Origin of the sequence: Bradyrhizobium sp. USDA 4538 (assembly GCF_024171045.1) — a bacterium.
In the GTDB taxonomy this organism is placed as follows: Bacteria; Pseudomonadota; Alphaproteobacteria; order Rhizobiales; family Xanthobacteraceae; genus Bradyrhizobium; species Bradyrhizobium australafricanum.
In genome coordinates this window covers 3,887,953-4,118,638 of sequence record NZ_JALJZE010000001.1, presented here as the reverse complement: position 1 = coordinate 4,118,638, position 230,686 = coordinate 3,887,953, and the positions used below count along the sequence as shown (strand labels likewise).

The 230,686-nt window shown below is 65.0% G+C and carries 202 protein-coding genes, 1 tRNA gene and 2 pseudogenes (2 of these 205 running past the window's edge); 99 read left to right on the top strand and 106 right to left on the bottom strand.

Going from position 1 to position 230,686, the window contains the following annotated elements; genetic code table 11:
- Positions 1-155, top strand: partial view of a peptide chain release factor 1 gene (prfA, locus tag J2R78_RS18535; RefSeq protein ID WP_018269196.1) — the 3' portion only. Its footprint begins 925 nt before the window's first position; only the last 155 of its 1,080 coding nucleotides appear in the window; the start codon falls outside the window, past its left edge; the stop codon is at positions 153-155.
- Between the two features lie 34 nt (positions 156-189).
- Here prfA and J2R78_RS18530 read toward each other — a convergent pair whose 3' ends face one another.
- Positions 190-657 (bottom strand): MarR family winged helix-turn-helix transcriptional regulator, encoded by a 468-nt coding sequence (locus J2R78_RS18530; RefSeq protein WP_253606046.1) that lies wholly within the window; start codon positions 655-657, stop codon positions 190-192.
- A gap of 143 nt (positions 658-800) precedes the next feature.
- Positions 801-1,241, bottom strand: coding sequence for a hypothetical protein (locus tag J2R78_RS18525; protein ID WP_253606037.1), 441 nt, complete (start codon positions 1,239-1,241; stop codon positions 801-803).
- 292 nt (positions 1,242-1,533) lie between these two features.
- Here J2R78_RS18525 and J2R78_RS18520 point away from each other — a divergent pair, with 292 nt between their 5' ends.
- The 4 genes from J2R78_RS18520 to J2R78_RS18505 all read left to right on the top strand — a co-directional run bounded on the left by J2R78_RS18520 (position 1,534) and on the right by J2R78_RS18505 (position 6,445).
- Entirely contained in the window at positions 1,534-2,889 is a 1,356-nt protein-coding gene (locus J2R78_RS18520; RefSeq protein ID WP_253606035.1) for a substrate-binding protein, read from the top strand.
- Between the two features lie 114 nt (positions 2,890-3,003).
- The gene (locus tag J2R78_RS18515) at positions 3,004-3,879 is read left to right on the top strand and encodes a branched-chain amino acid ABC transporter permease (RefSeq protein WP_092083102.1); all 876 of its coding nucleotides are present in this window, start codon (positions 3,004-3,006) and stop codon (positions 3,877-3,879) included.
- Positions 3,880-3,893: 14 nt separating this feature from the next.
- A complete protein-coding gene (locus tag J2R78_RS18510; protein WP_253606033.1) occupies positions 3,894-5,750 on the top strand; it encodes an ATP-binding cassette domain-containing protein in 1,857 nt (618 codons plus the stop codon).
- On the top strand, positions 5,747-6,445 hold the full coding sequence (locus J2R78_RS18505) for an ABC transporter ATP-binding protein (protein WP_253606032.1): 699 nt from the start codon (positions 5,747-5,749) through the stop codon (positions 6,443-6,445). Before J2R78_RS18510 ends, J2R78_RS18505 begins: the two co-directional genes overlap by 4 nt.
- Before the next feature lie 241 nt (positions 6,446-6,686).
- Here the strand turns inward: J2R78_RS18505 and J2R78_RS18500 are convergent, their stop codons facing one another.
- A complete protein-coding gene (locus tag J2R78_RS18500) occupies positions 6,687-7,112 on the bottom strand; it encodes an HIT family protein (protein ID WP_253606030.1) in 426 nt (141 codons plus the stop codon).
- 105 nt (positions 7,113-7,217) lie between these two features.
- On the opposite strand from J2R78_RS18500, the gene prmC reads away from it, so the two are divergent.
- Both prmC and J2R78_RS18490 read left to right on the top strand, forming a co-directional pair.
- The gene (gene prmC, locus J2R78_RS18495) at positions 7,218-8,105 is read left to right on the top strand and encodes a peptide chain release factor N(5)-glutamine methyltransferase (RefSeq protein ID WP_253606029.1); all 888 of its coding nucleotides are present in this window, start codon (positions 7,218-7,220) and stop codon (positions 8,103-8,105) included.
- 497 nt (positions 8,106-8,602) lie between these two features.
- The gene (locus J2R78_RS18490) at positions 8,603-9,373 is read left to right on the top strand and encodes a DUF4167 domain-containing protein (RefSeq protein ID WP_253606028.1); all 771 of its coding nucleotides are present in this window, start codon (positions 8,603-8,605) and stop codon (positions 9,371-9,373) included.
- A 66-nt stretch (positions 9,374-9,439) separates the two neighbouring features.
- Here the strand turns inward: J2R78_RS18490 and J2R78_RS18485 are convergent, their stop codons facing one another.
- Positions 9,440-10,192 (bottom strand): class I SAM-dependent methyltransferase, encoded by a 753-nt coding sequence (locus J2R78_RS18485; RefSeq protein ID WP_028343579.1) that lies wholly within the window; start codon positions 10,190-10,192, stop codon positions 9,440-9,442.
- A 185-nt stretch (positions 10,193-10,377) separates the two neighbouring features.
- Here J2R78_RS18485 and gloB point away from each other — a divergent pair, with 185 nt between their 5' ends.
- Entirely contained in the window at positions 10,378-11,145 is a 768-nt protein-coding gene (gloB, locus tag J2R78_RS18480; RefSeq protein WP_253606027.1) for a hydroxyacylglutathione hydrolase, read from the top strand.
- Complete coding sequence (locus J2R78_RS18475; RefSeq protein ID WP_253606026.1) at positions 11,145-11,597, top strand: cupin domain-containing protein; 453 nt, start codon at positions 11,145-11,147, stop codon at positions 11,595-11,597. Before gloB ends, J2R78_RS18475 begins: the two co-directional genes overlap by 1 nt.
- Positions 11,598-11,798: 201 nt before the next feature.
- Here J2R78_RS18475 and J2R78_RS18470 read toward each other — a convergent pair whose 3' ends face one another.
- The 3 genes from J2R78_RS18470 to J2R78_RS18460 all read right to left on the bottom strand — a co-directional run bounded on the left by J2R78_RS18470 (position 11,799) and on the right by J2R78_RS18460 (position 15,031).
- Entirely contained in the window at positions 11,799-12,671 is an 873-nt protein-coding gene (locus J2R78_RS18470; RefSeq protein WP_253606025.1) for a DMT family transporter, read from the bottom strand.
- A gap of 187 nt (positions 12,672-12,858) precedes the next feature.
- Positions 12,859-13,584 carry an acetoacetyl-CoA reductase gene (gene phbB / locus J2R78_RS18465; RefSeq protein WP_016841131.1) on the bottom strand — a complete coding sequence of 242 codons (726 nt, stop codon included), beginning with the start codon at positions 13,582-13,584 and terminating at the stop codon, positions 12,859-12,861.
- A 268-nt stretch (positions 13,585-13,852) separates the two neighbouring features.
- Positions 13,853-15,031, bottom strand: coding sequence for an acetyl-CoA C-acetyltransferase (locus J2R78_RS18460; protein WP_016841132.1), 1,179 nt, complete (start codon positions 15,029-15,031; stop codon positions 13,853-13,855).
- 313 nt (positions 15,032-15,344) lie between these two features.
- On the opposite strand from J2R78_RS18460, the gene phaR reads away from it, so the two are divergent.
- Positions 15,345-15,935, top strand: a complete 591-nt coding sequence (phaR, locus tag J2R78_RS18455; protein ID WP_057015574.1) for a polyhydroxyalkanoate synthesis repressor PhaR — start codon at positions 15,345-15,347, stop codon at positions 15,933-15,935.
- Between the two features lie 76 nt (positions 15,936-16,011).
- Here the strand turns inward: phaR and J2R78_RS18450 are convergent, their stop codons facing one another.
- Positions 16,012-18,390 carry an acetamidase/formamidase family protein gene (locus J2R78_RS18450; RefSeq protein ID WP_253606020.1) on the bottom strand — a complete coding sequence of 793 codons (2,379 nt, stop codon included), beginning with the start codon at positions 18,388-18,390 and terminating at the stop codon, positions 16,012-16,014.
- A gap of 385 nt (positions 18,391-18,775) precedes the next feature.
- Between J2R78_RS18450 and J2R78_RS18445 the strand changes: the two genes are divergently transcribed.
- Positions 18,776-20,230, top strand: coding sequence for an acetamidase/formamidase family protein (locus J2R78_RS18445; RefSeq protein ID WP_253606019.1), 1,455 nt, complete (start codon positions 18,776-18,778; stop codon positions 20,228-20,230).
- A gap of 212 nt (positions 20,231-20,442) precedes the next feature.
- Here the strand turns inward: J2R78_RS18445 and J2R78_RS18440 are convergent, their stop codons facing one another.
- Positions 20,443-22,134, bottom strand: a complete 1,692-nt coding sequence (locus J2R78_RS18440) for a bifunctional diguanylate cyclase/phosphodiesterase (protein WP_253606018.1) — start codon at positions 22,132-22,134, stop codon at positions 20,443-20,445.
- A gap of 219 nt (positions 22,135-22,353) precedes the next feature.
- Between J2R78_RS18440 and J2R78_RS18435 the strand changes: the two genes are divergently transcribed.
- Positions 22,354-22,638 (top strand): hypothetical protein, encoded by a 285-nt coding sequence (locus J2R78_RS18435; protein ID WP_069279792.1) that lies wholly within the window; start codon positions 22,354-22,356, stop codon positions 22,636-22,638.
- Between the two features lie 7 nt (positions 22,639-22,645).
- Here the strand turns inward: J2R78_RS18435 and J2R78_RS18430 are convergent, their stop codons facing one another.
- The 3 genes from J2R78_RS18430 to mtgA form a co-directional block, all read right to left on the bottom strand.
- Positions 22,646-23,284 (bottom strand): hypothetical protein, encoded by a 639-nt coding sequence (locus J2R78_RS18430; protein ID WP_057015581.1) that lies wholly within the window; start codon positions 23,282-23,284, stop codon positions 22,646-22,648.
- Positions 23,285-23,427: 143 nt separating this feature from the next.
- Complete coding sequence (gene rpmF / locus J2R78_RS18425; protein ID WP_021077536.1) at positions 23,428-23,613, bottom strand: 50S ribosomal protein L32; 186 nt, start codon at positions 23,611-23,613, stop codon at positions 23,428-23,430.
- A 157-nt stretch (positions 23,614-23,770) separates the two neighbouring features.
- Complete coding sequence (gene mtgA, locus J2R78_RS18420) at positions 23,771-24,442, bottom strand: monofunctional biosynthetic peptidoglycan transglycosylase (RefSeq protein ID WP_253609851.1); 672 nt, start codon at positions 24,440-24,442, stop codon at positions 23,771-23,773.
- Between the two features lie 198 nt (positions 24,443-24,640).
- Here mtgA and J2R78_RS18415 point away from each other — a divergent pair, with 198 nt between their 5' ends.
- Together J2R78_RS18415 and J2R78_RS18410 are read left to right on the top strand one after the other, a co-directional pair.
- Complete coding sequence (locus J2R78_RS18415) at positions 24,641-25,561, top strand: polyprenyl synthetase family protein (protein ID WP_092090496.1); 921 nt, start codon at positions 24,641-24,643, stop codon at positions 25,559-25,561.
- An 18-nt stretch (positions 25,562-25,579) separates the two neighbouring features.
- Entirely contained in the window at positions 25,580-26,260 is a 681-nt protein-coding gene (locus J2R78_RS18410; protein ID WP_253606017.1) for a DUF1345 domain-containing protein, read from the top strand.
- Positions 26,261-26,338: 78 nt separating this feature from the next.
- On the opposite strand, the gene J2R78_RS18405 is transcribed toward J2R78_RS18410, so the two are convergent.
- Complete coding sequence (locus J2R78_RS18405) at positions 26,339-26,773, bottom strand: GFA family protein (RefSeq protein WP_253606016.1); 435 nt, start codon at positions 26,771-26,773, stop codon at positions 26,339-26,341.
- A 201-nt stretch (positions 26,774-26,974) separates the two neighbouring features.
- On the opposite strand from J2R78_RS18405, the gene J2R78_RS18400 reads away from it, so the two are divergent.
- The gene (locus J2R78_RS18400) at positions 26,975-27,349 is read left to right on the top strand and encodes a nuclear transport factor 2 family protein (protein ID WP_016847513.1); all 375 of its coding nucleotides are present in this window, start codon (positions 26,975-26,977) and stop codon (positions 27,347-27,349) included.
- A 108-nt stretch (positions 27,350-27,457) separates the two neighbouring features.
- Positions 27,458-29,065: a Na+/H+ antiporter gene (locus J2R78_RS18395; RefSeq protein WP_253606015.1), complete on the top strand. Its 1,608-nt coding sequence runs from the start codon at positions 27,458-27,460 to the stop codon at positions 29,063-29,065.
- Between the two features lie 147 nt (positions 29,066-29,212).
- Here J2R78_RS18395 and J2R78_RS18390 read toward each other — a convergent pair whose 3' ends face one another.
- From J2R78_RS18390 to ispG, 3 genes are all read right to left on the bottom strand, one after another.
- Complete coding sequence (locus J2R78_RS18390) at positions 29,213-30,553, bottom strand: Rieske 2Fe-2S domain-containing protein (RefSeq protein WP_253606014.1); 1,341 nt, start codon at positions 30,551-30,553, stop codon at positions 29,213-29,215.
- Positions 30,554-30,656: 103 nt separating this feature from the next.
- Positions 30,657-31,550, bottom strand: a complete 894-nt coding sequence (locus tag J2R78_RS18385; protein ID WP_229192010.1) for a TauD/TfdA family dioxygenase — start codon at positions 31,548-31,550, stop codon at positions 30,657-30,659.
- A 271-nt stretch (positions 31,551-31,821) separates the two neighbouring features.
- Positions 31,822-33,111 carry a flavodoxin-dependent (E)-4-hydroxy-3-methylbut-2-enyl-diphosphate synthase gene (gene ispG, locus J2R78_RS18380; protein WP_028338143.1) on the bottom strand — a complete coding sequence of 430 codons (1,290 nt, stop codon included), beginning with the start codon at positions 33,109-33,111 and terminating at the stop codon, positions 31,822-31,824.
- 259 nt (positions 33,112-33,370) lie between these two features.
- Here ispG and J2R78_RS18375 point away from each other — a divergent pair, with 259 nt between their 5' ends.
- Positions 33,371-34,246: a sulfurtransferase gene (locus J2R78_RS18375; RefSeq protein ID WP_253606013.1), complete on the top strand. Its 876-nt coding sequence runs from the start codon at positions 33,371-33,373 to the stop codon at positions 34,244-34,246.
- Between the two features lie 201 nt (positions 34,247-34,447).
- Here J2R78_RS18375 and J2R78_RS18370 read toward each other — a convergent pair whose 3' ends face one another.
- Positions 34,448-34,636: a hypothetical protein gene (locus J2R78_RS18370; protein ID WP_253606011.1), complete on the bottom strand. Its 189-nt coding sequence runs from the start codon at positions 34,634-34,636 to the stop codon at positions 34,448-34,450.
- A gap of 164 nt (positions 34,637-34,800) precedes the next feature.
- Here J2R78_RS18370 and J2R78_RS18365 point away from each other — a divergent pair, with 164 nt between their 5' ends.
- Complete coding sequence (locus J2R78_RS18365) at positions 34,801-36,069, top strand: DUF805 domain-containing protein (RefSeq protein ID WP_253606010.1); 1,269 nt, start codon at positions 34,801-34,803, stop codon at positions 36,067-36,069.
- 187 nt (positions 36,070-36,256) lie between these two features.
- Here J2R78_RS18365 and J2R78_RS18360 read toward each other — a convergent pair whose 3' ends face one another.
- Positions 36,257-37,213, bottom strand: a complete 957-nt coding sequence (locus J2R78_RS18360; protein WP_028343556.1) for a DMT family transporter — start codon at positions 37,211-37,213, stop codon at positions 36,257-36,259.
- 231 nt (positions 37,214-37,444) lie between these two features.
- Positions 37,445-37,933 carry a Fur family transcriptional regulator gene (locus J2R78_RS18355; RefSeq protein WP_026191999.1) on the bottom strand — a complete coding sequence of 163 codons (489 nt, stop codon included), beginning with the start codon at positions 37,931-37,933 and terminating at the stop codon, positions 37,445-37,447.
- 167 nt (positions 37,934-38,100) lie between these two features.
- On the opposite strand from J2R78_RS18355, the gene J2R78_RS18350 reads away from it, so the two are divergent.
- From J2R78_RS18350 to J2R78_RS18335, 4 genes are all read left to right on the top strand, one after another.
- Positions 38,101-38,580 carry a MarR family winged helix-turn-helix transcriptional regulator gene (locus tag J2R78_RS18350; protein ID WP_085970781.1) on the top strand — a complete coding sequence of 160 codons (480 nt, stop codon included), beginning with the start codon at positions 38,101-38,103 and terminating at the stop codon, positions 38,578-38,580.
- Positions 38,573-39,745: an HlyD family secretion protein gene (locus J2R78_RS18345; protein ID WP_253606008.1), complete on the top strand. Its 1,173-nt coding sequence runs from the start codon at positions 38,573-38,575 to the stop codon at positions 39,743-39,745. The genes J2R78_RS18350 and J2R78_RS18345 overlap by 8 nt, the downstream gene beginning before the upstream one ends.
- A gap of 97 nt (positions 39,746-39,842) precedes the next feature.
- Positions 39,843-41,399, top strand: a complete 1,557-nt coding sequence (locus J2R78_RS18340) for an MDR family MFS transporter (protein ID WP_253606006.1) — start codon at positions 39,843-39,845, stop codon at positions 41,397-41,399.
- Positions 41,400-41,683: 284 nt separating this feature from the next.
- Positions 41,684-42,994 carry an ABC transporter substrate-binding protein gene (locus tag J2R78_RS18335; RefSeq protein WP_057016785.1) on the top strand — a complete coding sequence of 437 codons (1,311 nt, stop codon included), beginning with the start codon at positions 41,684-41,686 and terminating at the stop codon, positions 42,992-42,994.
- A gap of 215 nt (positions 42,995-43,209) precedes the next feature.
- On the opposite strand, the gene J2R78_RS18330 is transcribed toward J2R78_RS18335, so the two are convergent.
- From J2R78_RS18330 to J2R78_RS18290, 9 genes are all read right to left on the bottom strand, one after another.
- The gene (locus J2R78_RS18330; protein ID WP_253606004.1) at positions 43,210-44,379 is read right to left on the bottom strand and encodes a Gfo/Idh/MocA family protein; all 1,170 of its coding nucleotides are present in this window, start codon (positions 44,377-44,379) and stop codon (positions 43,210-43,212) included.
- A gap of 16 nt (positions 44,380-44,395) precedes the next feature.
- Entirely contained in the window at positions 44,396-45,250 is an 855-nt protein-coding gene (locus J2R78_RS18325; protein ID WP_253606002.1) for a shikimate dehydrogenase, read from the bottom strand.
- A 21-nt stretch (positions 45,251-45,271) separates the two neighbouring features.
- Entirely contained in the window at positions 45,272-45,736 is a 465-nt protein-coding gene (locus J2R78_RS18320; protein WP_253606000.1) for an SRPBCC domain-containing protein, read from the bottom strand.
- Positions 45,737-45,747: 11 nt separating this feature from the next.
- Positions 45,748-46,071: a helix-turn-helix transcriptional regulator gene (locus tag J2R78_RS18315; RefSeq protein ID WP_092090579.1), complete on the bottom strand. Its 324-nt coding sequence runs from the start codon at positions 46,069-46,071 to the stop codon at positions 45,748-45,750.
- Positions 46,072-46,214: 143 nt separating this feature from the next.
- A complete protein-coding gene (pcaG, locus tag J2R78_RS18310) occupies positions 46,215-46,817 on the bottom strand; it encodes a protocatechuate 3,4-dioxygenase subunit alpha (protein ID WP_253605998.1) in 603 nt (200 codons plus the stop codon).
- Positions 46,818-47,519, bottom strand: coding sequence for a protocatechuate 3,4-dioxygenase subunit beta (gene pcaH / locus J2R78_RS18305; protein WP_253605996.1), 702 nt, complete (start codon positions 47,517-47,519; stop codon positions 46,818-46,820).
- Positions 47,520-47,557: 38 nt separating this feature from the next.
- Complete coding sequence (locus J2R78_RS18300) at positions 47,558-48,097, bottom strand: DUF4863 family protein (RefSeq protein ID WP_028344386.1); 540 nt, start codon at positions 48,095-48,097, stop codon at positions 47,558-47,560.
- A 13-nt stretch (positions 48,098-48,110) separates the two neighbouring features.
- Entirely contained in the window at positions 48,111-48,839 is a 729-nt protein-coding gene (locus tag J2R78_RS18295) for a nitroreductase (RefSeq protein WP_253605995.1), read from the bottom strand.
- Positions 48,815-50,044 (bottom strand): ABC transporter substrate-binding protein, encoded by a 1,230-nt coding sequence (locus J2R78_RS18290; protein ID WP_375167044.1) that lies wholly within the window; start codon positions 50,042-50,044, stop codon positions 48,815-48,817. Before J2R78_RS18290 ends, J2R78_RS18295 begins: the two co-directional genes overlap by 25 nt.
- Positions 50,045-50,276: 232 nt before the next feature.
- Here J2R78_RS18290 and J2R78_RS18285 point away from each other — a divergent pair, with 232 nt between their 5' ends.
- Positions 50,277-51,254, top strand: coding sequence for a LysR family transcriptional regulator (locus tag J2R78_RS18285; protein ID WP_076824662.1), 978 nt, complete (start codon positions 50,277-50,279; stop codon positions 51,252-51,254).
- Positions 51,255-51,262: 8 nt separating this feature from the next.
- Here J2R78_RS18285 and pcaG (J2R78_RS18280) read toward each other — a convergent pair whose 3' ends face one another.
- The 3 genes from pcaG (J2R78_RS18280) to pcaF form a co-directional block, all read right to left on the bottom strand.
- Entirely contained in the window at positions 51,263-51,865 is a 603-nt protein-coding gene (gene pcaG / locus J2R78_RS18280) for a protocatechuate 3,4-dioxygenase subunit alpha (RefSeq protein ID WP_253605993.1), read from the bottom strand.
- The gene (gene pcaH, locus J2R78_RS18275) at positions 51,866-52,567 is read right to left on the bottom strand and encodes a protocatechuate 3,4-dioxygenase subunit beta (protein WP_253605988.1); all 702 of its coding nucleotides are present in this window, start codon (positions 52,565-52,567) and stop codon (positions 51,866-51,868) included.
- 105 nt (positions 52,568-52,672) lie between these two features.
- Positions 52,673-53,881 (bottom strand): 3-oxoadipyl-CoA thiolase, encoded by a 1,209-nt coding sequence (gene pcaF / locus J2R78_RS18270; RefSeq protein ID WP_028337987.1) that lies wholly within the window; start codon positions 53,879-53,881, stop codon positions 52,673-52,675.
- A 213-nt stretch (positions 53,882-54,094) separates the two neighbouring features.
- On the opposite strand from pcaF, the gene mutS reads away from it, so the two are divergent.
- Positions 54,095-56,824 carry a DNA mismatch repair protein MutS gene (mutS, locus tag J2R78_RS18265; RefSeq protein WP_253605987.1) on the top strand — a complete coding sequence of 910 codons (2,730 nt, stop codon included), beginning with the start codon at positions 54,095-54,097 and terminating at the stop codon, positions 56,822-56,824.
- 92 nt (positions 56,825-56,916) lie between these two features.
- On the opposite strand, the gene J2R78_RS18260 is transcribed toward mutS, so the two are convergent.
- From J2R78_RS18260 to J2R78_RS18240, 5 genes are all read right to left on the bottom strand, one after another.
- Complete coding sequence (locus J2R78_RS18260; RefSeq protein WP_253605986.1) at positions 56,917-57,714, bottom strand: hypothetical protein; 798 nt, start codon at positions 57,712-57,714, stop codon at positions 56,917-56,919.
- Positions 57,715-57,872: 158 nt separating this feature from the next.
- A complete protein-coding gene (locus tag J2R78_RS18255; RefSeq protein ID WP_076824652.1) occupies positions 57,873-58,382 on the bottom strand; it encodes an OsmC family protein in 510 nt (169 codons plus the stop codon).
- A 157-nt stretch (positions 58,383-58,539) separates the two neighbouring features.
- A complete protein-coding gene (locus J2R78_RS18250) occupies positions 58,540-59,325 on the bottom strand; it encodes an ABC transporter ATP-binding protein (protein ID WP_253605985.1) in 786 nt (261 codons plus the stop codon).
- Complete coding sequence (locus J2R78_RS18245; protein WP_253609849.1) at positions 59,325-60,158, bottom strand: ABC transporter permease; 834 nt, start codon at positions 60,156-60,158, stop codon at positions 59,325-59,327. The genes J2R78_RS18250 and J2R78_RS18245 overlap by 1 nt, the downstream gene beginning before the upstream one ends.
- Positions 60,159-60,388: 230 nt before the next feature.
- Entirely contained in the window at positions 60,389-61,363 is a 975-nt protein-coding gene (locus tag J2R78_RS18240; RefSeq protein WP_253605984.1) for an aliphatic sulfonate ABC transporter substrate-binding protein, read from the bottom strand.
- Positions 61,364-61,562: 199 nt separating this feature from the next.
- On the opposite strand from J2R78_RS18240, the gene J2R78_RS18235 reads away from it, so the two are divergent.
- The gene (locus J2R78_RS18235) at positions 61,563-64,355 is read left to right on the top strand and encodes a [protein-PII] uridylyltransferase (protein WP_253605983.1); all 2,793 of its coding nucleotides are present in this window, start codon (positions 61,563-61,565) and stop codon (positions 64,353-64,355) included.
- Between the two features lie 247 nt (positions 64,356-64,602).
- Here J2R78_RS18235 and J2R78_RS18230 read toward each other — a convergent pair whose 3' ends face one another.
- From J2R78_RS18230 to J2R78_RS18220, 3 genes are all read right to left on the bottom strand, one after another.
- Entirely contained in the window at positions 64,603-66,549 is a 1,947-nt protein-coding gene (locus J2R78_RS18230) for a glycosyltransferase (RefSeq protein ID WP_253588291.1), read from the bottom strand.
- Complete coding sequence (locus J2R78_RS18225; protein WP_253605982.1) at positions 66,546-67,901, bottom strand: HlyD family efflux transporter periplasmic adaptor subunit; 1,356 nt, start codon at positions 67,899-67,901, stop codon at positions 66,546-66,548. The genes J2R78_RS18230 and J2R78_RS18225 overlap by 4 nt, the downstream gene beginning before the upstream one ends.
- A gap of 387 nt (positions 67,902-68,288) precedes the next feature.
- The gene (locus J2R78_RS18220; RefSeq protein WP_225649284.1) at positions 68,289-68,555 is read right to left on the bottom strand and encodes a hypothetical protein; all 267 of its coding nucleotides are present in this window, start codon (positions 68,553-68,555) and stop codon (positions 68,289-68,291) included.
- A gap of 368 nt (positions 68,556-68,923) precedes the next feature.
- Here J2R78_RS18220 and J2R78_RS18215 point away from each other — a divergent pair, with 368 nt between their 5' ends.
- The 4 genes from J2R78_RS18215 (at position 68,924) to J2R78_RS18200 (ending at position 72,167) form a co-directional block, all read left to right on the top strand.
- Positions 68,924-70,675, top strand: a complete 1,752-nt coding sequence (locus J2R78_RS18215; protein WP_233443071.1) for a PAS domain S-box protein — start codon at positions 68,924-68,926, stop codon at positions 70,673-70,675.
- Positions 70,669-71,343 carry a response regulator transcription factor gene (locus tag J2R78_RS18210; RefSeq protein WP_168858259.1) on the top strand — a complete coding sequence of 225 codons (675 nt, stop codon included), beginning with the start codon at positions 70,669-70,671 and terminating at the stop codon, positions 71,341-71,343. Before J2R78_RS18215 ends, J2R78_RS18210 begins: the two co-directional genes overlap by 7 nt.
- Before the next feature lie 103 nt (positions 71,344-71,446).
- The gene (locus tag J2R78_RS18205) at positions 71,447-71,821 is read left to right on the top strand and encodes a response regulator transcription factor (protein ID WP_225164070.1); all 375 of its coding nucleotides are present in this window, start codon (positions 71,447-71,449) and stop codon (positions 71,819-71,821) included.
- Positions 71,822-71,861: 40 nt separating this feature from the next.
- Positions 71,862-72,167 carry a hypothetical protein gene (locus J2R78_RS18200; RefSeq protein WP_253636014.1) on the top strand — a complete coding sequence of 102 codons (306 nt, stop codon included), beginning with the start codon at positions 71,862-71,864 and terminating at the stop codon, positions 72,165-72,167.
- Positions 72,168-72,590: 423 nt separating this feature from the next.
- Here J2R78_RS18200 and J2R78_RS18195 read toward each other — a convergent pair whose 3' ends face one another.
- A complete protein-coding gene (locus tag J2R78_RS18195; protein ID WP_253605979.1) occupies positions 72,591-73,115 on the bottom strand; it encodes a methylated-DNA--[protein]-cysteine S-methyltransferase in 525 nt (174 codons plus the stop codon).
- Positions 73,116-73,304: 189 nt separating this feature from the next.
- Here J2R78_RS18195 and J2R78_RS18190 point away from each other — a divergent pair, with 189 nt between their 5' ends.
- The 3 genes from J2R78_RS18190 to J2R78_RS18180 all read left to right on the top strand — a co-directional run bounded on the left by J2R78_RS18190 (position 73,305) and on the right by J2R78_RS18180 (position 76,698).
- Positions 73,305-73,667, top strand: coding sequence for a DUF1304 domain-containing protein (locus J2R78_RS18190; RefSeq protein WP_028335620.1), 363 nt, complete (start codon positions 73,305-73,307; stop codon positions 73,665-73,667).
- A gap of 203 nt (positions 73,668-73,870) precedes the next feature.
- On the top strand, positions 73,871-75,091 hold the full coding sequence (locus J2R78_RS18185) for an ABC transporter substrate-binding protein (protein ID WP_076824752.1): 1,221 nt from the start codon (positions 73,871-73,873) through the stop codon (positions 75,089-75,091).
- Positions 75,092-75,471: 380 nt separating this feature from the next.
- Positions 75,472-76,698: an ABC transporter substrate-binding protein gene (locus tag J2R78_RS18180; RefSeq protein WP_018269220.1), complete on the top strand. Its 1,227-nt coding sequence runs from the start codon at positions 75,472-75,474 to the stop codon at positions 76,696-76,698.
- A 211-nt stretch (positions 76,699-76,909) separates the two neighbouring features.
- Here J2R78_RS18180 and J2R78_RS18175 read toward each other — a convergent pair whose 3' ends face one another.
- Entirely contained in the window at positions 76,910-77,335 is a 426-nt protein-coding gene (locus J2R78_RS18175) for a DUF1330 domain-containing protein (protein ID WP_253605977.1), read from the bottom strand.
- Between the two features lie 247 nt (positions 77,336-77,582).
- Between J2R78_RS18175 and J2R78_RS18170 the strand changes: the two genes are divergently transcribed.
- Both J2R78_RS18170 and J2R78_RS18165 read left to right on the top strand, forming a co-directional pair.
- The gene (locus tag J2R78_RS18170) at positions 77,583-79,838 is read left to right on the top strand and encodes a transglycosylase domain-containing protein (protein ID WP_253605976.1); all 2,256 of its coding nucleotides are present in this window, start codon (positions 77,583-77,585) and stop codon (positions 79,836-79,838) included.
- Positions 79,839-80,027: 189 nt separating this feature from the next.
- Positions 80,028-81,131: an IS5 family transposase gene (locus J2R78_RS18165; RefSeq protein ID WP_253605975.1), complete on the top strand. Its 1,104-nt coding sequence runs from the start codon at positions 80,028-80,030 to the stop codon at positions 81,129-81,131.
- Positions 81,132-81,280: 149 nt separating this feature from the next.
- Here J2R78_RS18165 and J2R78_RS18160 read toward each other — a convergent pair whose 3' ends face one another.
- From J2R78_RS18160 to J2R78_RS18145, 4 genes are all read right to left on the bottom strand, one after another.
- Entirely contained in the window at positions 81,281-82,120 is an 840-nt protein-coding gene (locus J2R78_RS18160; protein ID WP_253605974.1) for a M48 family metallopeptidase, read from the bottom strand.
- Between the two features lie 198 nt (positions 82,121-82,318).
- Positions 82,319-83,647, bottom strand: a complete 1,329-nt coding sequence (locus J2R78_RS18155; protein WP_028341465.1) for a polyhydroxyalkanoate depolymerase — start codon at positions 83,645-83,647, stop codon at positions 82,319-82,321.
- Positions 83,648-83,775: 128 nt separating this feature from the next.
- Positions 83,776-84,600, bottom strand: coding sequence for an ABC transporter permease (locus J2R78_RS18150; protein ID WP_253605973.1), 825 nt, complete (start codon positions 84,598-84,600; stop codon positions 83,776-83,778).
- Positions 84,597-85,403 carry an ABC transporter ATP-binding protein gene (locus tag J2R78_RS18145; RefSeq protein WP_253605972.1) on the bottom strand — a complete coding sequence of 269 codons (807 nt, stop codon included), beginning with the start codon at positions 85,401-85,403 and terminating at the stop codon, positions 84,597-84,599. Before J2R78_RS18145 ends, J2R78_RS18150 begins: the two co-directional genes overlap by 4 nt.
- A 141-nt stretch (positions 85,404-85,544) precedes the next feature.
- On the opposite strand from J2R78_RS18145, the gene J2R78_RS18140 reads away from it, so the two are divergent.
- Positions 85,545-86,864 carry an ActS/PrrB/RegB family redox-sensitive histidine kinase gene (locus J2R78_RS18140; RefSeq protein ID WP_253605971.1) on the top strand — a complete coding sequence of 440 codons (1,320 nt, stop codon included), beginning with the start codon at positions 85,545-85,547 and terminating at the stop codon, positions 86,862-86,864.
- A gap of 134 nt (positions 86,865-86,998) precedes the next feature.
- On the top strand, positions 86,999-87,553 hold the full coding sequence (locus J2R78_RS18135) for an ActR/PrrA/RegA family redox response regulator transcription factor (protein WP_016845514.1): 555 nt from the start codon (positions 86,999-87,001) through the stop codon (positions 87,551-87,553).
- A 329-nt stretch (positions 87,554-87,882) separates the two neighbouring features.
- Here J2R78_RS18135 and J2R78_RS18130 read toward each other — a convergent pair whose 3' ends face one another.
- Entirely contained in the window at positions 87,883-88,368 is a 486-nt protein-coding gene (locus J2R78_RS18130) for an MmcB family DNA repair protein (protein WP_253605965.1), read from the bottom strand.
- Positions 88,369-88,585: 217 nt separating this feature from the next.
- Here J2R78_RS18130 and J2R78_RS18125 point away from each other — a divergent pair.
- A pseudogene (locus J2R78_RS18125) lies at positions 88,586-90,286 on the top strand (alpha-amylase family protein).
- On the opposite strand, the gene J2R78_RS18120 reads toward J2R78_RS18125, so the two are convergent.
- Both J2R78_RS18120 and J2R78_RS18115 read right to left on the bottom strand, forming a co-directional pair.
- Positions 90,274-91,881, bottom strand: a complete 1,608-nt coding sequence (locus tag J2R78_RS18120; RefSeq protein ID WP_253605963.1) for an alpha-amylase family glycosyl hydrolase — start codon at positions 91,879-91,881, stop codon at positions 90,274-90,276. The pseudogene J2R78_RS18125 and the gene J2R78_RS18120 overlap by 13 nt on opposite strands.
- A gap of 120 nt (positions 91,882-92,001) precedes the next feature.
- Positions 92,002-92,814 carry an RMD1 family protein gene (locus J2R78_RS18115; RefSeq protein WP_057015413.1) on the bottom strand — a complete coding sequence of 271 codons (813 nt, stop codon included), beginning with the start codon at positions 92,812-92,814 and terminating at the stop codon, positions 92,002-92,004.
- A 175-nt stretch (positions 92,815-92,989) separates the two neighbouring features.
- On the opposite strand from J2R78_RS18115, the gene J2R78_RS18110 reads away from it, so the two are divergent.
- Entirely contained in the window at positions 92,990-93,658 is a 669-nt protein-coding gene (locus J2R78_RS18110; protein WP_057015387.1) for an MBL fold metallo-hydrolase, read from the top strand.
- On the opposite strand, the gene J2R78_RS18105 is transcribed toward J2R78_RS18110, so the two are convergent.
- Positions 93,659-94,834, bottom strand: a complete 1,176-nt coding sequence (locus J2R78_RS18105; RefSeq protein WP_253605962.1) for a PHB depolymerase family esterase — start codon at positions 94,832-94,834, stop codon at positions 93,659-93,661.
- A 209-nt stretch (positions 94,835-95,043) separates the two neighbouring features.
- A complete protein-coding gene (locus J2R78_RS18100) occupies positions 95,044-96,450 on the bottom strand; it encodes an MFS transporter (protein WP_253605960.1) in 1,407 nt (468 codons plus the stop codon).
- A gap of 271 nt (positions 96,451-96,721) precedes the next feature.
- On the opposite strand from J2R78_RS18100, the gene J2R78_RS18095 reads away from it, so the two are divergent.
- The gene (locus tag J2R78_RS18095) at positions 96,722-97,963 is read left to right on the top strand and encodes an LLM class flavin-dependent oxidoreductase (RefSeq protein WP_253605958.1); all 1,242 of its coding nucleotides are present in this window, start codon (positions 96,722-96,724) and stop codon (positions 97,961-97,963) included.
- Between the two features lie 464 nt (positions 97,964-98,427).
- On the opposite strand, the gene J2R78_RS18090 is transcribed toward J2R78_RS18095, so the two are convergent.
- The gene (locus J2R78_RS18090; RefSeq protein WP_225648490.1) at positions 98,428-99,270 is read right to left on the bottom strand and encodes an SDR family NAD(P)-dependent oxidoreductase; all 843 of its coding nucleotides are present in this window, start codon (positions 99,268-99,270) and stop codon (positions 98,428-98,430) included.
- Positions 99,271-99,449: 179 nt separating this feature from the next.
- Here J2R78_RS18090 and J2R78_RS18085 point away from each other — a divergent pair, with 179 nt between their 5' ends.
- Together J2R78_RS18085 and J2R78_RS18080 are read left to right on the top strand one after the other, a co-directional pair.
- Positions 99,450-100,412 (top strand): sensor histidine kinase, encoded by a 963-nt coding sequence (locus J2R78_RS18085; protein WP_253605956.1) that lies wholly within the window; start codon positions 99,450-99,452, stop codon positions 100,410-100,412.
- Between the two features lie 204 nt (positions 100,413-100,616).
- Positions 100,617-102,389, top strand: coding sequence for a bifunctional diguanylate cyclase/phosphodiesterase (locus J2R78_RS18080; protein ID WP_253605954.1), 1,773 nt, complete (start codon positions 100,617-100,619; stop codon positions 102,387-102,389).
- A 168-nt stretch (positions 102,390-102,557) separates the two neighbouring features.
- Here J2R78_RS18080 and J2R78_RS18075 read toward each other — a convergent pair whose 3' ends face one another.
- On the bottom strand, positions 102,558-103,196 hold the full coding sequence (locus tag J2R78_RS18075; RefSeq protein WP_253605953.1) for a carboxymuconolactone decarboxylase family protein: 639 nt from the start codon (positions 103,194-103,196) through the stop codon (positions 102,558-102,560).
- Between the two features lie 219 nt (positions 103,197-103,415).
- Between J2R78_RS18075 and J2R78_RS18070 the strand changes: the two genes are divergently transcribed.
- Positions 103,416-103,820, top strand: coding sequence for a YccF domain-containing protein (locus J2R78_RS18070; protein ID WP_016843571.1), 405 nt, complete (start codon positions 103,416-103,418; stop codon positions 103,818-103,820).
- 182 nt (positions 103,821-104,002) lie between these two features.
- On the opposite strand, the gene J2R78_RS18065 is transcribed toward J2R78_RS18070, so the two are convergent.
- From J2R78_RS18065 to J2R78_RS18055, 3 genes are all read right to left on the bottom strand, one after another.
- The gene (locus tag J2R78_RS18065) at positions 104,003-104,260 is read right to left on the bottom strand and encodes a GCG_CRPN prefix-to-repeats domain-containing protein (RefSeq protein WP_156436045.1); all 258 of its coding nucleotides are present in this window, start codon (positions 104,258-104,260) and stop codon (positions 104,003-104,005) included.
- 109 nt (positions 104,261-104,369) lie between these two features.
- Positions 104,370-105,410, bottom strand: a complete 1,041-nt coding sequence (locus J2R78_RS18060; RefSeq protein ID WP_253605951.1) for an alpha/beta hydrolase — start codon at positions 105,408-105,410, stop codon at positions 104,370-104,372.
- A gap of 95 nt (positions 105,411-105,505) precedes the next feature.
- A complete protein-coding gene (locus J2R78_RS18055; RefSeq protein ID WP_253605950.1) occupies positions 105,506-106,585 on the bottom strand; it encodes an LLM class flavin-dependent oxidoreductase in 1,080 nt (359 codons plus the stop codon).
- Positions 106,586-106,715: 130 nt separating this feature from the next.
- On the opposite strand from J2R78_RS18055, the gene J2R78_RS18050 reads away from it, so the two are divergent.
- Positions 106,716-106,792, top strand: a tRNA-Arg gene (locus J2R78_RS18050).
- 54 nt (positions 106,793-106,846) lie between these two features.
- On the opposite strand, the gene J2R78_RS18045 is transcribed toward J2R78_RS18050, so the two are convergent.
- The 3 genes from J2R78_RS18045 to J2R78_RS18035 all read right to left on the bottom strand — a co-directional run bounded on the left by J2R78_RS18045 (position 106,847) and on the right by J2R78_RS18035 (position 114,314).
- Positions 106,847-107,167 carry a hypothetical protein gene (locus J2R78_RS18045; protein ID WP_253605948.1) on the bottom strand — a complete coding sequence of 107 codons (321 nt, stop codon included), beginning with the start codon at positions 107,165-107,167 and terminating at the stop codon, positions 106,847-106,849.
- Between the two features lie 71 nt (positions 107,168-107,238).
- Positions 107,239-112,062 carry an NAD-glutamate dehydrogenase gene (locus J2R78_RS18040; RefSeq protein ID WP_253605945.1) on the bottom strand — a complete coding sequence of 1,608 codons (4,824 nt, stop codon included), beginning with the start codon at positions 112,060-112,062 and terminating at the stop codon, positions 107,239-107,241.
- Positions 112,063-112,382: 320 nt separating this feature from the next.
- The gene (locus tag J2R78_RS18035) at positions 112,383-114,314 is read right to left on the bottom strand and encodes a sigma-54-dependent Fis family transcriptional regulator (RefSeq protein WP_253605944.1); all 1,932 of its coding nucleotides are present in this window, start codon (positions 114,312-114,314) and stop codon (positions 112,383-112,385) included.
- 283 nt (positions 114,315-114,597) lie between these two features.
- Here J2R78_RS18035 and J2R78_RS18030 point away from each other — a divergent pair, with 283 nt between their 5' ends.
- Positions 114,598-116,406, top strand: a complete 1,809-nt coding sequence (locus tag J2R78_RS18030; protein WP_253605942.1) for an NAD(P)/FAD-dependent oxidoreductase — start codon at positions 114,598-114,600, stop codon at positions 116,404-116,406.
- A gap of 191 nt (positions 116,407-116,597) precedes the next feature.
- On the opposite strand, the gene J2R78_RS18025 is transcribed toward J2R78_RS18030, so the two are convergent.
- From J2R78_RS18025 to J2R78_RS18005, 5 genes are all read right to left on the bottom strand, one after another.
- Positions 116,598-117,017 (bottom strand): CBS domain-containing protein, encoded by a 420-nt coding sequence (locus tag J2R78_RS18025; RefSeq protein WP_057015376.1) that lies wholly within the window; start codon positions 117,015-117,017, stop codon positions 116,598-116,600.
- A gap of 251 nt (positions 117,018-117,268) precedes the next feature.
- Entirely contained in the window at positions 117,269-117,739 is a 471-nt protein-coding gene (locus tag J2R78_RS18020; RefSeq protein WP_176937234.1) for an aminoacyl-tRNA deacylase, read from the bottom strand.
- A gap of 120 nt (positions 117,740-117,859) precedes the next feature.
- Positions 117,860-118,672 (bottom strand): pentapeptide repeat-containing protein, encoded by an 813-nt coding sequence (locus J2R78_RS18015; RefSeq protein WP_168856595.1) that lies wholly within the window; start codon positions 118,670-118,672, stop codon positions 117,860-117,862.
- A 137-nt stretch (positions 118,673-118,809) separates the two neighbouring features.
- The gene (locus J2R78_RS18010) at positions 118,810-120,048 is read right to left on the bottom strand and encodes a CaiB/BaiF CoA-transferase family protein (protein WP_253605940.1); all 1,239 of its coding nucleotides are present in this window, start codon (positions 120,046-120,048) and stop codon (positions 118,810-118,812) included.
- The gene (locus J2R78_RS18005; protein WP_253605938.1) at positions 120,035-120,736 is read right to left on the bottom strand and encodes a haloacid dehalogenase type II; all 702 of its coding nucleotides are present in this window, start codon (positions 120,734-120,736) and stop codon (positions 120,035-120,037) included. The genes J2R78_RS18010 and J2R78_RS18005 overlap by 14 nt, the downstream gene beginning before the upstream one ends.
- Positions 120,737-120,830: 94 nt before the next feature.
- On the opposite strand from J2R78_RS18005, the gene J2R78_RS18000 reads away from it, so the two are divergent.
- A complete protein-coding gene (locus tag J2R78_RS18000; protein WP_253605936.1) occupies positions 120,831-121,733 on the top strand; it encodes a LysR family transcriptional regulator in 903 nt (300 codons plus the stop codon).
- On the opposite strand, the gene J2R78_RS17995 is transcribed toward J2R78_RS18000, so the two are convergent.
- On the bottom strand, positions 121,730-123,139 hold the full coding sequence (locus J2R78_RS17995) for an MFS transporter (RefSeq protein WP_253605934.1): 1,410 nt from the start codon (positions 123,137-123,139) through the stop codon (positions 121,730-121,732). The two genes, J2R78_RS18000 and J2R78_RS17995, sit on opposite strands and share 4 nt — an antisense overlap.
- Positions 123,140-123,437: 298 nt before the next feature.
- Here J2R78_RS17995 and J2R78_RS17990 point away from each other — a divergent pair, with 298 nt between their 5' ends.
- On the top strand, positions 123,438-124,589 hold the full coding sequence (locus tag J2R78_RS17990) for a hypothetical protein (protein WP_253605927.1): 1,152 nt from the start codon (positions 123,438-123,440) through the stop codon (positions 124,587-124,589).
- Between the two features lie 115 nt (positions 124,590-124,704).
- Here the strand turns inward: J2R78_RS17990 and J2R78_RS17985 are convergent, their stop codons facing one another.
- The 4 genes from J2R78_RS17985 to bioB form a co-directional block, all read right to left on the bottom strand.
- The gene (locus tag J2R78_RS17985) at positions 124,705-125,967 is read right to left on the bottom strand and encodes an adenosylmethionine--8-amino-7-oxononanoate transaminase (RefSeq protein WP_253605925.1); all 1,263 of its coding nucleotides are present in this window, start codon (positions 125,965-125,967) and stop codon (positions 124,705-124,707) included.
- Positions 125,964-126,596: a dethiobiotin synthase gene (bioD, locus tag J2R78_RS17980; protein WP_253605924.1), complete on the bottom strand. Its 633-nt coding sequence runs from the start codon at positions 126,594-126,596 to the stop codon at positions 125,964-125,966. Before bioD ends, J2R78_RS17985 begins: the two co-directional genes overlap by 4 nt.
- Positions 126,593-127,747: an 8-amino-7-oxononanoate synthase gene (locus J2R78_RS17975; protein WP_253605923.1), complete on the bottom strand. Its 1,155-nt coding sequence runs from the start codon at positions 127,745-127,747 to the stop codon at positions 126,593-126,595. The genes bioD and J2R78_RS17975 overlap by 4 nt, the downstream gene beginning before the upstream one ends.
- Before the next feature lie 65 nt (positions 127,748-127,812).
- On the bottom strand, positions 127,813-128,808 hold the full coding sequence (gene bioB, locus J2R78_RS17970) for a biotin synthase BioB (protein WP_253605921.1): 996 nt from the start codon (positions 128,806-128,808) through the stop codon (positions 127,813-127,815).
- A 124-nt stretch (positions 128,809-128,932) separates the two neighbouring features.
- Between bioB and J2R78_RS17965 the strand changes: the two genes are divergently transcribed.
- Positions 128,933-129,571 carry a GntR family transcriptional regulator gene (locus J2R78_RS17965; RefSeq protein WP_168856607.1) on the top strand — a complete coding sequence of 213 codons (639 nt, stop codon included), beginning with the start codon at positions 128,933-128,935 and terminating at the stop codon, positions 129,569-129,571.
- 228 nt (positions 129,572-129,799) lie between these two features.
- Here the strand turns inward: J2R78_RS17965 and greA are convergent, their stop codons facing one another.
- The 4 genes from greA to J2R78_RS17945 all read right to left on the bottom strand — a co-directional run bounded on the left by greA (position 129,800) and on the right by J2R78_RS17945 (position 136,190).
- Positions 129,800-130,282 (bottom strand): transcription elongation factor GreA, encoded by a 483-nt coding sequence (gene greA, locus J2R78_RS17960; RefSeq protein ID WP_057015361.1) that lies wholly within the window; start codon positions 130,280-130,282, stop codon positions 129,800-129,802.
- Positions 130,283-130,362: 80 nt separating this feature from the next.
- Positions 130,363-133,509, bottom strand: coding sequence for an efflux RND transporter permease subunit (locus tag J2R78_RS17955; RefSeq protein WP_225646657.1), 3,147 nt, complete (start codon positions 133,507-133,509; stop codon positions 130,363-130,365).
- On the bottom strand, positions 133,506-134,681 hold the full coding sequence (locus J2R78_RS17950) for an efflux RND transporter periplasmic adaptor subunit (RefSeq protein ID WP_253609848.1): 1,176 nt from the start codon (positions 134,679-134,681) through the stop codon (positions 133,506-133,508). The genes J2R78_RS17955 and J2R78_RS17950 overlap by 4 nt, the downstream gene beginning before the upstream one ends.
- Before the next feature lie 372 nt (positions 134,682-135,053).
- Positions 135,054-136,190, bottom strand: a complete 1,137-nt coding sequence (locus tag J2R78_RS17945; protein ID WP_253605920.1) for a hypothetical protein — start codon at positions 136,188-136,190, stop codon at positions 135,054-135,056.
- 669 nt (positions 136,191-136,859) lie between these two features.
- On the opposite strand from J2R78_RS17945, the gene J2R78_RS17940 reads away from it, so the two are divergent.
- The 3 genes from J2R78_RS17940 (at position 136,860) to J2R78_RS17930 (ending at position 138,956) form a co-directional block, all read left to right on the top strand.
- Positions 136,860-137,972, top strand: coding sequence for a helix-turn-helix transcriptional regulator (locus tag J2R78_RS17940; RefSeq protein WP_253605918.1), 1,113 nt, complete (start codon positions 136,860-136,862; stop codon positions 137,970-137,972).
- Positions 137,973-138,125: 153 nt separating this feature from the next.
- Positions 138,126-138,431: a hypothetical protein gene (locus J2R78_RS17935; RefSeq protein WP_092080911.1), complete on the top strand. Its 306-nt coding sequence runs from the start codon at positions 138,126-138,128 to the stop codon at positions 138,429-138,431.
- A gap of 3 nt (positions 138,432-138,434) precedes the next feature.
- Positions 138,435-138,956, top strand: coding sequence for a DUF1697 domain-containing protein (locus tag J2R78_RS17930; protein WP_253605916.1), 522 nt, complete (start codon positions 138,435-138,437; stop codon positions 138,954-138,956).
- 139 nt (positions 138,957-139,095) lie between these two features.
- Here J2R78_RS17930 and J2R78_RS17925 read toward each other — a convergent pair whose 3' ends face one another.
- The 13 genes and pseudogenes from J2R78_RS17925 to J2R78_RS17865 form a co-directional block, all read right to left on the bottom strand.
- On the bottom strand, positions 139,096-140,319 hold the full coding sequence (locus tag J2R78_RS17925) for a threonine ammonia-lyase (RefSeq protein ID WP_253605914.1): 1,224 nt from the start codon (positions 140,317-140,319) through the stop codon (positions 139,096-139,098).
- Between the two features lie 318 nt (positions 140,320-140,637).
- On the bottom strand, positions 140,638-140,793 hold the full coding sequence (locus J2R78_RS17920; protein ID WP_225162097.1) for a response regulator: 156 nt from the start codon (positions 140,791-140,793) through the stop codon (positions 140,638-140,640).
- Between the two features lie 54 nt (positions 140,794-140,847).
- Complete coding sequence (locus tag J2R78_RS17915) at positions 140,848-141,171, bottom strand: aminoacyl-tRNA deacylase (RefSeq protein WP_253605912.1); 324 nt, start codon at positions 141,169-141,171, stop codon at positions 140,848-140,850.
- Between the two features lie 211 nt (positions 141,172-141,382).
- Complete coding sequence (bchE, locus tag J2R78_RS17910) at positions 141,383-142,909, bottom strand: magnesium-protoporphyrin IX monomethyl ester anaerobic oxidative cyclase (RefSeq protein WP_253605911.1); 1,527 nt, start codon at positions 142,907-142,909, stop codon at positions 141,383-141,385.
- 113 nt (positions 142,910-143,022) lie between these two features.
- Positions 143,023-143,763 carry a di-trans,poly-cis-decaprenylcistransferase gene (locus J2R78_RS17905; protein ID WP_057015350.1) on the bottom strand — a complete coding sequence of 247 codons (741 nt, stop codon included), beginning with the start codon at positions 143,761-143,763 and terminating at the stop codon, positions 143,023-143,025.
- 30 nt (positions 143,764-143,793) lie between these two features.
- On the bottom strand, positions 143,794-144,216 hold the full coding sequence (locus tag J2R78_RS17900) for a transcriptional regulator (RefSeq protein ID WP_253609847.1): 423 nt from the start codon (positions 144,214-144,216) through the stop codon (positions 143,794-143,796).
- Positions 144,203-144,820 (bottom strand): hypothetical protein, encoded by a 618-nt coding sequence (locus tag J2R78_RS17895; RefSeq protein WP_057015349.1) that lies wholly within the window; start codon positions 144,818-144,820, stop codon positions 144,203-144,205. Before J2R78_RS17895 ends, J2R78_RS17900 begins: the two co-directional genes overlap by 14 nt.
- Positions 144,821-144,948: 128 nt before the next feature.
- Positions 144,949-145,305: a DUF1428 domain-containing protein gene (locus tag J2R78_RS17890; RefSeq protein WP_028335567.1), complete on the bottom strand. Its 357-nt coding sequence runs from the start codon at positions 145,303-145,305 to the stop codon at positions 144,949-144,951.
- A gap of 144 nt (positions 145,306-145,449) precedes the next feature.
- Positions 145,450-146,187, bottom strand: coding sequence for a thioredoxin family protein (locus J2R78_RS17885; RefSeq protein WP_253605909.1), 738 nt, complete (start codon positions 146,185-146,187; stop codon positions 145,450-145,452).
- Positions 146,188-146,205: 18 nt separating this feature from the next.
- Positions 146,206-146,568 (bottom strand): annotated as a pseudogene (locus tag J2R78_RS17880) (SRPBCC domain-containing protein); the annotation flags it as partial.
- The gene (locus tag J2R78_RS17875; protein WP_253605907.1) at positions 146,553-147,008 is read right to left on the bottom strand and encodes a helix-turn-helix transcriptional regulator; all 456 of its coding nucleotides are present in this window, start codon (positions 147,006-147,008) and stop codon (positions 146,553-146,555) included. The gene J2R78_RS17875 and the pseudogene J2R78_RS17880, both read right to left, overlap by 16 nt.
- Positions 147,009-147,138: 130 nt before the next feature.
- Entirely contained in the window at positions 147,139-147,426 is a 288-nt protein-coding gene (locus J2R78_RS17870; protein ID WP_375166783.1) for a DUF3551 domain-containing protein, read from the bottom strand.
- A 171-nt stretch (positions 147,427-147,597) separates the two neighbouring features.
- On the bottom strand, positions 147,598-148,569 hold the full coding sequence (locus tag J2R78_RS17865; protein ID WP_016843619.1) for a tripartite tricarboxylate transporter substrate binding protein: 972 nt from the start codon (positions 148,567-148,569) through the stop codon (positions 147,598-147,600).
- Between the two features lie 204 nt (positions 148,570-148,773).
- On the opposite strand from J2R78_RS17865, the gene J2R78_RS17860 reads away from it, so the two are divergent.
- Positions 148,774-149,193 (top strand): VOC family protein, encoded by a 420-nt coding sequence (locus J2R78_RS17860; RefSeq protein ID WP_057015344.1) that lies wholly within the window; start codon positions 148,774-148,776, stop codon positions 149,191-149,193.
- Positions 149,194-149,402: 209 nt separating this feature from the next.
- Positions 149,403-150,983 carry an AMP-binding protein gene (locus tag J2R78_RS17855; protein ID WP_253605905.1) on the top strand — a complete coding sequence of 527 codons (1,581 nt, stop codon included), beginning with the start codon at positions 149,403-149,405 and terminating at the stop codon, positions 150,981-150,983.
- A gap of 102 nt (positions 150,984-151,085) precedes the next feature.
- Here the strand turns inward: J2R78_RS17855 and J2R78_RS17850 are convergent, their stop codons facing one another.
- The 4 genes from J2R78_RS17850 to J2R78_RS17835 form a co-directional block, all read right to left on the bottom strand.
- Complete coding sequence (locus J2R78_RS17850) at positions 151,086-152,375, bottom strand: cytochrome P450 (RefSeq protein WP_253605903.1); 1,290 nt, start codon at positions 152,373-152,375, stop codon at positions 151,086-151,088.
- Between the two features lie 243 nt (positions 152,376-152,618).
- Complete coding sequence (locus tag J2R78_RS17845; protein ID WP_092080939.1) at positions 152,619-153,716, bottom strand: HD-GYP domain-containing protein; 1,098 nt, start codon at positions 153,714-153,716, stop codon at positions 152,619-152,621.
- 291 nt (positions 153,717-154,007) lie between these two features.
- A complete protein-coding gene (locus J2R78_RS17840) occupies positions 154,008-156,293 on the bottom strand; it encodes a molybdopterin cofactor-binding domain-containing protein (RefSeq protein ID WP_253605901.1) in 2,286 nt (761 codons plus the stop codon).
- A complete protein-coding gene (locus tag J2R78_RS17835) occupies positions 156,290-156,781 on the bottom strand; it encodes a (2Fe-2S)-binding protein (RefSeq protein WP_026192016.1) in 492 nt (163 codons plus the stop codon). The genes J2R78_RS17840 and J2R78_RS17835 overlap by 4 nt, the downstream gene beginning before the upstream one ends.
- A 309-nt stretch (positions 156,782-157,090) precedes the next feature.
- Here J2R78_RS17835 and J2R78_RS17830 point away from each other — a divergent pair, with 309 nt between their 5' ends.
- From J2R78_RS17830 to J2R78_RS17820, 3 genes are all read left to right on the top strand, one after another.
- Complete coding sequence (locus J2R78_RS17830) at positions 157,091-157,879, top strand: alpha/beta fold hydrolase (protein ID WP_253605899.1); 789 nt, start codon at positions 157,091-157,093, stop codon at positions 157,877-157,879.
- Positions 157,876-158,211, top strand: coding sequence for a hypothetical protein (locus tag J2R78_RS17825; protein WP_253605897.1), 336 nt, complete (start codon positions 157,876-157,878; stop codon positions 158,209-158,211). Before J2R78_RS17830 ends, J2R78_RS17825 begins: the two co-directional genes overlap by 4 nt.
- Positions 158,212-158,350: 139 nt before the next feature.
- On the top strand, positions 158,351-159,025 hold the full coding sequence (locus J2R78_RS17820) for a dienelactone hydrolase family protein (RefSeq protein WP_253605896.1): 675 nt from the start codon (positions 158,351-158,353) through the stop codon (positions 159,023-159,025).
- 131 nt (positions 159,026-159,156) lie between these two features.
- On the opposite strand, the gene J2R78_RS17815 is transcribed toward J2R78_RS17820, so the two are convergent.
- The 3 genes from J2R78_RS17815 to J2R78_RS17805 all read right to left on the bottom strand — a co-directional run bounded on the left by J2R78_RS17815 (position 159,157) and on the right by J2R78_RS17805 (position 161,201).
- Positions 159,157-159,912: a polysaccharide biosynthesis/export family protein gene (locus J2R78_RS17815; RefSeq protein ID WP_253605894.1), complete on the bottom strand. Its 756-nt coding sequence runs from the start codon at positions 159,910-159,912 to the stop codon at positions 159,157-159,159.
- A gap of 184 nt (positions 159,913-160,096) precedes the next feature.
- Positions 160,097-160,753 (bottom strand): peptide-methionine (S)-S-oxide reductase MsrA, encoded by a 657-nt coding sequence (gene msrA / locus J2R78_RS17810; protein ID WP_069278970.1) that lies wholly within the window; start codon positions 160,751-160,753, stop codon positions 160,097-160,099.
- A 130-nt stretch (positions 160,754-160,883) separates the two neighbouring features.
- Positions 160,884-161,201, bottom strand: a complete 318-nt coding sequence (locus J2R78_RS17805; RefSeq protein WP_016842666.1) for a hypothetical protein — start codon at positions 161,199-161,201, stop codon at positions 160,884-160,886.
- 373 nt (positions 161,202-161,574) lie between these two features.
- Between J2R78_RS17805 and rpsT the strand changes: the two genes are divergently transcribed.
- From rpsT to J2R78_RS17760, 9 genes are all read left to right on the top strand, one after another.
- Positions 161,575-161,841 (top strand): 30S ribosomal protein S20, encoded by a 267-nt coding sequence (gene rpsT / locus J2R78_RS17800; RefSeq protein WP_057015335.1) that lies wholly within the window; start codon positions 161,575-161,577, stop codon positions 161,839-161,841.
- A gap of 1,227 nt (positions 161,842-163,068) precedes the next feature.
- Positions 163,069-164,499, top strand: coding sequence for a chromosomal replication initiator protein DnaA (gene dnaA, locus J2R78_RS17795; RefSeq protein ID WP_057015334.1), 1,431 nt, complete (start codon positions 163,069-163,071; stop codon positions 164,497-164,499).
- A 264-nt stretch (positions 164,500-164,763) separates the two neighbouring features.
- Positions 164,764-165,882, top strand: coding sequence for a DNA polymerase III subunit beta (gene dnaN / locus J2R78_RS17790; RefSeq protein WP_074126563.1), 1,119 nt, complete (start codon positions 164,764-164,766; stop codon positions 165,880-165,882).
- Between the two features lie 78 nt (positions 165,883-165,960).
- Entirely contained in the window at positions 165,961-166,326 is a 366-nt protein-coding gene (locus tag J2R78_RS17785; RefSeq protein WP_076824746.1) for an endonuclease domain-containing protein, read from the top strand.
- 73 nt (positions 166,327-166,399) lie between these two features.
- Positions 166,400-167,536, top strand: coding sequence for a DNA replication/repair protein RecF (gene recF / locus J2R78_RS17780; protein ID WP_253605892.1), 1,137 nt, complete (start codon positions 166,400-166,402; stop codon positions 167,534-167,536).
- Positions 167,537-167,764: 228 nt separating this feature from the next.
- Positions 167,765-170,200 carry a DNA topoisomerase (ATP-hydrolyzing) subunit B gene (gyrB, locus tag J2R78_RS17775; protein ID WP_018269243.1) on the top strand — a complete coding sequence of 812 codons (2,436 nt, stop codon included), beginning with the start codon at positions 167,765-167,767 and terminating at the stop codon, positions 170,198-170,200.
- 322 nt (positions 170,201-170,522) lie between these two features.
- The gene (murA, locus tag J2R78_RS17770) at positions 170,523-171,815 is read left to right on the top strand and encodes a UDP-N-acetylglucosamine 1-carboxyvinyltransferase (protein ID WP_016842674.1); all 1,293 of its coding nucleotides are present in this window, start codon (positions 170,523-170,525) and stop codon (positions 171,813-171,815) included.
- A gap of 57 nt (positions 171,816-171,872) precedes the next feature.
- On the top strand, positions 171,873-173,270 hold the full coding sequence (locus J2R78_RS17765) for an MATE family efflux transporter (RefSeq protein ID WP_092080955.1): 1,398 nt from the start codon (positions 171,873-171,875) through the stop codon (positions 173,268-173,270).
- Positions 173,267-173,740 carry a DUF2867 domain-containing protein gene (locus J2R78_RS17760; RefSeq protein ID WP_253605890.1) on the top strand — a complete coding sequence of 158 codons (474 nt, stop codon included), beginning with the start codon at positions 173,267-173,269 and terminating at the stop codon, positions 173,738-173,740. Before J2R78_RS17765 ends, J2R78_RS17760 begins: the two co-directional genes overlap by 4 nt.
- 14 nt (positions 173,741-173,754) lie before the next feature.
- Here J2R78_RS17760 and J2R78_RS17755 read toward each other — a convergent pair whose 3' ends face one another.
- Complete coding sequence (locus tag J2R78_RS17755) at positions 173,755-174,894, bottom strand: aromatic acid exporter family protein (RefSeq protein WP_253605888.1); 1,140 nt, start codon at positions 174,892-174,894, stop codon at positions 173,755-173,757.
- Positions 174,895-175,056: 162 nt separating this feature from the next.
- Between J2R78_RS17755 and J2R78_RS17750 the strand changes: the two genes are divergently transcribed.
- Positions 175,057-176,427 (top strand): MmgE/PrpD family protein, encoded by a 1,371-nt coding sequence (locus J2R78_RS17750; protein ID WP_253588327.1) that lies wholly within the window; start codon positions 175,057-175,059, stop codon positions 176,425-176,427.
- Between the two features lie 319 nt (positions 176,428-176,746).
- Here the strand turns inward: J2R78_RS17750 and J2R78_RS17745 are convergent, their stop codons facing one another.
- From J2R78_RS17745 to J2R78_RS17725, 5 genes are all read right to left on the bottom strand, one after another.
- Entirely contained in the window at positions 176,747-177,784 is a 1,038-nt protein-coding gene (locus J2R78_RS17745) for an IS110 family transposase (protein ID WP_253605065.1), read from the bottom strand.
- A gap of 280 nt (positions 177,785-178,064) precedes the next feature.
- On the bottom strand, positions 178,065-178,355 hold the full coding sequence (locus J2R78_RS17740) for a DUF1330 domain-containing protein (protein ID WP_253605886.1): 291 nt from the start codon (positions 178,353-178,355) through the stop codon (positions 178,065-178,067).
- 129 nt (positions 178,356-178,484) lie between these two features.
- Positions 178,485-179,912: a serine hydrolase gene (locus J2R78_RS17735; protein ID WP_253605883.1), complete on the bottom strand. Its 1,428-nt coding sequence runs from the start codon at positions 179,910-179,912 to the stop codon at positions 178,485-178,487.
- Positions 179,913-180,240: 328 nt separating this feature from the next.
- Entirely contained in the window at positions 180,241-181,314 is a 1,074-nt protein-coding gene (locus J2R78_RS17730; RefSeq protein WP_253605881.1) for a helix-turn-helix domain-containing protein, read from the bottom strand.
- A 31-nt stretch (positions 181,315-181,345) separates the two neighbouring features.
- A complete protein-coding gene (locus J2R78_RS17725) occupies positions 181,346-181,921 on the bottom strand; it encodes a GNAT family N-acetyltransferase (RefSeq protein WP_253605880.1) in 576 nt (191 codons plus the stop codon).
- 293 nt (positions 181,922-182,214) lie between these two features.
- On the opposite strand from J2R78_RS17725, the gene J2R78_RS17720 reads away from it, so the two are divergent.
- From J2R78_RS17720 to J2R78_RS17705, 4 genes are all read left to right on the top strand, one after another.
- Complete coding sequence (locus J2R78_RS17720) at positions 182,215-183,132, top strand: pirin family protein (protein WP_028335539.1); 918 nt, start codon at positions 182,215-182,217, stop codon at positions 183,130-183,132.
- An 84-nt stretch (positions 183,133-183,216) separates the two neighbouring features.
- The gene (locus J2R78_RS17715; protein WP_253605878.1) at positions 183,217-184,131 is read left to right on the top strand and encodes a phosphoribosylaminoimidazolesuccinocarboxamide synthase; all 915 of its coding nucleotides are present in this window, start codon (positions 183,217-183,219) and stop codon (positions 184,129-184,131) included.
- 198 nt (positions 184,132-184,329) lie between these two features.
- Positions 184,330-185,136 (top strand): crotonase/enoyl-CoA hydratase family protein, encoded by an 807-nt coding sequence (locus J2R78_RS17710; protein WP_253605876.1) that lies wholly within the window; start codon positions 184,330-184,332, stop codon positions 185,134-185,136.
- 342 nt (positions 185,137-185,478) lie between these two features.
- Positions 185,479-187,632 carry a SulP family inorganic anion transporter gene (locus tag J2R78_RS17705; protein ID WP_253609845.1) on the top strand — a complete coding sequence of 718 codons (2,154 nt, stop codon included), beginning with the start codon at positions 185,479-185,481 and terminating at the stop codon, positions 187,630-187,632.
- 120 nt (positions 187,633-187,752) lie between these two features.
- Here the strand turns inward: J2R78_RS17705 and J2R78_RS17700 are convergent, their stop codons facing one another.
- Together J2R78_RS17700 and J2R78_RS17695 are read right to left on the bottom strand one after the other, a co-directional pair.
- Positions 187,753-189,129, bottom strand: a complete 1,377-nt coding sequence (locus J2R78_RS17700) for an FAD-binding oxidoreductase (protein ID WP_253605875.1) — start codon at positions 189,127-189,129, stop codon at positions 187,753-187,755.
- Between the two features lie 54 nt (positions 189,130-189,183).
- Positions 189,184-189,885 carry a GntR family transcriptional regulator gene (locus J2R78_RS17695; RefSeq protein ID WP_253605874.1) on the bottom strand — a complete coding sequence of 234 codons (702 nt, stop codon included), beginning with the start codon at positions 189,883-189,885 and terminating at the stop codon, positions 189,184-189,186.
- 143 nt (positions 189,886-190,028) lie between these two features.
- Here J2R78_RS17695 and J2R78_RS17690 point away from each other — a divergent pair, with 143 nt between their 5' ends.
- Positions 190,029-190,925, top strand: a complete 897-nt coding sequence (locus J2R78_RS17690; RefSeq protein WP_253605873.1) for an amino acid ABC transporter substrate-binding protein — start codon at positions 190,029-190,031, stop codon at positions 190,923-190,925.
- A gap of 102 nt (positions 190,926-191,027) precedes the next feature.
- Here the strand turns inward: J2R78_RS17690 and J2R78_RS17685 are convergent, their stop codons facing one another.
- The 3 genes from J2R78_RS17685 to J2R78_RS17675 all read right to left on the bottom strand — a co-directional run bounded on the left by J2R78_RS17685 (position 191,028) and on the right by J2R78_RS17675 (position 195,778).
- Positions 191,028-193,094 (bottom strand): TonB-dependent siderophore receptor, encoded by a 2,067-nt coding sequence (locus tag J2R78_RS17685; protein ID WP_253605872.1) that lies wholly within the window; start codon positions 193,092-193,094, stop codon positions 191,028-191,030.
- A gap of 622 nt (positions 193,095-193,716) precedes the next feature.
- Entirely contained in the window at positions 193,717-195,213 is a 1,497-nt protein-coding gene (locus tag J2R78_RS17680; protein WP_253605871.1) for an NAD-dependent succinate-semialdehyde dehydrogenase, read from the bottom strand.
- A gap of 241 nt (positions 195,214-195,454) precedes the next feature.
- A complete protein-coding gene (locus tag J2R78_RS17675) occupies positions 195,455-195,778 on the bottom strand; it encodes a hypothetical protein (protein ID WP_092080983.1) in 324 nt (107 codons plus the stop codon).
- Positions 195,779-196,123: 345 nt separating this feature from the next.
- Between J2R78_RS17675 and J2R78_RS17670 the strand changes: the two genes are divergently transcribed.
- Together J2R78_RS17670 and J2R78_RS17665 are read left to right on the top strand one after the other, a co-directional pair.
- Positions 196,124-197,317 carry a serine hydrolase gene (locus J2R78_RS17670; RefSeq protein WP_092080985.1) on the top strand — a complete coding sequence of 398 codons (1,194 nt, stop codon included), beginning with the start codon at positions 196,124-196,126 and terminating at the stop codon, positions 197,315-197,317.
- Between the two features lie 316 nt (positions 197,318-197,633).
- Positions 197,634-199,346, top strand: coding sequence for an AMP-binding protein (locus J2R78_RS17665; protein ID WP_253605870.1), 1,713 nt, complete (start codon positions 197,634-197,636; stop codon positions 199,344-199,346).
- Between the two features lie 170 nt (positions 199,347-199,516).
- Here the strand turns inward: J2R78_RS17665 and J2R78_RS17660 are convergent, their stop codons facing one another.
- A complete protein-coding gene (locus J2R78_RS17660; protein ID WP_253605868.1) occupies positions 199,517-200,518 on the bottom strand; it encodes an adenosine kinase in 1,002 nt (333 codons plus the stop codon).
- Positions 200,519-200,784: 266 nt separating this feature from the next.
- Between J2R78_RS17660 and murJ the strand changes: the two genes are divergently transcribed.
- The 16 genes from murJ to trmB all read left to right on the top strand — a co-directional run bounded on the left by murJ (position 200,785) and on the right by trmB (position 215,930).
- The gene (murJ, locus tag J2R78_RS17655) at positions 200,785-202,323 is read left to right on the top strand and encodes a murein biosynthesis integral membrane protein MurJ (RefSeq protein WP_253605866.1); all 1,539 of its coding nucleotides are present in this window, start codon (positions 200,785-200,787) and stop codon (positions 202,321-202,323) included.
- A 66-nt stretch (positions 202,324-202,389) separates the two neighbouring features.
- Positions 202,390-203,442: a tryptophan--tRNA ligase gene (gene trpS, locus J2R78_RS17650; RefSeq protein ID WP_076824511.1), complete on the top strand. Its 1,053-nt coding sequence runs from the start codon at positions 202,390-202,392 to the stop codon at positions 203,440-203,442.
- A gap of 88 nt (positions 203,443-203,530) precedes the next feature.
- On the top strand, positions 203,531-204,025 hold the full coding sequence (locus J2R78_RS17645; protein ID WP_028335525.1) for a universal stress protein: 495 nt from the start codon (positions 203,531-203,533) through the stop codon (positions 204,023-204,025).
- 201 nt (positions 204,026-204,226) lie between these two features.
- Positions 204,227-204,796, top strand: coding sequence for a NifU family protein (locus tag J2R78_RS17640; RefSeq protein WP_253605865.1), 570 nt, complete (start codon positions 204,227-204,229; stop codon positions 204,794-204,796).
- 88 nt (positions 204,797-204,884) lie between these two features.
- Positions 204,885-205,580, top strand: coding sequence for a tRNA (adenosine(37)-N6)-threonylcarbamoyltransferase complex dimerization subunit type 1 TsaB (gene tsaB / locus J2R78_RS17635; protein ID WP_253605863.1), 696 nt, complete (start codon positions 204,885-204,887; stop codon positions 205,578-205,580).
- Complete coding sequence (gene rimI, locus J2R78_RS17630) at positions 205,577-206,062, top strand: ribosomal protein S18-alanine N-acetyltransferase (RefSeq protein ID WP_057015309.1); 486 nt, start codon at positions 205,577-205,579, stop codon at positions 206,060-206,062. The genes tsaB and rimI overlap by 4 nt, the downstream gene beginning before the upstream one ends.
- 77 nt (positions 206,063-206,139) lie before the next feature.
- Positions 206,140-206,592, top strand: coding sequence for a Fur family transcriptional regulator (locus J2R78_RS17625; RefSeq protein WP_016840396.1), 453 nt, complete (start codon positions 206,140-206,142; stop codon positions 206,590-206,592).
- A 5-nt stretch (positions 206,593-206,597) separates the two neighbouring features.
- Positions 206,598-207,278: an HAD family hydrolase gene (locus J2R78_RS17620; protein ID WP_253605861.1), complete on the top strand. Its 681-nt coding sequence runs from the start codon at positions 206,598-206,600 to the stop codon at positions 207,276-207,278.
- 178 nt (positions 207,279-207,456) lie between these two features.
- Entirely contained in the window at positions 207,457-208,845 is a 1,389-nt protein-coding gene (gene miaB / locus J2R78_RS17615; protein ID WP_253605860.1) for a tRNA (N6-isopentenyl adenosine(37)-C2)-methylthiotransferase MiaB, read from the top strand.
- 5 nt (positions 208,846-208,850) lie between these two features.
- Positions 208,851-209,921 carry a PhoH family protein gene (locus J2R78_RS17610; RefSeq protein ID WP_375166712.1) on the top strand — a complete coding sequence of 357 codons (1,071 nt, stop codon included), beginning with the start codon at positions 208,851-208,853 and terminating at the stop codon, positions 209,919-209,921.
- A 68-nt stretch (positions 209,922-209,989) separates the two neighbouring features.
- A complete protein-coding gene (gene ybeY / locus J2R78_RS17605; protein WP_212057937.1) occupies positions 209,990-210,487 on the top strand; it encodes an rRNA maturation RNase YbeY in 498 nt (165 codons plus the stop codon).
- 1 nt (position 210,488) lies between these two features.
- Positions 210,489-211,601, top strand: coding sequence for a hemolysin family protein (locus J2R78_RS17600; protein WP_253605854.1), 1,113 nt, complete (start codon positions 210,489-210,491; stop codon positions 211,599-211,601).
- On the top strand, positions 211,598-213,211 hold the full coding sequence (lnt, locus tag J2R78_RS17595) for an apolipoprotein N-acyltransferase (protein WP_253605852.1): 1,614 nt from the start codon (positions 211,598-211,600) through the stop codon (positions 213,209-213,211). The genes J2R78_RS17600 and lnt overlap by 4 nt, the downstream gene beginning before the upstream one ends.
- 261 nt (positions 213,212-213,472) lie before the next feature.
- Positions 213,473-213,889, top strand: a complete 417-nt coding sequence (locus tag J2R78_RS17590; protein ID WP_028335515.1) for a helix-turn-helix domain-containing protein — start codon at positions 213,473-213,475, stop codon at positions 213,887-213,889.
- A gap of 179 nt (positions 213,890-214,068) precedes the next feature.
- Complete coding sequence (locus tag J2R78_RS17585; RefSeq protein WP_253605850.1) at positions 214,069-215,193, top strand: M20 family metallopeptidase; 1,125 nt, start codon at positions 214,069-214,071, stop codon at positions 215,191-215,193.
- Positions 215,190-215,930, top strand: a complete 741-nt coding sequence (gene trmB, locus J2R78_RS17580) for a tRNA (guanosine(46)-N7)-methyltransferase TrmB (protein WP_253605848.1) — start codon at positions 215,190-215,192, stop codon at positions 215,928-215,930. Before J2R78_RS17585 ends, trmB begins: the two co-directional genes overlap by 4 nt.
- 92 nt (positions 215,931-216,022) lie before the next feature.
- Here trmB and J2R78_RS17575 read toward each other — a convergent pair whose 3' ends face one another.
- Together J2R78_RS17575 and J2R78_RS17570 are read right to left on the bottom strand one after the other, a co-directional pair.
- The gene (locus tag J2R78_RS17575) at positions 216,023-216,865 is read right to left on the bottom strand and encodes a phytanoyl-CoA dioxygenase family protein (protein ID WP_253605846.1); all 843 of its coding nucleotides are present in this window, start codon (positions 216,863-216,865) and stop codon (positions 216,023-216,025) included.
- A gap of 217 nt (positions 216,866-217,082) precedes the next feature.
- On the bottom strand, positions 217,083-218,153 hold the full coding sequence (locus J2R78_RS17570) for a DUF2336 domain-containing protein (RefSeq protein WP_253605844.1): 1,071 nt from the start codon (positions 218,151-218,153) through the stop codon (positions 217,083-217,085).
- Positions 218,154-218,500: 347 nt separating this feature from the next.
- Here J2R78_RS17570 and rimP point away from each other — a divergent pair, with 347 nt between their 5' ends.
- The 11 genes from rimP to J2R78_RS17515 form a co-directional block, all read left to right on the top strand.
- Positions 218,501-219,289, top strand: coding sequence for a ribosome maturation factor RimP (gene rimP, locus J2R78_RS17565; RefSeq protein ID WP_253605842.1), 789 nt, complete (start codon positions 218,501-218,503; stop codon positions 219,287-219,289).
- A gap of 3 nt (positions 219,290-219,292) precedes the next feature.
- On the top strand, positions 219,293-220,909 hold the full coding sequence (gene nusA, locus J2R78_RS17560) for a transcription termination factor NusA (protein WP_057015297.1): 1,617 nt from the start codon (positions 219,293-219,295) through the stop codon (positions 220,907-220,909).
- Between the two features lie 15 nt (positions 220,910-220,924).
- A complete protein-coding gene (locus tag J2R78_RS17555) occupies positions 220,925-221,611 on the top strand; it encodes an RNA-binding protein (RefSeq protein ID WP_069278999.1) in 687 nt (228 codons plus the stop codon).
- Between the two features lie 107 nt (positions 221,612-221,718).
- Entirely contained in the window at positions 221,719-224,415 is a 2,697-nt protein-coding gene (gene infB / locus J2R78_RS17550; RefSeq protein ID WP_225164079.1) for a translation initiation factor IF-2, read from the top strand.
- 174 nt (positions 224,416-224,589) lie between these two features.
- Positions 224,590-225,000 (top strand): 30S ribosome-binding factor RbfA, encoded by a 411-nt coding sequence (rbfA, locus tag J2R78_RS17545; protein ID WP_253605841.1) that lies wholly within the window; start codon positions 224,590-224,592, stop codon positions 224,998-225,000.
- Positions 225,000-226,109 carry a tRNA pseudouridine(55) synthase TruB gene (truB, locus tag J2R78_RS17540; RefSeq protein ID WP_253609844.1) on the top strand — a complete coding sequence of 370 codons (1,110 nt, stop codon included), beginning with the start codon at positions 225,000-225,002 and terminating at the stop codon, positions 226,107-226,109. The genes rbfA and truB overlap by 1 nt, the downstream gene beginning before the upstream one ends.
- A gap of 2 nt (positions 226,110-226,111) precedes the next feature.
- Complete coding sequence (rpsO, locus tag J2R78_RS17535; protein ID WP_016844725.1) at positions 226,112-226,381, top strand: 30S ribosomal protein S15; 270 nt, start codon at positions 226,112-226,114, stop codon at positions 226,379-226,381.
- A gap of 314 nt (positions 226,382-226,695) precedes the next feature.
- The gene (gene pnp / locus J2R78_RS17530) at positions 226,696-228,858 is read left to right on the top strand and encodes a polyribonucleotide nucleotidyltransferase (RefSeq protein ID WP_050383431.1); all 2,163 of its coding nucleotides are present in this window, start codon (positions 226,696-226,698) and stop codon (positions 228,856-228,858) included.
- A gap of 203 nt (positions 228,859-229,061) precedes the next feature.
- Positions 229,062-229,796 (top strand): superoxide dismutase, encoded by a 735-nt coding sequence (locus J2R78_RS17525; RefSeq protein ID WP_092081026.1) that lies wholly within the window; start codon positions 229,062-229,064, stop codon positions 229,794-229,796.
- 123 nt (positions 229,797-229,919) lie between these two features.
- Positions 229,920-230,396 (top strand): GNAT family N-acetyltransferase, encoded by a 477-nt coding sequence (locus J2R78_RS17520; RefSeq protein WP_253605839.1) that lies wholly within the window; start codon positions 229,920-229,922, stop codon positions 230,394-230,396.
- Positions 230,393-230,686, top strand: the beginning of a protein-coding gene (locus J2R78_RS17515) for a glutathione S-transferase family protein (RefSeq protein ID WP_253605837.1). 303 nt of this gene lie beyond the right edge of the window; the window shows 294 of its 597 coding nt (coding positions 1-294); it begins with the start codon at positions 230,393-230,395; the stop codon falls past the right edge of the window. Before J2R78_RS17520 ends, J2R78_RS17515 begins: the two co-directional genes overlap by 4 nt.

The window sequence follows — 230,686 nt, the reverse complement described above, 5'->3', positions numbered from 1 at the left end:
ATTTTCCGCAGGGACGCGTCACCGACCACCGCATCAATCTGACGCTCTACAAGCTGCCGCAGGTGATCGCGGGCGAAGCGCTCGGCGAATTGATCGATGCGCTGACCACCGAGCACCAGGCGGCACAGCTCGCCGCGCAGGGCGCAGCCGCCTGACGCGCGCCGCCGCTTGCGCCGGCGGATGCATCACTCATTCGCCGGAAGACGGCGAGGACTTCAGCAAGCGGCGCAACGCCGGGCTCGCGACGCGGCGCAGCTCCTCGATGTTCTTCTTCGAGACCGCCTGGAGCTTCTGCTCTCCCTTTGCCGTTAGCTTGAGCTGAACCCGCCTCGCGTCGTCCGGATCGGCAAGCCGGCTGACCAGTCCGAGCTTTGCCATGCGGTTCATCAGTTCGACGGCGGAGTGATGCCGTATCAGCAGGAACCGGGCGATGTCGCCGACGGTCGGCGGACCGGGATCGACGAAACCCTTGATGCCGAGCAGCGCCTGATGCTGCCGCGGCGTCATTCCGGCCTTCCGGGCGCCCTCCTCGCTGAATGCAAGAAACCTGCGCAACTCGTAGCGAAACTGCGCCAGCGCCCGGTAGTCCACCGTCGCGGCCAGCGCCTTGCGTTTCGTTGCGCCGGCTGGCGCTCGTCGTTGCTTTGGTTGCGGCATTCGATCGTCCTGCTGCTGGCTCGCTCCGCCGGACGGCAGACGCCGTGCAACGCTATCAAGCCCGCGCCGAACGCACCATACTACCGGTCGCCCTTCCACTCATGTTTCAACGGTTTGACGATCGAGCGGCAGGGCCGGCAAGCTCAGGGCTGCGGCCAGTGATCGTAGGTCGAGCTCAATATTTTCAGCAGCACGATCTGGAAGGCGACCGGAATCCGCGGGCTCCTGCGGCGAATGGATTTCTCCAGCGCCTCGGTGATCTCGCTCTTGGTGAGATGCCCGGCCGAGGCACGCGCGACCAGATCGCCCCAGACCTCCGACAACGACTTGCCGGTGTGATGCGGAGACGGGATCGTTATTCCGCGCGTCTCGGCCCAAGCGATGATCTCGCGCATGGTTTGCCGTCCGCAATTCCGCGCCGTCGCGAGATGGCGCGCGGTGAGCAGCCGCAGCAGATCGTCCGGCGGCGTCCAGCCCACCTTCGGCGGCACTTCGTCGAGCAGCTCGACCGCCAGTTCCTTCAGGACGTTGATCGCGCGAATGCTCAGGCTGCCCGATTGCCCGGCGGCACCGTGCTCGGACACGGCGTGCTCTCCGGCATTTCCGGTGCGACTTGAAGGCTCCTGGATCATCGCCCCCTCACTTACAGGACCCGCACCCGGTCGGTAAACCCTCGATACATCGTAGAACGATATTATTTCTATCGTAGGCCGATATGATTCGACGAAAGGTGACATTGACTAAATATGCCGGTGGGGAATTGTAGCCGTGACAGGCTGCTCCATCGCAGCCGGCGCATCGTGCCGCCGATCGATCCGATCCGGCGACGAGTGAGCATGCGCGCCAACAATCAATATAATTGGAGGATACTGAGCGATGAGCACCAAGGATTTTCGGCCGGGCAGAACCCCGAACGTTTCGCGCCGCACTTTGCTGCAAGCCGGCGCGGGCCTGATCGGCGGCAGCGTGCTGCCGGCCTCGATCGCATCGCGGGCCTTCGCCGAGGACCACCCGGCGATCGGAACCTATCCCGCGGGCACGTCGGGCTCTTCGGCGTTCATCGGCATCTCGGTCCCGCGCACCGGCACCTATGCGGTGCAGGGCGAGGATGAGCTCAAGGGCTATCAGCTCGCGATCGAGCACATCAACAGCGGCCACGAGCTGATCAAGAAGATCTCGCCGAAGACCAGCAAGGGCGTGCTCGGCAAGAAGCTGAAGTTCGGCGTCGCGGATTCCGCGGCGAAGCCGAACGAGGCCGTGCAGGCGCAGCAGCGCTTCATCTCCGAGAACAAGGCGGTGATGATCACCGGCGGCACGTCGAGCGCGGTCGCGGTGGCGCTGAACAAGCTGGCGCAGCGCGAGAAGGTGATCTTCGTCTGCGGCATTTCCGGCTCGAACGACACCACTGGCAAGGATTGCGTGCGCTACGGCTTCCGCCAGAACTTCTTCGGCCAGACCGCCGCGGCGGCGATCGCGCCGGTGCTGATCAAGCAGTTCGGCAAGAACAAGAAGGCCGCCTACCTGACGCCTGACTACACCTACGGCCACACCGTCACCAAGTCGATGCAGGACTACCTCGCCCAGGCGGGCTGGACCACCGTCACCAACCAGATCTCGCCGCTCGGCGCGCCGGACTATTCGTCCTATCTGCTCAACGTCGCGAACTCCGGCGCCGACGTGCTGATCAACGTCAACTGGGGTCACGATGCCGTGCTGTCGACGCAGCAGGCCAAGCAGTTCGGCGTGCTCGACAAGATGAAGCTCGTGGTGCCCTACCAGGTGCCGTTCATCGCCCGCGAGACCGGCGGCCTGATGCAGGGCGTCTACGCCGCGACCGACTATTGGTGGACCATCGAGGACAAATATCCGCTGGCCAAGATGTTCAACGAGGCCTTCGAGAAGAAGTACGGATACAAGCCGGAATGGGGCGCAGAGAACGCCTATGTCAGTTTCGCGCACTGGGCCCGCATGGTCGAGGAAGCCGGCAGCTTCTACCCGCCCGACGTCATCAAGGCCTATGAGAAGGGCGAGACGCTGCCCTCGCTGGTCGGCGACGTCCACTATCGCCCCGAGGATCACCAGTGCGTCCGCCCCGTCGTCATCGTCCGCGGCAAGATGGAAAAGGAGATGAAGAACAAGGAGGACTATTACGAGGTGGTCGAGATCGTCCCCGGCGACGGTCTGATGCAGAAGCCGGATGCGTTCGGCTGCCATCTCGGCGACTACACCTGATTAACGTGGGAAGACTCGGCGCCGTGGGCGGGGCGACCCGGCCCGCGGCGCCGCTTTTCTCGGAACGCATCCTCCATCGACCGGGCCAGGTATACGGCTGAGTGAACGCGCGCCATGATCAACTGGCCAAATTTCGTCTCGCAACTTTTCAACGGGCTGGCGCTCGGCGCGCTGCTGGCGCTGATCAGCTCCGGACTGACGATCATCTACGGCACGCTCGGGGTGCTCAACCTCGCCCACGGCGCCATGTTCATGATCGGCGGCTACGCCGGATATGTGGCCTATTCCTACACCGGCTCGTTCATTCTCGCCGTGATCGCGGGCTCGCTGTTCGTGATGGTGCTCGGGATTGCGATGGAGCGGATCATTATCCGCCACTTCTACCACCGCCCGCATGAGGACCAGCTGCTGGTCACGTTCGGCCTCGGCATCTGCTTCGTCGAGATCGTGCGGCTGATCTTCACCAGCCAGTCGCAGGTGGTGCCGCCGCCGGCGCTGCTGCAGGGCATCACCTCGCTCGGCTTCCTGTTCTACCCGACCTACCGGCTTGCGGTGGTCGGCATCGTCGCGGTCGCGCTCGGCGCGCTGTTCCTGATCCTGTACCGCACCCGGCTCGGCATGATCGTGCGCGCCGGCATCGAGGATTCGGTGATGGTCGATTCGCTCGGCATCAACGTCTACCGCGTCTTCATGATCGTGTTCGGCATCGGCGCAATGGCCGCAGGCTTCGCCGGCATCATCAATGCGCCGGTGGTGTCGCTGACGCCGGGTGTCGGCGACGATATCCTGGTCGAGACTTTCGTGGTGGTGGTGATCGGCGGCGTCGGCTCGTTTCCCGGCGCCATCCTCGGCGGGCTGATCGCCGGCGAGATCATCAGCATCACCTCGATGTTCAACCCCGGTTACGCCTACGTCATGCTGTTCGCGGCGATGACGCTCGTGCTGGTGCTCAGACCGCATGGCCTGCTCGGCACGCAGGGCCGCGAATGACGACGGATATTTAGATGCTTAAACAGCGCCCATACCTGATCGAATTCCTGACCGCCGCCGGACTGATCGTCGCGCCCTTCGTGCTGCCGTGGCTCGGCTTCGCGCCCAACACGGTGAACCGGATCCTGGTCTGGGGCCTGTTCGGCCTCGGCTTCGACATCCTGTTCGGCTTCACCGGCCTGCTGTCGTTCGGCCAGTCGGCCTTTTACGGAACCGGCGGCTTCGTCGCGGCCTATCTGCTGACGCGCGCCGGCTTTCCGTACGTCGTGCTCGCGCTCGTCATCGGGATGATCGCGGCCGCCGCCACCGGCTATCTGATCGGCCTGATCGCGCTGCGCCGCACCGGCATCTATTTTGCGATGATCACGGTGGCGATCGCCGAGGTGTTCTTCTTCGTCGAGTTCAATCCGCTGTCGGACTTCACCGGCGGCGAGAACGGGCTGCCGGGCGTGCCGACCCCGAGCTTCAATCTCGGCTTCACCACGCTGCACTTCACCACCGGCTGGTCGCTCTATCAGTTCCTGGCGCTGTGCTACTTCATCGGCATCGTGATCGCGCTGCGCATCGTGCGCTCGCCGGTCGGTGCCGTGTTCAGCGCGATCCGCGACAACCCGCTGCGGGCGACCGCGGTCGGCCACAACATCCACGGCTACAAGCTGACCGCCTTCGTGATCGCCGCCGCCTATGCCGGCTTTGCCGGCGGGCTGCTCGGCGTGCTGCAGGCCTTCATGCCGCCCGACGCGTTCACCTTCGACACCTCGGGGCAGCTCGTGATGCAGACCGCGATCGGCGGCCGCGGCACGCTGTTCGGGCCGCTGGTCGGCGCCGCGGTGTGGCTGTCGCTGCAGGACTTCCTGCAGGCGGCGCTCGGGCTCGGCGCGGCCTGGAAGCTCGTGCTCGGCATCGTGTTCGTGCTGCTGGTGTGCTTCCTGCGCCGCGGCATCATCGGCGGCCTCGCCGATCTCTACCGCCTCCTGACCGGACAGCGCGGCGCCAAGGAGCCGGAGGAGAGCGCACCCGAGGTCGTCGCCGTGGCAAGCGAGCGGCACGCCACGGCGCCCGCCGCGCCGAAGCCGGTGGCGGCTCGTGCCGGCGGCAGTCCGTCCGGACCGATCCTCCAGGCCAGGGGCCTGACCAAGCGCTATGGCGGCCTGCTCGCCAACAGCGACATCGACTTCACGGTCAATCACGGTGAGCTGCGCGGCATCATCGGCCCGAACGGCGCCGGCAAGTCGACCTTCTTCAAGATGCTGACCTGCGAGGTGCATCCGACGTCGGGCACCATCCTGTTCGAGGGCCGCGACATCACCGGCATGAACGTCACCGACGTCTGTCAGCTCGGCCTGACCAAGAGCTACCAGGTCAACCAGCTGTTCGCCGGGTTGACAGTGCGCGAGAATCTGGTGATCGCGGCGCTGTCGGCGCTGCGCGGCAAGTTCAAGCTCGACCTGTTCCGCAGCATCGACAGCATCCCCGGCCTGACCGAGCGCGTGCAGCAGACGCTCGAGCTGGTCAATCTGACCTCGAGGCCCGATACGCCGGTGTCCGAGCTCGCCTATGGTGAGAAGCGGCGGCTGGAGATCGGGCTGGCGCTGGCGACGTCGCCGAGCCTGTTGCTGCTGGACGAGCCGCTCGCCGGCATGAGCCCGCGCGAACGCGTCGAGACCGTCAAGCTGCTGAAGTCGATCAGCCAGGGCCGCACCATGATCATCATCGATCACGACATGGATGCGCTGTTCGAGCTCGCCGAGCGCGTCACCGTGCTGCAGGAGGGCCGCGTGCTGGTCGAGGGAACGCCGGAAGAGATCAAGACCAACTCGACCGTCCAGGAAGCCTATCTTGGCGGCGTGCATGGAGTGCTCGCCGCATGAGCCTGCTCGAGGTCAACGGACTGAACAGCTATTACGGGGATTCCCACATCCTGTTCAACGTCTCGATGCGCGTCGAGCGCAACGAGGTGGTGGCGCTGCTCGGGCGTAACGGCGCCGGCAAGAGCACGACGCTGAAGAGCCTGATGGGCGTCGTGACCCCGCGCCGCGGCTCGGTGATGTTCGACGGCGTCGAGATTTCCGGCCGGAAGAGTCACAAGATCGCGCAGGCCGGCATGCAGCTGGTCCATGAGGAGCGCCGTATCTTCGGCAGCCTGAGCGTCGAGGAGAACCTTGTGATCGCCGGCCTGACCGCCTCGCAGCGCTGGCCGCTCGACCGCATCTACGAGATGTTCCCGCGGCTCCGCGAGCGGCGGAGCAATCGCGGCACCGACCTGTCCGGCGGCGAGCAGCAGATGCTGGCGATCGCGCGCGCCCTTGTGCGCGATCCCAAGATCATCCTGCTCGACGAGCCGTTCGAGGGCCTGGCGCCGGTGATCGTGCGCGACCTGATGAAGGCGTGCCGCGACCTCGCCGAGGCCGGACAGACCATCGTGCTGGTGGAGCAGAACCTCGCCGCGACGCTCGCGCTGGCGCAGCGCATCTACATCATCAACAACGGACACATCGTCCATGAAGGGCCGGCGCAGGAGATCAAGGCGCAGCCCGATGTCCTGCAGCGCTATCTCGGGGTTTAGGGCGCGTCACTTTCTCCGCCGTCATTGCGAGCCAACGGGTCGCGCGAACGCGCGCCCGATGACAGGCTCCGCGAAGCAATCCATCGGTCCGCATGCGCGGATGGATGGATTGCTTCGTCGCTACAGCGCAAAATTGCTTTGCAAATTTTGTCGCGAGCTCCTCGCAATGACGAACTCGATATTGCGCATGGCCTCTCGGGATAGGGATTACGGCATTCCCGCGTCGGACCGGGCCACCCGCTCACCCACGCAGCGCCGCGATCATCCGCCTGGCGTGATCGGCGAGCACATCCATCTCCGCCTTGACGGTCTGCGCCGGCAGCAGCGCGACGCCGGCCTTCACCGGCATCACATGCATGTGCAGGTGAAACACCACCTGGCCGCTGGCGGGCTCGCTGAACTGCTGGATGATGATGCCGTCGGCCGCAAACGCCTTCATCGCGGCGACGGCGATGCGCTTGGCCGACCGCGCCACCTCGGCGAGGTCGTCTTCGGCGATGTCGAGGATGCCGCGCGCGGGTGCCTTCGGAATCACCAGGGTATGTCCCGGCGATCGCGGCATGATGTCGAGAAAGGCAAAGGTCCGGTCGGTCTCGTAGACCTTGAAGCTCGGGATCTCGCCGCGCAGGATCCTGGCGAAGATGTTCTGGTCGTCATAGCCCGCCATGGTCGCGCGTTCCGGATCGCTAGGTTCAGATTCTGACCGTGCGCGCCGGCCGCACGGGGCGCAAGTGATATCGACGCCGCATCGACCATCGGCTAACAACGCGCCATGAGCGAACCCGCAGGACATGGCCAGACTGTCGAGAGCATCAGGCGCAGCCTCGCCGCCCGCCTCAAGGCGGCCGGCCACGACGCCGCCGAGCTCGATGCGCGACTGCTGGTCGGCGCCGTGCTGGGGCTCGATCTGACCGGCATGATCACGGGCGCGAAGCGCGCGCTGACGAGGGACGAAGCCGATCGCCTCGAGCACCTCGCGCAGCGCCGCCTCGCCGGCGAACCGATCGCGCGCATCCTCGGCGTCAAGGAGTTCTGGGGACTGCCGCTGTACCTGTCCGCCGCGACGCTGGTGCCGCGCCCGGACACCGAGACGGTGGTCGAGCGCGCACTCGAACTGCTGCGCGCCGACGGCATGGCCGAGCGCGCGTTGCGGATCGCCGATCTCGGCACCGGTTCTGGCGCGATCCTGCTGGCGCTGCTCTCGGAACTGCCGAACGCGCATGGCTTCGCCACCGACATCTCGGCGGAGGCGCTGCAGACCGCGAGGCGCAACGCCGCCGCGCTCGGATTCGCCGATCGCACGACATGGATCGAGTGCGACTACGGCAGCGGGCTGGCCGGCGCGTTCGAGCTGATCGTGTCCAACCCGCCCTACATCCCCTCGGCCGACATCGCCGGGCTCGACATCGAGGTGCGCGCGCATGATCCGCGCGCGGCGCTCGACGGCGGTGCCGACGGGCTCGACGCCTACCGCGCGCTGATTTCGCAATCTGCGGGTCTTTTGACCTCAGGAGGATTTCTGATTGTGGAAGTCGGACAGGGTCAGAGCGGCGACGTTGAAGCGCTGATGACGGCATCCGGGTTATCCCCAACGGGGCCGCCAAAAGTCGATCTGGGGGGCGTCCCGAGGGCCGTTTCCGCCCGCCGGCTGCCCCGATAAAGTCCTATTGGAACGAAAAAAAACCTCTTGGATTATCCCCCGGGAACGACTACGTTCCGGGCACAACATCGGTGCTGGCCCCGTAATCCGTTACGGGTGATGACCAGGGTTCAGCAGAGCCCGCCGATCGAAAGGTTCCAGGAACGCAGGTCACATAGAGCGCAATAGCCGAAGCTGTGCTGCTCTCGACCGCCAAGCGAACGAAAGCCTGTTATTACGCTTGAAGACTTACGCACGAGAACTGAGCCTGTCTCAACGGGCGGAATGATTTGGTCGCTGGCGCGATTGCCGGCGGTTGGGGAACGCGTCTTTGCTGCACGCGACTTTGCTGAACGAGATGGTCGGCGACATCGAAACCACTTCGAACGGTATTGCGATTCCGTGTGCCTAGGCGCGCGCCGAATCGGACTCTGGGAATCGGACTTCTGAGAAATCGGACTGCTGAGAAATCGGACTGTGGACTGCAATAACTTCAGGGCTGGAATAAAAGGCGACAGATGAGAAACGGTCAGAACAACAAGCGGATGCGCAACCGGAATAACAACAACAATAACAACAACAATAACCGGCGCGGCCAGAATCCCCTGACACGGGTGTACGAATCGAACGGACCCGACATCAAGATCCGCGGCACGGCCTCCCACGTGGCCGAGAAATACGTTCAGCTTGCGCGCGATGCGCGCTCCTCCGGCGATCCGGTGGCCGCTGAAAACTACTACCAGCACGCCGAGCACTACTACCGGATCATCGCGGCCGCGCAGGAGCAGTTCCGGCAGAATCAGCAGCCGCCGCGCCCCGACGCCGAGGTCACCCCGACCGAAGACGGCGACGACGACAGCGACGGCTATTCGAGCTTCGGCCAGGAGCCGGGCTTCGTGCCGCAGCAGCAGCAACCTTTCATGCGCGACAACGGCCAGCAGCCGTACCAGCGCGAGCAGCAGCAGCCGCGCGAGCATCGCGAGCGTGACCAGCAGCCGCGTGAGCACCGCGAGCGCGAACATCGTCCGCAGCCGCAATATCAGCCGCAACCGCAGAACCAGCCGCAGCCCGCGATGGCCGATGCCGGCGGCGTCGATCGCCTGCCCTCGTTCATCACCGGCGGCGCGCAGCCACAGGTCAACGGCGCCTATGAAGGCAATAATGGCGGCGCAGAACGCGGCGAACGGAGCGAGCGCTTTCCGCGCCGCCGCCGCCGTCCGCACGGCCCGCGCCCCGACATGGCGGCGCAGCCCGCGCCGAGCGACGACTTCAATCCGGGCAACGAGTAATCCTGAAAATCTGTCACCCTCCCTTCACGGGGAGGGTGAATTGTCCGCGTCACGCCTCGGGTCGTGTTACGACTCTGCGTGAGTCGATTTGCGCGTCGCCGTCGAGGACGGCACCAGCACCGGACGCAATGACGGGATCAGCTGCGTGCGCTCGCGGCGCGCGGGAATCGCGCGATAGACCTGCTTGGTCGCCTCCACGATGTGCACGCCGGCGAACGGCATCGACAGCGCCGCGCCGACCCGCTCCCACGCCATCGCCGAGCGCAGGAACCAGCTGCCCTGCACCGGCGGCATGAACAACGCCTCGCCCCACGACGACGGCGTGAACCAGGTCTGCCGCAACAGCTGCGTGATCTGCGCCCGCGAATAGGGCCGGCCATGGCCGAACGGCGTGGCGTCGGTGCGCGTCCAGACGCCGCGGCGGTTCGGGATGATCGCGATCAGCCGCCCCGACGGCGAGAGCACCCGCCACACCTCGCGCAGCAACCGCTCCGGGTCATCGGACATCTCCAGCGCGTGCACCAGCAGCACGCGGTCGACCGCGGCATCCGGCAGCGGCATCGAGAATTCGTCAATCAGGGTGGCCAGCGCCGGCCGGCCGGTCGGCCATTTCAGCACGCCCTGGGCCGCCGGCATGAAGGCAATGCAGCGCTCGCAGGACTCACGGAACAGGCCGAGATAGGGGGTCGGATAGCCGAGGCCGAGCACGCGCTGGCCTTCCGCGTTCGGCCACCGCGCGCGGATGCCCCGGTTGATCAGTTGCCGCGCCACGATGCCGAGGCGCTGCGAATAGAAGTCGCGCAGGTCGATGACGTCCATGGTGTTTAGCCTAACACGCCCCCTGCGGCCCGGGTGCGCCGAAAATTGCATTGCCGCCGGAGCGTTAACGCCATATTTCACCCCTATATTGGGCGCGTTAAAAGCATGACCCGGGAAAGTCGATACCGGTCTTTCGAATACATCATGCTTTGAAAATGTCCGTCCCGTTTGTTCGTGGAGATATCATGACCGCCGAAATTCGCACCTTCAGCTGCCTCACCGACAATTTCGGGTATTTGATCCACGATCCCGCGACTAAGGCGACCGCGTCGATCGACGCGCCGGAAGCCGGCCCGATCATCAAGGCGCTGGAGCGCGAAGGCTGGACGCTGACGGATATCCTGATCACCCATCACCACGGCGACCATGTCGGCGGCGTCGCCGAGCTGAAGCAGAAATACGGCTGCCGCGTCGTCGCCCCGCACGACCAGTCGGCCAAGATCGCCAATGTCGATCTGCGCGCCGCCAATGCCGATGTCATCAAGGTCGGCAGCCTGCTCGCACGCGTGGTCGAGACGCCCGGCCATACGCTCGATCACATCTCCTATGTGTTCGACGGCGAGAAGGCGGTGTTTGCCGCCGATACGCTGTTCTCGATCGGCTGCGGCCGGGTGTTCGAGGGCACCTACCCCATGATGTGGGATTCGCTGCTGAAGCTGCGCTCGCTGCCGGACGATTTCCGTCTCTATTGCGGCCATGAATATACCGCTGCGAATGTGAAATTCGCGCTCACCATCGAGCCCGACAATCCGGCCCTGCAGGCGCGCGCAGCAGAGGTCACAAAACTGCGCGCCGAGAACAAGCCGACGATTCCGGTGCTGCTCGGCGACGAGAAGAAGGCCAACGTGTTCCTGCGCGCCGACGAGTCCGCGGTGGCGGCGAAGCTGCACATGAAGGGCGCCGACCCGGCGCTGGTGTTCGGCGAGCTCCGCGAGCGCAAGAACAAGTCGTGATGGCCGACCTCTCGGCTGCCGACATCATCGCGCAGCTCGCGCTGCAGCCGCATCCCGAAGGCGGACATTATCGCGAGACGTTTCGCGACGCGCGCTGCGACGCCAATGGCCGCGCGCACTCGACCGCGATCTATTTCCTGCTGGCGCGCGGCGAGCGCTCGCATTGGCATCGCATCGATGCGGTCGAGATGTGGCACTATTACGCCGGCGCGCCGCTGACGCTGCGGATTGCGGAGGACGGCGGCCCACATTCGATCACGCTCGGGCCGGATGTGGCGCGCGGCGAGCAGCCGCAGGCGATCGTGCCGGCGCACGCATGGCAGGCCGCCGAAAGCTGTGGCGACTGGACGCTGGTCGGCTGCACCGTCGCGCCGGGATTCGAGTTCGCGAAATTCGAGCTAGCGCCAAAGGGCTGGGAGCCGGCGTCGCAGGGTCTTTCCCCGTCATCCTGAGGTGCGAGCGGAGCGAGCCTCGAAGGATGAATCGGCCACAGACGGGGCCGTCGACCCTTCGAGACGGCCGCGTTGCGGCCTCCTCAGGGTGACGGTGAAACAGTAGCAACAACCTTCTTCGTAGGATGGGTAGAGCCCAGCGAAACCCATCATCTCGCCGCGTGGACCAAAGGCGATGGGTTTCGCTTCGCTCTCCCCATCCTACGTTCTTTTTCTCAGCACCATGTCCTTTGCCGCGATCAGCCCGCCGCCGGCGATCAGGATCGCGGCGATCGCGATATTGGCGCTGGGCTTGGCGAAGCCCGCTGCGATCAGGAACGCGGTCGAGAGCAGCGGCGTGGCGTAGGATGCGGCACCGAGCACGCGGATGTCGCCGCGCTTCATGCCGATATCCCAGGCGAAGAACGCGGCCCCCACCGGACCGATGCCGAGCGCGACGACGGCAAGCCACTGCAGCGGCGTCGCGGGCCACACCGTCGTCTCCACCATCATGTGCACGAGCGCCGCAAGCACGGCGGTCGCGAGGCAGAAGCCTGCCACCGCATCGGTCGGCACCGCCTTGAGCCGGCGCGACATCACCGAATAGGACGCCCAGACGAAAGCCGCGACGAAGGCGGCCGCGAAGCCTGGAATCTGCTCTTTTGTGAAGGCGCCGGTGTTGCCGGCGAACAGCAGCACGGTGCCGGCGAGCCCGAGCAGCGCGCCGACGATGTGATGCACCGCAAGCCGCTCGCCCGGCAGCAGTGACGAGAACAGCACGATCAACAGCGGCCAGAGATAATTGAGCAGGCCGGCCTCGGCCGGCGGGGCGAAGCGCAGCGCCAGGAAATACAGCGCGTGATAGCCGAACAGCCCGCCGACGCCGACGACCCAGGCGACCAGCGGCTGCTTCAACGCGCCGAAGGCTGACGGACGCAACAGGAAGCTCGCGAACGCGAACGCGGCGCCGATCGCAAACGTCATGGCCGCGAGTTGGAACGCCGGGATAGTCCCGGTCGCGACCGTCATGACCGACAGCAGCGACCACATCAGGATGGCGGTCAGTCCGACAAGGGTGGCAGTTCGGGTCGTCATCTCAATTCAATCCGTCGTGGCCGGGCATGACTGTCCAAAGGATGGCCGTCTGCAACCGCTCGCCGATGTCCCGGCCGGCCACGTCTTCCTTCGCGTGTGGCGCGTTGTAAAGACGAAAATGCCCGGCACAAGGCCGGGCATTCGCTACTTGATTGTGCGCGCCTGCGACGCGACGACGCTGCTCGCGTCAGGCGTGATACTGGCCGCCGTTCACGGTCAGCGTCGAGCCGGTGATGAAACCGGCATCGTCTGCGGCGAGGAAGACCACGGCCCGCGCGATCTCTTCGGGTTCGCCGAGCCGGGCGACCGGAATCTGCGGGATCACGTTCTTCTCGAGCACGTCCTTCGGCACCGCCTGCACCATCTCGGTGTTGATATAGCCGGGGCAGATCACGTTCACGGTGATGCCGCCCTTGGCGTTCTCCAGCGCCAAGGCCTTGGTGAAGCCGATGTCGCCGGCCTTGGCCGCGGAGTAGTTGACCTGGCCGAACTGGCCTTTCTGGCCGTTGATGGAAGAGATCGAGATGACACGGCCGAACTTGCGGGCGCGCATGCCCTCGATCACCTGGCGCGTCATGTTGAACAGCGAGCCGAGGTTGGTGTTGATCACGGCATTCCACTGCTCGACCGTCATCTTGTGGAACGCGGTATCCTTGGTGATGCCGGCATTGTTGACGAGCACGTCGACCGGGCCGAGATCGGCCTCGACCTGCTTGACGCCGGCCGCGCAGGCGTCGAACGAGGCGACGTCCCACTTGTAGACCGGAATCCCGCTCTCCGCCTTGAACTTCTCCGCCGCGGCGTCATTGCCGGCGTAGCTCGCCGCCACCTTGTAGCCCGCCGCTTTCAGCGCCTTGCTGATCGCAGCTCCAATACCGCGCGTTCCGCCCGTCACCAATGCAACACGTGCCATGTCCGTTTCCTCCTTGGCCGTCTTTTATAACCGGATAACTCCGGCCTACGCACTCACTCAACAAAGCGCGATGAGATCAGGTTGAATTGTCATCGCGCTTTGGCTCCCTTTTTTGAGCATGGTCTTCTCGGAAAACCGCTTCACACTTTTCCGGATCATGCTGTCGAAACAAAAATGCCCGGCGCAAAGCCGGGCATCTTATTTATCAGCTCGCTTCGCGGTTGACAGATGATCTTTTCATCACCTAACCGGCCTCGCTGCCTTTTGTTCAGTCGCGTGCAACGCACATAGCGATGCCCATGCCGCCGCCGATGCACAGCGTCGCGAGGCCCTTCTTGGCATCGCGCTTCTGCATCTCGTGCAGCAGCGTCACCAGCACGCGCGCACCCGACGCGCCGACCGGATGGCCGATCGCGATCGCGCCGCCATTGACGTTGACCTTGGCCGGATCCCAGCCGAGGTCCTTGTTCACCGCACAAGCCTGCGCCGCGAACGCCTCGTTGGCCTCGATCAGATCGAGGTCGGCGATGTTCCAGCCGGCCTTCTTCAGCGCGGCGCGCGAGGCGGGGATCGGGCCGGTGCCCATGATCTTGGGGTCGACGCCGGCCTGGCCCCACGACACGATGCGGGCCAGCACCTTCTTGCCCTGCTTGGCGGCTTCCTTGGCGGTCATCAGCACGACGGCAGCGGCGCCGTCATTGATGCCCGAGGCGTTGCCGGCGGTCACGGTGCCGTCCTTCTCGAAAGCCGCGCGGAGCTTGGCCATCGCGTCGAGCGTGGCGCCATGGCGCGGATACTCGTCGGCGTCGACCACGATATCGCCCTTGCGGGACTTGATGGTGACCGGGACGATCTCGTCCTTGAACTTGCCGGCCTTCTGCGCCGCCTCGGCCTTGTTCTGCGAACCGACCGCGAACTCGTCCTGCTGCGACCGGGTGATCTGGTACTGCTTGGCGACGTTCTCGGCGGTGTTGCCCATGTGGTAGCCGTTGAAGGCATCCCACAGCCCGTCCTTGATCATGGTGTCGATCAGCTCGAGCCCGCCCATCTTGACGCCGCCACGCAGATATTGCGCGTGCGGGGCCATGCTCATGGATTCCTGGCCACCCGCGACGACGATCGAGGAATCACCGTTGAGCAGCGCCTGGTAGCCGAGCGCCACGGTGCGCAGGCCCGAGCCGCAGAGCTGGTTGACGCCCCAGGCCGGGCTTTCCACCGGGATGCCGGCCGCGATCGAGGCCTGGCGGGCCGGGTTCTGGCCCTGCGCGGCGGTGAGGATCTGGCCCATGATGACTTCGGAGACCTGACCGCCCTCGACGCCGGCACGCTCCAGCGCCGCCTTGATGGCGATGGCCCCGAGGTCATGGGCCGGCGTGGTGGCGAAAGCGCCGTTGAAGCTACCGACGGGGGTGCGGGCGGCGCTGACGATGACGACATCGTCTGACATGGACATCTCCTATGGGTTGTAGCTGGGTTTCTCGACGGCGGGCGGCCGATTTGGCGGGCCTGTCTCTTGACGGCTATCCTGTAAACCTCGTTGAGACATGTCAATCGCACTGTCGGGCAAATCGCGCCGCGACGCACTCAAAATGACGCCCTTGGCACTTTCCTGAGCAAATCCTATGCTTTGGAATTAACCGCACAGCACAAAACTGTAGCCGAACCGCTTTGAAAATGCTTACCTTTGCTGCGATGCGTTGCATTTTGCCCTGCGGCGATGCCGTGGGGTTCCAGGTTCTTCGGTGTTGAAGTGAGAGCCCATGGCAAAATCTGAACAACCGACCACGATCAAGAAATACGCGAACCGGCGGCTCTATAATACCGGGACGAGCACCTATGTCACGCTCGAGGATCTCGCGGCGATGGTGAAGGAAGGCGAGGATTTCCTCGTCTATGACGCCAAGACCGGCGACGACATTACCCGCTCCGTGCTCGCGCAAATCATCTTCGAACAGGAAAACAAGGCCGGGCAGAACCTGCTGCCGACCACTTTCCTGCGCCAGCTGATCCGCTTCTACGGCGACAGCATGCAGATGGTGGTGCCGAAGTATCTCGAACAGTCGATCGAGACGCTGACCAAGGAACAGGAAAAATTCCGCAAGCAGATCGCGGGCGCGCTGAGCGGCACACCGTTTGCGCCGCTGGAAGAACAGGTCCGCCGCAACATGGAGCTGTTCCAGCAGACCTTCTCGATGTTCAAGCCGTTCGTGCCGCAACGCGGTGGCGGCGAGGCCGACAAGGCGCCGGAGCCCACGCCCGATGACGGCAACATCGACGATCTTCGCCGCCAGATGAAGGACATGCAGGAACGCCTCGAGCGCATGTCGCAGCCGACGAAGAAGGACGAGTAGGTCCTTATCGCCGATCGGCCGGACGCACCGGCCGCTATCGTTTCGCGCAATCCTGACGGCGGCAACTCTGCCGGCGTCAGGCGCCGCTTGCCCCGGGAAGCATGCTCTTGCGGACGATCGCGTGCACGCCCCAATTGCCGTCGGCAACCTGCGTGACGCCGAAATCGACGCCGAGCGAGATCAGCGCCAGCGCCTCGTCCTCGCTGAGACAGTAGCACTCCATCAGGAATTTGCGCGTCGCCCGGAACGCATTGCGCAGCGCCAGATCGACCGACGAGCGCTGGTAGATCTCCGACTGCGCGTTGCGCCCGAGCTCGCGCAGATAATTGCCGTAGCTGAAGCCATGCAGGATCCACTCCTCCGGCGTTTCCAAAAGCGGATGCGCCAGCCCTTCGACATGCGGCTTGGTCGCCCTGCCGCTCTTGTGCAGGATGAAGCGAAACTGGCCGGTGAGCGAAAGCTCGAGCGCGGTGCCGTTGACCTCGCCATCGCCTTGCGCGAAATGCGGATCGCCGATCGAGAACAGCGCGCCTGATACTGCGACCGGCAGATAGAGCGTGGTGCCCTTAGTAGCGCGCCAATTGTCGACATTGCCGCCGAAATAGCCGGGCGGAATCGAATCGATGATGTCGGATTCGCGCGGCGCCACCGCCATAAAGCCGAAATGCAGCCGCGCCGGAATCCGTACGCCGGCGAGCACGCCGGGCTGTTTCTCGACGGTGGCGTGATCGACCGGCACACCGGGATAATCCATCGTCTCGTGGCGCACGCCGAACGGATCGGTCTGCGGCGTCCAGCGGTAGGAATAGACGGCGTGGGCCCACTCGGCCTGCGCATCGGTCTCGAAGATCGTGATGGTCTCGCGCTTGGCCGGCGGATCGATCAGATCGTTGTACTGAAAGCCCCACCAGGCCGCGGCATTGCTGCCGAACGACTTGCCGGCGTAGGCCGGATTGGCTGATGGCCGCGGCCAGATGTCGAGGATCTGCACCTCGAGTACATCGCCCGGCTCCGCACCGCAGACATAGATCGGCCCGGTGCAGATGTGCACGCCGAACCCTTCGCCGGCGCCGCGGCCGAAGATCGAACCGTCCATCGGACCGGCGCCGCGCCGTTCGACCGACTTGCCCTCGGCGGTCCAGCGAAACACGCTCTCCGCGCCGGGATCACCCTTGATCATGCGCTCGTAATCATCGAAGGCATGCTGGGTCAGCGTCTCGATCGTCACCACCGCGCCCGACTGCACGCTCATGACGGGCGGGATGGCGCGGCTGAGATAGCCCCAATGCGCGGTCTCCCTGGACACCTTGAGATGGTGATGCGAGGCGCCCCGCCCTTCCGGCACAGCCCCCGCCGGTTCAACCGGTACGATCGGCTCCAGCGGCGCAACCGTCTCGCGCGCAACCGGGCTTGACGCGAGATTTGGCGCGAGCCGCAGCACCGTTGCGGTGCCACGCGCCAGCCGCGGCCGGCCGCGCGTGCGCTCGCCCTCCACATCACGAGGCACCGCCTTGCGGAAGTCGCGCGGCGAGGTGCCGTAGGTCGCGCTGAACATCCGGCTGAAATGCGCCTGATCGGTGAAGCCCCAGCGGTAGCTGATTTCGGCGATGCGCTGGTCAGCATAGTTCGGATCGATCAGATCATTGCAGCAGCGTTCCAGCCGCCGCTCACGCACATAGGCCGAGAACGTCGTGTTCTGCCGTTCGAACAGCCGTTGCAGATAGCGTTGCGACAGCCCTTCCTGCCGCGCGATGTCGGCGATGGTCAGGCCGGCATTGCCGAGCTGGGCCTCGATCGCGGCATCGACCCGGCGCAGATGGCCGGCCTGGACCTGCGTCATCGCTTCTGCATCGAGCCGCGTCTCGCCGAGCAGCGCGCCGGCGACGAGTTCGGTGACCGCGACCTCGGCGGTGACGAGATCGGCCTTGTCCAGGATCGCGAAATTGCCGCCCAGGGTCCGCATCACCGGACGCACGGACGCAGCGGCGATCGTCGCGCCGAGCACGGCCGGCAAACGCAAGCGATTATGCCCGAGCCGGCCGAGCAGCCGCTCACGTGGCAGTTCGAGCAACAGGATCTCGAAATCCTCGCGCAAGGTCATCCGCCACGGCGATTGCAGGTCACACACCGAGACGTCGTTGTCGGCAAACTCGCAGCTGCGTTGGCCGGACGTGATGCTGCCGCGGCCGTATCCGTGGAAGATGATGGCGACCCGCGCCGGCATTCCCGGCGAGGCCGCATGACCGCTGCAGACGATCTGCTGCTCGGTGGAACGCAGCAGCGCGAGCTGGCCGCCGCTGGTCGAGCGCTTCGCGGTCAATTCGCCGAACTGGAATTGGCCGGCCTCCGGCAATTCGCAATCGAGCTGCAAACCGGCCAGCGCCTCGCGCCAGACCTCCCGCCGGTTTTGCCGCGGGATCGCATCGACCGAAACCCGATAGGTCGTCGCGACCATCACCCCTCCAGGCCGCAGCACCGCAGCGTTCCACTCACAGAGCCGTGAACGCAGCCTGCACCGATTGCAGGCAGGCGGCAAGCGTGTTGCGACGGCACATGTTGCCCAGCCTGCGTGCAACGCGCGGAAGCGGCCGCTTTCGCGTGGCAGCGCTATCAGCGGCGAACGCAGTGCAACTTGATCGAATGCGCCCAAATTCTTGACCGCTCCGGCCATGCCGCGATGCGAAGACGGCCGCCGCAGATGCCTTGCACGCTGTTGCACAGGCCTTTGCGCCGCGACGACAGCAAGCGCGCCGACAAATTATTGGGCGCGCCCGGTCATGTCGGAGCGGCGCGGCACCATGCACTCTCATGCGCACTTTCGATCCAAGGAGGAGCTCAAGATGTGCGCAGGTGACGACAAGAACTGCCCGGACTTCGAATTGCATCATCGCCAGTTCAAGGAGACGCTCGACCGCGAACGCCGTTCGTTCCTGCGCTCAAGCTTCGCGGCGGCGGGCGGCGCCGCGGCAATGACCGCCGGCGGCATCTCGCTGGTGACGCCGAAAATGGCGGCCGCCGCCGAGAAGCATCAGCCGGCGCAGCGCGCCTATCACCATTTGCCAGCGAATGCCGACACCGTGCATTGGGGCTATTTCAGCAAATCGCTGAAGCCGCGCGTCGAGATCAATTCCGGCGACTTCATCACCATCGAGGCGCTGACGCATCACGCCAATGACGATGCCGAGCGCATGGTCAAGGGCGATCCCGGCGTCGAGAGCGTCTATCTCTGGACCAAGGAGAAGAAGGGCGTGAACCGGCGCGGCGCCGGCCCGATGGATGCCTCGCTGTTCGGACGCGGCGCCGGCGAAGGCCTCGGGGTGCATATCTGCACCGGGCCGGTGTTCGTGCGCGGCGCCGAGGAAGGCGACGTGCTCGAGCTGCGCATCATCGACGTCGCGCCGCGGCCCTGCGCCAACCCGAAATTTTCCGGCAAGGCGTTCGGCAGCAACGCCGCGGCATCGTGGGGCTTCCACTACAAGGATCTGCTCACCGAGCCGAAGCCGCGCGAGGTGGTCACCATCTACGAGGTCGACGCGACCGGCGAGCGCAACTGGGCGCGCGCCGTCTACAATTTCACCTGGACGCCGCAGACCGATCCGTCCGGCGTGGTGCACAAGACGATCGATTATCCCGGCGTCCCGGTCGATCATTCGACCGTCAAGGAGAACCACGGCATCCTGAAGAACGTGCGCATCCCGGTGCGTCCGCATTTCGGCGTGATCGGGCTCGCGCCGAAGGAGGCCGAGTTCGTCGATTCGATCCCGCCGAGCTACACCGGCGGCAACATCGACAATTGGCGTATCGGCAAGGGCGCCACGATGTATTACCCGGTGGCGGTCGAGGGCGGGCTGCTCTCTGTCGGCGACTCCCATGCTTCGCAGGGCGATTCCGAACTGTGCGGCACCGCGATCGAATGCTCGCTCAACGGCACCTTCCAGATCATCCTGCACAAGAAGGCCGACCTCGCCGGCACCGCGCTGGAAGCGCTCGACTACCCGATGCTGGAGACCCAGGACGAATGGCTGGTGCACGGCTTCAGCTATGCCAACTATCTCAGCGAGCTCGGCTCCAGCGCGCAGACCGAGATCTACAAGAAGTCGTCGGTCGACCTCGCTCTGCGCGACGCCTTCCGCAAGATGCGCAAATTCCTGATGACGACGAAGAAGCTGACCGAGGACGAGGCCATCTCGCTGATCTCGCTCGGCGTCGACTTCGGCGTCACCCAGGTGGTCGACGGCAATTGGGGCGTCCATGCAGTGATCCGCAAGGACATCTTCGCCGGCGGCGAGAGCTGAAGAAAAGGCCTGAAGCGTGGCGGTCAGCCGAAGAAGGACGAGCATGGCTTTGCGCCGCGCACCTCACCCAACGTCGCCCCGGCGAAAGCCGGGGCCCATAACCACAAATGTCGGTTGTTTGAAGCAAACGTCTGCCAGATCGCTTCATCGAGAGGCTGCGGCGTATGGGTCCCGGCTTTCGCCGGGACGACACCGTTGATTTGACGAACAGATCAGCCCGTGGCGGGCACGGGCTTCTCCGCCGGCGCGTTCCACGGGCGGTCCGGCGAGGCGAGGCCGATCAGGCGGCCCTGGATGAAGTCGCAGCCCCATTCGCGCAGCATCACGGCGGCTTCCTCGTCCTGCACCCATTCGGCGACCGTCCTGATCTCGAGGCGGCGGGCGAGATCGATCAGCGTTTGCACGAAAGCGCGGTCGTCGGCCGAACGCACGATGTTCTGCACGAAGGCGCCGTCGATCTTCACGATGTCGACGCCGAGCTTGCGCAAGTTGCGGAACGAGGTGTAGCCGGCGCCGAAATCGTCGATCGCGATCCGGCTGCCGAAGTTCTTCAGGCGCGTGACAAAGCCGCGCACGTCGTCGATATCCTGGATTGCCACTGTCTCGGTGATCTCGACGATCAGCCGCTCGCCGACGCCGGGATGCGCGCGCATCAAAGATTCGATGGTGGCCCACCAGTCCGGATCCATCGTGGTGTCGGGCGAGATGTTGAGGCTGAGCTGTACGCCGGGAGCGGCAGCGAGCTCGGCGATGGCGAGCTCCAGCACACGGTGATCGACCAGCCGGATCAGGCCGAGCCGCTCGGCGACCGGCACGATATCGGGCGCGAGCAGCGCGCGGCCGTCGTCCTGCTCCATCCGGACCAGGCACTCGTAGAACGCGGGCTGCCGCAGGCACGCATCGACCACGGGCTCGAAGCCGATCACGATGCGGCGCTCGTTCAGCGCGGTGACGATCTCGTCGGTGACGCGGATGTTGACGCGGCGCTGGGCGTCGCGCTCGACATTCGGCTTCCACAGCGCGAACGATCCGGCGCGGCGGCTCTTGGCCGCGTCCAGCGTCTCCTGGGCGCGATTGACCGCCTCCTCCGCCGACCGCGCATGGCGGGGAATGGTGACGGCGCCGATCGAGACCGTCACCGATACCGGGCCGGACTTGGTCGGCACCACCTCGTCGCGCACCGCGGCCAGGAAGCGCTCGGCCGCGACATTGGTGTCGTCGACGGTGCAGTTGCGCAAGATCAGGCCGAACTTGTTGCCGGAGAAGCGGCCGAGCATGTCGCCGCTGCGCAGCCGCGCACGAATCCGCTTCGCGACCTCGGCGATGACGGCGTCGGCGACATCGAAGCCAAAGGCATCGTTGACGCGCGCGAGGTGATCGATGCCGATCAGCATGAAGGCGCAGGAGGAGCGGAAGCGCGCGCACTCCTCCATCGTCTCGGCGAGCGAGGCGATCAGATGGGTGCGGTTGAGCTCATTGGTCAGCGGGTCGTGCCGCGACAGCTTCAGCAGCTGCTCGTCGCGGGCATGCCGCTCATTGTTGATGCGGACGACGCCCTGCACGCGCGCCGGCCTGCCGTCGGCGCCGGCAAACCAGCAGCCGGTCTCCTCGATCCAGATCACCGGCGCCGAGGTGACGGCCCGCACGCCATATTCGATCCGGTAGGGAACGCCCTCCCCGCCGCGTACCGGCGCCGGCGCGCCGAGCGCATCGGATCGCACCGAGCGCGATGGCTCGATCAGCTTTGCAAGCTCGGCGCCGCTCGCCAGCGCCGCGACCGGGATATCCGGGAAGACCGCTGCCACATTGTCGCTCCAGGCGATCGCATCGCTCGCGAGGTCCCAGGCGAATGTCGCTTGGCCGAGCGAGGCGAGGATGCTGGCAGCTGGCGGGACAGGGGGCATCGAACATGTCTCGATTTGGGACGGCGCCCGGTGATTCTACACGCTCTCAAGATAGTGGTTCCGGCGAATCCAACGCTAGGTGAAGTTGATAAATAATCTGGAAACCACGTTTTCGACTGTCCGGGAACGAACTGGGGACGGCGGGCATGACCCTTGCCACAGGGGTGTTGCGGAGGGCCGCAACGTCCCAAACTATGACGCTCCAACGGGTCGCAGACGATGCCGGATATCGATCAATCGGAAATCCTCGACGGCGAGTGCACCGGCGATGCTGCGGCGGCCAGCACGGCGCTGGTGCCGCTGGCCGCGACCACCCATTGGGCGCCCAAGATCCCGCTGCCGCATGCCGATCCGTCGTTTGTGGCTCATCTGATCGCGACCGCCGCACACGAACCGCAGACGCGCGGGCAGCGGCGTGGGTCATTGGCCGACGCGCAGAGCGCTTACGGCCCGCATGTCGACGAACGCCGCAGCGTGGCGCGGCGGACCCGGCAGATCATCTAGGAAAATATCAGCGCTGCGGCGCGTCCGACGGCGGATGGCCGCCCGGCTGCAAATCCGGCGAGGTCACCGTCGGCTTTGGCGCGGACTGATCGAGTAGCACGGATTCCGCAACCGACGTCGCCGAGGGGACCGGTGCGGCCGGTGGCGGCGCGGCAGGCGCCGGCGCGGCGACAGGCGCGGGCTCAGGCCGGGGTGCCGGCTCCGCTACGGGTGCAGGTTGCGGTGCCTCAGCTGCCGCAGGGTGCGCCCTGCCGGCGCTGGGCGCCGGTGCGACCACCGCACGGCGGCGGGTGCGCAGCGCAATTCCGGAAATGAAATCGACCAGCGCCAGCAGCGTGAGCAGGCCATAGGTCGAGTTGCCGAATTTCGGCCAGAGCACGAATTCGGCAGCGGCGGCGCCGAACACGATCAGCGACAGCAGATGGTCGGTGAGATATTTCGCGCCGGGGCGCGCGCCCTTGATGACCTCGAGCAGCAACAGCAGTACGGCGGCGGCGAGCAGCATGTCGCTGAGCGTGATCTGCCACTGCTCGCCCGACAGCAATGTCAGCCTGATCAGCGGGTCCGTGAACGACACGCCGGGCATCAGGAAAGCGATGATGTTGTAGACCGCGAGCGGAACGAGCAGCAGCGGAAAACCGACCATCGGGGCTTGCGCCTTATTCAGGGAGAACCAGCAATGCGGCGACGCTCATTGGCCTCGCCGCGGACGCGCCCGTCTTGGCCGCACTCGTTGACCGAATTCAGGCGCCGCGCCGCATGGCTGCGGCGCGTGGACCGAATGTCCGATCAGGACTCTTTCTTGGCCTTCAGGACCTGACGGCCCTTGTACATGCCGGTCTTCAGGTCGAGGTGGTGCGGACGGCGCAGTTCGCCGGAGTCCTTGTCCTCGACATAGGTCGGGGTCTTGATCGCATCGGCCGAACGGCGCATGCCACGGCGCGACGGCGAGGTTTTTCTTCTGGGAACGGCCATGACGGTGTCCTCTAGGGGTGTTGCGGAGGCATCGTCCGAAATGCGGACGGCTCAGCGCTTCGAAGCGCAAGCTGCGATGCCGGTAAGGCCGCGCTTATAGAGGAAGGCACTGCGTAAAGCTAGGGCCGGAGACAGCAAAAAGCGCCCGAAATCGGCCTCAGGAGCCGCGATTTTCGCGCCAGCAGCGCGTCACGGAGTTGGCCCGGACCATATAGGTGGCGGACAGCCTGCGGACCCCCGGGCCGGGGTTCCGGGCGCTCCTCTTGGCCGGATTCGGCAGGATCGCCGCCAAAAGCGCGGCCTCGCGGGCTGACAGCCCCGCGGCGGACCGGCCGAAGGCATATTGGGCGCCGGCTTCGGCGCCGAACTGGCCGGACGGGCCCATTTCCGCGATATTGAGGTAGATTTCCAGGATCCGCTGCTTGGGCAACACGAGATCGATCCAGAGTGCCAGCGGCAGTTCCAGCCCCTTGCGGATCACGCTGCGGCCGGACCACAGGAACAGGTTCTTGGCGACCTGCTGGGTGATGGTCGAGCCGCCGCGGGCCACCTCGCCATCCTCGGCGTCGTCGAGCACCTCGCGCAGCGCGCCCCAGTCGATGCCCCGATGCTTGCAGAAATGAGCATCCTCCGAGCCGACCACGGACCGCGCCAGATAGGGCGACATCGCGCCGAAATCGATCCAATGCCGCGTCACCGGGGCCCCGCGCAGGGTCCGCCAGGCCATCAGCGCCGAAACCGGATGGCCGGTACGGTAGAACGGCGCCACCAGATACGGCAGCAACAGCAGGGCCAGCAAAAGCAGCAACAAAATTCGGACGATGCGCAAAGCAGGGTTTCCGGGGAGGACCATTCCAGGAAGGATTTGGGACCCGCCCGCCAGAACACGGCCGGCGCCGTCGACGTCTGCGGGATAATTCACGGTTTTTCCAGCACTTTTAAGGCGCATTCCGTCGCAGGGCGGGAATTGACGAAGCCGATGCCATCAACGATTGTCCGGCCGAAAATCGATCTGGAGCAATTCTTAATGACGACCGGTACTGCAGAGTTTTCCAAGCGGCTGGACCAGACCGCGGAGGATACCGAAGCCCTGCTCGCCAAACTGCTGTCCGACGCGACCGAAAGCGATGAGATCGTGCGCCCGAAGCGGCTGATCGAGGCGATGCGCTATTCGAGCCTCGGCGGCGGCAAGCGGCTGCGGCCGTTCCTCGCGGTCGAGAGTGCCGCGGTGTTCGGCATCCCGCGCGAAGCCGCCCTGCTGGTCGGCGCCGCGCTCGAATGCATCCACTGCTACTCGCTGATCCACGACGACCTGCCGGCGATGGACAATTCCGATCTGCGCCGCGGCCGCCCGACCCTGCACAAGGCCTATGACGACGCCACCGCAATCCTCGCCGGCGACGCGCTGCTCACCATCGCATTCGACATCATCACCCGTGATGCGATCCACAAGGACGCCCAGGTCCGCCTGCTGTTGACCCGCGCGCTGGCGCGCGCCTCCGGCGTCGGCGGCATGGCCGGCGGCCAGATCCTCGACCTCGCCGGCGAAGGCCGCTTCGGCGACCGCGAGCCGGTCGATGTCGCGCGCCTGCAGCAGATGAAGACCGGCGCGCTGCTCCGCTTCGGCTGCATCGCCGGCGCGATCCTCGGCCAGTCCTCACAAAAGGAGTACCAGGCGCTCGACGATTACGGCAAAGCACTCGGTGAAGCCTTCCAGATCGCCGACGATTTGCTCGACGTCGAGGGCGATGCTGCCGCGCTCGGCAAGCCGGCCGGCGCTGACGCCGCGCTCGGCAAGACCACGTTCGTCACCCAGCTCGGCATCGATGGCGCCAAGCAGCGCGTGCGCGATCTCCTCGCGCGTGCCGACGCTGCGCTGTCGGTGTTCGGCGACCGAGGCGACGTGCTGCGCGCCGCCGCCCGCTTCGTCGCCGAGCGCAAGAACTAGCCGAGAGCAACGCGCGAAATGAACAGGGAGATCGACGACCGCCTTGTTCGCTTCCGCAAGCTGCCGCTGCCGGTCCGCGTCGTCGTGGGCCGGCCGCGCACCTTCGGCTCGATCGCTTTCGGCATCCTGGCTGCGCTGCTGGTGCCGGGAGCACCGCGCCTCGTCACCCGCCTGCTCGCGGGCTGGGATGCCTTCGCCGCGCTGTATCTCGTGCTTGCCTATGTGATGATGCTGCGCTGTGGCGTCGCCCATATCAAGCGAAGCGCCATCCTGCAGGACGACGGACGTTTCCTGATCCTGCTGCTGACCGCGTTCGGCGCGCTGGCGAGCCTCGCCGCCATCGTGTTCGAGCTCGGCGCATCCAAAGGCAGCCCGGCCGGACTGGCGCTGGCAATCGTCACCATCACGCTGTCATGGGCCTTGGTGCACACCGCGTTCGCGCTGCACTACGCCCATGAGTATTACCGCGGCGAGACGCCCGGCGGATTGCAGTTTCCGAGCGGCGAGGAACATGCCGACGCCGATTACTGGGACTTCGTCTATTTCTCGTTCGTGATCGGCATGACGGCGCAGGTCTCAGACGTCGGCATCACCGACAAGATCATCCGCCGCACCGCGACCGTGCACGGCATCATCTCGTTCGTGTTCAACACCGCGCTGCTCGCCCTGATGGTGAACATCGCCGCGAGCGCGATCTAGCTGCGCCGCCTGATGAGATGCCGTGCGCAAGGCGGTCGGCAAGGACGACAAGCAGCACGCCGATGACGTCGCGCGGATTTATTCCCCGCCTTGCGTCACGTGCTCCTGATATTGCGGCAGATCGTCCGTTATCGCGTACCACGGCGCCTTGGAGCCGACGAAGATATGGGCGGTCGGCCGGATCGCCGGCGCATCGCGCAGCGTGCCCATCGCGACATGGACATAGGCGCCGTCGCGGACCAGCGAATAGAGCAGCGAGCCGCAGCGGCCGCAATGCGCGTCGTGGGTGAGTTCATCGCCATAGATCAGGAGCTCGTTAGCGCCGCCGACCACGGTGAATTTGTCGCGCGCGATTCCCGCGAACGGCTTGAACGCCGATCCCGTGGTGCGCCGGCAGTTCGAGCAGTGACAATTGAGCGCATAGGCAAACGCGTCAGCCACCTCGTAGCGCACGTCGCGGCAGAAGCATTCGCCGGTCAGGATATGTTCGTTCGAATTTGCAGATGCGGTCACAACTCGTCCCTCACGCAGAATTTTGTCGCCGGCCATGGCGCAATCTAGCGGTTCATGGCTAAATCCTGGAGCCCTTTCCGTTCCGATTGAATCGGAACGCGGGCTCTAGATTCGAGCCTGACGCGTTTTCTCCACGCGAACCGGCACCCGCTTCGCTCGAAAACGCTCCAGCCGATCCAATCCTGCCGGGAGGACCAACCGATGAGCCAAGATCGATCCAGCGTCGAAAGCGTCGTGCAAACCTATTTCGACGGTCTCTACGAGAGCAATGCCGACAAGCTCGCCGAGGCTTTTCATCCGAGCGCCGATTTGCGCTGGGTGGAGAAGGGCGAGCTGAAGGTCCTGACCGTGCCGGACTGGCTTGCCTTGGTGCGCAAGCGCACCTCGGCGAAGGCCGAAGGCAAGCCGCGCGAGGATTTTATCGTCACCATCGACCGCTCCGACGACAACACCGCCTTCATCAAGGTGCGCTGCCAGCTGCCGCCGCGCTATTTCACCGACTATCTGGTGGCGATGAAGCTCGCCGACGGCTGGCAGATCGTCTCGAAGTCGTACCGCTACGACCTCAGGGATTGATCGACCGGGCGCGGCGCGCCCGCGACGGCTTTGTGACGCGCCCCCTGCGGTCCGGCTCCGGCCGGACCGCATTGACTGGCGCTGGTTTCCGGGCGAATTGAGCCCGTTATGGAAGCCAAGTTTCAGATTTTTCTCACTTTGCTCGGCGTGCTGGCGGGAACCGCCCTGGTGGCGCGGCGAACCGATATCGCGCCCGCGATCCTGCTGCTGCTGGTCGGCATCGTGCTCGCCTTCGTGCCGGGCATGCCGTCGCTGGAACTGCCGCCCGAGCTCGTGCTGCTGGTGGTGCTGCCGCCGCTGATCTATTCGGCGAGCGTCGCGATGAGCTGGCGCGAGTTCAAGGCCAATCTGCGGCCGATCATCCTGCTGTCGGTCGGCTGCGTGATCTTCACCGCCTTCATGGTCGCAACCGCGACCCATTATCTGATCGGCCTGCCCTGGAGCATCGGCTTCCTGCTCGGCGCCATCGTCGCGCCGCCCGACGTGGTCGCGCCGCTGGCGATCGCCCGCAGGCTCGGCATGCCCCGCCGCATCCTGGTGGTGCTCGAGGGCGAAGGGCTCGCCAATGACGCGACCGCGCTGATTCTCTACCGCTTCGCGCTCGCCGCGATCACCACCGGGCTGTTCTCGCTGCCGAAGGCGACCGGCACTTTCCTCGTCATCGTCGCCGGCGAGATCGCGTTCGGCACCGCGGTCGGCTGGCTCAGCCTGCGCGCCCGCCGCCGCGCCAGGGATCCGCAGGTCGAGATCACGCTGTCGCTGATCACGCCCTATCTCGCCTACTGGATCCCCGAGCATTTCGGCGGCAGCGGCGTGATCGCGACCGTCGCCTGCGGCCTCTACATGAGCTGGAACGGACCGCTGTTGATCTCGGCCGCGACGCGCCTGCAGGGCATCTTCTTCTGGGACTTGATCATCTATCTGATCGAGGGCCTGCTGTTCCTCTTGACCGGCTTCCAGATGCGTTCGCTGTACGAGAAGTCGAAGTCGTTCCCGCTGCACGACATCCTCACCGCGACCGTGCTGGTCGCCGTCATCGTGATCGTGGCGCGCTTCGTCTGGGTGTTTCCCGGCACCTATCTGCCGCGCTGGATCAGCCGACGCGTGAGCGAGCGCGATCCGCTGCCGTCGTGGCGGGCGGTGTTCGTGGTCGCCTTCACCGGCGTGCGCGGCGCGGTCTCGCTCGCCGCGGCGCTGGCGCTGCCATTGACGCTGCCGAGCGGAGACGCCTTCCCGTATCGCGACCTGATCCTGTTCGTCGCCTTCGGCGTGATCTTCGTGACGCTGGTCGGGCTCGGCCTCACTCTGCCGCCGGTGGTGCGCTGGCTCGGCCTCGCCAGGGACGGGCGCAGCGAGCACATCGCCGAGCACGAGCAGGAGATCGCGGCGCGGCGCGAGGCGCTGAACGCCGCGCTGAAGTCGCTCGATGCCATCACCGACGACCGCGAGCTTTCCGACGAGGTCATCAAGCTCTTGCGCTCGCGGCACGAGATCCGGATCAACCAGCTGCCCGACTCGCTCAATCCCGACACGCACGACGTCTCCGCCACCGGCACCGAGCTGACGCGGGAGCTGATCGCCTCCGAGCGCAAGTTCATCCATATGCTGCTGCGCGACGGCAAGATCACCGACGAGACCAGGCGGCGGATCGAGCGCGACCTGGATCTGGAGGAGGCGAGCCTGTCGAACCGCGAGTATCGCAGGATTCCTTTGTAGCGCGCGGTATCTCCACCCGTCGTCCCGGCGAAGGCCGGGACCCATTACCACAAGTACCAATTGGTTTGCGGGCTGGAGCCACACCGCGCTTCAACAACGCAACCCTGTGGTTATGGGTCCCGGCCTTCGCCGGGACGACAGTGGATATCATTCCGCCGCGGCGTTCTGGCCGGGACCGCCGACGAAGCCGGCGGGGTCGCCGAACCGCTCGATCATGACGGCGGTGAGGTCCTTGGTCTTGCTGGTGACGCAGGCGCCGGAGCGCACGGTGTAGCGGTCCTGATGCTGAGCATGCGGCGGCGCCTCGCCCTTTTGCAGCGCGCGGGCCGCCTCCATGACCAGCTTGCGGAAATGCATGATGCCGAGATCGGTCGGGCCGAGATGCTCGCGGGTACGGTCGGCGATCGGGCCCTGGCTGTCCTGCACCGCGGCGTCCTGCTCGGAGACGCCCTTGATGCCGGTGTAGCTTTTGGTCCGCTGCAGCTTGCGGTCGATCAGATAGTCGTTGGCCTTGTTGCGCAGCGGCACGTAGTTCTCGTCGACGACAGCCATCACGCCGTTGCCGTTGGCGTAGCCTTCGCGCTCGGCATCGGTCAGCGGCCGGTGGGGATTCCACGCATAGGTGTAGATCCAGCAATTGGTGTCGGTGACCGGCACGAAGGTCTGGCCGAACATGTTCTCGCCCGGCATCGAGCTCGGCGCGTAGCTGTGGAACGGCATCAGGAACTGGGCGATGCGCCAGTAGATGTTGTCGCTGCCGGTGAGCCGTCCGCCCGCCACCGTGAGGCCGGCCTCATGCGGATTGATCTTGATGACGGGGCGCGGATCCTCGGCGATCCAGCGCATGTGATCGGTCGCGACCCGCGTCAGCGGGTTCACGAAATGCTTCTTGATGTCGAGGATCTCGTTCTCCTCCTTCTCGAAGGAGAGGTGTGCGAAGGTGAAATGCGCGGTGTCGATCGAGCCTTCCACCGCCTGCACCCAGTTGCAGTCCTGCCACTTCTTGGTGACGAAGCGGTGCGAGGCCGGCAGCAGCGCCATCTCCAGCGCCGGCAGTTCAGGCATCTGATCGGCCGGGCCCATATAGGCCCAGATCATGTCGCCCCATTCACGCACCGGATAGGACTTGATCCGGATCAGGTCCTTTGCGTTGAGGTCCGGATACGACGTCGGCATGTCGACGCAGCGGCCGTCGGTGTCGAACTTCCAGCCGTGATAGACGCAGCGGATGCCGCATTCCTCGTTGCGGCCGAGCCAGAGATTGGCGCCGCGATGCGGGCAGTACTGGTCGATGACGCCGACCACGCCTCTCGTGTCGCGGAAGGCGAGCAGCTCCTCGCCCATCACGACGATCTTCTTCGGATCGCTGTCCGGCTCCAGCAACTCCTCCGACAGCAGCACCGGAATCCAGAACCGCCGCAGCAATTCGCCCATGCCGGTCCCCTCACCGGATTCGGTGAGGAATTTGTTGTCCTCGGCGCGAAGCATAGGCGGTCTCCCGAGTTTATTTTCGTTGTAGTTCGTAGGATGGGTGGAGCCAACGGGGCCGCGCGTTGCGCGGACCCGTTGGCTCTACCCATCCTACGAAATCTCACACCGGCCGCTCTCCCTTCACGGTGACGCGGGTGCCGGAGCGGGTGTGCGGCCAGTAATCCCACATCGCGCGATGCTGGGCGCAACGGTTGTCCCAGAACGCGATCGCGTTCTCGGTCCAGCGGAAGCGGCACTGGAACAGCGGATTCTCGGCGTGCTGGTAGAGATAGGCCAGCATGGCGTCGCTCTCGTCGCGCGGGATGCCGACGATGAAGCGGGTGAAGCCGCGATTGACGTAGAGCGATTTCTTGCCGGTCACCGGATGGGTGCGAACCATCGGATGCTCGGCGCGGGGATATTCCCGTTTGTCGGCGACGCCGTAGTTCGCATACAGGCCACGATAGGTCTGTTCGCCATCATGCAGCGCGGTCAGCCCGTCGAGATAGGCCTTCATGCGGTCCGACAGCGCCTCATAGGCGGCGTACATGTTGGCGAACAGGGTGTCGCCGCCGCGCGGCGGGCACTGCTTGATGTAGAGGATCGAGCCCATCGGCGGCTCGAGATCGCAGGACACGTCGGTGTGCCAGCCCTCGCCATTGGCGCGTGGGGAATCCTTGTCGGCGTAGATCTTCATCAGCGCCGGATCGCCCTCATTGGGCGCGGCGGGATGCACATGCAGCTCGCCGAACTTGCGGCCGAAGGCGAGATGCTGGTCGGGGCTGATGTGCTGGTCGCGGAAGAAGATGACGAGGTTTTCGGCGAGCGCGCGATGGATCTCGTCCATCTGGCGGTTGGAGCGCGCATCGTCGCCAACGAGCTTGCCGATATCGACGCCGGAGATCTCCGCGCCGATGATCGGCGTCAGCTTCTCGACGCCGATGGTCTCATAGGGCTCGGATTGGTCGGCGAGGTGGCGATAGCGCGGACCCTGCTTGCCGGATAGCGAGCTCATGGGCGTTCTCCCAATCATTCTTGATTGGGAGCATGGTAACGCGCATCGACGGAAGCGCAATCTGCGCCTCAAACATATCTGTCGTCCCGGACAAGCGCAGCGAAGCGGAGCGCAGATCCGGGACCCATAACCACAGGATCGGGTTTTGCGAAGGCTGGTAACCCGCATCTCGCGCCACAACCACATCCTGTGGTTATGGGTCCCTGCTCCCGTGCGCAATTGCGCACTAGGCAGGAACAACGGTTGAGTGTGGGTCACGCGCGGAGTGAAACTACTCCGCGGCGCCGGCCTGCTCCGGCAGCTTGGCGCCGTTGCCGTAGCGCTGGTCGATATAGTCGATCACCAATGCCTTGAAGTCGGCGGCGATGCCCGGACCGCGCAGGGTGCGGAACTTCTTGCCGTCGACGAAGACAGGCGCGGCCGGCGCTTCGCCGGTACCGGGCAGCGAGATGCCGATATTGGCATGCTTGGATTCGCCCGGGCCGTTGACGATGCAGCCCATCACCGCGACGTTGAGCTGCTCGACGCCCGGATACTTGGTCTTCCAGGCCGGCATCTCGTCGCGGATGAAATCCTGGATCGAGCGCGCCAGCTCCTGGAACGTGGTCGAGGTCGTGCGGCCGCAGCCCGGGCATGCCGCAACCAGCGGCACGAAGGTACGGAAGCCCATGGTCTGCAGCAATTCCTGCGCGACCTGCACTTCCAGCGTGCGATCGCCGCCGGGCTCCGGCGTCAGCGAGATGCGGATGGTGTCGCCGATGCCCTGCTGCAGCAGGATGCCCAGCGCGGCCGAGGAGGCCACGATGCCCTTCGAGCCCATGCCGGCCTCGGTGAGGCCGAGATGGATCGCATAATCCGAGCGGCGCACGACTTCCTGATAGACCGCGATCAGGTCCTGCACGGCGGAGACCTTCGCCGACAGGATGATCCGGTTCTTCGGCATGCCGAGCTCTTGCGCGCGCGCCGCCGACAGCAGCGCCGACTGCACCATCGCCTCGCGCGTCACGGCGCGGGCATCGCGCGGATTCGCAGACGCCGTGTTCTCGTCCATCAGCTTGGTGAGCAGCTCCTGGTCGAGCGAGCCCCAATTGGCGCCGATGCGCACCGGCTTGTTGTTCTTGTTGGCGATCTCGATGATGTCGGCGAACTGCGTATCGCGCTTGTTCTTGAAGCCGACATTGCCGGGATTGATGCGGTACTTGTCGAGCGCTTCGGCGCAGGCCGGATATTCGGCGAGCAGCTTGTGGCCGATATAGTGGAAGTCGCCGATCAGGGGCGTGGTGATGCCGCGCTTGCGCAGGCCGTCACGGATGTGCGGCACGGCAGCGGCGGCTTCCTCGCGGTCGACGGTGATGCGGACCATCTCGGAGCCGGCGCGGGAGAGCGCGGCGACCTGGGCGATGGTGCCGTCGACATCGGCGGTGTCGGTGTTGGTCATCGACTGCACGACGATCGGCGCGCCGCCGCCGACGGCGACGTTGCCGACCATGACCTGCGTGGTTTGGTGCCGCGGCGCGGGGCCGGCGACGTCGTCTTGCGGCAAAATCTCGGGCTTGTTCATGGCGTCTCGAATATCAGGTTTTGGTGACATTCACCAAGGGGGCGATGGGCCTCGCGCGCGGCGGGCCAAACGATCGTGTTTCGGAGTGAATTCAATAGCTTATGGCGCCGATTGAGGCCAAACGCAAGCCATGCAGCGGCGTCCTGCATGCCCCGCTATATTGGACCGGATTGGGGTGAATCAAAGGGCAAAGTGACAGCTTTTCATGTGATCTGGCGCATCTTAGCATCCCGTTAAACACACACCGGGAGGACGCAAAATGGCCGGCAACAGCGAGCTGATCACCACGGCGGAACTTGCCGAGATACTGACCCGGCCGGACCTTCGCCTGTTCGACTGCACGACCTATCTGGAGCCGGCTCCCGCCGGCAGCAACGTTCCCTATATTGTCGTCTCGGGCCGCCAGACGTTCGAGGCCGGCCACATCCCGGGCGCGAATTTCCTGGATTTGCAGGCCGAATTCTCCGAGGCCAATACCCATCTGCGTTTCATGATGCCGCCGACAGCGCAGCTCGAAGCCGCGTTCGGCCGCCACGGCATCTCGGCGGGCAGCCGCGTCGTGCTCTATTCGATCGGCACCGCAATGTGGGCGACGCGGTTCTGGTGGATGCTGCGCTCGCTCGGCTTCGAGGGTGCCGCCGTGCTCGACGGCGGCATCGACAAATGGACCGCCGAAGGACGCGACATCGAGACCGGACTTGCCGGCGGCTATCCGCCGGCGACGTTTCCGGCGCGGCCGAAGGACGGCATGTTCGTCGACAAGCATGACGTGCTCGCCGCGACCACGGAGGGCGACACCGTCATCGTCAACGCGCTCGGCCCGCAATTCTACAAGGGACTGGAGCCGAGCCGTTACGGCCGACCCGGCCGCATCCCCGGCAGCGTCAGCGTGCCGGCGGCGACCTTGATCGATCCCAAGCACAAGACGTTCGTGCCGCTTGAGGAGGCCGAAGCGACGTTTGCTGCGCAAGGCATCACCAAGGACAAGCGCGTCGTCGCCTATTGCGGCGGCGGCATCTCCGCGACCATCGACCTGTTCCAGCTGCATCGGCTCGGCTACGACAATCTCACGCTCTATGACGGCTCGATGGGCGAATGGGCGAAGGATGAGTCCCTGCCAATCGAGAGGGGTTAGTGGGGAAGCGCGATGTCTCCACCGTCGTCCTGGCGAAGGCGAATTTGCTTGTGAACGGGAAAGCGGCCCCCAGCGTCGCGCGACAACCGACAGTTGGGGTAATGGGTCCTGGCCTTCGCCAGGACGACGCTGAATGTTTGGCGCGCCGATGAGGCATACATCCGCATTCTCGTGACATGAATCGTCGGAGTCTTGAGGCGATCAAGCCGGCTTCTTGACGATCTCAAGGCCGCGGGCCGCCAATTCCTTCAATATGCTCCGTGCGAGGTGGGAGCACTCATCCGGCTTGATCCAGCACGCGCTCCGCCAGTCCGGATCATCCTCCTTGGAGTATGCCGTGAACGCGGACCGGATTCCGGCTTCAATTGCATCGGTGGCATCGGTTGGCATCGGCGCGCCTCCAACGGCATCCCTCGCATGGGAGCCTTCGTGGAGGCGATGTTGACGTAAATCGATACCGTCCGCAATTGCGCCTGAAGGCCACAATTGTCCGCTCAGCAATAGGGAAACGTAAATCTTCGCCGCTAGAGTGCTGCCGTCTGCCGGAGATGGTCGTGCATCCCACCGCGTCGATCGCCACCTGTTTCAGGAAGTTCGCTGATTTCACCGGACGGGCTTCGCGTGCCGAGTTCTGGTGGTTCTTCGGCTTTTGTCTGCTGCTCCTGCTCGCAGCCCATCAGCTCGACAAGACGGTCTACGCCGCCGTCGCAATAGCGCTGCCGCTGTTTGCCGTGACGGCCCGGCGCTTCCACGACAGTGGCCTGACCACCGGCCTTGCGGTGTTCTTCGCCGTTGCGCCGTTTGTCATCTTCTACTTCTTTTCCGCTGTCCAGGATCGCATCGAGGCATGGTTTGGCGTGCACGTGCCGTATGGATTGATCGCCGCGATCCCGGCGACCTGCGCCTTTGCTTTCTCTGCCTTCTGCTTCCTCGCCGCACTCGGCCGCCGAAGCCTGCAGACCGCTTCGACGGCACGGGCGACGTCCGGCGTCGATTCATCGGAAGCACCTCCGCCTGATCCGGCCGTGCTCGCCAGGCGAGAGGCGGAACGCAAGGTCTCCGGTTTTTCCAAAGCCGTCATGGCCGTATTCGCGATCCCGGCGGATGGCGGGACATCGGCCGTCGCCGACAAAACCGACCCCGGCGTCACTGCCGCGTGCGGGATCGTCGTCGATCTCTGCGCGCGTTACGGACACGGCATCACCTCACCGCCATTCAACGCGCTGTTTTCCGGATCAGGGGCGCGACTTGAGGCCGCCGGCTGGCACGCCCTACCGGACGGCGGCGCGGAGATCGACCTGAACCATCGCGCAAGCACCAGCATCGTGCGCAATTGCGCAGTTGAACTGCGCAAGGACGCGGGACAGACCGACATTGCCGGCCTGCTGCACAAGGAGAAAGAGCAGTTGCAGGCGGCCGAGACGGCGACGCCGGAACAGGATCGGACGACGGCCTATTACGCGCTCGACGGAGCGGGCGCAGCCGGATTCATTGCGATCGAGAAGCTGCGTCAAAGCTACAACACCTATTTCCGAATCCGCATCTGCCTTGCCGAAGGGCATGGGCGCGCCGCGATGGAGACCCTGCGATCGTCGACGCTCTACCAGGCATTCCGCCACGCGTTCTCCGATGGCGCGCCGCCCTATCCCGCGTTCGGCCAGAGAATCATCAAGGGCTATCAGCCGATCCTCTACCGGGACGGACTCGGCATCTCACTCGAGGTCACCGAACTCGGAGCCGGGAGCGCAAAAATGCTTGCCGGCCGCGGGCTGCATCTTCCGCCGGTCTACGTCGATTTCGAGATGCATGAGCGGATGATGTAACGGGACTGCGCTCCGGTTGTCTGCGGCATTCCGCTCCTCTTTGCTCGTCATCCTGAGGCGCGAGCTCTTGCGAGCCTCGAAGGATGAACGGCCCGGCTGCCGGCTGGGCCGTCGTGCTTCGAGACGCGCGTTCCGCGCTCCTCAGCATGACGGGGAGAGAGTTGAGCGCACGGCACCCAGGTTAACCTCACGCCGGCACGTTGGGATCCGGCGTCACCTTCGGGTCGGGCTTGTTGACGAGATAGAGCCCTGCGATCACCAGCAGCGCGGCGACGCCGAACACCGCCGTCAGCGTGTCGTGCATGATGAAATAGGCCGCGACGACGCCGAACAGTGGCGTGACGAAGGTGAAGGCCGACAGCTTGCTCGCGGAGTAGGTTTTCACCATCGCGAACCAGATGACAAACGTGCAGCCCACCACCCAGACCGCCTGATAGGCGAGCAGCGAGATCGACAGCGCGCTCGGCACATGCTCGATGCGCTCGCCCGCGATCCAGGCGGCGAGGCCGAGGATCGGAATCGAGATCGCGACCTGGTAGCCGAGCGCCTTTTCCGGCGCGGCCTTGCGCAAGCCCGTGCCCTTGGCGACCAGCGTAGTTGCCGCCCACAGCGCGCCGCCGCCGACCACCATGAGGTCGCCGAGCAGCACCTTGGCATCGACGTTCGGCTGCGGCACGCCGATCGCGAGCGCGACGCCGGCAAAGCTCAGCGCAAGCCCGCTCCACTGCACGGTCGAGAGACGCTCGCCGAGGAACTGGTGCGAGCCGAGCGCAACGAAGAACGGAGCGGTGTAGAGGAACACCGAGGCGCGCGAGGCCGAGGTGAAGACCAGTCCGGTGAAGATCAGCACGAACTCGCAGCCGAACATCAGCCCGGCGATGATCCCGGGCACGAGCGTGCCGTCGCGCTCGAAGAATTTGACCCCGCGCAGGTGGCCGACGATCAGCATCACCGGCAGCGCGCCGGCGGAGCGGATCATCGCCTGCAGCATCGGCGGCACGTCGGGCAGCGCAAGCTTGACCGCGAGCTGGTTGAAGCCCCAGCTCACGCACAGCATCAGCATCACGGCGATGGCGCCGGGCGGCAGCCCGTGTCCGACGCTGACGGGCCTTGTGACGCTGGCGGAGATCGCTTGGGTCGACATGTTTCCTCGCGGGCCGGCTTGGTGCCGTGTTGTTAATTGCCGGTTGGGCTCCCTCGCCCCGCTCTTGCGGGGAGAGGGTTGGGGTGAGGGGCCGTCGCCGCAAATTCGATAGAGGCGAGCGTGCGGAGAGTCCCTCTCACCCGAAATTCGCTACCGCGAATTTCGACCTCTCCCCGCAAGCGGGGCGAGGTAGCTCGAAAGCAGTGCGAGTTAGCTGAAACCATCGCGCCATCACGTCTTCTGGCAGTGCGCACAGGTGCCGGCGATCTCGACGACGGAGAGTTTCGGGATGAACCCCGAGGCCCGCGCCGCCGCGGTCAGGCTTTGCGCGACGGGGGCGGCCGGGATCTCGCCGACCGAGCCGCAATGGTCGCAGATCAGGAACGCCACCATCGAGGTCTCGTCATGGTCATGCGCGCAGGCGAGGAAGGCGTTGCGGCTCTCGATGCGGTGGACGAGGCCGTTCTCCATCAGGAAGTCGAGCGCGCGGTAGACGGTAATCGGTGCCGGCCGCGGCATCGTCTTGGCCAGCTCGTCGATCACCTCATAGGCGCCGAGCGGGCGATGGCTCGACAGCAGCGCCTGTAGCACCTGACGGCGGATCGGGGTGAATTTCTGGCCGCGGCGCGCACAAACCTGCTCGGCATGCGCCATCGCGTCCGCGGCGCAGCGGCCGTGATCGTGGTCGGGGGCAGGAAATGTCGGCTTGGCCAAGCTCATTGCCTCGATATGTAGCATTTGCGCGCCCGTTCCCAAAGCCCGGCTCCAAACCCCGGTCCGTCGCCGCGTTGCAGCCATGCCCGCAATGCGGGGCAGCCTCGCGTTAACCGGGCATGCAGAAATCATAAGCAAGCTTATTATATCCTAAGCTTATGGAGGCAGGATCGATGCGCGGTTCCGTGGACACCGATTTCTTGTTTACGCTGGGCGAAGTGTTCCGGCTGATCCGCGTCTATGCGGACAAGGAGGCCGCACGCTACGGCATCACCCGCGCGCAATGGGCCGTGCTGTCCAAGGTGGAACGCCAGGAAGGGTTGAAACAGACCGAGCTCGCCGAGCTGCTCGAGGTGCAGCCGATCACGCTGACGCGGCTGATCGACAAGCTCTGCGACAATGGCTGGATCGAACGCCGCAGCGACGAGAACGATCGCCGCGTGAACCGCCTCTATCTGAAGAAGGCCGCCCGCCCGCTGCTCGGCAAGCTCGCCGGCCTCCGCTCCGAACTCACCGCGACCGCGCTCGAGGGCATCAGCCCCGCTGACGCGTATCGCCTGCTCACCCAATTGGAATCGATCAAGGAAAACGTTCGCAATGCCGTCCAGACCCCAGCCGGCGAGCCCTCCCGAAAGGAACAGCGCTATGGCTGAACCCGTCCTCAAGCTGGCGCCCGAGCAGAAGAGCAATCCGGGCGAGCCCAGCCCGTCGGGCAAGGCCAGCCGCGCGCCGCGCCGTCGCCTGATGGCGGGCCTGCGGCGCTATCGCCGCACGCTGCTGCTGGTCGTGCTGCCGACGCTCGCTGCGATCGGCGGCATCGTGTTCTATCTCAATGGCGGCCGCTATGTCGGCACCGACGATGCCTATGTCGGGGCGCAGAAGGTGCTGATCACGCCGGAAATCTCCGGCAAGATCGACAAGATCGTCGTGAAGGAAGGCCAGCACGTCAAGAAGGGCGACGAACTGTTCGAGATCGATCCGGTGCCGTTCCGCCTCGCGGTGGCGCAGGCCAAGGCCGCGCTCGACCAGACCAGGACCACCTATGACAACCTAGTCGACAACATCAAGATCAACGGCAGGATGCTGGAATTCGCCCAGCAGAGCATCGAATTGAAGAAGCGCGACGTCGAACGCAAGTCGACGCTGGCCAAGCAGAATTTCGGCTCGCAGCTCGACCTCGACAACGCGGCGAACGCGCAAGTGACAGCCGAGAGCCTGGCGCAATACATCAGGCAGCAGATCTCCAAGGACAAGACGCAGCTGCTCGGCGACGTCGACCTGCCGATCGAGCAGTTCCCGCCCTACGCCCAGGCTAAGGCCAAGCTCGACGACGCCCAGCGCAATCTCGACCACACCGTGCTGCGCGCGCCGATGGATGGCGTCGCGACCCAAGTCGACCAGATCCAGCTCGGCCGCTTCGTCGCCGCCGGCTCGCCGGTGTTCTCGATCATCGATGTCGACCATCCCTGGGTCGACGCCAATCCGAAGGAAAGCGACTTCACCTATGTCGCGGTCGGCCAGCCGGTTGAGCTCGACGTCGACGCGTTCCCGAACCATCGGTTCAAGGGCAAGGTCGGCTCGCTGTCGCCCGGCACCGGCGCGCAGTTCGCGATCCTGCCGCCGCAGAACGCGACCGGCAATTTCGTCAAGGTGGTGCAGCGCGTGCCGGTGCGGATCTATTTCGACGAGAACGATCCGTTCGTGAAGAAGCTGAAAGCTGGCATGAGCGTCTACGCGACGATCGACACCAACCACCGCCGTACGCTGGCCGGCCTGCTCGGGCTGGCGCCGGCCTCGGCGCACCCGGACCACGAGTAGAGAGAAGAAGCGGTCGATCATCGACCGCAGAGACAGTGCGCCCCCTCTCCCGCTTGCGGGGGAGGGGGTTTCCAACGCTCGAACAGGACCGACCTGAATGAATGCACCGTCACCATCCGCCGTACCCGGCATGCGCCGGAACATGGTGACGATCTGCGCGATGACCGCGACGATCATGCAGGCGCTCGACACCACGATCGCCAACGTCGCGCTGCCCTATATGCAGGGCTCGCTGTCGGCCTCGCAGGACCAGATCAACTGGGTGCTGACCTCCTACATCGTCGCGGCCGCGATCATGACCGCGCCGGTCGGCTGGATCGCCAACCGCTATGGCCGGAAGCGCATCTTCATCATCTGCTCGGCCGGCTTCACCGTCGCCTCGGTGTTCTGCGGCCTGGCGCAGGACATCAACCAGATGGTGCTGTTCCGCCTGCTGCAGGGCGTGTTCGGCGCGGCGCTGGTGCCGCTGTCGCAGGCGGTGATGCTCGACTCCTACGCGCTGCATGAGCGCGCGAAAGCGATGTCGATCTGGGGCATGGGCGTGATGATGGGCCCGATCATGGGACCATCACTGGGCGCGTGGCTGACCGAGACCTATTCCTGGCACTGGGTGTTCTTCGTCAACCTCCCGTTCGGTGCTATCACGGTGCTCGGGCTCGCGGTCTTCATGGACGAGACCAAGCAGGACCTCAATCTGCGCTTCGACTGGTTCGGGTTCGGCGCGCTCGCGGTTGCGATCGGTTCGCTGCAGCTCGCGCTCGACCGCGGCGAGCAGCTTGGCTGGCTGGAATCCAACGAGATCATGATCGAATTCATCGTCTCCGCGGTCGGCTTCTACTATTTCTTCGCCCATTCGCTGACGACCAGCCGGCCGTTCATCCAGTTCGCGCTGTTCAAGGACAAAAACTTCCTCGGCGGCTGCGTGTTCATGACTGTCATGGGCCTCGTGCTGTATTCGACCATGGCGCTGTCCTCGCCCTATCTGCAGAATGTGGTCGGCTACCCGATCATCACCGCGGGCCTGTTGTTGGCGACCCGCGGCGCCGGCACTTTCGTCGCGATGATGCTGGTCGGCCGCATGATGCGCTATATCGAGGCGCGCACGCTGATCATCTCCGGCCTGGCGCTGACCGCGGCCTCGCTGTTCCAGATGACCGGCTGGACCGACATGACGCAGGCCAACGAGATCATCGTCGTCAGCGTGGTCCAGGGCTTCGGCTTCGGCCTCGTGTTCGTGCCGCTGTCGACGGTGGCGTTCATGTCGCTGCCCAACCATCTGCGCACCGACGGCACCTCGATGCTGACGCTGCTGCGCAACGTGGCAAGTTCGGTCGGCATCTCGATCGTGATCGCGCAGCTGACGGAAGGCGGACGGCGGATCTACGCAAAGCTGTCGGAGCAGATCAATCCGTTCAACCACGCGCTGCAGATGCCCGACGTATCGGGCATGATCAACCTCAACACCGATGCCGGCCGCGCGATGGCCGACAAGATGGTGGCGGCGCAGTCGCAGATCATCGCGTTCTCGCACGACTACCAGCTGGTGATGCTGTTCATCCTGGTCTCGATCCCGCTCGCGCTGATGATCGGCTCGACCAAGGCCACGCTGCGCTCGCAGTCCACGCCGTCGGACCATGCCGCGGTGATGGAGTAGGTTTTCGCCCTACGTTCTCCGAGTGTCGGGGCGATTGGTCACACCGTCATCCTGAGGCGAGAGCACTTGCGAGCCTCGAAGGATGCACGGCCCCGTTGGTGGCCGTCGACCCTTCGAGACGCGCTACGCGCTCCTCAGGGTGACGGTGAAAGAGTGAGGACGCCCCTCCGAAAGCGCAAGACGCCGCAGCCGCGAGCCGCGTTGACTTTCCGACCTCGCCTCCCAATACTCCGCGAAAACAAGCAGGACCCGTCACACAACTGACGGTTTCAGGGGAGGACGCGATGCCGACTTCACGCAGGACGCTGCTGAAGACTTCAGCGGCTGCCGCCGCTGCTTTCAGCTTGGATTGGACACGGGCGCAGGCGCAGGCCGAAACGGTCCGGATCGGTGTGATCTACGACCTGACCGGCCCGTTCGCCGCCGGCGGCTCGGTCGCCTCCTCGATCGGCACCCAGATCGCGATCGACCTCGTCAACGAGAAGGGCGGCATCGGTGGCAAGTACAAGATCGCGCCGGTCAACGTCGATTCCCAGAGCAAGCCTGATGTCGCGATCAACGAGGCCAATCGCCTGATCGACCAGGAGAAGGTCGACATCCTCAACGGCGTGTTCGCAAGCTCCCACGCGGTGCCGCTCGCCGCCAAGGTCGAGCAGCAGAAGCGGATCCTGTGGATCACGACCGCAGTCTCGACCGCCGTGTTCAAGGACAAGAACCTGCAATACGTATTCCGCGCGCAGATCCATTCCGACCAGTACGGCCAGGCCTTCGCGAGCTTCATCAACGAGCACGCCAAGGCCAAGCTCGGCATGGAGCCGAAGGACGTTAAGGTGGCGCTGATCCATGAGGACGGACCCTATGGCGTCGGCGTCGCCGCCGCGGACGAAGCCTTCGCCAAGGAGGTCGGGCTCCAGGTCGCGCTGAAGGAGGGCTATTCCGCCTCCGCGCCCGATCTCTCGGTGCTGGTCACCAAGCTGAAGCGCGCCAAGGCCGACGTGATCTCGCATGCCGGCTACAATCCCGACATCACGCTGTTCCTGCGCCAGGCACGCGAGAGCGGGCTGAAGTTCAAGATGCTGTTCGGCGCCGGCGCGGGCTACAGCCAGCTCGACAAGCTGCGCGCGACCTTCGGCGCCGACATCGACAATTTCTGCAACATCGATCCGGTGCCGGCGCAGCTGCTCGATCCCGCCAAGCTCGCGCCGGGAATCGGCGACCTCACCAAGACCATGGTCGCGCGCTACCGCGAGAAGACCAATGCGACCGAAGTGCCGCCGCACTGCTCGATGGGCTTCAACCAGACCTGGATCCTGCTCAACAATGTGCTGCCGGTCGCCAAGGAGAAGTACGGCGGCTTCGATCCCGAGGCGATCCGCAAGGCGGCGCTCGACGTCGACATCCCCGCAGGCGGCACCATCCAGGGCTATGGCGTGAAGTTCTATCCGCCGGGCACGCCGCTGTCCGGCCAGAACGAGCGCTCGACGCCGGTCGTGATGCAGAACGCCGGCGAGCGCATCACCGTGGTGTGGCCGACCAATATCCGCACGCAGGATCCGGTGTTCCCGCTGCCGAAGGGCTCGGTCTACGCGGCGTAGGGACGATCGTTTGCTGTGCGGCTCGCCGGAGAATTATCCCCGTCATCCCCGCGCAAAGGCTTCGCCTTTGTCGCTGGAGGAGCCCGCACTTGCGGGCGTCTCGAAGGATCGACGGCCACCGGCCGGGCCGTGCATCCTTCGAGACGCGCTACGCGCTCCTCAGGATGACGGGTCTGGCGTGAGTATACCCGCGTAATCTCGTCGTTCCCGCCACCCTACAGCACCACCCGCCTGCCCTCATCCGCCGCCCAGTAGCCGGCGTAGTTCACCCTGGTCGTCTCATACGCCAGCGCGAGGTCCGCGAGGGGCTGCCGGCCAGTCGCAATGCACTCCATGAAATCCTGGATCTCCTGCAGGTAGCCGCGGGTCCATTCTTCCTCGAGACAGACATATTGCCAGCCGGTTTTGCGATCGACCTTTTCGGTGATGTAGACGGAGGCGAGCTTCTCCTCGCTCGTCTGGTAGCTGGTCAGATGCGTGTTCGGGGTGATGTTGGCGAATAGCGAGCCGCCGCTCGTATAGGTCTCGATCAGGTTGCGCACGCCGCCCATGATCATGTCGCCGGAAAACACCGTCGCCTTGGTGCCGTCGGAGAAGGTTGCGGTCAGCGTGCCCCAATCCTCGACATCGACCGGCTTGGCCTTGATGTAGGCGCGCTCTTCCGGCTTGAGGCCGGCGGTGACATTGCCGACGTCACAGGTGACGCTTGCGACCGTGATGGCCTCGCCGCGGGCTTTGGCCTCGACCTGCTTGAGATAGAGCACCGCCGACAAGGGATGGCAGCCCATCCGGATCAGCGAGCCGCCGCCGCTCATCGCCCACTCGGCGGCATGCGCCGCATGCGAGCCGGAATGGCTCTCCTCGCCCTTCATGAACAGGATCTTGTCGCCTGTCGCGCGGATGATCTCCGCGGTCTTGGTCACCGCCGGCGCGTAGATCCAGTCCTCGGCATACATGAAGAGTTGTCCGCTTCGCTCGATCGCGGCGCGGGTCACCTCCATCTCCTCCATCACCCGCTGGTACATCAGCGCTTTCGGCACGTACCTGCCGATCGGCGCCTTGTCACCGTCGCGGCCGAAATAACCGCTGAACGGCTTCTCGCAGATCACGTGCTTGCCCGCCTGCATCGCCTCGACGATCATCCCGGCATGCAGATTGGGCGGCGTGCAGATGTCGATGACGTCAAGCTCGCGGTCGGCGACCAACTCGGCGAAGCTGCGATAGGCGTTCGGGATTGCGTGCTTGCACGCGAACGCATTGACATGATCGCCGCGCGCCGCGACCGCCCTCACCTCGACGTCGACGCCATAGACGCGCCGGTAGGCAACCATGTGCAGCTCCGACACGAAGCCGCAGCCGGCCAGCCCGATCCTGATTTTTGTCATGTGATGTCTCCGCCCTTCAGGCGGGCGGAGAGTAGCGTGCGGCCATCACCGCGTCGAACGCATTTGCCATGACATCAGTCGAAGGCATCATCGTCGTGAACAATTCGAACGCGTCCGCTGCTGCGTAGATCGCAAGATCGCGCCCGGTCAGGACTTTGGCGCCCTTGGCCTTGGCCGCCAACAGCAGCGGCGTCCACAGCGGCGTGTAGACGGCGTCGGCGACCCACATCGACGGATGCAACAAGCCGTCCGGCACAGGACTGTCGCGGCTCGGCAGCATGCCGACCGGCGTTGCGTTGACGACGCCGGTCGCGCCATCGACCGCGGCCTCGATGCCGGCGACACCACGAACCGCATGACGGCCGGCCAACTGGCCGGCCAGCCACGCGACCTTCGCGGCATCAGCGTCGAAGATGCGGAGCCCACCAACGCCGAGGATGGCGAGCGCGAAGGCGATCGCCTTGCCGACGCCGCCGGCACCGATCAGCGCGATCGGGCCGCGCGGCGCTGACGCAAGCAGCGGCGCGATTGCGCGCGCAAAGCCGGTCGCGTCGGTGTTGTGTCCGACCAGCCGCGTGCGATCGACGACGATGGTGTTGACCGCGCCGATCGCACGCGCATCGGGTGCGAGGTCGTCGAGCAGCTCGACCACCGCCTCCTTGTAGGGAAAGGTGACATTGACGCCGGCAAAGCCGAGCCGCCGGATGCCGTCGAGCATCGCGCGCAGCTCGTCGCGGCCGGCGCCGTTGACCTCGATGAGCTGGTAGTGGACGCGAACGCCGAGCGCTGCTGCGGCCGCTTCGTGCATCGCAGGCGCCGCCGAATGCGCGATCGGATAGCCAATCAGCCCCGTCAGGAAACGGTCGCGCATTGTCCCTCACGTCAGTCGCGTTCAGCTCATGCGGTCGAGCCGAGCATAGCTGTCTTCCATGCCGTGCTCCATGCCGGTCGCGAGCATCGCTGCGCGCGTTTCGGCATCCGGCAAGGTCATCCGCATCGTCATCAAGGTGCCGTCGCCGTCGGGCGCAAAGCGCGTCTCGACATGATTGTCCGGCGTCGGATCCGGCAGATGCATGCGCTCGACATGCACGATGCGGCTGAACGGTTCGAGCGCGAGATATTCGCCGGTCAAATGAAAGCCGCCGCCCTTCCCGTCGGTCCATTCGTAGCGGATCCTGCCGCCGGGCTTCGCCTCGCTGATGCAGACCGGCATGGTCCAGCCGTCGGGACCGAGCAGCCATTTCTGCAACAGCTCCGGCTCGGTATGCGCCCGATACACCGCCTCCGGCGGCGCGACGAAGCGCCTGATCACGACGACATAGCGGTCGCCTTCGGTCTTCAGCGTCAACTTGCTCATGGGGATACCCTTCACTGCTCAGGCTTCATTGCGGCCAGCACGTCGTCCAGCCGGTCGTAATTGGTTTCCAGCGCACGGCGCAGCATGCCGAGCCATTGATCGATCTCGGCCACCGCCGTCGGCGCGAGCCGGCACGGCCGCTTGGTGCCTTCGATGCGCCGCACGATCAGGCCGGCGCCCTCGAGCACCTTGAGATGGCGGGAGATCGCGGGCTGGGTCATGTCGAACGGCTCGACTAGCTCCATCACAGTCGCCTCGCCCAGCGCGAGGCGCGCCAGGATCGCCCGGCGGGTCGGGTCGGCGAGCGCGGAAAAGGCGGCATCGAGGTTGGCCATGTTTGATCTCAAATCAGTTATATAAATTATATATTATATAACTTATCGCGCATGATCAAGCAAAATCCGTTGCGGCGAACGCGCGCAGCGGATTTTTCGGTCGTCCCCCGATGTTGGATTGGCGCGCCGCTGGCGGCGCGCAGCTAGACGTCGAAGAACACGGTCTCGTTGTCGCCCTGCAGATGGACGTCGAAGGTGTAGACGCTGCCCGCGCCGGCCTTGCGCCTGGCGATCAGCGTCGCGCGGCGCTCGGCCGGCACCAGTGCGAGCGTAGAATCAGCGGCGTTGCCGGCTTCGTCGTCGAAATAGATCCTTGTGTAGAGGTGCAGCAGCATGCCGCGCGCGAACACCGCGAGCCCGATATGCGGCGCCTGCGGCTTGCCGTCGGCATCCGGCACCACGCCCGGCTTGATGGTGTCGAAGGCGTAGCCACCGCTCTTGTCGGTGCCGCAGCGGCCAAAGCCCTTGAAGCTCGAATTGGGCAGCGCGCGCGCATCCTGCGGATCGGAGAAGCGGCCCTGGCTATCGGCCTGCCAGATCTCCAGCATGCAGTCCGGGATCACGGCGCCGTCGCCGTCATAGACCTTGCCCTCGACGCGGATGCGCTCACCCGAGACGTCAGGCGTCAGAAGGTTGTTGGTAAAAGCGTCGTTCCATTCATATTCGCCGTTCGGCGTCAGGCCATACTTGAAATAGGGGCCGACGGTCTGCGAAGGCGTGATTCCATCAGGACGCGGGTTCGACACTTACCTGGTCTCCATCGGCGTGGCACTCTGCCCGCGCAGCACGATATCGAAGCGGTAGCACAGCGCCCATTCCGGCTTGGTGTTCTCGAGATCGAACGACGAGATCATCCGCGCCCGCGCCTTCTCGTCGGTCACCGAGTTGAAGATCGGATCGAACGGAAACAAGGGATCGCCGGGGAAATACATCTGGGTCACCAGCCGCGAGACGAACGAGTGGCCGAACACCGAGAAGTGGATATGCGCGGGCCGCCAGGCGTTATGGTGATTGCCCCACGGATAGGCGCCGGGCTTGATGGTGATGAACTTGTAATAGCCCTTGGCATCGGACTGCGTGCGGCCGGCGCCGGTGAAGTTGGGATCGAGCGGCGCCGGGTGCTGGTCGACGACATGGATGTAGCGGCCGCAGGCATTGGCCTGCCACAGCTCGACCAGCGTGTTGGGCACGCCGCGGCCGTCCTCATCGAGCACATAGCCGTGCACAATGATGCGCTCGCCGAGCGGCTCGCCCTTGGCCTGGATGGTGAGATCGTTGTCGTGCGCGCGCACGGTCTCATGACCGTAGACCGGCCCGGTCAGTTCCGAGAGCGTGTGCCGCATCGGGATCAGCGGCTTTTGCGGCGAACGCTTGATCGCGCTCCGGTACGCAGGCGACAGGCGCGCGGGATGGACGCTGTTCGAAGCGACAGGGTAGATCAACGTCATGAGCTTTCTCCAGACCGGATTGCCGCCCGCGCCGGATATCAGGCCGGCGCCTTGAAATCGTAGGAGATGCGCCCAGCCGGCAGATAGAACAGTGCGATGACCGCGCCGCCCCTGACCTCCGGATAGTGCCGGCTGCCGGGATCCGGCGCGGTCCAGCCCGGCCCCTGCCAGCCCTGCAGCCCCTTCAACTGCGCGCCCTTGTCGAGGGGAACGACGAGGTTGAGCTCGCCATAGGGGTGACCATGATATTGCCCGCGCAGCACGTCGTGATCGTCCTCGTCCTTGAAGCGGCGCGGATCGGTGCTGTTCATGTAGACCGCGGTGATGCTGAACTGGAACGTCTCGGGGACCGGCTCGAGGATGCGGCTGCGCCGATAGTTCGGACCTTCCACCTCCTGGTTCGCCGCCCAGCCCTCCTCGACTCCCATTTTGATGAGGCGGGCGAGATCCTGGTACAGCGCGCTGTCCTCTCCATAGGTCTCGTTGAGCCATCGCTCCATCGCCGCGCTCGGCGTCATGTCCTTGACCTCGCGCAGAAACGGAATGCTGCGTTCGATAAGCTGTTCCCGGCTTCCCATGACTTTCTCCTGTCTAATCCTCGAAACCCTTGAAGGAGGCGAATGCCTCCAGTTCCGCGCGCGGCATCAGCCGCGTGCGCGACCGCTCCCTGGGGTGGCCCATCGAGATCCCGCAGGCCACCATCTGCTCGGCGGGGATCGACAGCAGCGGACGCAAGATCCGATGGAATCTGGCGAAGGTCTCCTGCGGACAGGATTGCAGCCCGCGTCCGACCGCCGCCAGCATCACGTTCTGGATGAACATGCCGAGATCGAGCCAGCTTCCCATCGCCAGGCGTCGATCGATGGTGACGATCAACCCAACCGGCGCGCCGAAGAACATGAAGTTCTTTGCGGTCTGCCGGCTCCTCGCCGCAGCGTCGCTTTGAGCGATCCCGAGCGAGTCATAGAACAATCGCCCGAACTCCTGACGACGGCCGAGATACGGCTCGGGGAAAGCGCTGGCGTAGTATTGATATTCGGAGACGTGCTCGTTCGGCTCGTTCTCATACGCATCCAGCAGCGCAGCCGACACCTCGGTCTTGGCGACGCCGGCGAGCACGTAGACGTGCCAGGGCTGGATGTTCGCGCCGCTCGGCGCGAACCGCGCCACGCGCAGGATCTGCTCGATGGTCGATCGGGAGACCGGACTGCCGGAGAACTCGCGGCACGACAGCCGGCCGGCGATCACCTCGTCGATTGGATTGCGCGCGGCTCCGCACGCCACATCCCGGTCGATCACGACTTCTTCACGAGCGAGCATCCGCCGCCCTCCATCGGTCTGAAGGCCTCTTCACCCGGGATGGTGGCCAGCAGCTGGTAGTAGTCGAACTGGTATTTCGACTCTGCCGGCGACTTGACGCGGAACAGATACATGTCGCGGACCAGCCGGCCGTCGGGACGGATCCTGCCGTTGCGGGTCATGAAATCGTTCACCGGCAATTCGCGCATCTTGGCGGCGACAGTCGGCCCATCGAGCGTGCCGGCGGCTTCGACCGCCTTGAGGTAGTGCATGACCGCGCCATAGGTGCCGGCGTGGATCATGGTGGGCACCTTCTTCGTCTTCTCGATGAAGCGCTTCGACCACGCCCGCGTCTCGTCGTTGAGGTCCCAGTAGAACGCCGAGCTCAGCATCAGGCCTTGCGCACTCTGCAGCCCAAGGCTGTGAATGTCGGCGATGAAGACGATCAGGCCGGCAAGCTTCTGCCCGCGCGTCACCCCGAACTCGCCGGCCTGCTTCACGGCGTTGATGAAGTCGCCGCCGGCGTCGGCGAGCGCGATCACGTCGGCCCTGGAGGCCTGCGCCTGCAGCAGGAAGGACGAGAAATCGGGCGTGTTGATCGGGTGTTTCACGGCGCCGACCACCTTGCCGCCGGTCGTGTCGATCACCTTGCGGCTGTCGGCCTCAAGCTGCGCACCGAGCGAGTAGTCGGCCGAAAGAAAGAACCAGGACCTGGCGCCGAGGCGCGAAATCGCCCTCGTCGTCCCCTGCGACAGCGCATAGGTATCGTAGGTCCAGTGGATGCCGGTCGGCGAGCACTCGTCGCCGGTCAGCCGGGACGTTGCCGCGCCGGTGGCGAGAAACAGCTTCTTCTTGTCGCGCGTGATGCCCTGCACCGCCAGCGCGACCGCGGAATTCGGGACATCGAGAATGGCCTCGACATTGTCGTTCTCCAGCCAGCGCCGGGCAATCGCCGAGCCGATATCCGCCTTGTTCTGATGATCGCCGGCAACGATCTCGATCGGGCGGCCGAGCACCTTGCCCTTGAAATCGTCCACCGCCATTTGCGCCGCGACCACCGAGCCCTGGCCGCCATTGTCAGCGTACAGCGACGACATGTCGGTCAGCACGCCGAGCCTGACCGGCCCGTTCTGTGCAATCGCCGACGTCGCCGTCGCCACCAGCATCAACGCCAGTCCGATTGATTTACGCGCGCCACTTCGGGCCAACATCACCCAGGCCTTCATCGCTTTTCTCCTCCCAACCCGGTGCCGGCAATCTTGGCCAGAACGCCGCGTTGCGGAAGTGAAAGTCTTGCAGAGTGATCCTGAACCGGCTTCAGATGGCAGGTGGTGACGACACGGCTATACGCTCGTGGAGAATCCGCTCGGTTGCATCCGCCAGACGCCTGGCCTTAACTGCCGTCGATCGCGGAATTTTGCCGAGGCGAGCGATCTGCCATAGACGGGGACTCTCAACGTGTCCGTTTCCTTCAAGACCCTGGATCTGAATCTGCTCAAGGTATTCGACGCCGTCATGGAGGAGCGCAGCGTGCTGCGGGCCAGCCAGAAGGTCGCGCTGAGCCAATCCGCTGTCAGCCACTCTCTGGCGCGGCTGCGCGAGATGCTGGATGACGACCTGTTCGTGCGCACGGCCACCGGCATGCAGCCGACCGCGCGCGCGTTGACGATGGCGCCGCAGGTTCGCCAGGCGCTGCGATCGCTGGAGGCAGCGGTCGAGCTGCCGACCTTCGCTCCAGCAGCCTCCACCAAGCCGTTCACGCTGGCCGCCAACGACTTCACGACGATGGTGCTGGCGCCGCCGCTCCTGAAGATCCTGGGCCGGGAAGCTCCTGCGATCGACCTCACCATCAAGCCGGTGACGCGGATCGATCTTGCCGAGCAGATCGACCTCGGCCGCATCGACGTCGCGATCGGCGTGTTCTCGTCGCCGCCGAGCCGTTTCCGCACGGCGCTGCTGTTCGAATATAATGATGTGCTGATCGTCGGCAAAAGGCGCAAGCTTGGCCGGCTCGACAAGGCAAAGCTCGCGACCTTGCCGTTGGTCGTGGTGTCCTTTGGCGGCGAGCAGGAAGGCGCGATTGGCGGCTTCATCTCCGAGCGCGGACTCGCCAGGCGTTCGGAGATGTACGATCGCCCCGCGCTCGAACGGGCGCTGTCCGACAGCGACCGGCCGCCGCGGATCGCGGTCTCGCTGCCGCACTTCCTTGCCCTGCCCGCACTGCTGATCGATTCCGAGTTGGCTGCGATCGTCCCGCGGCCGCTGGCGCGTGCACTCGAGCAGGCACATGCGATCACGACCTATGAACTGCCTTACACCACGACGCCCGTGGAGGTTCGGCTGCTCTGGCACGAACGCGTCGAGGACGAGCCTTCGCACGAATGGCTTCACGAGGTGCTCCGGCGCGCCACCGAAGAGCTGCGGCGCGGCGGCTAGCGGCCGGGCTAGACGTCGAAAAACACCGTCTCGTTGTCGCCCTGCAGATGGATGTCGAAGGTGTAGACGTTGCCCGCGCCGGCCTTGCGCCTGGCGATCAGCGTCGCGCGGCGCTCCGCCGGCACCAGCGCGAGCGTAGAATCAGCGGCGTTGCCGGCCTCGTCGTCGAAATAGATCCTTGTGTAGAGGTGCAGCAGCATGCCGCGCGCGAACACCGCGAGCCCGATATGCGGCGCCTGCGGCTTGCCGTCGGCATCCGGCACCACGCCCGGCTTGATGGTGTCGAAGGCGTAGCCACCGCTCTTGTCGGTGCCGCAGCGACCAAAGCCCTTGAAGCTCGAATTGGGCAGCGCGCGCGCATCCTGCGGATCGGAGAAGCGCCCTTGCGCGTCGGCCTGCCAGATCTCCAGCATGCAATCCGGAATCACGGCGCCGTCGCCGTCATAGACCTTGCCCTCGACGCGGATGCGCTCACCCGAGACGTCAGGCGTCAGAAGGTTGTTGGTAAAAGCGTCGTTCCATTCATATTCGCCGTTCGGCGTCAGGCCATACTTGAAATAGGGGCCGACGGTCTGCGAAGGCGTGATTCCATCAGGACGCGGGTTCGACACTTACCTGGTCTCCATCGGCGTGGCACTCTGCCCGCGCAGCACAATATCGAAGCGGTAGCACAGCGCCCATTCCGGCTTGGTGTTGTCGAGATCGAACGACGAGATCATCCGCGCCCGCGCCTTCTCGTCCGTCACCGAGTTGAAGATCGGATCGAACGGGAACAGCGGATCGCCCGGGAAGTACATCTGGGTCACCAGCCGCGAGACGAAGGCGTGGCCGAACACCGAGAAGTGGATATGCGCGGGCCGCCAGGCGTTATGGTGATTGCCCCAGGGATAGGCGCCGGGCTTGATGGTGATGAACTTGTAATAGCCCTTGGCATCGGACTGCGTGCGGCCGGCGCCGGTGAAGTTGGGATCGAGCGGCGCCGGGTGCTGATCGACGACATGAATGTAGCGGCCGCAGGCATTGGCCTGCCACAGCTCGACCAGCGTGTTGGGCACGCCGCGGCCGTCCTCGTCGAGCACATGGCCGTGCACAATGATGCGCTCGCCGAGCGGCTCGCCCTTGGCCTGGATGGTGAGGTCGTTGTCGTGCGCGCGCACCGTCTCATGACCATAGACCGGGCCGGTCAGCTCCGAGAGCGTGTGCCGCAGCGGGATCAGCGGCTTCTGCGGCGAACGCTTCACGGTGGAACGATAGTCCGGCGACAGCCGCGCCGGATGGGCCGCAAGCGATTGCAGCGGGTACAACAAGGTCATGGCGAATTCCTCCGCGGCCCACGCGCCCGGTGAGCTCACGTCAGATCATTATAATGCATAACCAAATTGGGGAAGGGCTGTTTTCAGCCCCTCCAAGCCATTGGCTTAATTAAGTTTTTCGATCGCGACCGCAACGCCCTGACCAACTCCGACGCACATAGTTGCCAAGGCAAGCTTCCCGCCCCGCTTCTCCATGCCGTGCACGGCGGTCAAGACCAGCCGCGCGCCGCTCATGCCGAGCGGATGGCCGAGCGCGATCGCGCCGCCATGCGGATTGACGAAATCGGCGTCTTCCTTGACGCCGAGCTGGCGCAGGCAGGCGATACCCTGCGAGGCGAAGGCCTCGTTGAGCTCGATCAGGTCGAAGTCCGACACCTTGATGCCGAGGCGCTCGACCAACTTCTTCGTTGCCGGCACCGGACCGATGCCCATGATGCGCGGCGGCACCGCGGCCGAGGCAAGGCCGAGGATTTTTGCGCGCGGCGTCAGGCCGTGCTTCTTCACCGCGGCTTCGGAAGCGAGGATCATCGCGGCGGCGCCGTCATTGACGCCGGACGCGTTGCCCGCGGTCACTGTGCCCGGATTGCGCACGATCGGCTTCAGCTTGGCGAGACCTTCGAGCGTGGTCTCCGGACGCGGATGCTCGTCCTTGTCGACGGTGATCGGGCCGGCCTTGCCGCCGGGCACTTGGATCGGAACGATCTCCTCGGCGAAATAGCCCGACGCAATCGCCGCGCCCGCACGCTGCTGCGAGCGGATCGCCATCGCATCCTGATCGGCGCGCGACACCTGGAATTCCTCGGCGACGTTCTCGCCGGTCTCCGGCATCGCATCGACGCCGTACTGCGCCTTCATCAGCGGATTGATGAAGCGCCAGCCGATTGTGGTGTCGTAGATCTCGGACGAACGCGAGAAGGCTTCCGCGGCCTTGCCCATCACGAACGGCGCGCGCGTCATCGATTCGACGCCGCCCGCGATCGCGAAATCGATCTCGCCGGCGCGGATGGCGCGGCCCGCAGCGCCGACTGCATCGAGGCCGGAGGCGCAGAGCCGGTTCAGGGTCTGGCCGGGAACCGACTCCGGCATGCCTGCGAGCAGCAGCGCCATGCGCGCAACGTTGCGGTTGTCTTCGCCGGCCTGGTTGGCGCAGCCGAAATAGACCTCGTCAACCTCGTTCCAATTGAGCGTCGGGTGCTTGGCCATCAGCGCCTTGATCGGGGCCGCCGCGAGATCGTCGGCGCGTACTTTGGCGAGCGAGCCGCCGAAACGGCCGATCGGGGTCCGGACGGCATCGCAAATGAACACATCACGCATTGAATCTCTCCCTGAATGCCGCGACTTAGGCGCTGGATCTGCTGGAACTTGAGATCGGTTTTAGGAGCGTGCCCGCGGCAGGTCAATTGATGCGGCTGCGCGCCCCGCACGCATTGCCGTGAGGGCTGACATAATTGGCGCCGTGGACAGGGTGGAAAACCCCGACTTCGCGGATAGGACCGCGCGACGAAATTTTGTAGTTTCCGCCCCCTCATGACAGTCCAGCAGCCCATCCCCGTTCCGCCCGAGCCCGCTCCTGCCGCCGAGGCGCCGTCGCGCGTCACGCCGATGATGGAACAGTATCTGGAAATCAAGGCCGCCCATCCCGGCCTGCTGCTGTTCTACCGGATGGGCGACTTCTACGAACTGTTCTTCGAGGATGCGGAGATCGCCTCCCGGACGCTCGGCATCGTGCTGACCAAGCGCGGCAAGCATCAGGGCATGGACATCCCGATGTGCGGCGTTCCGGTCGAACGCTCCGAGGATTACCTGCATCGCCTGATCGGCGCCGGCCATCGTGTCGCGGTGTGCGAGCAGACGGAAAATCCCGCGGAGGCCAAAGCCCGCGGCAACAAGAGCGTGGTCCGCCGCGGCGTGGTGCGGCTGGTGACGCCGGGCACGCTGACCGAAGACACCCTGCTCGACGCCCGCACCAACAATTACTTGATCGCGATCGCGCGCGCCCGCGGCTCGGCCGGTGCGGATCGTCTTGGCCTTGCCTGGATCGACATTTCGACCTCCGAATTCATGGTGACGGAGTGTGCGACCGCGGAGCTCGCGGCGACGCTGGCGCGCATCAATCCGAACGAGGCCATCGTCACCGATGCGCTCTACAGCGACAGCGAGCTCGCGCCGACCTTGCGCGAACTGCCGTCGGTGACACCGCTGACGCGCGACGTGTTCGACAGCGCCACCGCCGAGCGGCGGCTGTGCGACTATTTCGCGGTCGCGACCATGGACGGCCTGTCGGCGATGTCACGGCTGGAGGCGACCGCCGCAGCCGCGGCCGTCACCTATATCGACCGCACCCAGGTCGGCAAGCGTCCGCCGCTGTCGCCGCCGGCGCGCGAGGCTGCCGGCACCACGATGGCGATCGATCCGGCGACCCGCGCCAACCTCGAACTGACGCGCACGCTGGCCGGCGAACGCCGCGGCTCGCTGCTCGATGCGATCGACTGCACCGTCACCGCGGCCGGCTCGCGCCTCCTGGCGCAGCGTCTTGCCGCGCCGCTGACCGATGTCGCCGTGATCGCGCGGCGGCTCGACGCCGTCTCGGCCTTCGTCGCGGATTCCGCGGCGCGCGAGGACATCAGGACCGTGCTGCGCGCGGCGCCCGACATGTCGCGCGCGCTGGCGCGGCTCTCGGTCGGCCGCGGCGGCCCGCGCGACCTCGCCAGCCTGCGCGACGGCATCCTCGCCGCCGACCAGGCGCTGGAGCTGCTGGCGCAGCTTTCCAATCCGCCGGCCGAGGTTTCGACCGTGATGGCGGCGCTACAGCGTCCCTCGCGCGATCTGGCGCAGGAATTCTCCCGCGCACTCGACGAGCAGCTTCCGCTGATCAAGCGCGATGGCGGTTTCGTCCGCGAGGGTTATGAGGCCGCGCTCGACGAAAGCCGCAATTTGCGCGACGCCTCGCGCCTCGTCGTCGCCGCGATGCAGGCGCGTTATGCCGAGGATACCGGCATCAAGACGCTGAAGATCCGGCACAACAACGTGCTCGGCTATTTCGTCGAGGTCACCGCGCAGCACGGCGACAAGCTGTTCGCGCCGCCACTGAATGCAACCTTCATCCATCGCCAGACGCTGGCGGGGCAGGTCCGCTTCACCACCGCAGAGCTCGGCGAGACCGAGGCCAAGATCGCCAATGCCGGCGAGCGCGCGCTCAATCTCGAGCTCGAGATCTTCGAACGCCTGAGCGCGATGGCGCTCGCGGCGAGCGATGATCTGCGCAACGCCGCGCATGCCTTTGCGATGCTCGACGTCGCGACGTCATTGGCCAAACTTGCGATCGACGACAATTACGTGCGGCCCGATGTCGACGGCTCGCTCGGCTTTGCGATCGAGGGCGGACGGCATCCGGTGGTCGAGCAGGCACTGAAGCGCGACGGCCAGCCGTTTATCGCCAATGCCTGCGACCTGTCGCCGGCGCCGGGCCAGAAATCCGGTCAGCTCTGGCTGATCACCGGTCCGAACATGGCCGGCAAGTCGACCTTCCTGCGCCAGAATGCGCTGATCGCGCTCTTGGCACAGATCGGCTCTTACGTGCCGGCGTCGCGCGCGCGGCTCGGCATCGTCGACCGGCTGTTCTCGCGCGTCGGCGCCGCCGACGACCTGGCGCGCGGACGCTCGACCTTCATGGTCGAGATGGTCGAGACCGCGGTGATCCTGAACCAGGCGAGCGAGCGGTCGCTGGTGATCCTCGACGAGATCGGCCGCGGCACGGCGACGTTCGACGGGTTGTCGATCGCCTGGGCCGCGATCGAGCATCTGCATGAGAGCAACCGCTGCCGCACGCTGTTCGCGACGCATTACCACGAACTGACCGCCCTCTCGGCGAAACTGCCGCGGATGTTCAACGCCACGGTGCGGGTCAAGGAGTGGCAGGGCGACGTCGTGTTCCTGCACGAGGTGCTACCCGGCTCCGCCGACCGCTCCTACGGCATCCAGGTCGCAAAACTCGCCGGCCTGCCGCCGGCCGTGATCACACGCGCCAAATCGGTGCTGGCAAAACTGGAAGCGCAGGACCGCGGCCAGACCGCGCGCGCCTTGGTCGACGATCTGCCGCTGTTCGCCGTCCCCTCCCGCGCCGCCAGCGAGGACAAACCGCCGAGCGAAGCCGATCTGCTGGTCGAGGCGGTGAAGGCGCTGCACCCCGACGAGATGTCGCCGCGCGAGGCGCTGGATGCGCTGTATGCGCTAAGGGCGAAGCTGCCGAAGGGGTAGCTCCTGTCGTCATTCCGGGATGGTCCGAAGGACCAGACCCGGAATCTCGAGATTCCGGGTTCGATGCTTCGCATCGCCCCGGAATGACGGCGTCAACGTTTTACTTTCCTCCGCCCGATCTGCCACAGAACCAGATTCCAGACGATGCAGGTGGCGAGCGCGCAGCAGAGGCCGATTGGCGAGCCGAAGTGCAGCACCGCGACGTGCAGCACCGCAACCCCGAGACCAAAGCCCATCAGGCCCCAGGCGCTGTTGGCGAGCACGGCGGCGGTGGCGGGGCCGCCGATGCGCGGATGCAGAATCAGCATCATCGAGGAGAATACGATCGGAAACAGCGCCATCACGCCGGTGACGCGCGGGCCGACCCAGCCTGACGCCGTGACCACGGTGCCGACCAGGCTTGCGACCAGCGCGGCGCGCAGCGGAATGTCGTACCAGCGCCGCGCGATCAGCGGCATTTTCGCGACGTGCCGATAGGGCCGGAGCAGCGGGATGCAGATCGCAAAGGTGATGGCGTTGACGATCAGCCCGGCGGCGAGCGACCACTCGAACTGGCGGATGATGGTGGCGAGCACCAGCCACACCGCGATCGCGCTGCCCGCGCTGATCCACATGCTGAAGCGCTGCGCCAGCACGGCGTAGGTCAGGCCCATATAGATCGTGGCGGCGTTGACCGGCAGGCTCGCCAGCGCCCCCTCGGCGATGAAGGCGGCGTCATGGTCGAGCGCGAGGAAGGTGTAGGACGGCCCGGCCGAGATCGGCAGGGTTGCGATCAGCGCGCCGATCACCGGTCCCGAACGCTCCGTGATGATGGACGCGCTGACCACGAATGCGGCCGCAACCGCCATGCGCAACACGAGGATCAGGACGAAGTGGAGTTCGGGGGACATTCTGCGTCATCCCGGCGAAGGCCGGGATCCATAACCACGGCTGTTCGTGAGGAGCGAAAGCCGTCGGGCAGCGGGGCTTGAATCGAGAAGACACGGCGTATGGGTCCCGGCTCCATGCGCAATCGCGCACTAGGCCGGGACGACACCGTTGAAAGCGGCTACACCCGCTGCATCGTCACCGAAACCTTCGGGCCGTTCTTGATGGTCTGATAGACCACGCAATAGCGCTCGGTGAGTTTCAGCAAGAGATCGAGCTTGTCCTGCGGCGCGTCGGTGCCGATCTCGAAGCGGAGGCGGATCTCGCGGAAGCCGACCGGGGTCTCCTTGTCGACGCCGAGCGTGCCGCGGAAATCGAGATCGCCCTCGGCGAAGACATTGCCGGGCTTCAGCGGCACGTCGATCGCGGTGGCGACCGATTTCAGCGTGACGCCGGCGCAGGCGACCAGCGCTTCCAGCAGCATGTCGCCGGAGCAAAGCTCGAGCCCGGAGCCGCCGGTAGCGGGGTGGAGGCCGGCGATCGCGAGCGCACGGCCAGTCTCGACCTTGCAGGCGATGCTCTCATTGTCGATCGATCCCTTGGCCTTCAGCGTGATCACGGCGGCCTGGGGGTCGGTCTTGTAGCGCTCCTTGATCGGAGCCTGCATTGCGCGGAGTTCGGCGGAGTCCATGGGTCTGCTCCCGGCTATTCTTCTTAAAGCGCGATGAGACTCAGGCTGAAATCGTCATCGCGCTTTAGATTCTTGTTTTAGCATGATCTTTTCGGAAAACCGCTTCACACTTTTCCGGATCATGCTCTAGCCGATGTAAGGCCTTAACGAGCGGATGTCACCACCACATCGCCTCGCCGGCGCTGGATTTGTCGGTGACGTCCCGCACCGAACGGTCGAGCGAGCGGTCGAGCGCGGTCAGCACGCGGCGCTTGAAGGTGTCGAACAGCTCCGATTTGCGGTCGCGCGGCCGCGCCAGGTTGATGGTAATCTCCTCGAACAGCCGGCCCGGCCGCGGCCGCATCACCAGCACGCGGTCGGCGAGCACCACGGCCTCGTCCACGTCGTGGGTGACCAGGATCAGGGTCGGCCGCGTGTCGGCCCACAGATCGAGCAGATGATCCTGCAGATCGCGCCGCGTGAAGGCATCGAGCGCCGAGAACGGCTCGTCGAGCAGCAGCACTTCGGGCTGCGGCACCAGCGCGCGGGCTATCGCGACCCGCTGCGCCTGGCCGCCGGACAATTCGCGCGGCCAGGCCGCGGCCTTGTCGGCAAGGCCGACGCGGGCGAGCGCCGCCACGACGCGCGCGCGCCTCGCCTCGGCCGGAAGGCCGCCGAGGCCGAAGCCGATATTGTCGGCGACGCTGAGCCAGGGCAGCAGCCGTGGCTCCTGGAAGATGATCCCGATCTTGGCGTGCGGCGATGATATCACCGCATTGTCGAGCGTCACGCTGCCTGTGCTGGCGCGGTCGAGGCCGGCGATGGCGCGCAGCAGCGTCGACTTGCCGCAACCCGAGCCGCCGATGATCGCGATGATCTCGCCGGACGCAATCTCGGCCGAGAACCGCTCCAGCGCGTGGACACCGTTCGGATAGGTCTTGCCGACGTCCTTGAGAGCCAGCATCACTGCCCTCCCCGCGCGCCGAACGCGTCCTGCCAGCGCAGCAGCGGTGCGGCGGCGACCTCGATCAGCCAGTCGGTGAGCTTGCCGAGGATCGCGAAGATCACGATCGCGGCGAGGATCTGCGCCGGCTTGCCGAGCTGCTGGCCGTCGAGCAGAAGGTAGCCGAGGCCTTCGGAGGCGCCGATCAGTTCGGCCGCGACCACGAACATCCACCCCAAACCGAGCCCGACCCGCAGCGCAACCACATAGGCCGGCAGCACGGCGGGCAACAGGATGCGGCGGATCATCGCCGGTCCGGACAGGCGGAACACGCGGCCGACCTCGACGATCTTGCGATCGACCGACAGGATTGCGCCCATCACGCCGAGATAGATCGGAAAGAACACGCCGACCGCGATCAGCGCGACCTTCGAGGTCTCGAAGATGCCGAGCCAGAGCACGAACAGCGGCACCCAGGCGAGCGAGGGGATCGCGCGCAACGCCTGCACCGTCGGATCGAGCAACCGCTTGGCGAAATCCCAGTAGCCGGAGATCGCGCCCATGATGGTGCCGGCGACGACGCCAAGCGCAAAGCCCGCGCCGACCCGCCACAGCGTCGCGAGGATATGGCGCGACAGCTCGCCGCTCTTGGCGAGCTCAATGATGGTCTCGAACACCTTTGACGGCGGCGGCACCAGGCGGCCGTTGGAGTAGCCGAGAGAAACAACGAGTTCCCAGCCCAGCGCCAGCGCGACCGGCAGCACAAGCCCGAGCACCGGCCGCGCATAGCGCGACCACCGCGCAGGTGCACCGGGCGGGGCCGTCTGTTCCAGCGCGGGCAGGTCAACGGTCATGGCCATAGCAAGAACTATTCTTCCGGCGGGATCGCAAGGTGGGGCCAACTCCATCCACGTCGTCCCGGCGAAGGCTGGGACCCACAACCACAGGGCATGGTAATCAAGCGAGCTGGGGCCACAGCCTTGTCCAGCAATAGAGCCCTGTGGTTATGGGTCCCGGGTCGCGCTTCGCTTGCCCGGGACGACGAAGGTTAGTTTGACGACGGAGGTTGGCTTGACGACAGCGGTTAGTTGGTGGGCAGCGGGACCTGATCGTCGATCAAGGAATCCAGCGCGGCCTTGACGTCGGTCTTGGCGTCGATCACGCCCGCCTGCTGCAAGGCGAGGCCGGCGGCGAGGATCGATTCGCGCTGGGCACTGCCGATCCGGCTGTGGGTCAGCTCGGTGCGTTCCTTGAGCTGCTTGTCGACCACGGCATCCGGCAGCTTGGTGACGGCGATGAAGGTCTTCTTCAGCTCGTCATAGTTGGCCAGCGAATATTTCCGCGCTTCCTCGTACGTCGCGAGCACGCGGCGGACGATATCCGGATGCGCCTTCAGGAACTCCTCGCGCACATTGAGGATGCCCCAGGTGTTGGCTTCCGCCTTGCGGTAGAACAGCTTTGCACCGTCCTCGACCTCCGCCTGCGCCATCATCGGATCGAGACCGGCCCAGGCGTCGACGTCGCCGCGGATCAACGCGGTCTTGCCGTCGGCGTGCTGCAACAGCACCGGCGTGATGTCCTTTTCGGTGAGACCGGCGCCGAGCAGCGCACGAACCAGGAAGATGTGCGGATCGGTGCCACGCGTCACCGCGACGCGCTTGCCCTTGAGGTCGGCGACGGACGCGATCCTGGAATCCTTGGTCGTGACCAGTGCGGTCCATTCGGGACGCGAATAGACATAGATCGACTTGATCGGGTTGCCGTTGATCTTCGCGACCAGCGCCGCCGAACCCGCGGTCGAGCCGAGATCGATCGAACCGGCGTTGAGGAATTCGAGCGCCTTGTTGGAGCCGGCCGACTGCACCCAGACGATGCTGATGCCGTCCTTGGCGAATTCCTTTTCCAGGAGGCCCTTCTGCTTCAGGACCATCGACACCGGATTGTAGGTCGCCCAGTCGATCCGGATCTCCTTCAGCGCGTCGGCGGCGCGCGCCGCGCCGGGCAGCAAGGTCGAGACCGCGAGCAGCGCAGCGAACGTGCGCCGGGAAAATTTTTGCATTCGTCGACCCCCTCGATCAGTTTTAAGAAACAATCTTTTATTTCAATGAGTTAGCCTTGCGGTCAACGAGAAAATCTCTACCCTTTACGGGATGGCGCGAGAACGATCTTGCTCGAAGCGCCGCCATGAAAGCATGGAGCTGCTGTCGTTATACTTTGGTCAGTGACAGCAACGGCTCCGTCCGATATCGGATGAACCTATGGACAGCGTCGTAGCCGAGGCCCGCCCTGAAGCGGATGATCGTTTCGAGACCGAGCGGATCACCGCGGCGGTGAATGCACTTGCCGAACGGCATGCCGGCCGCGAGGACCAGTTCCGCGCCGCGATGGCGCAGCTGCTCAAGGCCGAGCTGATCGCGGCGCGCGCCACGGCGCAGGCGCTGCTGCTCAAGGACCGTCACGGCCGGCGCTGCGCCGAACGGCTCTGCTTCGTGCAGGACGAGATCATCCGCATCCTCTACGCGGCGGCGACCCGCCACCTCTATCACTCGCCGATCCCCTCGGGCGCCGAACGCATGGCCGTGGTGGCGACCGGCGGCTATGGCCGCGGGCTGATGGCGCCGGAGTCCGACATCGATCTGTTGTTCATCCTGCCCTACAAGCAGACCGCCTGGGGCGAACAGGTTGCCGAGGCGATTCTCTATTGCCTCTGGGACATGGGGCTGAAGGTCGGCCACGCCACGCGCTCGGTCGATGAATCGATCCGTCAGGCGCGCGGCGACATGACGATCCGCACCGCGATCCTGGAGACCAGGTTCCTGACCGGCGACCAGCCGCTTTATGACGAGCTGGTCGAGCGCTTCGACAAGGACGTGGTGCAGGGCACCGCGTCGGAATTCGTCACCGCCAAGCTTGCCGAGCGCGAGGAGCGGCATCGCCGCGCCGGCCAGTCGCGCTATCTGGTCGAGCCCAACGTCAAGGACGGCAAGGGCGGCCTGCGCGACCTGCACACGCTGTTCTGGATCGCCAAATACGTCTACCGCGTGCGCGAGACCGACGAGCTGCTGGAACGCGGCGTGTTCGACGCGCAGGAATACCGCACCTTCCGCCGCTGCGCCGACTTCCTGTGGTCGGTGCGCTGCAATCTGCACTTCTTCGCCGGACGCGCCGAGGAACGGCTGTCATTCGACATGCAGCGCGAAATCGCGGTCCGCCTCGGCTACACCTCGCATCCCGGCATGCAGGACGTCGAGCGCTTCATGAAGCACTACTTCCTGATCGCGAAAGACGTCGGCGACCTCACCGCGATCCTGTGCGCCAAGCTCGAGGAAGAGCACAACAAGCCGGCGCCTGTGCTGAGCCGGATGGTGGCGCGGCTGCGGCCCGGCACCAAGCGGCGGCGGGTTAACGGCAGCGACGACTTCATCGTCGACAACAACCGCATCAACCTCGCCGCGCCCGACGTGTTCAAGCACGATCCGGTCAATCTGATCCGGATCTTCCGCCTCGCGCAGCAGAACAACCTTGCCTTCCATCCCGATGCGATGCGCACGGTGACGCGCTCGCTCAAGCTGATCAACACCCAGCTGCGCGAGAACGACGAAGCCAACCGCCTGTTCATGGAGATCCTGACCTCCGACAATGCGGAGATCGTGCTGCGGCGGATGAACGAGACCGGCGTGCTCGGCCACTTCATCCGCGCCTTCGGCAAGATCGTGTCGATGATGCAGTTCAACATGTACCACCACTACACGGTGGACGAGCATCTGCTCCGCTGCATCGGCTTCCTGCAGGACATCGAGCGCGGCGGCAACGAGGAGTTCGCGGTCGCCAGCGACCTGTTTCGCAAGATCCGCCCCGAGCACCGCCCGGTGATCTATATCGCGACGCTGCTGCACGACATCGCCAAGGGCCGACCTGAGGATCATTCGATCGCCGGCGCCAAGGTGGCGCGGCGGCTGTGCCCGCGGCTCGGCTTCTCGGCGGCCGACACCGAGCTGGTGGCGTGGCTGATCGAGGAGCATTTGACGATGTCGACGGTGGCGCAATCGCGCGACCTGTCGGACCGCAAGACCATCGAGAATTTCGCCGCCGTGGTCCAGTCGGTCGAGCAGATGAAGCTGCTCACGATCCTAACCACGGCCGACATCCGCGGCGTCGGCCCGGGCGTTTGGAACGGCTGGAAGGCGCAGCTGTTGCGCACGCTGTATTACGAGACCGAGCCGGTGCTGACCGGCGGCTTCTCCGAGGTCAACCGCGCCCAGCGCATCGCGGTGGCGCAAGCCGAATTCCGCCGCGCCTTCACCGAATGGCCGGAGGCGGAGCTCAACGCCTATATCGGCCGGCACTATCCGGCCTACTGGCTCAAGGTCGAGCTGGCGCGCAAGATCCGCCAGGCCCGCTTCATCCGCGCCAGCGAGCAGGCCGGCCACAAGCTTGCGATCAATGTCGGCTTCGACGAGGTCCGCGCCGTCACCGAACTGACGATCCTGGCGACCGACCATCCCTGGCTGCTGTCGATCATCGCGGGTGCCTGCGCGTCGGCCGGCGCCAACATCGTCGACGCCCAGATCTACACCACGACCGACGGCCGCGCGCTCGACACCATCTCGATCTCGCGCGAATACGACCGCGACGAGGACGAGGGCCGCCGCGCGACACGGATCGGCGAGATGATCGAGCACGTGCTGGAAGGCAAGCTGCGGCTGCCCGAGGCGGTCGCCAAGCGCACCGTCCGCAGCAAGGCGCGGCCGTTCATCGTCGAGCCCGAGGTGACCATCAACAACCAGTGGTCCGACCGCTACACCGTGATCGAGGTCTCCGGCCTCGACCGGCCGGGCCTGCTCTACCAGCTCACCACCGCGATCTCGAAGCTCAACCTCAACATCGCCTCCGCCCATGTCGCGACCTTCGGCGAACGTGCCCGCGACGTGTTCTATGTCACCGACCTGCTCGGCGCCCAGATCACGGCGCCGACCCGGCAGGCCGCGATCAAGAGCGCGCTGCTGCATCTGCTGGCGAGCGAGGACCAGGCAGCAAAGCCGGCGGCGTAGATCGAATCGTAAGAAGCGTACACGCCTGTCCCGTCATCCTGAGGAGGCCGCGCAGCGGCCGTCTCGAAGGATCGACGGCCACGTTCCTTCCCCAAGAGAGTGGGAGTATGCGGAAGCGGCCGGGCCGTCGATCCTTCGAGACGCGCGTTCCGCGCTCCTCCAGCGACAAAGGCGAAGCCTTTGCGCGGGGATGACGGGATCGAAAGCTGTTTCCACCGAAGGAGCGAAGCCCCAATCCCGTGGCGGATCAGCCGAACAGCCGCATCAGCAACGCCTTGCCGACCGGCGCCGCGCGCACGCCTTGGAAAGCGCGGACATATTCGCCGGCATAGAATGCGCGCACGACATTGACCCGCGTCGCCACCGCGTCCTCGAAGCGGACGCCGAAGCCGTCGCGGGTGCGGCGGACCACGGTCGCGGCGACGTTCTGTCCGTAGACATTGCATTTGATCAGCGAACCGATGGCGGGCGGGACAGGATCGATGAAGCGCGCACCGGAGATCGAGATGTCGGCCATCCGGATCAGCCGCATCTCGCTGTCCTGATGGATCAGGATCGGCTCGTCGCGTTCGAACCGCTCGGCCTTGCGGCGCCGCGGCTGCTCGATGCAGATGAAGCACACGATCGCGAGCACGACGCAATTGTACAGGCTCCAGGCCAGCGCCAGCCCGCCATAGGCGATGTTTTCGCCGCGCAGATGCAGGATGAAGGCGTAGGCGATCGCAAACAGCGTGATCAGCAGGGCGGCACCGTAGAGCCGCAGCAGCGGCCACTCGATGAAGCGGCGGTTGCGGTCGCCGCCCTTGGCCGTCACCTTGAATTTGTGGCCCTGCGGCCTGGCGAGGCCGGTCACGACCGCCTTCAGCACCGCGGGCGCCGCGATGTATTGCGACACGTCGGTCATGATCGCGAGCGAGCGGCCGCGCGAAATCCACGCCATCGTGAAGGCGTGCCAGACATAGAACGGCAGGAAATATTTTAGCAGCTCGAACAGGTCGGCATGGACCGCCTTGATCCCGAACAGCAGATAAAGCCACGGCACGACCAGGCCGAACACCTTGGTGCCGTAGACCGCCGCCCAGCTCATGAAGGCGTCGACCAGCGACAGCCGGTCCATGAAGGCGAGCTTCGATTGCCGCGAGAACGGCCCGCTGCGGCCGCGGAAGATCTGCATGAAGCCGAGACACCAGCGTCCGCGCTGCGTGATGTATTCCTTCAGTCCCTCCGGCGCGAGTCCGATGGTCAGGCGCTCGTTCAGATAGACCGTGCGCAGTCCCTTCTCCTTCAGCCGCAGTGTGACGAGGTAATCCTCCGTCACCGAATCGGTCGGGAAGCCGCCGATCTGCATCAGGCCGGAGAAGCGGATCAGCGATGAGGTGCCGCAGCAGAACGCCGTGTCCCAGGCATCCTTGGCCGGCATCAAAATATCGAAGAAGAAGCGCTGCTCGTCGGGCCACACATCGGTCGCCGCGAGATTGGTCTGGATCGGATCCGGGTTGATGAAGTGCTGCGGCGTCTGCACGACGCCGACGCTGCCGTCCTGCATCAGGCTCATCGCCCGGGTCAGGAAGTCCGGCATCGGGACGAAATCCGCGTCGAGGATCGAGATGAACTCCGGCCGCTCGGCCAGCCCGGAAACGTGCTGGAGCGCATGATTGATGTTGCCGGCCTTGGCGTGGCGGTTGTCCGGACGGGCCAGATAGTTGCAGCCGAGCTCCTGGGCGAGCCGGCGCAGCCAGAGCCGCCGCCCATCGTCGAGCACCCAGACGCGGTAGTTCGGATAGTTCAGCCCGGTCGCGCCGATGATGGTGCGCTCCAGGATCGCCTTCTCCTCGTTGTAGGTGCAGATGAAGACGTCGACGAGCGGCGCGTTTGCGGGCAACCTCGATCGGCGCAGGATCGCATTGACCTCAGGCGAACGGTCGATCGTGCGGCTGAGAAACAGCAGCGACAGGCACACCGCGATCATCGAGGCCGCCTCGGCCAGCATGAAGGGATAGCCGACCAGCGCGTCGGCGGTGAGGCCCGGAGGCGGCAAGGTGTGGGTCACCCGCCACGCGAAATAGTGGACCAGCAGGACGAACGACATGCCGGTCATCATGACGCGGGCCAGGGTCTGCTCGCGGCGGAGCAGGGGCAGGATGGCAAGGCAGGCGCCGAAGGCGACCAGCCCGGGCGCAAATGCCGCCATCATGACTTTGCCACGTCCGCGTTGAACACCACGCGCCCGGTGCGGCCGACCGCGCAATCCTTGCCCGTGGTATCGAGCGCCGGCATCGAGACCGTGACCCGATAGGGTTCCTTGTTCAGCGCATCCGGATTGATCGCAAGGTTCGCGGGCGCGCCCGACGCGCCGGTGAGATTGACGATCTCGCCCTGCAGCGCGGCGCTGCCGTCATTCGGCTCGAAGCTCGCCTGCTCGCCCAGTTTCAGACCGTTGTAGACGCTCTCGGTGACGTTCGCCGTGACCACTGCGCCGCTGCAATCGAGCAGCTTGAGCAAGGGCTGCCCGGCCCTGACGTCCTCGCCGGGCGACGTCATCATCTCCCAGATGCGCCCCCCGACCGGCGCCTTGATGTCGGCTTCCGCCCGGTTGACGTAGTGCAGCTGCTCGGCGGCGATCTCGTGGGTCAGCCAGTCGATCTCGGCATCGGCATGCGCCAGATCGGCGCGCAGGTCGCTGACGCGCTGGCGCATCTCCTCTTCGCGCTGCACGGAGCTCGGCCGGTCATTGTAGCTGTCGCCGAGATAAGTGCCATTCCTTGCGGCGGTGAGCTCGACCTTGGCGGCGTCGAGACGCCGTCGAGCGCCGATTTCGGTCTGCTGCGAGATCGCCTGCTCGCGCGTCAGGCGGGCCATTTCGACCGTCGACACGCTGCCCGACTTGATCAGCGACGACGCCCGCTCGACGGCGGCCACGGCCTCCTCCCGCCGTGCGGCGGCGGCCTCGATCGCAGTCTGGATTTCGGCGATCCGGGCCTCGAGCTGGAGGATGCGGCCGTCACGGAACTGGCCGGCCTGGCGGGCAAGGTCCTGTTGCGCCGTCTCGGCGGCCGCAAGCTTGGCCGCCAGACTCGGGCGCTCATTTTCCAACCGCGACATCTGCCGCCGGAGATCATCGAGCCGGGCGCGATCGCCGCGTGCGTTGACGACGTGAAGGATCGCATCGCCCTCGTGAACCACGCTGAGCTGCGTGGATTTCTGCGGCTTCGCGCTCACGGTGCCGTCGATCGGCGAGCGCAAGGTCACGATCCTGGCGTTGACCACGGCCTCCACGCTCGAGGTCTGCAACACAGCCCTGAGCGGCAGCCATCCGAAGACGGCCACGATGGCAAGGCCAATGCCGACCTTGAGCAGGCGGCGAACCATCCGGCCTGATCCGGCGGGCGCTTCGGGATGGGGAGCGCTATCGCTGACTGGCTCGTCGTGCTCCGGCTGCAGCCGTTCCTGCAGATCGCGCTGCAATCCCCGTGCGCCGTCGGCCTCATTCCTGGTGACGGAATTATTGTCTTCGGGAAGCGGCTTGTGCTGCTGTGCCTGATTCATAATGACCGGCCCCTGATCTGTCAGTGCGCGAACCAACGCACAGCTCTGCAGAGCGATGCCGTTGCCGGACAGATCCAATAATCAGGTGCTTCAAAAGCGGCTAAAGCGAACCGGGCATCTTTCGAAAAAATTGCTGCAATTTGCCGTCGTCGGGAGCTTGGCGCGGGAGCCGCGCCGTCGACCTGCTCCGCCCATCATTCCGGTGCGCCATTGCGCAGCCGAGGGCGTCTGCAAAACTGAGCCCGGAATCCATCAGGGCCGGGGCTAGGCGGGGAATGGATTCCGGGCTCTCACGGAGGCTGTGATCGGACCCGTCTTGCGCGACCCAGGCGTGAGCAGCCAGCGCTTCGGTCCCGGCAGCCTGCCGGACTTGGAATTCAGGGCCGGCTACCGCACTGAATCTGGCACGTCGAATTGCGGCTGCAGCGCCGCCAGGCTCGCTCCCAGCAAGGCCAGGTAGCTGGCCTGACAGACCACCACGCCGAGATCGAATGCGTCCAGCAGATCGATCCACGGGTTGTCGGCCGGCGTGCTTGCTGTTTGCTTGCCACCATCGATGACGGAAGGCTGGAAGCTGCGATCGCGTCTCTGAGGCCTTGCCTCGTGGTCGACGTCGTCGGAGCAAACGATCAGATGCAGGCGCGCGCTGGGCATTTCAATCTCCGTCACTGATTGGCGATTGCTGAACCCCGGAAATCTCTACCGTCATCGAGTTACCCAATAAGCGTAGTCGCCGGGATGGAACGGGCCATTGAACGGAGGTTGATCCGACCGTTACATTCGGTGGAGACGACTCATACTTGAGTTTAGGTCGCAACCTGGACCTGAGCGCGCTCAATGGCTTCGCTTTCTGCGCGATCTCACGGGTTTGGACCGCCAAAAAGGCCGGCGTCATCCCGCCCGGGCGGCAAGAAAGCTGCTAATATACAGTCTATTGGGAGGGCGACGTTGTCGCCGCTGATGGTAGCAGTCACCTAGCGACGCAGCGCGGCCCATGATGATGGTCAAGTGCTGGGCTGCCGATGATCCGCGACCCGACCACGAAGTCCTGGTCGGCCGAGCAATGGCTGCTCGGCGGCATGGTGCTGGCCTTGGCGGCAACCTGCATCGGGCTGTTGCTGGGTCCGCAGCCGGCAGCTTCCGCCCATCTGGTTGCCCTGGCGCTGCTCGTCGCGTCGCTGACCGCCGCATTGCTGATGATCCGCCTGGTTGGCCGCTCGCAAAGGCGGATGGAAGCCATGTTGCGCGGCCGAGCCAGCAGCGAGGAGCGCGCGATGGAGGCGCTGCGCAACAGCGAAGCGCAATGGAAGGAGGTATTCGAGCACAACCCGGTCATGTACTTCATGGTCGACGCAACGGGCCTCGTGCTGTCGGTCAACACGTTCGGCGCGGCACAGCTCGGCTACACCGTCGACGAGCTGCTCGGACAATCGGTGCTGCGGGTCTTTGCCGCCGAAGACCGGGATATGGTCCAACGCAACGTCGCGGCATGCCTCGACAACATCGGCCAGACCCACAATTGGGAAATCCGGAAGGTCCGCAAGGACGGTTCAAGGATTTGGGTTCGTGAAAACGCCAAGGCGGTGCGGCGGCTGGGCGATCAGCTGATCGTGCTGATCGCATGCGAGGACATCACCGAGCGCAAGCACGCCGAAAATGCGCTGCAGCAGAGTGAAATGTACCTGACCGAAGCCCAGCGATTGAGCCACACCGGCAGCTTCGGCTGGCACGTCGCCAGCGGCGAGATCATCTGGTCGGAAGAGACGTTCAGGATCTTCGAATTCGACAGAGCTCCTTCCATCACACATGCCACGGTCCTGCAGCGCGTCCATCCGGATGATCGCGCCCGCGTGCAACGGGCCATCGACCGGGCCTCGCTCGACGGCAAGGACTTCGAGCACGGCTACCGATTGCTGATGCCCAATGGGGCGATCAAATTTGTTCACGCCAGGGCGCATGCGGTGACGAATCTTTCCGGCGACACCGAATTCATCGGAGCGGTCACCGACGTGACCGCCCGCAAGCGAGCCGAGGCGGAGTTGCACGAAGCGCAGACCAACCTCGCGCACGTCACACGCGTGACGGCGCTCGGCGAGCTCGCCGCATCGATCGCCCATGAAGTGAACCAGCCGCTTGCCGCCGTGGTCACCAATGCCGCGGCATGCCTGCGGTGGCTCAACCGGGCGGCCCCCGATCTGAACGAGGCTCGCGGCGCGGTCAGGTCGATCATCAGCGACGGCAACCGGGCGGGCGAGGTCATCCAGCGCGTCCGCGCGATGGTGAACAAGACGACCGGTCAGAAGGCGCCGCTCGACGTGAATGAAGTCATCAACCAGGTGATCGGGCTGGTGCAGCATGAACTGCAGCGTCACCTGGTATCCTTGCAACTCGACCTCGCTCCCGCGCTCCCGTCTGTTGTCGCCGACCGAATCCAGCTGCAGCAGGTCATCCTCAACCTGGTCCTCAACGGTATCGAGGCCATGCAGCCGGTCACGGACCGGCCACGGGAACTCGTGATCCGGACGCGCCATGACGAGGTCGGGCAGATCGTGGTCACGGTCACCGACTGCGGCGTCGGAATCGCGACCGAGAATGCCGAACGGCTGTTCGACGCGTTCTACACCACCAAGGCCAGCGGCATGGGGATGGGGCTGTCGATCTGCCGATCGATCATCGAAGCTCACCGAGGCCGCCTGTCCGTGGCCGGAAACATCGGCCCCGGCGCGACGTTCCAGTTCACCTTGCCACTGCACGAAGAGGATCATGCATGGTGACCGGGCGCGCGGCATCGCCTTCTGGTCTGGCAAACGCCGAGGATCCCGTCGTCTTCGTCGTCGACGACGACGCATCCGTGCGGGACGCGCTGAGCAATCTGTTCCGGTCGGTCGGCTTGCGGACCGCAGCATTCGGCTCGGCCCATGAATTTCTGCAGCGCAAGCCTCCGGATGTCCCGAGCTGCCTGATCCTCGACATCAGGTTACCGCGGGTGAGCGGGCTGGACTTTCAGGGGGAGCTGGCGAAGGCGGGCATCGATATTCCGATCATCTTCATGACCGGCCACGGCGATATCCCGATGACGGTCAGGGCCATGAAGGCCGGCGCTGTGGACTTCCTGACCAAGCCATTTCGCGATCAGGACATGCTGGATGCCGTCACGACGGCGATCGAGCGCGACAGGAACCGTCGCGATGAGGCCAAGGTTCTTGCCAACCTGCGCGCCGCCTTCGCGACCCTGACGCCGCGTGAACGCCAGGTGATGACGCTCGTCACGGCGGGGTTGATGAACAAGCAGGTCGCCGCCGAAATCGGTGTGGCCGAGATCACAGTGAAGATACACCGCGGGCACATCATGCGGAAAATGGCGGCGAAGTCATTACCCGATCTGGTCAGGATGGCACAGATGCTTCAGATCGGACCGGCAGCCGGCGGGGCGCAAACCTAAGTATGATTCTCCGGCCCCGATTGGCGACGCACTGTGGTCCCCACATGATGCACACGCCAGAGGCCCTTCCGGCCCGGGAAAAACCTCCTTGCCCAACCCGCCAGTGATATCAATCATCGACGATGACATGTCGGTTCGCACCGCGACCGACAATCTCGTCAGATCGCTGGGCTACGCGGTCGAGACTTACGCGTCGGCCGAGGAATTTTTGCACTCGCCCCGCCTGAATGACACATCCTGTGTGATCGCGGATGTCAGGATGCCGGCCATGAGCGGGCTCGACCTGCAGAGCCACCTCATTGCCAGCGGACACCGCTTTCCGTTCATTTTCGTCACGGCGTTCTCGGTCGAAAGCGATCGCGTCCGCGCGCTGAAGGCTGGAGCGATCTGCTTTCTGAGCAAGCCCTGCGACGGGGACGTCCTGATCAAATGCCTCGATACCGCCCTCGCGCAGCGCAGCGCGGCGCCGGGTGCGTGAGTTGGATCAGCCATCACCGGGCCGGCTATACGCAAGGATGATGCGACAAAACATCTGGACAAGTTGCGCATGGACGGCGGCGGCGCGAGATTTCGCATCGTCGTCCTTCGGGAAGATCGACGGCAAGGACAGCACCAGACATTTTGATTGGCAAATGGCAATTCCTCGGAGGGAGGTCGCCATGCGTGCGGAACCGCGCTGCGCCCAGTGTGACAGCGAAGACCCCAAGATCATCTGTTTGCGAAATCCGGCGGGCGAACGCTACTGCGGACGCCTCTGCTTCTACAAAGGCCAGGAGGATTTCATCCGCTGGCTTTGGCGCGCGAATGCGGAGGCAGCGTCATGACAGCTCGTTGCGGAAATCCGGCCTGCAAGCGGCCTTTCGGGCTGATCCGGCATAATTGGTATTTTGAGCAGTTTTGCTCGACGAAGTGCCGCGAGATCCACAAGCGGCAGCTGGAGCGCAACAAGGCCTATTGGAAGTGGCTGTATCCCTTCCCCAGAACCGGCGCCCCATCGAAAAAGCCGATCTGACGACGTTGGCCAATAGCGCGCAAGGAGTCTCACATGACGACGGTCGATGCGATGCTGGTGGGAGCGATACTCGCGTGGGTACCTTCGCTCGTCGTGTTCCTCTATATCGTGCGCGATCTGCGCAACATGCCCCGCGAAGATCTCGATTGATCGCCACACTGGCGGCCGAAGCGGATTGCTGGATCGTTGTCTTGACGCGCGTCTTCACGCGAACCGGTTCCCGCTCGAAATCACTCTAGACCTCCACGCCCTCGTGGCGCAGCAGCCAGCGCTTGCGCTCCAGCCCGCCGCCATATTTGACCAGTGAGCCGTTGGCGCCGATCAGGCGATGACATGGCACGACGACGCTGATCGGGTTGGAGCCGTTGGCATGACCGACCGCGCGCATCGCATTCGGCGCGTTCAGTTTCGCCGCCAGCGCGCCGTAGCTCATGGTGGTGCCGTGCGGAATGTTCGGCAGCGCGTGCCAGACCTTCTGCTGGAACGGCGTGCCAGCGACGCGCCATTCGACATCGGTGAGACGATCGAGATCGCCCTTGAAGTAATCGCCGAGCGCCTTGCGCATCGCAGCCGGCGCGCTACCGCCCCGCAGCGTCACGGCGCCATAATGCAGCCGCAGCAGGTCGAGCATGCGCCCTTCATAGTCGTCCCAGTCGAGCGCGCGCAGCACGCCGTCGTCATCGGTCACCAGCAGCGCGGTGCCGATCGGGGTCTTGTGGCGGTCGAGGTTGAAGGTCTGTGCAGTCCTGCGGTCGGCCATTGTCATATCTCGGGCAAGCAGATCGGTCGGCATACAATTCACCGCCCGCATGCTAGCGTCCACCCGAATTCCGGTTAAAGCGTTTTCGAGCGAAGTGGACACCGGTTCGCGTGAAGAAAACGCGTCAAAACAACAATTTTGAGCTTCGATTCTGATTCAATCAGAACCGAAGCTCTGGGGGACCGCAATATGCTGTTGCTTGGCAATGTTCTGGTCGCGGTGGTGGCCATGCTGCACGTCTATTTCCTTGTGCTCGAGATGTTTCTGTGGACCAAGCCGCTCGGGCTGAAGACGTTTCGCAACTCGATCGAGAAGGCAAACGATTCTGCGGTGCTCGCCGCCAATCAGGGGCTCTATAACGGCTTCCTCGCCGCCGGACTGATCTGGGGCCTCATACATGGCAATCCGGCCTTCGCGTTCCAGATCAAGACGTTTTTCCTGCTCTGCGTGATTGTCGCCGGTGCCTATGGCGCCGCCACCGTCAGCCGCCGCATTCTTTATGTGCAGGCGGCTCCCGCTGCGTTGGCACTGATCCAGCTCTGGCTGGCCTAACGCGCGGGCGCGCTTTTGTTTTCTTGAGCATGATCCGCTCGGAAACCGCTTCACAGTTTTCCGGATCATGCTCAAACGCGACATCGCGCGCAGGGTGCATCGTCTTGCAATGGCCCAGCCGTTCCTCCATCATCCCGTGCAACGGTGACATCCGCCGGCCTGAGCTTGCGGACAAGATCACCGGCAACAGGGAGGTCACGGACATGAGAAGCGTGCAATTGCTCGCTGCGACGGCGCTTGCGATCGCGTTGTCGGTTACATCGGCCACCGCGCAGAAGAAATACGACATCGGCGCGACCGACACCGAGATCAAGATCGGCCAGACCGTGCCGTTCTCCGGCCCCGCATCCGCCTATGCCGGCATCGGCAAGACCCAGGCGGCCTACATGAAGATGATCAACGATCAGGGCGGCATCAACGGCCGCAAGCTGAACCTGATCCAGTATGACGACGCTTATTCGCCGCCGAAAGCGGTCGAGCAGGTGCGCAAGCTTGTCGAGGGCGACGAGGTGCTGTTCACGTTCCAGATCATCGGCACGCCGTCAAATGCCGCCGTGCAGAAATATCTGAATGCCAGGAAGGTGCCGCAGCTGCTCGCCTCCACCGGCGCCTCGCGCTTCTCCGACCCGCAGAACGCGCCGTGGACGATCGCGTTCAACCCGAACTACCAGTCCGAGGGACGCATCTACGCCAAATACATCCTGGCCAATCACCCCAACGCCAAGATCGGCATCTTCTACCAGAACGACGATCTCGGCCGCGACTACATCACCGGCCTGAAGAGCGGGCTCGGCGACAAGGCCGCGAGCATGATCGTCACCGAGGTGTCCTACGAGCTGACCGATCCGACGGTCGATTCCCAGATCGTGAAGCTGAAGGCCGCCGGCGTCGATCTGGTCTATGACGCCTCGACCCCGAAATTCGCCGCGCAGGCGATCCGCAAGATCGCCGACCTCAACTGGAACCCGGTGCACATCCTCGACATCAATGCGAGCCCGGTGTCGGCGACGCTGAAGCCGGCCGGTCTCGACATCTCCAAGGGCATCATCTCGACCAATTACGGCAAGGACCCCGCCGACCCGCAATGGAAGGACGATCCCGGCGTGAAGGCCTATTTCGCGTTCATGGACAAGTATTATCCGGAAGGCGACAAGCTCAACACCGTCAACACCTACGGCTACTCGACGGCCGAGCTGCTGATCCAGGTGCTCAAGCAGTGCGGCGACGACCTCACCCGCGAGAACCTGATGAAGCAGGTGACCAGCCTGAAGAAGTTCGTGCCGAGCCTCGCGCTGCCGGGCATGTCGATCACGACGGGACCGAACGACTACCGCATCAACAAGCAGATGCAGATGATGAAGTTCAACGGCGAGCGCTGGGAGCTGTTCGGCCCGATCATCGAGGACACCGGACCGGCGGGCTAGCCGCGGTCGGGACGAGACTCCACTCCCTCTCCCCGTCCTTACGGGGAGAGGGTCGGGGTGAGGGGCTGCTTCCGCGCACCGCTGCATTAGCTGCGCCCGCGGAGACTCCCCCTCACCCGCATCGCATCTTCGATGCGATGCGACCTCTCCCCGCAGGCGGGGCGAGGTAAAGCGGGCCCCAACCTTCGCGCCGCTCCACCCACCTTTTCGCAACGCCCCCTACTTTGGTTGACTGAAATCGCTCACCTTTTCGGCAGCGCTCGTCTTGCGTTGCAATAACGGTTCCTCCAGTATCCCGGCCCAGCGATGGCGACCGCGGGACCTTGAACCCGCGGACAAGATCATCGGCCAACCATCAGTCACGTGAGGGAAACAGCATTATGAGGAACGGGATTTTTCACTTGGTCACGGGAACGGCGCTCGCGATCGCGCTGTCTGCAACGTCGGCCTTTGCGCAGAAGAAGTACGATCCCGGCGCGAGCGACACCGAGATCAAGATCGGCCAGACCGTCCCCTTCTCCGGGCCGGCCTCCGCCTATGCCTCGATCGGCAAGACCCAGGCGGCCTACTTCAAGATGATCAACGATCAGGGCGGCATCAACGGCCGCAAGATCAACCTGATCCAGTATGACGACGCGTATTCGCCGCCGAAGGCCGTCGAGCAGGTGCGCAAGCTCGTCGAGAGCGACGAGGTGCTCTTGACCTTCCAGATCGTCGGCACGCCGTCGAACGCCGCCGTGCAGAAGTATCTCAACGCCAAGAAGGTGCCGCAGCTGTTTGCCGCCACCGGCGCTTCGAAGTTCACCGACCCGAAGAACTTCCCCTGGACGCTCGGCTTCAACCCGAACTACTTCGTCGAAGGCCGCATCTACGGCCAGTACATCCTGAAGGAGCACCCCAACGCCAAGATCGGCGTGCTCTATCAGAACGACGACCTCGGCAAGGATTATCTGAACGGCATCAAGGCCGGGCTCGGCGACAAGGCCGCCAAGATGATCGTGGCCGAAGCCTCCTACGAGGTCTCCGACCCGACCATCGATTCCCAGGTGATCAAGATCAAGGACGCCGGCGCCGACTTGTTCTTCTCGGCCTCGACGCCGAAGCAGGCGGCGCAGGCGATCAAGAAGATCGCCGAGCTCGGCTGGCACCCGATCCACATCGTCGACATCAACGCGACCTCGGTCGGCGCCGTGCTGCAGCCGGCGGGCCTGGAAGCCTCCAAGGGCCTGATCAGCACCAATTACGGCAAGGATCCGGCCGATCCGCAGTGGAAGGACGATCCGGGCATGAAGCGCTATTTCGACTTCATGGCCAAGTACTATCCCGACGGCGACAAGAACTCGAACTTCAACACCTATGGCTACTCGACCGCCCAGTTGATGGTGCATGTGCTGAAGCAGTGCGGCGACGACCTGACCCGCGACAACGTGCTGAAGCAGGCCACCAACCTGAAGAATGTCGAGCTCGACATGGCGCTGCCCGGCATCAAAGGCAACACCGCGCCGAACGACTATCGCGTCAACAAGCAGCTGCAGATGATGCGCTTCAACGGCGAGCGCTGGGAGCTGTTCGGCCCGATCCTCGAGGACGCCGGCCCGGCCGGCTAGCCGGTTCGCGCAGGTTTGAAATGCAATCGGCGGCCTCCAGGCCGCCGATTTGTTTGCGGGGATGTCCTATCACCGTCACCCTGAGGAGCGCGAGGCGCGTCTCGAAGGGTCGACGGCCACCAGCGGGGCCGTGCATGCTTCGAGGCTCGCTCCGCTCGCACCTCAGCATGACGGGGATGGAGATCGCCGCGACCCATCGATTTTTACGCGCCTACTTCGGAATCTCGCCGAAATTCTTCCCCACCGGCAGCACGGCATGGCGGATCAGGCGGGAATCGTCCACCGCGGCCTGGCGGTGCTTCACCGCCTCGCGATAGACCGGATCGCGGATCATCTCGACGAAGGCGGCGACGCTTGGATATTCCGCGATGAAGCAGTGATCCCAGCGCTCCTCCTGCGGTCCGATCAGCATCAGCTCGAAGCGGCCTTGCCAGACGATGCGGCCGCCGAGCCGTTCGAACACCGGCCCGCTCTCGCGGCCATACGCCGCATAAGCCTCCGCGCCGGTGGCCTTGCGGCCGTCGGGATAGGCGGCCCATTCGCGCAGGCGCACCAGGTTGAGCATGTGGATCGGGCCCGGCCGGTTGTTGTCCCGGAACTGCACGAAAACGTCCTTGGTCGGATCGATATGGCCCATGCGGTGCTCCTTCGTTTCTTGTTCCCTAGCGCGATCGCTCTATCGCGCTCTTCCATCCTGTTTGAGCATGATCTCCGCGCAAATGCTCCGCGTTTGTCGCGAGGGAAAACCGGTGCCCACTTTTCCTGATCATGCTCCTTATGTAGCACGCGCTGCCTCACCTCCTAATGCCCCGTTAAGCTTTGCGTAACCGCCCCTTAAACCGGGAACGCTAGCGTGCGTCCCTGTCAGGGTGTGAGCGTTGCGGATGGCGTGGGGACGGAAAAAAGGCGGTGCGCGCAAGGAGCCGCTGTTCGGGCTTCCGGCCGCGCTTGCCGACCTCCGACTGTCGCCGTCCGACCGCATTCCCGGCGGCGGCGACGACAAGCCCGCCAAATCCAAACCCAAAAGCAGCGACAAGGGCAGCGATTCCGGTAGCGAGAAACCGCGCCCGTCGCGCAGCGTCAGCAAGCGGCGCAGCAAGCCGCGGGGCTTTGGCATCGGCCGCCTGTTCTATTGGACCGCGGTGCTCGGCCTGTGGGCCGGCATTGCGGTGATCGGTGTCGTGGTGTGGGTCGGCGCGCATCTGCCGCCGATCCAGTCGCTGGAGATTCCCAAGCGTCCGCCGACGATCCAGATCGTCGGCATCGACGGCAGCGTGCTGGCGCAGCGCGGCGAAATGGCCGGCGCCAACATCGCGTTGAAGGATCTGCCGCCTTATCTGCCGAAGGCCTTCATCGCGATCGAGGACCGCCGCTTCTATTCGCATTACGGCGTCGACCCGGTCGGCATCCTGCGCGCGGCGGTGACCAACCTCCTGCACCGCGGCGTCTCGCAGGGCGGCTCGACGCTGACCCAGCAGCTCGCCAAGAACCTGTTCCTGACCCAGGAGCGCACCATGCAGCGCAAGCTGCAGGAGGCCGAGCTCGCGCTCTGGCTGGAGCGCAAGCATTCCAAGAACGAGATCCTCGAGCTCTATCTCAACCGGGTCTATTTCGGTTCCGGCGCCTATGGCGTCGAGGCCGCCGCGCAGCGCTATTTCGGCAAGTCGGCGAAGAACGTGACGCTGCCGGAAGCCGCGATGCTGGCCGGCCTCGTCAAGTCGCCGTCGCGGCTGGCGCCGAACCGCAACCCTGAAGGCGCCGAGCAGCGCGCGCAGGTCGTGCTGGCGGCGATGGCCGATGCCAAGTTCATCACCGAGGCGCAGGCCAAGGCCTCGATCGGTCAGCCCTCGATTGCGGTGAAGCCGGCCGGCGCCGGCACCGTGAACTATGTCGCCGACTGGATCGGCGAAGTGCTCGACGATCTGGTCGGCCAGATCGACCAGGACATCGTGGTGCAGACCACGATCGATCCGAAGCTGCAGAATGTCGCCGAAGCCGCCATCATCGATGAGCTCGCCGCCAAAAGCGTGAAGTTCAATGTCAGCCAGGGCGCGCTGGTGGCGATGACACCGGACGGCGCGGTGCGCGCCATGGTCGGCGGCCGGAACTACTCGGAGAGCCAGTACAATCGCGCGGTCACCGCGAAGCGGCAGCCGGGCTCGGCGTTCAAGCCGTTCGTCTATCTCACCGCGGTCGAAGCAGGACTGACACCGGACACCATCCGCACCGACGCGCCGCTCGACATCAAGGGCTGGAAGCCGGAGAACTACACCCACGAATATTTCGGCTCGGTGACATTGACCCAGGCGCTGGCAATGTCGCTGAACACGGTCGCGGTGCGGCTCGGCGTCGAGGTCGGCGCCAAGAATGTGGTGCGCACCGCGCACCGGCTCGGCATCTCCTCCAAGCTCGAGCCCAACGTCTCGATCGCGCTCGGCACCTCGGAAGTCTCGGTGATCGAGCTGGTCGGCGCCTATGCGCCGTTCGCCAATGGCGGCTACGTGGTGTCGCCGCATGTGGTGACCAAGATCAAGACCAGTTCGGGCAAGCTGCTCTATGACCGTCCGACCGATCCGCCCAACCAGGTGATCGAGCCGCGCTATGATTCGATGATGAACAGCATGATGCGCGAGACGCTGATCTCGGGCACCGCGCGCAAGGCGGAGATCCCGGGCTGGACAGCCGCCGGCAAGACCGGCACCAGCCAGGATTATCGCGACGCCTGGTTCATCGGCTACACCGCCAAGCTCGTCACCGGCGTCTGGCTCGGCAATGACGACAATTCACCGACCAAGAAGGCGACCGGCGGCGGCCTGCCGGTCGAAGTGTGGACCCGCTTCATGAAGGCGGCGCATCAGGGCGTGCCGGTCGCGGCGATCCCGAACTCGCAAGGCAGCTGGGGGCCGGCGAACCTGATGCAGATCTCGTCGCAGGTCACCGCGCCGTCAGCGCCTGCGGGACCGATGCAGATTCAGCCGCCGATGCAGGCATCGCAGCCGCCCGCGCCGGTGCCATCCGGCGGCTATTATCGCCCGCCATCGCCGACGCCGGCCCGCGCCTCGGCGCCACCCAATCCCAACGCGCGGCCGGAGGCAGCGGCCGGACTGGACGGCTGGCTGGCGGATCGGTTGTTTCGATAGAAGTCGGTAGGCGGACGGATCGCGTTGCTCCGTAGCCCGGATGAAGCGAAGCGTAATCCGGGACCAGTCGCGCCATCGGTGAAAACTGCCCCGGATTACGCTTACGCTCCATCCGGGCTACGCACTCAAGCCGTCATCCCCCGCGAAAGCGGGGGATCCAGTACGCCGCGGCCCATCGATTGAAGACAAATGCCTCTGGAATACTGGATCGCCCGCTTTCGCGAGGGCTTTGCAGAAGTCGCCCGGGATGATTCTCTTTTGGTGAAGGATTCGCCGGAGGGTCGGATGGCGGAGCGCCAGATTGGTCAATTGAGCTTTACAGATGGGCTGATGAATGACGCGGCCAGGGCCAATGCGCCATTGCAGCGAGTGTCGGAACTGGTCGACTGGAACGCGATTGAAGCGCTGCTGAGCGGCTTGCGCAGCGGGTCGATGGGGGCGCCAGCTTACCCGTCGCTGGCGCTGTTTAAGGCGCTGTTGCTGCAGCAATGGTATGGTCTGTCGGATCCGGGACTTGAGGAAGCACTGGTGGACCGCCTGTCGTTCCGGCGCTTTCTGGGCCTGTCGCTGAGTGAGCCGGTGCCGGATCATTCCACGCTGTGGCGTTTCCGCGAACAACTGGCCAAGAGCGGGCTGGCGGAGCGCGCTTTCGCCCTGATTACGGCGCAGATCGAGAAGTCCGGCTTCGTCTTGAAGCGCGGCACATTGATCGACGCTTCGCTGATCCGCTCGGCGGTAAATCCACCCGAACCACCGGATCCCGATTTGCCCCCGGATGCGGACGGGCGGCCGGCCAGCAAACTGGTCAAAAGCGCGCACGATCCTGACGCTGCCTGGACCAAGAAGGACGGCAAATATGCCTTCGGCTACAAGATGCACGTGGCGATGGACCAAGGCAGTCGCATCATCCGGCGCCTCGCCTTTACGCCAGCCAATGTCAACGACACCGTGCCCGCCGACGGGCTGATCTGCGGCGACGAGGCAACGGTCTACGCTGACAAAGCCTACGATACCATCGCGCGACGCGTGCGGTTGAAGGAGATGGATATTCGCGACGGCATCATGCGCAGACACAACCGCTGGCTTCGCTTGGGACCTTGGGCGGTGCGTCGTAATGCGGTCATCTCGCATCGACGCGCGCCGATCGAGCCGTTGTTCGCATTGCTCAAGCGCGTCTACGGTCTGGCGCGTGCCCGCTATCGGGGCCTGATGCGCAATGCCGCAGCTTTCCAGCTCGCCGCGACTGCGATCAATCTCCAGCGATGGGCCAGGACGCCACCCCAGATCGCCTAACCAAACCAGCCATCCAGCCATCATGGCTGACCCATCCAAGCCACTAACAGGCCCAAACAACCAGCGCCCGCCCCTGTCGATTGCTCGACTTTCGCAAAGCCCTCGCTTTCGCGGGCGATGACAGCAACGGTCGGGGCGAACAGCGCGCCCTACTCCTGAATTCCGTAGCGGTGCAGGTCGTTGCCGTAGGTGTCGAGCCAGTTCTTGGCGCGCGTCACCGACGCGCAGACCTTGTCGACCACCCGCCAGAACCGCGCCGAGTGGTTCATCTCGACGAGATGGGCGACCTCATGCGCGGCGAGGTAATCGAGCACGAAGGGCGGCGCCAGGATTAGCCTCCATGAGAACGACAGCGAACCCGCCGAGGTACACGAGCCCCAGCGGCTTGACTGATCGCGGATCGAGATCCGGCGTACCCGCACACCGAGTTCCGCGGCGTGAAGCTGCGCCGCCTTCTGCAGGTCCTTGCGCGCCTCGCGCTTGAGGAAGTCGTGCACGCGACGATCCATGTGCTCGACGCCGCCGGCAACACAAATGATCCTCTCGCCGCTGTCGCGCGCCTCGGTCCACACCGTGCCGCGCTCGCCCGAGCGGTGCACGAGGCGATGCGGCACACCGCGCAACGGCACCACGGTGCCGGGCTGGAACGGCGCCGCCTTCGGCAAACGGCCGAGACGGGCAGCGATCCAGCCGCCATGGAGATTGGCAAACTCCTTGGCTTCGGGAATCGTGCCGCGCGGCGGCATCGTCAGGATCGCCTCGCGATCGGTCGGATGTATCCTGAGTGTGTAGCGGCGCGCGCGCCTGTGCCGGCGCAACCTGATGGTGAAAAACTGGGAGCCGTGTCTGACCAATACGGTCGCGGGTTCGGCAGGCCGCCGATAGAGGAGCGCGCGAGTAGCCATTTCTGAGAGTCCGGGGAGCAGGAGTTCGCCCGAACTTTGCCATATCCGCCGCCAGGGAAAGCGCTCGGCGCAAAAACAAATCATTTGCCCAATATACAGGGGCTGGACGTTAATTGACCTCTACAGGCAGGGGCTGGAACCGGAATTTTTCCGATGAATCAAGGTTACGAAAAAGGCCGAAAGAATGAAATTATATTCACCCTTTGAGCCTGGTCTGATTTGAGATTCTTTTAGTTAAATCAGCGACTTGCGCGACCGCGAAAATCGCGGCCGGGGCGATACCTATTCGGCGGCGGCGACCAGCGAAAGCCGCGTATTGGCCGCCGAAACCATGAAATCGGAGATCCGCGGCACGATTTCGGACCGGAAACGCGAGCCGTTGAACACGCCATAGTGCCCGACGCCCTTCTGCACGTAATGCACGCGGCGATGGTTCGGGATCGCGGTGCAGAGTGCGTGCGTCGCCTCGGTTTGGCCAAGACCTGAGATGTCGTCCTTCTCGCCTTCGACCGTCATCAGCGCGACGCGGCGAATCTTCGACGGGTCGACCGGCTTGCCGCGATGGGTCATCTCGCCCTTCGGCAGCGCGTGCTTGACGAAGACAAGGTCGACGGTCTGCAGGTAATATTCGGCGGTGAGGTCCATCACCGCGAGATACTCGTCATAGAATTCGCGGTGCTTGTCGACGAGATCGCCGTCACCCTTGACCAGATTGGCGAACAGCGCCTTGTGCGCGTCCATGTGCCGGTCGAGGTTCATGCTGATGAAGCCGTTGAGCTGCAGGAAGCCCGGATAGACGTCACGCATCACGCCCGGATGCGGGAACGGCACCTTGGTGATGACATTGTTGCGGAACCACTCGATGCCGCGCTCTTCCGCGAGGTTGTTGACCGCGGTCGGATTGCGCCTGGTGTCGATCGGGCCGCCCATCAGCGTCATCGACAGCGGCACGAACGGATCGTTGTTGGCTTCCATCACCGAAACAGCTGCCACGACAGGCACCGAAGGCTGGCACACCGCGATGACGTGCATGTTGCCGCCGAGCGCGTGCAACATCTCGATCAGGTAGTCGACATAGTCCTCGAGATCGAACCGGCCGGCCGCGAGCGGCACCATGCGCGCGTCGGCCCAATCGGTGATGTAAACCTCATGCGTCGGCAGGAACGCCTCGACTGTGCCGCGCAGCAGCGTCGCGTAGTGGCCCGACATCGGCGCCACGATCAGCACGCGCGGCTGCGGCGAACGCAGCGGGCGCGTCAGCTTGCGATCGAAATGCAGCAGGCGGCAGAACGGCTTTTCCCAGATCGAACGGACCTCGACTGGGGTGCGGATGCCGTTGACCTCGGTCGTCGGCAGGTTCCATTCGGGCTTGCCGTAGCGGCGCGTGGTGCGCTCGAACAACTCACAGCCGGCGGCGATCGACTTGCCGAACTCGGTGTGGGTCCACGGATTGAGCGGGTTCTGAAACAGGATCTTGGTGGCGTCGGTCACCGCGCGCACCGGGTTGAGCGACGCATGCGCCATCTCGTACATCCAGTACAACGGCGTCGTGAGTGCCGGGCTGCCTTCCGCCGCTAGTGGCGGGGCACCGCCAAATTCACCGATGGGCATAGTAGTTTCAGACCCCTGTTTTGCGCCGCAGCATACTGACCAATGCGTAACAATGCGTCAATGCGCCGCGAGCCGAATCTGGGGGCGATATCGGGCTAAAAGGCCGAGAATCCACGAGAAAGTGACATTTATTCACCACCGCCGAGCAGCGACCCGTTGCGCTTGGCGCTCTGCAAAAGGGCAAGGAAGATCGCAAAAGAGGCAGCGAACAGGACCGCGTTGATGACCAGCGCCCACGCCATCAGGTCGGCGCGGAAGACGTGATCGATCAACAGCGAGCGCATGCCTTCGAACACATAGGTCGGCGGCAGCGTCCAGGCGACAGCTTGCAGCCAGGCCGGCAGCACCTCGACCGGATAGTAGATGCAGGCGAGCGGCATCACCGCGAACATCAGCGTCCAGACGATGCTTTCCGACCCTAACCCGTTGCGCAGCACGAGGCCGGAGGCGAACACGCCGACCGACCAACTCGTGAAGATCAGATTGCAGAAGAACGCGATCAGCGGCAGCCCGATGGCGTAGAAGTTGAAGCCGAAGAAGAACAGCGCCAGCAGCGTCATCGGGATCACGCCGATGGCGAGCCGGATCAGGCTCATGATCATCAGCGAGAGGAGGAATTCGATCGGCTTCAGCGGGCTCATCATCAGGTTGCCGAGGTTGCGCGCCCACATCTCCTCCAGGAACGAGATCGAGAAGCCGAGCTGCCCGCGGAACAGGATGTCCCACAGGATCACGGCGCCGATCAGCGTGCCGCCCGCCTTGGCGAAGAAGCCGGATGCCTGCGAGATGTAATTCTGCAGGAAGCCCCAGGTGATGATCTGCAATGCCGGCCAGTAGACCAGCTCCAGGAGCCGCGGCCACGACGACATCAAGAGGTACCAATAGCGCAGCACCATCGCGTTGATGCGTTGCAGTGAAATGGTGTGCTGGTGCTGGCTGACGAGTTCACTCATGGTGTGCCCTCTGGCGCGCCCTCGCGCAGGCGGCCGCGCGCCACGTCGAGAAACACCTCTTCCAGCGTGTCGCGGTTGTAGCGCGCCATGATCCGCTCGGGGCTGTCGTCGTCCTCGATCTTGCCGCGCTTCATGATGATGACGCGGTCGCAGAGGCGCTCGACCTCCAGCATGTTGTGTGACGCCAGCAGGATGGTCGCGTTATGGGTCTTGCGATAGGTCTCGAGATGCTGCCGCACCCAGTCGGCGGTATCCGGGTCGAGTGAGGCGGTCGGCTCGTCGAGCAGCAAGAGATCGGGTTCGTTGATCAGCGCCTTCGCCAGCGCGACGCGGGTCTTCTGCCCGGCGGAGAGCTTGCCGTTGGAGCGGTCGAGGAATTCCTTGAGATCGAGATCGTCGGCGAGCTGGTCGATCCGCTCACGCAAACGCTGCACGGCATAAAGGCGCCCGAAAATGGTCAGGTTCTGCCGCACCGTGAGCCGCATCGGCATGTCGACATAGGGGCTTTCGAAATTCATCCGGCCGAGCACGTCGTAGCGCTGCTCGGGGATTCGTGCACCCAGCACCTCGACGCTGCCCGAGGTCGGCAGCACCAGGCCCATGATCATCGCGATCGTCGTGGTCTTGCCGGCGCCGTTGCCGCCGAGCAGGCCGGTAATGCTGCCGCGCGCGATGCGGAACGAGATGTCGTCGACCGCGCGGGTGGTCTTGTAGACCTTGACCAGATGCGCAACGTCGATCGCGGCCGACTCGCCTTGTTCAGCCGCCGGAGCTTGCCTCTGACCTGTCCCGACCTGTTGCATATGGCCGTCATTGAGCCATTGCGACAATAAGCGCAAGGCTCGGCGGTAATTAAAGGCTTGGCGGTAATTAAAGGCTCGCCCTGCATCGTTGCGCTAAGTCGCGAATTTGTGCGCCGCCCACGGCACAGCTAAGGTCCCGGCATGACCGACGTCGCCTCCGATTTCCGCCAACCCCGCCGCTACGTCCGCCTGGATACGATCCTGCGGCTGCGCTGGCTCGCCGCGCTCGGCCAGCTCGTCGCCATCTTCATCGTGGCGCAGGGACTGGAATTCGACGTTCCGATCGTCCCCTGCGTCACCATCGTGACGTTCTCGGCGCTGCTCAATCTGGCGCTGCAGATCGCCTTCAACCCGATGCAGCGGCTGGAGCCGGCCTATGCCGCGGCCCTGCTCGCGTTCAACATCGTCGAGCTCGGCGGCCTCCTGTACTTCACCGGCGGATTGCAGAACCCGTTCTCGTTCCTGTTCCTGGCGCCGGTCCTGATCTCGGCCACCGTGCTGCCGATCCGGCTGACGATAGCGCTCGGCTGCCTTGCGGTCGCCTGCGCCTCGGCGCTGTTCTTCTATCATCTGCCGCTGCCCTGGGATGCCGACGATCCCTTGGTACTGCCGCCGATCTATCTGATCGGCGTCTGGCTTTCGATCCTGCTCGCGATCGGTGTCACCAGTCTGTACGCATTCCAGGTGACCGAGGAAGCGCGCCAGCTCTCCGATGCGCTGGCCGCGACTGAACTGGTACTGACACGCGAACAGCACCTGACTCAGCTCGACGGCCTCGCCGCCGCCGCCGCGCATGAGCTCGGCACGCCGCTGTCGACGATCTTCCTGATCTCGCGCGAGCTCGAGAAGACGGTGCATGACGCGGCGATCGCCGGCGACCTCAAGACCCTGCGTGAGCAGGCGCAGCGCTGCCGCGACATCCTGAGCAAGATCGCGCAATTGTCATCGAGCGGTGCGCCGTTCGACACCATGAAGCTGTCGACCTTGATCGAGGAGGCGGTGGCGCCGCATCGCGATTTCGGCATCAACATCAAGGTGCGGCTTGCTGTCGCAGCAACGCCTGAACCGGTCGCCGCGCGCAATCCGGCGATCCTCTATGGCGTCGGAAACATTCTCGAAAATGCGGTCGATTTCGCGCACCAGACCGTCGAGGTGAACGCGTGGTGGAACGCCGAGACCGTTGAAGTCGTCGTCTCCGACGACGGTCCGGGCATCGCGCCCGACATGCTGAAGCGGATCGGCGAGCCGTATCTGTCGCGTCGCCGAGGTGCGGATGAGGCCCAAAACCCACGTGGGGGCCTGGGTCTGGGCGTTTTCATCGCACGGACGTTGCTGGAACGCGCCGGCGCCAAGGTGTCGTTTACCAATCGCACCTTTCCCGATCACGGCGCCGTGGTGCAGATCGTCTGGCCGCGCGAGCGCTTCGAGGAAGCCGCGCCGGGCGACGAAACCGAATCCTAAGAACGATTCTTAATCGCGACCCTGGCATTACGGATGCATTGCTCTTTCCAGACAAGCACGCGACTTTCGGCTGCCTTGGCAGCGCCGCAGTAGGACCCCATATAATAGGGGTCTGCCACAGGGAAAAATGGATCGTGAACGCCATCACTGAACTGAATGACCATGCCGACCGCTCGCTCCTCATCGTCGAGGACGACAAGCCGTTCCTGGAACGCCTGTCGCGCGCGATGGAGACGCGGGGTTTCGCGGTGAAGTCATGCGACACGGTATCTGATGGTCTCGCCGAGATCGGCCGCGCCGCGCCCGCTTTCGCGGTCGTCGATCTCCGCCTCGGCGACGGCAACGGCCTCGACGTCGTTTCGGCGTTGAAGCGCAAGCGCCCCGAGGCGCGCGCGATCGTGCTGACCGGCTACGGCAACATCGCCACCGCCGTCACCGCGGTGAAGATGGGCGCCGTCGATTATCTCTCGAAGCCCGCCGACGCCGATGACGTCGTCGCCGCGCTGCTCGCGACCGGCACCGAGAAGTCCGAGCTGCCGGCCAATCCGATGTCGGCGGACCGTGTGCGCTGGGAGCACATCCAGCGCATCTACGAGATGTGCAACCGCAACGTCTCGGAGACCGCGCGCCGCCTCAACATGCACCGCCGCACCTTGCAGCGCATCCTCGCCAAGCGCGCACCGCGCTAAGCGATCGCTTCATTTGTTTTCGCGATGGCCGGGCTCGTCCCGGCCATTTGCTTTTGTAGGGTGGGCAGCTTCGTAGGATGGGTGGAGCGAAGCGATACCCATCCTCTCTCCCGGTGTCCCGAAGCTGATGGGTTTCGCTTCGCTCTACCCATCCTACGGAATCCAACAAGCTGTCCGTCACCCTGAGGAGCGCGCCCTTGCGCGCGTCTCGAAGGGTCGACGGCCACCAGCCCCGGCCGAACCATCCTTCGAGGCTCGCTCCGCTCGCGCCTCCAGCGACAAAGGCGAGGCCTTTGCGCGGGATGACGGGGCAACAGCAATGTTCTTCGCTAAAACTCGGCGTGCCCCTGCGGATCGACCAGCCGATTGATGCGCTGCGCCGCGGCCATGGCAAAGCGCACCGTCATCGCCTTGCGGGTTGCCGCCGGCAGGCGGTGCTCCGGCGCCTCGCAATACAGATGCGCGCCATAGGCGTCGGCGATGATCAAACCGGTGTCGACGGGAAAGATCTCGCACGGCAGATCCTGCGTGAAGGCGAAGAACAGCCGGTCGCAATGCATCCGGTAGTCCTGCCATTTCTGGTCGGTGCGCAGATCCTCGACCGACGACTTGATCTCAACGATCCAGATCTCGCCGCGCTCGTTCAGCGCGACCAGATCGGCTCTTCGGCCGGACGGCAGCGGCAATTCGCTGATGCAGGAAAATCCCAGCGATCTCAGAAGCCTCGCCGTGCCGCGCGCAATCGCAAGCGCGGTCTCCGACTGGCGTCGGTCGGGCGCGGGCACAAGCGCGATCTGGCGGGCGGATGAGTCCATTGCGCGAAGATTAGCCGATTCCACGAGAGCATGATCCGGAAAAGTGGAAGCCGGCTTTCCGCGGAGATCATGCTCCAACCGATACAACGCGGCAGCGTCAGGCCGGCACGGAGCGTCGTCCGTCTCCGTTGTGGGACGGCGCTCCACAGGAACCCGTCGCCGCCTCACCGCTTATCCTCCCGGCCGCCGCCACGGGTGGACTGGTGAGGATTGCCTGGTGATCGACGACCTCTGGTACAAGAACGGAGTGATCTACTGCCTGTCGGTTGGCACCTACATGGATGCCAACGGCGATGGCATCGGTGATTTCAGCGGTCTGCTCCGGCGCCTGGACTATTTGCACGGGCTCGGCATCACCGCGATCTGGCTGATGCCGTTTCAGCCTTCGCCCAACAGGGACGACGGCTACGACATCTCGGATTATTACGACGTCGATCCGCGCTACGGCACGCTGGGCGATTTCGTTGAATTTACCCATGGCTGCCAGCAGCGCGGCATCCGCGTCATCATCGACCTCGTCGTCAATCACACCTCGGATCAGCACGACTGGTTTCGATCGGCGCGCAGCTCGAAGGACTCGCCGTACCGCGATTGGTATGTCTGGTCGGACAGGAAGCCCGCCAATGCCAACGCCGGCATGGTGTTTCCCGGCGTTCAGAAATCGACCTGGACGCGCGACAAGCAAGCCGGCGCCTGGTACTTTCATCGCTTCTACGATTTCCAGCCGGACCTCAACACATCGAACCCGCATGTGCAGGCCGAGATCCTCAAGATCATGGGGTTCTGGATTCAGCTCGACGTCTCGGGCTTCCGCATGGACGCCGTGCCCTTCGTGATCGCGACCAAGGGTCGCCTCCAGGCGCAAGCCGGTCGAGCAGTACGACATGCTGCGATCGTTTCGGGAATTCCTGCAATGGCGCCAGGGCAACGCGATCATCCTCGCTGAAGCCAACGTATTGCCCGAGACGGACATGGAATATTTCGGGCGTGACGGCGACCGGATGCACATGATGTTCAACTTCCATGTCAATCAGCATCTGTTCTACGCGCTGGCGTCGGCGGATACGAAGCCGTTGGCGAAGGCACTGACGGCGACCAAGCCACGGCCCGCGACCGCACAATGGGGCTTGTTCCTGCGCAATCATGATGAACTCGACCTCGGCCGCCTGTCGAAGCCGCAGCGCGAGACGGTGTTCGAGGCATTCGGTGCCGACAAGAGCATGCAGCTCTACGACCGGGGCATCCGGCGACGGCTTGCGCCCATGTGGGCGGCGACCGCCGGCGCATCGAGCTCGCTTACAGCGTGATGTGCACGCTTCCCGGCACGCCCGTGATCCGCTACGGCGATGAGCTCGGCATGGGCGACAATCTCGACCTGCCCGAACGCGGTTGCGCGCGCACACCGATGCAATGGTCGACCGAGCCACACGCCGGCTTCACCGAGAGCGATCGGCCATGTGTGCCCGTCATCGACAATGGACCGTATGGCTATGAGCACGTCAACGCGGCCAAGCAACGGCGCGACCCCAATTCGATGCTGAACTGGACCGAGCGCATCGTCCGCATGCGCAAGGAAGTCCCCGAGGTCGGCTGGGGAGATTTCAAGGTTATCGCAAGCCGAAACCCCGCCATCCTGATCATCCGGTACGACTGGCGTAACAACTCGGTGCTGTTCGTGCACAACTTCGCGGAAAAGCCGCTCGAGATATCGTTCAACGTCGGGCTGCCCGACGACGCCGGCAAACTCCTCGTCAATCTCCTGACCGAGGACCACAGCCGCGCCGACGAGGCCGGTCGCCACAAGCTTCTGATCGAGGCCTACGGCTATCGCTGGTATCGGGTCGGTGGGCTCGACTATCTGCTCAAGCGCAGCGACATCGATACCATGGAGCCCCGCACCCGGCGTCAATCGTCCTGATGCGGCCCAAGGATCACGCCCTCATTGGCGCGCAGATCGAGCACGCCTTCGACCTTCTCGCCCTGCCGGTCCATCAAGGTCGACAGCAGGACCTCATTGCTGAAGCCGATCGCGCTCGAGGAGACCGACGCGGCGGCCGCGCCGAAGTTCAGCGCGATCACGGCCACGCCCTCAGTGCTGCGCCGCCGGTAGAGCAGCACATCACCGTGCGCCGCCACCGGCTCATAGCTGCCATGGACGAGCTGCGGCAGCCTTCGCCGCAGCGCGATCAGCGCCTTGTAGAGATTGAGGATCGACGTCCTCTCGGCTTCGAGACTTGCGACATTGTCGCTGGCAAAATCCTGCGCCAGCGGCAGCCACGGCGGAGCCGTCGAGAAGCCGGCATGGCGCTCGGCGCTCCATTGCATCGGAGTGCGGCAGCCGTCACGGCCGACGCCCATATCCGGCACGTTCTTCTCGAAGGGGTCGCGCACCTGATCCGGCGCAATCGCAACCTGGCGCATGCCGATCTCGTCGCCGTAATAGAGCGTAGGCGTGCCGCGCAGCGTCAGCAGCAGCATCGCCGCGACCGGCGCCTGCGCCGGCCCCACCCGGCTCGCCACCCGCGGCCGATCGTGGTTGCCGAGCACCCAGTTCGGCCACGCCCCCGGCGGCAGCGCCTTTTCGTAGTCGGCGATGATCATCTCGACCGCTCGCGCGCTCCACAAGGTCGACAGCAGCGCAAAATTGAAAGGCATCTGCGCGCCGCGTAGATCGTTACCGTAGTAGGCGACCAGCCGATGCAGCGGCAGATAAATCTCGCCGATCAGCACGCGGTTGTCGAATTCCTCGGTGACGCTGCGCATCTCGGTGATGACGGTGTGCACCTCGAGCTGATCGGTCGAATATTGCGTCAGCAGCTTTTCGTGCGGCGGCCGGCCCTCGCGATAGTGCGGGTTTGTCGGGTTATCGCGGAAGTCGGCATCCTTGATCAGGTGCCAGATCACGTCGACGCGAAAACCGTCGACACCCTTGCGCAGCCAGAAGCGCATCACGTCGTAGATCGCGTCCCTGACCTCGCGATTGCGCCAGTTGAGATCGGGCTGCTGCGCGAGGAAGGCGTGATAATAGTATTGGCCTGAGGCCTCGTCATACGCCCAGGCGCTGCCGCCGAACTCCGACAGCCAGTTGTTGGGCGGGCCGCCGTCCGGCGCCGGATCGCGCCAGATGTACCAGTCGCGCTTAGGGTTATCGTGCGAGCTCTTCGCCTCGATGAACCATTGATGCTGGTCGGATGTGTGGTTCGGCACCAGATCGAGGATCAGCTTGAGGCCGGAATCGTGCGCGGCCGCGACCAGCGCGTCGAAATCCTCCATCGTCCCGAACAGCGGGTCGATGCCGGTGTAATCGGAGATATCGTAGCCGAAATCGGCCATCGGCGACGGGAAGATCGGCGACAGCCAGACCGCGTCGACGCCAAGCCGCGTCAGATAGGGCAGCCGCGTGATGATCCCCTTGAGATCGCCGACGCCGTCACCGTCGCTATCCGCGAACGAGCGGGGATAGACCTGATAGAAAATGCCGCGTCGCCACCAGTCCCTGTTGTCCTGATCCATCCCGTCCCCCCAAGCTCGCAGCCCGGCCTAGGCCGCTCCGCGCCCGGAGTGGCCGATCGGTTCAGGGATGACGCACAATTCGGGACGGAAAGATGGCCGGATTCGGCCGCTGTAGCCCGTTCAATGCCGGGCCATCGCCAGCTGATAGATGGTGATCAGCACCTCGAACAGGATCAGGAAGACGATGATCAGCTCCAGCCGCAGCGAGCGGCTGGTGTCGATGATGTCGGTCAGCACCTGCGCGGTTTCGGCGACGACTGCGAGCTTGCGGTTCAGCGACTCCGCACGCTCCTTCAATTCATACTCGTCCTCGAGCCTGGCGTAGAGGCGCTCGAGCTGCGGCTTGTCCCAGAGGATGTCCGGCTTCTCCGATACCTCGACCGGTCCGGCTACGCGATGCCGCACCAGCAGCGCGTTGCCGATGTGCTTGAGGATCGCAACGCGGCCGCGATGGACGCGGCCGCCCTTGGCGAGCTCACGCGCAAGCGGCTCGGTCGTGTCGAAGACTGCCCGGACCTCGCGCTCGTGCCGCGCCAGCACCACGCTTTTCGCCAACGCCTCGCCGACCAGGATCAGCCGCTCCGGCGAGAGGCCCTGCAGATAGATCGGGCCGCCCGGCGGAATCTGATCCTCCTTCTCGGCGGCGAGCTCGATGATTGCGATCTCCTCCTCGCGCCGCGTGAACAGGCCGGTCATGCGCGACTGCAGGCTGCGCAGGAATTCATCCTCCTCCAGCGCATTGAGGCCGATCAGCACGACGACGCCGTAGCGGAACAGGATCGCCACGCCGTTTTCATTGACACGAAACGCCAGCGGCGTCGTGGCCAGCACGTCGCCGCGCTCGAGACCGGACGTGTTGATGCGGTCTGCGACGAAGAAGGCTCGCGCGGTGGTCCGGGGTCCGCCGAGCGGTGATTTGGAAGCCTGGGTCATGAAGTTCCGGACTGCGATGACTTGAATCATGATCGAGAGCAGCCGCGTACCGGCCCGCTCACGAACTTCTTCTGCTGGAGGTGACCTTATCACGGTCCGTTTTGGGATCACACGCCGGGGCAGCCGCATTTCCAGCGCGTGTTGACGACGTTTCCCGGAAGCCTATGGTGCCCCCATGAACGAGACAACCGACACCAAACCGAAGGCCGGCGCGATCATCGTACCGGTGACGCTGTTCGAGCAGAACTGCACCATCATCTGGCACGAGCCCACCAAGAAGGCCGTGGTGATCGACCCCGGCGGCGACGTGCCGAAGATCCAGGCTGCGATCAAGCAGACCGGCGTGACGGTCGAGAAGATCTGGCTCACCCACGGTCATATCGACCATGTCGGCGGCGCCGCCGAACTGCGCGACGCGCTGCAGGTCAAGATCGAGGGCCCGCACATCGCCGACAAATATCTGCTCGACAATGTCGTCTCGAGCGGCGCGCGCTTCGGCATGACCGGGGTACGCAATTTCGGGCCAGACCGCTGGCTCGATGAGGGCGATCAGGTCTCGATCGGCGATCTCACCTTCGACATCCTGCACTGCCCCGGCCACTCACCGGGCAGCGTGGTGTTCTTCAACAAGGAGCTGCGCTTCGCCCATGTCGGCGACGTGCTGTTCGCCGGCTCGGTCGGACGCACCGATTTGCCCGGCGGCAGCCATCCGACGCTGATCCAGTCGATCAAGGACAAGCTGCTGCCGCTCGGCGACGATGTCGGCTTCATCTGCGGCCATGGCGCCGGATCGAGCATCGGCCAGGAGCGGATGACGAATCCGTTTCTGACCGGCGAGATGTAGCTACTTCATCAGCCCCGCAGCGGTGAGCGCCCGCGTGATGACACCGCCGACATCGACACCCTTGCTCCGTCGCTTGCGCTGCCGATCGCTCTTGCGGCCGGACGCCACCTCCGGCTCGGCCGCGGGCACCGGTACCGTCATCGAGACCGTGTCGGCGCGCTCACGCGGAATTCCGGTCGGCGCGATATGCGGCTGACGGACCTTGTCGGTCAGGCCGAAGAAGCTCGCGATGTGATAGGAGGAGGAGATCCCGGCCTCGATCAGGAACGCGCCCTCCACGCCATAGCGCTCGTCATTGTCGGCAAGCCCGAGCGGCGTGCCATGCGCCATGTCGGCGATGGTGTAGGACTCGACCAGCGTTTCGCCGTCGGCGTTCCACCACACCTCGCGCGGATGGCCGTCGACATCCGCCGTCGACATCGCGGCAAGCGGCAGGCCGTGCACGTCGAGCCACTGCCGGACGATCGCATCGGCGTTGCCCGGATGCACGGTGCGGTCGGCGCTGCCGTGCCACACCGAAATCTTCGGCCAGGCGCCGCCATGCGTGGACGCGTTGCGCACGAGACCGCCGAGCTCGGGCGCGGACAGCGCGCTGCCATGCATCATCGCGTGCAGCGCTTCGCGCAGATCGGTGGCGACGCCGTACGGCAGGCCGGCGATGATGGCGCCGGCCGCGAACACGTCCGGATAGGTCGCGAGCATGACCGAGGCCATCGCGCCGCCGGCGGACAGTCCCGTCACATAGATGCGACGCGGGTCGATCTCATGCGTGCCGACCAGATGCGCGATCATCTGCCTGATCGACGCGGCCTCGCCCTGCCCGCGCGCGATGTCTTGCGGGTTGAACCAGTTGAAGCAGGTGTTGCCGTTGTTGGAAGACTGCTGCTCCGGCATCAGCAGTGCGAAGCCGTAATGCGCCGCAAGCGCCGACCAGCCGGCACCGTGATCGTAGGACGCTGCAGTCTGGCCGCAGCCATGCAGCACCACGACGAGCGCGGGCGACCGCGCCAGCTGCGCGGGCACGAACGAGAACATTTTCAGATCGCCGGGGTTGACGCCGAATTCGGTCGTCTCGACGAGCGGCGTCGGCACGGCCGGCGCGAGTGCGCCAAGGCCGCTGAACGCGTTCATCTTCGGCAGATGACGCAGAAATTCGACGTTGTTGATCAGGGACAACAGCAACTCCTGAGGTGATTTGGTCTTCTGTGTCACCCGATCAGATAATTGCTGCACTGCAAAATGAAAAGGCCGTGTGCTGTCTTTCCCTGCGGAATTGTGAGAATCGGCGTTAATGCGTGATCGCGCCGCGGGCTGGCCGAAATAGTTGCCGTAGCACCTTGTTTGAGCACCAACTTTTCAGGAATGCGCGCCGCGTGCAGTCGGATTCACGCCGTGGCGCGGCGCATCCATGACAGAAATGCGGCTGAAATGGCGATCGACAGCACAAACAATGCGCATGCCGCAAACAGCGCCAGACGTGCTGACATCGTGCTCTCGATTGCGAAGAAGACTGCGCCGATCCCGGCAACGCCGGCCGCGTTGCCGATCTGCGTCGTCGTGCCGTACATGCCGGAGCCGGCACCGGCGCTCGCGGGCTGCACGCTCGCGAGCACCGCGCTCGACAATGGCGCCATGACAAGCCCCTGGCCGTAGCCGAAGATCATCAGCGCCAGCGCGAGCAGCAGTGCCGACGGTGCCGCGACCACCTCAATTGTCGCGACGAGCACGGCGAGACCGACGATCTGCAGCGCACAGCCCTCGATCAGCACCAGCGTGCTGCGATGCCTTGCGCGCACGCCGCTGTGACGCGAGGCAACCACGAAGGTCAGCGCCAGCGGCACGAACACCAGCCCGGCCTGAAGCGGGGGAATCTGCAAGCCCTTCTGCATGAACATGGTCATGATGAGGTAGAAGGACAGGTTGGCGAAGAAGAAGAAAAACACTGCGACCAGCCCGCGCATGAAGGCGCGATCCGACAGCAGCGAGAGATCGATCAGCGGCATGCCGCCGCGGCGCGCGACGGACCGCTCGAGCCGCACGAAGGTCGCGATCACAGCGATGCCCACGACCATCACCAGCCACACCCATGCCGTCCAGTTGAGATCATGGCCGAACAGCAGCGGACCGATCAGGCACAGCAGGCCCGCGAACAGCACGATCGCGCCCGGGATATCGAGCCGCGTGCCGGCGCGGCGCGGCACCGTCGGCATGATCTTCAGCGCCGCCGCGATGATGACGACGCCGCACGGCACGTTGACGAAGAACACCGCGCGCCAGCCGAGCCCGGCGAGGTCGAGCGTCACCAGCACGCCGCCGAGCATGAAGCCGGCGGCGCCCGCAAGTCCCAGCACGATGCCGTAGATGCCGAACGCCCGCGCGCGGGCGGCGTCTGAGAACAACAGATGCAGCGTCGCCAGCACCTGTGGCACCATCAGCGCCGCGGTTGCGCCCTGCGCGAGCCGCGCGACGATGAGCTCGGGGCCGGACTGCGCGAGACCGCACCACAGCGAGGTCACCGAGAATCCGGCGACGCCGGCGATGAACACGTTCCTGGTGCCATGGATGTCGCCAAGCCGGCCGCCGGTGACCACCAGCGTGGCATAGGCGATCAGGTAGATCGCGATCACGGCCTCGATCTGCGCCGGCGTCGCGTGCAGCTCCGCCGCGATCGTCGGGATCGCGACGTTGACGATGAAGGCATCGACCCCGAACATGAATTGCGCCGACACCACGATCGCCAGCACCCACCAGCGGCGGGACGTGTCCGCTCGCGTCGAAACGATCTGGTGCATGTCCTGTCCTGCCCGAAATGACGTTACGGCGGACATCAGCAGATTCCGGTCATCGCTTCGATTACCTGCGAGGTAAGCCCGGGATCACAGACGCTCGAGCCCCGGCTGCCAATTTGCGTTGACGCGCTGGGAAACATTCCGGACGGCGGCAATCGCCGCCGATTTGCGCAACAACCATGCGGGCGCCGCAGCCTCGGAGCATTGCCTTGCCCCGGGCCACCCCGTAGGTTGGCGGAAAGCCCCGATAACAATAGTCCGGAGAGAACGACCCATGGCGCGCCTCAAGTTCGGAGCCTTCCTCGCCCCGCATCACCCGATCGGCGAGCATCCGATGCTGCAATTCCGCCGCGACCTCGATTTCGTCGAGCAGCTCGACGCGCTCGGTTACGACGAATTCTGGTGCGGCGAGCACCACTCCTCGGGCTGGGAGACCATCGCCTCGCCGGAAATGTTCCTGGCCGCCGCCGGCGAGCGCACCAAGCGCATCAAGCTCGGCACCGGCGTGGTCTCGCTGCCCTATCACCACCCCTTCAACGTCGCGCAGCGCATGGTGCAGCTCGACCACATGACCGGCGGCCGCGCCATCTTCGGCTCCGGCCCCGGCGCGCTCGCTTCCGACGCCCACACGCTCGGCATCGACCCGATGACCCAGCGCGATCGCCAGGACGAGGCGATCGCGGTGATCCGCCGCCTGTTCAACGGCGAGCGCGTCACCGCCAAGACCGACTGGTTCGAGATGCACGACGCCGCGCTGCAGATCCTGCCGCTGCAGGAGGACATGCCGTTCGTGGTGGCCTCGCAGATCTCGCCGTCGGGCATGACGCTCGCCGGCAAATACGGCATCGGCATCATCTCGCTGGGCTCGATGTCGACCCAGGGCCTGATGGCGCTGCCGCAGCAATGGCAGTTCGCCGAGGACGCCGCCAAGAAGGCCGGCACCACGGTGAGCCGCGCCAACTGGCGCGTGCTGCTGTCCTGGCACATCGCCGAGACCCGCGAGCAGGCGCGGCGCGAGGCCGGCGCCGGGCTGATGCGCTGGCACAACGAATATAACGTCGGCACCCTGATGCGGCCGGGCCTGACCGCATTCTCCTCGCCCGATGAGGCCGTCGACAAGACCGCGTTCGTCGAAGGCGCCGCGTCCACCATCGGCACGCCGGATGATCTGATCAAGATGATCAAGAATCTGGTCGATGTGTCGGGCGGCGTCGGCTCGATCATCGGCTTCGCGCACGACTGGGCCAATCCGGAAAACACCCGCCGCAGCTGGGACATGGTCGCGCGCTATGTCGTGCCCGAGATCAACGGCTATATCGACGGCCTGCGCAAGTCGCGCCAGTTCCTGATCGACAACCGCGCCGTGTTCGAACGCGCCGGCCAGGCTGTGATGGCCAAGATCATGCAGAACGACAAGGCCGCCGCCGCGCTTCAACAAACCGGCCCCGGCCGCGTCGCGATCCCCGCGGTGAATGCGCCGGATCTTGCGAAGGCCGCGGCGAAACAGAAGGCGTGATTTGCGACCCTTCCTGGAGGAAGAAAGAACGCCAGCCCGCGCCACATCCACCGCCGTCGTCCCGGCGAAGGCCGGGACCCATACTCCGCGGCGGGTGTTGTGAACGGGACTCGTCGTTCCAGCATCGCTCAACAATGACCAATCGGGGTAATGGGTCCCGGCCTTCGCCGGGACGACGGCGGGGATGGTTTGCGCTTCAAGACGCCAAACAATGCGGCGTCATCACCCGCACATGCCGCGTGCGAGTGAGACCATTCGGGTGTGTCAAGGTCGTAAGCCTGATGACCTCGCGCAACCAACTCTTCGATCGCGGACGATTTCCCCGTTCCAGACATGCCCGTGATCAAGACGCGCTTCATACTTTTTCCTCGCCCTGAAGGAATCGGCAGTGCACGCGATGGATTACTCCCGCCTTCGCCAAGGATTCAGCGGACAAGTCGCTCCGCGCGCAATGACGGATGCTGCTACCCCGCCCCCTGATCGAACGCCTTGCGCAGCGCGACGTAGCCGGCCTGCTGTTGGCTCCAGTTGCGGCCGCCGGTGATGGCGCCGTCGATGACGAGGTCATGGCCGTTGATGAAACTCGATTCGTCGCTCGCCAGGAACACCGCGGCATGCGCGATGTCGTCGGGCAGTCCGGCGCGCGGGATCGGCTGCGCCGCCTTGTAGACCTCGCGCATCACGGCTGCGGTCTTCTCGGCTGCTTCCGTCGACAATCCGAGCGCCTTGCCGAAAATGCCGGTGGCGATCGCGCCGGGCGAGATCGAGTTGACGCGGATGCCGGACTCGCCGAGCTCCATCGCCACGCATTTGGTGAAATGGATGACCGCGGCCTTCGCGGCGCCATAGACCATCGATGAGGAGAAGCCGGCGAGCCGTCCGGCGATGCTGCCATTGTTGATGATGCTGCCGGAGCCCTGTTTGCGCATGTAGGGCGCGGCATGCTTCATGCCGAGCATGACGCTGCGCACCAGCGTCGCCATCGCGGCGTCGAACCGCTCGACGTCGAGGCCTTCGATGCCCCCGGTCTGCGCCGGGCCGCCGGCATTGTTGAACAGGCAGTCGATCCGGCCGAACTTCTCGACCGCAAGCGCGATCAGCGCCTGCATCTGTTCCTCGACCGTGACGTCCGTCTGACGGAACACGCAGGTCTCGCCGAGTTGTTGCGCCAGTGCCTCGCCCTCCGGCGCTCGGCGCCCGGCAATCACGACCTTCGCGCCCTCCGCGACAAAGATCTCCGCCGTGCGCAGCCCGATGCCGCTGGTCGCCCCTGTGATCACCGCGACCTTGCCGTCCAGCCGTCCCATGTCGGTCCCCTCAACTTACGTATGATGTTGCGGATATTCCCCAGCTCCTGCTGCCAATACAAGCACTTGCAAGCCGCCACGGTCGCGAGGTCCGCCTGTGGCCAGAAGGCCACAACTGCGGTTTTTCGGTCGCAGCGGCCTTATTTTGGGTCGCCTGTTCACGTGAACTGGGACGACCGATGGCGAAGTGGATCGACGATTTCAGGGCGTGTTGGCGGGGCGATGCCCAGCCGTCGGTGCGGCTTGCGGTCGCCTTCGCGGTGCTTTGTCTCGTTTTGGCCACGGCCGCGCGCTTCGGGCTCGCCCAGATCCGGCCGGATGTGTTCTTCACGCCCTATTTCCCGGCGGTGTTCTTTGCCACCGCCCTTGGCGGTTTCCGGATCGGGATCGCGACCGCGCTGGCGAGCGGCCTGCTCGGCGTCGTGCTCAATTTCAGCGGCTCGCACGCCGATCCTGCGCGCTTTGCGCTGCTGATGATCTTCTGGGTTGTGTGCGGCATCGCGATCTGGGGCGTCGAGCATTACCGTTCCCTGGTCGCACAGCAGCGCGAAGTTTCCAAACGGCTGATCGAGGAAGAGCAGTACCGCAAGGTGGTGGTCGACGAATTGCAGCACCGGCTGAAGAACAAGTCCTCGACCATTCACGCCGTGCTGCATCAGGCGCTGCAGGACCGGCCCGATGTCTGGCAGCGCATCGACCATCGCATCCGCGCGCTCTCGGCAACCGACGATCTGATCGCGCGGGTCGACGGCTATGGCTGCGATATCAAGGATTTGCTGCGCTCGGAACTCGGGCCCTACGGCCACGTGCGGTTCAACCTCAATGGCGAGCAGCTGTTCCTGCCCGCCAAGCTCGCCGTCTCGCTGGCGCTGATCTTCCATGAGCTCGCAACCAACGCCGGAAAATACGGCGCCTTCTCCTCGCCGCGCGGATTTTTACAAGTGTCATGGACCGTCGACGACGGACGTCTCAACGTGATCTGGGACGAGACCGAGGGACCGGTGGTCGAGGCGATCGGCGAAGCCGGCTTCGGCACCAAGCTGCTCAAGTCGGCGCTGCGGCCGTTCGACGGCAAGACCGAGATCAGTTACCTGAAGACCGGTGTTCACTGCACCATGCAGTGCAAGCTTCCGAGCTGTTGATAAGTCGGCTTTCCGGCACACGCGCATGTGTTGATGCAACCGCGCGCTGCGCAATCGCTTTCAGCAGCGGTCGCAGCCGACATTGATACTCTGTTAATGACGATTGCCGCGACGGCTTGCGAAAGCCGTCGCGGTCTCATTCTGTCACGGCATTTCGCAGGTCCGCTTAACCAAAACTACAACGGACTTTGCCAAGGTCGGCGCATGCACAGTCTCACCAGACACGATTTTCAGGCGGGCGCGGCAGTGCCCGGCCAAGACGATATTTCCGGCAATGAATTGCGTATCCTGCGCGACCTTCTCCAACTCCTTCCGGCGGGAGTGACCGTCCAGGACGAGCAGGGCCAGATCATCCTGGTGAATGAAGCAGCCGCGAGCCAGCTGCAGCTGGCCGCCAGCGCGAGCCAGCCGTCCCCGGTCGACGAGCGCCACGCCGCCAACCTGGACCTGCTGCGCAGCGGCCGTCCGGTGGTGCTCGAGGAAACGCTCTCCTGCGGCGCATCCAAATACGTGTTCCTGACCTCGCACCGGCCGGTCCGGATCGCCGGTCGCAATCTCCTGATCTCGACCTCGACCGACATCAGCGAGCAGAAGGCGTTCGAGGACCAGCTGTTCCGCTCGGCCTATTACGACGAGCTGACCGGCCTGCCGACCCGCCGGGTGATCGAGCACCGCGTCAACGGCTTGATCCGCGACGATTCGCAAGGCCATTTCGCGCTCGCCTTCCTCGACGTCGACAACTTCAAGCACATCAATGACTATTACGGCCACGCGATCGGCGATGCGCTGCTCGTTGAACTGTCGAAGCGACTCGGCCACGCGCTGCGCGACACCGATATCCTGTCGCGCATCTCCGGCGACGAATTCCTGCTGCTGCTCAACCCGATCAGCGGCAATGACGAGGTCGCCGAATTCATCCATGTCATGCAGGAGCGGCTGAAGGCGCCGTTCTTCATCGAGGACTCCGAAATCTTCGCCTCGACCTCGATCGGCGTCAGCCTCTATCCGATGCATGGCCGGAGCTACGAGTCGCTGCGCCAGAACGCCGACATCGCGATGTACCGCGTCAAGAACAACGGCAAGGGCTCGACCGCATTCTTCGACAACAGCATGGAGCGCGAGGCGCTGGCGCGGATGAAGATCGAGCAGTCGCTGCGGCTGGCGATCCTGGAAAAGCGTTTCTGCTGCGCGTTCCAGGCCAAGGTCGATATCCGCACCCAGGAGGTGAAGGGCATCGAGGCGCTGGTGCGGCTGCGCGACGACGAGGGTGTGATCCAGGCGCCGGGCACCTTCATTGATCTCGCGGTCGAGCTCGGCCTGATCGACGAGCTGACGTTCCTGGTGCTGGCGGAGATCGTCAAGTCGATCGACCTGATCAACGACACGTTCGGTCCGACGGCGACGATCAGCATCAATGTCGCCGCCAAGCAGGCCTCCAACCTCGAATTCATGCGCCGGTTCGCGCGCGCGCTCGAGGAGACCGGCTTCCCCAAACGCTTCATGATCGAGGTAACCGAGGACGCGTTCGTGACGCGGTCGCATTTCCAGGACCAGATCCTGCCGATCCTGCGCGGCATCGGCGTCGGCATCTCGATCGACGATTTCGGCATCGGCTATTCGTCGCTATCGGCGCTCGCCGATATCACCGCCGACGAGATCAAGATCGATCGCTCCTTCATCACTGACATCCATCAGCGGCCGCGCAGCCAGGGTATCTTGCGCGCGATCGAATCGCTGAGCGAGGCGCTCGGCATGACCGTGATCGCCGAGGGTATCGAGTCCTACGAGGAGCTCACCTATCTGCAGGCGGCGACCAAGATCCGCTATGCCCAGGGCTATTACTTCGCCAAGCCGATCTTCCTCGAGGATTTGAAGCCGGCGACGCCGGTCGCCAGCGAAACGCGCGCCAGCATGGCCGCGCGCCCCGCCCAGGAAGGCCGCCAGGGCTATTCGCGCGCCAGCGGCTTCCGGCGGTAAGGGCGCGATGTGACTGCGCTCCCTCTCCCGCTTGCGGCGGAGGGTTGGGGTAGGGGTTTCACCACGAGTCAAAACTGGGGAGAGAGCCCCCACCCGCCGCGCGCTGCGCGCACGTCGACCTTCCCCGCAGGCGGGAGAGGTAAGAACCTGAGACCGCTGCAGATGCGGCTACTTGTCCAGCACCGCCAACGGCTGCACGCCGTTATTTGCGGGGCCGGCCTGCATCGTGATCAGCATCATCGAGACCATGTCGTAATAGCCCATGATGGCGATGATATCCGTGATGCCGCGCTCGCCGAATTTATCTAGCGCCGCCTTGTAGACAGCGTCGCTGACTTTCTTGTCGCGATAGAGCGCGATGCCGAGATCGTACAGCGCGGCCTCGTCGTCCTTCATGCTCTCGGGCCGCGTGCCCTTGGCGATGGCGTCCGCGATTTTCGGATCGAGCCCGCCCTTCATCGCCAGCGGATGGTGCGCGGACCATTCATATTGCGCAGTCCAGTGCCGCGCCGTGATCAGGATCGCCATTTCGCTGAGCCGTGCCGGCAGCGAGGTATTCCAGCGCAGGTACTCCGACAGGTTCGACAACTTCGGCGCCAGATCGGGATTGCGGATATAGGCGCGGTAGGGCGGCGCGGTGAATTTGGCATTGCGCGGCGGCGCGCTGATCATGTCGGCCCAGGCCTTTTGCGCCGGCGACAGCTCCTCCGCCTTCAGCGGCGCGAAGCGCACGGCGTCTTCGGCCCGCACGGCCGAAACCGACAATGCCAGCGCCGCCAAGATCGCTGCTCCGAATATTGTTCTCATTGTTGTTCTCCCTTTTCGGTGCAGGCGTCTTTGCGCCCTGCCCGGTCGCGCGAGATTAGTTGCCGTCGCGATGGATGCAATGAGGTGCCAGCTGTCGTTCGGCGCCGGCAGCCGGTGAAGCGCCTCGTCACGGCAGGCGCGCGGTTAGGCCACACCTACCGCAGCGCCGGGCGGCGGCGTATATAAAGAGCAGTCCCAAGCGGCGCGAAGGTGTCAGCCATGCAGCCTGTATCTATCCTCCTGAACATCCTCTGGATCCTGATCGGCGGCGCGTGGATGGCGTTCGGCTGGCTGGTCGCCGCCGTGATCATGGCTGTGACCATTATCGGGCTGCCCTGGGCGCGCGCCGCCTTCAACATCGCCGTCTACACGCTGCTCCCGTTCGGCTCGCGTGCGGTGCGCCGCGATGAGGTGACCGGCACGTCCGACATCGGTACCGGACCGCTCGGCGTGATCGGCAATCTGATCTGGTTCATCCTGGCCGGCTGGTGGCTCGCGATCGGCCATGTGATCACCGCGATCCTGCTGGCGGTGACCATCATCGGCATCCCGTTCGCCTGGGCGCATCTCAAGCTTGCCGGCATCGCGCTGTGGCCGATCGGCAAGGTGATCGTGCCGGCGTGACGCTGGCCAGGCCGTCGACGGCTAGTGTCCCGAATCCGAAGTTCGCATCATTTGCCGCACCTTCGGAGCGAACTTCGGATTCGATAAGGACACTAGCAAACTTATGATTCTAGTGTGCTTTATGAATGCGAAGTTCGTGAAAGTGGCTGCCGCGAAATCGCACGAACTTCGCATTCAGCACACTAGAGCCAATCCTTCGTGGTCTGGCTGCAAGCCTGGTAGTCGCGCCGCCAGACGAAGCCAGCGCCACCACACGGCGGGCGCGGGCGCGAGGTGGCGGGACACTCATTCCTGACCCGCGCGGCGGTGCCCCAGCCGTCGATCACGCAGGCACCTCGTGAGGTCCTGTGGCAACCGTCACCGCATCCCTCTGCGGCGTTGGCCGGGGTCAAGCCGAGGAAGGCACCGGCTGTCAGAAGCGTGATCAAACCTGCTCTCATGATGTTCTCCATCGAGCTGTCGGTCGTGCTGCTCCATTCGCGGCACAAGCGTAGGCGATCTCTGTGCCGCTTGCCACCGATTCCGCGCACAAATTCTGGTGTCGGGGGCTCAGCGCGCTGCTTCGCAGCCGGGGATGTCGAATACGGCGGTCAGGCCGCAGGGCGAATTGAGCATCTTGCCGCCCGCATGGCCGACGCCGGGCACATCCCACACGCTGTGGTTTGGCGCGCCGCCGTCGCGGGCCTGCATCACGGCGGCATAGGAATGCCCGCGCGCGTAACGGTACGGCCCCTCGGCCTCCGCCATGCAGGATTTGTCGAGCGCGGGATGATTGGGGTTGGTGTCGAGCGTTCCGAGCAGATAGATCACGCGGCGCGCGACATAGGCCTGCTCCAGCGCAGCCGGCGAAGGCTCGGCAAGATAGGGCGGGCGGTCGTCCATACCGAATTTCCAGCTGTTATAGCCATGGCAGTTCGCCGCGATCGCGGGCTCCGGCCGCTCCTTGGTGAAATAGGCGTAGGAGGACGGATTGGCGACCACATAGCGCACGCCGATGCCCTCGCGCAGCAGCGCCTGGTCGCCCTTCACCGCGATCGCATAGCGCTGCACCACCTGGCCGCCGCCGGAATGACCGAACACGACGACCTGCTGCAGGTTCGGAAACAGCTTGCGGTCGCCGAGCTTCGCCAGGATGGTGTCGAGCGCCTCGAACGAGCTCGCCGCGCTCGGCGCGAGCGCAGGCTCGCCGCCCTGCCAGCCATAGAGGCTCCAGCGCAGCGTCTCCGCCGGCAGCTTGAAGGCCTCGACGTCGGACTCGATCAGGAATTGCGGCGCGATCATCAGCGCATGCTCGCCGGCATCGCCGGCCGCGGCCTGCGCGCTCAGCGCCGCGCGAAAATAGTCGTCGGCATTGCGCAGCACGCCATGCAGCACGAGCACCGCGCGCGTAACATCCGGCAGCGGGTTGGACCAGTCGGCCGAGAGGTAGAGCGGAAAGCTCGCTTTGCCGACGGCAATCCGCGCATTGGCGATCTCCTTGACCGGTTTCCGGTCGCGCTCGGTCTGTGCCTGCGTCGCGGACGCCGCGGGTACGTGCGCCGCCGCCACGACGAGCAATGCCGCGGCCGCAAGCCAGGCCCGGTGATGCATGGTTCGACTCCGTTGCTGCCGCGAGCTCGGCTGGATCATGGCGCGTCAGGCGCAGATTCACCCGTGAATTTTCGGAAAGCTTCCGCACCCGCGCCTCAGGCCACGAGCCGTCCATGATTGTTGGCGGCGAGGATCGGGCGGATCAGGCGGCCGAACCGCTCGGCCTCCTCGTCGTGCAGATAACCGGACAGGCAGAAGGAGTGGCAACCGGCATCGATGAACTGCTGCAAGGTCGCGGCGCATTGCGCGGGATCGCCGACCACCGCGATGCCGGCGCCGGGCCGCACCTTGGTGATGCCGGTCCACAGATGCGGCATCAGGAGATCGCCGTAGTCGCGCGCGAGCTGCTGCACGCGCTGGTTGGCCTCCGAGCGATTGTAAAGCGTCTTCATCTCCTGCTTCTGCCGCTCGGTGGCGTGGCGCACCAGCTGGTCGGCCGCCTCCCAGGCATCTGTCTCGTTCTCGCGGCAGATTACCTGCAGCCGCATGCCGAAGCCGATCGCATCCTCGCGGTCATGCGCCCGCGCCATCCGCCGAATCTCGGCGATATTCTCCGCGATGCGCTCCGGCAGGTCGCCCCAGAACAGATGGACGTCGGAATGCTTCGCCGACACCTCCCAGGCCTGCCGCGAGCCGCCGCCGAGATAGAATTTCGGAAACGGCTGCTGCAACGGACGCGGCCTGATATGCGCGCCGGAGATCGTGTGAAACCTGCCCTGGAAATGGACCGGGCCGCGCGTCGTCCACAGCGCCTTGAGGATCGAGACCTCCTCCTCCATCAGCGCGTAGCGCTCTTCTTTGGGCTGACGCACGCCCTCGGCCTCGACCTCGCTCTCGTTCTGGCCGGCGATCAGATTGATGCAGATCCGCCCGCCCGACATCTGGTCGAAGGTCGAGATCATCTTTGCCATCAGCACCGGGTTGATATAGCCGGGCCGCGCCGCAATCAGCGGCTTGATCCGGCTGGAGCGCGCCGCCATGAAGGCGCCCGTGATCCAGGCCTCCCAGCACACCGAGCCTACCGGGATCAGCAGATACTCGAAGCCGGCGTCCTCAGCGGCCGCGACCACGCGCTCGCAGAGTTCCGGCGAACCGGCGATCTGGGCCTCCATCAGCCCATAGGCCGTGGTGTCGCCATGCGTGGGCAGATACCAGCCGAATTCCAGCGGACGCATGGGCAAACTCCCTCGAAAGACGGCCTTTTTTCGCGGCCTGTCATATTGTCGGGAGGCAGTTTACAGCCCTTAACCAGTTGGACAACGCCGTTGCCGACGCGGAGCCAATCAGCTAAATGAACCCCTGCACGCACCCGTAGCTCAGCTGGATAGAGCGTTGCCCTCCGAAGGCAAAGGTCACACGTTCGAATCGTGTCGGGTGCGCCATTTCCGCTTCGTTCGCCGCCGTTCAATTGTAGCCTTTGCTGCGATTCCCCCAGCTTAGGGGATTCTTTCCACAACGTTGGGCCGGTTTTTCTCGAGCCAGGCGACGGCCTCGGATCCATCGACGACACACTCGAAGGTTTCCCAGGTTGGGTCCTCCAGAGATTCCAGTTGCAGTCGCTTCGCCGCATACTCAACGAGGTCGTGCAGACGTTCATATCCTTGTCTGCGCTCGAGGGAATCTGCAATCGCAGTGCTGGTCCATCCTCGTTGGGCCAAATCGATAATGCTCGGAGCGTCAGCCTCGCTGAACCACGGTGTGGCATCGAACTCGATGCAGCGAACATTGTCGGCGGTATGACAAGTGGCGTGGATCATTGGATTCCTCCGTTTGCCGGCTAACGACCTGCGCCAGCATCGCGCTTCTCACATCGCTGCCTCACACGCCGTCAGGCCTTGACCAAGTCCCCCAGCAGGTTCGCCGCCACCGTCAGCTTGGCGAGGGTCAGGCCGCTGGCAGCGATCTCCTCGACCGAGCGGCGGATACGCGTCGCCTCGGGGTGAGCCGCGAGCCAGGTCTCGACGGCCTGCTGGCCAGACTGGCCGGTTGCCAGCATATCGGCGGCCAGTCTCCTTTCGGCGCCGGCGATCTGCTCGACGGCGCGATCGATGGCCATGCGTTCGAAATAATCGTTGGCCGGCACACTGCGTGCGGCGGCGATGATGCGATCGAGACGGAAATTCGCCTCGGCAGCGTAGAAGGTTGCGGCGGCATCGCCGATGGGGCGCCCGGTGCGCTCGGCAACCGTCACGATGTCGGGAGCCGAGACCAAAGCGTCAAGATCGGCGAGCTCGCCGGCGAGGCCGGCCGGGACACCGGCGTCGGCGAGTTCCTGCCGCCGCTTGACGCGCGCGGCTTGCAAGTCCGGCGGCAAGGCAGTGTCGAGGCCGGCAACGATCTGGCGGATCGCCGGGCCGAAGCGCGCGACGACGGCCTCCAGCCCGTCCTTGAAATCGACATTGCGCACGTACCAGACCATGCGGGAGAGCAGGAGGTCCTGCACCGAAGCGTAGAGGGACAGCTGCAGCTGCCCGTCGATGCAGGCGTCGAGCGCGTCGATCGCGTCATTGAGCCACTTCAGGCCGAAGCATTCATCGACCGCCACATAGGCCATGACGATGGTCGGGATATCGGCGTCGGTCTCGTCGATCAGTCGCACGACGCAGGCCGGGCCGCCGCGATTGATCACCGCATTGGCGAGACTGGTCGCGATGATCTCCCGCCGCAGGCGATGCAATCCGGCCGCGGTCGGGAATTTGTCCTGAACCTCGCGCGGAAAATACTGGGATAGTTCGCGGGCAAGATAGGGGTCATCGGGCACGCTGGTGACGAGCAGGTCATCGTAGAGGGTCAGTTTGGCGTAGGCGAGCAGCACGGCAAGCTCGGGCCGCGCGAGGGACTGGCCGCGCCGTGTGCGCTCGGTAAGCGCTGCGTCGTCGGGCAAGAACTCAACAGCGCGGCTAAGCAAGCCGCGCTGTTCGAGCGATTGCATCAGACGGGTGAGAAAACCGGTCTCTGCCACACCCTTGCGCTCGGCCAGCGAGAGCGCCAGCGTCTGCAGATAGTTGTTGCGCAGCACCAGCACGCCGACCTCGTCGGTCATCGCGGCAAGCAGGCTGTTGCGGTCAGTGGGACTGAGGCGTCCCTCGCGTTCGGGACGCGCCAGCGCGATCTTGATGTTGACCTCGACGTCGGACGTGTTCACGCCGGCCGAATTGTCGATGGCGTCGGTGTTGAGCTTGACGCCCTTCTGCGCCGCTTCGATGCGGCCGCGCTGGGTAACGCCGAGGTTGGCCCCTTCGCCGATCACCCGGGCGCGCACGTCGCCACCCGCGATGCGGATCGGATCGTTGGCGCGGTCCCCGACCTGATCGTCGCTTTCCCCGGAGGAGCGGACATAGGTGCCGATGCCGCCAAACCACAGCAGGTCCGCGCGAGCCTTCAGGATCGCCGTCATCACCTCGAAAGGCGTGGCTTGCGGCTTGTCGAGATCGAGCAGCGTGCGCACCTCCGGCGCAAGCGGGATCGCCTTGAGCGAGCGCGAGAACACGCCGCCGCCCTGCGAGATCAGCGACTTGTTGTAGTCCTGCCAGCTCGATCGCGGCAGATCGAACAGGCGCTTGCGCTCGGCGAAGCTGGTCGATGGATCGGGCGAAGGATCGATGAAGATGTCGCGATGATCGAAAGCCGCCACAAGCCTTGTCGCCGGCGAGAGCAGCATGCCATTGCCGAAAACGTCGCCCGACATGTCGCCGACGCCGACCACGGTGAACGGCATGGTCTGAATGTCGGTGCCGAGCTCGCGGAAGTGGCGCTTGACCGCCGTCCAGGCGCCGCGCGCCGTGATCCCCATCTTCTTGTGATCGTAACCCTGGCTGCCGCCGGATGCGAAGGCATCGCCGAGCCAATGATTCTTCTCGGCCGAGATCGCGTTGGCGACGTCGGAGAAGGTGGCGGTGCCCTTGTCGGCGGCGACGACGAGGTAGGGGTCGTCGCCGTCGTGGCGCACGATGGATTCAGGCGGCACGACGATGTCGCCGTCGAGATTGTCGGTGAGTTCGAGCAGCGAGCGAACGAAGATGCGATAGCTTTCGGTGCCCTCCGCGAGCCAGGCGTCGCGCTTGGAAGGCGACGGCAGGCGCTTGGGCACGAAGCCGCCCTTGGCTCCGACCGGCACGATCACGGCGTTCTTGACCTGCTGCGCTTTCACCAGGCCGAGGATCTCGGTGCGGAAATCCTGCGGCCGGTCGGACCAGCGCAAGCCACCGCGCGCAACCTTGCCGAAGCGCAGGTGGATACCTTCGACACGAGGGGAATAGACGAAGATCTCGTAGAGCGGTCGTGGAGCGGGCAAGTCGTCGATCCGGCGCGCCTCGAACTTGAAGGAGATCACCGGACGCGGGTGTCCATCCTCGCCGATCTGCCACAGATTGGTGCGAACGGTAGCCTGCACCAGATTGGTGAAGCGGCGCAGGATGCGGTCTTCATCGAGCGAGGCGACGGATTTGAGCTGTTCCTCGACCTCGGCAAGCAAAGCCGTCTCGCGCGCCGCGCGCTCGGCGTCCGTCAAGGCGAGGCGCGGATCGAGGCGGGTCTGGAACATCGCGACCAGGCTGGCCGTGATCGCGGCGTTCTTGCGCAAGGTCTCCCACATGTAATCCTGGGTGAACGGAGCGCGGATCTGGTGCAAATAACGCGACAGCGCCCGGATGGTCGAGACTTCCCGCCAACTTAGGGCGGTGCGCAGGATCAGGCCGTTATATCCGTCGGATTCGGCGCGATCGGTCACCACCGCCATGATCGAGGCTTCCAGGCGATGGCTGAATTCCGGGTTGATCTCGATGGGCTGGCCGTCACTGGTCTCGATCGTCATGTCGTGCAGCCATACCGGCGCAGCCCTGGTACCGGGCACGATCTGATAGGTGCGTTCGTTGACCACGCGCAGGCCGTGATTTTCGATCACCGGCACGCGGTAGGACAACGACAGCGGTACGGCGTCCGAAAACACCTTCAGGCCGAAGCGCCTCGGATCGTCGCCTTCGATGCGGTAAACCGAAATCGTCACCGGGCGGGCCGGCGTCAGCTTTTCGACGGTCGTGATATCGGCGATCGCCTGTTCCGCGCTGAACACCTCGGTATAGCCGCCGCTGAAGGCCTGGGCATATCGGTTGGTGAGCATGCGCGCCCGCATGCCATCGGTCGACGCGGTGAGCGCGGCCTTCAGCTTGTCGGCCCAGGTCGCGGCAATGGCGCTGATCCCGGCTTCGAGCAGGGCGCGGTCGACGACGGGCGTTTTGCCTTCATAGCGTCCGATGATGAAGTGGACGCGCGCAAGCGCCCCTTCAGGGAATGACACGTAGGAGGCGGACAGCTTCCCTTTGTAGGCCTGCGCCAAAAAGGTTCCGACGCGCGTGCGGACGTCGGTGTCGTATTTGTCGCGCGGAATGAAGGTGAGGATGGAGACAAAGCGATCGAACTTGTCGACCCGCGGCAGCGCCCGGACGCGCGGACGCTCGTAGAGGATCAGGATCTCGATGACGAAGTTGTAGAGCGTGTCGACGTCGATCTGGAACAGCTCGTCGCGCGGATAATCTTCGAGAATATGCATCAGCGCCTTGCCGGAATGGCCGTTCGGGTCGAAGCCCGCGCGCTGCAGCACCCGCGAAACCTTGTGGCGGACATAAGGGATCTGCCGTACCGAGCGAGTATAGGCGCCCGAGGTGAAAAGGCCGACGACGCGCAGCTCGCCTTCGAGCCGGCCGTCGGGCGAGTAGAGTTTGATGCCCACATAATCCATCCGGGTGCGGCGATGGACGCGGCTGGAGACATTGGCCTTGATGACGATCAGCAGGGTCGGCTCGTGCATGAACTCGCGGATTTCCGGTGTCATCACCACCATTTCGCTGCCGCGACGCAGGACCTTCACGTCCGGATCGCGCAGAATGCCGAGGCCTTCGCCGGTTGTAATGTCGTCCGACGCGTCGCTATCGGGCGAGAAGCGATATTTGCGCACGCCGAGGAAAGTGAAATTGTCCGCGCAGAGCCATTGCAGGAACTGATTGGCTTCGGCGAGTTCGTCGATCGGCAGCGGCGGCGGATTGGAAGAGAACGTCTTGATCGCTTCCTCGACACTGTCACGCATGACGCGCCAGTCGGCAACGCAGGCGCGGACATTGTTCAACGTCCTGGTCAGGCCGTCGATCAGCTTCTGGCGATCGGAATCCGCATCCAGGCGGGTGATGTGGAGATGAATCAGGCTTTCGCGGGCGCCCTTTGCTCCGTCCGGCAGTGCTTCCCCGTAGAATCGCAGCAGCTTGCCCCCATCGTCGCGCTCCACCGCGATGATCGGGTGAGCGACCAGGGTGACCTCGAGGCCCTGCTCGGCGAGCTCCGCCATGGTGGAATCGAACAGGAAAGGCATGTTGTCGTTGAGAATTTCGAGCACGGAAATCTCGCGCCCGTTCGGCAACGTCGGATTGACGACGCGGATATCGGCGCTGCCGGCCGTGCGCCGCTGCACGTGCTCCCAGGCTTGCTCCGCCAGTTGGGCAAGCGAGGCGGCATCGTAATTGGCGAGATCCTCGATATTGGTGTAGCCGAACAAGGGCTCGGCAAAGGCCCGGGGGCTCTTGCCCGCTGGCACGCTGCCCGCTGCATCGCGGATCAGGGCTGCCCGGGCCTTGTCGTCACGCCACGCCATAATGTCCTCCATTTGCCGTGCCGTCCGATCGCAGCCGCGACCATCCGCTTGATTCTGGAGTGCATCTCTTCGTGCGTCGCGATCGAATGCTACGCGAAATCCTAGCTTCGACGGCTGCCGACGACAATACTACGATCCCGCAGCGAACGGCGCACGCTGTCGTGAGGCGTGCTTAATTTCGCTTGCGACAGCGGCTGGGCCGAAGACGGCGGCCGAACGCCTGGGGCAGGAAAAATCACATGCAATTTCAATTATGTATGGGTTCGTGCCACCGTTCGGCAGGGATGTCGTATCTGACGGTGGCGGTCAGCGACGGCGGGCAGCGACTGCACTCAGGTCAGGTCTTTCGGCATCGTGATGCCGAAGCGGACAATCTGGCGATGGATGGTCGAACGATCGACGCCGCGTTCGCGTGCCACCTGCGAGACATTCCAGCGAGTGTTGCGCAACGCCGCAAGTAGCGCATCGGCTTGCCGCGACGTCGCCGCTCTGCCACGTGCCGGCTCCTGACCCAGGGGATGAGCGATCCGGTCCGGCAAATCGGCAAGATCGATCGTGCCGTCGTTCGACAGCGCGCAACCATGATCGAGCGCGTTGATCAGCTCGCGGATGTTGCCAGGCCATTGGTACTTGAGCAGCGCGCTGCGCGCGCTTGCCGTCAGCGCATAGTTGGCCTTGTGCTCCGTCGAAAGCCGATGCAGGGATTGATCGATCAGCCACTCGATATCGGTGCGCTGACGCAGCGGAGGCAGCGCAAGCACCGCGCCGTTGAGGCGGAAATAGAGATCCTCGCGGAACTGCCCCGCCTTCACCAGCGCGACGAGGTCGCGATGGGTGGCAGCGATGACGCGGACATTGAGCGGGACCGGCCGGGTGCGGCCGACCGGTGTCACCTCGCGCTCGGCGAGCACGCGCAACAGGCGCGTCTGCGACGAGATCGGCATGTCGCCGATCTCGTCAAGGAACAGGGTGCCGCCGTCGGCTTCGAGCACGAGACCCTTCTTGCCCTTGGCCGCCGCTCCGGTGAAGGCGCCCGCCTCGTGGCCGAACAGCTCGCTCTCGATCAGGCTTTCCGGCAGCGCGGCGCAGTTGACCGCGACGAACGGCCTGCCTGCCCGCGCACTGACCGAATGCAGCGCCTTCGTCAGGTGCTCCTTGCCGGTGCCGGTTTCGCCGGTGATGAGCAAGCCCATCTGGGTGTTGATGAGCTTGGCGGCGCGCGTCACCACGTAATGCATGGCGGGATCGCCGCGGAACAGGTTGCGTAACGGCGCCGGAAGCGCCGACTCGCTGCGGGAGGAGGCCGGTGCCGCCAGCTTGTTCGGGGGCGGCAAGGTCTGCGCGAACAGCGTCGCGCCGCTGTTGGCAAGCCGCAGCGTGCGTTGGCCGGTGGGCCGCGAGTGGGCGAAGCGCGGCAGATCGTCGATGGTGCATTCGAAGATGTCGGACACGCCGAAGCCGTCGGCCCGCAGGCGAAGGTCCGGACGCTTGGCCAGTTCGCGGGCGAGCAGCTGCCTTGCGCGGTTGTTGAAACCGATGATGTGGCCGCTGCTATCGACGGCCATCACATAATCCGGATCGACATCGGCGAATTCCGCGGAGCCGGACAGCTTGATGATCCATTCCTGCCGGAAACGGTTCAGCAGGTTCGCATTCTCGATCTTGTGGGCGAACGACTTGACCAGTTGCAGCGCCAGGAACTGGCTGGCCTTCGGTTCCGGCGAGCGCAGCGCGGAGATATCCAAGACCGCAGCGAGCTTGCCGCTGGGATCGAAGACCGGCGCGGCCGTGCAGGTCAGCGGAATATGGGTGGCGTCGAAATGGTCGGATTGATGCACCGTCAGGGCTTCTTCGGTCGCGATGCAGGTGCCGACCGCGCAAGTGCCGGCATGCGGCTCGTTCCAGTCGGCGCCGAGATAGAGGCCGGCCCTGCGAAGCGTGTTGTTGAATGTCGGATCCCCGATGAAATCCACCGTGATGCCCCTGGCATCGGTGAGCAGCAGCACGTAGCCGAGTCCGGCGATCTGACGATACAGCATCTCGACGCCGAAGCGCGCCGTGTGGAGGAACTCGTCCATGGCGTCGCGATGCTCGCGCAGCCGCCCGGATGTCACGATATGAGCGTCGCGCAGCACCAACGGATCGAGCTTGTGTTCGGAGACGCATCGTACCCACGACTGATGGATGATTGCGTCACGCGCGCTGGTCTGGCCGTCCGCAACGCGAACCAACTCGTCGATGTGCGCAGCCCGCTCCGTCGTCACGGCTGATGCTCCTGGATGTTTCCCCGCACGTTGTTGCTTCAAGTGTCACTCGGATTGTGCCGCCGATCAAGTTTGTTGCGTGCAACACCTGTTGCATGGCGCAACAAGTGAGGCAGCCTCGCCTTGGCTGTTAACGCGAGGAAATGCCGAGCGTTTTCGAGATTCGCCGCGGTGGCATGAGGCTTGCTGACATGGTGGTCGAGGCAAGATCCGACCTCGCTAACAAACGCGCCGGACCCACGACGCAAAGGCGATCGACGCCGGCATATGGGAGAATGAAACCATGCTCACGAAGGCCCCGGACGGAAAGATCACCGCGCTGCTCGACGAGTTCAACGTCGCATTGTCGTCGGGTGACATCGAACGCGCGATCGCGCTGTTCCAGACCAATTGCTACTGGCGCGATCTGGTCACCTTCACCTGGAACATCAAGACCATGGAAGGCAAGGATCAGATCCGCGACATGCTGAAGGCGCGGCTTGCGGACAGCAAACCGTCGGGATGGCGCATTGCCGATGGCGAAGTTGCGAGCGAAGCCGGCGGCATCATCGAGAGCTGGATCGAGTTCGAGACCGATGTCGCGCGCGGCTATGGTCACCTGCGCATGAAGGATGGACGCATCTGGACCTTGCTCACCACCATGGCCGAGCTCAAGGGACATGAGGAGAAGTCCGGCTTCACCCGTCCGCTCGGCGCCAAGCACGGCCATGGCAAGGACCGTAAGAGCTGGCGCGAGGAACGCGACCAGGAAATCACCGAACTGGGTCATGCAAAACAACCCTATGCGCTGATCATCGGCGGTGGGCAGGGCGGCATCGCGCTTGGCGCGCGGCTGCGGCAACTGAACGTGCCGACCATCATCATCGAGACGAACGAACGCGCCGGCGATTCCTGGCGCAAGCGATACAAGTCGCTCTGCCTGCACGATCCGGTCTGGTACGACCATCTGCCTTATATCGACTTCCCGAAGAACTGGCCGGTGTTCGCGCCGAAGGACAAGATCGGCGACTGGCTGGAGATGTACACGAAGGTGATGGAGCTCAACTACTGGAGCTCAACCACGGCGAAGTCGGCCAAGTATGACGAGAAGGCCGGGGAATGGACCGTCGTGGTCGAGCGCGACGGCAAGGAGATCACGCTCAAGCCGAAGCAGCTCGTGCTGGCGACCGGCATGTCGGGCAAGGCGAATTGGCCCACCTACAGGGGGCAGGACATCTTCAAGGGTGAGCAGCAGCATTCCTCGACCCACCCGGGGCCGGAGAAGTATCGCGGCAAGAAGGTGGTGGTGATCGGCTCCAACAACTCAGCCCACGACATTTGCGCGGCGCTGTGGGAAGGTGGTGCCGACGTCACCATGGTGCAGCGCTCATCCACGCATATCGTGAAGTCCGACACGCTGATGGATATCGGACTCGGCGCGCTCTATTCGGAGCAGGCGGTGGCGAGCGGAGTGACCACACGCAAGGCCGACCTGATCTTCGCCTCGCTACCCTACAAGATCATGCATGAATTCCAGATCCCGCTCTACGAGCAGATGCGCGAGCGCGACAAGGATTTCTACGCCGCGCTGGACAAAGTCGGCTTCATGCATGACTGGGGTGACGACGGCTCCGGCCTGTTCATGAAGTACCTGCGCCGCGGCTCGGGTTATTACATCGACGTCGGCGCCTGCGATCTCGTGATCGACGGTTCGATCAAGCTCAAGAGCGGCAAGGGCGCTGCGGTGCGGGAACTGACCGAAACCGGCGTCAGGTTCGTGGACGGCAGCGAACTCCCCGCCGATCTCGTCGTCTATGCCACCGGCTATGGCTCGATGAACGGTTGGGCCGCCGACCTGATCTCGAAGAACGTCGCCGACAAGGTCGGCAAGGTCTGGGGTCTTGGATCCGACACCACCAAGGACCCCGGCCCGTGGGAGGGCGAGCAGCGCAACATGTGGAAGCCGACCCAGCAGGAGGCACTTTGGTTCCACGGCGGCAATCTGCACCAGTCGCGGCATTACTCCCAGTATCTGGCGCTGCAACTGAAGGCGCGGATGGAAGGCATCCCAACCCCGGTCTACGGCTTGCAGAAGGTTCATCACCTCGGTTGATCGACCGGGCGCTAACGAGATGTCGGGCGGATCGTCGTGCGATCCGCCCCTCGACAGATCGGATGGAGATCGAACTGTGCCGATCGCCGTCCAGCTTCGGGCCGATGCCTGCGAGACAGCCGGCACCGGTTGCCTTCCCGGTTGACCACGATACTGGCCGGTCTGCCAGCTTCCCGCAGACCGGCCTCGCCTCAATGATGAGCCGACACGCTCTTCATGCATTGGGACAAGAGATCGGCACCGGCAAAGTGGCCTACATCGCCCAAGCTGATCATGCCAACCATCCGCTTGCTCTTGTTGATCACAGGCAGTCTGCGAATCTTCAGCGTTTCCATGTGATGTATAGCTTTCGTCAGATCGTCGTCTTCCCGGCAGCAGTGGATGCCTTCGGTCATCACATCCCGCGCTGTGGTGCGCGCAGAGTTGAAGTCCTTGCTCGCGAGACCTTTGCAGACGAGGTCGCGATCCGTCACCATCCCGATCAGACGATCGTCTTGCCCGATCGGAATGCAGCCGATGTCGTGCCCTTGCATCAATTTCGCGATTTCGGTGATTGGCGTGTCGGGGCTCACCCAATCGACGCCCTTGTGCATCACGTCCTTGACTTTCATGGAGGACCTCCCGTCCAAGGCAGCACCCCCTCGCTCGCAATTATACAACAGAGCTGGCGCGACTGCATGCGTGCTGCGCCTTAAGGCACGATGAAACCGGGTCGAAGCGTTATCGCGCTCGAGCCCCTTGCTTGAGCATGATCTCCGCGCAAGCGCGTTCCTCCCTTGTCTCGGGGAAGAGCCGCTTCGCACCCCTCCGGATCATGCTCCAGTCGGGGCGCACAGATAGATGGTCCCGCTGTCACGCCGCCTCAGTCATGCGCACTGAAGCTGCCATGCAGGGAACCGGCGGTCAGGCGTGCGAATTGCGCACGACCGAGATGAAGCAACGTCTCATGATCGCCGGCTTCGATATAGATCTCGGGCTGCATCCGGATGCTGTCATCAACGATAACGTCGAGCCCGTAGCAGCTACCGGCGGCGGGAACCGCCCCGTGCGCACAGTCCGTGAACAGCCGATCGATCTCGCCTTCAGCGGCCATGGCGATATCGTCACCGAATCTCGCCCTGAGATCCGCCAGCCTGAGGTGATGCGATGCCGGCAGCACGGCGAGCAGGTACCCGTCGTTGCGGCGCAGCACAATGGCCTTGGCCAAGCGATCGCCCGAGACGTGACAAGCCTGGGCGGTAAGGGCTGACGACATCGTCAGTACGTGCGGGATTTCGTCGTACTCGATGTTTTCTGCAGCGAGATAATTGTGCAGTTTGGGAGAAATGGTCATGGCGTCACCTCCGGTGCGACATGCAACCATCCACCGTGGTCCTGCCCGCCGCACGATGAGCGGCTGCGTGGTTCTCAAGACAGAACATAGGTCTTGTCGCAGGACACTGCAATTCGATCCCTAACGGGGGCGCCGCGCCAAGTTCAAGTTCCGGGCCTTGTCCAGATTGCGGGCCTCGGCCAGCGCCGCCGCGCTCGGCAACAGGGCCGACGCAAGGTCGGCCTCGGTGAAATCTGCGCCGGCGACATTGGCGTCGGATAGGTCGGCTCCCGCAAGGTCAGCTCTATGGAGGCTGCAGTTCGCCAAATTGGCATTCTGCAGTTGCGCAAATTCGAGATCGGCGCGCGAGAGATTGGCGCCGCTTAAATCCGCGTTCCGCAGATCGGCGGATTTGAGCACGCCACGCATCAGGCCCATCGATTGGTTGCGCATATCAGCGCTCAGATCGGCGCCCGCAAGCCTGGCCCCGATCAGGCTGGCACCGGAAAGATCGGCGGTTATCCGAGCGCCGCTCAAGTCGGCGCCGCCAAGCTTGGCGCGTTGCATCTGCGTGCCGAGCAGCGATGCCTTGACGAGGGACGCCCCCGTCAAGTCTGCGTCGATCAGCCAGGCCTGGTTCAAGATAGCCCGATCGAAGCGGGCGCCTTTCAGATTGGTCTGGTTGAGCTTTACGAGATGAAGGTTGCCGCCGGAGAAGTCGAGGCCCGAGAGATCGAGGTGCGACAGTCGCTTTCCATCCAAATCTGCAGTGCGTCCGTCCCCTTGAGGGATCGACTTGAGGAGCGCATCGACCTCGGCGCGCGTCATCTCCGACGCCGTCATTTCCGGACTGTTGAGGTCGACACTCCGCAGCATGTCCTGCGACACGGCGTCAGTCGAATCAACCAGCAGCGCCGCTATCGACACAAAGGCAAATGCGAGACGAAACGACATCGCCGTCTCTCCGCCGCTCAGAAACCCGGTATTGTCTCTTGTATTCTCCGGGTTGGCCGCGCCGTCAGGTTAGCTGGCCGGCTCCGGCCTATGCCAGAGTATGAAACCGGATATCGATCCTGGCAATGCCAGTGACCTCACATCGACGATCGCACGAGCGTCCGTCCAAAGTCGCCGAACGCGCCCTCGGCGGCGAATCTCTCCAGCCGATCGTCGCTCCAGCCGAGCCATTCCGCAAACACCTCGCGCGTGTGTTCGCCGAGCATTGGCGGCGGCGTGGACGGCGCCGGCGGTTCGTCGCCGAACCGCGTCGGCCTCGCGATGAACTTCACATCTCCCGCGGCCGGATGGCTGATGGTCTGGACCATTCCGCGCTGCGTGAGTTGAGGCGTTTCGCAGACCTCGCCGACCGACTTGATCGCGCCGCACGGAATGCCCGCCGCGCCGAGCGCCTGCAGCCAGTCGGCGCGACTTCGCCGGGCAAAGATCGGCGAAAGGATCGCGACGAGCTCATCGCGGCTCGCCGCACGCTTCGGAGCTGTTGCGAAGCGGCCGTCCTCGCGCAGCTCCGGCCGGCCGACGACGCCGCAAAACGCCGCCCAGAACTTGTCGTTCGCGACCCCGACATTGATCCAGCCGTCACTCGCCTCGAACGGTTCATACGGGCTGATGGTCGGATGGACATTGCCGCGGCGCTTCGGGCTTTGTCCCGAGGCGAAGTACATGCCGGCGTTGAACGTCAGCAGCGATGCCATGGCGTCGAGCATGGAGACGTCGACCCGGCCGCCCTCGCCGGTGCGGCTCTTGCGCATCAGGGCGGCCAGCACCGAATGCGACGCATAGAGGCCCGTGACTAGGTCGGCGATCGACGTGCCGACCTTGGTCGGCGGTCCGTCCGGATCGCCGGTGATGTCCATCACGCCGGATTCGCCTTGAAGGATCAGATCGTAGCCGGGCCGCGCGGCGTCGGCGCCGGTGCGACCGAATCCCGAGATGCTGCACAGGATGATGTCGGCCTTGCGGGCGCGCAGCGCGTCGAAGCCGAGCCCCCATTTGTCCAGGGTACCGGGGCGGAAGTTCTCGATGACGACATCGGCGACGGATGCAAGATCGAGCACCGCGTCGCGCCCGGCCGGCGACTTCAGATCGACGGCGCAACTTCGCTTGTTGCGGTTCACCGACAGAAAATACGCACTCTCGCCGCCGATGAACGGCGGCCCGTAGCGGCGGCTCTCGTCGCCCTGTCGCGGATCCTCGATCTTGACGATGTCGGCGCCGAGATCGCCGAGCTGCATCGTGGCAAACGGGCCAGAGACCACTCGGCAGAGGTCGAGGACCCTGATGCCCGACAGCGGCTCGCGATCAGACGATCGCATCGGCGAGGTCCTTCATCGACGGCGCCAGGATATCAGGCTGATGCGGCGTGATGCCGAACGGGCGGCTGCGCCGATCGATGAAGGCCGTCCGCATGCCGGCGGACTTGGCGCCGATGCAGTCGAAGGCATGATTGGCCACGAACAGCACCTGCGCCGGCTTCACGCCCATGATCTCGGCCGCTTTGGTGTAGGTCGCGACATGCGGCTTGAACGAATTGGCTTCCGCCACCGAGATCACGCGATCGAACGGGACCTTGTGGTATTGCTTCGCCGTCTCGAGCATGTCCGGATCGCCGTTCGAGAGCACGACGAGCTTGTACTTGCGTTGCAGCCGCGCGAGCGCGTCCGGCACCTCCGGAAACGGCACCAGCTTCTCGATCTCGCCCACGAGGTAACGCACATCGTCCATCGTATAGTCGATCTTCGCTCGGTCCATGACGTGGGCAACCGCGCGGTGCCCGATCTCGCGATAGGGCGTGTGCTCGCGATGCAGCAGCGCATCGATCATCGAGTTCTCGAAATGCGTGCGACGCCACCACGTGACGAAGGAATCCGGATCGCCCTTCCAGCCCTTCTTCTCGAGGAACCGCGCCGCGATCCTGGTCAGGCCGCCCTGCATGTCGACGACCGTGCCGTACTGGTCGAACATGCAGATCTTCACGTCGCGCTTGATCGTCTCAAAGCTCATTGATGCCTCCTTGGTCCTGATCGATTGATACGCGCTGCACCATCATGGATGAAATGGATTTGTTATCTTTCGTCATTCACGATATGAATGATGGATGAACCTTCGATCCATCGACCTCAATCTGCTCGTCGCGCTGGACGCACTGCTGACCGAGCGTCACGTCACCAAGGCGGCGGATCGCGTCGGCCTCAGTCAACCGGCGATGAGCAATGCGCTCAACCGGTTGCGCGCGATGTTCAAGGACGAACTCCTGGTGCGGACCACGACCGGGATGAAGCCGACGCCCCGCGCCACCGAACTGGCGGAGCCGCTGCGCCAGGTCCTGCGCCAGGTCGAGCGCGTGATGGCGAGCGACGCCGGCTTCGATCCAGCCCGGACCGAACGCACCTTCACGATCAGGATGTCGGACATTCTCGCGTGCCTGCTGCTGCCGCGGCTCGCCGCAGCGCGGCCGCCGGAGGGCCGAATTTCCTACAACACGATCCATCTGCCACCCGCCCTGACGATCGATGCGCTGGAGCGGGACGAGATCGACGTCGCGGTGAGCATGGGGCTCGAGCATTCCGCATCGATCCGTTCCGAGACGCTGCTGCGCGACCGCATGGTCTGCCTGATGCGACGCGGACACCAGATCAAGCGCGCACGGCTGACCTTTGAGCGCTTCATCGCGCAGGAGCACATGAAGGTCTCGATGAGCCCGACCGATCTTCGCTTCGTCGACGACGTGCTCGCCGAACGCGGCCATCGAAGACGCATTGCCCTGAACGTGCCGCATTGGCTGGTCGTGCCTCACGTCTTGAAGAAGACCGATCTGCTCGCGGTGATGCCGAGGCACCTCGCGACCGTGCTGATGGACGACGATCTGAGGATGGAGGAACTGCCGTTCGAGTCCGCGCCGTTCGACTGGATGTTGTACTGGCACCGCAGATACGATCAGAGCAACGCCAACGGCTGGCTCCGCGACCGGATCAGGGCGGCGTGCTCCGACCTGAACTAGGCGCCGAGGTCCGCCGGCCTCCGCGCCATGGGCGATTGACGTGCTGCCTCGGCGTCCGTGACGGCCGATGCGTCCTCTAAAGAACGCCCCTTGGTCTCGAAACCGAACACGAGGAAGACCACGGCCTGGAAGACGAGGATGCCGGCCAAGGTCGTCAGCACGCCGGTCAGCCCCTGCCAGGCGAAGATCGCAACCACGACGTATTGAACCAGCGCGGTCGCGATGCGTCCGGACGTGGCGCAGATCGCCGTGCCGCGAAGCCGATACCGCGTCGGAAACAGTTCGGGGACGTGCATCGCGAACCCGGTCGCCAGCATGACGTAGATTGCGGTGATCAGCAGGAAGCCCACGGCCGCGAGCGCAACACCATCAGGCATGTATGGATAGGCGATACCGAGCGCCGCTGCCGCAATCGACGAACAGACGATCGACAGCCTGCGTCCGAGCCGGTCCGCCAGCACGAGCCCGATCAGCGAGCCGACCGGGCCGCCCAGCGCCATCACCGTGGTATAACCCAGCGAGGAAACCACGCTGTGGCCGCCCTTGACCATGAAGGTCGGCAGCCAGCCGATGAACCCGTAGAGGCTGAAGCCGACGACGATGTGCAACAGGCTGCCGAGCAGCGTGCGCGCGAGATACGGCGGCTGGAACAGACGCCAGACGGCGCCGGGAGACTCCTGCGCCGGCGCGCGGGCAGCGACGGCAGGCAGTGTCGCCTTGCGCGCGGCCTCGGCTTCGATCGCCGACAGGATCTTCTCGGCTTCATCGGCGCGTCCGTTGGCGGCGAGCCAGCGCGGCGATTCCGGCATCGACTTGCGCAGAATCCAGACGACCATCGCAAGGCAACCGACAAGGCCGAACATGTAGCGCCATCCAAGCGTCGGGATCAGCCACAGGCCGACCATCGACGAGACGAACAGCGAGAAATTGGTGATCACGGCCAGCAGCCCGATCCAGCGCCCACGCGAGGAAGCCGGCACGAATTCCGTCAACGTCGCGTAGCCGACCACGATCTCTGCGCCGAGGCCAATGCCGATGATGAAACGCAGGCCGATCAGGACGATCATGTTCGGCGCGAAGGCCGCGGCGATCGAGGCGAGGCCAAAGATCGCGAGGTTCATCTGATAGGAGAAGCGGCGGCCGAACCGATCGCCGAGGATGCCGGAGCACCACGCGCCGATCGTCATCCCGACGAAGGTCGCGGAGACGAATGCGGCGTTGAGCTCGAGCGTCGACCAGCCTTCCTTGAGCACGGCGCCCAGCACGCCGCCGGCCAGATAAATATCGAACGCGTCGAGGAACATGCCGGCGCCGATCAGGGCCAGGATGCGCCAGTGGAATCCGCAGATCGGCAGCCTGTCGAGGCGCGCACCCGCGTTGATGTCGATGTCGGCGGATCGCGCCATGCCAAACCTCCCTGCCCGGCCTTTGGCAGCCGGATGCTCCAGGCACCGATTGATGACGCGCAGGGGGTCGTCGTCCAATTCAAATCGAAAATTCGACTATTTGGCGCAGTGATGAAGCTGACGCGACCGCACCGTCGCGTTCCATCCTGACACCGAGCTGACTTGCATTCGCCGTCGTTAACGATCCCGCCGTCGCGCGATCTCGAAATCACGGTGTCAGCACAAACATTCACAACGGGTTCATGTCGCCGCCACTATTCGACTCCAACGCTGGGGGAAGAAGATTGGAGTATGTGCCATGCGCCGCATCGCCGGACTGCCTTTCGCCTTGGCTCTCAGCCTCTGCTGTCTCTCACCGCTCGCGCCAGCACGCGGGCAGCTTGCCATCGGCATCACCGTCAATGCGGCGCCGCCGCCATTGCCGGTCTATGTCCAGCCGCCGATCCCCGCGCCCGGCTACATCTGGACTCCGGGCTATTGGGCATGGAACGACGACACCGGTTACTACTGGGTGCCCGGCACATGGGTGCTTCCGCCAGCGCCCGAATTGCTGTGGACTCCCGGCTATTGGGGCTGGAGCGACGGCGCCTACGGCTTCCACGCCGGATATTGGGGCGCGACGGTCGGCTTCTACGGCGGCATCTCTTATGGCTTCGGCTACACCGGCGTCGGCTATGAGGGCGGCTACTGGCGCGGCGGCAGCTTCTTCTACAACAGTTCCGTCAACAACATCTCGAACGTCTCGGTCACCAACGTCTACAACAAGACCGTCGTCAACAACACGACCAACGTCAGCTACAACGGCGGCACCGGCGGCACTACGGTGAAGCCGACGCCACAGCAGCTCGCGGCCCAGAGCGCGCACCACGTGGCCGCGACCGGCGAGCAGACGCGACACGCGGAAGCGGCGATGAAGAATCCGGCGCTGACGCTCGCCAACAACCATGGTCATCCGGCGGTCGCCGCGACCGCGCACGCAGCACGGTTCAGCGGCGCCGGCGTGGTGGCCGCGCGCCCGGGCAAGCCGATCGCGGCGCCGCCGCCCCGACATGCGCAACCCACGGCCGCACACGCCTTGCCAACGGGACATGCACTCCCGACGGGGAATGCTCCGCCGCCAGGACACGCCCTGCCGACAGCAAGCGCTTCGCCGGCCGGACACGCTCTACCGACGGGGAACGCTTTGCCGCCGGGACACGCCTTGCCGACTGCGCATGCTCTCCCCGGCACCAGCGCACATCCCGCACCCGCGCCGCACGTCGCTCCGCCGGCGTCAAGACCGCAGCTCGTGCAGCATGCACCGCCGCAGCCACGCGCGGTCGCGCATCCACCGGCACCGCGCGTCGCGCAAGCGGTTGTGCATCGGCCCGCGCCGCCGCATGTGTCACGACCGGCGCCACGGCCGCATCCTGCTACGAGGCCGCATCCGGCGCCACGCCAGCACTCATGATCGGGCTCATCGGCGTGCCTGCAAGGGCACGCCGATTTCGTATGAGCCCCCATCGCGGGCACCACGGCCCGCGATGCAATGATCAATCCCTGACTTTTGGGCGCGACGCGCGTCGTCAAGCCAGCGCGTCAGCCGCGCACCTGATCCCGTCGTAGATCTCCTCGAGATCCGCCTCCGTGACGCAGTAGGGCGGCATGACGTAGATCGTGTTGCCGAGCGGCCGCAGCAGCAGGTTGCGGCGTTCGAAGAAGGCCTGAAGCTTTGGGCCGATGCCGGCGAGATAGCCTGCATCGCTTGTTTTCAGATCAAGTGCGGTGATGGTCCCGGTGCGGCGGACGTTCTCGAAGCGCGCGTCGGCACGGAACGCGGCGAGCAGACGCTCCTGCATCGCAGCCACCGCGGAGACGCGCGCGCCTGCACCGTGTTGCCAGAGCTCGAGGTTTGCTTTTGCAGCAGCGCAGGCGACCGGGTTTGCCGTGTAGGAGCTGGAATGGAAGAAGGTGCGCGAACGATCACTGGAATAATGTGCGTCGTAGATCTCGGCCCGGCAGAGCGTCACCGCGAGCGGCAGCGAACCGCCGGTGAGGCCCTTCGAATAGCAGGCGATATCGGGCCTAACGTCCGCCTGCTCGCAGGCGAACAAGGTGCCGGTGCGGCCCCAGCCGGTCATCACCTCGTCGGCGATGAACAACACGCCAGCGGCTGCGCAGATGCGTTTCATTTCCTTCAGCACCCAGGGCGGATACATCAGCATCCCGCCCGCACCCAGGATTAGCGGTTCGACAATGAACACTGCCGCGGATTCCTTCCTGCACGCGGCTTCGAGCGCGTCGAGCGTCGTCTGTTCATAGCCAGGCGCCGGAAACGGGATCGACGCGACGTCGAACAGCAGCGGCTCGTAAGCCCTGTTGAAGACGCCGCGCGCGCCGACCGACATCGTCCCGACCGTGTCGCCATGGTAGGAATTTTCCATCACGATGATCTGCGTGCGCGTCGCGCCGATATTGTGCCAGTAGCCGAGCGCCATCTTCAGCGCCACCTCGACGCTGGTCGAGCCAGAGTCGGAGAAGAACACGTAATCGAGCCCGTCGGGCGCCAGCTTCAACAGCTGCGCGGCGACCTGCTCGGCCGGATCGTGGGTATGGCCCGCGAAGATGATCTGGTTGAGCTGCTCCGCCTGGTCCTGGATCGCGCGCACGATGTGCGGATGGCAATGGCCGTGGGTCACGACCCACCAGGATGCGATCGCATCGATGATGCGGCGATCATCCGCGGTGTAGAGATAGGCGCCCTCCCCACGCACGATCCTCGTCATCTCGCCGTGCAGCGCGTGCTGGGTGAACGGGTGCCAGATCGGCGACTTCCGAGCGGATGTCATGGATTGAAATCTTCCCGCCGGAACGACGCCTTGAACGCTGCCTTCAGCGTGTCTGCCGCAAGCGGAGCAAGCCAGGGCAACCGGCCCAGCCGGCGCACCTGCCCGATCTCGCAGATCGCGCGCTCGCTCTCGGGATTGCTCTCGCCGATGAATGCGATCCCGTGAATGTCGATCCCGCGCGTGCGCAGCGCCTCGACCGACAACAGCGAGTGATTGATGGTGCCGAGCGCGGTGCGGGCGCACAGCACGACCGGAAGGCGCCATCGCGCGAAGATATCGATATAGAGCGTGTTGCCGTCGAGCGGCACCATCAGCCCGCCGGCGCCCTCGATCACCAGCGGACGGTCCCCGGCATCGGGCACGCCGAGCGCGGCAGCGTCGATGCGCACGCCGTCGAGTGCGGCAGACTGATGCGGCGAAGCCGGCGTTCGAAGCCGGTAACGCTCCTGCACGATGCGATCCGCCGGGAGCCCGCCAAGCCGTGCGACCAGTTGCGCATCGGTTTCCTCCTCGAGGCCGGCCTGAACCGGCTTCCAGTAGCGCGCGCCGAGGAAGCCGGCGAGGCCCGCGGAGAACACCGTCTTCCCGATCCCGGTATCGGTGCCGGTGATCACGATCCGGCTCGTCATCGCGACCAGCCTTTGGTCTCGTCGACCAGCGCGTCGAGCAGCGCGCGCACGTCGTCCTCGTCGACATTAAGGGTCAGCGCAATCCGCAACCGGGCAGAGCCTGCCGGCACGGTCGGCGGCCTGATGCCTCTGATATCGAAGCCGCGCGCCTGCAGCGCAGACGCAAGCTGCATCGCACGCGCATTGTCGCCGACGATATAGGGCACGATCTGCGAGCGCGACGGGCTGCGCCAACCGCGCAGGTCGAGCTCGCGATGCGTGAACGCGACCAGTTTTGCCAGGCGCTGCTGATGCACGGGCTCCTGCTGCAGGATCAGCACCGCCTCGCGCACGGCGACGGCCACAAGTGGCGACGGTGCAGTGGCGAAGATGAACGGGCGGCAGCGATTGACCATGAAGTCGCGCAGCACGGTCGAAGCCGTGACCAGCGCGCCGGCGGCGCCCAGCGCCTTGCCGCAGGTATGAACGATCACGAGGTTCTCGCGCCCCTCATAGGACGCCGTCAGCCCACGCCCCTGCTCGCCATAGACGCCGGTGCCATGCGCCTCGTCCACCATCAGGAACGCGTCGTGCCGGTCCGCGATGGCGACGAGGTCGTCGAGCGGCGCGACGTCGCCGTCCATGCTGTAGACGCTTTCGACCACGATCCAGACCCGGCCCGTGCCACCCTCGGCGCGCCAGCCGCGAATGGTGGCTTCGACCGACCCGGGATCATTGTGCGCGCTGATCCGGAATTCGGCCCGGCCGGCGCGCGCGCCTTCATGGATGCTGGCGTGCACGAGAGAATCGAGCACCAGGAGGTCGCCGCGCTGCGGCAGCGTCGTCAGCACGGCGAAATTGGCGACATAGCCGCCACCGAAGAACAGCGCCGTCTCGGCTCCAAAGAACGCGGCGGCTTCGGCCTCTAGCCGTTCGTGCTCCTCGCAATTGCCGCGCAGCAGCCGCGACCCACCGGCGCCGATCGGTGTGCCGGCCTCGAGCGCGGCCGAGACCGCATTCTTGATGCGCGGCGCGTTCGCGAGCGCCAGATAGTCGTTCGAGACGAAATCGATGCCCGCGCGCGGCTTAAGACCGCGCAGCCGATCGTCCTTGCTCAGGGCGTGCAAGGCCGCGGCGTAATCAGCGACCTTGGCCGCATGGATTGCGCTCATGCTTCTCTCTCAGATTTGTAGTTGGTCGCGCGGCGAATCCCGCCGCGCGCGTGCCGGAGTTGCGCTCAGGCGAGGGCGGAGTTGATGCCGAGCCGGTCCAGCAAATCGGCGTCGCGATCGCGCTGCGGGTTCCTGGTGGTCAGCAGCACATCGCCGATGAAGATCGAATTCGCGCCGGCGAGGAAGCACATCGCCTGCAGCTCGTCGGTCATGTATTGCCGTCCGGCCGACAGCCGCACCACGCTCTTCGGCATCATGATCCGCGCAGTGGCAACCAGACGCACCAGCGCGATCGGATCGGGCCGTTCCGCGGTGTCGTTGACCGGAACGCCCTTGACCTCGTTCCACAGATTGATCGGCACGCTCTCCGGATGGCTGGGGAGATTGGCAAGCAGCATCAGCATGCCGAGCCGGTCATCGACCTGTTCACCCATGCCGATAATGCCGCCGCAGCAGACCTTGATGCCGGCGTCGCGCACATGCGCGAGCGTATCGATGCGATCCTGCAGGGTGCGGGTGGTGATGATCTTGTCGTAGAACTCGGGCGAGGTGTCGACGTTGTGGTTGTAGAAATCGAGCCCGGCGTCAGAGAGACGCTCGGCCTGCTTTGGCGTCAGCATGCCGAGCGTGACGCAGGTTTCCATGCCGAGGCCCTTCACCGCGCTGACCATGTCGCAGACCTGATCGAGATCGCGGTCCTTCGGGCTGCGCCAGGCCGCAGCCATGCAGAAGCGGGTTGCGCCGGCGTCCTTGGCGCGCTGCGCGACCGCGACCACTTCGTCCCGCGGCATCAGGCGAGTGGCCTTCAGGCCGGTGTCGTAATGCGCGCTTTGCGAGCAGTAGCCGCAGTCTTCCGGGCAGCCGCCGGTCTTGATGCTGAGCAGGCTCGCGGTTTCGACATGGTTCGGATTGAAGTTGGCGCGATGCACGCCTTGCGCCTGAAACATCAAATCCGCGAACGGCAAATTGTAGAGTGCTTCAGCCTCGGTACGGTCCCAGGTCTTGCGGGGCGCTGCACTGGTGCCGCTGTCGGTCCGTTCGATTTCCACGACATCAACCATATGGCTTGCTTTCTCGTTTGCTGTGGATCATAGATAATCTGGTATATTATCTATGATCTGTGGACTTAGAACGATGCTAGCCGAGCCAGTACGCGCGCGCACCCGTTTTTACGATAGATAATCTATGACGAGCGAAGGCGAGAACACGACCACCGCGGGGCGCATCGCCGAAGCGATCGGCGAGCGCATCATCAACGGCGAATTGCTGCCGGACGCGCCGCTGCGGCAGGATCATGTCGCGCGCGAATTCCATTCGAGCCACGTGCCGGTGCGCGAGGCCTTCAGGCAATTGGAGGCGCAGCATCTCGTTGTTGCGGTGCCGCGACGCGGGGTGCGGGTCGCGCCGCTCGACACCAGGTCGGTGAAGGAAATCGCCGAGATGCGCGCCGCGCTCGAGGTGGTCGCGTTGCGCAATGCCGCCCCCAGGCTCACATCGGCCCATCTGGCACGGATCGAACTCGCCATGATCGAAGGCGACAATGCCGAGACGGTGCAGGATTTCGAGATGGCCAATCGCGCCTTTCACCATGCGCTGGTGGCGCCGTGCGCGATGCCGCGGCTGCTTGCCAGCCTCGACGGCCTGCAGCTTGCGAATTCGCGACTGGTGTTCGCGATGGCGCGCAACGCCGGCTGGCGGCCGCGGCCGAGCCAGGATCATCGCGTGATCCTGCAGGCGCTGCGCGCACGCAACATCGAACAGGCCTGCAGCCTGCTGGCGCGGCATATTCAGACTATCGAGCGGCTTGCCCTGCCGGCAGCGTGATCACTTTGCTCCGAATCGAGCGGCGGACTCCGGTTCACCTCGCCCCGCGTGCGGGGAGAGGTCGGAACGCATCGGCAGATGCGTTCCGGGTGAGAGGGGGAGTCTCCGCGAGAGTATCTGTCTCCGCGTGTGCGGAGGCAGCCCCTCACCCCCAACCCTCTCCCCGTAAGAACGGGGCGAGGGACGCGTCGCCTTTGCGACCGCCATTCAATCTAATCCCATCACTCTCTAAGCGATCGCGACGATCTCCAGCTCCTGATCGCCCGAGCCTGCGACGTCGCCCAGGGCTTTGCCCATCAGCGACCTCGCTACCGGCGAGACAAAGGAAATCGAGCCTGCCTTTGGGTCGGCTTCGTCCTCGCCGACAATGCGATAGGTCTGCACCCGCCCGTCGGCGCGGCTGAAAGTCACCGTGCTGCCGAAGGCAACAGTTTCGGTGGAAGCAGGGTCAGGCACGACCTGCGCGGTGCGGAGCCGCTCTGTGAGATAGCGCGCGTCGCGCAACGGAACCGCCGACTGCCGCCGCCGTTCGTTGATATCGTCCAGCTGCTGCGCGGCCTCAAGGGCCTCGCGTGCCGCCTGGAGCTCACGCTCCAGCGCCTTGCGTCCTGCTTCGGTCACCAGGTTGGGATGCGGCGAAATGGGGCGGTCCGGCAACAGCGTTTCGGACGCGGTCTCGGCACTTTCTTCCTTGGTGAAGGCAACGCTCAATCCAGAACTCCATCGATGAGGCCAGTAGCATAGACCCGCCCCCACGCGCCTCCCTAATGCGCGAAGGGATTAGGCAGGATCTAATGCGAGGCAGGCTGTTCCGCCTTGGTCCGTCTGCCGAAGCGGTTCTTTACACCCTCGCGCCAGCCCTGGAAGGTGACGAACAGCATCGGCACCAGGAAGATGCCGACCGAGCTTGCGGCGAGCATACCGCCGAACACCGCGGTGCCGACCGCACGGCGGCTGATTTCCGCGGCACCGGTCGCGACCACCAGCGGCACCAGGCCGAGGATGAAGGCAATTGATGTCATCATGACGGCGCGGAAGCGCATTTGCGCGCCCATCGTCGCGGCCTCCGCGATCGGCTTGCCGGCCTCGCGCTGCTCCTTGGCGAACTCGACGATCAGGATGCCGTTCTTGGCGGCGAGCGCGATCAGCACCACGAGGCCGATCTGACCGTAGAGATCGAGGTTGAGGCCCGCGAGCTTGATCGCAAGATAGGAACCGAACACGCCGACCGTGACCGATAGCAGCACGGGAATCGGGATCGTCCAGCTCTCATACAGCGCGACCAGGAACAGATAGGCAAACAGCACCGCGAGGCCGAGAATGATGCCGGTCTGGCCGGAGGCCGCCTGCTCCTGATAGGCCGTGCCGGTCCACTCGTAGGAATAGCCGGAAGGCAGCGTCGACTTGGAGAGCTCGGCCATCGTCGCGATCGCGGTGCCCGAGGACACGCCCGCCGCCGGGCTGCCGTTCACGGTGACCGAACGATAATTGTTGTAGCGCGTGATCACCTGCGGTCCGGTCACGATGCGCAGGCTTGCGATCGAACGGATCGGCACCATCTCGCCGCCGCTGTTGCGCACATAGATCTGCCAGATGTCGGGAATGTCGCGGCGATCGGCTGCATCGCCCTGCACATTGACCTGCCAGGTGCGGCCGAACAGGTTGAAGTTGTTGACGTAGATGCCGCCGAGCGTGGCCTGCAGCGCGGTGAAGACGTCGGCCATGTTGAGGCCGAGCGCCTGCGCCTTGGCGCGATCGATATCGAGATAGACCGACGGGTTGGTCGCGGTGAAGGTCGAGAACACGCGGGCCAGATTCGGATTGCGGTTGGCAGCACCGATCAGCCCGCCCATCACGCTGCTGAGCGAGGCCGGATCCTGCCCTTCGAGCGCCTCGAGCTGATATTCGAATCCGCCGGAGGTCGAAAGCCCGATGATCGGCGGCAGGTTGAACGGCAGCACCGAAGCCTGGCGAATCTGCGATCCCCCGACGAAGGTCTGCCCGATCGCCGCCTGCACCGAGTCGGTGACGGCCTTGCGGTCGGCGAACGCCTTCATGCGCGCCACCATGAATGCCGAATTCGGCTCGCTGGCACCGTCGAGCAGCGAGAAGCCGATGATCGACAGCACATGGTCGATCGCCGGATTCTTCTTTAAGAGCGCCTCGACCTGCTTGGTGACCTCGCTGGTGCGTGCCACCGACGCGCCGTCGGGCAATTGCACCGCGATGAAGAAGGCGCCCTGATCCTCCTCGGGCAGGAAGCCGGTCGGCGTGATCTTCGACACGCCGAACACCGCGCCGGCAAACACCAGCACCGCAACCAGTGACAGCACCGCCACACGAACCAGCCGTTGCACCACGCCGGCGTAGCGGTCGCGTACCCAGTCGATGCTGCCGAGCACCCGTCCCATGATGCCGCGGCGCGGCCCGCCATGACGCAGGAACACGGCGCACAGTGCCGGCGACAAGGTCAGCGCATTCAGCGCCGAGATCACCATCGCGGCGCTGATCGTCACCGCGAACTGGCGGAACAGCGTGCCGGAAATGCCGGGGATGAACGCGATCGGCACGAACACCGAGAGCAGCACCAGCGAGATCGCGATGATCGGCGCCGTGATCTGCGCCATCGCCTTCTTGGTGGCGTCGGCCGGCGACAGCTCCGGCTCCTCCTCCATGACGCGCTCGACGTTCTCGACCACGACGATGGCGTCGTCGACCACGATGCCGATCGCCAGCACCATCGCCAGCAGCGAGACCGTATTGGCGGAATAGCCGAGCGCCAGCAGCACCGCGAAGGCGCCGATCAGGCTGACCGGAACCGCGACCGCCGGGATCACCGTGGCGCGCAGATTGCCGAGGAACAGGAACACCACGATCACGACGAGCACGAAGGCCTCGCCGAGCGTCTTCATCACCTCCTTGATCGTATCGGACACGAAGGTGGTGGAGTCGTACTGCACGAGATAGGTCAGCCCCGGCGGAAACCGCTCCGACAGCCGCGCAAGCGTGGCCTGCACCGCCTTGGCCGTGGTCACGGCATTGGCGCCGGGCGCGAGATAGATGCCCATCGGCACGCCGGGATTGCCGTCGATCCGCGACTCCGAATCCATGTTCTGCGCGCCGATCTCGACGCGGGCAACGTCCCTGATCCGCAGCACCGATCCATCCGGATTGGCCCGCAGCACGATGTCGCCGAACTGCTTGGATGTCGTCAGGCGGCCCTGCGTCTGCACGTTGAACTGGAACTGCTGGTCATTGCTGATCGGACGCGCGCCGATGCGGCCGACCGGCGCCTGCACGCTTTGGGCCCGGATCGCGGCGATCACGTCCGACGGCGCCAGATTGAGGCTGGTCAGGCGCTGGGTGTCGAACCAGATCCGCATCGAATAGTTCAGCTTCGCGAACAGCGAGGCCTGTCCGACACCAGGCGTGCGCGAGATCGCGTCCAGCACGTTGATGATGGCGTAGTTGGTGATGAACAGCGGATCCTGATCGCCGCTCTTGCTGTACAGCACGATGAATTGCAGCACCGCCGAGGATTTCTTCTGCACGGTCAGGCCCTGCGCCTGCACCTCGGTCGGCAATTGCGCGAGCGCGCTTTGCACGCGGTTGTTGACGTTGACGGTGTTGATATCGGGATCGGTGCCGAGCGCGAAGGAGACCGTCAGCGTGTAGCTGCCGTCATTGCCACTGGTCGACTTCATGTAGAGCATCTTGTCGACGCCCACGACCTGCGCTTCCAGCGGCTGGGCGACGCTCGATTCCACCACTTCGGCCGATGCGCCGGGGAATACGGCGGAGACCGTGACCTGCGGCGGCACGATGTCCGGAAACTGCGCGACCGGAATCTGCATCAGCGCCAGCGCGCCCGCGATCGTGATCACGAACGCGATGACGATCGCAAGCCGCGGACGATCGACGAAGACGGCAGAAATCATGGGTTATTACCCGTCGATTTCGGCGCGCTGCTCGCGGCGCCATCCGCCGAAACCTTCATGCTCGACTGGATCAGCGCGCTGACGGGCCCCGGCGCCACCACCTCGCCCGGCTTGACCTTCTGCAACCCCTCGACGACGACCTTGTCGCCGAGCGAGATGCCGCTCGTCACCGCCGCGATCGTTGCTGTCGATTGCCCAAGCTGGATCCGCCTTTGCTCGGCCTTGTTGTCCGCGCCGACGACATAGACATATTCGCCTTGCTGGTCCGACAGCACCGCCGAACGCGGGATCGCGAGCACCTCGACCGGCTGCACGCCTTCGAGGAGAACGGTCACGAACTCATTGTCGGTGAGTTCGCGGAGCGAGCCGCCGGCCGCGACGGAAGTATATGTCGGCGGATTGGGGATGGTGCCGCGCAGGGAGATGGTATCGGTGTTCTGCGCGATCGTGTTGTTGACGAAGTTCAGTTCGCCGGTCTTGTCGAAGAGCCGGCCGTCCGGCAACCGCAGGCGGATGACGACGGCCTTGAAGCCGCCGCGCGTCGCATAACGGTCGCGCAGATCGAGCGCCTCGCGCACCGGCACGGGAAAGGTGACGTACATCGGGTCCTGGCTGACGATTGTCGTCAGGGTTCCCGAGCTCGGCGTCACGACGTTGCCCTCGGTGACCGCGGTGCGTCCGATCCTGCCGTCGATCGGCGAGTGGATCATGGTGTAGTCGAGATTGATCTGGGACAGGTCGACCTGCGCCTGCGCGGCCTGCACCTGCGCCTCGAGGCTCTGCTGGTTGGCGACCGCCGCATCAACATTGGATTGCTGGCCGGCCGGGCCGCCCATCAGAGCCTTGGCGCGATCGGTGGTCAGCTTGGCGTTGACCAGCGTCGCCTGCAACTGAGCGACCTGTGCCTTCTTCGATGCGAGATCGGCTTCGAACGGTCCGCGCTCGAGTTGATACAAGAGATCACCGGCCTTGACCTCGGAGCCCTCGACAAAGTTCCGCTTGTCCAGGAACGCGGTCACACGCGCCACCACGTTGACGCGGTTGGGGGCTTCGATGCGTCCGAGAAATTCATTGGTTTCGGTGATCGGCCGCTTCACCGCCTCGAACACGCCCACGGCAGGAGGCCCGGGTGGCCCCGCCTGGGCATGGGCCGCCGATACTCCCGCCGCCATTAGTCCCGCCGATACGAGAAACCCTGCCAAGCCACCGAGCATGCGTTCCGTACCACTCATGCAGTCCAACCCTTCGGCTACCAACAGACGCTACGAGACGGATATGACGTCGAGTTCCCTCAGACCCGAAGGTCAGGATGGGCAGGTGCGTTGCAGCAGATCATAACGCGGCCAATCCGACAATGCTGTAAGCTGATCGCGATCGTTGCGCCGATCCCGACGACAGCCAGCTTTGTGAAGCGCTGCGACGCCACCATGACACAGCCATTGCGGCCGCGCGGACCAGCTCAGTACATGCCGCCGGCGCCGAAAGCTCCCGTCAATGTGATCCCACACGAGCGCACTCTCGGTACCCTCGAGGTCAGGCTGCGCTCACAACGCGATGGCGTTCTTCAAGCGAGAGGTGTCTTGATAGGCTGGCGACGCCAGACGTTCGGATAGCCACGGCCGCGCGCGCTTGCCGCTGACCTCGTGCACACCGTCGAAGATGTCCATGTCGATCAAATGCGGATGGCCTGACGATGCGTAGATCGACTGCATTTGAGAAAACTTTTCATCCCGCCCAAGTTCCAGCGCGTTTGCACCGTCACGGCTCCCGATCTCGACGAACAGCGGGCACGGGCAGAGCAAGTACGCCAGCTCCGCGCCGGCGTACTTGGCGCGGCCGTTGCTGAAATGAATGTAAGCCGCAAGTTCGACGCCGAGATTCCTGGTGATCACGGATGACGTCAGAAACTTCTTCTCGTCGCGCATATATCCGGACACGACAGTCGGCCGCATCCGCCCCGTCGCGGCTTCCAGATGCAGCGCGAGAAAGGCGCCCCAGGACACCCCGTAGACGCCGACATTCAAACCCGACACGCCGGTGAGCTTCCTGCAAACGATTTCGCCGGCGTCAAGCGATGCGCATGACACGTTGTGCGCGGAGACACCGTGGGATGCCAGCATCGCGGCGATGTTGTTCTGGCTCTCCTGATTTCCGATCTGGATGATGTAAGGACACCAGACGACGTAGCCGTCCCCACATAGCCGTTTGCCGAGCGCGTTCATGTAGTCCTTGTCGGCATCGTCGAAGCAGCGCTCCGGCGTGCTCGCCATGCCGTGGCCGAGCAGGATCAACCCCTTGAATTCTCCGTCGGGAATTCCAAGACATCCGCGCACCGGCACGCCGCATTCCAGATCGAACTCGACCTTCACGACCGAGAAGCCATCCGCGGGCGCGCGCCAGTGAACCCGGATCTCGTCGTGCGACGGCCGATAAAGCCGCCGCGCCCGGAACAGAGATCGCATCTCTCCGCGAATCTCCGAACCGGTTGCGACCGCATGCAGCCTGCCGCTTGCCGCGATATCGAACAACGACCGGCAGAACTGATCGTAGCCAAGGGTCGGCAAGTCGACATTCGCGCATGATCCCTGGCAATGGTCCAGCGCCAGCCTGTCGTTGCCGGTCCGCGACGAGGGGCCGACCAGCGTCATCAACAATCCGGAAAGAGCCCTGCGACTGATCATCGACTCTCCCCGAGCCGACGATGGCTCGCATGAATGTCAGAGGTGGCCGCTCCAAGCGCGATGAGACCCGGTTTGAATCGTCATCGCGCTTAAGGCCGCCCCTTAGGCATGATCCTTTTCGGAAAACCGCTTCGCACTTTTCCGGATCATGCCCTAGCTGGCGCCACGGGTTGCGCGGATACAAATTAAAGGATGTTCATGCTCGAACGATCGCGTGCAGCGTTGCAAATGTGTGACGCCGGCGGGGCTGGCGCAGCGCCAGTCACGCCAATCGGGATTCGAGATGCTTCCGAATATTTCCACCTGTCACGCAGCTTCGATTTTGCCACACGCGGCGATGATCGTCGGGCCCTGATTATCGGGTCTTCATCAAGTCTCTATCGAGTCTCTATCAAGTCTTGGGCCTGCCCCGCCGACCTGGCATCGGCCTTGGAATGCGTCGTCCGGGCGCCGGCGGCCGCGCGCCGGGTCGCAGCCGAGCGAGCGAGGCTCCAGGCGCCCGCGCGAAAATCGCGAAGAAGAGCGGCGAAAACGTCGTAATTCCCTCCTGATGCGCGTGAACGCGCACCGGAATAACCCGGACTCGTGGCTCGGGCTGAATTGCTTTACGCAATATTTCCGGGGTAGCCGGGTTTATCTATTGGGCAACAACGGTTTTTGGGATGACCGATGGCGAACGACCTGCACGAGCATCTGATTGAACTGGCCTATGAGGCCGCGGTCATCCCCGAATTGTGGCCGAATGTCCTGCATCAGGTCGGTGCAATCGCGCGTGCGCGCGGTATCGTGCTGCTGACGGCGGCCCCACACGACGTCCGCTGGGTCGCGTCGCCCGACATGCACGACGACACGGTGGCCTATGTCGAGGGCGGCTGGCACGAGCGCAACGGGCGATTGCCGCGCCTGCTCGCGGCCAACCATGCCGGCTTCCTGCGCGACATCGACGTGTTCGATACGCCCGAGGAGGTGCAGCAGGACTTCCAGATCCGCGAATTCTTCCGCCCGCGCGGGCTCGGATGGGGCGCCGGTACTGCGATCGCGGTGCCGAGCGGCGACGTGCTGATCTACAGCGTCGAGCGCGAATACCAGCACGGACCGATCGAGCGGGAAGCAATCGAGCAGCTCGACGCGCTGCGGCCGCATCTGGCGCGTGCCGCGCTGCTGTCGGCACGGCTCGGGATGGAGCGCGCCAGGGCGGCAACCGAATCGCTGGCGATGCTCGGCCTGCCCGCGGCAGTGCTGCGGCGCGGCGGCCGCCTGATGGCGGCCAACGCGCTGTTCGACCGCCTCGTGCCCGACGTGATGCAGGATCGCGGCGAGCGCCTGACGCTGGCGGCGACCACTGCCGACGCGCTGTTCGCCCAGGCGCTGGCCGCACTTGATCAGGGACTGATCGGCGTGGAGGTACGCTCGGTGCCGATCGCGGCGCAGGAGGATCGGCCGCCGCTGATCGTGCATCTGGTCCCGATCCACGGCGCAGCGCGTGACCTGTTCGATCGCGCGGCGGCGATCGTGATCGTGACGCCGGTGGTGCCGGCCGAGGTGCCGACCGCGGAGGTGCTGCAGGGCCTGTTCGACTTGACGCCGGCGGAGGCGCGCGTCGCGCGCGGCATTGGCGAAGGACGCACCGTCGAGGCAATCGCCGGCGCATTCGGCATTTCCCGCGAAACGGTTCGCAACCAGCTCAAGGCGGTGTTGGCCAAGACCGGACTGGGCCGGCAGGTCGAGCTGGCCAGACTGCTCGCCGGCGCGAAGGTGCCGCCGGGGTCGTCAGGAGACTAGCGCACGCCGCGCAAGCCTCGGTACAGGGGTCGATGCGATCCTCCGGGAATTCGCAAAACGATCGCATGTTCAAACGGCACCGGTTACGCTAGGGGTAGCTCCCGTCCCTCCGTGCGCCCTCCCGGCGCATGTCCAGTCAATGAGTGCATCTGAATGGCCGAAGCCGACCTCGACGCCGTCATCCGGCAAACCGCAAAAGCGCAGACCAAGGCCGTGATGGCGGCTGCCAAGAAACGCCAGGCCGTCTGGGTCACGCGCGCCGCCAAGGCCAAGGACAAGGAGACCAAGGCGCGCTTCCGCTTCCTGGCCAAGAGCACGATGATGAACGCAACCGCGACCGCCAAGCGGTTGCAGAATTCGGCCGAGAACGCCGCCGACGCCTATGCGCGCGCCATGAAGAAGGCGATGGAAGAGCCGCCGCCGGCCAAGAAGCCTACGAAGAAGAAAGCCGACGGCTAGTCGATGCCGCGTTACGTCGCCCTGCTGCGCGCGGTCAATGTCGGCGGCACCGGCAAGCTGCCGATGACCGAGTTGAAGGCGATGTGCGTCGACGAGGGATTTGCCGACGCGCAGACCTATATCGCCAGCGGCAATGTCGTATTCTCCTCGAAGCTCGGCGCGGCCAAGGTCAAGGCCGCGCTGGAGCGGCGGCTGCAGGCCTATGCCGGCAAGCCGGTCGGCATCGTCATCCGCAGCGCGGACGAGATCGCCGCGGTGCTGAGGGCCAATCCGTTTCCGAAAGCGCCGCCGAACTATACTGTCGCGATCTTCCTCGACGAGCCGCCGCCGAAGGATGCCTTGAAGGACATCAAGGGCCAGCAGGACGAAGAGGTGCGGCTCGGCAAGCGCGAGATCTATGTCGCCTATGGCAGCGGCATGGGCCGCTCGAAGCTGAAGATCCCCGCCGCCGCCAAGGGTACCGCGCGCAACATCAACACCATCGCGAAGCTCGCCGAGCTGGCGGCGGGTGACAACGAGGGTTAGTTCGCCCATTGAAATCCGTCATCCTGAGGAGCGCGCACTTGCGCGCGTCTCGAAGGATCGACGGCCCGGCTGGTGGCCGATTCATCCTTCGAGGCTCGCCCCGCTCGCGCCTCAGGATGACGGTCAAGCAGTCTGACAGCTAACTTTCCCGGACCGCGAATCCTTCGGAGCTGAGCCTTGCCAGCACGTCCTCCAGATGGGCGCGGTCGCGGGTTTCGATCACGAGCTCGAGCAGCGTCGCCTTCGCCGGAAGGTCGGAGAAGGTGCGCTGATGCGAGACCTCGATGATATTGGCGCCGGCATCGGCAAGCAGGATCGACACCGCCGCGAGCTGTCCGGGCCGGTCGACGATGTCGAGCGCCAGTTGCGTCAGTCGTCCCTCGCGCGCGAGCTCGCGGGTCAGGACCGAGGCAATCAGCCTGGTGTCGATATTGCCGCCGGTCAGCACCAGGCCGACTGAGCTGCCCGCAAAGCGCTCGGGAGCTGCGAGCACCGCCGCGAGACCGGCGGCGCCGGCGCCTTCGACCACCGTCTTTTCGATCGAGATCAGGGTCGCGACCGCGCGCTCGATCTGGTCCTCGCTGACCAGGATGATGTCGTCAACGAGCTCGCGCACGATTTTCGTGGTGATCTGCCCGGGCGCCTTGACCGCAATGCCCTCGGCGAGGGTGTCGCCGCGCATCGGCAGCTGCTCGCCTTTGACCGCATTGTACATTGACGGATAGAGCTGGGCCTGCACGCCGACGACCTGGATCGACGGCTTCAGTGCCTTCGCGGCCGTGGCGATGCCCGAGATCAGCCCGCCGCCGCCGATCGGTACCACCAGGATATCGAGCTCCGGCACCGTCGCGAGCATTTCAAGTCCGATCGTGCCTTGCCCTGCAATGATCAACGGATCGTCATAGGGATGGATCAGGATCAGGCCCTTCTGCGCAGCATGCGAGCCAACGAACGCGAAGCATTCTTCCAGCGTCTGCCCGGTGATGATGACCTCGGCGCCGTGCCGCCTGGTGTTCTCGATCTTCACCATCGGCGTCCCGATCGGCATCACGATGGTAGCGGGGATGCCGAGCCGCTTGGCGTGATAGGCCACGCCCTGGGCGTGATTGCCGGCAGACATCGCGATCACGCCGCGCTTGCGCTCCTCTGGCGACAGCGCCTGCAGGCGATTCAGCGCGCCGCGCTCCTTGAACGTCGCGGTGAACTGCAGGTTCTCGAATTTGAGGAACAGGCGGCAGCCGCAGATCTCGCCCAGCGTGCGGCTCTCGTTGCAGGCCGTGACCATGACCGCATCCCGGATCACATCCGCGGCACGGCGTATGTCGGCAAGGGTGATGGCGGCGGTATGGGCAGGCTGCGGCATCGGGTTTCGCTTTGGTCCGTTTCGTCAGACGGAACCTAGCGGGTTTCGGCGCCGAACACGACCGCGCTTTAGCGTGCGGTCAACACCCGTTCCTCCGGCCTCGCCGGCCCGGTCAGTTGAACCTCATCACATTTCGGGCATACCAGCGCGGTGCGGAAATGCTTGTCGAGCACAATGGTTCGCGTCCTGCCGCACTGGCAGCGCATCGGCTTATCCATGGAAGACCGGCCCGGGTTAGAGATGCAAGGAAAGCGTGCGCCCGGCTACCTCGGTCCGGTTAACCCAATATGACTTGAGGCCGGATAATTTGTCGCGCGGCTAGAAGAGACCAGCGCTGAGATCGAGGCCGTAGCTTGCCCTGAGCGCCGCGACGAACAGGACCGCGGAGGCAAGCAGCAGGACATGCCGGGCGATGCTGCTCCGAAGCGAATTGGCCGGAAACGCGCGTGCGATCGATTGAGCCAAAGCAGTCATTTGCGACCTCCGGAGCCACCTCCCGAAGGTAGGTCGCGGGCAGCGCAGTGAGGTTCAATGCGGCTCGCGGATCGGCCGGCGGCGCGCCAATGTGCTCTGTTCGGGATCACTCGGTGCCCGCACCCGATTCTTGAAGCGGTGACCGACCACGATCAGCCTGCCCTCGGCGCGGATTACGGTATCGGCCGATGGCGCGGACGGCAGATTGTCTTGCGTGACCGCTTCCAGTGCACGCAGGAACTCGCTACCGGCCGATGTGATCTCCCAGCCTTCGACGTCACGGAGCACATAGCCATGGCTAAAGATGTCGAGTTCGGGGACCCGCGACGCCAGACGTTTGATCCGCGCATGCCAATCGTCGCCGCTCGATGAGAGCACGGCGAGATCGTGCTTGAGTGAATTGATTGTGGCTTTGCCGCGGACGTGACTGGCCAATATTTTTAAGATCGCAACCTGTATGCTCAACTCGACGCCTCGACCGCCACGGTTCTTTTTGTTCTGCGCAGCCGACCTGGAAATTATCGCGCTGATGACTCAGGCGTCCAGTCATCAGCGCCAGTTATCCAGAACCCGACAAGACGGTATCGACTTACGCCGCGCGTGATGCGCCGACGCGGCGCTCGGGCCGGTGCGACGACATCGATTCCTCCTCCATATCCTGCGGCGCGCCCCAAAATTCCTGCACGGTGGGCCCGTTCTTCAACCTCTTGTCGCGCAGAAAGCCGAGGATTTCGTGCGGCCAGACCCGGCGGCCCATCTGCGTGTACCAGCGCATCGCGTGACGAAGTCCGGCGTCGCGGTGAAGCAGCACGCGAAGCAGCGCCTTCGGGCGGCACTGCAGCACCATCTCGGTGAACTTGAACCAGAGCAGCACGCGCCATGGCGGCATGTGCCGGGTCGCCAGCACCTGATGCTTGTAGTCCCAGAGCCTGCGATCGGTCTGGATGACGCGCCGCTCCGCCGCGAGACGGAAATAGGGCGTCCAGCGATGCGGCGTGACGTAGAGCATCTGGATCTGGTCGGGATCATAGGACAACAGCTGCCTGAGACCGCGCCAATGATCGCGATCGGTCTCCTCCTCGAAGCCGACCACCCAGGTCGCCATCGACAGGATGCCGTGCTGGCGCATCAAGCGGATGGCTTCGCGATCGATCGTGGTGGTCGCGCCCTTGCGGATCAGCTCCAGCGTCTTCTCGTCGGTGTTCTCCATGCCGAGCAGGAAGCGCTGCCACCCCGCTTTCTTGTAGAGATGCAGGATGTCGGCATCGCGCACGATGTCGTCGGCGCGGGTCGAGCCGACGAGGATCAGATCGACATCCTCCGCGATCAAGGCCTCGAGAAAGGCCCGCCACGCCTTCTTCGAGACGGTCGGATTCTCGTCGGCGAAATTGATCACCTTGACGCCGTGCTCGCGATGGAGCCGCGCCAGCTCCTTCGCAAACCGCACGGGATCGCGACGCCGCCATCGCGTCCAGAAGCCGCGCTGGCCGCAGTAATTGCAGAGATGCGGACAGCCGCGCGAGAACTGCACGACGACGGCGCACAGGCCGCCCCAATAGCTGTAGCGCGCGTGATCGATCAATTCCCAGCCGATGCGATAGGCATCGAGATCACGGATGACAGGCGCAGGCGGCGTGACGCGCGGCCCATAATCGTCGCGGAATGCGATGCCGTTGATGATGCGAAGATCCTCGCCGGCCTCCAGCGCCCGCATCAGACGCCGCGCGGTCTCTTCGCCCTCGCCGCGCACGATCGCGGTGACGTAGCGCTCCTCGCGCAGGATGTCGCGCCAGTGATAGGTCGGAAACACGCCGCCATAGACGATCCGGACACCGGGCACGGCCTTGACGACCGCCTGCGCCACCTCGGCGATGACAGGATGGCCCGACGTCGAGCCGGAATGGCCGAACAGCACCGCATCCGGTGCAAATCTCGATGCCTCCGCCACGATGGCTTGGACCGGCATCGGCCCGAACTCGGCATCGATAAGACCAACGTCGTGGCCGTCATCGATCAGGGGGCCGCCGATCGACAGCAGGCCGAGTGGCGGCAGATGGTCGTCGGGGATCCGGCTGCCGATCGCCGGATGCGGTACATTGATGAGAAGAATGCGCATGGATGATCGCTCCCGCTTTGGTTGGCGTGATCGTTCGTCCCCGCATCTTGTGAGAGAGAGCCCAACCCGCCGGCCGGGCTTTAGGAAGAGAGCAGTTGGCGCGGCTTGACGCGCTAGAGGTTCGGCACCTCCGCCGGCGCGATCGCGGTCAGTCCGCCGAAGCGGCGCTCGCGGCGATGGAAGGAGCCGAGTGCGTCGGCGAGATCGTCGGCATCGAATTCGGGCCACATCCGCTCGGTGAAATGCAGCTCGGCATAGGCACCCTCCCAGAGCAGGAAGTCCGACAGCCGCTTCTCGCCCGAAGTGCGGATGATCAGGTCGACGTCGCGCAGCCCGGCCTCGCCGGTAATGAGATCGGAGAACGTCTCGCGGCTGAGCTCGCCGGCGCCGGCCGCGCGCGCGGCGGCGTTCAGGATGGCGTCGCGCGCCGAATAGTCGATCGCGATGCGCAGATGCAGCGTGGTGCCGCCGGCGGTCTCGGCCTCGGCGCGCGTGATCGCGGCGGCGATGCCGTCGGGCAGCCGGTCGCGGCGGCCGATCACGGTGAGGCGAACGCCGTTGCGCACGAGCGCGGCGATCTCATTGGCGAGATAGAACCGCAGCAGCCCCATCAGCGCCGCGACCTCGGCCTTCGGACGGCGCCAATTGTCGCTCGAGAAGGCGTAGAGCGTTAGCGTGCCGACGCCCTGGTCCGGTGCGGCCTCGACGATGCGGCGGATCGCCTCGACGCCGGCCTCGTGTCCGCGCAGGCGCGACAGGCCGCGCCGCGTTGCCCAGCGGCCATTGCCATCCATGATGATGCCGACATGGAGCCTGAAGGCGGCTTCCGGCTTGAGCGCGACGTTACTTTGCATCACAAAGTCTCCGGACAAAAATGAGATGGTTCAAACCGGCTGGATACCGAGGCGGCCAGCTGCGCCGTCGTCCTTGCCGGCGGCCTTTTCTGCCGTGCCGGCGGCCCTCTCGGCCGTGCCGGCGGCCTTGGCCGCGTCACGCACCAGCTGCTCGAGCACGGCGAGATAGTCGAGGAAGCGGCGACGACCGCTCTTGGTCAGGCGGCAGGTGGTGTGCGGACGATTGCCTTCATAGCCCTTGATGACGTCGACGAGACCGGCCTCCTGCAGCACCTGGAGGTGCCGGCTGAGGTTGCCGTCGGTCAGGCCGCAGAGCTGCTTGAGATCGGCAAAGGCGAGCCCCTTCGGATGCGCCATCAGCGAGGTCAGCAGGCCGAGCCGCGCCTTCTCGTGGATGACGCGGTCGAGGCCGTCATAGGCGAACGGCGCGGTGGTCAGGTCAGTCTTCGGCATCATGGCCTCCGGAAGCGAAATAGAGCAGCGCTGCGAGCAGCAACTGGCCGATCGCGAATGGCAGTCCCATGGTCCAGGGCGACAGCGCGTGGCTCTGGCTTGCGATCAAGAGCACCGTGAAGCCCGACAGGAAATACCAGGCGCCGCCGAGCGCGATCGTGCGCGGCAGCAGGCGGACCGAAGCGAACACGCCGAGGCTGACCAGCACCTGCCACAGGCCGGGCAGCATCCACAACGTCTCGGGCGCGAACTTCCATTGCAGGATCGCGAGCAGCACGCCGGCGATCGCCGCGGGAACGAACTGCTCGATCGCCTGCTGGACCATCGCGTCCGCAAGGCCGGAATGATGCCGCCGCGAGCGCGCCTGCATCTCGATCCAGATCAGCACGGCGGAGACCAACGCGGCCGCCGCCCAGCCTGCGAGGAACGCGATCGGATGAGCGGTGGGATCGGCGAGCCAGAGATATTGCGCAAGCGCCGTGACCAGCGCGATGCCGCTGGTGGCGGCGACGGTTGCCGGACCGTAGCCGCGGAACGCCGTTCCGGCCGCAATCTGGCTGCGGATGGCGAGGATATCGGCCAACGCCTTGTCGAGGTCACGCATGATTCGCCTGAACTTTGTATTGCAAAGTATACGGGATCACCAAGTAAACGCAAGCGGCATCGCGCGGCTTGCCGAGCGTGATGTTTAACAGCTGGTTACTGCGCGGATTGCGGCGAAACCGTGCCGCGTCAGACCTTCACCAGGCTGGCGAAGCCGCCATAGATCATCCGCTTGCCGTCGAACGGCACGTCACCCATGCTCATCGATGCCAGGCGCGGATCGGCCATCACCTTGGCGTTGATCCGGTCGCGCTGGGCGCGCGACTTGTAGGTAATCCAGGCGAACACGACGGTTTCGCCGGCCTTCAGTTTCACGCTCTGCGGAAACGAGGTCAGCTTGCCCGGCTTGACGTCGTCGGCGACCCATTCGCGATAATCCAACGCGCCATACTCGCGCCAGACCTTACCGGCCTTCTTCGAGAGTTGCGCATAGGCTTTGAGTTTCTTCTTCGGCACGGCGACGATGAATCCATCGACGTAAGGCATTGGGCGGTTTCCTGCTGTTTGGGCTCCCTCTCATTGCGAGCGCCAGCGAAGCAATCCATCTCTCCAAACGCTGAAGATGGATTGCTTCGTCGCTTCCACGCAAAATTGCCCTGCAATTTTGTCGCGAGCCCCTCGCAATGACGATCAGCTGTGACAGCAGGATGCCTGAACCGGCGCCGGTTGGTACTGGTCACGTAGCCGCACCCAATCCATCGGATAGGGCAATCCTTCCTCGTGGCGGCCGAGTGGCGTCAGGTCGAGATAGTGATAGGCGGCATTCATCATGTCGAGGCCGCGCGCGAAGGTCGAGTAAGTGTGGAACACGCTCCCTGTCTCATCGCGGAAGAACACGCTGATGCCGGGCAGTTCGGGACCATAGAGCGGCGTCGTTCCATAATTGTATTTCGCGTTCCCCGCATCGATCTGCGCTTGCGTGAACGACACGCCGTAATCGTAGTTGAAGTCGCTCTCTCCCGAGGAGACCCAGTCGAAGGTCCAGCCCATCCGCGCCTTGAATGCGTCGAGCTTGATGAGCGGCGCCCGCGAGATCGCGATCATCGTGGTGTCGCGCGCGGCGAGATGCGGAACCATGCGCTCGAAACCGTCGGCCCAGAACGAGCAGTTCTTGCACGCCGCGTCCCACTCCGGCGCGAACATCACATGCTGCACCACGAGTTGCGGCCTGCCCTTGAAGAGATCGCCGAGCGTCATTTTGCCGCCCGGCCCGTCGAACACATAGTCCTTGTCGACCTTGACCCAGGGCAGTTCGCGGCGCTGCCGGCTGAGCGCTTCGCGGGCCTGGGTCAGTTCCTTCTCACCGGCCATCAACGCCTTGCGGGCTGCGATCCATTCTTCGCGCGAGACGATCTTGTGCTGTTGCATGGGATGCTCCTTTGCAGGTCAGGCGTCGACGAAGCTTTCCAGATTGCCGAGGAATGCGGTCCAGCCGCGCTGGTGGTTGTCGCGCGCGGCCTCATCGACGAACTGCGCGTGATGGAAGGTGAGCAACGTACCGCCGGCATCGGGCTTGATCGATATCGTCACCTCGGATTCGCGCTCCGGCGTCGAATGCCAGGCCCAGCTGAACACCAGCTTCTCGTTCGGCACCACCTCACGATAGACGCCGCCGACCTCGTGATATTCGCCGTTGGTGCCGATGAATCCGATGCGATAGCGTCCGCCGACGCGGACATCGAGCTCCGCACGCGTCGTGGCCGGCTTGACCCCACCCGGTCCGAACCACTGCGCTAGATTTTCCGGCTCGGTCCACGCGGCGTAGACTTTTTCCGGCCGTGCGCGGAGGCGCCGCGTGAGGGTGAGGCTTGGACGCGCGGCGAGGCCGGCGTCGGCGGCGACTGCGGATTGGTTTGCCATGGTTCTTCCTCCACAAAGGCGGCAAGGCGGTCGAGGTTGTCGGACCAGAATTGCGCATAGCGATTGAGCCAGTTCATCGCCTGCTCCATCGGCTGTGCGGTGAGCCGGCACGCCACTGTGCGGCCGGTCTTTTCGCGCGCGACGAGACCCGCATCGGTGAGCACGTCGAGATGCTTCATGATCGCCGGCAGCGACATCGCGAATGGCTGCGCCAGCTCGCTCACCGACAGGCTTTCCTGGTCGCCGAGCCGCGCCAGCAGCGCGCGACGGGTGGGATCGGAAAGCGCCGCAAAGGTGCGGTCCAGCGTCTCGTCCTGATACTTAACCATGTGGTTTAGTATAGGCGCAAACGGCGTGACGTCAAGTGCGCGGCTTCACGATCACGTCAGCATGGACCCGACGCGAGGGACGAACGTCAGGAACAGTGGCGACAGACTGCCTTGCAGTGATGCCGCAACGCTAGTCGGGATATACGGTCCGGTGCCGACGCTGATAGCGGCCCGGTGGTGGCGGCGGCGGTTCGCTGAACAGGAAGCGCGGATTCTCGCCGCAATAGAGATAGCGGCCGGACACGCTCGCGAGGCATTGCTGGTAGGTCCGGTAAGCGCATTCGCCGGGATAACCCAGGCTCGGGCCCTGCGCGCACCATGGGTAGTCATAAGGATCGGCGGAAGCGGGCGTGATACCCGCCGCGCCTGCGAGCGTCATCGTTCCCAGAACAAGCATTGCCAATCCCGATGCGCGCATGATCCGGCTCCTCGGACGCCGCAGTTAGCCAGGTGCGGCATCTTTGATAAGGTTCCTGAAGGTCATTTTATTCCGCGTCAAGGCCGACGAATCCGGTTTCGGCCAGGGACCGGCTGTACCACGCGGGCCACGTTTGTCCCGCGCGATCCAGCATCGCGCCTCTTGCGGGGCCTACTCTACCTTGAGGCCGGCGAACTCGACCACCTTCTTCCACTTGTCGGTCTCGGCCTTGATGTCGTTGCCGAAGGCTTCCGGCGTCTGGATCAGCGGATCGCCGCCGAGCTCGACCAGGCGCTTCTTCATGTCGGGTTCAGCGAGCACGGCGTTGATCTCGGTGTTGAGCTTGGCGATAACTTCCTTCGGCATGTTCTTCGGCGCGCCCATGCCGAACAGCGCGCTCGCCTCGTAGCCCTTCACGGTTTCGGCGACCGACGGAACATCGGGCAGTTGCGAGGATCGCTCTGTTGACGTCACAGCCAGCGCGCGCAGCGCGCCGGAGCGGATGTGCTGGATGATCGAGGGCATGTTGTCGAAGATCACCTGCACCTGGCCGCCGAGCATGTCGGTGATCGCGGGCGCGGCGCCGCGATACGGCACGTGCTGCATCTTGCAGCCGGTCATCGCCATGAACATCTCGCCGGAGAGATGCACCGAGGTGCCGTTGCCGGAAGAGGCCATGTTCACCTTGCCAGGATTGGCCTTCACATATTCGATGAACTCGGCGACGGTCTTGGCCGGCACGTCCTTGTTGACGGTCATCACGTTCGGCACGCGATTGAAGGAAGCAACCGGCGCGACGTCGCGCACGAAGTTGAACTTCAGATTGGCGTAAAGGGAGGCGTTGATGTAATTGGCCGGATTGACCAGCAGCACGGTGTAGCCGTCCGGCTCGGCATTGATCGCCGCCTCGGTGCCGATATTGTTGCCGGCGCCCGGCTTGTTCTCGATCACGAATTGCTGCCCGAGCCTCTCCGACAGCCGCTGCCCGACCAGGCGCGCGATGATGTCGGTGGCGCCGCCCGGCGGATAACCCACGATCCAGCGCACCGGCCGCGCCGGATAGTCGGCAGCGGAAGCGCGGCCGATCGCGAATGTCGAAATCCCCGACCCGATCAGGCCCAGCGCGGTACGGCGTGAAATCATGAAGCTTCTCCCAATCCAGCAGGGTTTGGCGCCCTGCCCGTTTCTGTTGCGTTGCGTGCGGCGCGGTTTTAACAAACAATGCCTGAAGCGACCAGTGCGACACGTGCGCCGCCGACCGCGACGAAAGACTAAGCTTCGGCTCTGATCGCACCAGAACCGGCGACCACATCGCTCGAAAGTACTCTGGACCGAAGAGGATCGATCATGTCCGTCAAGGTAAATGGCCTCGACCATCTCGTGATCAACGTCACCGATGTCGTGCGCTCGGTTGCCTGGTACAGCAGGATCCTCGGCATGGAGGTGAAGGTGTTCGACCCCGGCAAGGGCAAGACACCGCGCACCTCGCTGGTGTTCGGCAACCAGAAGATCAATGTGCGGCCGCGCGATGCCGACAAGGTGGACTGGTTCACCGCCGATCACGAAGCGGCCGGCAGCGACGATCTCTGCTTCCTCACCTCGAGCACGCCCGAGGAAGTGGTCGCACATCTGAAGGCCAATGGCGTCAGGATCGAGGAAGGCCCGGTGGCGAAGCAGGGCGCGCGCGGCACGCTGCGCTCGGTCTATTGCCGCGACCCCGACGGCAGCCTGATCGAGATCTCGTCGTACGAGAAGAACGCGACCTAGCTCTCGTTCGTCCTTGCGAGCCGGCGCGGCGTGCGAATGCGCGCCCGATGACGGATGCCGCGAATAAGTCGAACTCTTCCGCGCGGCGGAACAGATTGCTTCAGCGCAAAACCGCTTTGCAAATCCCGATTTGCTCTCGGCGCACACCGATGGCAGAACTGCTCCCAACCAAGACCAATGGCGGCCGACAAGGCTGCGCGGGAGGACATATGGCCAACTCGAATCCAGCACCAGGCGTCGTGGGACCGTTTGCGGGGCTCGACGTGCCATGGCTGCTGCGGATGCGCGCCGAGGTGCGCCGCGACCATCCATTCCTGATCTGGGCGCCGTTCGACGCGCCGGCACGGCGCTGGAGTTACGGCGAATTCCATGAGCGGGTCGGCGCGCTGGCTGCGGGCCTTGCGAAGCGCGGCATCCGGCAAGGCGACTACGTCCTGATCCATCTCGACAATTGCGTCGAGGCGATCATGTCGTGGTTCGCCTGCGTCGAGCTCGGCGCCATCGCGGTCACCACCAACACCCGTTCCGCCGCCGCCGAGATCGAATATTTTGCCGGCCATTGCGGCGCGGTCGCCGCGATCACCCAGCCGGCCTATGCCGAGCTGATATCGGCCAACTGCAAGGGCCTGCGCTGGATCGCGGTGACCTCGCACGACGCCGGGCAAACGCCGGCACAACCGCCCGCGCGCGGCGACAGTTTTGACGCGCTGTTTGCCGACGGTGCCGACCGGCCACGTCGCCCAACCGATCCGCTCGCCCCCTGCAGTGTACAATACACCTCCGGCACCACGTCGCGGCCGAAGGCGGTGCTATGGACCCACGCCAACGCGCTGTGGGGCGCCAAGATCAACGCCGCGCATCAGGATCTGCACGCCTTTGACGTGCACCAGACCTATCTGCCGCTGTTCCACACCAACGCGCTGGCCTATTCGATGCTGGCGAGCCTGTGGGTCGGAGCGACCTGTGTGATCCAGCCGCGCTTCTCGGCGAGCCGCTTCTGGCCGGTGGCGCTGGAGCACGGCTCGACCTGGACCTCGACGATCCCGTTCTGCATGAAGGCGCTGCTCGAGCACGAGGTGCCGAAGAAGCACAAATTCCGGCTCTGGGGCACTGCCGTGAACGAGCCGCCGGCATTCGCGGTGTTCGGCATCAAGATCATCGGCTGGTGGGGCATGACCGAGACCATCACCCACGGCATCATCGGCGAGGTCGATCAGCCCAACACGCCGATGTCGATCGGCCGCGCCGCCCCCGAATACGAAATCCGCATCGTCAATGACGACGGCGCGCCGACCGGCGTCGGTGAGACCGGCAATCTCCTGATCAAGGGCATTCCCGGCCTGTCGCTGTTCGCCGAATATCTACACAACGAGACGGCCACGCGCGAGAGTTTTGACGAGCACGGCTACTTCATCACCGGCGACCGCGTCACGATGCTGGAGCGCGGCTACATCAAGTTCGGCGACCGCTCCAAGGACATGCTGAAGGTCGGCGGCGAGAATGTCGCGGCCTCCGAGATCGAACAGGTGATCGCGGTGGTGCCGGGCGTACGCGAAGCCGCCGTGGTGGCGAAGAAGCATCCGATGCTGGACGAGGTGCCCGTCGTCTTCATCATCCCGCAAGCCGGCGTCGCCGCGTTGCCCGTCGACCTCCACGACAACATCATGGCCGCTTGCCGTGCAGGCCTCGCCGACTTCAAGCTGCCGCGCGAAATCCGCTTCGTCGACGAGATGCCGCGCTCGACGCTGGAGAAGGTCGCGAAGGCGGAGCTCAGGAAGATGCTGGAGTGAGGCGGACTTGATCGCGTCATTCCGGGGCGATGCGTTAGCATCGAACCCGGAATCTCGAGATTCCGGGCCTGGTCCTTCGGACCATCCCGGAATGACAAGTACTCAATTCACCTCGAACCGGATCGGCAGCTTCTTTGGGCCGTTGACAAAATAGGCCTGCGTCATCTTCACCTCGCCGTCGAGCGACAGCGACTTCAGGTGCGGCAGCAGTTCCTCGAACAGGATGCGCATCTCGAGCTTGGCGAGGTACTGGCCGAGGCAGAGATGCGCGCCATAGCCGAACGCGACATGGCGATTGGGCTTGCGATCGCTGCGGAAGCGATCGGGGTCCTCGAACACCTCCTCGTCGCGATTGCCGGAGGCGTAGCACAGCATCAGCCAATCGCCCTTGGCGATCTTGCGGCCGCCGAGCTCGGTATCCGCGGTGGCCGAGCGCATGAAATGCTTGACCGGCGTCATCCAGCGGATCGACTCGTCGACCAGGCCCGGGATCAACTCCGGGTTGGCTTTCACCTTGGCGAATTCCGCGGGGTCCCTGGCCAGCGCCCAGATCGCGCCGGCGGTCGAGGATGAGGTGGTGTCGTGGCCCGCCGTCGCGACGATCATGTAATAGCTGGTCTGATCGTGCTCCGGCATGTACTCGCCGCCGATCTTCGCGTTGGCGATGACGGTGGCGAGATCGTCGCGCGGGTGCTGGCGGCGATCCTCGGTGATCTTGCGGAAGTAGGCGGAGAAGTCGGCGATGATCGCCTGCAGCATCGCCGAGACCTGCTCCGCGCTCAGCGCGTCGCGGACGCGCGCGGTGTCGGGATCCTGCGGGCCGAACAGCTCCTGGGTCAGCTTGAGCATGCGCGGCTCGTCCGCCTCGGGCACGCCGAGGATCTCCATGATGACGTGCAGCGGATAGCCGAGCGCGACATCCTCGACGAAGTCGCAGGCGCCGCCCCTCGCGAGCATGCGCTGCACCGTGGCGCGCGCGATCTCGCGGACGCGGGCCTCGAACTTGCCGAGATTGGCCGGCATGAACCAGCCTTGCGTCAGCGCGCGATATTTCGGGTGGTCTGGCGCGTCCATCTGCACCAGCGAGCGCACCAAATTGGGCCCGCCGGTGATCTTGCGAACGCGCTCCTCGAGCGCCTGCGTCGTCAGGGTGGTCGGCCGATCGGCGTTGTGGAACAGCTCGTTCTGCCGGCTGATCGCCTGGATATGCGCGTGCTTGGTCACCACCCAGAACGGATCGAACTTCTCGGGCCGCGCGATGCCGAGCGGGTTGTTGGCGCGCAGCCAGCGATAGCTGTCGTGGATGCGGTCGTCCGCATAGGCGACGGGATCGACGAGGGTTGCCGCGATGTCGGCGGGGATGTCGAAATCCCCGGTCGTTGCCGTATCCATGATCGTCCTCACCCGTCGGAGCATCGGTCCTGCCGATGATCACCGGAATCTAGGCGGAGGTAAGGAGGACGACTTGCGTTGATTGGCTAGGATCCCCGCCAAAGGCGTCATTGCGAGGAGCCAACGGGTCGCGCGAACGCGCGCCCGATGACAGGCTCCGCGACGAAGCAATCCATCGGCCCGCACACGCGGAGCGATGGATTGCTTCGCTTCGCTCGCAATGACGACAAAAACCGTTGGAGTTCAATAATGCCCGAACGCCACCGGGCGGAACGCCTGCAGCAATTGCTGGTCGAGCTTGCCGCCCATCTCCTCCATCATGGAGAACGCCTTGGCGTGGGTGAACTGCAGGCGGTAGGCGCGCTTCTCGACCAAAGCGGCATAGACGTCGACGATCGTGGTGACGCGGACGATGTCGCTGATCTGGTTGCCGCTGAGGCCGTTCGGATAGCCGGTGCCGTCGAGGAATTCGTGGTGATGCAGGATCACGTCGAGCATTTCCGGCGGGAAGCCGCCCTGCGCGGACAGCGCCTCGTAGCCGCGGCGCGGATGCTCGCGCATCTCGGCCATTTCCTCCACCGTCAGCGCGCCGGGCTTGTCGAGCAGCGCGACCGGCACGAAGGCCTTGCCGACGTCGTGCAGCAGCGCGGCGCGGGCGAGCCGGCGCTGATCGTCGTCGCGCATGCCGAGATGCTGCGCGAAGGCGACCGCAAAACCGGTCACGAACAGGCAGTGGCGATAGGTCTCCTGGTGATGGCAGCCGACCGTGGTCAGCCACTCGCGCAGCGAGTTGTGCTTGATCGCCTTGAGGATCTTGTTCTCGGCGGCGACGATGTCCTCGAACTTGAGCGGCTCGCCGGCGCGCATCCGCTCGAACATCTTGACCATCACGCCGTGCGCAGCTTCGACGCCGCGGTTGAGCGCCTTGCCGCGATCGGTCTCGTCATAACCGCTGTCGTCGGGGAAGGCGGCACGGATGCGCTGCAGGATGCCGCGCGCATCGAACGGCCGCGAGATCGTGTCGGTGGCGCCGAGCGCCCAGGCCTGCATCGAGGCGTGATGCAAGGCATCCGCCAGCACGAACAGCCGCGGCATCTCGCGATAGGCGTCGGCCTGCAGCTTGGCGCGGACGAGTTGCACGGCTTCGGGCGAGCGCAGGTTGATGTCGACGACGATGCCGGAGAGATCGCGGGCCGGCTGCTCGGGAATGTCAGAGGTCGGAACGGTATCGACCTCGCCCACCGAACGCAGGATGTTGGCGAGCTCGTTGCTCTGATCGCTTCGATCTGACGCCAGCAGGAGGCGGCGCTTCGAAGTCTGGTTGTTGGCTAAGGCTGTCATGAAATCCCCGTCGCGGTAACGACCGACGCCGGGACGCTACCTGACGATGCGTTCCCTCCGACTTAATGGGGATGCTGAACGGCGCTTAAGCGCAATGGATACAATTTGAGGGATCGCCGAATCCGCCAGCAAAATCAGGCCGGCCGGAAATCGATGCAGTTGCGCAGATCGGCAGCGAATCATGAATTTTTGCGGCGTCGAAGTTGATGCCGTCACTGCCCGGCCGACGCGCGAAGCAAAGAAAAACGCCGGAGAGCTCGTGCTCTCCGGCGTTCTTGTTCGTTCAGGCCGTTACGCCTTCATCGCAGCCTTGACGGCTTCCGCGGTGATCGGCAGGCCGCGAACGCGGGCACCGACCGCGTTGAAGACGGCGTTGCCGATCGCCGGCGCCACCACCGTCACCGCGGGCTCGCCGACGCCCGTCGCCTTCTCGCCATTGGCGATGACGTTGACCGCGACTTCCGGCAGCTGGCTCATCCGAAGCGGTGTGTAGCTGTCGAAGTTGGTCTGCTCGATGCCGCCGTCCTTCAACGTCGCCTTCTCGAACAGCGCCAGCGACATGCCCCACAGCGCCGCACCCTCGACCTGGGCCCGGATGCCGTCGGGATTCACCTGCGTACCAACGTCGGTCGCAACCGTCAGCTTCTTCACCGTCACCTCGCCCGACGGGGCGACCGCGACATGGGCAACGCAGGCGGTCCAGCTCGCCGTGGCGCGCTCCTGCGACGACACGCAGGCGACCCCCATGCCTTCGCCCTTGGGCAGCTGCTTGGTGCCGTAGCCGGCAAGACCCATCGCAGCGAGCAAGGTGTTGCGGAGACGCTGCGCGCCGCCGTCATTCTTGCCCTTGCCGTCGAGCAACGAGATGCGCAGCTGCGCCGGGTCCTTGCCGGTCGCATGCGCGATCTCGTCGATCATGCTTTCGACCGCCCAGAACGTCCAGCCCGGCGCCACCGAACGGAGCTGACCCGACGGGGTGGCGTTGTGCGCCATCTCGTTCTTGATCGCCCGCACATAGTGGTTGGGCACGGTATAGAAGAAGTCCGCTCCGTTCACGGTGAAGGAGTCGAGCGGACCCTTCTTGTCGACCGACGGTGTCAGGAAATCGGGGATTCCCCAACGCGCGGTCGGCCAGGCCGAGACCACGTCGTGGCTCATCGCGACGATCTTGCCGTCGCCATCCATGCCGGCTTTCACCTTCTGGTAGGTCAGCGGACGCGAGAAATCCATCGTCATGTCGTTTTCGCGCGTGTAGATGACCTTGACCGGCTTGCCGACGGCCTTCGCCGCCTGCACCGCGGGCACCATCATGTCGGCGTCGAGACGCCGGCCGAAGCCGCCACCCAGCCACATCTGGTGCATCACCACGAACTTCGGATCGATCCCGGCGGCGCCGGCCGCGATCGCGCCGGAGCGCGTCGCGAACTGGTTGCCGGAATAGATGTGCAGGATGTCGCCCTTGAACTCCGCGGTGGCGTTCATCGGCTCCATCGGCGCGTGGATGTTGATGTTGGTGGTGTATTCCGCCTCCAACAGCTTGGCCGCCGAGCCGAAGGCCGCGTTCGGATCGCCGTCCTTGACGAAGAACTCTCCGGAATCGCTGAGCCCCTGCAGCCGCTTGGCCTCGGCGAACAGCGATTCGCTCGACAGTTTTGCGTTCGGGCCGCCGTCATAGCTGATCTTCAGCGCCGCCGCGGCCTTCTTCGCCTGCGCATAGGTGTTGGCGACCGCGACGACCCAGCCGGTCGTGGTTGTGGTCTTGTCGTCGAGGGTGACGGCCTTGATGAAGCCGGGCAGCTTCTTGGCCGCGCTATCGTCGACCGACTTCACGGTGGCGCCGTAACGCACCGGCGGGGTGACCAGCGCGCCGTGGACCATGCCCGGCACCATCACGTCGATGCCGTACTTGGCCGTGCCGTTGGTCTTCGACGGGATGTCGAGCTGCGGCACCGAGACGCCGATCATGGTGTACTGGTCGGGCGTCTTCAGCTTGATCGCCTTCAGGTCATCCGCCGTGAAGGTCTTGGTCGCCTTGCCGCTCTTCACCACTTCGGCGAACGACATCGACTTCTTCGACTTCGCGTGGCTGATCTTGGAATCGCGCACCACCAGCTCGCCGGCCGGCACGCCCATGGAGGCCGCCGCCGCCTCGGTCAATGCGATGCGGCCAGCTGCGCCGGCGCGGCTCATCGCATCGAAGTTCATCATCGTCGACCAGCTGCCGCCGGTGATCTGCGCGCCCAGCACGGGATCGTTGAACTTCGGATCGTTGGAGGCGAGCTGAACCCGCATGTCCTTCCAGTTCGCGCCGAGCTCTTCGGCCACGATCTGCGCCATGGTCGAGGCGACGTGCTGGCCCATGTCGGCCTTGCCGCAGGTCACGGTGACGAGGCCGTCGGGCGCGATCGAATACCAGACGCTCGGCTCGAAGTTGGCGGGTGCGGGCGCCGCGAGCGCCTGGTCGATGCCGGACGCGGAGTAGCCGAGCACGAGGCCGGTTGCAGCGGTGCCGACCAGGAAGGAACGGCGGCTGAGATCGGTCGTCTCTGGCGCGAGGTTTTTCACGTGCTTGTTCATGTGGCCCTCCGCTCGGATCCGGTGGCCGATGCGGTGCGCATGTCGGACGCAGCGCGCATGATCGCCTTCTGGATTCGTGAATAGGTCATGCAACGGCAGAGATTGCCGTCCATATGCGCGACCACTTCTTCCTTGGTCGGGTTGGTGTTCTTCGACAGCAGCGCCGCCGCCTGCATGATCTGGCCGGACTGGCAGTAGCCGCATTGCGGCACCTGCTCGGCGACCCAGGCCTTCTGCAAGGGATGATCGCCCTTGGCGGAGAGGCCTTCGATGGTAGTGATCTTCTTGCCGACGGCGTCGGCGACCGAGGTCTGGCAGGACCGCACCGCTTCGCCGTTGACGTGAACCGTGCAGGCGCCGCACAGACCGGCGCCGCAACCGAATTTGGTGCCCGTCATCTGCAATTGCTCGCGGATGACCCAAAGCAGCGGCGTGTCATTGGCCGCCTCGACGGACATATTCCGTCCGTTGATATTGAGATTTGGCATCTCTCTCCCCTTCCGGTGTAGGAAGCCGCTTACGGCGGCAACTCACTGTTGGGTCTTGGCCGGCGCCCACCGGGTAAGCGACAGTTGCCGAAACAATGATCCGGTTCCCGGCTGGAGGCAATCCAATTTGGAATTGCTCGAAAAGAATAAATTTCCGAAGATGACTGTTGTGCGATGCGGCAACGGCATGACGCTTTTTGGAATGGCAGCGTTGGTGTCTAATCGCCAGGCGCTTGCTCAAAGCGTCGGCAGCAAGCGCCGGCAACGCCGTCCGACGACAGCGGCGAGAGAAACACAAGGAGCCCGTCAATGGCCAAGCTCAACCGCAACGGCGTCGAGATCTACTACGAGGTTCACGGCAGCGGCCCGCCGCTGATCCTGACCCACGGCTATTCCTCGACCTCGGCGATGTGGCAAGGCCAGATCGAGGCGCTGTCGCGGCGGCACAAGCTGATCCTGTGGGACATGCGCGGGCACGGCCAGTCCGACTATCCCGACGATCCCGATGCCTATAGCGAAGCGCTGACGATCGACGACATCGCCGCTCTGCTCGACGCCGCCGGCGCCGACAAGGCGATCGTCGGCGGGCTGTCGCTCGGCGGCTACATGTCGCTTGCCTTTCATCGCGCCCATCCGGAACGGGTGCGGGCGCTGCTGATCATCGACACCGGCCCGGGCTTCAAGAAGGACGACGCCCGTGAGGTCTGGAACAAGCGCGCCCGCGAGACCGGCGACCGCTTCGACCGCGAAGGGCTCGAGGTGCTTAGATCGTTGAGCGCCGAGCGCGCGTCGGTCACCCATCGCAACGCCAGGGGCCTCGCGCTCGCGGCGCGCGGCATGCTGGCCCAGCGTGATGCACGGGTGATCGAATCGCTGCCCGGGATCCAGGCGCCAGCGCTGGTTGTGGTCGGCGCCGACGACACGCCGTTCCTGGCGGCGTCCGATTACATGGCGGCGAAGATCCCCGGTGCACAGAAGGCGGTGATTCCGAACGCCGGCCATGCCGTCAACATCGACCAGCCGCAGGCCTTCATCACCGCGGTGCTGCCGTTCCTGGATGGCCTTGAGGCCGGCGCGCCGGGAAAGACCGCGCCATGAAGTCAGTCGCCGTTGCCTTGTTGCTGACTGCGGCCACGACAGGGGCGAACGCGCAGAAGCTGCCGTTCGTCACAGCCCCGTCCACTTTCACCGCGACGCTGTCCAACACCACGCCGCTGGCGTTCGGCATGGGCGTTGCGGACGCGCAGCGCGCGCTCGGCACGCCGCTCACCTATGTCAGCGGACGGCCCGGCAACGAGATATTCCTGACCTTCCGCGACCTCGGCGGCAGCGGGCTGTTTCCGCACCACGACCGTCTCTTCCTCCAATTCCGCAAACACCGGCTGACCGGCTGGAAGGCCGACTGGGGCGAGAACTGGATGTGGCGCTAGAGCATGGTCCGGAAAAGTGCGAAGCGGTTTTCCGAAAGGCCATGCTCAAACGAGAGCTAAAGCGCGATGACGATGTCATCGCGCTTTGGACCTCATCATCGAAAGCTTCATGCAACCCCCAAACTGACAAGGATGGACCATGGGACAAGACATCAAACTGAAAGCTTCCGACGGATTTGAACTCGGCGCCTACCGCGCCGATCCTGCCGGCGCGCCGAAGGGCGCGGTCGTCGTGATCCAGGAGATTTTTGGCGTCAATCACCACATCCGCTCGGTCTGCGACCGGCTGGCGAAGGAAGGCTATGCCGCGGTTGCACCTTCGATCTTCGACCGCATCACGCCGAACTTCCAGAGCGGCTATTCCCCCGACGAGATCGCCGAGGCGCGGAAGTTCGTCGCCAATCCGGACTGGGCCGCAATGCTGCGCGACACCCAGGCGGCGATCGACGCTGTGAAGTCGGTCGGTCCGGTCGGCATCATCGGCTTCTGCCTCGGCGGCAGCGTCGCCTATGCTGCCGCCACCAAGCTGGCCGGGCTGTCCGCCGCGGTCGGCTATTACGGCGGCGCCGTCGTGCGCTTCGCCGACGACAAGCCGGCGGTGCCGACGCAGCTACATTTCGGTGAGAAGGATGCCGGCATTCCCTTGAGCGATGTCGAGACCATCAAGTCGAAGCGGCCCGAGGTCGAGGTCTTCATCTATCCCGGCGCGCAGCACGGCTTCCATTGCGACGAGCGCGCCAGCTACGACAAGGCAAGCGCCGACATCGCCTGGCCGCGCAGCATGGAGTTTTTCGCAAAGCATCTGAAGAAGTGACGCTGCAAGCGTCATTCCGGGGCAATGCCCAGTATCGAACCACAGATGCGCAATTGCGCATCGGGGAATCTCGAGATTCCGGGTCTGGTGCTAACGCACCATCCCGGAATGAAGAAGGACACTATCCTTCTTCAGAACCAGCGCTCGCCGACGAATACCGTATCGCCCGGGCTCATCGGCGTGCCCAGCGGCACCACAAAGCGCCCGGAGCCGGACGCATCGGTGTGGGTCAGCGTCACGCTGTCGCGGCGGGCACGCGGCGAGAAGCCGCCGGCAATCGCGACCGCGCTCTCGACCGTCATGTTCGGCACGTAGGGATATTGGCCGGGGGCCTGGACTTCGCCGAGGATGAAGAACGGACGATAGGACTCGATCTCGACCGCCACCGAAGGCTCGCGGATATAGCCGTTGCGCAGCCGTGCCGAGATTTCGCCGGCAAGCCCGGCCGGCGTGCGGCCGCGCGCCGGCACCGAGCCGATCAGCGGCACGGTGATCGCGCCCGCGGCGTCGATCGCATAGGAATTGGTCAGGCCTTCCTGGCCGTAGACCACCACGCGAAGCTTGTCGCCGGGGCCAAGGTGATAGCCGTTGTCGTAACCGGCGGGGGGTCCACCCGGGGAGGCGGCGGCATAGACGACCGGGGCGGCGGCCGGTGCGGCATAGCCATAACCAGGGGACGTGCTGGCGAAGGCGGAACGCAATGCGCTGATCGCACCGCCGCCGCCTGCATCGGCAACCGGAGCGGGTGCGTAGGCCGGGCCGTAGGTGACGGCATCGACGCCTTGCGGGCCGACGGCGACGGGACCGGACGTGCTCATGCAGCCAGACAGCGCGAGCGCAGCCACAACGGCAGTGATCGGCAATCGTAACGCGCGTGCAACCGGCACCGGACCTATCCCTCAACGGCGAGACAGGCCCAGTCTTGCACCACTTATGGTTAACAAAAGGTTTTCGAGGATCGAGCGGGAGGCCGGAAAAGCCGGCCTCCCATTGGCTTGGAGCCGTACCCGGGAAGAGCGCAAACCGGTTTTCCGGAGCGAGCTCTTTCTCAACAAGACCTCAGCAAGGCGGTCAGGCGGTGACGCCGACGCCGATCGGGCAGGACACGCCGGTGCCGCCGAGCCCGCAATAGCCCGCCGGATTCTTGGCGAGGTATTGCTGGTGGTAGTCCTCGGCGAAGTAGAATTCACCGGCCGGCGCGATCTCGGTGGTGATGGCGCCGAGGCCCTTGGCGGCAAGCGCCTTCTGATACATCGCCTGCGACTCATCGGCGGCTTTGCGCTGCGCGTCGCTGAACGTGTAGATCGCGGAGCGATATTGCGTGCCGATGTCGTTGCCCTGGCGCATGCCCTGCGTCGGGTTGTGGTTCTCCCAGAACGTCTTCAGCAGCTTCTCGTAGGAGATCTTCTTCGGGTCGAACACGACCAGCACCACTTCGGTGTGGCCGGTGCGCCCCGAGCATACTTCCTCATAGGTCGGGTTCGGCGTGTGGCCGCCGGCATAGCCGACCGCAGTGGTGTAGATCCCCTCGCCGAGTTCCCAGAATTTGCGCTCCGCGCCCCAGAAGCAGCCGAGCCCGAAGACCGCCTGCTCGAGGCCTTGCGGATAAGGCGGCTGCAACTTGCTGCCATTGACGAAATGGGTGGTCGCGGTCGGGATCGGCGTCGCGCGGCCCGGCAGCGCCTCGGCGGCGCTCGGCAACGCGGTGGTCTTGCGCATGAACAACATGGACACCTCCAGGCGGGACATCGGCCGACGCGGCAACGGCCTGCGGGCCGGCTGTCACCTATATATGTCCTTACGCGGATGATGGCAGCCCCGTTACGGGGCGCTGCAGCCAAGGCGGGCTGCCGACAAGTCAGTCGCGCGCGTAGCCGATCAGGGGCTTACGCGGCCGGAACAGGATCATCAGCAGGATGCCGGCAATGCCGAGCACCGCGAATACCGGCTGCTCCAGAAGCAGGCGGATCACGTCATTCCAGAGCCAGGGCGCGAAGCGATCCACCCAGGCATGGAATGCCTGCTGGCTCGACTGGTGGATGTCGTTCCAGAACTGGCCGAACTGGGTGAACCGCAGGCTCTGGTCGGCGACGTAGCGGGCCCCGTCATAGACCATGAAGATGAAGCTGCCGGCCAGCAGCAGAAGGCCGATCAGACGGAAAAAGCCGCGGATCATGCGTCACCCTAACTCCCAGTCGCGCCCCACGCGTCGTCAGGCCTTACCGGGCGCCCCCCGGAAATTCAACCTCTTCAGCGGCTTATCCGGCCCCCGCAGGGACGATTTCGGGCCCTTTTGGGGTCCCGAAAGCGTTGACGCTTAAGCCCGCGCCATCTATAAGACCGACCGATGGCGGCGGGCGCAATCCTGCCGCCGCTGTTCTTTGGACAGTGCCGCATGCGGAGGCAGCATTTTGCGCTCTTCGCATGGCCGCCTCAAGGACACCCAAGAAAACCACCTTGGACAAATACATCAGAGTTGAGATTTGAACCGGCCGGTGCGCGCAAGCCCGACCACCGAGCGATCACCGCCGAAGGACAGTTAGAGAACCATGGCCAACACCACCTCCGCCAAGAAGGCGACCCGCAAGATTGCCCGCCGCACCATCGTCAACAAGTCGCGCCGCACGCAGATGCGTGGCGCGGTGCGCACCGTCGAGGAAGCGATCAAGAGCGGCGACCGCGAGGCGGCACTGAAGGCGATGAGCCGCGCCGAGCCCGAGCTGATGAAGGCAGCGCAGCGCAACATCATTCACAAGAACCTCGCGAGCCGTAAGGTGTCGCGCCTCACGCAGAGCATCGCCAAGCTCGCGAAGTAACGGCTTGCCACCAGAGCTGACTGGAAAACACATTTGTCACGAAGCCCGGCTCGCGCCGGGCTTTTTGTTTTTGTCTCGACTTTTGTCGTGGAAGTTTCATAGCGCGAGAACACTTCGCGTTGCCGCGCAACGAACTGCGTGTCATGTTTCGTCGCGTCCGTAGTTCTACCGGCTCGACATGCTTAACGCGCCGCACTCGCCCACAGATTGTTCTTCGCTAAGCTAGATAGATGGAATAGCGCGCGAGCATTTCGCGGACGAAACTTGCGAAGCGGGGTTACCCTGCAAAAGTAATCGAGAAAAATGACGTCTCGCGAATTACTTATGCACATAGCGCCGAACAGCGATTGGAAAAATGACCGGCGCGAGACCAAATGTAAATTTTCTATGAAAAATTTTTGGTATTGCACCGTCGTTTGTGACACGCGTGAATCTGTGCGCTGATTCAAAAACTTGCTTTCGCAACTCAGCATCGGCAACGCCGCAACAGTCGCGAAGAGTCTCGATCCCCGTCGAATCCACGGATTGTCAGAAAATCAGCTTGGTGTATTTATTTCTTGTTCGCGACGCCCACGGCTCTCCAGATCAGCGCGGTTTGAGACCCAGGGGCGGACGCACAAATCGGCGGCGGTGTGTGCGTTAGCGACGCTTTCCAAGCGAAGCTGAATTGACGGCTCATAGCGATATGAGGACGGTCGACCTGTGTCAAAATTTCTCCGGCGATGTCCCCGGCAATTTGGGGGATCGAACAAGAGAGACCAGGACGTCAGTCGGAATTTGGCAGCGGGAACGCGGAGCGAGTGAACGGGTTGACGACGACACGGCGGCGGCGAAGCGCCGGGCATTTCGGTGTTCGGTAGCAGCAGTTCGAATTTGAAGACACGAGCAAGCTGACAACTTGCCGCGATACGTCGCGGCGGGAGGGGGAGGTCATATGGCTTACGGTATCATCACTGCAGTCGAACCAACGACAGCCGAAGCGCAAATTTCCAGTGGTGCCGTAATCAACCCCTCGGACGTCAGCTCCCACCCGAAGCGTCCGTCGAGTACGCGCTGACCTCGCGGGGCGCATCTTCTCCAAACAGCTGATCTGTCGGGTGGCGCATGGACGCCACACGGGAGAGCTTTGTCCGGAGCAGACCGCGCCCGCTAGAGGTCGCGCCGCGGCAGGAAACCTGCACGGCGCTTTCGCAACGATCATCTCTCAGACTTGGAAGTACGAAGGCAATGACGAACACGGAACAGGATCGCTGGTCGCGGGTGAAGGGACGTTTGCGGACGAGCGTTGGCGAGGACGTCTACACGAGCTGGTTCGCTCGGATGGATCTGGAGAGCGTGCACGACGAGAGCGTGCACCTGTCGGTTCCGACCCGGTTCCTCAAGAGCTGGATCCAGGCGCACTATGCCGAACGCGTGCTCTCCTGCTGGCAGGCCGAGATGCCCGAAGTGCATCGCATCGACCTCACCGTGCGCTCGGCGATCCGCGCGACGGCTCCGGTGAAGGAAACGGTTGCGCCCGTCGAAGTGCGCCGCATCGAGCGCACTGACGGCCGGCTCGTGCCTGAACTGCGCTCGGTTGCGACCGCGCCGGTGTCCGCGAGCCACGACGCGCTCGGCGGCTCGCCGCTCGATCCGCGCCTGACCTTCGCCAGCTTCGTCGTCGGCAGGTCCAACACGCTGGCTCATGCGGCGGCCCGCCAGGTCGCGGAAGGTCGCCGCGGCGATCCCGTGATGTTCAACCCGCTCTACATTCATGCCGGCGTCGGCCTCGGCAAGACGCATCTGCTGCAGGCGGTGACCTGGGCCGGCAATTCCGGCGGCGAGCGCAAGGTGCTGTATCTCACCGCCGAGAAGTTCATGTACGGCTTCGTCGCGGCGCTGAAGACGCAGACGGCGCTGGCCTTCAAGGAGGCGCTGCGCGGCATCGACGTGCTGGTCATCGACGATCTGCAGTTCCTGCAGGGCAAGTCGACGCAGGCCGAGTTCTGCCACACGCTGAACGCGCTGATCGATGCCGGCCGCCAGGTTGTGATCGCAGCCGACCGTCCGCCGTCGGATCTGGAAAGCCTCGACGACCGCGTGCGCTCGCGACTTGCGGGCGGCCTCGTGGTCGAGATGGGCTCGCTCGGCGAGGAGCTGCGGCTCGGCATCCTGAAGTCGCGCGTCGCCGCCGCCCGCGCCCACCATGCGAGCTTCGATGTACCGGAGGAAGTGCTCGACTATCTGGCGCGCACCATCACCCATAACGGCCGCGACCTTGAAGGCGCGATCAATCGCCTGCTGGCGCACTCCAAGCTCAACAACCAGCCGGTGACGCTGGAGATGGCCGAGCGCGAGGTGCGCGACCTGATTCGCCCGCAGGAGCCGAAGCGGATCAAGATCGAGGACATCCAGCGCGTGGTCGCCCGGCAGTACAATGTCAGCCGCTCCGACTTGCTGTCGTCCCGCCGCACCGCCAATGTGGTGCGCCCGCGCCAGGTCGCGATGTATCTGGCGAAGACGCTGACCTTGCGCTCGCTGCCGGAGATCGGCCGGCGCTTCGGCGGCCGCGACCACACCACGGTGTTGCACGCCGTGCGCAAGATTGAGGCACTGGTCGCCAAGGACACGGCGCTGTCGGAGGAAGTCGAATCGCTGAAGCGCCAGCTGCAGGAATAGGGCCGCTTCATCCGGCCGGATCGTTCCATAGCCCTCCCCTCGCCAAAGGGGAGGGCTAAACTTTTTTCCGACCCAAAACGTGGGGAACGGGGCTCGTTTCGCGCCCGTATCCCTTGCACCGGCCGCCCATCCGCGCCACCTTGCGGTCCCCCCGTGGGTTTGATCAAATCCGGTATTGATCCGGCTTTTCGGGTTTCCAATGCCGCGGTGCTGCCCTGAACGGCCGCCCGGCTTTTCCATCTGAGGGATCTGGCGGGTATTGCAATGAAGGTCACCGTCGAGCGCGCGCAACTCCTGAAATCGCTGGGTCACGTTCACCGCGTGGTCGAGCGCCGCAACACCATCCCGATCCTCGGCAACGTGTTGATCCGCGCCGAGGGCGCCAAATTGTCGCTGAAGGCGACCGACCTCGACCTCGAGGTGACGGAGACCTTGGCCGCCGAGACCGGAACCGCCGGCTCGACCACGGTGCCCGCGCACATGTTCTACGACATCGTCCGCAAGCTGCCCGACGGCTCGCAGATCGTGCTGGAAGCCGACGGCGACCGCTCGGTGCTGGCCGTGCGTGCCGGCCGCTCGCGCTTCACGCTGCAGACGCTGCCCGAGAGCGACTTCCCGGGCCTTGCCGCCGGCGACATGACGCATTCGTTCTCACTGCCGGCGTCCGACATCAAGCGCCTGATCGACCGCACGCAGTTCGCGATCTCGACCGAAGAGACCCGCTACTACCTCAACGGCATCTATCTGCACGCGGCCGGCAGCGCCAAGGCGGCGACCCTGCGCGGCGTTGCGACCGACGGTCACCGGCTGGCGCAGATCGACCTCGCGCTGCCCAAGGGCGCAACCGGCATGCCCGGCGTGATCGTCCCGCGCAAGACGGTCGGCGAGGTGCAGCGGCTGATCGAGGGCGACGACGCCGAGATCTCGATCGAGCTGTCGGACGGCAAGATCCGCTTTACGCTCGGCAATGTGGTGCTGACCTCGAAGCTGATCGACGGCACCTTCCCGGACTACGGCCGCGTCATTCCGCAGAACAACGACAAGGAACTCGTCGTCGACAAGAAGGATTTCGAGGCCGCCGTCGACCGCGTCTCGACGATTTCCAGCGAACGCGGCCGCGCGGTGAAGCTCGCACTGTCCGCGGGCAAGCTGGTGCTCTCGGTCACCAACCCGGATTCCGGCAGCGCCACCGAGGAGCTCGAGGTCGAGTACGCCTCCGACGCGCTCGATATCGGCTTCAACTCGCGCTATCTGCTCGACATCGCCGCCCAGATTGAAGGCGAGGTCGCAGTGCTGAAGCTCGCCGATCCCGGCTCGCCGACCCTTGTGCAGGACCGCGACAGCAAGGGCGCGCTCTACGTGCTGATGCCGATGCGGGTGTGATGACCCTCTCTTCACGAGCAACTGCACCCTCTCCCCTTGTGGGAGAGGGTGGCGCCGCAGGCGCCGGGTGAGGGGTTGGTGCCGCGAACGCCGCACCATCGACCGACCGATGAACGCCTCCGCAGCTTCGCAAAGAAGATGCGCCGGGAGCCGACTGACGCGGAAGCGAAGATGTGGCGCCTGCTGCGCGATCGGCGCCTGTCGCACTTGAAATTTCGAAGGCAGGTTCCATTTCGAAATTACATTCTCGACTTCGCGTGTTTCGAGAAGCGCCTCGCCATCGAGATCGATGGCGGTCAGCACGCTTCGTCGCCGCGTGATGCATCCAGGACTGACGCGCTTGCGGCGGAAGGCTTTCAGGTCTTGCGCTACTGGAACAATGACGTATTGCGGACGCCCGGGGCGGTGCTGGAAGACATTGTCGCCAAGCTTGCCGAGCTGTGAGATACCCCTCACCCGTCGCCTCACTTCGTGAGACGCCACCCTCTCCCACAGGGGGAGAGGGGAAGGAAGAGAGATGACCCCGTCCCGCATTCACCGCCTGTCGCTGACGCATTTCCGCAATTACCGGACGGCGACGCTGCAGGTCGCCGGCGACATGGTGGTGCTGGTGGGGCCGAACGGCGCCGGCAAGACCAATTGCATGGAAGCGGTCTCGTTTCTGTCGCCGGGCCGCGGCCTGCGCCGCGCGACGCTGGAGGACATCGCCGACAACCAGGGCGACGGCTCCTGGGCGGTCTCGGCCGAAGTCGAGGGCGCGCTCGGCCTTGCGACGCTCGGCACCGGTATCGATCCGCCGACCGGTGACGCCGGCAACACAAGGCGCTGCCGCATCGACCGCGAACCGGTGGGGTCCGCAACCGCGTTCGGCGATCATCTGCGCATCGTGTGGCTGACGCCGGCGATGGACGGCCTGTTCATGGGCGCCGCCTCGGAACGGCGGCGCTTCTTCGATCGCCTGGTGCTGGCGATCGATTCCGAGCATTCCAGCCGCGTCTCGGCACTGGAGCGCTCGCTGCGCTCGCGCAACCGGCTGCTCGAGGTGCGCAACTATGACGACCATTGGTGTGACGCGATCGAGCGCGAGACCGCCGAGCTTGCGGTCGCGGTCGCCGCATCGCGGGGCCAGACCGCCGCCAAGCTCGCCGTGATGCTGCGCGAGCGCGGCGCTGCCTCGGCCTTCCCCTCCGCCGAGATCATGCTCGACGGCTGGATGGAGAACGCACTGCTGCAGGAGCCCGCAACGGCGGTGGAGGACCGCTACCGCGAGATCCTGCGCGCGAGCCGGCCGCGCGATGCCGCCGCCGGCCGCACGCTCGACGGCCCGCATCTGACCGATCTGCAGGTGATCTACGCGCCGAAAAGCATGCCGGCGCGTGACGCCTCGACCGGCGAGCAGAAGGCGCTTTTGATCGGGCTGGTGCTGGCGCACGCCACGATGGTCGCGGAGATGACCGGCATCGTACCGCTGCTGCTGCTCGACGAGGTCGTCGCCCATCTCGATCCGAACCGCCGCAAGGCGCTGTTTGACGAGCTCGCCAAGCTCGGCGCGCAGGTCTGGATGACCGGCGCCGATCCCGCGGCGTTCGTCGATATCGGCCCGCTGGGGGAGATTTTCGACGTCGAATCCGGCCGCGCGACGCGGCGCGGCTGAGGGTGCGGAATCTGCTCCGAGAGGGGCCCGAATCCGCCTTCGAAACGGGCTTTTCGAGACCGCCGGAATCGGCCTTTGAAAGCCTTGAAACAGGCCTAAAAAATCCTATTTATTCAATAGTTTGTAGATGGAGACTTTGCGCTAGGCGCAACCCCTCTTTCATGGCACAAATAGCGGAATCAGCGCCTCATATTGCGCAGCTGATTCGGATATCCTCGAAGGCCTCACATGACTGAACCTGCCCGGCAGACCCCTGCCGAATCTGAGCATCCCGTTCCGGCCGAATATGGCGCGGAATCGATCCGGGTGCTGAAGGGCCTCGACGCCGTCCGCAAGCGCCCCGGCATGTATATCGGCGACACCGACGACGGTTCCGGCCTGCACCACATGGTCTACGAGGTCGTCGACAACGCGATCGACGAGGCGCTGGCGGGCCATGCCAGCCGCGTCCTGGTCACCCTCAACGCCGACAATTCCGTCACCGTGTACGACGACGGACGCGGCATTCCGGTCGGCATCCACAAGGAGGAGGGCGTCTCGGCAGCCGAGGTCATCATGACCCAGCTGCACGCCGGCGGAAAATTCGACCAGAACTCCTACAAGGTCTCCGGCGGTCTGCACGGCGTCGGCGTCTCCGTCGTCAACGCGCTCTCCAGCAAGCTCGCGCTGCGGATCTGGCGCGACGACAAGGAGCACTACATCGAATTCGCGCACGGCGATGCCGTGGCGCCGCTCAAGGTGGTCGGCGATGCCCCTGGCAAGCGCGGCACCGAGGTCACTTTCCTCGCCTCGGTCGAGACCTTCAAGAACATCGAATATGATTTCGCGACGCTGGAGCACCGGCTGCGCGAGCTCGCCTTCCTCAATTCCGGCGTCAACATCGTGCTCTCCGACATGCGTCATGCGGTCGAGAAGCGCGAGGAGATGCACTATTCCGGTGGTGTCGAGGAATTCGTCAAATATCTCGACCGCAACAAGAAGGCGATCGTGCCGGCGCCGATCATGGTGCGCTCGGAAGCCAACGGCATCGGCGTCGAGGCGGCGCTATGGTGGAACGACAGCTACCACGAGAACGTGCTGTGCTTCACCAACAACATCCCGCAGCGCGACGGCGGCACCCATCTGGCCGGCTTCCGCGGCGCGCTGACGCGCCAGGTCAACGGCTATGCCGAGGCCAATGCGAAGAAGGAAAAGATCGCGCTGACCGGCGACGATTGCCGCGAAGGCCTCACCGCGGTGCTGTCGGTGAAGGTGCCCGATCCGAAATTCTCGTCGCAGACCAAGGACAAGCTGGTGTCCTCGGAGGTTCGACCGGTGGTCGAGAACGTCCTGAACGAGGCGCTCGCCGCCTGGTTCGAGGAGAATCCGAAGGAAGCCAAGGAGATCGTCGGCAAGGTGATCCAGGCCGCTGCGGCCCGCGAGGCCGCGCGCAAGGCGCGCGAGCTGACCCGCAAGAATCCGCTCAGCGTCTCCTCGCTGCCCGGCAAGCTCGCCGACTGCCAGGAGAAGGACCCGGCCAAGTCCGAACTGTTCATCGTCGAGGGCGACTCGGCAGGCGGCAGCGCCAAGCAGGGCCGCAACCGTGAATTCCAGGCGGTGCTGCCGCTGCGCGGCAAGATCCTCAATGTCGAGCGCGTCCGTCCCGACAAGATGCTGTCGTCCGAGCAGATCGGCACGCTGATCACCGCGCTCGGCACCGGCATCAGCGACGATTTCTCGGTCGACAAGCTGCGCTATCACAAGATCATCGTGATGACCGACGCCGACGTCGACGGCGCCCATATCCGCACGCTGCTGCTGACCTTCTTCTATCGTCAGATGCGCTCGATCATCGATGGCGGCTATCTCTATATCGCCCAGCCGCCGCTCTATAAGGTCTCGCGCGGCAAGTCCGAGCAATACCTGAAGGACGAGCGCGCCCTCGAGGACTATCTGATCTCGACCGGACTCGACGAATGCGTCTTCAAGCCGGCCTCCGGCGACGACCGCTCGGGCCGTGACCTGCTGTCGCTGGTCGAAGACGCCCGGGTCATCCGCTCGGTGCTGCGCAACCTGCATAGCCGCTATAATCGCGCCGTCATCGAGCAGGCCGCGATCGCGGGCGTGCTCAATCCCAGGATCACCGGCGATATCGCCACCGCCAATTCGGCGGCCGAATACATCGCCAAGCGGCTGGACGCCGTGGCCGAAGAGGTCGAGCGCGGCTGGATCGGCACCTTCACGGAAGGCCAGGGGTTCCAGTTCGAGCGCACCGTGCGCGGGGTCAGGGAATTCGCCGTGATCGACGACGCCTTCCTCGGCTCGGCCGACGCCCGCAAGCTCGACGAATACGCGACCGAACTGCAGGAGATCTACGTGCGCGCGGGCAAGCTGCGGCGCAAGGATGCCGAGCAGATCATCCACGGCCCGATCGACCTGTTCGAGGCCGTGACCGACGCCGCCCGCAAGGGCATCTCGCTGCAGCGCTACAAAGGTCTCGGCGAGATGAACCCGGAACAGCTCTGGGAGACCACGCTGGACACCGAGGCGCGCTCGCTGCTGCAGGTGAAGATCAAGGAGGTCGACGAGGCCGACGATATCTTCACCAAGCTGATGGGCGACGTGGTCGAGCCGCGCCGCGAGTTCATCCAGGACAATTCGCTCAGCGCCACCATCGACATCTAGGAGGCCTGCGGCGCATTACACCACCGTCATTGCGAGGAGCGAAGCGACGAAGCAATCCATTTTTCAGCTTGCGGCGCGATGGATTGCTTCGCTCCGCTCGCAATGACGTGGATCGTACAGTGCACACTACTTCCATTACCCTGGAGGCGAGCAACCGTCCTGACGGGTGACATCTCCGTCACAGCGCGACCGGCGCCGTCGCGGCGCTACCTTTCGTGTGGAAGCAGCGCCGCCAGTTGTGTTACGGTGCCGGACGGCCGTTGATTCCGTTGTGGAATTTCCAATGGCCCCAGTCTGAATGATGCGTTAGGGGACATTCCGCGTGCCGCCGATCCAATACATCGTCGAAGGCGGCCGCCGCCTTTCGGGCACCATCGAGCCGTCGGGCAACAAGAACTCCGCGCTGCCGATCATCGCCGCGGCACTGCTCACCGAGCATCCGGTCACACTGACCAACGTGCCGCGCATCCGCGACACCGAAACGCTGGTCGAATTGTGCCGCTCGGTCGGCGCCACCGCCGAATGGACCGAGCGCAACACGCTGCAGATTCATGCCAAGGAGATTCGCGCCGCCGATCTCGATCCGGCGCTGTGCGCGCGCATCCGCGCCTCGATCCTGCTCGCAGGCCCGCTGCTCGCCCGCTGCGGCGAGGTCGCGCTGCCGCCGCCCGGCGGCGACGTGATCGGCCGCCGCCGGCTCGACACGCACTTCCTGGCCTTCGAGCAGCTCGGCGCCACCGTCACCGCGACGCACCGGCTGGAATTCCGCGCCACGCGGCTGAAGGGCGCCGACGTGTTCCTCGATGAGCCCAGCGTCACCGCGACGGAGAACGCGCTGGTCGCCGCAGTCGCGGCGCGCGGCACCACCTATCTGCGCAACGCGGCCTCCGAGCCGCATGTGCAGGACCTCGCCAATTTCCTGATCGCGCTCGGCGCCAAGATCGAAGGCGTCGGCACCAACACCATCATCGTGCACGGGCCGGCAACGCTCGGCAGCACGACTTTCGCGATCCAGCCCGACCATATCGAGGTCGGATCGCTGATCGGGCTCGCCGCGGTGACCCGCTCGCCGCTACGCATCGCGCGCGCCGGCGTCGAGCATCTGCGCTCGATCCGGATGGGCTTTGAGCGGCTCGGCATCGTCTGCGGCGTCGAGGGCGACGACCTCGTCGTCCCGTCCGGCCAGACCATGAAGATCCAGGACGATTTCGGCGGCCATGTGCCGAAGCTCGAGGACCAGCCCTGGCCGGCCTTCCCGGCCGACCTGATGTCGATCGCGATCGTCACCGCGACGCAGTGCGACGGCGTCATCCTGATGCACGAGAAGATGTTCGAATCCCGGATGTTCTTCGTCGACAACCTGATCGCGATGGGTGGCCGCATCGTGCTGTGCGACCCGCACCGCGCGATCGTCGCCGGCCCCAGCCGGCTGCGCGGCGCGCCGATGAACTCGCCCGACATCCGGGCCGGTATGGCGATGCTGCTGGCCGCGGTGTGTGCCGAGGGCACCTCCACCATCAACAACGCCGACCAGATCGAGCGCGGCTATGAGCGGATCGATGAGCGGCTCAACGCCCTCGGCGCCAAGATCAAGCGGATTCCCGCGCGATCGTGATTCCCTGCGGCAGCTTGGCCATCCTTCCGGCCGGTTTGCCGTGCTAAGCGTGCCGTCATGACCTGCATCGACAAGATCGACCCGGCCGCGCCGAACGCGGCCGTTGTCGTCCCTCGCAACCTGCTCACGGCCGAGCTCGCGGAAACGCTGAAGCTCGCGGTGCCGCTCGCGCTGACGCAGCTCGGGCAGATCGCGATGATGACGACCGATCTCGCCTTCATCGGCCGGCTCGGCAGCGAAAACGTCGCCGCCGCGGCGCTGGCGCACACCGTGTATTTCGTCAGCTTCACCATTGGCATGGGCATGATGTCGGCGGTCTCGCCCCTGGCCGCGCAGGCGTTCGGCGCGCGCAACCCGCGCGTGATGCGGCGCGCGCTCCGCGTCGGCCTGTGGGCCGGCTTCTTCATGGTGCTGCCGCTGATGGCGCTGCCGTTCCAGGGTGAGCGCATCCTGCTCGCGCTCGGCCAGACCCAGGCCACCGCGCATCTGGCGCAGCAATATCTGTTCGGTCTCGCCTGGGGCATCCTGCCGGCGCTGTGGTTCATCGCGCTCCGCGGCTTCATGAGCGCGGTGAACCGGCCGGAGCCGGTGCTATGGATCACGCTCGCGGCGATCCCGGCCAATGCGCTGATGGTCTACCTGTTGCTCTACGGCAAATGGGGCATGCCCGAACTCGGCATGTTCGGCGCCGGACTTGCGACCACGATCGTCAATCTCGGCACCTTCCTTGCCGGCGTGTGGTTCGCGGCGCGCCGCCGCCCGTTCCGCAAGTACCACGTATTCAGCCGCGTCTGGCGCATCGACTGGCCGCTGATGGGCAAGCTGGTCGCCGTCGGCGCGCCGATCTCGATCGCCTTCCTGCTGGAATACGGCCTGTTCGGCGCGGCCGGACTGCTGATGGGGCTGATCAGCACCACGGCGCTGGCCGCGCACCAGATCGCGCTGCAGATCGCGGCGATCCTGTTCATGGTGCCGTTCGGCGTCAGCATGGCCGCCACCGTGCGGGTCGGCCAGGCCGTTGGCCGCCGCGATACCGACGCTGTACAGCGTGCCGGCTTTGTCGCGATCGCGCTCAGCGGCATCTTCATGAGCGTCATGACGCTCGCGGTGATCCTGGCGCGCTTCGAGATCGCAGCGCTGTTCCTCGGCGAGGCCTCCGACACCACCGCGCAGCTCACCGCGGCGCTGCTGTTGATCGGGGCGACCTTCTTCATCGCCGACGGCATCCAGACCACCACCGCGGGCGCGCTGCGCGGCATGAACGACACCCAGGTGCCGCTGCTGTTCGCCGTCATCAGCTATTGGCTGATCGGCTTCGCGTCGGCCTCCGCGCTCGCCTTCTGGGTGAAGCTCGACGCCGCCGGTGTCTGGATCGGGCTGTCGCTCGGGACGGCGGTCTATGCGACCCTCCTTGTCTTGCGTTTCCGCCTGCTGGCACGCAGACTGGGCAAATGAGGGTCGACGAGGTCACGCCGAACGTGGATTCCGCCGCGCTGCTCGCCGGCGCGCAGTTCGTCGACGCGTTCCGCATCGCGACCGCGCGCCCCGACCTCGATGCGCGGCACGCCGCCGAGGCGATGGTGGCGCGGCAGCCGCACTGGATCGAATGGCTGCTTGCCCTGCGTAATTTCATCGTCGCGCCGCTTGGCCTGAAAACCTCGGGCGCAGCCGACGGCGCGACACGCGACATGATCGGGATCTTTCCGGTGGTCAGTGAGACGCCGGAGCGGCTGGTCGCGGGCTTCAACGACAAGCATCTCGACTTCAGGCTCGTCGTCGACGTCGCCTCCGCGGGAGCTGTGCGCAGCATCACCGCGACTTCGCTGGTGCTCACCCACAACTGGTTCGGGCGCGCCTATCTCGCGGTGATCCTGCCGTTCCACCGCCTGATCGTGCCCGCGATGCTGCGCAAGGCCGGAGGCTGAACTACTACTCGATCTCAAGCCGCGCTCTTCTCCGGCGTGTCGGCGACGATCTTCTCGGAGGCCTCGGCGTTGGTACACCAATTGCCGTGGCAGCGCTTGAGGTCGTTGAGATTCTGCCGCATCTGGTCGAGCGAGAAGCCAAGCGCATAGAAGCGCTCGGCGGCATCGACCGGCAGGCCACGGATCAGCCCATCCCTTCGCACCGCGGCGACCTCCTCGCTATACGCATGCAGCGCGGCATCGACCGGCACCATGTCGGCCGGGCCGCTGCCGGCGCGCAACGCGGTCGCGACCGCCACCATGTAAGTCACGATCGCCTTGCTGACGTCGGCCAATGGCCGCGCCAGCCTCGCCTGGATATCGGCCGGCAGCGGCACCACACAGGCACGCCCGATCATCACGACGTCGTGCCGCAGCCGCTGGATGGTTCGCAGCAACGGCCCGGTGTCCGGTCCCGACGACAGATGCATCGAGCGCTCGCGCTCGGCCTCAAGGCCGGTCGCGTGCAGATTGCTCACCGCGGTGCCGATGCCGTCCTGGATCCGGTGCAGCGCGTCGTTGTCGAGGCCGCGGGTCAGGCCGGCGAGCAATTCGGCGAACGCCGCCGACAGCAGCTCCAGCAGGTTCGATGCATTGACCCTGATCTGACTGACCGCGCGCGACGGCAGCACCAGGAACGAGATCAAAAGCCCGGTGAGCGCGCCGACCGTCACCTCGAGGACGCGGTCGATCGCGGAATCCAGCGGGTTGGAGTGATGCATCGTCGGCAGCAGCAGCACGATCACTGCCGTCACGGTCGCAGAGTTCAGGCTCGGATTGAGCGCGGCGATGAAGGCCAGCGGCACGATCGCCAGCACCAGCAGCGCCAGCAGGCTGCCCTCGCCGGAATGCGGGATCAGCACCGCGATCGCGCCGCCATAGACGGCGCCGCCGATGGTACCGAGCATGTAGTCGCGGCTGGCCTTCAGCGAGCGGCCGACGCTCATCTGGGTCACGATCAGCGAGGTCAGCACCGCCCAGAGCGGCAGCATCAGGTTGAACGCCAGCGCGATGGTATAGGCCGCCACGCCGGCGGACGCGATCCGGACCGCCAGCGCCAGCTGCGTCTTGCGAGCCCAGAGCTGGTCGAACATGCGTTTTGCGAAGGTCCTCATGCACCGTGATCCGCAATCAAAGGAAAGGCCCGTGTTACATGACTTGAAGCTAACCGACCTGAAGCTAACCGATTTGGAGCATGGCAGCTGCCCGCGGCGGCAAGGTGGCTTGAAAGGCCTGACCTGCCCGCCTACCCTGCGCCGCAAAATTGAGGAAACACGATGGCCCACGAAACCGCAACGCTCGCCGCCTATGTCGCCGACCTGAAATATTCCGACATTCCGCCGGAGGTGCTGGAGCGCGCCAAGGTTTTGACGCTGGATTTCCTCGGCAGCACCATCCGCGCCCGGCGCGATGCGGAATCGACGCCGTCGCTGATGAAGATGCTGGAGGCGCTGGCGCTCGACGGCAAGGGCGAAGCCACCGTATTCGGCGACACCAAGACCTGGACCCCGGCGGTCGCGGCGCTGCTCAACGGCGCGCTCGGCCATTCGCTCGACTTCGACGACACCCATGCCGATTCCTCGCTGCATCCGAGCGCACCGGTGGTGCCCGCCGCGTTCGCGGTCGGCGAGATGGTCGGCGCCTCCGGCCGCGACGTGCTGACCGCGATCGTCGCCGGCTATGAGGTGTGCTGCCGGCTCGGCAACGCGCTCGACCCGACCTCGCATTACGCCCGCGGCTTCCATCCGACCGCGACCGCCGGCACCTATGGCGCTGCCGCGGCGGCGGCCAAGCTGTTCGGCTTGTCGAAGGAGCAGATCGTCTCCGCTTTCGGCGTCTCCGGCAGCCAGGCCGCGGGCTCGCTGCAGTTCCTGGTCAACGGCGCCTGGAACAAGCGCTACCAGGTCGGCGCCGCCGCGATGAACGGCGTGATCGCCGCGACCCTGGCGCGCAACGACTTCATCGGCTCGAGCGAGTCGGTCGAAGGCAAGCACGGCCTTCTGGTCGGCTATACCGATGACGCTCATCCGGACAAGGCGGTGGCGGACTTGGGCCACACCTATGAGACGCTGAAGATCGGCGTGAAGCCGTATCCGAGCTGCCGCTACACTCACGCCGCGATCGACGCGCTGATCGCGATGCGACGCGAGCACAATCTGACGCCGGACCAGATCAGGAAGGTCGAGATCGGCCTGCACCGCAACGGCATCACGCTGACCGGCGACGCCGCCACCAAGCGCCACCCGACCTCGGTGGTCGGCGGCCAGTTCTCGATGTTCTTCACCGGCGCGATCGCGCTCGACCAGGGCCATTTCGGCTGGGACGATTACGACCGGCTGGGCGACAAGGCCATCGACGCGCTCGCCGACAAGTTCGACGTGGTGCAGGACGACCGGCTCGAGGTCGGCCGCACCCATCCGTTCGGCGCCCGCGTCTCGATCACGACAGACGACGGTACCCATGAGCGCCTCTACGCCGATCCCTCCGGCGAGCCGACCTCTTTCCCCGACGCAAAGGCGATGCAGCAGAAATTCCTGACGCTGGCTCGCCCGGTGCTCGACAAGCGCGCCGACCAGCTCGCCGACGCCATCCTGACGCTGGAGCGCTTCGATCGCGTGGAGAAGGCGACGCAGCTGGGAAGGCAGTAAGCAGGCCGTCGAGGCGCAGGCTGCACGCCACGCCCACAGCTGTCGTCCTGGCGAAAGCCAGGACCCATATGTGGACGGCCCCCGTGGCACAAGAGCTGTTTGGTGAGATCGGATCGCTTGCATCCATATGTCCGGCCTGTTGGGTGCGATCGAATGGATCGCTGGCCAAGATGGTTTGCGCGATGCGAGTTCCAAACAACCACGCGGCCTGTTGGCGGCCGATGGGTCCTGCGGACTGTCTCGCATCGTTGCTCGATCGATCGCTCCATCTGCTCTTGCAGCTCCGGTCGGCCGGCGAGCGAGCCCGCCGGCTAATCGATTAGGCGGCGGCTGTCATGGGATTCATCCGTGCCGCCTCGTAACTCTCGCCCGTTGCCATCAGCTTCCAGGCGATACGGGCCACTTTGTTGGCGAGCGCCACGGCCGCAAGCTTCGGCGGCTTGCGCTTGATCAGGGCCAGCAGCCAGCGCGAGTGATGACCGCGTCCCCGCCTGGCCTGCTGGATCACCGCTGTGGCCCCGACCACCAGCAGACGGCGCAAGTTCTCATCGCCAGCCCGCGTGATCTTGCCAAGCCTGGTCTTGCCAGCGGTGGAGTGGTCCTTGGGTGTCAATCCCAGCCAGGCCGCAAAATGACGACCAGAACGGAACGTGCGCGGATCAGGTGTCTTCATCACCAGCGCGGTTGCAACGATCGGACCGACCGAGGGGATCTGAGCCAAGCGCCGGCCCGTGGCATCGGCGCGGTGCCAGGCCATCAGCTTGGCCTCAACCGCCTCCAACTCACCCTCGAGCCTGACGCGCTCCCGGCCCAGCACCACAAACAGCTCGCGCGCCAGAACCGGAAGCGTCTCGTCCTGCGCAATCCGCACCAGCAGGGGTTCGATCGCGTCCAGTCCCTTGGGGGCGATCAGGCCATACTCCGCCGCGTGGCCGCGTATCGTATTGGTCAGCTGGGTGCGCCGGACGATCAATCCGTCGCGGACACCCATCAGCATCAGCGCGGCCTGCTGCTCGGCCGTCTTCACCGGCACGAAGCGCATGCTCGGCCGGCTCATCGCTTCACACAGGCCTTCTGCATCCCGCCCGTCATTCTTGTTCCGCATCACGTAGGGTTTGACCAATTGCGGTGCCATCAGCTTCACCTCGTGACCGAGCTTGGAAAGCTGACGCGCCCAATGTTGCGAAGCCCCGCAGGCCTCCATCCCGATCACAGTCGGCGGCAATTTGGCGAAGAACTCCAGCACTTGTTTGCGCGACAGCTTCTTGCGCAGCACCACCTGCTCCGCCGCATCAACCCCATGCAGCACAAAAATATACTTCGACGTATCAATCCCAATGCGGATAATCTGGTTCACGGACGGCTCCCTTGTATGAGATCTAGACAACCTCATTCTGGCACACTGATGCCGTAGGGGGCCGTCCACACCATCAACCACCGCATTTGATCATGAACGGGATCGTGGCCCCAGCGTCGCGCAACAAGTCTCATTTGGGGTAATGGGTCCCGGCCTTCGCCGGGACGACGACGGCGGGGATGCGTCGTAATTCAAGAAGTCAAACAGCGCGGTGTCATCGCCCGCGTGGCGAAATGGATTCCGGGCTCATGCTTCGCATGCCCCGGAATGACGGCGCGCCTTACTCCGCTCCATCGATAATCACAAAATCCCCCTCTGAATATTTCTGTCGGATCGCCTTCGCGGCCTGATATTCCGGGCAGGTGTAACAGTCCATCGCAGTGGCGTGATCCCTGAACTCGATGACGAAGTTGCGCTGGCGCGTTGTGCCTTCCATCACCTCATAGGGGCCATTGCGCACGATGAAATTGGCGCCGTATCTGGCGAATACCGGCATCGCGGCGGCGAGATATTCGGGATAGCGCGCTTCGTCGTGAACCGTGACGTGCACGATCCAGTAGGCTTTCGGCATGATGGTCTCCGGCTGACGCGTGGTTCAAGAAACTGTGGCGCACCTCCTCACGAGATGCGCCATCGCATCAGAAAATTCCGGAGGCCGAGATTCAATTCACGATCGCGCGGGCGCTGTGTGACGTGCCGGTCAATTGCCGCCCGCGAGCCGCGGACTTATGGAAGTCGATGTAACCACATCGCGAACCAGATCGAACACGCCGTCCGCCTCGGGCGGCATGTTCGGCGAGCGGCCGAGGCGCACGATGACGAGCCGCTGTGACGGCACGATAATCACATATTGCCCGATCGTGCCCTTGGCGAAGAAGGCATCGCGCGGCCAGCCGTGCTCGACACGGAAGCGAGCGCCAAAGCTGTCGCCGAGATTGGTCCAGAAGCCCGCGCCATAGCCGACCCAGGCATTCGGCGTCGGCGATGCCGAGTACTTCACCCAGCCCTCTGGCAGGATGCGCTTGCCGCCGACCACGCCGTCATTGAGATAGAGCTGACCCAAGCGCGCCCAGTCGCGCGCGCTCGCCATCATCGCACCCGATCCTTCCGGTGTGCCCGCAGCATCGAACTGCATCACGACATTGCGCATGCCGAGCGGATCGAACAATTCGGCCCGCGCGAAGCGCATCACATCAGCCGCATGCCCGCCGGCGGCGTTGCGGATCAGATGCGAGAGGATCAGGTAGTTGCCGTCGTGATAGTTCCAGACCCGGCCGGGCGCGCTCTCCAGCGGAGCGCTCGCGGCGAAGGCGGCCATATCCGATTCCATGAACTTCATGCGGTTGACCGGCTCGAGCACGGATGCCAGCGACGCCTGCAGCGAGCTGCCGAGCGCAAGCCCTGCGGTGTGGCGCAACAGCTCGTCGACCGTGATCGCGTGGCGCGGATCGTCGGGATTCCGCCAGGCCGCGATCGGGACCGGCTGGTCGCGCGTCAGCCTGCCCTCGCGGACGAGGATTCCGATCAGGGCCGAGATCGCCGACTTGCTCATGGAGAAGCCGAGCAGCGGCGTGTCGATGCCGATGCCGTTGGCGTAGCGCTCGGCGACGATGCGGCCATCCTTCATCACGACGACAGCGCGGGTGCGGCGGAACGGCGGCTCGGCCGGCTCGGCAAAGGCGCGGTCGAGCGCAGCCGCAAGCTGCAGGGTCTGCGGCGGGACGAGCTCCGGACCCGCGATCTCGGGCAGCAGCGCGGCCTGCCGCTCGGCGGACGGCAGCGCAGTCCCGGCCAGCGTCTCGCCATGTTCGAGCGTGCAGCCCATGCCCTCGCGATAGACCGCATGGCTGCGGCCAAGCCCGAACAGCGTCACGGTGACGTCCTTGCGGTCGAGGTCGACCTCGGTGTCCATCGCCCAGGTGATCAGGCCGGCCCCCGGCATCGCGTCAGTGGTCTCGGTCAGGTTTCGCCTGGGGTCGAGCCCGCTGACGAAGGTCTCCGAGCAGATCACATTGGCGACAAAGCCGGTCGCGACCTCAGGCACATCGCGGGCGCGGGCGGCGGACAGCGCCAACGCACCGAAGGCGGTGGTGGCGGCGAGAATGAGAAAGAGCTTTCGACGGGTCACGGAATCCTCCGGCATGGCGCAATGGGCGCGTGGCCGGATCAGGCCGCAGGTGGCGGGAGAGCGCTCGCCGGATTTGGAAATCGGGCTGGCCGAGGATTGGAGGCGACTGGTCGATTCTGGAATTCTACAGCGATTACAAGGGCCTGTAATCACGACGCCCCTTACCTTCTCCCCTTGTGGGAGAAGGTGGCGCGGACGAAGTCCGCGACGGATGAGGGGTCTCTATCCGCGGAGACAAACCCCTCACCCGGCTTCGATGCTACCGCATCGAATCCACCCTCTCCCACAAGGGGAGAGGGTGCAGCGGTATCCGCCGCAAGCAGGACATCTACACCGCGCTTGCCTTCAGCTTCCTGTACTCCGTCGGCGTCACGCCGGTGGTCGCCTTGAAGGCGCGGTTGAAGGGGCCGAGCGACTGGAAGCCGGCATCCATGGCGATGGTGATGACCGGGACTTCGGCCTGGGAAGGATCGGCGAGCGCCGCCTTGGCCTCCTCGATCCGGTGGTTGTTCAAGAAGACATTGAAGTTGCGGTAGCCGAGCCGCTGGTTGATCAGCCGCCGGAGACGATATTCGGGAATCTTCAGCCGGGTCGCCAGCGTGCCGATGGTGACGTTGTCGTGGCGGTAGACCCGCTCGTCCGCCATCAGCCGCATCAGGGCATCGACCAGCTTGCGGTCGGCTGCCTCCTCGGCCGCGGCTGGCTTCGTCAGCACGACAGCCTCCGCCGGCACCGTGAACAGGTCGGCGCCGTCGACGCGCATCATCGCCCAGGTGATTGCGGCCACGATGGCGGTGAGCACGGCCGCGTTCACCAGGTTGGCCCATTCCACGGTCACGCGGCTGCCGGCATAGGCAATCTGCAGCAGCGCGTTCAATCCGCCGTACAGCGCAGACGCGGCGACGATGAAGACGCGGACACGTCGGCGACGCTCGACCAGATCCGCCGACCACGATCCGATGGTTTGCGCCACCGCGAGCGCAACGAAGGCGAGCGTGAGCGAATTGACCATGATGATCGCGATCTGCGCGTGACCGGCGGGTGCAATCCACATGCAACTGACGAAGCTGTAGGCCACGACCGCGGCCCAGATCAGGCCGTGCCACCAGCGCAGCTGAAACGCGTCATCGAACAGCGCGCGCGTGAACAGCCAGAACACCACGATATCGCCGGTCGAGAGCGCGATCAGTGGCGCATGCCAGTCCGAGACCGGCGGCCCGGCGCCGATCGAGGCGGTCACCGCATGCGCGGCCGCGCCGAGCGCGAAGGCGGCTGCAAGGCGCCCGGAAAGCGCCTTGCGAAAGTCAGTGAGCAGCAAGGCGGCAAGCACCAGCAGCAGCGCCACGCTGGCGCTGCGCAGGCAGAGTTCAAGTGCGGCCCAATGTGAAGCAGCCGATGTCATCGCCGAACAATCGTCGGTCGGACGTGGTTTTTCAAGATGGCTCGCGCTGCCAGCGCTGACGCGACGTCACCCAGATATCGACGACGTCACCCTCGAGCTGGCCCGGCCCATCATTCACGGCACTGAGCCGCCGCGCCACGGCCTGGGAAGCTGCGTTGGCCGGATCGATGCAATGGATGATGCGGTCGACCGTGAAGTTCGCGAACACAAAGTCGATCGCGGCACGCGCCGCTTCCACCGCATAGCCCTTGCCGCGATGCTCTTTGGCGATGCCCCAGCCGACCTCGAAGCCGGGCCATTCCGGCGGATAATACGGGCCGACGCGCCCGATGTAGTGGGCGGAAGACTTCTCCTCCACCGCGAACATGCCGAAGCCGTATAGCGCCCAGTGGCCCGAGATGACGGCGGCATTGCGCCAGCCCTTCAGCGCCGACGTGACCGGCTGATGATCCGGCGTGATGAAGCGCGCCGTCTCGGGATCGGACAGCATTTTCGTGTTCTCAGCGACATCGGATGCGCGCCACGGCCGCAGGATGAGCCGCGCGGTCTCGATCACGGGACCATCGACCTGCAGCAGTCTTGCGCCTGGCTTGATCAGAGAAACCATGACTGTCTCCGGTTTCCAAGTTTGAACTTGCTGCCATCGAGAGCAGGTGCAAGCCACAAGTAATTCGTCGTCCCTGCGAAAGCAGGGACCCATAACCACCGATAACACTTGATGAGCAGGGCTGGGGCCGCAGCCTTCGCAAGACTAGCATCGGTGGTTATGGGCCCCGGCTCGCGCGGAGCCTGTCATCGGGCGGCGCTTCGCGCCGACCCGTTGGCTTGGCCGGGACGACGGATAGAGAGTATGATCACGGCAAGAGAGTATCATCGCTACACTACTGTAAGGAGTCCGACATGAGTTGGCAGCCCTCGACCGATCCCGAACTCGGCGATCCCAAGACCTGCGACGCGCTGGATCTGATCATCGTGCCGCGCACCCGCGATCTCGGCGACGGCTTTGCGGTGCGCCGCGCATTGCCGCACGGCAAGCGGCAGATGGTCGGGCCCTTCATCTTCTTCGACCATTTCGGGCCGGTGCAGTATCTCGCCGGCAAGGGCATGGACGTGCGGCCGCATCCGCATATCGGGCTCGCCACCGTCACCTATCTGTTCGACGGCAGCATCATGCACCGCGACAGCGAGGGCAACATCCAGGAGATCCAGCCCGGCGCGATGAACCTGATGACCGCGGGCCGCGGCATCGCGCATTCCGAGCGCACCCCCGACGTGCAGCGCCGCGACGGCCAGAAGATGCTGGGCCTGCAAAGCTGGATCGCGCTGCCGGCGGGCAAGGAGGAGATCGCGCCGTCGTTCCAGCACTATGGCGCCGGCGATCTGCCGATGATCTCCGAGCGCGACTTCACCGCGCGCATCATCGCGGGCTCCGCGTTCGGCATCACCTCGCCGGTCAGCATGGTCTCGCCCTGGTTCTACACCGAGGTGACCGCAAAGGCCGGCACCTCGGTGCCGCTCGACCCCGATCACGAGGAACGCGCGATCTACCTCGTCGACGGCGAGGTCGAGATCGCGGGCGACCGCCACGAGGGGCCGAGGCTCCTGATCTTCCGGCCCGGCGACCGCATCACCGTCAAGACGCTGCGGCCGACCCGCATGATGTTCCTCGGCGGCGACGCCCTGGAAGGGCCGCGCCACATCTGGTGGAATTTCGTCTCGTCATCCAAGGAGCGGATCGAGCAGGCCAAACAGGACTGGAAAACCGGGCGTTTCGCGCAGGTTCCGCACGAACACGAGTTCATTCCGCTACCGGAGTGAGCTATTTCCTGTGATAACCTCGAACGCCCGCACGCCTCGTGCGGGCGCTCGTCTTTGCAAAGCCACCTAGAAAGACCCTCGCCCATGACCGCGATGCTATCCAGCGATTTGCCCCTGCCCCGGATCGGCCGCGGCAAGGTGCGCGATATCTACGCCGTTGGCGACGATCGCGTGTTGCTGCTGACCACCGATCGCATCTCGGCATTCGACGTGGTGATGGCGGAAACCATTCCGATGAAGGGCGCGGTGCTGACCCAGATCAGCGCCTGGTGGTTCCGGCAGCTTGAGGGCACCGTGCCGCATCACATGATCAGCGCCGATGCCGACGAGATCATCCGCGCGGTGCCTGAACTGAAGGATCATCGCGCCGACATCCTCGGCCGCGCGATGCTGTGCAAGCGCACCACCGTGTTCCCGATCGAATGCGTGATCCGCGGCTACATCTCCGGCTCGGCGTGGAAGGAGTATGCAGCCGATGGCACGCTTGCCGGCGAGAAGCTGCCGGCCGGCCTGGTCGAGAGCCAGAAGCTCGAACCCGCGATCTTCAGCCCGGCGACCAAGGCCGAGGCCGGCCATGACGAGAACATCACGGTTAAGCGGGTGCGCGAGATCGTCGGCGCCGACGTCGCCGCGACGCTGGAGAAGATGGCGCGCGACGTCTATAGCTACGGCGAGCAGACCAGCCGCGCCCGCGGCATCATCATCGCCGACACCAAATTCGAGTTCGGCCGCGACAAGGACGGCCGCATCATCCTGATCGACGAGGTGATGACGCCGGATTCGTCGCGGTTCTGGGCGGTCGATGCCTACAAGCCCGGCCAGTCGCAGCCGAGCTTCGACAAGCAGCCACTGCGCGACTATCTCGACGTCGAGCGCCGCGCCGGCCGCTGGAACGGCGACGCGCCGGCCCCGCCGCTGCCGGCCAGCGTGGTGGATGCGACGAGCAAGCGGTATCTGGAAGCGTATCGCCGCGTGACGGGAAGCGAGCTGAAGGTTTAGCCGCAGCGTCATTGCGAGCCAACGGGTCGCGCGAAGGCGCGCCCGATGACAGGCTCGGCGAAGCAATCCATGGCGCCACAAGCCGAGGCATGGATTGCTTCGTCGCTACGCTCCTCGCAATGACGGCTGAGGTGTTGCAACGAACTCACCTCTGATGCCACTCTCCGGGCACAACAAGAACAGCCCAGGGAGCGCCCCATGTCCGATGCCGATACCGTGCTCGTCGAGCGCGACGGTCCTGTCACCATCATCTCGATCAACCGTCCGCACAACCGCAACGCCGTCGATGGCGCCACCGCGCGCAAGCTGTATGACGCGTTTCTCGCCTTCGATGCGGACGCGAGCGCATCCGTCGCGGTCTTCACCGGCACGGGCGGCTATTTCTGCGCCGGCGCCGATCTGAAGGCGGTGGCGGCGGGCGATCCCGAGAAAAAGCGCGAGGTCGGCGGCCACGACACGATCGCGCCGATGGGACCGAGCCGGCTGCGGCTGTCGAAGCCGGTGATCGCCGCGATCGAAGGCTTTGCGGTCGCCGGCGGCATGGAGCTCGCGCTGTGGGCCGACATGCGCGTCGTGGCCGAGGACGCAACCTTCGGCGTGTTCTGCCGCCGCTTCGGCGTGCCGCTGATCGATCTCGGCACCATCCGCCTGCCGCGACTGATCGGCCATTCGCAGGCGATCGACCTGATCCTCACCGGACGCCCGGTTGCCGGGCCCGAGGCGCATCGCATGGGGCTCGCGAACCGGCTGGTGCCGAAGGGCGAGACGCGCGCGCACGCCATCTCGCTCGCCAAGGACATCGCGAGATTCCCGCAGAACTGCCTGCGCGCCGACCGGCTGTCGGCGCTGCGGCAGTGGGACCTCGACGAGGAAGAGGCGATCAGGAACGAGATGCGCGGCGGGCTCGACGTGATAGCGTCAGGCGAAACGCTGTCGGGCGCGGCGCGCTTTGCCTCCGGCGTCGGCCGTCACGGCGCGTTCGGCAGTGAGGGCGGCCACGGCTGAAGATCACGTCTCGCTAGACTTCTCCTTCCCCCTGAAAGGGGGAAGGCCGGGATGGGGGTCAGCCGCAGGCGACGCTCTGTGCGGAGAAAGCAGATCCCCACCCGCTTTGCTCTGACGAGCAAAGCGACCTCCCCTTTTCAAGGGGAGGTTGACGCAATTCTGCGGCGCTGGGTTTCGCCGCGCTCTGCGCGAGAAGCGAAATGCCCGCGTTGAGAACCGACTGTCACAAAAATCCTGTTGTCGTCCTGCGCCGGGCTCGTCTACGACTGGCGGCGAAAGTTCAGGACATTTTTTAACGTGATTGGTCGATCGCTCTACTTCGGCTCGCAAGCGCGGCGAGCCATGCACGACGTGCTCGGCGGCGGCGCTGCCAGTGTGCTCGGCATCACGTTCGGCCTGTCCTACGCGCTCTTGATCTTCGCCGGGCCATTGTCGCCCTATCTGTCATACGGCGTGGCGGCGACATTCATTTCCTCGGCCGTGCTCGCGACCTTGATCGCGCTCGGTAGCTCGCTGCCCTTCGCCGTCGCCGGCCCCGACACCTCCACCGCGGCGGTGACGGGAATCCTGATGGCCTCGCTGGTCGAGCGCGTCAGTGCCGCCAACCCGACGGCGCTGCTGCTTGCGCCGGTGCTGATCACGCTCGGGCTCTCGACCATCGTCACCGGCATCGTGCTGTGCTGTCTCGGGCTGACACGGTTCGGCCGCGCCATCCGCTATGTGCCTTACCCTGTCGTCGGTGGATTCCTCGGGGCGACCGGCCTGTTGATCGTGCTGGGCGCGATCAGGGTGATCACCGGCTACCCTGTGCAGCTCAGCACCCTCTTCCACTTCACCAACATCATCACGATCTCCGAGCTCAGTGCCGCCTGCGCGATGGCGCTGGTGCTGTATCTGACCTGGCATCGCTCGCGCACCCCGTTCGGTCTGCCGATCATCCTGATCGGCGGCGTGATCGTGGCGCACCTCGTATTCTGGATCATCGGCATCACGCCCGAGGAAGCGCATCTGACCGGCTGGACCTTCGAGCCGCCGCCGGCATCGACCTTCATGCTGCCGTGGCACATGGCCGAGCTTGCGCAATATCCGTGGTCGGCGGTGCCGGACCTGCTCGGCAACATGATCGCCGTCGTGTTCGTCACCGCGGCGAGTACACTGTTCAACACCACCGGCATCGAGGTCGCGGTACATCGCGAGGCCAATCTCGAGCGCGAGCTCAATATCACCGGCTTCGCCAACATCCTGACCGGCGCGCTGGCCGGCTATGCCGGCTGCATCTCGGTCAGCCGCTCGATCCTGAATTTCTCCAGCGGCGGACGCAGCCGGCTCTCGGGGCTGACGGTCGCTGCGATCTCGCTGCTGATGCTGGCGGCGGCGCCGCAGCTGCTCGGCTACATGCCGAAATTCGTGCTCGGCGGCCTCCTGATCTATCTCGGCGCCGACCAGCTGCATAAATGGATAATCGAATCGCGCAAGCGGCTGTCGCAGACAGAATATGTGTCGCTGCTCGCGATCATCGCCATCATCGTGACCTGGGGCTTCGTGCCCGGCATCCTGATCGGCATCATCATCGGCTGCGCCACCTTTGCGCTCAGCGCGGCGCGGGTCGAGGCGATCAAATACGGTTTCGACGGCTCGGAATATCGCAGCTCGCTGGATCGCTCGCGCGACGACCGCGAGGTGTTGTCGGCCCATGGCGGCAAGATCCAGGGGCTGACCCTGCAAAGCTATCTGTTCTTCGGCTCCGCCAACCGGCTGTACCAGCACGTCAAGGCGCTGCTGCGCGAGCACCCGGAGTGCCGCTATCTGCTGTTCGAATTCAAGCTCGTTACCGGCGTCGATTCATCGGCGGCCTACAGTTTTGCGCAGATCAAGCGCAGCGCGCACGAGGTCGGCGTCGAGCTGGTGCTGGTGCATCTGTCGGCCAAGGCCGAGCAGGTGCTCCGCTCCAGCGATTTCATCGCCGAGGGCGTTACCGTGATCGACGAGCTCGATCGCGCGCTGGAGTGGTGCGAGAACGAGATCATCGCGCAGCACCAGGAGCTCGCGCAGGAGGAGGCCGACCTGCGCGGCTGGTTCGCGGGAATGCTCGACAGCGAGAACGACGCCGACGCGCTGATCCGGCGCTGCCAGCGCATCGAGGTCGACGCCGGCGAGGTCATTGTGCACGCCGGCGACGCCGCCGATTCCATGCACTTCATCCTCGACGGCCGCGTCGGCATCATGGTGCCCGCCGAGGACGGCCGCTCCACCCGGGTGCGCAGCCTCGGCCGCTACACCACGATCGGCGAGATGGGCCTCGTCTCGCAGGCCCCGCGCAGCGCCACCATCCAGGCCGAGATGGCGAGCGTGCTCTATGTGCTGAACACCCACCAGTTCGCCGCGATCCGCGACGAGGACCCCGAGCTCAGCCACAAGCTGCTGACCTATTTCGTGTCGGTGATGGCGGAGCGGCTGACGTTTGCCAATCGCACGATTGCGGTGCTGCGGCGCTAGACAAGGCGTAGCCCGGATGGAGCGCAGCGCAATCCGGGGTTATCGCCCCCCAGCAATATGGGTCCCGGATTTCGCTTCGCTTCATCCGGGCTACGACGCTGAAGCGAGGACGCGGATACGCTACAGCAACCCGCGGCTTTCGCTCGCCGCGAGCTCCGCCATCAGCGCCTTATCCTGATAGCGCGCGAGCGAAAGACTGCGGGCGAAGGCCGGCACGGGCGCGCCGACCACGGCGCGGGCGCAGAGATCGCCGGTGGCGCAGGCGCCCATGGTGCCGTAGCCCGACAGCGCGGTGGCGAGGAACACGCTTGGCGTCTTCGCCGCCCCGATCAGTGGCCAATTCTCTCTCGTCATCGGATAGTACCCGCCGTAATGCACGCGGTCGCGCGGCAGCGCGCCGAGATATTGCGCGAGCTTTGGCTGCAGCCGGATCGCCGCGCGCAGCACGACTTCGGGGAAATAGGGATTCAGCTCCGGCTCGCGAACCGGCTCGGTGGTCTGTTCCGCGTTGAACGCCCAGCCGAGCTTGATCCACTCGCCGTGATCGCCGCCGTCGGGCCGGCAATGGATGCTGCCCGGCATCGGCGCCAGCAGACGCGAAAATTCCGGCGCTGCTGACAGCGCCTCGCGCTCGTCATCGGACCAGCCCAGCGTCTGGCCGTCGAGATCGATCGCGAACGGCATTTTGCGATCGACCGCGCGGTTGCGGTCGGCGAACGCGATCTTCTGCTGCAGCACATTGAAGATCGGCAGCTCTTCGCCATGCATCGCCGCGACATGCGCCGCGAACGGGCCTGCGGCGTTGACGATGATGTCCGCCTTGATGATCTGCCTCGCGCCATCGGCCAGCACCTCGACGGAGAAGCGGTCGGTCTTCGCGATGCTGAGCACTTTGGCCTGCTGGAATTGCGCGCCGAGCGGCCGCATGGTCTCCAGCATGTACTGGCCGAGCTGCTGGCCGCTGATGTCGCCCGCGCGGCGGATATGCAGCGCGGTCGCGACCCCCTTGTCGAAGCTCGGATAGTGCGCCTGGATCAGGTCGCGGCCGAGCAGGACGTCGACCCCGTCGGGCGCGCTCTGCCAGTCCGCCGAATCCGGCGACAGATAGCCTCGGCTGGCGCCCTCATGCATGCGGATCAACTTTTCGGCCTGCGCGCCATAACCGGCATGGAGTTGCTGCAGCAGCTCTTGGGGCTTCTCCTCGCGCGTGACCAGAAGATAGCCGCGCCGGGTCATGTGGATGCGGTTGTCGCTGCGGCGCGCGATCGCCTCCATCAGGTCGGTGGAATGATTGGTGAAATCGGCCATCGTCGGATGCGGCCACCAGTTGCGGTAGTTCTCGCCCGACTGCGCCGAGGTCAATGCCATCGGCTGGCCTTCGTCGACGATCAGCAGGCGCGAACGTTTGTGCTGAACGGCGAGGTAATAGGCCGTGGCGATGCCGACGATGCCCGCACCGATCACCAGGATTTCGACGTCATTGGTCTTCACGCGCATTCTCCTGCGGCCGCGCAGCGCAGCCCGCGATCATTCACATTGTCTGAACGACGATCAGGCAGGGCGACCCTCGCCTGCATCGCGCAGCGCCTGGCGCTGCGCCGAGCGCAGCGTCTTCTGCGTCTCCTCGATATGATCGCGCAGCAGCCGGACCGCCTTCTTGACCTCGCCGTCGCGGCAGAATTCGAGCAGCCGGTAATGCTCGCGCTGCGGCCGCTCCTTTCCGGTCGCCTGCGACACCAGCGCCCGCGTGAAGCGGCCGACATGGCCGTAATTCGCCTCGATCATACTGAGCAGGCGCGGGCGATTGCACGGCGCGTAGAGCGTGGCGTGGAATTTCCAGTTGAAGGCGCCCCATTGCGCCGGATCGGGCTCGGCATCGTAGGCGCGGAGGATTTTCGTCGCCTCATCGAGATCGATCTCGCCCATGGCCGGGATCGCCAGGCGCAGCGCGTGGCATTCGAGCGCGATCCGGATCTCGAGCAGCTCGATCACCTCGTCGATCGACAAATCCGAGACCACCGCGCCGCGATTGGGCAGGAAGGTCACAAAGCCCTCGGCCTCGAGCTGGCGCAGCGCCTCGCGCACCGGGATGCGGCTGGTCCCGAACCGCGCGGCAAGCTCGTCCTGACGCAGCTGCAATCCCGGTGCGAGCTCGCCCGAGCTGATCGCGGTCCGCAATGCCTCGCGCACGGCGTCCGGTGCGGAGCCGTGGGGTCCGGCCCCTCGATGGCTGGTGACGGTTGCGGGCTCCATCCGGCTTCTCTCTCGCTGTGCGGCGGCGGCGGCCAGGATATCCAGCCTAGCCGATTGTATAAAATCAGTTTGCCGATTATGCAATGCTGTGTATAAAATCTCGCCTTATCATATCCAATATTGCCAACGTTCGCGAGCACCCGATGCATCAAGCCACCAAGCGATTGATCTGCCTAGCTTTTCTTGCGGCGGCGTCCGCCCCGGCACAGGCCCAATCGTCCGGCGGCACCCTGGCCAAGATCCGCGATGCCGGCGAAATCCGGCTCGGCCACCGCGACGTCTCGGTCCCGTTCTCCTATCTCGACGACAACCAGAAGCCGGTCGGCTTTGCGATGGACCTTTGCACCCGGATCGTCGATGCGGTGAAGGCCGAGCTCAAGCTGCCGGCGCTGCAAACCAGGCTGCAGCCGATCCAGCTCTCCACCCAGATCCCGCTGATCGAGAACGGCACCATCGACATCGTCTGCGGTCCCGCCACCAATACGCTGGAGCGGCAGAAGGTCGTCACCTTCAGCAACACGATCTTCGTGTCGAGCATCCGCGCGGTGGTGCAGAAGGACGCGCCGATCAAGACCTTTGAGGATCTCGGCGGCCGGCCGGTCTCGCTGACCTCGGGCTCGACCTCGATCGGACTGTTGAGTGCACGGGCCCAGGAGAAGAACTTTCAGACCAAGAACATCCTGACGGCGGACCACGCCGCATCGTTCCTCGCGCTGACCACCGGACGCAGCGAAGCCTTCGTGATGGACGACATTCTGCTGGCGAGCCTGATCGCCGGCAGCCGCAACCCTGCGGACTGGCGCATCATCGACGACAGCCTGCGCACCGAGCCCTACGGGCTGATCATCCGCAAGGGCGATCCGGAGTTCAAGACGCTGGTCGACAAGACGCTGGTCGCCATGATGAAGAACGGCGAATTCCAGGAGCTCTACGCAAAATGGTTCACGCGGCCGATCCCGCCGAAGAACGTGAACCTGAATTTTCCGATGACGGCGCCGCTGAGGGATGCCGTCGCCAACCCGAACGACAAGGGCGTGTGACGCAATCGCCGGATCGGCGGCGGATCTTTCGCAACACAGCCGGGACGACTGAGCGGCCACCGCACACCAGCGTGTGGCGCGCGATGGCCCTCGGCTTTTCTGCTAGAAATCCACTGTCATGGAAAGCCACAGCGTCCGCGGCATGCCGCTGATTACATAACAGGTTGGATTGCCGATCCAGTAGTGCTTGTCGAACAGATTGGTCAGTGACGCCCTGAAGGTGGTCGGACGCCCCGCGAGGGTCGTCGCGTAGCGCGCACCGATGTCGAAGGTCGCCCAGGCGGGAACGCTTTGGACGTTGTCGGCATTGACATAGGCCCGGCTGGTGTAGATGGCGCGCGCCGTCGCGGTGAGGCCGGGCACGAAGGGCGTATCCCATTCGACACCGAGATTGCCCTGCAGGTCGGGCGCGCCGATCGCGTGATTGCCGTCGTAGAGGTGGCCCTGCGTTTGGGTAAGCCGGGCATCAAGCCAGGTCACGCCACCGAGAACGCGGACGCCGGGCGTGACCTCGCCGAAGGTATTGAGCTCGATACCGCGGTTTCTCTGCTCGCCATCCAGACTGTAGATCTTGGTGACGGGATCGATCACACCGCTCGGTTGGCTGATCTGGAACGCCGCAAGGCTCGCACCGAAGCCTCCGAGATCGAGCTTCGTGCCGACCTCGACTTGTCGCGTCTTGAACGGCGCAAACACCGCATTGGTATTCACCGCGCCAGAGGGCGGCGTCGGCCCCGGCGTCAGCCCTTCGATGTAATTGGCATAAAGCGAGAGTTGCTTGATCGGCCTCACCACCAAGGCGATCGAAGGCGACGTCGCGCTATCGTCGTAGTGCGTTGTTTCCAGGCCGCTGACTGGATTGAAGCTGTTCGCGATCACCTGCTGCTGGCGCGCGCCCACGATCACCTGCAACAGGCCCCCCATAGTCGTGATGGTGTCGGCAACACCGACGCTACGCAGCCCGAGGAAGCCGGACTTGCCCTCCGCGAATGTCGATACCGGCGTGCCGGCGGTCGTCAGCAAGGTCGGTCTGTAGATGTTGGTCAGGTAGGTCGCGTAGTTGGTCTGGCCGAGCCAGTCCGTCCGGTTTTGCGCGCTGCCGCTGACCACGACCTCGTGGCCGACAGGACCCGTGTCGAAACGCGCGCGTATACCCGCCTCGCCGGAGGCGCCCTCCGACTTGCCGGTCTGGAACCGTGACGTGCCCAGGGCATCGCCTGCGGTGTTGAGCAGCGTGGCACCGGGATCTTCCTGCTTGTCGTAGCGGAACTGGTTGCCGCCGATCGCACCAAACAGGGTGACGCTGTTGCTGAGATCGTATTCGGCCCTGGTCAAGCCGGTCAGGCTCTGCGACCGCGCATAGTCAAACGGCTGCGCGAGATTGATGCGCGGATCGGGGGCGCTCGGCATGGCGATGCCGGGCACGGGCGTGTAGCCGCGCTGGGCCGCCTTCATCCAGTCGTCCTGGGAGATGATGTCCGCCGACCAGCGAAAGCGCTCTCCACGATAGTCCACGCCGAGCGAGCCCACGCCGTTGCGCGCCGACTGCCGATCGATCGTGGTGTTGCCGCCATCGATCCCGCCGTTGAAGCGAACGCCCCATTCCTTCTGTTCGCCATAGCGGCGTGCGAGGTCCAGCTCCGTTCCAAAACGTCCATCCGAGATGTAGCCGGCGGTCAGGCGCGTGATGTCCTCCGCCGCCCGCTTCGTCACGACATTGACCGTGCCGCCGATGCTGCCTTGCGGAGCCATTCCGTTGAGAAAGGCACCCGGCCCCTTGAGCAGCTCAATGCGCTCGATGGGAGCCGGATTGACGCGGTAGGCTGGAACGAGGCCGTAGAGTCCGTTCAAGGCGATTTCGCTGTTCTCGACCCGGAAGCCGCGAATGGTCAATGCGTCGTAACGGTTGCTGCTGCCGATCGCAGCACGCACCGACGGATCGGAATTGGTCAGCACTTCCGCAACGCTTGTTGCCTGCTGATCGCGGATCGTCTTCGCGGTGTAGCTCGTCAGGCTGTACGGGGCCTCCATATAGTCCTTGTTGCCGAGCAGGCCGAGTTGCCCGCCGCGCGCGACCTGGCCGCCGATATAGGGCACAGGTAACGCCGCCTGCTGCGCGCCGGCCGTCGGCGTGGCCGCAGCCTGCGTCGCGTGCTCGCGCCTGCTCACCTGACGCAATGCCGACGAGCGCACTGAGTGCGACGACGACGGCCTCCGAACCGGCGTGGCTCGATGCTGCGGGGCGGTGACGACGACTGGAGGCAGCGGCGCAACACTGCTCGCGGGTGGTTGCTCCGGAGACTGGGCGAGCAAAGGGACCGCGGAAAGGAGGAGAGACGCGCACGCGAATTGGAATGCGCGTGGAGCGTTTGAACTGACGAGCATGAGGTCCCCGGATTCTTCCTGGCTTCGCCTCGAACATCATCAGGGTTCGAGCACGACCACCGGGGCATAAGCAGCATGCGTTGTGAGGCCAACTAGAACGCATCTAAGCGACGGGGATAAAGCTTGCCGCGCAAGACGACATTGATGCGGCAGATTCCGCGTTTCGCTTATTCCGTCCTTGAAATGGCGAGGCGCGTACGCGGTTCGATCGCCCGACAGACGCTCTCGAGGTTAGAGAGATTCTTGATGCGATCGTCGCTGCGCTCCGCGCGATACATCCAATCGTCGTGATGAATTGTCGCAGACCGCGAATGCCGGCGGACGGAGCGATCGACAACGACAATCGATGAATTCACGGGCATGCGTCCCCTCGCCCGCCAGGGCGAAGGGACACGCAGCCCGGCGATCAGACGCCGGCCATCATCACGTATTTGATCTCGACATATTCATCCATGCCGTGGCGCGAGCCTTCGCGGCCGAGGCCCGATTCCTTGACGCCGCCGAACGGCGCCACTTCGGTCGTGATCAGGCCGGAGTTGACGCCGACCATGCCCGACTCCAGCGCCTCGGCGACGCGCCAGACGCGGCCGATGTCGCGCGAATAGAAGTAGGAGGCAAGGCCGAACGGTGAGGCATTGCACATCGCGATCACGTCGGCCTCGTCCTTGAAGCGGATCACCGGCGCGAGCGGGCCAAAGGTCTCTTCGTGCGAGACCAGCGCGTCCGGCCGCACATCCGACAGCACCGTCGGCTCGAAGAAGCTGCGGCCGAGCGACGAGCGCTTGCCGCCGGTCACGATCTTGGCGCCGCCCTTGACAGCGTCGGCGATATGCCGCTCGACTTTCTCGATCGCTTCCATGTTGATCAGCGGCCCCTGCGTCACGCCCTGCTCCGTGCCGTCGCCGATCTTCATCTCCGCGACCTTCTTCGACAGCTTCGATACGAACGCGTCGTAGATCTTGTCCTGGGCATAGAGACGGTTGGCGCAGACGCAGGTCTGGCCCATGTTGCGATACTTCGAGACGATGGCGCCTTCGACGGCGGCATCGATATCGGCGTCGTCGAACACCACGAACGGCGCGTTGCCGCCGAGCTCGAGGCCGAGCTTCTTCACGCCGACCGACGCCTGCCGGTACAGGATCTTGCCGACCTCGGTCGAGCCGGTGAAGCCGACGAAGCGCACCGCCGGATGCTCGCACAGCACCTTGCCGATCGGCGGCGCATCACCGGTGATGATGTTGAACACGCCCTTCGGCACGTCGGCCTTCTCGGCCAGCGCAACGAGCGCGAGCGCGGACAGCGGCGTCTCGTTGGCGGGCTTCAGCACCACGGTGCAACCGGCCGCCAGCGCCGGCGAGACTTTGCGGGTGATCATCGAGTTCGGGAAATTCCATGGGGTGATGGCGCCGCAGACACCGATCGGCTGCCGGATCGCAAGCAGACGCGCGTCCGGACGCTGGGTCGGGATCGTCTCGCCGTAAACACGCCGCGCCTCTTCCGCGAAGAATTCGACATAGGCGGCGCCGATATCGACCTCGCCGAGCGCTTCCGCCAGGGGCTTGCCCTGCTCGGAGGTCAGGATCAGCGCGAGGTCCTCGCGGTTGGCGATGATCAGATCGAACCATTTGCGCAGGATGTTGGAGCGCTGTTTCGCGGTCAGCTTGGCCCAGGCCGGAAACGCGCGCTCGGCGGCCTCGACGGCCTTGGTCGCGTCATCGGCGCTCAGCTGCGGGATCTTGATCAGCTCGACGCCGGTCGCCGGATTGTTGACGGCGAATTCGGGGGTACCAACCCAGGCGCCGTCGATGTAGCAGCGGTCGCGCAGCAGCGAGGGGTCCTTCAGGCGGCTTTGCAGGGAGGATGCTGCGGATTGGGTGGCGCGTGCGGCAACGGGCGGGGTCATGGCGTTACTCCTGTCATTTCTGGAATTTCTTGGGGGTGTTCGCCGCCTATATAAGCGGAAAGCCGCTGCGATGCACCGGCGCCGGGCGCGACCCTGCTTGGACGCAAACGCGGCGCGATTGTTGGAGGGTTGTCATTCCGGGGCGGCTCTAAGAGCCGAACTCGGAATCTCGAGATTCTCGGTGCGCAGTTGCGCACCTAAGGGTTCGATGCTGCGCATCGCCCCGGAATGACGGCTCTGATCAGACCGCGCCGCCGGACATATAGGTTTCACGACGCCCGATCATGCGCTCGGCCGCGGCCTTGGCGTCCGCCTTGGTCGAGGTCGCGCAGGTCCGGTATTCGAGGTCGGCCTGGGCCCGCGCATCGCGGCGGCCGAACCAGGATTTGGCGCCGGTCTGCAGCAGCGCCAGCGCCCGCGCGACATTCTCGACGGCCTCGAACGAGTGCAGCGCGCCGGTACCTGCGTAGCGGACTTCGTAGAGACCTGGGCTGATCGGCGCTTCGATATTCTCGCCGCGGCCCGGCCGCGGATAGCGCTTCCATTCACTCCATGTCGAAATCATTGCTGCGCCCCCGCAAGGCGGGAAATGACGAATCTTTTCGTCAAATCCGGTCCAATCCGCCGCACCGTTTGTGCAGCGATCTGAATGCGTTAATGCAAATAATCAGGTACGAAAATCATTCCTTGATCACGTTACCGTGGCCACCCGCGAAGGTCACCGGGACTTGCTCGAAGTCCCCTGCAAAATCTGCGCGCGTGGTGAACGCCTCCCGACCAAGGCCGTTCCTGGCGGCCGGCCTTCACGACATCGCGACGTCGTCGCATCGCGCCCGCCTTGCGGGAGCGGAAAAGCGGGAGGATGATCCGCCCACTTCAAAACAATAAACCCCACCGGAGGAAGCCCCCAATGCAGAGCAAGGCTCAGATCGATCAGGTATTGCGCCAGAAGAGCGAGGCAAAGGAAATTCCCGGCGTGGTCGCCATCGCGGCCACCGGCAAGGACGTGATCTACGAAGGCGCGTTCGGCCAGCGCGACCTCTCCAAGAGCGATCCCATGACGGCGGACAGCGTGTTCTGGATCGCCTCGATGACCAAGGCGGTGACCTCGGCGGGCGCGATGCAGCTCGTCGAGCAGGGCAAGCTCTCGCTCGACGAGCCGATCGGCAAGCTGTTGCCCGATCTCGCCGCGGTGCAGGTGCTCGACGGCTTCGACGCCAAGGGCGAACCGCAACTGCGGCCGGCGAAAAAGCCGATCACGCTGCGCCAGCTCATGACCCACACCGCCGGCTTCGCCTACGACATGTGGGACGGCAATCTCGGCAAGTATCTGGAAAAGACCGGCACGCCCGGCATCATCACCTGCCTGAATGCCGCGCTGAAGACGCCGATCATGACCGACCCCGGCACGCGCTGGGAATACGGCACCAATATCGACTTCGTCGGCAAGGCGGTGGAGGCCGCATCCGGCAAGAAGCTCGATGCCTATCTGCGCGACAACGTGTTCGCGCCGCTCGGCATGAGTGACACCGCCTTCAAGATCTCTGACGACATGCGCAAGCGGCTGGTCGGCATGCACGCCCGCGGCGAGGACGGCACGCTGGCGGCAATCCCGTTCGAGCTCGAGCAGAATCCTGAATTCCACATGGGCGGCGGCGGCCTGTATTCGACCGCGGCCGACTACATCAAGTTCTGCCAGATGATCCTCAACAAGGGCAAAGGCAACGGCAATCAGGTGCTGAAGGCCGAGACGGTCGCGACCATGGGGCAGAATCACATCGGCGAGCTCACCGTCGGCAAGATGACGACGGCCTTGCCGATGTACACCAACGATGTCGATCTCTATCCCGACATCGTCAAGAAGTGGGGCTTGAGCTTCCTCATCAACACCGCCAAGACGCCGGAAGGCCGCAGCGCCGGCAGCCTCGCCTGGGCGGGCCTTGCCAACACCTATTACTGGATCGATCCGTCGCGCGACGTCTGCGGCGTGATCCTGACCCAGCTGTTGCCGTTCGCCGACAAGCACAGCCTGGAAGCCTTCGCAGGCTTCGAGAAGGGCATCTATGCCGGGCTGGATGCCGGCAGCGGGCAGAGGGCGGCGTAAGGCTCGATGAGATAAGTCGTACCAGCCGTGACGGGACTCCTCTCCCTCTCCCCGTTCTTACGGGGAGAGGGTTGGGGTGAGGGGCTGCTTCCGCGCAGACGGTCGCAATTGGACTCGCAGAGACTCCCCCTCACCCGGATCGCATCTTCGATGCGATCCGACCTCTCCCCGCACGCGGGGCAAGGTGAAGCGGAACCCGTCGCCGCTACAATCGAAAACCACACCCGCCATAGGTCGGGCCTGTCCGATCGGCGCCAAACGACTAAGATCGCGCAAAAAGCGTGACGACACGAACACGACCACGAGGAGGACGAGCTTGGCACCCACACCCAAGGGAGACAGCAAGGCCGACAGCTATGTCTGCGGCATTTCCGATACGCCGCTGCTCGGTGAGACCATCGGCCGCAGCCTCGACCGCGCACGGGCGCGCTGGGGCGAGCGCGAGGCGCTGGTCTCGCCGAGTCACCATGTGCGCTGGACCTGGAACGAATTCGCCGAGCGCGTCGATGCCTTGGCGGCGGGCTTCATCGCGCTCGGGCTGCAACGCGGCGAGCGGATCGGCATCTGGTCGCTGAACCGCCCGGAATGGACGCTGACGCAATTCGCCGCCGCGAAAGCCGGACTGATCCTCGTCACCATCAATCCGGCCTATCGCCTCAGCGAGCTCGAATTCGCACTCGGCAAGGTCGGCTGCGCCGCGATCGTGACGGCGACCGCATTCAAGACCTCGGCCTATATGGAGATGCTGAACACGCTGCTGCCCGAGCTTGCGAGCTCCGAGCCCGGCCATCTGCGCTCGGCGCGGCTGCCGCAACTGCGCGCCGTGATCCAGATCGGCGGACCGGCGGCGCCGGGCACCATTCCGTTCGATGCGGTATCGCAGATGGGCGGCGATCGCCCTCGCGAGCAGCTTGCGGCGCTTGGCGCAAGCCTGCAGTTCGACGATCCGGTCAATATTCAATTTACGAGCGGCACCACCGGCTCGCCCAAGGGCGTGACGCTGACCCATCACAACATCCTCAACAACGGCTACTTCACCGGCCTCGCCATGCGGCTGACCGAAGCGGACCGCATCTGCATTCCGGTGCCGCTCTATCACTGCTTCGGCATGGTGATGGGCAACCTCGCCTCGGTCACGCTCGGCACCACCATGGTCTATCCCGGCGAAGGTTTTGATCCGCTGGCGACGCTGACGACGGTCGCGCAGGAGAGATGCACGACGCTGTACGGCGTGCCGACCATGTTCATCGCCGAGCTCGACCATCCCGACTTCGCGCGCTTCGACTTGTCGTCGCTGCGCACCGGCATCATGGCCGGCGCGCCCTGCCCGATCGAGGTGATGAAGCGCGTCAATACCGAGATGAACATGCGCGAGGTGACGATCGCCTACGGCATGACCGAGACCAGCCCGGTGAGTTTCCAGAGCGCGACCGACGATCCGCTGGAGCGCCGCGTCTCGACCGTCGGCCGCATCCATCCGCATGTCGAGGTCAAGGTGGTCGATCTCGACGGCAAGGTGATGCCGCGCGGCGAACGCGGCGAGCTCTGCACCCGCGGCTACAGCATCATGCTCGGCTATTGGGACGAGAAGGAAAAGACCGGCGATGTTCTCGACGCCAATGGCTGGATGCACACCGGCGATCTCGCCGTGATCGACGACGAGGGCTACTGCAACATCGTCGGCCGCATCAAGGACATGGTGATCCGCGGCGGCGAGAACCTGTATCCGCGCGAGATCGAGGAATTCCTCTACCGCCATCCGAAGATCCAGGACGTGCAGATCTTCGGCGTCGCCGACGAGCGCTATGGCGAGGAGCTGTGCGCCTGGGTCAGGATCAGGCAGGGTGAAACGCTCACCGCCGACGAGGTCCGCGCCTTCTGCCATGGCCAGATCGCCCACAACAAGATCCCGCGCTATGTCGAGTTCGTCGAGGAATTCCCGATGACGGTGACGGGGAAAATCCAGAAGTTCGTGATGCGCGACGCGGTCGAGCAGCGGCTCGGATTGAAGGCGGCGAAGACGGCGTGATCTCTCTTCTCCCTCGCCCCGCTCTTGCGGGGAGAGGGTCGGGGTGAGGGGCCGCCTCCGCAAACTGGATGAAGATGAGTACGCGGAGACTCCCCCTCACCCGGATCGCATCTTGCGATGCGATCCGGCCTCTCCCCGCAGGCGGGGCGAGGCGAGAAAGAGCGGCGCCCTTAAACCAGCAGCCCCTGCTGCTTCGCCAGATCCTGCAGCGACACCAGCGGCCGGGCGCCGATGTGCTGGATCACCTCGGCGGCGGCGAGCGCGCCGAGCCGGCCGGCATTCTCATGGCCGACATTGCGCACGAGACCGACCAGGAAGCCGGCGGCGAACAGATCGCCGGCGCCGGTGGTATCGACCAGCCTGTCGATCGGCGAGGCCGGCGCCGCGACGACGCTGTCGCCTGATATCACGACGCAGCCCTTCTCGCTGCGAGTGACGACGCCGAGCTTGGTGTCCTTGCCGAACTGCTTCAGCGCGGTGTCGAAATCCGAGGTCTGGTATAGCGAGTGCAGCTCGGACTCGTTGGAGAACACCAGGTCCACGATGCCCTTGCGCATCAGATCGAGGAATTCGTCGCGGTAGCGATCGACGCAGAACGAATCCGACAGCGTCAGCGCGACCTGGCGGCCCGCGCCATGCGCGATATCAGCCGCCTTCACGAAAGCGTCCTTGGCGTTCTTCGGATCCCAGAGATAGCCCTCGAGATAGATGATGCTGGCGGCTGCGATCTGGTTCGGATCGATATCGTCCGGCGTCAGATCCTGCGCGGCGCCGAGATAGGTGTTCATGGTGCGCTCCCCGTCCGGCGTCACCAGGATGTAGGAGCAGCCGGTGGCCGGTCCGGTCCTGGCCGGCGCGGTGTCGAAGGCGACGCCGGCGGCGCGGATGTCGTGGACGTAGAGCTTGCCGATCTGGTCGTCCTTGACCTTGCCGACATAGGCGGCGCGGGCACCGAGATTGCCGACGCCGACGATGGTGTTCGCGGCCGAGCCGCCCGACATTTCGGTCGCCACCCCCATGTCGCTGTAGATCGCGGTGGCGCGCGCCTCGTCGATCAGTTGCATCGAGCCCTTGGTCATGCCGTGACGGGCAAGGAACCCCTCGTCGGTCTGCACCAGCACGTCGAAGATCGCGTTGCCGATCCCAAGAACGTCGTATTTTGCGTCAGCCATAGACCTGCCCTGTGTTAACGCCACCCAACAAGAGTGGCGGCCTATCACGTTACGCCTCGGGGCAGCAAGGGAAGCTATTTGGGCGAAACCCTGTCAGCATTGCGCTCTGCCAACCCGTCATCCTGAGGAGCGCGTAGCGCGTCTCGAAGGATGAACGGCCCGACTTTGGCCGATTCATCCTTCGAGGCTCGCCGAAGAGGCTCGCACCTCAGGATGACGGGACTGACACCGCTGGCAGCAACGCAGGCTGCTGCTATAGAGACGCAATGTTCCGCTCATTCCTCACGGTCTCCTCGGGAACGCTGGCCTCGCGACTGCTCGGCTTCGTGCGCGATTCCGTGATCGCGGCGCTGCTGGGCACGGGACCGGTGGCGGATGCCTTCCTGGCGGCATTCCAGCTTGTGAATGTTGTGCGACGGCTGTTGTCCGAGGGCGGACTGAATGCCGCCCTGGTGCCGGCCTGGCTGAAGGCGCGCGATGCCGGCGGCATGGACGCCGCGACCGCCTTTGCCGGCCGCGTGCTCGGCACCGTCAGCGCCGCGGTGATCGCATCCGCGCTCGTCATCGGCGTGCTGATGCCGCTGGTGATCGCGGCGATCGCGCCGGGGTTCGTCGGCCGCGACACGCTGCAATTCGCCGTCGACGACGCGAGGCTGATGCTGCCCTATCTCGCCTTCGCCGGCCCGGTCACCGTGATGATGGCGCTGCTCAGCGCGCAGGGGCGCTTCGCGCTGACCGCGTTCTCGCCGCTGTTGTTCAACATCGCGCTGATATCCGTGATGGCCGTGCTGCTGGTGCGGCAGCAGGAGCCGGCGCAGGCCGCGATTGTCATGGCGGCAACGATCGGCATCGCCGGCTTCCTGCAACTGTCGATGCTGGCGCTGCGCGGCGCAAGGCTCGCCTCGCCGCTCCGCGTGTCCTTCGATCCTGACATGCGCGGCTTTCTCGGCCGCGCGATCCCCGGCATGGTCGCGAGTAGCGCGCCGCAATGGCTGATGGTGGCAGGCGCGGTGATCGCATCGACCTCGCCGTCGGCGGTGTCCTGGCTCTATTTCGCCAACCGCCTGCTCGAGCTGCCGCTCGGCATTGTCGGCGTCGCCATGGGCACCGTGCTGATCCCGGAGATGACGCGCGCCGTGCGCAGCGGCGAATCCAGCGCGATCGCGCATGCGGAATCACGTGCCCTCGAGCTCGCGGTCGGGCTGGCGCTGCCGGCGACGCTCGGCCTGATGGTGCTGAGCGAACCGATCGTGCGGATGCTGTTCGAGCACGGCGCGTTCACCGCCCAGGATAGCGCGGCAACCGCGCAAGCCTTGATCTGGCTGACGCTGGCCTTGCCGGCGCATGTGCTGGTGAAGGCGCTGTCGCCGGCATTCTTTGCGCGCGAGGACACGCTGACGCCGCTGCTCGCGACGCTGAAGGCGGTCGTGGTGACGATCGCGGCGGCCTTTCTGCTCGGGCAGATCTTCGGTGCGAGCGGAATTGCCGCAGGCATCGCGCTCGGCGCCTGGAGCAACGCACTGGCACTGATCCGCAAGGGGGCCGCGACCTTCGGCTTCTCGATCGACGCCGATGCGCGCCGCCGGCTGCCGCGCATCCTGGCCGCGGCGCTCGCGATGGGCGCCCTGCTCTGGCTCGCGGAGGGCGGGCTGCCGTCGGCCGGTAGCCACGGTTTCGTGCAGGCAGCCTCCCTGCTCGTGCTGATCGCGGCAGGTATCGCCGCTTACGGGCTGTTCTTGCAGCTTTTCGGCGTCACCGGCTGGCGCGAGGCGGTTAACGCCGTCCGGCAAAGGCGCCCCGCCTGACTTGCGCGCGCGGAGCTTAAGTGGCAAACGACGCGGCAAAACTAGCCATTTCCGGGAATCGAGACCATGGCGTTCGTTGAACGGGTTTTCTCAGGCGTCCAGCCGACGGGCAATCTGCACCTCGGCAACTACCTCGGCGCTATCGTCAACTTCGTGAAGATGCAGCAGACCCACAACTGCATCTATTGCGTCGTCGACATGCATGCGATCACGCAGGGCGTCGAGGTCTGGGGCGGCCCGGCCGAGCTCGCCCGCAACACCCGCGAGGTCACCGCGGCCTTCATCGCCGCGGGCATCGATGCCAAGAAGCACATCGTGTTCAACCAGAGCCAGATCGCCGGCCATGCCGAGCTGACCTGGATCTTCAACTGCGTCGCGCGGATCGGCTGGCTGAACCGCATGACGCAGTTCAAGGAGAAGGCCGGCAAGGACCGCGAGAACGCCTCGGTCGGCCTCTACGACTATCCGGTGCTGATGGCCGCCGACATCCTGCTCTACCGCGCGACCCATGTGCCGGTCGGCGAGGACCAGAAGCAGCATCTGGAGCTGTCCCGCGACATCGCGCAGAAGTTCAACAACGATTTCGCTGATTCAATTCGTGGTCATGGTTTCGCCGACGGCCTGTTCTTCCCGCAGCCCGAGCCGCTGATCACGGGGCCGGCGACGCGGGTGATGAGCCTGCGCGACGGCACCAAGAAGATGTCGAAGTCGGATGCGTCGGACAATTCGCGCATCAACCTCACCGACGACGCCGACACCATCGCGCAGAAGATCCGCAAGGCGAAGACCGATCCGGAGCCGCTGCCGTCCGAGGAGAAGGGTCTGGAAACCCGCCCCGAGGCCGACAACCTGGTCGGCATCTACGCGGCGCTGGCCGGCATCTCCAAGCAGGAGGTGCTGACGCAGTTCGGCGGCGGGCAGTTCTCCAGCTTCAAGAACGCGCTGGTCGAGGTTTGCGTCGCGAAACTGGCGCCGATCGCCTCCGAGATGAAGAAGCTGGTCGCCGATCCCGGCCATGTCGACGCGGTCCTCGCCGACGGCGCCAACCGCGCCCGCGGCATCGCCGACGAGACCATGCGCATCACCAAGGACATCGTCGGCTTCATCCGCCCGCGCTGACGCGCGAGGCAGGAAGTGCGCGCTCCCTCTCCCAAACGGCGAGGGAGTATGGCACCATGGGTTGGTTTGGTTCAGCACCGGGACATGCATGACCACCCAGCGACGCAGCTACGAGTCAGGTCACAAGCCGAAATGCCTCGTCATCGTTGACGACACTGCGGAATGGGACCGCGCGGTCTATTACGCCAGCCGGTGGGCGATCCGGGTCGGCGGCGGCGTCGTGATGCTGCGGGTGATCGAGACCGAGGACCAGAACCAGCAATGGCTCGGGGTCGCCGACATCATGCGCGCGGAGGCCGAGGAGGCCGCCAATGAGGCACTCGACCGCGCCGCCGGCCGCGCCAACGGCATCGCCGCGATCACCCCGGAGCGGGTGATTCGCGAGGGCGACCCGATCGAACAGATCCTCGACGTGATCGACAAGGACGTCGATATCGCAGCGCTGGTGCTGGCCGCCAACCCGGGTGCCGAGGGGCCCGGGCCGATCATTACCACCATGGCCAAGACCATGGGGGCATTCCCGATCCCGGTGACCATCGTACCCGGCGGCCTGACCGACGCCGAGATCGACGCCCTGTCCTAGCGCGTTACCGGCGCCGGACCCGCTTCCGGGCATGGGTATGCGCCTGGAACCGCGGTTTTGCGGCTTGATCGCGGGCTTTTTAGTTGCCATCTGACTCCTTGATTTGACGCGTTTTCTTCGCGAACCGGTGTCACTTCGCTCGAAAACGCTATAATGGAACCCAACGCGCCGGCCTTGAACCGGCGACGCCGGAGACAGCAGATGTTCATTCAGACCGAAGCCACGCCCAATCCCGCCACGCTGAAATTCATCCCGGGCCGCATGGTGCTCGACGGCGGGACGATGGAATTCCCCTCGCCCGAGTCCGCCGCGCGCTCGCCGCTCGCCGAACGGCTGTTCGCCGTATCCGGCGTCACCGGTGTGTTCTACGGCGGCGACTTCATCACCGTGACCAAGGCGGACGGCGACTGGCAGCACCTCAAGCCCGCGATCCTCGGCGCCATCATGGAGCACTACATGTCCGGCGCGCCGCTGCTCGCCGACGGCACCGCGGCCAGCGACGACGCCCGCGATGAGGAAGACGAGTTCTTCGACGAGGCCGACGCCGAGACGGTCGAGCAGATCAAGGACCTGATCGAGACCCGCGTGCGTCCCGCGGTTGCCAATGACGGCGGCGACATCACCTTCCGCGGCTTCAAGGACGGCATCGTCTACCTCAACATGAAGGGCTCCTGCGCCGGCTGCCCGTCATCGACCGCAACCCTGCAACACGGCATCCAGAACCTGCTCCGGCACTTCGTGCCCGACGTGCAGGAAGTCCGGCCGATGTGATGGAGCGGCGAATGGCGAGTGGCGAATCGCGAATAGCATTCTCCGCAAGACCCCTGTTCGCCATTCCCTATTCGCTATTCGCCCTCCCATGATGATTCTCGCCATCGATACGGCGCTCGACGCCTGCTCCGCGGCGGTGCTCGACACCACCTCCGGCAATACAATCGCCATTGAATCGCAGGCGATGCAGCGCGGCCATGCCGAGGCGCTGATGCCGCTGATCGCTCGGGTGATGAAAGAGAGCGGCATCGGCTTCGCCGGGCTCGACCGCATCGCCGTCACCACCGGCCCCGGCAGTTTCACGGGCCTGCGCGTCGGCCTCTCGGCGGCGCGCGGCCTGGCGCTGGCCGCAGAAAAGCCGGTGGTCGGACTGTCGACGCTCGCCGCCTACGCTGCGCCTGTCGTCGCCGAGAATGGCGCGGCTGCGATCCTGTCGGCGATCGATGCGCGGCATGATCACGTCTATTTCCAGCTGGTCGGCGGCGACGGCAGTCCGATCATCAAGCCGAAGGTGGCGCCGATCGCGGAAGCGCTCGAGGCCTCCCAACACGGCGCGCTGCATCTGGTCGGCAACGCCGCCGATATCCTCGCCGAGCGCTGGCCCGCCGACGCCGCACCGCCGGTCAAGGTCGACCGGCAGCCCGCGCCCGATATTACCTGGGTCGCCTGGATCGGCGCGGCCGTGGATCCTGAAACCGCGCCGCCGCGGCCGTTCTATCTGCGCGCGCCCGACGCCAAGCCGCCGAAGGACCGGCTCGAAATCAGCACGCCGCGATCGACATGATCGGCTGGCTGTCACGATGGTGGGGCGGCGGTCCGCCCGCGGTCGAGCCTGCATCGCTGCGCGATGCGGCGCGGCTCGCGCAATTGCACGGCGCGTCGTTTCATCGCGGCTGGGGCGAGGGCGAATTCGAGGCGATGCTGACCGAGCGCAACACGCTGGTGCACCGGCTGCGGCAGGGACGCAAGGTGATCGGCTTTGCCGTCTCACGGATGGCAGCGGACGAAGCCGAAATTCTGTCGATTGCGATCGATTCCAATCAGCGCGGCCGCGGCCTGTCGCGCGACCTGCTGCTGACCCATCTCGGCCATCTTGCCGGCCGCGGCATCCGCACCATCTTCCTCGAGGTGGAAGAGAACAATCAGCCGGCGCGACGGCTCTACGAAAAGGCCGGATTCGGCGTGATCGGCCGCCGCGAACGCTACTACAAGCAGCCCGGCGGGGAACATTTGAACGCGCTTCTGATGCGCCGCGACTTGTCGTAACATCGGCGCGATGGCAGAACAGCCCCCTGCTCTGCCATCCAAGGCCCAAGGACTGGCCAAGGACCTGCCAAGGACCCATGACGACGGTGAAAATCACGCCTGCGCAGAAGAATACCGGCATCGAGGCGCGCTGCGCCGCGACCGGCATGCGCATGACCGAACAGCGCCGTGTGATCGCACGCGTGCTGGCGGAGGCCATGGATCACCCTGACGTCGAGGAGCTCTATCGCCGCTGCGTGGCGGTCGACGACAAGATCTCGATCTCGACCGTCTATCGCACCGTCAAGCTGTTCGAGGATGCCGGCATCATCGAGCGCCACGACTTCCGCGAGGGCCGCGCGCGCTACGAGCAGATGCCCGAGAGCCATCACGACCACCTGATCAATCTGCGCGACGGCAAGGTGATCGAGTTCACCTCCGAGGAAATCGAGAAGCTGCAGGCCGAGATCGCGCGCAAGCTCGGCTACAAGCTGGTCGATCACCGTCTCGAGCTGTATTGCGTCCCGCTCGACGAAGACAGCAAGTCGTAAGCCGGGTGAATTTCGACCTCGTCATCTTCGATTGCGACGGCGTGCTGGTCGACAGCGAGGTGATCTCCTGTCGCGCGCATGCGGAGACGCTGACGCGGCACGGCTTTCCGATTACACCCGACGGCGTGCTGAAGCGCTTCCTCGGCGTGTCCGACCGCGAGGCGCGGCGGATCGTCGAGAGCGAGATCGGCCGCGCGCTGCCCGAGACCTTCGAGGCCGAGGTCAAGCACGCGACGCTGAGCTTCTATGCCGACGATCTCATCGCGATCGCGCATGTCGGCGAGGCGATCGCCGCGCTCGGCTTACCGAAATGCGTGGCGTCGAGCGGCACGCCGGAAAAGATCCATCACGGCTTGACCTGCGCCGGGCTCTACGACCAGCTCGCGCCGCATATTTTCTCCGCCACCCAGGTCAAGCGCGGCAAGCCGGCGCCCGATCTCTTCCTGTTCGCGGCGGCGCAGATGGGCGCCACCCCCGCGCGTTGCGTCGTGATCGAGGACAGCGTGGCCGGCGTCACCGGCGCCCGCGCCGCCGGGATGACCGTGCTCGGTTTTTACGGCGGCAGCCATTGCACGGCGGAACACGAGGGGATGCTCCGCCAGGCCGGCGCGGCCGTCACCTTCGCCGATATGCGGAAATTGCCCGATTTGATCGCCCGGGTGGGGGCCACGGCGAGCGCTGACTGACCCTGCGAGGTCATTCCGGGGCGCGACCGAAGGGAGCGAACCCGGAATCTCGAGATTCCGGGTCTGGTCCTTCGGACCATCCCGGAATGACCGGGTGAAGAGCTGGATTTTCGCCGGTTTAGGCTATATTTCAGCTCCGGCGCCCGGATGGCGCCGTTTCCATTCCACTCAGGGTTCCATGACGACGCCGCGCAAGCTGCACATCAAGTCCTATGGCTGCCAGATGAATGTCTACGATGCGCAACGCATGGCGGACACGCTGGCCGGCGAGGGCTTTGTCGAGACCGCGAGCGCCGAAGACGCCGACCTCGTCATCCTCAACACTTGCCACATCCGCGAGAAGGCGTCGGAGAAGGTCTATTCCGAGCTCGGCCGGCTGCGCGTCGCCAAGGACGAGGCTGCGCGGGCGGGCCGCGAAATGAAGATCGCGGTCGCCGGCTGCGTCGCGCAGGCCGAAGGCGCCGAGATCATCCATCGCGCGCCGACCGTCGACATCGTGGTCGGGCCGCAGAGCTATCATCATCTGCCGGAGCTCTTGAAGCGCGCCAAGGCAAACGGCCGCGCGCTGGAAACGGAATTCCCGGTCGAGAACAAGTTCGGCTTCCTGCCGCAGCCGAAGCCGGATGCGATCCGCGCCCGCGGCATTTCCGCCTTCGTCACGGTGCAGGAAGGTTGCGACAAGTTCTGCACCTTCTGCGTGGTGCCCTACACGCGCGGCGCGGAAGTCTCGCGTCCGGTCGCCAGGATCATCGACGATGTGAAGCAGCTCGCTGACAATGGCGTGCGCGAATTCACGCTGATCGGACAGAACGTCAACGCCTATCATGGCGAAGGCGCCGACGGCCGCGTCTGGCCGCTCGGCAAATTGTTGCAGCGCCTCGCCGAGATCCCCGGCGTCGCGCGGCTGCGCTATTCGACCAGCCATCCGCGCGACGTCGACGACGCCCTGATCGCGGCACATCGCGATTTGCCCGAACTGATGCCGTTCGTGCACCTGCCGGTGCAATCGGGGTCGGACCGGATCCTTGCCGCCATGAACCGCAAACATACCGCCGATGACTACCGGCGCGTCATCGACCGGTTCCGCGCCGCGCGGCAAGACATTGCTTTTTCATCAGATTTTATCGTGGGCTTCCCCGGAGAGACCGCGGAAGAATTTTCCGCCACCCTCGCGCTTGTCACGCAAATCGGATACGCTGCGGCGTATTCATTCAAATATTCGCCACGGCCGGGCACGCCGGCGGCGGAGATGCGGGAGACAGTGTCAGCAGCCGAGATGGACGAGCGCTTGGGGCGGCTTCAGGAATTGATCGACAGCCAGCAATCGGCCTTCAACCGGGCTGCGATTGGCACAACGGTCGATGTGCTGTTCGAGCGCGCCGCGCGCAATCCGGGCCAGATCGTCGGCCGCACCGCCTATCTGCAGCCCGCCCATGTGATGGCATCGCCCGACATCATCGGCCAGGTCCTCCCGGTGAGGATCGACAGCCTCGAGCGCTACAGCATGATCGGCGAGCTCGCGACGCGACCCGCGCCCGGCCTCATTTCGCAGACCATTGGAGCCTGAAATCCTTGCCCAAAAGCGCATCGGATTCGTCTTCGCTCGCTCCCAGCCGCAAACCTGACCGCGACATGCAAATGCCACCTGAGACCCGGCCCCCTGAAACTCAGGTCGTCATCGATTTCGACGACAACCGCGCGGCATCCGCGCTGGTCGGCCCCTACGGACAAAATCTGGCGCTGATCGAGCGGCGGCTCGGCATCGTGGTCGATTCCCGCGGCAATCATCTGACCATCGCAGGCTCCCGCGACGGCTGCGACGCGGCGCGTCGCGTGCTGGAGACGCTCTACGCGCAGGCCGTCGAAGGACACGACCTCGATCAGGGCGAGGTCGAAGGCGCGATCCGCGCCGTGATCGCACAGGGCTCGCTGTTCGAATTCGACAACAAGACCGCCAAGCCGACCTTCGAGACCATCAATCTGCGCAAGCGTCCGGTGCGCGCCCGCACCGCGGCGCAGGATTCCTACATCCGCGCCCTGAAGCGGCATGAGCTGGTGTTCGGCATCGGCCCGGCCGGCACCGGCAAGACCTGGCTCGCAGTCGCCCATGCCGCGCAGCTGTTCGAGCGCAAGGAGGTCGATCGCATCATCCTGACGCGGCCCGCGGTCGAGGCCGGCGAGCGGCTCGGCTTCCTGCCCGGCGACCTCAAGGAGAAGGTCGATCCGTATCTGCGCCCGATCTATGACGCGCTGTACGATCTGATGGACGCCCGCGTCGTCGAGCGCGCGCTGCAGGGCAACGAGATCGAGATCGCCCCGCTCGCCTTCATGCGCGGCCGCACCCTGACCAATGCCGCCATCATCCTCGACGAGGCGCAGAACACCACGACGATGCAGATGAAGATGTTCCTGACGCGTCTCGGCGAGAACAGCCGGATGATCGTCACCGGCGACCCGTCGCAGGTCGACCTGCCGCATGGCCAGGCCTCGGGGCTCACGGAAGCCGTGAAGCTGCTCGACGGCGTCGAGGGCATCGCCCAGGTGCATTTCAAGGCCGAAGACGTCATCCGCCATGAATTGGTGGCGCGCATCGTGGCCGCCTATGAGGGATTGCCGCAAAAGCCGGCAAACGCCAGATCTTGAGACCAATAGCTTCGGCCGCGAGCCCGCACGATGCGGGATCCGGCCATAACGCAGATTTTGAAACCAACGTGTCCGCTTTTCCTGCCACCGAGGTTCTCGTCACCGCCGAATGCTGGCAGGCCGAGCCCAATGCCGACGCGGTGATCCACCGCGCCATCGAGGCTGCCGCTGAAATCGCCGATGCCGATGTCGCCGACGCCGAGCTTGCGGTGATGCTGACCGACGATGCCGGTATCCGCACCCTCAACGCCAACTGGCGCAGCATCGACAAGCCGACCAATGTGCTGTCGTTTCCGGCGCTGCAGCCCGAAGGCGCCGGCGGACCTGACGACGCCCCGCGCATGCTCGGCGACATCGCGATCGCCTATGAGACGACGCGGCGGGAAGCCGATGAAGAGCAGAAACCGTTCGACCACCATTTGAGCCATCTCGCGGTGCATGGCTTCCTGCACCTGATCGGTTACGACCACGAGAACGACGACGATGCCGAGGACATGGAGGCGCTCGAGCGCGAGATCCTCTCTTCTCTCGGCATTCCCGACCCCTATGCGGATCGGATCGCCTGACATGCCGGATTCCGAACCGACCCACGACAACCCGCGCAACGTGAGCAACCTGCCCGCCGTGGTGCACGAGGGCGAGGTGCAGCGCCCGGCGGCCGAGGGCTGGCTGGTGCGCGCGATCCGCACGCTGTTCGGCTGGAAGGCCGGCTCGGTGCGCGACGATTTGCAGGTGGTGCTCGACGCCTCGACGCCCGACGATGTCGGCTTCTCGGCGATCGAGCGCACCATGCTGCGCAACATCCTGTCGCTGAACGAGCGGCGGATCGCCGACGTCATGGTGCACCGCGCCGACATCGTCGCGGTCAAGCGCGACATCCCGCTCGGCGAATTGATGAGCCTGTTCGAGAGCGCGGCGCATTCGCGGCTCGTCGTCTACAACGAGACCCTCGACGACCCCGAGGGCATGGTGCACATCCGCGACCTGCTCGCCTTCATGACTGTGAAGGCCCGCGTCACCGACGCGACCAAGACGAAGCGCAAGAAGCCGTTCCCGGCCGGGCTCGATCTGCGCAGCGTCGACCTCGCGCTGCCGCTGTCGGAAGCCAATATCATCCGCAAGCTGCTCTATATCCCACCATCGATGCGCGCGATCGACCTGTTGGCGCAGATGCAGGCCTCGCGGATCCATCTCGCGCTGGTGGTCGACGAATATGGCGGCACCGACGGGCTGGTGTCGATCGAGGATATCGTCGAGCAGATCGTCGGCGAGATCGACGACGAGCACGATTCGGACGAGCCGCCGTCCATCGTGCGCCAGCCGGACAACTCCTTCATCGCCGATGCACGCGCCAGCCTCGACGATGTCCGCTCGGTGATCGGCGAGGATTTCGTGATCGGCGACGCCGGCGAGGAGGTCGAGACGCTCGGCGGCTATCTCGTATCGTTCGTCGGGCGCCTGCCGGTGCGCGGCGAGGTGATTTCGGGACCCGGCAATTACGAGGTCGAGGTGCTCGACGCCGATCCGCGGCGGGTCAAGCGCGTGCGCATCAGCGCGCGCAAGGAACGGCCGACGCCACGCAAGGAGCGCGAGCGGCGCCGCGAGCAGGCGCCGGACTCCGGAAACCCGCAGGCGAATGACAACCTGCCGCCGCCCGGCGAGGGAGCCGGTCCGCAGTGAGGCTGTCCGACAAGCTCCGATCGATCGGCCTTGCAATCATCCTGACCTGGGGATGGAAACGCGCCGTCCTCGCGCTCGCGGCCGGCGCGCTGTCTGCGCTGGCGATGGCGCCGTTCAACGCCTGGCCGGTTCTGTTTCTCACCTTTTCCATCGCGGTCTGGCTGATCGACGGCAGCGCGGCCGGCCGCTGGCGCGGCGTGCCCGCCGCGGCGCTGTCCGGCTTCTGGTTCGGCCTCGGCTATTTCGTGCCGGGGCTGTACTGGATCGGCTACGCCTTCTTCGTCGATGCGGACACCTTCGCCTGGCTGACGCCGTTCGCGGTGCTCGGCCTGCCTGCCTATCTCGCTTTGTTCACCGCGTTCGGCTTCGGGCTGGCGCGGCTGATCTGGCCGCGCGATGCCTCGCGCGTGCTGGCGCTCGCGGTCAGCCTGACGATTTCGGAATGGCTGCGCGGCCATCTCCTCAGCGGCTTTCCGTGGAATGCGTTCGGCTACGCACTGACCGAGCCGCTGGCGATGGCACAAACTGCGTCACTGATCGGGCTGTGGGGCATGACGTTCCTGGCCGTCGCGATCTTCGCAAGCCCGGCCGTGTTGATCGACGGCGGCTCGCGCGGCCGCAAGCCGTGGCGCGCGCCGGTGGCCGCGGTGCTGGTGCTGGTGGCGATGCTGGCGTTCGGCGTGATCCGCCTCGCGCAGCAGCCGACCAGGATGGTCGATGGCGTCAAGCTGCGCATCATGCAGCCCGATTTGCAGCAGGACGCCAAGTTCAACTACTCCGCCAGGGCGGCGGTGATGCAGAAATATCTCACTCTGTCGGATCGCGCCTCCGGGCCGCATGCCACCGGCGTGAAGGATGCCACCATCCTGATCTGGCCGGAATCCGCGTTTCCGTTCTTCCTGACCAAGGAAGCCGACGCGATGGCGCAGATCGCCGACCTGCTGCCGAAGGGAACCGTGCTGATCACCGGTTCGGTGCGCGCGCCCGATCTGCCGCCCGGCGTCCGCGTCACGCGCGCCTATAATTCCGTCTACGTCATCGACCACGACGGCAGCGTGCTCGCGGTCTACGACAAGCTGCATCTTGTCCCGTTCGGAGAATATCTGCCGTTCCAGGACTGGATGGAGAGGCTCGGCTTCGTGCAGCTCACCAAGGTGCAGGGCGGCTACATTCCCGGCACGATTCGCCGGACGCTCGATATTCCGAATGCACCACGCGCCCTGCCGCTGATCTGCTACGAGGCGATCTTTCCCGGCAACGTCGTGAGCCGCGACGACCGTCCCGGCTGGATCGTCAATGTCACCAATGACGGATGGTTCGGAATTTCGACGGGCCCTTACCAGCACCTGCAACAGGCCCGGCTGCGCACCATCGAGGAAGGCTTGCCGATGGTCCGCGCCGCGAATACGGGCGTCTCGGCCGTCATCGACCCGGTTGGCCGGATCGTCGCGCAACTCGGGCTCGGCATCGAAGGCGTGCTCGATGTCGGCCTGCCGGCGGCCATCGCGCCGACGATCTATGCGCGTGTCGGGAACGTCCCCGCCGCTGTGATTGTGATCACAGCCCTGGCGTTCGTGTTGCGGCGGCGGTTTGTGAGGCGAAAACCCTGACGACCGCATATCGCCGGTTGTCGCGAACCCGAAAAAACGTCGAAATTTACCTCAGTATGATTCCACCAGTTGACAGATCGACCGTGCACTTCGCATTGTACGGGTCCACGCGAAATCACAAGCCAAGTCAGCCCCTTTGCGCAAATTGTCCGCATTTCGTCCCGATCCTCCTTGCAGGATTTGACGGCACCGGCGCCTGAGGCATACTCCACTTCCAACTTGCCTCATCCACGGGCGCGCAATCCCTTAGGAGAGTTGGAGATGTCCACCAAAGCGCCCAATCCTGTTGACAAATATGTCGGCAGCCGCGTCCGTATGCGACGCATCATGCTCGGCATGAGCCAGGAGAAGCTGGGCGAGGCGCTAGGCCTGACGTTCCAGCAGGTGCAGAAATACGAGAAGGGCACCAACCGCGTCGGCGCCAGCCGGCTGCAGCAGATCTCCGAAATCCTGCAGGTGCCGGTCTCCTTCCTGTTCGACGGCGGCCCGAGCGGGGTCAAGACCGCCGACGGCTTCAGCGAGGGTGCCTCGCCGACCTACGTCTCCGATTTTCTGGCAACCGCCGAGGGCCTGGCCCTGACCCGCGCCTTCACGCGGATTGCGGACGCCAAGCTCCGCCGCAGCATCGTCGAACTTGTCGAGCAGATCGCGGCGCGCGAGGCGGCCGAGCAGGCCTGATTCAGCCATATCCGTTTGAGAGATCGTCAAATCTGGAATATGCCATTCCGGCGCGCGCCAACGCGATGAGCTCAGCTTGAGCATCATCGCGCTTGAGCGCCTCCTTTGAGCATGATTCCTGATCGTGCTTCGGCGCGTGCGCGCAATGACAAAGCGAATTCACAGGCGACGACAACAGCATGTCCAGCAATCCGTTCGAAACCGCCGTGATTCTCGACGGCATCCGCCGCTGGGTCGAGATCGAATCTCCGACCGAGCGGCCCGATCAGGTCAACAAGCTGGCTGATCTCGTCGCGTCGGGCTATCGCGACCTGCCGGCCACGGTGGAGCGCATTGCGGGACGCGACGGCTGCGGCGATCACCTGGTGACGCGCTCGTCCTGGGGCCAGGACGCGCCGGGCATCCTGGTGCTGAGCCATCTCGACACAGTTCATCCGATGGGATTCATCGAACGGTTACCATTCAAGGTCGACGGCGACAGCGCCTTCGGCCCCGGCATCTACGACATGAAGGGCGGAGCCTACCTCGCCCATCATGCGTTCAGGCAGATCTGCGCCGACGACGCGCGCCCGCCGCTCGGCATCACCCAGCTCTACGTATCGGACGAGGAGATCGGCAGCCCGACCTCGCGGGCGCTGATCGAGGCCGAGGGCCGCAAGGCCAAATACGTGCTGGTGACGGAGCCGGCGCGCGACGGCGGCAAGATCGTCACCGGACGCAAGGGCGTTGCGCGTTTCGACGTGTTCATCAAGGGCGCGCCGGCGCATGCCGGCACGCGCCCCGAGGACGGCCGCAGCGCGATCCGGGAGCTCGGCAATGTGATCCAGGCGCTGGAGGCGATGAACGATCTCAAGCGCGGCGTCACCGTCAATGTCGGTGTCGTCCGCGGCGGCACCAAGCCGAACGTGATCGCCGAAGAGGCCTATGCGGAAGTCGACATGCGCGTGCCGACCATGGCCGACGCCGACGAGCTGGTGCCGAAGATCCTCGGGATCACCTCGCGCACCGAGGGCGTCAGCGTGAAGATATCGGGCGAATTGAACCGTCCGCCCTATGAGAAAAGCAACGCCGGCGCCGCACTCTACGAGCACGCCAGGGGGCTGGCCGCCGAGCTCGGCTTCGAGCTGGCGGATGTGTTCACCGGCGGCGGCTCCGACGGCAATTTCACCGCGCCGCACACCGCGACCCTCGACGGCCTCGGCGTCGACGGCAAGGGCGCGCATACCCATTACGAGCAGCTCTACATCTCGTCGATCGAGCCGCGCGCGCGGCTGCTCCACCGTCTCTACCAAACGCTGCGATGACACCGGCTCCAGGCGACCGCGGCGATCGCGATTCCCCCGACGACGGCGCGATGACGCATGCGCGCGGCTCGTTCTTCGGACGGCGCAAGGGCCACAAGCTGCGCCCGCACCAGGCCGACCTGATCGACACTCTGCTGCCGCATCTGGCGGTCGACATCGCGGCGCCCGCGCCCGAGGCGCTGACCGAGTTGTTCGACGACGGCATCGAGAATGTCAGGCTCGAAATCGGCTTCGGCGGCGGCGAGCATCTGATCGCGGAGGCGCAGGCCTTTCCGACCACGGGCTTCATCGGCTGCGAGCCCTATGTCAACGGCATGGCGAAGATCCTGACCCAGATCGAGGCGCTGAATATCGGCAATATCCGCCTGTTCGCCGGCGACGCGGCCGAACTGCTGGCCTGGGCGCCGACGCGTTCGCTTGCGCGCATCGACCTGATCCATCCCGATCCCTGGCCGAAGCGGCGGCACTGGAAGCGGCGCTTCGTGCAGGATGCGACGGTCGCTGCGATGACACGATTGCTGCCGCCGGGCGGCGAATTCCGCTTCGTCAGCGACATCGACGACTATTGCGCCTGGACGCTGGCGCATCTGATGCGCTCGCCCGACTTCGCCTGGCTCGCCGAGCGCGCGATCGACTGGCAACAGCCATGGCTGAACTACACGATGACGCGCTACGGCGCCAAAGCCGAGCGCGAGGGGCGCAAGGCGGCGTATTTGAGGTTCAAGCGCTTGCCTTGACGCCGTCATTCCGGGGCGATGCGCAGCATCGAACCCGGAACCTCGAGATTCCGGGTTCAATGCTTCGCATCGCCCCGGAACGACGGATATCTTCACGCCTGCCCCGCCAGCCGCGCCTTCCTGACGTCGGTCGCCTCCCACACCATCCGCTTGCCGCGCTCGCGGCCGAGCAGCTCGATCGGATCGTGATTGTCGATGTGGCCGAACTGGCCCTTGTAGACGCTGTAGCCGCACAATTCCTGCAGCCGGCGCGGAAAGCGGGCCGCGGTCTCGCGCGGAATGCCGAGCTGCAGGTTCTCCTGCTGCCGCATCCAGCCCCAGCAATAGGCGCAGGAGAAGGCAAAGCGCCTGGCGTCGCTGCTGTTGGCGCCGCCGCCATGCCACAGCGCGCTGTCGAACAGCATCACGCTGCCGGCCGGCATGGTCGCGGTGACCGCGTCGTACTCCTTGCCATATTCGGGCGACGAATCGAATTTGTGGCTGCGCGGGATGATCCGCGTCGCGCCGTTATCTTCGCGGAAATCGGACAGCGCCCAGATCGCATTGATCGTGATCGGGATGTGCGGCCGCGGCAACGGGATCAATTGGGTGTCTTCGTGAATCGGCTGCGCTTCCTGGCCGGGCCCGAGCACCAGCGAGCAGAACGACGACAGCAGGCATTCCCTGTCCAGCACGCGTTCGACCACCGGCAGCACGTTGTCATGCAGCGGCACCTCCCAGAACAGATCGTCATAGGTCAGGAGGTTGTTGATGCGCAGCGTCTTGAAGCCTTCGAACGACGTCCTGGCAGGTGCGAGATTGTGCTCGCTCTCGATTCTCAGCACCGCCGCCTTCAACCCCTCGACCAAATCGGGCGAGGCGGCGCGCTCGATCACGGTGTATCCGTCGTCGCGGATCCGCGCGGCTTGCGATTGGATGTCGGCGTCCGTCAGCATGGCAATCTCCCCGTTGGCGCTGTGTCGCGCCTTGCGGAAAGCATAGCGGAACGATTTTGGGTTTGAGAAGTGTGCACTATGATCCGTCATGCTGAGGAGGCCGCAAAGCGGCCGTCTCGAAGCACGACGGCCCGGCTGCAACAGCGTGGCCGTGCATCCTTCGAGACGCGCCTGCGGCGCTCCTCAGGATGACGGAGCCAAGAGCAGTTAGCGTGAACTAGCGCGACTTCCAGAACTCCACGACGCGCTGCGCCGTCGAGGGCATCAGGCGCACGAAATTCACCCGCGCACCTTCGATATCGGCAGGAGACGGCACGCGGTTCGGCCCGAGCCGCATCAGGATCAGGGCGCGCACGGTCGGCCATTCGAAGCCGATCGTCTTGCTGGCGATCAGGATCGGATCGTAACGGTCGCCGGAGATCAGGCGATCGAGCGTGACGATTTTCACGCCGGCCATCGCGGCGAGCGCCGCCACGCATTCCTCATATTTGAAGGCCTTTGCGAAGCCGGCCACCGCGGCCTCGTTCAATTCGCCGGCGCGATGCAGCGCCAGGATGGCGCGCTGCGCGGCCGTGAAAGCGCGGCCCTCGACCTGAACGATCACGCCCTCGATCTCGGTCATCGCCAGCTTGATCTCGGCTTGGCGTTCCGGCTTGGCGACGGCATGCAGACGGCGGCGGATCACGTCGATCGAGCCGGCGAGCAGGCCCTTCAGATGCTCGGGCGGAAGATCATCGCGGCGGCCGATCCGCAGCGTCAGCACGCCGTCCTGGCTGGCGCGTTGCACGAGCGTCGTGAAGGAGGCGTCCGAGAACGCCGCGCCCGCATTGCCGGCCGCGCATCGGATGACGTCGCGATCGCCGCGTCGGACGAGGACGTCGGTCAGCGCAGTCGAGAGCTTCGATCGCTCGGCCATCGCGAGCAGATGGCCCTGGCCCTTGGCATTGGCGATCTCGACCAGCACCTTTTCGTCAATCACCGGCGATCGGCGCAGCAGCGGCCCCGCGATCGCGACCTCGTCGTCGCGGGCGAGCTGCCCGACCAGATGCCGCGGCGCATTGGCGAGCAGCGCGAGCCGTTCGGCGAGATCGACCCGCGCAGCAAGCTCGGCATGCGGGACCAGGCTGGTCAGCACCCCGTCGAACAGGTCGATATGGTCGGGACGGAAGCTCGCGGCGCCCTGCAGGAACAGCTCGCCGAGCCGCCGCGCGGCCTCGGCGCGGCGCTTGGGGTCGCCGCGGCGAACGATATCGTCGAGTTCCGGGATCAGCGCAGGGGCTGTCGTCATGGGCCTTGTCCAACCGGCGACTTCTGCCGATTTTCGGCAATCTATGGTCCCGTTCGTAAACGGAGGGTTAGATCAATCCGGCATCCGGAGAGCCGTAAAATCGCCTCCCGCCGGACCCGAGGGCCTTGCCGGACCCGGGCAAAAGAGCTATATCCGGCGCAACTTATGGTATCTCATACGATCGCGTAGGAGAGTGGGCCCCCCGGGACCCGCTCTTTTTTATTACCTGACGGGACCCAACGAGGCCGGGTCCGGTTTGGGTAGCGTTAGCGGCCCCTTAAGGCCACCTGAACAACACAACAGACCTCAGCAGCCTTTAAGACCCTAGACAGCCTTTGACACTGGATATGACCGAACCGACCGCCACGTCCGTGGACACCGAACTGCTCGCCGAGCCGCGTCTCGTCGTCGAGCCCGGGGTTGCGGCGCGCGTCGCCGCGGTCGCGGTCCCGGTGCTGCAGGGCATGGGCTATCGCCTGGTGCGCATCAAGGTCTCGGGCGATGCCGGCTGCACCGTGCAGGTCATGGCGGAGCGCCCCGACGGCTCGATGCAGCTCGAGGATTGCGAAGCGATCTCGCGCGCGCTGTCGCCGGTGCTCGATGTCGCCGACCCGATCGAGCGCGCCTACCGGCTGGAAATCTCTTCGCCCGGCATCGACCGCCCGCTGGTGCGCCGCTCCGACTTCGAGCGCTACACCGGGCATCTCGTGAAGATCGAGATGGCGGTGGCGCATCAGGGCCGCAAGCGGTTCCGCGGCCTGCTTGCCGGCGTCGAGGGCGATGCGGTGCGCATCAGGCGCGACGATCCGCGTCCCGACGAGGACGCCGAGGTTCTCCTGGTGATGGAGGACATCTCGGACGCGCGGCTGGTGCTGACCGACGAATTGATCGAGGAATCGATGCGCCGCGGCAAGGCCGCCGAGCGCGAGCTGCGCCGCGAGCTCGGCCTCGCGCCGCCGCAGCCGGCCCACGCCAAGAAGAGCGATCCGGCGAAGAGCCAGAAGCCGAAACCCAAGCCTGGTGATAAGCCTGCTCACAAGCCCGGCAAGAAGCCGGCCCCGACCAACACCAAAAAGCACCGCCTGGCGGCCGAGCGCGCGCGCCGTGGCGAGATCGATCCATCCGAAGGAGACTAAGCCATGGCAGTCAGCGCCAACAAACTCGAACTGCTGCAGATCGCAGACGCAGTTGCGCGCGAAAAGTCGATCGACCGCTCCATCGTGATCGCGGCGATGGAAGACGCCATCGCCAAGGCCGCGCGTGCCCGCTACGGCAGCGAGACCGACGTCCATGCCGAGATCGATGCCAAGAAGGGCGAGCTGCGGCTGACCCGCCACATGCTGGTGGTCGACGTCGTCGAAAACTCCTCCAACCAGATTTCGCTGCACGACGCGCAGCGCGCCAATCCGGGCGCCCAGGTCGGCGACACCATCGCCGACACGCTGCCGCCGCTGGAATATGGCCGCATCGCCGCGCAGTCGGCCAAGCAGGTGATCGTGCAGAAGGTGCGCGAGGCCGAGCGCGACCGGCAGTACCAGGAATTCAAGGACCGCATCGGCGACATCGTCAACGGCATCGTCAAGCGCGTCGAATATGGCAGCGTGATCGTCGACCTCGGCCGTGGCGAAGCGATCGTGCGCCGCGACGAGATGCTGCCGCGCGAAGTGTTCCGCAACGGCGACCGCGTCCGCGCCTATATCTTCGACGTCCGCCGCGAGACCCGCGGTCCGCAGATTTTCCTGTCGCGCACCCATCCGCAGTTCATGGCGAAGCTGTTCGCACAGGAAGTGCCGGAGATCTACGACGGCATCGTCGAGATCAAGGCGGTCGCCCGCGATCCGGGCTCGCGCGCCAAGATCGGCGTGATCTCGCGCGATTCCTCGGTCGACCCGGTCGGCGCCTGCGTCGGCATGCGCGGCTCGCGCGTGCAGGCCGTGGTGAACGAGCTGCAGGGCGAGAAGATCGACATCATCCCGTGGTCGCCCGACATTGCGACCTTCGTCGTCAACGCGCTGGCGCCGGCTGAAGTCGCCAAGGTCGTGATCGACGAGGACCGCGAGCGTATCGAGGTCGTGGTTCCCGACACCAATAACCAGCTGTCGCTTGCGATCGGCCGCCGCGGCCAGAACGTCCGCCTCGCCTCGCAGCTGACCGGCTGGGACATCGACATCCTGACCGAGCAGGAAGAGTCGGAGCGCCGCCAGGCCGACTTCGAGAACTCGACCCGCGTGTTCATGGAAGCGCTCAATGTCGACGAGGTGGTCGGCCAGCTGCTCGCCTCCGAAGGCTTCACCTCGGTCGAGGAACTCGCGCTGGTCGACGTCAAGGAACTCGCGGGCATCGAGGGTTTCGACGAGGAGACCGCCACCGAGCTGCAGACCCGCGCCCGCGAATATCTGGAACAGCTTGAGGCGGAACTGGAAGCCAAGCGCAAGGAACTCGGCGTCGAGGACGCCATGAAGGACGTGCCCGGCATCACCGGCAAGATGCTGGTGAAGCTCGGCGAGAACGACGTGAAGACGGTCGAGGATCTCGCCGGTTGCGCCACCGACGACCTGGTCGGCTGGACCGAGCGCAAGGAAGGCGGCGAGCCGACCAAGCATGCCGGGTTCCTCGACGGCATCGAGATCTCGCGCGACGAGGCCGAGGCCGTGATCATGCAGGCCCGTCTGAAGGCCGGCTGGATCACCGAGGCCGACCTCGCCAAGCCTGCCGAGGAGGCCGAGGCCGCCGAAGCAGAAACGACGGCTTCGTAAGGAGATGCCCCACGGATGCTGGCTCAGGCTGACCCCGATCTCGACGATGGGCCGCGGACGCAGAAGTCCGCGACCACGCGGATGTGCGCGGTCAGCCGCGAGGTGCGTCCGATCGACGAGCTGATCCGGTTCGTCATTGCGCCCACGGGCGAGGTGATCCCGGATCTCAAGCGCAAGCTGCCCGGCCGCGGATTATGGGTTTCCGCATCGCGGCGCAGCGTTGCGGAAGCGGTCCGCCGTCACCAATTTAGCAAGGGATTCAAGCGCGATGTCCGCGTCGCGCCGACCCTTCCCACAGACACCGACACCCTCCTGGTGCGCAGCGTCACCGAGGCCCTGGCGATGGCCGCCAAGGCCGGTCAGGTGGTTTCGGGCTTCGGCAAGGTCGAGGACGCACTCAACCGGAACGAAACTGCAGCCCTGATCCACGCTTCCGACGGCGCGGCGGACGGAATCCGCAAATTGGACGCGATCGTGAGGCAAAGGGGCGAAAAACGTGGTGAATCGCCGGTAATCACCGTCGTCAATGTTTTGACGTCGGAAGAATTGGATTTGGCACTTGGGCGGTCAAATGTGATACATGCTGCGCTGCTCGCGGGCCCGGCGAGCAAGACGTTCCTGTCGCGCTGCCAGATGCTGGTCCGATACCGGATGGCCGACGACGACAAGACCGCCGAAGCGGCCAGAAATTCCAGAGCGTGATCCGGGAAGGCGGACGCCGTCTTTCCGACCGGTCATGCTCAGCAAACGACGACACGTTGAAGGATTTGTGCGGCAAACGCACAGCGAAACGAGATTAGGACTGCTGAATGGTTGATACCAAGACCCCTGGCGACAAGACTTTGAGTGTCCCGAGCAAGACGTTGTCGCTGAAGCCGCGCGTCGAGACGGGCACCGTGCGCCAGAGCTTCAGCCACGGCCGGACCAAGCAGGTCGTGGTCGAGAAGCGCGGCAAGCGTCGCGTCGGTGGCGATGGTCCCGGCGAGGCGCACGCGCCGGAACCCGTGGTTGCAAAGCCTGCGGCGCCGGCCGCCAGGCCGCCGCTCGGCCGCCCCTCAGGCCCGCCCCCCGGCCAGCAGCAGCGTAACACCCGCTCCGGCGTGGTGCTGCCGACCCTGACCGAGGACGAGCGTTCCGCGCGCGCCAGCGCGCTGGCCGACGCCCGTCAGCGCGACATCGAGGAACGCCGCCAGGCCGAAGAGGAAGCCAAGCGCCGCGCCGTCCGCGAGGCTGCCGAGAAGGCCGAGCGCGAGGCCGCCGAAACCCGCCGCAAGGCGGAAGAGGAGCGCCACCGCCACGAGGAAGAGGCCAAGCGCAAGGCCGAGGTCGAGGCCAAGCGCCGCTTTGGCGAGGGCGAAGCCAAACCCGGCGCTCCGGCCACAACAGCGGCCAGGCCCGCGACAGCCGCACCTGCGTCTGCTCCGCCTGCCCGCGCGCCCGCAGCACGCCCGACCACCACGACAACCGCGCGCGCACCAGCCTCTGCGCCGCGGCCGGCGGCAGTTGCGGCCGGGCCGGACGAAGACGAAGGTCCGCGCCTGGTGCGCCGCCCCGGCGGCGCCGTGCGCCCCGCCGCGGCTCCGAAGACCACCCACAAGCCCGGTCCGCAGAAGGAGCGCGGCCGCCTCACTCTGACCACTGCGCTCAACGCCGACGACGTGCGCGAGCGTTCGATCGCCTCGTTCCGCCGCCGCACCCAGCGCCTGAAGGGGCATGCGTCGAACGAACCGAAGGAAAAGCTGATCCGCGAAGTCACCATTCCGGAAGCGATCACGATCCAGGAACTCGCGAACCGCATGTCGGAACGCGCGGTCGACGTCATCCGCATGCTGATGAAGCAGGGCGCGATGCACAAGATCACCGACGTGATCGATGCCGACACCGCGCAACTGATCGCCGAAGAACTCGGCCACAGCGTCAAGCGCGTCGCGGCGTCCGACGTGGAAGAGGGCCTGTTCGACGTCGTCGACAATTCCACCGACACCGAGCCGCGCTCGCCGGTAGTCACCGTCATGGGTCACGTCGACCACGGCAAGACCTCGCTGCTCGACGCGCTGCGCCACGCCAACGTCGTATCGGGCGAAGCCGGCGGCATCACCCAGCATATCGGCGCCTACCAGGTGCTGTCGCCCGAGAGCGGCACCAAGATCACCTTCATCGACACGCCCGGCCACGCCGCGTTCACCGCGATGCGCGCCCGCGGCGCCAAGGTCACCGACATCGTCGTGCTGGTGGTCGCGGCCGATGACGGCGTGATGCCGCAGACGATCGAGGCGATCAATCACGCCAAAGCGGCCAAGGTGCCGATGATCGTGGCGATCAACAAGATCGACAAGCCGGATGCGCGGCCGGAGCGCGTGCGCACCGAGTTGCTCCAGTACGAGGTGCAGGTCGAATCGCTCGGCGGCGACGTCGTCGACGTCGAGGTTTCGGCCAAGAACAAGACCAATCTCGACAAGCTGCTCGAGATGATCGCGCTGCAGGCTGAAATCCTCGACCTGAAGACCAACTCGGAGCGTCCGGCGGAAGGCACCGTGATCGAAGCCAAGCTCGATCGCGGACGCGGTCCGGTCGCGACCGTGCTGGTGCAGCGCGGCACGCTGCGCGTCGGCGACATCATCGTGGCCGGCGCCGAGATGGGCCGCGTCCGCGCGCTGATCTCCGACCAGGGCGAGAATCTCGAAGAGGCCGGCCCTTCGGTGCCGGTCGAGGTGCTCGGCTTCAACGGTCCGCCGGAAGCCGGCGATCGTCTCGCTGTTGTCGAGAACGAAGCCCGCGCCCGTCAGGTCACGAGCTATCGCGCGCACCAGAAGCGCGAGAATGCCGCGGCCTCGATCTCGGGCATGCGCGGCTCGCTCGAGCAGATGATGTCGCAGCTCAAGACCGCGGGCCGCAAGGAGTTCCCGCTGATCGTCAAGGCCGACGTGCAGGGCTCGCTGGAAGCGATCCTGGGCTCGCTCGAGAAGCTCGGCACCGACGAAGTCGCCGCCCGCATCCTGCATGCCGGCGTCGGCGGCATCTCGGAGTCCGACGTCACGCTGGCGGAAGGCTTCAACGCCGCGATCATCGGCTTCTCGGTCCGAGCCAACAAGGAAGCGGCGGCTGCGGCCAAGCGCAACGGCATCGAAATCCGCTACTACAACATCATCTACGACCTCGTGGATGACATCAAAAAGGCGATGTCCGGCCTGCTCGCGCCCACGCTGCGCGAAACCATGCTGGGCAACGCGCAGATCCTGGAAGTGTTCAACATTTCCAAGGTCGGCAAGGTCGCGGGTTGCCGCGTCACCGACGGCACCGTGGAACGCGGCGCCAATGTTCGCCTGATCCGCGACAACGTCGTGGTGCACGAAGGCAAGCTGTCGACGCTGAAGCGCTTCAAGGATGAAGTGAAGGAAGTGGTCGCCGGCCAGGAGTGTGGCATGGCGTTCGAGAACTACGGCGACATGCGTGTCGGCGACGTGATCGAATGTTACCGCATCGAGACGATCCAGCGCTCTCTGTAAGTCCAAATCTTACGAAGCGCAGATCTTGCTAGGCGTTGGGTCCATTTAACTGAAAATGCGACGGCGTGGCCGGACTTTGGTCCGGCCACCAGCGCATCGTCCGATTGAAAGCAAAGCAAGGACATTGATGCCCGCGGCCACGGCCGGCGGGCGCGACGGTTTTGGAAAAAGGTCATGCCCCGTCAAAAGAAGAGTTCCAGCCCCGGCGGATCGCAACGTCAGCTGCGCGTCGGCGAAACGATTCGCCATGCAGTTGCCGAGATTCTGTCACAGGGTGAGGTTCACGATCCCGATCTGGAAGGCCACATCATCACCGTTCCCGAGGTGCGTATGTCGCCGGATCTGAAGCTCGCCACGATCTACGTGATGCCGCTCGGCGGCCACGACACCGACACGGTGATATCCGCGCTCGAGCGCAACAAGAAATTCCTTCGCGGCGAGATCGCGCACCGCGTCAACCTGAAATTTGCACCCGACATTCGCTTCCGCGTCGATGAGCGGTTCGACGAGGCGGAGCGCATCGAGAAACTACTGCGGACACCTGCGGTGCAGCGAGACCTTGCACCCGATTCGGACGACGAGTGATGACTGTGATGACGACCAACAGCGTTGTCGACGCGAAGGATGCCGACGCGCGCGACGCTGAGCGGGATGCTTTTGCCGGCCAGCGCACCGACGATGCGCGCCGCACCAACAACGACCCGCGCCAGAAGCAGGGCAGGCAGAACCAGCAGCCGCGCCGCGACAAGCGCGACGTCCACGGCTGGGTGGTGCTCGACAAGCCGATCGGCATGACCTCGACGCAGGCGGTCGCGGTGCTCAAGCGCCTGTTTCAGGCCAAGCGCGCCGGCCATGCCGGCACGCTCGATCCGCTCGCCTCCGGCGGCTTGCCGATCGCGCTGGGCGAGGCCACCAAGACGGTGCCGTTCGTGATGGACGGCCGCAAGCGCTACCGCTTCACGGTGTGCTGGGGCGAGGAGCGCGACACCGACGACACCGAGGGACGGCCGGTCAGGACCAGCGAGAGCCGGCCGACCGCCGATTCGATTAGGGACCTGTTGCCGCGCTTTACCGGGGTGATCGAGCAGATCCCGCCGCAATATTCGGCGATCAAGGTGCAGGGCGAGCGCGCCTATGATCTGGCGCGCGACGGCGAGACCGTGGAACTGAAGCCCCGCCCGGTCGAGATCCACGAATTAACCCTCGTGGAACATGGCGATAACGGTCAGTCCGTGTTCGAGGCCGAGTGCGGCAAGGGAACCTATGTCCGGGCGCTGGCCCGCGATATGGGCCGGATTCTGGGCTGTTTCGGCCATATCTGCGCCCTGCGGCGGACCCTTGTCGGTCCGTTTACCGAACGGGACATGATTCCGCTGGAACAGTTGGAGGCTTTATGCAATAGAGCCGCGTCTGGCGAGGGCAGCCTCGCCGACGCGCTTTTGCCCGTTGAGACCGCGCTGGACGACATCCCGGCACTGGCCGTCACACGGGCTGATGCGGCAAGGCTCCACAGGGGCCAGGCCGTTTTGTTGCGCGGACGGGATGCGCCCAATACCAGCGGCACAGTCTATGTCACGGTGGCAGGCCGGCTTCTCGCGCTTGCCGAAATTGGCAATGGCGAACTCATCCCCAAGCGCGTGTTCAACCTGAACGGACTGACTGCCGGTCCGGCTCGCAACGATGAAAGTAACTGACGATGTCGATTACCGCCGAACGCAAAGCGGAAGTCATCAAGACGAATGCCAACAAAGCCGGCGACACCGGCTCGCCCGAGGTTCAGGTCGCGATCCTGTCGGAACGCATCAATAACCTCACCGAGCACTTCAAGAGCCATGTGAAGGACAACCATTCACGCCGCGGCCTCCTGAAGCTCGTGTCGACGCGTCGTTCCCTGCTTGACTACATCAAGCGCAAGGACGAGGCGCGCTACAAGGCGCTGCTCGAAAAGCACAACATCCGTCGTTGATTTGAGAAGCACGCGCGCGAGGGTTCGCGCGCGTTTTCGCATGATCGTCCGTGAACTCGGGCTTTCGAATTGTCGAAAGATGATCATGCGCAGCATGGCAGTCGCGCCATGCACACTAGCGTCCAGCAGCAATCCGGCCGCTGGACCGGGCAAGATGCCCAGATGACCGAAAGGATGGACGCCATCCGAAATCCAGGGACCATGGCAGGATCGCCGGATGCTGATCGCGACAGCGCATCAGTGTCTCGCCGTCTTGGCATGGTCTTTGTGTTTCAGGGCGCCGTGCTTTCGTGAAACCATGAAAGAAAACCGAAATGTTCAATTCGCATTCCGTCGAAATCGACTGGGGTGGACGTCCCCTCAAACTTGAAACCGGCAAGATCGCCCGCCAGGCCGACGGCGCCGTGATGGCCACCTACGGCGAGACCGTGGTGCTTGCCACCGTCGTTGCGGCGAAGGCGCCGCGCGAGGGCGTCGACTTCCTGCCGCTCACGGTCGACTACCAGGAGAAGACCTACGCCGCGGGCCGCATTCCCGGCGGCTATTTCAAGCGCGAAGGCCGTCCGACCGAGAAGGAGACGCTGGTCTCCCGCCTGATCGACCGCCCGATCCGTCCGCTGTTCGTCGACGGCTGGCGCAACGAGACCCAGGTGATCGTCACCGTGCTCTCGCACGACATGGAGAACGATCCGGACATCGTGTCGCTGGTCGCCGCCTCCGCCGCCCTGACGCTGTCGGGCGCGCCGTTCAAGGGCCCGATCGGCGCCGCACGCGTCGGCTTTGCCAATGACGAATACGTGCTCAACCCGACGCTGGACGAGATGACCGAGACCCAGCTCGACCTCGTCGTCGCCGGCACCGCCGACGCCGTGCTGATGGTCGAATCGGAAGCCAAGGAGCTCAACGAGGACGTGATGCTCGGCGCGGTCATGTTCGGCCACCGCCACTTCCAGCCGGTCATCAACGCGATCATCGAGCTCGCCGAGAAGGCCGCCAAGGAGCCGCGCGAAGTCACCACAATCGACAATTCGGAGATCGAGAAGGAGATGCTCGGCATCGCCGAACAGGAGCTCCGCAAGGCCTATGCGATCCCGGTCAAGCAGGAACGCTATGCCGCGGTCGGCGCCGTCAAGGAGAAGGTGCTGGCGCACTTCTTCCCGGAAGGCCAGGAGCCGAAATACGACAAGCTCCGCGTCGCCGGCGTGTTCAAGGAACTGGAAGCCAAGATCGTTCGCTGGAACATCCTTGACACCGGCAAGCGCATCGACGGCCGCGACGCCAAGACCGTGCGCAACATCATCGCCGAAGCCGGCGTGCTGCCGCGCGCCCACGGCTCGGCGCTGTTCACCCGCGGGGAGACCCAGGCGATGGTCGTGACCACGCTCGGCACCGGCGAGGACGAGCAGTACATTGATGCACTGTCGGGGACGTACAAGGAAACGTTCCTGCTGCACTACAACTTCCCGCCCTACTCGGTCGGTGAAACCGGTCGCCTCGGCGGCACCAAGCGCCGCGAAATCGGCCACGGCAAGCTCGCCTGGCGCGCGATCCACCCGGTGCTGCCGCCGCATCACGAGTTCCCGTACACGATCCGCGTGGTCTCCGAGATCACCGAGTCGAACGGCTCGTCCTCGATGGCCTCGGTGTGCGGCGCCTCGTTGTCGCTGATGGACGCCGGCGTGCCGCTGAAGCGGCCGACCGCCGGTATCGCCATGGGCCTGATCCTCGAAGGTCAGCGCTTCGCGGTGCTGTCGGACATCCTCGGTGACGAGGATCATCTCGGCGACATGGACTTCAAGGTCGCCGGTACCGACCACGGCATCACCTCGCTCCAGATGGACATCAAGATCGAGGGCATCACCGAGGAGATCATGAAGGTTGCGCTTGGCCAGGCCAAGGAAGGGCGCATCCACATCCTCGGCGAGATGGCCAAGGCTCTGACCGCGGCGCGCGCCGAGCTCGGCGAATACGCACCGCGCATCGAGACCTTCAAGATCGCCACCGACAAGATCCGCGAAGTGATCGGCACCGGCGGCAAGGTGATCCGCGAGATCGTCGAGAAGACCGGCGCCAAGGTCAACATCGAGGACGACGGCACCGTGAAGGTCGCCTCCAACGATGGCGAGGCGATGAAGGCTGCGATCAAGTGGATCAAGTCGATCGCCTCCGATCCGGAGGTCGGCCAGATCTACGAGGGCACCGTCGTCAAGGTGATGGAGTTCGGCGCGTTCGTGAACTTCTTCGGCGCCAAGGACGGCCTCGTCCACATCAGCCAGCTCGCGTCCAACCGCGTGCAGAAGACCTCCGACGTCGTCAAGGAAGGCGACAAGGTCAAGGTCAAGCTGCTCGGCTTCGACGATCGCGGCAAGACCCGCCTGTCGATGAAGGCGGTCGACCAGGAGACCGGCGAGGATCTCGAGGCCAAGCAGAAGACCGAAGCGCCGGCTGCGGCGCCGCGCGAAGCTGCCGGCGAGTAAGCCAGGGCCAATCGACTTGCAAATCGACTGTTACGAAAAGGGCGGCCCTGTGGCCGCCCTTTTTGGTTTGCCGAGATCGGACGCAAATCAATCTCCGCTGATCGGCATGCGCGGTTTTGACCCGGCATTGTGACCGGATTCGCTGGAACCCGTTCACAACTCGGGCCTAACATCAGGAAGCTTTCCCAGCACGGAGAACCACGATGTCCTCGATGTCCCGACGCCATTTGATCATCGCAGCAGGCGGCATCGCCGCGGCCGCCGCCACATCGCGCGCAGCGTTCGCGCAGACCACGGCGCAGGCCCCCGCCGGACCGTTCAAGATCGATCCGCTGACCTATCCCACCAATGCGCTGGAGCCGCATATCGACGCCAAGACGATGGAAATCCATCACGACCGGCATCATCAGGCCTATGTCACCAACCTCAACAATTTCGCCAAGGACAATCCGCAGATCGCCGAGAAGCCGGTCGTCGAGGTGCTCGCCAATCTCGGCAGCGTGCCGGAGGCGATCCGCACCGGCGTGCGCAACAACATGGGCGGCCACGCCAACCACACGATGTTCTGGCAGATCATGGGACCGAACGGCGGCAAGGCGGACGGCGAGGTGCTCGCCGCAATCGATCGCGACCTCGGCGGCATGGAAAAATTCCAGACCGATTTCAACGCTGCCGGCGGGCGCGTGTTCGGCTCCGGCTGGGTGTTCGTCACCGTGACCAAAGACGGCAAGCTCGCGATCGAGACGCGGCCGAACCAGGACAATCCGATCATGGACGGCAAGCGCGCGCTGCTCGGCAACGACGTCTGGGAGCACGCCTATTACCTGACCTACCAGAACCGCCGCCCCGATTATCTCAAGGCGTGGTGGAATACGGTGAACTGGAAGGCCGTGGCTGAGCGCTATGCGGCAGCAAAGGCCGGCACGCTCGGCGTGTGAGCCGCCGGGCTCGCCGGTCGCAAACAACTACGCTAGAGTTGAAAGCTCCGCGAGGCGCTCGCGGGCTTTCACCTTTATGCACCCACAGCGTCGCGCCGCCGGCGTCGAACGCGATAGGGAACAATGACGCTGCCGATCATCCGCCCCGCTCGTCCCGACGAACATGACGCGATCGCGCGCGCCTGGATGGCTAGTTGGGTTTCGACCGGGCTCTCGCAAGCCAGCGACAACCTGTTGAACGATCTGCGTGTCCGCTTGCCGCGCGAGATCGCCGGTGGCTGGAGCCTGTTCGTCGTCGACGATCGCGGCGCCATCGCCGCCATGCTGGCGCTGCACCTGCCGACCTCGCTGCTCGATCAGCTGATGGTGGTCCCCGCCTATCAGGGCCGGAGCCTGGGACGCGCGCTGCTTGCCTTCACGCGCCGGCAGATGCCCGACGAGATCTGGCTGAAATGCGTCCGGGAGAACGAGAAGGCGTGGCGCTGGTACGAGCGCGAAGGCTTCATCTTCGAGAAGGAAGCGCCCCATCCGGTCACCGGCTTCATGATGAAGCACTATCGGTGGATGAGAACAAACCGCACATCGGAGGCTAAGCCATGATCAAGCTGTACTGGTCGCCGCGCTCGCGCTCGTTCTCAGCCATCTGGCTGCTGGAGGAATCCGGCCTGCCATACGAACGGGTGCTGACCGACATCAGCACCGGGGCGCAGAAATCGCCCGACTTCCTCAAGATCAACCCGATGGGCAAGGTGCCCGCGCTGACCGACGGCGACGCGCAGCTCGCCGAGGCCGCCGCGATCTGCGCCTATATCGCCGACCGCTATCCCGAGACCAAACTCGCGCCGGCAGCGACGGACCCGAAGCGGGCGCGCTATCTGCAGTGGCTGTTT

Bases quoted from the DNA above. Each gene is read 5' to 3' on its own strand.
- J2R78_RS17920 (WP_225162097.1), bottom strand. From the start codon at position 140,793: ATGACTGCTTTGGCTCAATCGATCGCACGCGCGTTTCCGGCCAATTCG.
- J2R78_RS18025 (WP_057015376.1), bottom strand. From the start codon at position 117,017: ATGAAAGTCAAGGACGTGATGCACAAGGGCGTCGATTGGGTGAGCCCC.
- rpsO (WP_016844725.1), top strand. From the start codon at position 226,112: ATGTCGATTACCGCCGAACGCAAAGCGGAAGTCATCAAGACGAATGCC.
- J2R78_RS18055 (WP_253605950.1), bottom strand. From the start codon at position 106,585: ATGCGTCCGCTGGAATTCGGCTGGTATCTGCCCACGCATGGCGACACC.
- J2R78_RS18180 (WP_018269220.1), top strand. From the start codon at position 75,472: ATGAGGAACGGGATTTTTCACTTGGTCACGGGAACGGCGCTCGCGATC.
- J2R78_RS18030 (WP_253605942.1), top strand. From the start codon at position 114,598: ATGCTCACGAAGGCCCCGGACGGAAAGATCACCGCGCTGCTCGACGAG.
- J2R78_RS17695 (WP_253605874.1), bottom strand. From the start codon at position 189,885: ATGGAGCCCGCAACCGTCACCAGCCATCGAGGGGCCGGACCCCACGGC.
- J2R78_RS18345 (WP_253606008.1), top strand. From the start codon at position 38,573: ATGGCTGAACCCGTCCTCAAGCTGGCGCCCGAGCAGAAGAGCAATCCG.
- J2R78_RS18220 (WP_225649284.1), bottom strand. From the start codon at position 68,555: ATGCCCAGCGCGCGCCTGCATCTGATCGTTTGCTCCGACGACGTCGAC.
- J2R78_RS18210 (WP_168858259.1), top strand. From the start codon at position 70,669: ATGGTGACCGGGCGCGCGGCATCGCCTTCTGGTCTGGCAAACGCCGAG.
- J2R78_RS17750 (WP_253588327.1), top strand. From the start codon at position 175,057: ATGGCCCACGAAACCGCAACGCTCGCCGCCTATGTCGCCGACCTGAAA.
- J2R78_RS18085 (WP_253605956.1), top strand. From the start codon at position 99,450: ATGGCGAAGTGGATCGACGATTTCAGGGCGTGTTGGCGGGGCGATGCC.
- bioB (WP_253605921.1), bottom strand. From the start codon at position 128,808: ATGGTTGATGTCGTGGAAATCGAACGGACCGACAGCGGCACCAGTGCA.
- J2R78_RS18160 (WP_253605974.1), bottom strand. From the start codon at position 82,120: ATGATTTGTTTTTGCGCCGAGCGCTTTCCCTGGCGGCGGATATGGCAA.
- J2R78_RS18255 (WP_076824652.1), bottom strand. From the start codon at position 58,382: ATGGACTCCGCCGAACTCCGCGCAATGCAGGCTCCGATCAAGGAGCGC.
- J2R78_RS17945 (WP_253605920.1), bottom strand. From the start codon at position 136,190: ATGATCAGTCGCAGGGCTCTTTCCGGATTGTTGATGACGCTGGTCGGC.
- J2R78_RS17585 (WP_253605850.1), top strand. From the start codon at position 214,069: ATGTCCAGCAATCCGTTCGAAACCGCCGTGATTCTCGACGGCATCCGC.
- J2R78_RS18530 (WP_253606046.1), bottom strand. From the start codon at position 657: ATGCCGCAACCAAAGCAACGACGAGCGCCAGCCGGCGCAACGAAACGC.
- phaR (WP_057015574.1), top strand. From the start codon at position 15,345: ATGGCAAAATCTGAACAACCGACCACGATCAAGAAATACGCGAACCGG.
- J2R78_RS17575 (WP_253605846.1), bottom strand. From the start codon at position 216,865: ATGCTGACGGACGCCGACATCCAATCGCAAGCCGCGCGGATCCGCGAC.
- J2R78_RS17955 (WP_225646657.1), bottom strand. From the start codon at position 133,509: ATGATTTCTGCCGTCTTCGTCGATCGTCCGCGGCTTGCGATCGTCATC.
- J2R78_RS17950 (WP_253609848.1), bottom strand. From the start codon at position 134,681: ATGGCGGCGGGAGTATCGGCGGCCCATGCCCAGGCGGGGCCACCCGGG.
- J2R78_RS18350 (WP_085970781.1), top strand. From the start codon at position 38,101: ATGCGCGGTTCCGTGGACACCGATTTCTTGTTTACGCTGGGCGAAGTG.
- J2R78_RS17855 (WP_253605905.1), top strand. From the start codon at position 149,403: ATGGCCAACTCGAATCCAGCACCAGGCGTCGTGGGACCGTTTGCGGGG.
- J2R78_RS18330 (WP_253606004.1), bottom strand. From the start codon at position 44,379: ATGACAAAAATCAGGATCGGGCTGGCCGGCTGCGGCTTCGTGTCGGAG.
- J2R78_RS18505 (WP_253606032.1), top strand. From the start codon at position 5,747: ATGAGCCTGCTCGAGGTCAACGGACTGAACAGCTATTACGGGGATTCC.
- J2R78_RS17625 (WP_016840396.1), top strand. From the start codon at position 206,140: ATGACGACGGTGAAAATCACGCCTGCGCAGAAGAATACCGGCATCGAG.
- J2R78_RS18325 (WP_253606002.1), bottom strand. From the start codon at position 45,250: ATGCGCGACCGTTTCCTGACGGGGCTGATTGGCTATCCGATCGCGCAT.
- J2R78_RS18065 (WP_156436045.1), bottom strand. From the start codon at position 104,260: ATGAGAGCAGGTTTGATCACGCTTCTGACAGCCGGTGCCTTCCTCGGC.
- J2R78_RS18235 (WP_253605983.1), top strand. From the start codon at position 61,563: ATGGACAGCGTCGTAGCCGAGGCCCGCCCTGAAGCGGATGATCGTTTC.
- J2R78_RS17555 (WP_069278999.1), top strand. From the start codon at position 220,925: ATGCTGGCTCAGGCTGACCCCGATCTCGACGATGGGCCGCGGACGCAG.
- J2R78_RS17525 (WP_092081026.1), top strand. From the start codon at position 229,062: ATGTCCTCGATGTCCCGACGCCATTTGATCATCGCAGCAGGCGGCATC.
- J2R78_RS18090 (WP_225648490.1), bottom strand. From the start codon at position 99,270: ATGGGACGGCTGGACGGCAAGGTCGCGGTGATCACAGGGGCGACCAGC.
- J2R78_RS18215 (WP_233443071.1), top strand. From the start codon at position 68,924: ATGATCCGCGACCCGACCACGAAGTCCTGGTCGGCCGAGCAATGGCTG.
- J2R78_RS18320 (WP_253606000.1), bottom strand. From the start codon at position 45,736: ATGAGCAAGTTGACGCTGAAGACCGAAGGCGACCGCTATGTCGTCGTG.
- J2R78_RS17835 (WP_026192016.1), bottom strand. From the start codon at position 156,781: ATGCCAAATCTCAATATCAACGGACGGAATATGTCCGTCGAGGCGGCC.
- J2R78_RS18195 (WP_253605979.1), bottom strand. From the start codon at position 73,115: ATGGCCGACCGCAGGACTGCACAGACCTTCAACCTCGACCGCCACAAG.
- J2R78_RS18485 (WP_028343579.1), bottom strand. From the start codon at position 10,192: ATGGACGTCATCGACCTGCGCGACTTCTATTCGCAGCGCCTCGGCATC.
- pnp (WP_050383431.1), top strand. From the start codon at position 226,696: ATGTTCAATTCGCATTCCGTCGAAATCGACTGGGGTGGACGTCCCCTC.
- J2R78_RS18470 (WP_253606025.1), bottom strand. From the start codon at position 12,671: ATGACGACCCGAACTGCCACCCTTGTCGGACTGACCGCCATCCTGATG.
- J2R78_RS17975 (WP_253605923.1), bottom strand. From the start codon at position 127,747: ATGAGCGCAATCCATGCGGCCAAGGTCGCTGATTACGCCGCGGCCTTG.
- J2R78_RS18430 (WP_057015581.1), bottom strand. From the start codon at position 23,284: ATGGTCGGTTTTCCGCTGCTGCTCGTTCCGCTCGCGGTCTACAACATC.
- J2R78_RS18440 (WP_253606018.1), bottom strand. From the start codon at position 22,134: ATGCCCCCTGTCCCGCCAGCTGCCAGCATCCTCGCCTCGCTCGGCCAA.
- J2R78_RS17765 (WP_092080955.1), top strand. From the start codon at position 171,873: ATGACCTGCATCGACAAGATCGACCCGGCCGCGCCGAACGCGGCCGTT.
- J2R78_RS18080 (WP_253605954.1), top strand. From the start codon at position 100,617: ATGCACAGTCTCACCAGACACGATTTTCAGGCGGGCGCGGCAGTGCCC.
- J2R78_RS17905 (WP_057015350.1), bottom strand. From the start codon at position 143,763: ATGCAAAGTAACGTCGCGCTCAAGCCGGAAGCCGCCTTCAGGCTCCAT.
- rpmF (WP_021077536.1), bottom strand. From the start codon at position 23,613: ATGGCCGTTCCCAGAAGAAAAACCTCGCCGTCGCGCCGTGGCATGCGC.
- J2R78_RS17885 (WP_253605909.1), bottom strand. From the start codon at position 146,187: ATGCAACAGCACAAGATCGTCTCGCGCGAAGAATGGATCGCAGCCCGC.
- J2R78_RS17520 (WP_253605839.1), top strand. From the start codon at position 229,920: ATGACGCTGCCGATCATCCGCCCCGCTCGTCCCGACGAACATGACGCG.
- prmC (WP_253606029.1), top strand. From the start codon at position 7,218: ATGAGCGAACCCGCAGGACATGGCCAGACTGTCGAGAGCATCAGGCGC.
- J2R78_RS17935 (WP_092080911.1), top strand. From the start codon at position 138,126: ATGGCCGAAGCCGACCTCGACGCCGTCATCCGGCAAACCGCAAAAGCG.
- J2R78_RS18475 (WP_253606026.1), top strand. From the start codon at position 11,145: ATGGCCGACCTCTCGGCTGCCGACATCATCGCGCAGCTCGCGCTGCAG.
- nusA (WP_057015297.1), top strand. From the start codon at position 219,293: ATGGCAGTCAGCGCCAACAAACTCGAACTGCTGCAGATCGCAGACGCA.
- J2R78_RS17820 (WP_253605896.1), top strand. From the start codon at position 158,351: ATGGGACAAGACATCAAACTGAAAGCTTCCGACGGATTTGAACTCGGC.
- J2R78_RS18500 (WP_253606030.1), bottom strand. From the start codon at position 7,112: ATGGCGGGCTATGACGACCAGAACATCTTCGCCAGGATCCTGCGCGGC.
- J2R78_RS18360 (WP_028343556.1), bottom strand. From the start codon at position 37,213: ATGTCGACCCAAGCGATCTCCGCCAGCGTCACAAGGCCCGTCAGCGTC.
- ispG (WP_028338143.1), bottom strand. From the start codon at position 33,111: ATGAACAAGCCCGAGATTTTGCCGCAAGACGACGTCGCCGGCCCCGCG.
- J2R78_RS18040 (WP_253605945.1), bottom strand. From the start codon at position 112,062: ATGGAGGACATTATGGCGTGGCGTGACGACAAGGCCCGGGCAGCCCTG.
- J2R78_RS18400 (WP_016847513.1), top strand. From the start codon at position 26,975: ATGAGCCAAGATCGATCCAGCGTCGAAAGCGTCGTGCAAACCTATTTC.
- J2R78_RS17640 (WP_253605865.1), top strand. From the start codon at position 204,227: ATGTTCATTCAGACCGAAGCCACGCCCAATCCCGCCACGCTGAAATTC.
- J2R78_RS17930 (WP_253605916.1), top strand. From the start codon at position 138,435: ATGCCGCGTTACGTCGCCCTGCTGCGCGCGGTCAATGTCGGCGGCACC.
- J2R78_RS18170 (WP_253605976.1), top strand. From the start codon at position 77,583: ATGGCGTGGGGACGGAAAAAAGGCGGTGCGCGCAAGGAGCCGCTGTTC.
- J2R78_RS17900 (WP_253609847.1), bottom strand. From the start codon at position 144,216: ATGCCGAAGACTGACCTGACCACCGCGCCGTTCGCCTATGACGGCCTC.
- J2R78_RS18010 (WP_253605940.1), bottom strand. From the start codon at position 120,048: ATGCGATCGTCTGATCGCGAGCCGCTGTCGGGCATCAGGGTCCTCGAC.
- infB (WP_225164079.1), top strand. From the start codon at position 221,719: ATGGTTGATACCAAGACCCCTGGCGACAAGACTTTGAGTGTCCCGAGC.
- J2R78_RS17870 (WP_375166783.1), bottom strand. From the start codon at position 147,426: ATGCGCGCATCGGGATTGGCAATGCTTGTTCTGGGAACGATGACGCTC.
- dnaN (WP_074126563.1), top strand. From the start codon at position 164,764: ATGAAGGTCACCGTCGAGCGCGCGCAACTCCTGAAATCGCTGGGTCAC.
- J2R78_RS17600 (WP_253605854.1), top strand. From the start codon at position 210,489: ATGCCGGATTCCGAACCGACCCACGACAACCCGCGCAACGTGAGCAAC.
- J2R78_RS18435 (WP_069279792.1), top strand. From the start codon at position 22,354: ATGCCGGATATCGATCAATCGGAAATCCTCGACGGCGAGTGCACCGGC.
- J2R78_RS18295 (WP_253605995.1), bottom strand. From the start codon at position 48,839: ATGCTCGCTCGTGAAGAAGTCGTGATCGACCGGGATGTGGCGTGCGGA.
- J2R78_RS18445 (WP_253606019.1), top strand. From the start codon at position 18,776: ATGTGCGCAGGTGACGACAAGAACTGCCCGGACTTCGAATTGCATCAT.
- J2R78_RS17715 (WP_253605878.1), top strand. From the start codon at position 183,217: ATGACCGCGATGCTATCCAGCGATTTGCCCCTGCCCCGGATCGGCCGC.
- J2R78_RS18100 (WP_253605960.1), bottom strand. From the start codon at position 96,450: ATGCACCAGATCGTTTCGACGCGAGCGGACACGTCCCGCCGCTGGTGG.
- J2R78_RS18300 (WP_028344386.1), bottom strand. From the start codon at position 48,097: ATGGGAAGCCGGGAACAGCTTATCGAACGCAGCATTCCGTTTCTGCGC.
- J2R78_RS17700 (WP_253605875.1), bottom strand. From the start codon at position 189,129: ATGCGCGTGAAGACCAATGACGTCGAAATCCTGGTGATCGGTGCGGGC.
- J2R78_RS18260 (WP_253605986.1), bottom strand. From the start codon at position 57,714: ATGTCCCCCGAACTCCACTTCGTCCTGATCCTCGTGTTGCGCATGGCG.
- J2R78_RS18130 (WP_253605965.1), bottom strand. From the start codon at position 88,368: ATGGACTCATCCGCCCGCCAGATCGCGCTTGTGCCCGCGCCCGACCGA.
- J2R78_RS17940 (WP_253605918.1), top strand. From the start codon at position 136,860: ATGGCGAACGACCTGCACGAGCATCTGATTGAACTGGCCTATGAGGCC.
- J2R78_RS18225 (WP_253605982.1), bottom strand. From the start codon at position 67,901: ATGAATCAGGCACAGCAGCACAAGCCGCTTCCCGAAGACAATAATTCC.
- J2R78_RS18375 (WP_253606013.1), top strand. From the start codon at position 33,371: ATGGCCGGCAACAGCGAGCTGATCACCACGGCGGAACTTGCCGAGATA.
- trmB (WP_253605848.1), top strand. From the start codon at position 215,190: ATGACACCGGCTCCAGGCGACCGCGGCGATCGCGATTCCCCCGACGAC.
- gloB (WP_253606027.1), top strand. From the start codon at position 10,378: ATGACCGCCGAAATTCGCACCTTCAGCTGCCTCACCGACAATTTCGGG.
- J2R78_RS18315 (WP_092090579.1), bottom strand. From the start codon at position 46,071: ATGGCCAACCTCGATGCCGCCTTTTCCGCGCTCGCCGACCCGACCCGC.
- J2R78_RS18395 (WP_253606015.1), top strand. From the start codon at position 27,458: ATGGAAGCCAAGTTTCAGATTTTTCTCACTTTGCTCGGCGTGCTGGCG.
- J2R78_RS18290 (WP_375167044.1), bottom strand. From the start codon at position 50,044: ATGAAGGCCTGGGTGATGTTGGCCCGAAGTGGCGCGCGTAAATCAATC.
- J2R78_RS18520 (WP_253606035.1), top strand. From the start codon at position 1,534: ATGAGCACCAAGGATTTTCGGCCGGGCAGAACCCCGAACGTTTCGCGC.
- J2R78_RS18490 (WP_253606028.1), top strand. From the start codon at position 8,603: ATGAGAAACGGTCAGAACAACAAGCGGATGCGCAACCGGAATAACAAC.
- gyrB (WP_018269243.1), top strand. From the start codon at position 167,765: ATGACTGAACCTGCCCGGCAGACCCCTGCCGAATCTGAGCATCCCGTT.
- J2R78_RS17895 (WP_057015349.1), bottom strand. From the start codon at position 144,820: ATGCGTGACCTCGACAAGGCGTTGGCCGATATCCTCGCCATCCGCAGC.
- J2R78_RS17890 (WP_028335567.1), bottom strand. From the start codon at position 145,305: ATGCCTTACGTCGATGGATTCATCGTCGCCGTGCCGAAGAAGAAACTC.
- J2R78_RS17845 (WP_092080939.1), bottom strand. From the start codon at position 153,716: ATGACAGCCTTAGCCAACAACCAGACTTCGAAGCGCCGCCTCCTGCTG.
- J2R78_RS18000 (WP_253605936.1), top strand. From the start codon at position 120,831: ATGAACCTTCGATCCATCGACCTCAATCTGCTCGTCGCGCTGGACGCA.
- J2R78_RS18230 (WP_253588291.1), bottom strand. From the start codon at position 66,549: ATGATGGCGGCATTTGCGCCCGGGCTGGTCGCCTTCGGCGCCTGCCTT.
- pcaF (WP_028337987.1), bottom strand. From the start codon at position 53,881: ATGCGTGATGTGTTCATTTGCGATGCCGTCCGGACCCCGATCGGCCGT.
- murJ (WP_253605866.1), top strand. From the start codon at position 200,785: ATGTTCCGCTCATTCCTCACGGTCTCCTCGGGAACGCTGGCCTCGCGA.
- truB (WP_253609844.1), top strand. From the start codon at position 225,000: ATGACTGTGATGACGACCAACAGCGTTGTCGACGCGAAGGATGCCGAC.
- J2R78_RS18075 (WP_253605953.1), bottom strand. From the start codon at position 103,196: ATGAGAACAATATTCGGAGCAGCGATCTTGGCGGCGCTGGCATTGTCG.
- J2R78_RS18145 (WP_253605972.1), bottom strand. From the start codon at position 85,403: ATGCAACAGGTCGGGACAGGTCAGAGGCAAGCTCCGGCGGCTGAACAA.
- J2R78_RS17705 (WP_253609845.1), top strand. From the start codon at position 185,479: ATGCACGACGTGCTCGGCGGCGGCGCTGCCAGTGTGCTCGGCATCACG.
- J2R78_RS18110 (WP_057015387.1), top strand. From the start codon at position 92,990: ATGAACGAGACAACCGACACCAAACCGAAGGCCGGCGCGATCATCGTA.
- pcaH (WP_253605996.1), bottom strand. From the start codon at position 47,519: ATGACGTTGATCTACCCTGTCGCTTCGAACAGCGTCCATCCCGCGCGC.
- J2R78_RS17710 (WP_253605876.1), top strand. From the start codon at position 184,330: ATGTCCGATGCCGATACCGTGCTCGTCGAGCGCGACGGTCCTGTCACC.
- J2R78_RS18415 (WP_092090496.1), top strand. From the start codon at position 24,641: ATGACGACCGGTACTGCAGAGTTTTCCAAGCGGCTGGACCAGACCGCG.
- miaB (WP_253605860.1), top strand. From the start codon at position 207,457: ATGACGACGCCGCGCAAGCTGCACATCAAGTCCTATGGCTGCCAGATG.
- J2R78_RS17590 (WP_028335515.1), top strand. From the start codon at position 213,473: ATGTCCACCAAAGCGCCCAATCCTGTTGACAAATATGTCGGCAGCCGC.
- J2R78_RS18190 (WP_028335620.1), top strand. From the start codon at position 73,305: ATGCTGTTGCTTGGCAATGTTCTGGTCGCGGTGGTGGCCATGCTGCAC.
- J2R78_RS18165 (WP_253605975.1), top strand. From the start codon at position 80,028: ATGCCTCTGGAATACTGGATCGCCCGCTTTCGCGAGGGCTTTGCAGAA.
- J2R78_RS17825 (WP_253605897.1), top strand. From the start codon at position 157,876: ATGAAGTCAGTCGCCGTTGCCTTGTTGCTGACTGCGGCCACGACAGGG.
- J2R78_RS18185 (WP_076824752.1), top strand. From the start codon at position 73,871: ATGAGAAGCGTGCAATTGCTCGCTGCGACGGCGCTTGCGATCGCGTTG.
- rpsT (WP_057015335.1), top strand. From the start codon at position 161,575: ATGGCCAACACCACCTCCGCCAAGAAGGCGACCCGCAAGATTGCCCGC.
- J2R78_RS18410 (WP_253606017.1), top strand. From the start codon at position 25,580: ATGAACAGGGAGATCGACGACCGCCTTGTTCGCTTCCGCAAGCTGCCG.
- J2R78_RS17670 (WP_092080985.1), top strand. From the start codon at position 196,124: ATGCAGAGCAAGGCTCAGATCGATCAGGTATTGCGCCAGAAGAGCGAG.
- J2R78_RS17720 (WP_028335539.1), top strand. From the start codon at position 182,215: ATGAGTTGGCAGCCCTCGACCGATCCCGAACTCGGCGATCCCAAGACC.
- J2R78_RS18140 (WP_253605971.1), top strand. From the start codon at position 85,545: ATGACCGACGTCGCCTCCGATTTCCGCCAACCCCGCCGCTACGTCCGC.
- J2R78_RS17840 (WP_253605901.1), bottom strand. From the start codon at position 156,293: ATGAACAAGCACGTGAAAAACCTCGCGCCAGAGACGACCGATCTCAGC.
- J2R78_RS17985 (WP_253605925.1), bottom strand. From the start codon at position 125,967: ATGACATCCGCTCGGAAGTCGCCGATCTGGCACCCGTTCACCCAGCAC.
- rimI (WP_057015309.1), top strand. From the start codon at position 205,577: ATGATCGGCTGGCTGTCACGATGGTGGGGCGGCGGTCCGCCCGCGGTC.
- J2R78_RS17865 (WP_016843619.1), bottom strand. From the start codon at position 148,569: ATGATTTCACGCCGTACCGCGCTGGGCCTGATCGGGTCGGGGATTTCG.
- J2R78_RS18155 (WP_028341465.1), bottom strand. From the start codon at position 83,647: ATGCCCATCGGTGAATTTGGCGGTGCCCCGCCACTAGCGGCGGAAGGC.
- J2R78_RS18150 (WP_253605973.1), bottom strand. From the start codon at position 84,600: ATGAGTGAACTCGTCAGCCAGCACCAGCACACCATTTCACTGCAACGC.
- bchE (WP_253605911.1), bottom strand. From the start codon at position 142,909: ATGCGCATTCTTCTCATCAATGTACCGCATCCGGCGATCGGCAGCCGG.
- J2R78_RS17875 (WP_253605907.1), bottom strand. From the start codon at position 147,008: ATGGTTAAGTATCAGGACGAGACGCTGGACCGCACCTTTGCGGCGCTT.
- J2R78_RS18510 (WP_253606033.1), top strand. From the start codon at position 3,894: ATGCTTAAACAGCGCCCATACCTGATCGAATTCCTGACCGCCGCCGGA.
- J2R78_RS17760 (WP_253605890.1), top strand. From the start codon at position 173,267: ATGAGGGTCGACGAGGTCACGCCGAACGTGGATTCCGCCGCGCTGCTC.
- J2R78_RS18095 (WP_253605958.1), top strand. From the start codon at position 96,722: ATGGCGCGCCTCAAGTTCGGAGCCTTCCTCGCCCCGCATCACCCGATC.
- J2R78_RS17690 (WP_253605873.1), top strand. From the start codon at position 190,029: ATGCATCAAGCCACCAAGCGATTGATCTGCCTAGCTTTTCTTGCGGCG.
- rimP (WP_253605842.1), top strand. From the start codon at position 218,501: ATGACCGAACCGACCGCCACGTCCGTGGACACCGAACTGCTCGCCGAG.
- dnaA (WP_057015334.1), top strand. From the start codon at position 163,069: ATGACGAACACGGAACAGGATCGCTGGTCGCGGGTGAAGGGACGTTTG.
- J2R78_RS18390 (WP_253606014.1), bottom strand. From the start codon at position 30,553: ATGCTTCGCGCCGAGGACAACAAATTCCTCACCGAATCCGGTGAGGGG.
- J2R78_RS17995 (WP_253605934.1), bottom strand. From the start codon at position 123,139: ATGGCGCGATCCGCCGACATCGACATCAACGCGGGTGCGCGCCTCGAC.
- J2R78_RS17755 (WP_253605888.1), bottom strand. From the start codon at position 174,894: ATGAGGACCTTCGCAAAACGCATGTTCGACCAGCTCTGGGCTCGCAAG.
- J2R78_RS18450 (WP_253606020.1), bottom strand. From the start codon at position 18,390: ATGGTCGCGACGACCTATCGGGTTTCGGTCGATGCGATCCCGCGGCAA.
- J2R78_RS18070 (WP_016843571.1), top strand. From the start codon at position 103,416: ATGCAGCCTGTATCTATCCTCCTGAACATCCTCTGGATCCTGATCGGC.
- mutS (WP_253605987.1), top strand. From the start codon at position 54,095: ATGACAGTCCAGCAGCCCATCCCCGTTCCGCCCGAGCCCGCTCCTGCC.
- tsaB (WP_253605863.1), top strand. From the start codon at position 204,885: ATGATGATTCTCGCCATCGATACGGCGCTCGACGCCTGCTCCGCGGCG.
- J2R78_RS17990 (WP_253605927.1), top strand. From the start codon at position 123,438: ATGCGCCGCATCGCCGGACTGCCTTTCGCCTTGGCTCTCAGCCTCTGC.
- J2R78_RS17860 (WP_057015344.1), top strand. From the start codon at position 148,774: ATGTCCGTCAAGGTAAATGGCCTCGACCATCTCGTGATCAACGTCACC.
- J2R78_RS17805 (WP_016842666.1), bottom strand. From the start codon at position 161,201: ATGATCCGCGGCTTTTTCCGTCTGATCGGCCTTCTGCTGCTGGCCGGC.
- J2R78_RS18460 (WP_016841132.1), bottom strand. From the start codon at position 15,031: ATGTCAGACGATGTCGTCATCGTCAGCGCCGCCCGCACCCCCGTCGGT.
- J2R78_RS18115 (WP_057015413.1), bottom strand. From the start codon at position 92,814: ATGACCCAGGCTTCCAAATCACCGCTCGGCGGACCCCGGACCACCGCG.
- J2R78_RS18060 (WP_253605951.1), bottom strand. From the start codon at position 105,410: ATGCATCACCGGGCCTGGCTTGCGGCCGCGGCATTGCTCGTCGTGGCG.
- J2R78_RS17675 (WP_092080983.1), bottom strand. From the start codon at position 195,778: ATGATTTCGACATGGAGTGAATGGAAGCGCTATCCGCGGCCGGGCCGC.
- J2R78_RS17740 (WP_253605886.1), bottom strand. From the start codon at position 178,355: ATGCCGAAAGCCTACTGGATCGTGCACGTCACGGTTCACGACGAAGCG.
- J2R78_RS18175 (WP_253605977.1), bottom strand. From the start codon at position 77,335: ATGGGCCATATCGATCCGACCAAGGACGTTTTCGTGCAGTTCCGGGAC.
- J2R78_RS17850 (WP_253605903.1), bottom strand. From the start codon at position 152,375: ATGGATACGGCAACGACCGGGGATTTCGACATCCCCGCCGACATCGCG.
- J2R78_RS17680 (WP_253605871.1), bottom strand. From the start codon at position 195,213: ATGACCCCGCCCGTTGCCGCACGCGCCACCCAATCCGCAGCATCCTCC.
- J2R78_RS18245 (WP_253609849.1), bottom strand. From the start codon at position 60,158: ATGACCGTTGACCTGCCCGCGCTGGAACAGACGGCCCCGCCCGGTGCA.
- bioD (WP_253605924.1), bottom strand. From the start codon at position 126,596: ATGACGAGCCGGATCGTGATCACCGGCACCGATACCGGGATCGGGAAG.
- J2R78_RS18240 (WP_253605984.1), bottom strand. From the start codon at position 61,363: ATGCAAAAATTTTCCCGGCGCACGTTCGCTGCGCTGCTCGCGGTCTCG.
- J2R78_RS17965 (WP_168856607.1), top strand. From the start codon at position 128,933: ATGACGAGCGAAGGCGAGAACACGACCACCGCGGGGCGCATCGCCGAA.
- J2R78_RS18045 (WP_253605948.1), bottom strand. From the start codon at position 107,167: ATGATCCACGCCACTTGTCATACCGCCGACAATGTTCGCTGCATCGAG.
- pcaH (WP_253605988.1), bottom strand. From the start codon at position 52,567: ATGACCTTGTTGTACCCGCTGCAATCGCTTGCGGCCCATCCGGCGCGG.
- J2R78_RS18355 (WP_026191999.1), bottom strand. From the start codon at position 37,933: ATGAGCTTGGCCAAGCCGACATTTCCTGCCCCCGACCACGATCACGGC.
- J2R78_RS18370 (WP_253606011.1), bottom strand. From the start codon at position 34,636: ATGCCAACCGATGCCACCGATGCAATTGAAGCCGGAATCCGGTCCGCG.
- trpS (WP_076824511.1), top strand. From the start codon at position 202,390: ATGGCGTTCGTTGAACGGGTTTTCTCAGGCGTCCAGCCGACGGGCAAT.
- J2R78_RS17645 (WP_028335525.1), top strand. From the start codon at position 203,531: ATGACCACCCAGCGACGCAGCTACGAGTCAGGTCACAAGCCGAAATGC.
- J2R78_RS18200 (WP_253636014.1), top strand. From the start codon at position 71,862: ATGCGACAAAACATCTGGACAAGTTGCGCATGGACGGCGGCGGCGCGA.
- J2R78_RS17730 (WP_253605881.1), bottom strand. From the start codon at position 181,314: ATGACATCGGCTGCTTCACATTGGGCCGCACTTGAACTCTGCCTGCGC.
- J2R78_RS18020 (WP_176937234.1), bottom strand. From the start codon at position 117,739: ATGACCATTTCTCCCAAACTGCACAATTATCTCGCTGCAGAAAACATC.
- rbfA (WP_253605841.1), top strand. From the start codon at position 224,590: ATGCCCCGTCAAAAGAAGAGTTCCAGCCCCGGCGGATCGCAACGTCAG.
- recF (WP_253605892.1), top strand. From the start codon at position 166,400: ATGACCCCGTCCCGCATTCACCGCCTGTCGCTGACGCATTTCCGCAAT.
- msrA (WP_069278970.1), bottom strand. From the start codon at position 160,753: ATGTTGTTCATGCGCAAGACCACCGCGTTGCCGAGCGCCGCCGAGGCG.
- phbB (WP_016841131.1), bottom strand. From the start codon at position 13,584: ATGGCACGTGTTGCATTGGTGACGGGCGGAACGCGCGGTATTGGAGCT.
- J2R78_RS17570 (WP_253605844.1), bottom strand. From the start codon at position 218,153: ATGACGACAGCCCCTGCGCTGATCCCGGAACTCGACGATATCGTTCGC.
- J2R78_RS18250 (WP_253605985.1), bottom strand. From the start codon at position 59,325: ATGCTGGCTCTCAAGGACGTCGGCAAGACCTATCCGAACGGTGTCCAC.
- J2R78_RS18385 (WP_229192010.1), bottom strand. From the start codon at position 31,550: ATGAGCTCGCTATCCGGCAAGCAGGGTCCGCGCTATCGCCACCTCGCC.
- J2R78_RS17830 (WP_253605899.1), top strand. From the start codon at position 157,091: ATGGCCAAGCTCAACCGCAACGGCGTCGAGATCTACTACGAGGTTCAC.
- J2R78_RS18120 (WP_253605963.1), bottom strand. From the start codon at position 91,881: ATGGATCAGGACAACAGGGACTGGTGGCGACGCGGCATTTTCTATCAG.
- J2R78_RS17660 (WP_253605868.1), bottom strand. From the start codon at position 200,518: ATGGCTGACGCAAAATACGACGTTCTTGGGATCGGCAACGCGATCTTC.
- J2R78_RS17725 (WP_253605880.1), bottom strand. From the start codon at position 181,921: ATGGTTTCTCTGATCAAGCCAGGCGCAAGACTGCTGCAGGTCGATGGT.
- J2R78_RS18005 (WP_253605938.1), bottom strand. From the start codon at position 120,736: ATGAGCTTTGAGACGATCAAGCGCGACGTGAAGATCTGCATGTTCGAC.
- J2R78_RS17925 (WP_253605914.1), bottom strand. From the start codon at position 140,319: ATGCCGCAGCCTGCCCATACCGCCGCCATCACCCTTGCCGACATACGC.
- J2R78_RS18340 (WP_253606006.1), top strand. From the start codon at position 39,843: ATGAATGCACCGTCACCATCCGCCGTACCCGGCATGCGCCGGAACATG.
- J2R78_RS18335 (WP_057016785.1), top strand. From the start codon at position 41,684: ATGCCGACTTCACGCAGGACGCTGCTGAAGACTTCAGCGGCTGCCGCC.
- J2R78_RS18515 (WP_092083102.1), top strand. From the start codon at position 3,004: ATGATCAACTGGCCAAATTTCGTCTCGCAACTTTTCAACGGGCTGGCG.
- J2R78_RS18015 (WP_168856595.1), bottom strand. From the start codon at position 118,672: ATGTCGTTTCGTCTCGCATTTGCCTTTGTGTCGATAGCGGCGCTGCTG.